202 protein-coding genes and 5 tRNA genes (1 of these 207 running past the window's edge) are annotated in these 227,288 nt (G+C 62.3%); 127 read left to right on the forward strand and 80 right to left on the reverse strand.

Annotated elements, in window-relative coordinates:
• Positions 1-115: 115 nt before the first annotated feature.
• The 9 genes from AC07O2_RS07385 to AC07O2_RS07425 all read right to left on the reverse strand — a co-directional run bounded on the left by AC07O2_RS07385 (position 116) and on the right by AC07O2_RS07425 (position 6,811).
• Positions 116-190, reverse strand: a tRNA-Thr gene (locus AC07O2_RS07385).
• A gap of 61 nt (positions 191-251) precedes the next feature.
• Positions 252-325 (reverse strand) — tRNA-Gly (locus tag AC07O2_RS07390).
• A gap of 96 nt (positions 326-421) precedes the next feature.
• Positions 422-507, reverse strand: a tRNA-Tyr gene (locus tag AC07O2_RS07395).
• A 113-nt stretch (positions 508-620) separates the two neighbouring features.
• Entirely contained in the window at positions 621-1,412 is a 792-nt protein-coding gene (locus AC07O2_RS07400) for a uracil-DNA glycosylase (RefSeq protein ID WP_495075097.1), read from the reverse strand.
• A 24-nt stretch (positions 1,413-1,436) separates the two neighbouring features.
• Entirely contained in the window at positions 1,437-2,231 is a 795-nt protein-coding gene (trpC, locus tag AC07O2_RS07405) for an indole-3-glycerol phosphate synthase TrpC (protein WP_495075098.1), read from the reverse strand.
• A 51-nt stretch (positions 2,232-2,282) separates the two neighbouring features.
• On the reverse strand, positions 2,283-3,029 hold the full coding sequence (gene mtgA, locus AC07O2_RS07410; RefSeq protein ID WP_495075099.1) for a monofunctional biosynthetic peptidoglycan transglycosylase: 747 nt from the start codon (positions 3,027-3,029) through the stop codon (positions 2,283-2,285).
• A 3-nt stretch (positions 3,030-3,032) separates the two neighbouring features.
• Positions 3,033-3,860 (reverse strand): shikimate dehydrogenase, encoded by an 828-nt coding sequence (gene aroE / locus AC07O2_RS07415; protein ID WP_495075100.1) that lies wholly within the window; start codon positions 3,858-3,860, stop codon positions 3,033-3,035.
• Positions 3,861-3,890: 30 nt separating this feature from the next.
• Entirely contained in the window at positions 3,891-4,760 is an 870-nt protein-coding gene (locus AC07O2_RS07420) for an energy transducer TonB (protein WP_495075478.1), read from the reverse strand.
• Positions 4,761-4,762: 2 nt separating this feature from the next.
• Entirely contained in the window at positions 4,763-6,811 is a 2,049-nt protein-coding gene (locus AC07O2_RS07425) for a ribonuclease catalytic domain-containing protein (RefSeq protein ID WP_495075101.1), read from the reverse strand.
• Between the two features lie 145 nt (positions 6,812-6,956).
• On the opposite strand from AC07O2_RS07425, the gene AC07O2_RS07430 reads away from it, so the two are divergent.
• The 4 genes from AC07O2_RS07430 (at position 6,957) to AC07O2_RS07445 (ending at position 12,589) form a co-directional block, all read left to right on the forward strand.
• Positions 6,957-8,492 (forward strand): GGDEF domain-containing protein, encoded by a 1,536-nt coding sequence (locus AC07O2_RS07430; protein ID WP_495075102.1) that lies wholly within the window; start codon positions 6,957-6,959, stop codon positions 8,490-8,492.
• Positions 8,493-8,542: 50 nt separating this feature from the next.
• Positions 8,543-9,697: a rod shape-determining protein RodA gene (gene rodA, locus AC07O2_RS07435; RefSeq protein ID WP_495075103.1), complete on the forward strand. Its 1,155-nt coding sequence runs from the start codon at positions 8,543-8,545 to the stop codon at positions 9,695-9,697.
• A 63-nt stretch (positions 9,698-9,760) separates the two neighbouring features.
• Positions 9,761-11,233, forward strand: a complete 1,473-nt coding sequence (gene tldD / locus AC07O2_RS07440) for a metalloprotease TldD (protein ID WP_495075104.1) — start codon at positions 9,761-9,763, stop codon at positions 11,231-11,233.
• A gap of 231 nt (positions 11,234-11,464) precedes the next feature.
• Complete coding sequence (locus AC07O2_RS07445; RefSeq protein WP_495075105.1) at positions 11,465-12,589, forward strand: 3-deoxy-7-phosphoheptulonate synthase; 1,125 nt, start codon at positions 11,465-11,467, stop codon at positions 12,587-12,589.
• Between the two features lie 65 nt (positions 12,590-12,654).
• On the opposite strand, the gene mpl is transcribed toward AC07O2_RS07445, so the two are convergent.
• The gene (gene mpl / locus AC07O2_RS07450; RefSeq protein WP_495075106.1) at positions 12,655-14,028 is read right to left on the reverse strand and encodes a UDP-N-acetylmuramate:L-alanyl-gamma-D-glutamyl-meso-diaminopimelate ligase; all 1,374 of its coding nucleotides are present in this window, start codon (positions 14,026-14,028) and stop codon (positions 12,655-12,657) included.
• A 66-nt stretch (positions 14,029-14,094) separates the two neighbouring features.
• On the opposite strand from mpl, the gene AC07O2_RS07455 reads away from it, so the two are divergent.
• The 6 genes from AC07O2_RS07455 (at position 14,095) to AC07O2_RS07480 (ending at position 19,190) form a co-directional block, all read left to right on the forward strand.
• Positions 14,095-14,682: a hypothetical protein gene (locus AC07O2_RS07455; protein ID WP_495075107.1), complete on the forward strand. Its 588-nt coding sequence runs from the start codon at positions 14,095-14,097 to the stop codon at positions 14,680-14,682.
• Positions 14,683-14,789: 107 nt separating this feature from the next.
• Complete coding sequence (locus AC07O2_RS07460; RefSeq protein ID WP_495075108.1) at positions 14,790-15,215, forward strand: TlpA family protein disulfide reductase; 426 nt, start codon at positions 14,790-14,792, stop codon at positions 15,213-15,215.
• Positions 15,216-15,352: 137 nt separating this feature from the next.
• Positions 15,353-15,808 (forward strand): acetyl-CoA carboxylase biotin carboxyl carrier protein, encoded by a 456-nt coding sequence (accB, locus tag AC07O2_RS07465; RefSeq protein ID WP_495075109.1) that lies wholly within the window; start codon positions 15,353-15,355, stop codon positions 15,806-15,808.
• 21 nt (positions 15,809-15,829) lie between these two features.
• Positions 15,830-17,179, forward strand: coding sequence for an acetyl-CoA carboxylase biotin carboxylase subunit (accC, locus tag AC07O2_RS07470; RefSeq protein ID WP_495075110.1), 1,350 nt, complete (start codon positions 15,830-15,832; stop codon positions 17,177-17,179).
• A 6-nt stretch (positions 17,180-17,185) separates the two neighbouring features.
• On the forward strand, positions 17,186-18,070 hold the full coding sequence (gene prmA, locus AC07O2_RS07475) for a 50S ribosomal protein L11 methyltransferase (RefSeq protein WP_495075111.1): 885 nt from the start codon (positions 17,186-17,188) through the stop codon (positions 18,068-18,070).
• Between the two features lie 34 nt (positions 18,071-18,104).
• Positions 18,105-19,190: a zinc-ribbon and DUF3426 domain-containing protein gene (locus AC07O2_RS07480; protein ID WP_495075112.1), complete on the forward strand. Its 1,086-nt coding sequence runs from the start codon at positions 18,105-18,107 to the stop codon at positions 19,188-19,190.
• 58 nt (positions 19,191-19,248) lie between these two features.
• Here AC07O2_RS07480 and AC07O2_RS07485 read toward each other — a convergent pair whose 3' ends face one another.
• From AC07O2_RS07485 to AC07O2_RS07520, 8 genes are all read right to left on the reverse strand, one after another.
• Positions 19,249-19,848: a histone gene (locus AC07O2_RS07485; RefSeq protein ID WP_495075479.1), complete on the reverse strand. Its 600-nt coding sequence runs from the start codon at positions 19,846-19,848 to the stop codon at positions 19,249-19,251.
• Between the two features lie 174 nt (positions 19,849-20,022).
• Positions 20,023-21,231, reverse strand: coding sequence for a ribonucleotide-diphosphate reductase subunit beta (locus AC07O2_RS07490; RefSeq protein WP_495075113.1), 1,209 nt, complete (start codon positions 21,229-21,231; stop codon positions 20,023-20,025).
• Between the two features lie 142 nt (positions 21,232-21,373).
• Positions 21,374-24,298 (reverse strand): ribonucleoside-diphosphate reductase subunit alpha, encoded by a 2,925-nt coding sequence (locus tag AC07O2_RS07495; RefSeq protein WP_495075114.1) that lies wholly within the window; start codon positions 24,296-24,298, stop codon positions 21,374-21,376.
• A gap of 352 nt (positions 24,299-24,650) precedes the next feature.
• Positions 24,651-25,253: a 1,6-anhydro-N-acetylmuramyl-L-alanine amidase AmpD gene (ampD, locus tag AC07O2_RS07500; RefSeq protein WP_495075115.1), complete on the reverse strand. Its 603-nt coding sequence runs from the start codon at positions 25,251-25,253 to the stop codon at positions 24,651-24,653.
• Positions 25,243-26,727 carry a sigma-54-dependent transcriptional regulator gene (locus AC07O2_RS07505; protein ID WP_495075116.1) on the reverse strand — a complete coding sequence of 495 codons (1,485 nt, stop codon included), beginning with the start codon at positions 26,725-26,727 and terminating at the stop codon, positions 25,243-25,245. Before AC07O2_RS07505 ends, ampD begins: the two co-directional genes overlap by 11 nt.
• Positions 26,728-26,729: 2 nt before the next feature.
• Positions 26,730-28,409, reverse strand: a complete 1,680-nt coding sequence (locus AC07O2_RS07510) for a sensor histidine kinase (protein WP_495075117.1) — start codon at positions 28,407-28,409, stop codon at positions 26,730-26,732.
• Entirely contained in the window at positions 28,409-28,627 is a 219-nt protein-coding gene (locus AC07O2_RS07515) for a PP0621 family protein (protein WP_495075118.1), read from the reverse strand. The genes AC07O2_RS07510 and AC07O2_RS07515 overlap by 1 nt, the downstream gene beginning before the upstream one ends.
• Positions 28,624-29,424 carry a cytochrome C assembly family protein gene (locus AC07O2_RS07520; RefSeq protein ID WP_495075119.1) on the reverse strand — a complete coding sequence of 267 codons (801 nt, stop codon included), beginning with the start codon at positions 29,422-29,424 and terminating at the stop codon, positions 28,624-28,626. Before AC07O2_RS07520 ends, AC07O2_RS07515 begins: the two co-directional genes overlap by 4 nt.
• An 89-nt stretch (positions 29,425-29,513) precedes the next feature.
• On the opposite strand from AC07O2_RS07520, the gene ffh reads away from it, so the two are divergent.
• Positions 29,514-30,887: a signal recognition particle protein gene (ffh, locus tag AC07O2_RS07525; protein ID WP_495075120.1), complete on the forward strand. Its 1,374-nt coding sequence runs from the start codon at positions 29,514-29,516 to the stop codon at positions 30,885-30,887.
• Positions 30,888-30,942: 55 nt separating this feature from the next.
• On the opposite strand, the gene AC07O2_RS07530 is transcribed toward ffh, so the two are convergent.
• Together AC07O2_RS07530 and AC07O2_RS07535 are read right to left on the reverse strand one after the other, a co-directional pair.
• Positions 30,943-33,096, reverse strand: coding sequence for a tetratricopeptide repeat protein (locus tag AC07O2_RS07530; RefSeq protein ID WP_495075121.1), 2,154 nt, complete (start codon positions 33,094-33,096; stop codon positions 30,943-30,945).
• A gap of 29 nt (positions 33,097-33,125) precedes the next feature.
• The gene (locus AC07O2_RS07535) at positions 33,126-33,422 is read right to left on the reverse strand and encodes a hypothetical protein (RefSeq protein ID WP_495075122.1); all 297 of its coding nucleotides are present in this window, start codon (positions 33,420-33,422) and stop codon (positions 33,126-33,128) included.
• Positions 33,423-33,646: 224 nt separating this feature from the next.
• On the opposite strand from AC07O2_RS07535, the gene AC07O2_RS07540 reads away from it, so the two are divergent.
• The 3 genes from AC07O2_RS07540 to AC07O2_RS07550 all read left to right on the forward strand — a co-directional run bounded on the left by AC07O2_RS07540 (position 33,647) and on the right by AC07O2_RS07550 (position 37,758).
• Complete coding sequence (locus AC07O2_RS07540; protein WP_495075123.1) at positions 33,647-35,224, forward strand: methyl-accepting chemotaxis protein; 1,578 nt, start codon at positions 33,647-33,649, stop codon at positions 35,222-35,224.
• Between the two features lie 255 nt (positions 35,225-35,479).
• Positions 35,480-37,072: a methyl-accepting chemotaxis protein gene (locus AC07O2_RS07545; protein WP_495075124.1), complete on the forward strand. Its 1,593-nt coding sequence runs from the start codon at positions 35,480-35,482 to the stop codon at positions 37,070-37,072.
• Positions 37,073-37,131: 59 nt separating this feature from the next.
• Positions 37,132-37,758: a tRNA-uridine aminocarboxypropyltransferase gene (locus tag AC07O2_RS07550; protein WP_495075125.1), complete on the forward strand. Its 627-nt coding sequence runs from the start codon at positions 37,132-37,134 to the stop codon at positions 37,756-37,758.
• A gap of 60 nt (positions 37,759-37,818) precedes the next feature.
• Here the strand turns inward: AC07O2_RS07550 and priA are convergent, their stop codons facing one another.
• The 5 genes from priA to apaG form a co-directional block, all read right to left on the reverse strand.
• Positions 37,819-39,930 (reverse strand): replication restart helicase PriA, encoded by a 2,112-nt coding sequence (gene priA, locus AC07O2_RS07555; RefSeq protein WP_495075126.1) that lies wholly within the window; start codon positions 39,928-39,930, stop codon positions 37,819-37,821.
• 342 nt (positions 39,931-40,272) lie between these two features.
• A complete protein-coding gene (hemE, locus tag AC07O2_RS07560; protein ID WP_495075127.1) occupies positions 40,273-41,361 on the reverse strand; it encodes a uroporphyrinogen decarboxylase in 1,089 nt (362 codons plus the stop codon).
• Positions 41,362-41,638: 277 nt separating this feature from the next.
• Positions 41,639-42,085, reverse strand: coding sequence for a CoA-binding protein (locus AC07O2_RS07565; RefSeq protein WP_495075128.1), 447 nt, complete (start codon positions 42,083-42,085; stop codon positions 41,639-41,641).
• A 24-nt stretch (positions 42,086-42,109) separates the two neighbouring features.
• Entirely contained in the window at positions 42,110-43,096 is a 987-nt protein-coding gene (gene thiL / locus AC07O2_RS07570) for a thiamine-phosphate kinase (protein ID WP_495075129.1), read from the reverse strand.
• Between the two features lie 8 nt (positions 43,097-43,104).
• A complete protein-coding gene (gene apaG, locus AC07O2_RS07575; protein WP_495075130.1) occupies positions 43,105-43,503 on the reverse strand; it encodes a Co2+/Mg2+ efflux facilitator ApaG/CorD in 399 nt (132 codons plus the stop codon).
• A gap of 330 nt (positions 43,504-43,833) precedes the next feature.
• On the opposite strand from apaG, the gene rpe reads away from it, so the two are divergent.
• On the forward strand, positions 43,834-44,517 hold the full coding sequence (gene rpe, locus AC07O2_RS07580; protein WP_495075131.1) for a ribulose-phosphate 3-epimerase: 684 nt from the start codon (positions 43,834-43,836) through the stop codon (positions 44,515-44,517).
• Between the two features lie 34 nt (positions 44,518-44,551).
• The gene (locus tag AC07O2_RS07585) at positions 44,552-44,812 is read left to right on the forward strand and encodes a YfhL family 4Fe-4S dicluster ferredoxin (RefSeq protein ID WP_490592199.1); all 261 of its coding nucleotides are present in this window, start codon (positions 44,552-44,554) and stop codon (positions 44,810-44,812) included.
• On the opposite strand, the gene pth is transcribed toward AC07O2_RS07585, so the two are convergent.
• The 7 genes from pth to AC07O2_RS07620 form a co-directional block, all read right to left on the reverse strand.
• Positions 44,809-45,456 carry an aminoacyl-tRNA hydrolase gene (gene pth, locus AC07O2_RS07590; protein ID WP_495075132.1) on the reverse strand — a complete coding sequence of 216 codons (648 nt, stop codon included), beginning with the start codon at positions 45,454-45,456 and terminating at the stop codon, positions 44,809-44,811. The two genes, AC07O2_RS07585 and pth, sit on opposite strands and share 4 nt — an antisense overlap.
• A 72-nt stretch (positions 45,457-45,528) precedes the next feature.
• Positions 45,529-46,167, reverse strand: a complete 639-nt coding sequence (locus AC07O2_RS07595) for a 50S ribosomal protein L25/general stress protein Ctc (protein ID WP_495075133.1) — start codon at positions 46,165-46,167, stop codon at positions 45,529-45,531.
• Positions 46,168-46,296: 129 nt separating this feature from the next.
• Entirely contained in the window at positions 46,297-47,271 is a 975-nt protein-coding gene (locus tag AC07O2_RS07600; RefSeq protein WP_495075134.1) for a ribose-phosphate pyrophosphokinase, read from the reverse strand.
• A gap of 61 nt (positions 47,272-47,332) precedes the next feature.
• Positions 47,333-47,409, reverse strand: a tRNA-Gln gene (locus AC07O2_RS07605).
• Between the two features lie 32 nt (positions 47,410-47,441).
• Entirely contained in the window at positions 47,442-48,287 is an 846-nt protein-coding gene (gene ispE, locus AC07O2_RS07610; protein WP_495075135.1) for a 4-(cytidine 5'-diphospho)-2-C-methyl-D-erythritol kinase, read from the reverse strand.
• A gap of 2 nt (positions 48,288-48,289) precedes the next feature.
• A complete protein-coding gene (locus AC07O2_RS07615) occupies positions 48,290-48,781 on the reverse strand; it encodes a lipoprotein insertase outer membrane protein LolB (RefSeq protein ID WP_495075136.1) in 492 nt (163 codons plus the stop codon).
• Positions 48,778-50,520: a tetratricopeptide repeat protein gene (locus AC07O2_RS07620; protein ID WP_495075137.1), complete on the reverse strand. Its 1,743-nt coding sequence runs from the start codon at positions 50,518-50,520 to the stop codon at positions 48,778-48,780. Before AC07O2_RS07620 ends, AC07O2_RS07615 begins: the two co-directional genes overlap by 4 nt.
• A 93-nt stretch (positions 50,521-50,613) precedes the next feature.
• Here AC07O2_RS07620 and mutM point away from each other — a divergent pair, with 93 nt between their 5' ends.
• The 3 genes from mutM to mutY all read left to right on the forward strand — a co-directional run bounded on the left by mutM (position 50,614) and on the right by mutY (position 54,531).
• Positions 50,614-51,429: a bifunctional DNA-formamidopyrimidine glycosylase/DNA-(apurinic or apyrimidinic site) lyase gene (gene mutM, locus AC07O2_RS07625; RefSeq protein ID WP_495075138.1), complete on the forward strand. Its 816-nt coding sequence runs from the start codon at positions 50,614-50,616 to the stop codon at positions 51,427-51,429.
• A gap of 70 nt (positions 51,430-51,499) precedes the next feature.
• Positions 51,500-53,452, forward strand: a complete 1,953-nt coding sequence (locus AC07O2_RS07630) for a dynamin family protein (RefSeq protein WP_495075139.1) — start codon at positions 51,500-51,502, stop codon at positions 53,450-53,452.
• A complete protein-coding gene (mutY, locus tag AC07O2_RS07635) occupies positions 53,452-54,531 on the forward strand; it encodes an A/G-specific adenine glycosylase (RefSeq protein WP_495075140.1) in 1,080 nt (359 codons plus the stop codon). Before AC07O2_RS07630 ends, mutY begins: the two co-directional genes overlap by 1 nt.
• Before the next feature lie 70 nt (positions 54,532-54,601).
• Here the strand turns inward: mutY and rapZ are convergent, their stop codons facing one another.
• The 3 genes from rapZ to AC07O2_RS07650 are packed head-to-tail and all read right to left on the reverse strand — an operon-like array spanning position 54,602 to position 58,068.
• A complete protein-coding gene (gene rapZ, locus AC07O2_RS07640; RefSeq protein WP_495075141.1) occupies positions 54,602-55,516 on the reverse strand; it encodes an RNase adapter RapZ in 915 nt (304 codons plus the stop codon).
• 5 nt (positions 55,517-55,521) lie between these two features.
• Entirely contained in the window at positions 55,522-57,171 is a 1,650-nt protein-coding gene (recN, locus tag AC07O2_RS07645) for a DNA repair protein RecN (RefSeq protein ID WP_495075142.1), read from the reverse strand.
• 3 nt (positions 57,172-57,174) lie between these two features.
• Positions 57,175-58,068: an NAD kinase gene (locus tag AC07O2_RS07650; RefSeq protein WP_495075143.1), complete on the reverse strand. Its 894-nt coding sequence runs from the start codon at positions 58,066-58,068 to the stop codon at positions 57,175-57,177.
• 28 nt (positions 58,069-58,096) lie between these two features.
• On the opposite strand from AC07O2_RS07650, the gene hrcA reads away from it, so the two are divergent.
• From hrcA to galE, 3 genes are all read left to right on the forward strand, one after another.
• The gene (hrcA, locus tag AC07O2_RS07655; RefSeq protein ID WP_495075144.1) at positions 58,097-59,101 is read left to right on the forward strand and encodes a heat-inducible transcriptional repressor HrcA; all 1,005 of its coding nucleotides are present in this window, start codon (positions 58,097-58,099) and stop codon (positions 59,099-59,101) included.
• A 32-nt stretch (positions 59,102-59,133) separates the two neighbouring features.
• Positions 59,134-59,210: transfer RNA gene (locus tag AC07O2_RS07660), tRNA-Ile, on the forward strand.
• Positions 59,211-59,237: 27 nt separating this feature from the next.
• Positions 59,238-60,248, forward strand: coding sequence for a UDP-glucose 4-epimerase GalE (gene galE / locus AC07O2_RS07665; protein ID WP_495075145.1), 1,011 nt, complete (start codon positions 59,238-59,240; stop codon positions 60,246-60,248).
• A gap of 15 nt (positions 60,249-60,263) precedes the next feature.
• Here the strand turns inward: galE and AC07O2_RS07670 are convergent, their stop codons facing one another.
• Genes AC07O2_RS07670 through metK form a run of 3 tightly spaced genes read right to left on the reverse strand, consistent with a single transcriptional unit; the run spans position 60,264 to position 63,830 of the window.
• Complete coding sequence (locus AC07O2_RS07670) at positions 60,264-61,487, reverse strand: multidrug effflux MFS transporter (protein ID WP_495075146.1); 1,224 nt, start codon at positions 61,485-61,487, stop codon at positions 60,264-60,266.
• On the reverse strand, positions 61,477-62,640 hold the full coding sequence (locus AC07O2_RS07675; RefSeq protein WP_495075147.1) for a glycosyltransferase family 9 protein: 1,164 nt from the start codon (positions 62,638-62,640) through the stop codon (positions 61,477-61,479). The genes AC07O2_RS07670 and AC07O2_RS07675 overlap by 11 nt, the downstream gene beginning before the upstream one ends.
• An 8-nt stretch (positions 62,641-62,648) precedes the next feature.
• The gene (metK, locus tag AC07O2_RS07680; protein WP_076201660.1) at positions 62,649-63,830 is read right to left on the reverse strand and encodes a methionine adenosyltransferase; all 1,182 of its coding nucleotides are present in this window, start codon (positions 63,828-63,830) and stop codon (positions 62,649-62,651) included.
• Between the two features lie 151 nt (positions 63,831-63,981).
• Between metK and AC07O2_RS07685 the strand changes: the two genes are divergently transcribed.
• A complete protein-coding gene (locus AC07O2_RS07685; RefSeq protein ID WP_495075148.1) occupies positions 63,982-64,836 on the forward strand; it encodes a lysophospholipid acyltransferase family protein in 855 nt (284 codons plus the stop codon).
• Positions 64,837-64,849: 13 nt separating this feature from the next.
• A complete protein-coding gene (locus tag AC07O2_RS07690) occupies positions 64,850-65,716 on the forward strand; it encodes a lysophospholipid acyltransferase family protein (RefSeq protein ID WP_495075149.1) in 867 nt (288 codons plus the stop codon).
• Between the two features lie 61 nt (positions 65,717-65,777).
• Here the strand turns inward: AC07O2_RS07690 and yihA are convergent, their stop codons facing one another.
• Positions 65,778-66,419 carry a ribosome biogenesis GTP-binding protein YihA/YsxC gene (gene yihA / locus AC07O2_RS07695; RefSeq protein WP_495075480.1) on the reverse strand — a complete coding sequence of 214 codons (642 nt, stop codon included), beginning with the start codon at positions 66,417-66,419 and terminating at the stop codon, positions 65,778-65,780.
• A 215-nt stretch (positions 66,420-66,634) separates the two neighbouring features.
• Between yihA and AC07O2_RS07700 the strand changes: the two genes are divergently transcribed.
• From AC07O2_RS07700 to msrQ, 5 genes are all read left to right on the forward strand, one after another.
• Positions 66,635-67,273 (forward strand): c-type cytochrome, encoded by a 639-nt coding sequence (locus tag AC07O2_RS07700; RefSeq protein ID WP_495075150.1) that lies wholly within the window; start codon positions 66,635-66,637, stop codon positions 67,271-67,273.
• Between the two features lie 118 nt (positions 67,274-67,391).
• Positions 67,392-69,509: a cytochrome c biogenesis protein ResB gene (locus AC07O2_RS07705; RefSeq protein WP_495075151.1), complete on the forward strand. Its 2,118-nt coding sequence runs from the start codon at positions 67,392-67,394 to the stop codon at positions 69,507-69,509.
• Entirely contained in the window at positions 69,506-70,849 is a 1,344-nt protein-coding gene (gene ccsB / locus AC07O2_RS07710) for a c-type cytochrome biogenesis protein CcsB (RefSeq protein WP_495075152.1), read from the forward strand. The genes AC07O2_RS07705 and ccsB overlap by 4 nt, the downstream gene beginning before the upstream one ends.
• A 48-nt stretch (positions 70,850-70,897) precedes the next feature.
• Positions 70,898-71,899 carry a protein-methionine-sulfoxide reductase catalytic subunit MsrP gene (gene msrP / locus AC07O2_RS07715; protein WP_495075153.1) on the forward strand — a complete coding sequence of 334 codons (1,002 nt, stop codon included), beginning with the start codon at positions 70,898-70,900 and terminating at the stop codon, positions 71,897-71,899.
• 22 nt (positions 71,900-71,921) lie between these two features.
• The gene (gene msrQ, locus AC07O2_RS07720) at positions 71,922-72,551 is read left to right on the forward strand and encodes a protein-methionine-sulfoxide reductase heme-binding subunit MsrQ (RefSeq protein WP_495075154.1); all 630 of its coding nucleotides are present in this window, start codon (positions 71,922-71,924) and stop codon (positions 72,549-72,551) included.
• Between the two features lie 18 nt (positions 72,552-72,569).
• Here the strand turns inward: msrQ and lysA are convergent, their stop codons facing one another.
• Positions 72,570-73,847: a diaminopimelate decarboxylase gene (gene lysA / locus AC07O2_RS07725; RefSeq protein ID WP_495075155.1), complete on the reverse strand. Its 1,278-nt coding sequence runs from the start codon at positions 73,845-73,847 to the stop codon at positions 72,570-72,572.
• Positions 73,848-73,980: 133 nt separating this feature from the next.
• Positions 73,981-74,172, reverse strand: a complete 192-nt coding sequence (gene lptM, locus AC07O2_RS07730) for an LPS translocon maturation chaperone LptM (protein WP_495075156.1) — start codon at positions 74,170-74,172, stop codon at positions 73,981-73,983.
• Between the two features lie 11 nt (positions 74,173-74,183).
• Between lptM and cyaY the strand changes: the two genes are divergently transcribed.
• On the forward strand, positions 74,184-74,513 hold the full coding sequence (gene cyaY / locus AC07O2_RS07735) for an iron donor protein CyaY (RefSeq protein WP_495075157.1): 330 nt from the start codon (positions 74,184-74,186) through the stop codon (positions 74,511-74,513).
• On the opposite strand, the gene AC07O2_RS07740 is transcribed toward cyaY, so the two are convergent.
• Positions 74,514-76,904 (reverse strand): penicillin-binding protein 1A, encoded by a 2,391-nt coding sequence (locus tag AC07O2_RS07740; protein WP_495075158.1) that lies wholly within the window; start codon positions 76,902-76,904, stop codon positions 74,514-74,516.
• A gap of 254 nt (positions 76,905-77,158) precedes the next feature.
• Here AC07O2_RS07740 and AC07O2_RS07745 point away from each other — a divergent pair, with 254 nt between their 5' ends.
• The 12 genes from AC07O2_RS07745 to AC07O2_RS07800 all read left to right on the forward strand — a co-directional run bounded on the left by AC07O2_RS07745 (position 77,159) and on the right by AC07O2_RS07800 (position 89,224).
• Positions 77,159-78,238 (forward strand): pilus assembly protein PilM, encoded by a 1,080-nt coding sequence (locus AC07O2_RS07745; RefSeq protein WP_495075159.1) that lies wholly within the window; start codon positions 77,159-77,161, stop codon positions 78,236-78,238.
• Positions 78,235-78,858 (forward strand): PilN domain-containing protein, encoded by a 624-nt coding sequence (locus tag AC07O2_RS07750; RefSeq protein WP_495075160.1) that lies wholly within the window; start codon positions 78,235-78,237, stop codon positions 78,856-78,858. The genes AC07O2_RS07745 and AC07O2_RS07750 overlap by 4 nt, the downstream gene beginning before the upstream one ends.
• A gap of 10 nt (positions 78,859-78,868) precedes the next feature.
• Positions 78,869-79,528, forward strand: coding sequence for a type IV pilus inner membrane component PilO (locus tag AC07O2_RS07755; protein WP_495075161.1), 660 nt, complete (start codon positions 78,869-78,871; stop codon positions 79,526-79,528).
• Positions 79,525-80,067 carry a pilus assembly protein PilP gene (locus tag AC07O2_RS07760; protein WP_495075162.1) on the forward strand — a complete coding sequence of 181 codons (543 nt, stop codon included), beginning with the start codon at positions 79,525-79,527 and terminating at the stop codon, positions 80,065-80,067. The genes AC07O2_RS07755 and AC07O2_RS07760 overlap by 4 nt, the downstream gene beginning before the upstream one ends.
• Positions 80,064-82,202: a type IV pilus secretin PilQ gene (locus AC07O2_RS07765; RefSeq protein ID WP_495075163.1), complete on the forward strand. Its 2,139-nt coding sequence runs from the start codon at positions 80,064-80,066 to the stop codon at positions 82,200-82,202. The genes AC07O2_RS07760 and AC07O2_RS07765 overlap by 4 nt, the downstream gene beginning before the upstream one ends.
• 32 nt (positions 82,203-82,234) lie before the next feature.
• Positions 82,235-84,175 (forward strand): hypothetical protein, encoded by a 1,941-nt coding sequence (locus tag AC07O2_RS07770; RefSeq protein WP_495075164.1) that lies wholly within the window; start codon positions 82,235-82,237, stop codon positions 84,173-84,175.
• On the forward strand, positions 84,172-84,696 hold the full coding sequence (locus AC07O2_RS07775) for a shikimate kinase (RefSeq protein ID WP_495075165.1): 525 nt from the start codon (positions 84,172-84,174) through the stop codon (positions 84,694-84,696). Before AC07O2_RS07770 ends, AC07O2_RS07775 begins: the two co-directional genes overlap by 4 nt.
• A gap of 46 nt (positions 84,697-84,742) precedes the next feature.
• On the forward strand, positions 84,743-85,867 hold the full coding sequence (gene aroB, locus AC07O2_RS07780) for a 3-dehydroquinate synthase (protein ID WP_495075166.1): 1,125 nt from the start codon (positions 84,743-84,745) through the stop codon (positions 85,865-85,867).
• A gap of 74 nt (positions 85,868-85,941) precedes the next feature.
• Positions 85,942-87,096, forward strand: a complete 1,155-nt coding sequence (locus AC07O2_RS07785; protein ID WP_495075167.1) for a deoxyguanosinetriphosphate triphosphohydrolase — start codon at positions 85,942-85,944, stop codon at positions 87,094-87,096.
• A 31-nt stretch (positions 87,097-87,127) separates the two neighbouring features.
• On the forward strand, positions 87,128-87,775 hold the full coding sequence (locus AC07O2_RS07790; protein WP_495075168.1) for a hypothetical protein: 648 nt from the start codon (positions 87,128-87,130) through the stop codon (positions 87,773-87,775).
• On the forward strand, positions 87,772-88,356 hold the full coding sequence (locus tag AC07O2_RS07795; RefSeq protein ID WP_495075169.1) for a DUF1415 domain-containing protein: 585 nt from the start codon (positions 87,772-87,774) through the stop codon (positions 88,354-88,356). Before AC07O2_RS07790 ends, AC07O2_RS07795 begins: the two co-directional genes overlap by 4 nt.
• Positions 88,337-89,224, forward strand: a complete 888-nt coding sequence (locus AC07O2_RS07800) for a class I SAM-dependent methyltransferase (protein WP_495075170.1) — start codon at positions 88,337-88,339, stop codon at positions 89,222-89,224. Before AC07O2_RS07795 ends, AC07O2_RS07800 begins: the two co-directional genes overlap by 20 nt.
• 3 nt (positions 89,225-89,227) lie before the next feature.
• Here the strand turns inward: AC07O2_RS07800 and AC07O2_RS07805 are convergent, their stop codons facing one another.
• Positions 89,228-89,584 carry a hypothetical protein gene (locus AC07O2_RS07805; protein WP_495075171.1) on the reverse strand — a complete coding sequence of 119 codons (357 nt, stop codon included), beginning with the start codon at positions 89,582-89,584 and terminating at the stop codon, positions 89,228-89,230.
• A 159-nt stretch (positions 89,585-89,743) separates the two neighbouring features.
• On the opposite strand from AC07O2_RS07805, the gene AC07O2_RS07810 reads away from it, so the two are divergent.
• The 15 genes from AC07O2_RS07810 (at position 89,744) to hisD (ending at position 106,257) form a co-directional block, all read left to right on the forward strand.
• On the forward strand, positions 89,744-90,442 hold the full coding sequence (locus tag AC07O2_RS07810; RefSeq protein WP_495075172.1) for a transposase: 699 nt from the start codon (positions 89,744-89,746) through the stop codon (positions 90,440-90,442).
• 181 nt (positions 90,443-90,623) lie between these two features.
• On the forward strand, positions 90,624-95,354 hold the full coding sequence (locus AC07O2_RS07815) for a glutamate synthase-related protein (protein ID WP_495075173.1): 4,731 nt from the start codon (positions 90,624-90,626) through the stop codon (positions 95,352-95,354).
• Positions 95,355-95,371: 17 nt separating this feature from the next.
• Positions 95,372-96,850 carry a glutamate synthase subunit beta gene (locus tag AC07O2_RS07820; protein WP_495075174.1) on the forward strand — a complete coding sequence of 493 codons (1,479 nt, stop codon included), beginning with the start codon at positions 95,372-95,374 and terminating at the stop codon, positions 96,848-96,850.
• A gap of 193 nt (positions 96,851-97,043) precedes the next feature.
• Positions 97,044-97,886 (forward strand): ABC transporter ATP-binding protein, encoded by an 843-nt coding sequence (locus AC07O2_RS07825; RefSeq protein ID WP_495075175.1) that lies wholly within the window; start codon positions 97,044-97,046, stop codon positions 97,884-97,886.
• Complete coding sequence (gene mlaE / locus AC07O2_RS07830) at positions 97,883-98,665, forward strand: lipid asymmetry maintenance ABC transporter permease subunit MlaE (protein ID WP_495075176.1); 783 nt, start codon at positions 97,883-97,885, stop codon at positions 98,663-98,665. Before AC07O2_RS07825 ends, mlaE begins: the two co-directional genes overlap by 4 nt.
• 9 nt (positions 98,666-98,674) lie before the next feature.
• Positions 98,675-99,175: an outer membrane lipid asymmetry maintenance protein MlaD gene (mlaD, locus tag AC07O2_RS07835; protein WP_495075177.1), complete on the forward strand. Its 501-nt coding sequence runs from the start codon at positions 98,675-98,677 to the stop codon at positions 99,173-99,175.
• A 25-nt stretch (positions 99,176-99,200) separates the two neighbouring features.
• Complete coding sequence (locus tag AC07O2_RS07840) at positions 99,201-99,923, forward strand: MlaA family lipoprotein (RefSeq protein ID WP_495075178.1); 723 nt, start codon at positions 99,201-99,203, stop codon at positions 99,921-99,923.
• 125 nt (positions 99,924-100,048) lie between these two features.
• Positions 100,049-100,690, forward strand: coding sequence for an MlaC/ttg2D family ABC transporter substrate-binding protein (locus tag AC07O2_RS07845; protein ID WP_495075179.1), 642 nt, complete (start codon positions 100,049-100,051; stop codon positions 100,688-100,690).
• Between the two features lie 2 nt (positions 100,691-100,692).
• A complete protein-coding gene (locus tag AC07O2_RS07850) occupies positions 100,693-100,959 on the forward strand; it encodes an STAS domain-containing protein (RefSeq protein WP_495075180.1) in 267 nt (88 codons plus the stop codon).
• Positions 100,960-101,039: 80 nt separating this feature from the next.
• Entirely contained in the window at positions 101,040-101,978 is a 939-nt protein-coding gene (locus AC07O2_RS07855; RefSeq protein WP_495075181.1) for an ABC transporter ATP-binding protein, read from the forward strand.
• A complete protein-coding gene (locus AC07O2_RS07860) occupies positions 101,975-102,730 on the forward strand; it encodes an ABC transporter permease (RefSeq protein WP_495075182.1) in 756 nt (251 codons plus the stop codon). The genes AC07O2_RS07855 and AC07O2_RS07860 overlap by 4 nt, the downstream gene beginning before the upstream one ends.
• Positions 102,731-102,737: 7 nt before the next feature.
• Positions 102,738-102,980: a BolA family protein gene (locus AC07O2_RS07865; RefSeq protein WP_495075183.1), complete on the forward strand. Its 243-nt coding sequence runs from the start codon at positions 102,738-102,740 to the stop codon at positions 102,978-102,980.
• Positions 102,981-103,001: 21 nt separating this feature from the next.
• A complete protein-coding gene (gene murA / locus AC07O2_RS07870) occupies positions 103,002-104,282 on the forward strand; it encodes a UDP-N-acetylglucosamine 1-carboxyvinyltransferase (RefSeq protein ID WP_495075184.1) in 1,281 nt (426 codons plus the stop codon).
• Positions 104,279-104,929 carry an ATP phosphoribosyltransferase gene (hisG, locus tag AC07O2_RS07875; RefSeq protein ID WP_495075185.1) on the forward strand — a complete coding sequence of 217 codons (651 nt, stop codon included), beginning with the start codon at positions 104,279-104,281 and terminating at the stop codon, positions 104,927-104,929. Before murA ends, hisG begins: the two co-directional genes overlap by 4 nt.
• A 5-nt stretch (positions 104,930-104,934) precedes the next feature.
• Positions 104,935-106,257 carry a histidinol dehydrogenase gene (gene hisD, locus AC07O2_RS07880; RefSeq protein WP_495075186.1) on the forward strand — a complete coding sequence of 441 codons (1,323 nt, stop codon included), beginning with the start codon at positions 104,935-104,937 and terminating at the stop codon, positions 106,255-106,257.
• 121 nt (positions 106,258-106,378) lie between these two features.
• On the opposite strand, the gene AC07O2_RS07885 is transcribed toward hisD, so the two are convergent.
• Both AC07O2_RS07885 and AC07O2_RS07890 read right to left on the reverse strand, forming a co-directional pair.
• The gene (locus AC07O2_RS07885; RefSeq protein WP_495075187.1) at positions 106,379-108,052 is read right to left on the reverse strand and encodes an asparagine synthetase B family protein; all 1,674 of its coding nucleotides are present in this window, start codon (positions 108,050-108,052) and stop codon (positions 106,379-106,381) included.
• A gap of 57 nt (positions 108,053-108,109) precedes the next feature.
• The gene (locus AC07O2_RS07890) at positions 108,110-109,303 is read right to left on the reverse strand and encodes a right-handed parallel beta-helix repeat-containing protein (protein WP_495075188.1); all 1,194 of its coding nucleotides are present in this window, start codon (positions 109,301-109,303) and stop codon (positions 108,110-108,112) included.
• An 89-nt stretch (positions 109,304-109,392) separates the two neighbouring features.
• On the opposite strand from AC07O2_RS07890, the gene AC07O2_RS07895 reads away from it, so the two are divergent.
• Positions 109,393-110,625 (forward strand): glycosyltransferase, encoded by a 1,233-nt coding sequence (locus AC07O2_RS07895; protein ID WP_495075189.1) that lies wholly within the window; start codon positions 109,393-109,395, stop codon positions 110,623-110,625.
• Here the strand turns inward: AC07O2_RS07895 and AC07O2_RS07900 are convergent.
• Both AC07O2_RS07900 and AC07O2_RS07905 read right to left on the reverse strand, forming a co-directional pair.
• Positions 110,622-111,926: an ATP-binding protein gene (locus AC07O2_RS07900; protein ID WP_495075190.1), complete on the reverse strand. Its 1,305-nt coding sequence runs from the start codon at positions 111,924-111,926 to the stop codon at positions 110,622-110,624. The genes AC07O2_RS07895 and AC07O2_RS07900 overlap by 4 nt on opposite strands.
• The gene (locus AC07O2_RS07905) at positions 111,923-112,582 is read right to left on the reverse strand and encodes a response regulator (RefSeq protein ID WP_495075191.1); all 660 of its coding nucleotides are present in this window, start codon (positions 112,580-112,582) and stop codon (positions 111,923-111,925) included. The genes AC07O2_RS07900 and AC07O2_RS07905 overlap by 4 nt, the downstream gene beginning before the upstream one ends.
• A gap of 182 nt (positions 112,583-112,764) precedes the next feature.
• Between AC07O2_RS07905 and opgC the strand changes: the two genes are divergently transcribed.
• The gene (gene opgC / locus AC07O2_RS07910; protein WP_495075192.1) at positions 112,765-113,904 is read left to right on the forward strand and encodes an OpgC domain-containing protein; all 1,140 of its coding nucleotides are present in this window, start codon (positions 112,765-112,767) and stop codon (positions 113,902-113,904) included.
• A gap of 29 nt (positions 113,905-113,933) precedes the next feature.
• Here the strand turns inward: opgC and AC07O2_RS07915 are convergent, their stop codons facing one another.
• The 3 genes from AC07O2_RS07915 to argH all read right to left on the reverse strand — a co-directional run bounded on the left by AC07O2_RS07915 (position 113,934) and on the right by argH (position 116,975).
• Positions 113,934-114,758, reverse strand: a complete 825-nt coding sequence (locus AC07O2_RS07915) for an SGNH/GDSL hydrolase family protein (protein ID WP_495075193.1) — start codon at positions 114,756-114,758, stop codon at positions 113,934-113,936.
• A 201-nt stretch (positions 114,759-114,959) separates the two neighbouring features.
• Complete coding sequence (locus tag AC07O2_RS07920; RefSeq protein ID WP_495075194.1) at positions 114,960-115,397, reverse strand: universal stress protein; 438 nt, start codon at positions 115,395-115,397, stop codon at positions 114,960-114,962.
• 186 nt (positions 115,398-115,583) lie between these two features.
• Complete coding sequence (gene argH, locus AC07O2_RS07925; RefSeq protein WP_495075481.1) at positions 115,584-116,975, reverse strand: argininosuccinate lyase; 1,392 nt, start codon at positions 116,973-116,975, stop codon at positions 115,584-115,586.
• 104 nt (positions 116,976-117,079) lie between these two features.
• On the opposite strand from argH, the gene AC07O2_RS07930 reads away from it, so the two are divergent.
• Genes AC07O2_RS07930 through AC07O2_RS07945 form a run of 4 tightly spaced genes read left to right on the forward strand, consistent with a single transcriptional unit; the run spans position 117,080 to position 119,820 of the window.
• Complete coding sequence (locus AC07O2_RS07930) at positions 117,080-118,117, forward strand: sensor histidine kinase (RefSeq protein WP_495075195.1); 1,038 nt, start codon at positions 117,080-117,082, stop codon at positions 118,115-118,117.
• Positions 118,118-118,130: 13 nt separating this feature from the next.
• The gene (locus tag AC07O2_RS07935) at positions 118,131-118,871 is read left to right on the forward strand and encodes a LytR/AlgR family response regulator transcription factor (protein WP_495075196.1); all 741 of its coding nucleotides are present in this window, start codon (positions 118,131-118,133) and stop codon (positions 118,869-118,871) included.
• A gap of 11 nt (positions 118,872-118,882) precedes the next feature.
• Positions 118,883-119,275, forward strand: coding sequence for an SMU1112c/YaeR family gloxylase I-like metalloprotein (gloA2, locus tag AC07O2_RS07940; RefSeq protein ID WP_495075197.1), 393 nt, complete (start codon positions 118,883-118,885; stop codon positions 119,273-119,275).
• Positions 119,276-119,280: 5 nt separating this feature from the next.
• Positions 119,281-119,820 (forward strand): NYN domain-containing protein, encoded by a 540-nt coding sequence (locus tag AC07O2_RS07945; RefSeq protein WP_495075198.1) that lies wholly within the window; start codon positions 119,281-119,283, stop codon positions 119,818-119,820.
• 40 nt (positions 119,821-119,860) lie between these two features.
• Here the strand turns inward: AC07O2_RS07945 and AC07O2_RS07950 are convergent, their stop codons facing one another.
• A complete protein-coding gene (locus AC07O2_RS07950; RefSeq protein WP_495075199.1) occupies positions 119,861-120,364 on the reverse strand; it encodes an acyl-CoA thioesterase in 504 nt (167 codons plus the stop codon).
• Positions 120,365-120,397: 33 nt separating this feature from the next.
• Positions 120,398-121,957: a nitric oxide reductase transcriptional regulator NorR gene (gene norR, locus AC07O2_RS07955; RefSeq protein WP_495075200.1), complete on the reverse strand. Its 1,560-nt coding sequence runs from the start codon at positions 121,955-121,957 to the stop codon at positions 120,398-120,400.
• Between the two features lie 126 nt (positions 121,958-122,083).
• Here norR and hmpA point away from each other — a divergent pair, with 126 nt between their 5' ends.
• Positions 122,084-123,265, forward strand: a complete 1,182-nt coding sequence (gene hmpA / locus AC07O2_RS07960; protein ID WP_495075201.1) for an NO-inducible flavohemoprotein — start codon at positions 122,084-122,086, stop codon at positions 123,263-123,265.
• Here the strand turns inward: hmpA and AC07O2_RS07965 are convergent, their stop codons facing one another.
• Positions 123,266-124,174 carry a LysR family transcriptional regulator gene (locus AC07O2_RS07965; RefSeq protein WP_495075202.1) on the reverse strand — a complete coding sequence of 303 codons (909 nt, stop codon included), beginning with the start codon at positions 124,172-124,174 and terminating at the stop codon, positions 123,266-123,268.
• Positions 124,175-124,408: 234 nt separating this feature from the next.
• Here AC07O2_RS07965 and AC07O2_RS07970 point away from each other — a divergent pair, with 234 nt between their 5' ends.
• The 17 genes from AC07O2_RS07970 to AC07O2_RS08050 all read left to right on the forward strand — a co-directional run bounded on the left by AC07O2_RS07970 (position 124,409) and on the right by AC07O2_RS08050 (position 143,873).
• Complete coding sequence (locus tag AC07O2_RS07970) at positions 124,409-126,028, forward strand: DUF1302 domain-containing protein (protein ID WP_495075203.1); 1,620 nt, start codon at positions 124,409-124,411, stop codon at positions 126,026-126,028.
• A 29-nt stretch (positions 126,029-126,057) separates the two neighbouring features.
• Positions 126,058-127,422 carry a DUF1329 domain-containing protein gene (locus tag AC07O2_RS07975; RefSeq protein WP_495075204.1) on the forward strand — a complete coding sequence of 455 codons (1,365 nt, stop codon included), beginning with the start codon at positions 126,058-126,060 and terminating at the stop codon, positions 127,420-127,422.
• 13 nt (positions 127,423-127,435) lie between these two features.
• Positions 127,436-128,503, forward strand: a complete 1,068-nt coding sequence (locus AC07O2_RS07980; RefSeq protein WP_495075205.1) for a WD40/YVTN/BNR-like repeat-containing protein — start codon at positions 127,436-127,438, stop codon at positions 128,501-128,503.
• The gene (locus AC07O2_RS07985; protein ID WP_495075206.1) at positions 128,503-130,890 is read left to right on the forward strand and encodes an efflux RND transporter permease subunit; all 2,388 of its coding nucleotides are present in this window, start codon (positions 128,503-128,505) and stop codon (positions 130,888-130,890) included. The genes AC07O2_RS07980 and AC07O2_RS07985 overlap by 1 nt, the downstream gene beginning before the upstream one ends.
• On the forward strand, positions 130,887-132,065 hold the full coding sequence (locus AC07O2_RS07990) for an MFS transporter (protein ID WP_495075207.1): 1,179 nt from the start codon (positions 130,887-130,889) through the stop codon (positions 132,063-132,065). Before AC07O2_RS07985 ends, AC07O2_RS07990 begins: the two co-directional genes overlap by 4 nt.
• Before the next feature lie 22 nt (positions 132,066-132,087).
• Positions 132,088-133,245: an alpha/beta hydrolase family protein gene (locus AC07O2_RS07995; RefSeq protein ID WP_495075208.1), complete on the forward strand. Its 1,158-nt coding sequence runs from the start codon at positions 132,088-132,090 to the stop codon at positions 133,243-133,245.
• Between the two features lie 48 nt (positions 133,246-133,293).
• Positions 133,294-134,124 carry an EthD domain-containing protein gene (locus tag AC07O2_RS08000; protein WP_495075209.1) on the forward strand — a complete coding sequence of 277 codons (831 nt, stop codon included), beginning with the start codon at positions 133,294-133,296 and terminating at the stop codon, positions 134,122-134,124.
• Between the two features lie 33 nt (positions 134,125-134,157).
• Complete coding sequence (locus AC07O2_RS08005) at positions 134,158-135,102, forward strand: VOC family protein (RefSeq protein ID WP_495075210.1); 945 nt, start codon at positions 134,158-134,160, stop codon at positions 135,100-135,102.
• Positions 135,103-135,113: 11 nt separating this feature from the next.
• Complete coding sequence (locus AC07O2_RS08010) at positions 135,114-135,461, forward strand: Rieske (2Fe-2S) protein (RefSeq protein ID WP_495075211.1); 348 nt, start codon at positions 135,114-135,116, stop codon at positions 135,459-135,461.
• Positions 135,458-136,585 carry an FAD-dependent oxidoreductase gene (locus AC07O2_RS08015; RefSeq protein WP_495075212.1) on the forward strand — a complete coding sequence of 376 codons (1,128 nt, stop codon included), beginning with the start codon at positions 135,458-135,460 and terminating at the stop codon, positions 136,583-136,585. The genes AC07O2_RS08010 and AC07O2_RS08015 overlap by 4 nt, the downstream gene beginning before the upstream one ends.
• Positions 136,586-136,599: 14 nt before the next feature.
• Positions 136,600-137,187, forward strand: a complete 588-nt coding sequence (locus AC07O2_RS08020; protein WP_495075213.1) for a cupin domain-containing protein — start codon at positions 136,600-136,602, stop codon at positions 137,185-137,187.
• A 110-nt stretch (positions 137,188-137,297) separates the two neighbouring features.
• A complete protein-coding gene (locus AC07O2_RS08025) occupies positions 137,298-138,107 on the forward strand; it encodes a cyclase family protein (protein WP_495075214.1) in 810 nt (269 codons plus the stop codon).
• 11 nt (positions 138,108-138,118) lie between these two features.
• The gene (locus AC07O2_RS08030; protein WP_495075215.1) at positions 138,119-139,117 is read left to right on the forward strand and encodes a fumarylacetoacetate hydrolase family protein; all 999 of its coding nucleotides are present in this window, start codon (positions 138,119-138,121) and stop codon (positions 139,115-139,117) included.
• The gene (locus AC07O2_RS08035) at positions 139,117-140,058 is read left to right on the forward strand and encodes an NAD-dependent epimerase/dehydratase family protein (RefSeq protein ID WP_495075216.1); all 942 of its coding nucleotides are present in this window, start codon (positions 139,117-139,119) and stop codon (positions 140,056-140,058) included. Before AC07O2_RS08030 ends, AC07O2_RS08035 begins: the two co-directional genes overlap by 1 nt.
• Positions 140,059-140,104: 46 nt before the next feature.
• Positions 140,105-141,439, forward strand: coding sequence for an NAD(P)/FAD-dependent oxidoreductase (locus AC07O2_RS08040; RefSeq protein ID WP_495075217.1), 1,335 nt, complete (start codon positions 140,105-140,107; stop codon positions 141,437-141,439).
• A 292-nt stretch (positions 141,440-141,731) separates the two neighbouring features.
• The gene (locus AC07O2_RS08045) at positions 141,732-143,177 is read left to right on the forward strand and encodes a family 43 glycosylhydrolase (RefSeq protein ID WP_495075218.1); all 1,446 of its coding nucleotides are present in this window, start codon (positions 141,732-141,734) and stop codon (positions 143,175-143,177) included.
• A gap of 33 nt (positions 143,178-143,210) precedes the next feature.
• The gene (locus AC07O2_RS08050) at positions 143,211-143,873 is read left to right on the forward strand and encodes a hypothetical protein (protein ID WP_495075219.1); all 663 of its coding nucleotides are present in this window, start codon (positions 143,211-143,213) and stop codon (positions 143,871-143,873) included.
• Positions 143,874-144,052: 179 nt separating this feature from the next.
• Here AC07O2_RS08050 and recJ read toward each other — a convergent pair whose 3' ends face one another.
• The 3 genes from recJ to AC07O2_RS08065 all read right to left on the reverse strand — a co-directional run bounded on the left by recJ (position 144,053) and on the right by AC07O2_RS08065 (position 147,784).
• Positions 144,053-145,777, reverse strand: a complete 1,725-nt coding sequence (gene recJ / locus AC07O2_RS08055) for a single-stranded-DNA-specific exonuclease RecJ (protein WP_495075220.1) — start codon at positions 145,775-145,777, stop codon at positions 144,053-144,055.
• Complete coding sequence (locus tag AC07O2_RS08060) at positions 145,774-146,724, reverse strand: phosphoglycerate mutase (protein WP_495075221.1); 951 nt, start codon at positions 146,722-146,724, stop codon at positions 145,774-145,776. Before AC07O2_RS08060 ends, recJ begins: the two co-directional genes overlap by 4 nt.
• Before the next feature lie 223 nt (positions 146,725-146,947).
• Entirely contained in the window at positions 146,948-147,784 is an 837-nt protein-coding gene (locus tag AC07O2_RS08065) for a cupin domain-containing protein (protein ID WP_495075222.1), read from the reverse strand.
• A gap of 118 nt (positions 147,785-147,902) precedes the next feature.
• On the opposite strand from AC07O2_RS08065, the gene AC07O2_RS08070 reads away from it, so the two are divergent.
• The 9 genes from AC07O2_RS08070 to AC07O2_RS08110 all read left to right on the forward strand — a co-directional run bounded on the left by AC07O2_RS08070 (position 147,903) and on the right by AC07O2_RS08110 (position 157,705).
• The gene (locus AC07O2_RS08070) at positions 147,903-148,913 is read left to right on the forward strand and encodes an alpha/beta hydrolase (RefSeq protein WP_495075223.1); all 1,011 of its coding nucleotides are present in this window, start codon (positions 147,903-147,905) and stop codon (positions 148,911-148,913) included.
• Between the two features lie 373 nt (positions 148,914-149,286).
• A complete protein-coding gene (locus tag AC07O2_RS08075) occupies positions 149,287-150,285 on the forward strand; it encodes an ABC transporter substrate-binding protein (RefSeq protein WP_495075224.1) in 999 nt (332 codons plus the stop codon).
• Positions 150,286-150,533: 248 nt separating this feature from the next.
• Positions 150,534-151,586, forward strand: coding sequence for an aromatic ring-hydroxylating dioxygenase subunit alpha (locus AC07O2_RS08080; RefSeq protein WP_495075225.1), 1,053 nt, complete (start codon positions 150,534-150,536; stop codon positions 151,584-151,586).
• Positions 151,587-151,602: 16 nt separating this feature from the next.
• A complete protein-coding gene (locus AC07O2_RS08085; RefSeq protein WP_495075482.1) occupies positions 151,603-152,406 on the forward strand; it encodes an ABC transporter ATP-binding protein in 804 nt (267 codons plus the stop codon).
• A 13-nt stretch (positions 152,407-152,419) separates the two neighbouring features.
• Positions 152,420-153,211 carry an ABC transporter permease gene (locus AC07O2_RS08090; RefSeq protein ID WP_495075226.1) on the forward strand — a complete coding sequence of 264 codons (792 nt, stop codon included), beginning with the start codon at positions 152,420-152,422 and terminating at the stop codon, positions 153,209-153,211.
• A complete protein-coding gene (locus tag AC07O2_RS08095) occupies positions 153,208-154,620 on the forward strand; it encodes an amidohydrolase family protein (RefSeq protein WP_495075227.1) in 1,413 nt (470 codons plus the stop codon). Before AC07O2_RS08090 ends, AC07O2_RS08095 begins: the two co-directional genes overlap by 4 nt.
• 281 nt (positions 154,621-154,901) lie before the next feature.
• Positions 154,902-156,041 (forward strand): ABC transporter substrate-binding protein, encoded by a 1,140-nt coding sequence (locus AC07O2_RS08100; RefSeq protein WP_495075228.1) that lies wholly within the window; start codon positions 154,902-154,904, stop codon positions 156,039-156,041.
• 24 nt (positions 156,042-156,065) lie between these two features.
• The gene (locus AC07O2_RS08105; protein WP_495075229.1) at positions 156,066-156,905 is read left to right on the forward strand and encodes a shikimate dehydrogenase; all 840 of its coding nucleotides are present in this window, start codon (positions 156,066-156,068) and stop codon (positions 156,903-156,905) included.
• A complete protein-coding gene (locus tag AC07O2_RS08110; RefSeq protein WP_495075230.1) occupies positions 156,902-157,705 on the forward strand; it encodes a DODA-type extradiol aromatic ring-opening family dioxygenase in 804 nt (267 codons plus the stop codon). Before AC07O2_RS08105 ends, AC07O2_RS08110 begins: the two co-directional genes overlap by 4 nt.
• A 53-nt stretch (positions 157,706-157,758) precedes the next feature.
• Here the strand turns inward: AC07O2_RS08110 and AC07O2_RS08115 are convergent, their stop codons facing one another.
• The gene (locus AC07O2_RS08115) at positions 157,759-158,649 is read right to left on the reverse strand and encodes an alpha/beta fold hydrolase (RefSeq protein ID WP_495075231.1); all 891 of its coding nucleotides are present in this window, start codon (positions 158,647-158,649) and stop codon (positions 157,759-157,761) included.
• Positions 158,650-158,789: 140 nt separating this feature from the next.
• On the opposite strand from AC07O2_RS08115, the gene AC07O2_RS08120 reads away from it, so the two are divergent.
• Both AC07O2_RS08120 and AC07O2_RS08125 read left to right on the forward strand, forming a co-directional pair.
• Positions 158,790-159,464 carry an RNA polymerase sigma factor gene (locus AC07O2_RS08120; RefSeq protein WP_495075232.1) on the forward strand — a complete coding sequence of 225 codons (675 nt, stop codon included), beginning with the start codon at positions 158,790-158,792 and terminating at the stop codon, positions 159,462-159,464.
• Positions 159,461-160,114, forward strand: a complete 654-nt coding sequence (locus AC07O2_RS08125) for an anti-sigma factor (RefSeq protein ID WP_495075233.1) — start codon at positions 159,461-159,463, stop codon at positions 160,112-160,114. The genes AC07O2_RS08120 and AC07O2_RS08125 overlap by 4 nt, the downstream gene beginning before the upstream one ends.
• Before the next feature lie 12 nt (positions 160,115-160,126).
• Here AC07O2_RS08125 and AC07O2_RS08130 read toward each other — a convergent pair whose 3' ends face one another.
• Positions 160,127-161,413 carry a S8 family peptidase gene (locus AC07O2_RS08130; protein WP_495075234.1) on the reverse strand — a complete coding sequence of 429 codons (1,287 nt, stop codon included), beginning with the start codon at positions 161,411-161,413 and terminating at the stop codon, positions 160,127-160,129.
• A gap of 190 nt (positions 161,414-161,603) precedes the next feature.
• Here AC07O2_RS08130 and AC07O2_RS08135 point away from each other — a divergent pair, with 190 nt between their 5' ends.
• From AC07O2_RS08135 to AC07O2_RS08155, 5 genes are all read left to right on the forward strand, one after another.
• On the forward strand, positions 161,604-162,686 hold the full coding sequence (locus AC07O2_RS08135; RefSeq protein WP_495075235.1) for a TIGR03118 family protein: 1,083 nt from the start codon (positions 161,604-161,606) through the stop codon (positions 162,684-162,686).
• Positions 162,687-163,154: 468 nt separating this feature from the next.
• Entirely contained in the window at positions 163,155-163,664 is a 510-nt protein-coding gene (locus AC07O2_RS08140; RefSeq protein WP_495075236.1) for a cytochrome b, read from the forward strand.
• Between the two features lie 122 nt (positions 163,665-163,786).
• The gene (locus AC07O2_RS08145) at positions 163,787-165,136 is read left to right on the forward strand and encodes a hypothetical protein (protein WP_495075237.1); all 1,350 of its coding nucleotides are present in this window, start codon (positions 163,787-163,789) and stop codon (positions 165,134-165,136) included.
• Between the two features lie 17 nt (positions 165,137-165,153).
• A complete protein-coding gene (locus tag AC07O2_RS08150; protein ID WP_495075238.1) occupies positions 165,154-165,555 on the forward strand; it encodes a c-type cytochrome in 402 nt (133 codons plus the stop codon).
• Between the two features lie 903 nt (positions 165,556-166,458).
• Positions 166,459-168,204, forward strand: coding sequence for a methyl-accepting chemotaxis protein (locus AC07O2_RS08155; protein WP_495075239.1), 1,746 nt, complete (start codon positions 166,459-166,461; stop codon positions 168,202-168,204).
• A 191-nt stretch (positions 168,205-168,395) separates the two neighbouring features.
• Here AC07O2_RS08155 and AC07O2_RS08160 read toward each other — a convergent pair whose 3' ends face one another.
• The gene (locus tag AC07O2_RS08160; RefSeq protein ID WP_495075240.1) at positions 168,396-169,400 is read right to left on the reverse strand and encodes a TorF family putative porin; all 1,005 of its coding nucleotides are present in this window, start codon (positions 169,398-169,400) and stop codon (positions 168,396-168,398) included.
• 182 nt (positions 169,401-169,582) lie between these two features.
• Between AC07O2_RS08160 and AC07O2_RS08165 the strand changes: the two genes are divergently transcribed.
• From AC07O2_RS08165 to AC07O2_RS08185, 5 genes are all read left to right on the forward strand, one after another.
• Positions 169,583-170,269 (forward strand): SOS response-associated peptidase, encoded by a 687-nt coding sequence (locus AC07O2_RS08165; RefSeq protein WP_495075241.1) that lies wholly within the window; start codon positions 169,583-169,585, stop codon positions 170,267-170,269.
• 1 nt (position 170,270) lies between these two features.
• Positions 170,271-170,696, forward strand: coding sequence for a TIGR02594 family protein (locus tag AC07O2_RS08170; RefSeq protein WP_495075242.1), 426 nt, complete (start codon positions 170,271-170,273; stop codon positions 170,694-170,696).
• An 18-nt stretch (positions 170,697-170,714) separates the two neighbouring features.
• Positions 170,715-171,635, forward strand: a complete 921-nt coding sequence (locus AC07O2_RS08175; RefSeq protein ID WP_495075243.1) for a lactate/malate family dehydrogenase — start codon at positions 170,715-170,717, stop codon at positions 171,633-171,635.
• 94 nt (positions 171,636-171,729) lie between these two features.
• Positions 171,730-172,257, forward strand: coding sequence for an Mpo1 family 2-hydroxy fatty acid dioxygenase (locus tag AC07O2_RS08180; RefSeq protein ID WP_495075244.1), 528 nt, complete (start codon positions 171,730-171,732; stop codon positions 172,255-172,257).
• Complete coding sequence (locus AC07O2_RS08185; RefSeq protein ID WP_495075245.1) at positions 172,254-173,234, forward strand: ABC transporter substrate-binding protein; 981 nt, start codon at positions 172,254-172,256, stop codon at positions 173,232-173,234. Before AC07O2_RS08180 ends, AC07O2_RS08185 begins: the two co-directional genes overlap by 4 nt.
• A gap of 80 nt (positions 173,235-173,314) precedes the next feature.
• Here the strand turns inward: AC07O2_RS08185 and AC07O2_RS08190 are convergent, their stop codons facing one another.
• A complete protein-coding gene (locus AC07O2_RS08190; RefSeq protein WP_495075246.1) occupies positions 173,315-174,217 on the reverse strand; it encodes an NADP-dependent oxidoreductase in 903 nt (300 codons plus the stop codon).
• Positions 174,218-174,268: 51 nt separating this feature from the next.
• Positions 174,269-175,117 carry a DODA-type extradiol aromatic ring-opening family dioxygenase gene (locus tag AC07O2_RS08195; RefSeq protein WP_495075247.1) on the reverse strand — a complete coding sequence of 283 codons (849 nt, stop codon included), beginning with the start codon at positions 175,115-175,117 and terminating at the stop codon, positions 174,269-174,271.
• 125 nt (positions 175,118-175,242) lie between these two features.
• On the opposite strand from AC07O2_RS08195, the gene AC07O2_RS08200 reads away from it, so the two are divergent.
• The gene (locus AC07O2_RS08200) at positions 175,243-176,157 is read left to right on the forward strand and encodes a LysR family transcriptional regulator (protein WP_495075248.1); all 915 of its coding nucleotides are present in this window, start codon (positions 175,243-175,245) and stop codon (positions 176,155-176,157) included.
• A 19-nt stretch (positions 176,158-176,176) separates the two neighbouring features.
• Here the strand turns inward: AC07O2_RS08200 and AC07O2_RS08205 are convergent, their stop codons facing one another.
• The 3 genes from AC07O2_RS08205 to AC07O2_RS08215 are packed head-to-tail and all read right to left on the reverse strand — an operon-like array spanning position 176,177 to position 178,029.
• Positions 176,177-176,434, reverse strand: a complete 258-nt coding sequence (locus AC07O2_RS08205; RefSeq protein WP_495075249.1) for a hypothetical protein — start codon at positions 176,432-176,434, stop codon at positions 176,177-176,179.
• Between the two features lie 54 nt (positions 176,435-176,488).
• On the reverse strand, positions 176,489-177,112 hold the full coding sequence (locus tag AC07O2_RS08210) for a 2-dehydro-3-deoxy-6-phosphogalactonate aldolase (protein WP_495075250.1): 624 nt from the start codon (positions 177,110-177,112) through the stop codon (positions 176,489-176,491).
• The gene (locus tag AC07O2_RS08215; RefSeq protein ID WP_495075251.1) at positions 177,109-178,029 is read right to left on the reverse strand and encodes a 2-dehydro-3-deoxygalactonokinase; all 921 of its coding nucleotides are present in this window, start codon (positions 178,027-178,029) and stop codon (positions 177,109-177,111) included. Before AC07O2_RS08215 ends, AC07O2_RS08210 begins: the two co-directional genes overlap by 4 nt.
• Before the next feature lie 157 nt (positions 178,030-178,186).
• Between AC07O2_RS08215 and AC07O2_RS08220 the strand changes: the two genes are divergently transcribed.
• From AC07O2_RS08220 to AC07O2_RS08240, 5 genes are all read left to right on the forward strand, one after another.
• Positions 178,187-178,870 (forward strand): FadR/GntR family transcriptional regulator, encoded by a 684-nt coding sequence (locus AC07O2_RS08220; protein WP_495075252.1) that lies wholly within the window; start codon positions 178,187-178,189, stop codon positions 178,868-178,870.
• 79 nt (positions 178,871-178,949) lie between these two features.
• Positions 178,950-180,680 (forward strand): IlvD/Edd family dehydratase, encoded by a 1,731-nt coding sequence (locus AC07O2_RS08225; RefSeq protein WP_495075253.1) that lies wholly within the window; start codon positions 178,950-178,952, stop codon positions 180,678-180,680.
• 12 nt (positions 180,681-180,692) lie between these two features.
• Positions 180,693-182,849: an alpha-galactosidase gene (locus AC07O2_RS08230; protein ID WP_495075254.1), complete on the forward strand. Its 2,157-nt coding sequence runs from the start codon at positions 180,693-180,695 to the stop codon at positions 182,847-182,849.
• A gap of 40 nt (positions 182,850-182,889) precedes the next feature.
• On the forward strand, positions 182,890-183,651 hold the full coding sequence (locus AC07O2_RS08235; protein ID WP_495075255.1) for an SDR family NAD(P)-dependent oxidoreductase: 762 nt from the start codon (positions 182,890-182,892) through the stop codon (positions 183,649-183,651).
• On the forward strand, positions 183,648-184,550 hold the full coding sequence (locus AC07O2_RS08240) for an SMP-30/gluconolactonase/LRE family protein (protein ID WP_495075256.1): 903 nt from the start codon (positions 183,648-183,650) through the stop codon (positions 184,548-184,550). The genes AC07O2_RS08235 and AC07O2_RS08240 overlap by 4 nt, the downstream gene beginning before the upstream one ends.
• A 71-nt stretch (positions 184,551-184,621) precedes the next feature.
• Here the strand turns inward: AC07O2_RS08240 and AC07O2_RS08245 are convergent, their stop codons facing one another.
• The 7 genes from AC07O2_RS08245 to AC07O2_RS08275 all read right to left on the reverse strand — a co-directional run bounded on the left by AC07O2_RS08245 (position 184,622) and on the right by AC07O2_RS08275 (position 194,387).
• Positions 184,622-187,192, reverse strand: coding sequence for a PAS domain-containing protein (locus AC07O2_RS08245; RefSeq protein ID WP_495075257.1), 2,571 nt, complete (start codon positions 187,190-187,192; stop codon positions 184,622-184,624).
• Positions 187,193-187,630: 438 nt separating this feature from the next.
• Positions 187,631-189,982, reverse strand: a complete 2,352-nt coding sequence (locus AC07O2_RS08250; RefSeq protein WP_495075258.1) for a heavy metal translocating P-type ATPase — start codon at positions 189,980-189,982, stop codon at positions 187,631-187,633.
• A gap of 19 nt (positions 189,983-190,001) precedes the next feature.
• On the reverse strand, positions 190,002-190,502 hold the full coding sequence (locus AC07O2_RS08255) for a TPM domain-containing protein (RefSeq protein WP_495075259.1): 501 nt from the start codon (positions 190,500-190,502) through the stop codon (positions 190,002-190,004).
• Between the two features lie 2 nt (positions 190,503-190,504).
• The gene (locus AC07O2_RS08260; RefSeq protein WP_495075260.1) at positions 190,505-191,368 is read right to left on the reverse strand and encodes a TPM domain-containing protein; all 864 of its coding nucleotides are present in this window, start codon (positions 191,366-191,368) and stop codon (positions 190,505-190,507) included.
• On the reverse strand, positions 191,365-191,997 hold the full coding sequence (locus AC07O2_RS08265) for a LemA family protein (RefSeq protein WP_495075261.1): 633 nt from the start codon (positions 191,995-191,997) through the stop codon (positions 191,365-191,367). Before AC07O2_RS08265 ends, AC07O2_RS08260 begins: the two co-directional genes overlap by 4 nt.
• A 489-nt stretch (positions 191,998-192,486) precedes the next feature.
• The gene (locus AC07O2_RS08270) at positions 192,487-193,578 is read right to left on the reverse strand and encodes a branched-chain amino acid ABC transporter permease (RefSeq protein ID WP_495075483.1); all 1,092 of its coding nucleotides are present in this window, start codon (positions 193,576-193,578) and stop codon (positions 192,487-192,489) included.
• 119 nt (positions 193,579-193,697) lie between these two features.
• Positions 193,698-194,387: a GNAT family N-acetyltransferase gene (locus AC07O2_RS08275; protein ID WP_495075262.1), complete on the reverse strand. Its 690-nt coding sequence runs from the start codon at positions 194,385-194,387 to the stop codon at positions 193,698-193,700.
• On the opposite strand from AC07O2_RS08275, the gene AC07O2_RS08280 reads away from it, so the two are divergent.
• Positions 194,380-195,273 carry a LysR family transcriptional regulator gene (locus AC07O2_RS08280; protein WP_495075263.1) on the forward strand — a complete coding sequence of 298 codons (894 nt, stop codon included), beginning with the start codon at positions 194,380-194,382 and terminating at the stop codon, positions 195,271-195,273. The genes AC07O2_RS08275 and AC07O2_RS08280 overlap by 8 nt on opposite strands.
• An 11-nt stretch (positions 195,274-195,284) precedes the next feature.
• Here the strand turns inward: AC07O2_RS08280 and AC07O2_RS08285 are convergent, their stop codons facing one another.
• Both AC07O2_RS08285 and AC07O2_RS08290 read right to left on the reverse strand, forming a co-directional pair.
• Entirely contained in the window at positions 195,285-196,037 is a 753-nt protein-coding gene (locus tag AC07O2_RS08285) for a nitroreductase family protein (protein WP_495075264.1), read from the reverse strand.
• On the reverse strand, positions 196,030-197,544 hold the full coding sequence (locus tag AC07O2_RS08290; protein WP_495075265.1) for an FAD-dependent oxidoreductase: 1,515 nt from the start codon (positions 197,542-197,544) through the stop codon (positions 196,030-196,032). The genes AC07O2_RS08285 and AC07O2_RS08290 overlap by 8 nt, the downstream gene beginning before the upstream one ends.
• 63 nt (positions 197,545-197,607) lie before the next feature.
• On the opposite strand from AC07O2_RS08290, the gene AC07O2_RS08295 reads away from it, so the two are divergent.
• A complete protein-coding gene (locus AC07O2_RS08295; protein ID WP_495075266.1) occupies positions 197,608-198,078 on the forward strand; it encodes a MarR family winged helix-turn-helix transcriptional regulator in 471 nt (156 codons plus the stop codon).
• A 36-nt stretch (positions 198,079-198,114) separates the two neighbouring features.
• Here the strand turns inward: AC07O2_RS08295 and AC07O2_RS08300 are convergent, their stop codons facing one another.
• The gene (locus AC07O2_RS08300; protein WP_495075267.1) at positions 198,115-199,626 is read right to left on the reverse strand and encodes an aminotransferase-like domain-containing protein; all 1,512 of its coding nucleotides are present in this window, start codon (positions 199,624-199,626) and stop codon (positions 198,115-198,117) included.
• Positions 199,627-199,799: 173 nt separating this feature from the next.
• Between AC07O2_RS08300 and AC07O2_RS08305 the strand changes: the two genes are divergently transcribed.
• Positions 199,800-200,120 carry a hypothetical protein gene (locus tag AC07O2_RS08305; protein WP_495075268.1) on the forward strand — a complete coding sequence of 107 codons (321 nt, stop codon included), beginning with the start codon at positions 199,800-199,802 and terminating at the stop codon, positions 200,118-200,120.
• 71 nt (positions 200,121-200,191) lie between these two features.
• On the opposite strand, the gene AC07O2_RS08310 is transcribed toward AC07O2_RS08305, so the two are convergent.
• Positions 200,192-201,205, reverse strand: a complete 1,014-nt coding sequence (locus AC07O2_RS08310; RefSeq protein ID WP_495075269.1) for a hypothetical protein — start codon at positions 201,203-201,205, stop codon at positions 200,192-200,194.
• A 206-nt stretch (positions 201,206-201,411) separates the two neighbouring features.
• Here AC07O2_RS08310 and AC07O2_RS08315 point away from each other — a divergent pair, with 206 nt between their 5' ends.
• The 16 genes from AC07O2_RS08315 (at position 201,412) to AC07O2_RS08390 (ending at position 223,126) form a co-directional block, all read left to right on the forward strand.
• Positions 201,412-203,469, forward strand: a complete 2,058-nt coding sequence (locus AC07O2_RS08315) for a beta strand repeat-containing protein (RefSeq protein WP_495075270.1) — start codon at positions 201,412-201,414, stop codon at positions 203,467-203,469.
• Positions 203,470-203,991: 522 nt separating this feature from the next.
• A complete protein-coding gene (locus AC07O2_RS08320) occupies positions 203,992-205,248 on the forward strand; it encodes a lipoprotein-releasing ABC transporter permease subunit (protein WP_495075271.1) in 1,257 nt (418 codons plus the stop codon).
• Positions 205,241-205,948 (forward strand): lipoprotein-releasing ABC transporter ATP-binding protein LolD, encoded by a 708-nt coding sequence (lolD, locus tag AC07O2_RS08325; protein WP_495075272.1) that lies wholly within the window; start codon positions 205,241-205,243, stop codon positions 205,946-205,948. The genes AC07O2_RS08320 and lolD overlap by 8 nt, the downstream gene beginning before the upstream one ends.
• 144 nt (positions 205,949-206,092) lie before the next feature.
• On the forward strand, positions 206,093-207,874 hold the full coding sequence (locus tag AC07O2_RS08330) for a patatin-like phospholipase family protein (RefSeq protein WP_495075273.1): 1,782 nt from the start codon (positions 206,093-206,095) through the stop codon (positions 207,872-207,874).
• Positions 207,862-211,710 (forward strand): non-ribosomal peptide synthetase, encoded by a 3,849-nt coding sequence (locus tag AC07O2_RS08335; protein WP_495075274.1) that lies wholly within the window; start codon positions 207,862-207,864, stop codon positions 211,708-211,710. Before AC07O2_RS08330 ends, AC07O2_RS08335 begins: the two co-directional genes overlap by 13 nt.
• Positions 211,707-212,417: a TVP38/TMEM64 family protein gene (locus tag AC07O2_RS08340; protein ID WP_495075275.1), complete on the forward strand. Its 711-nt coding sequence runs from the start codon at positions 211,707-211,709 to the stop codon at positions 212,415-212,417. The genes AC07O2_RS08335 and AC07O2_RS08340 overlap by 4 nt, the downstream gene beginning before the upstream one ends.
• 17 nt (positions 212,418-212,434) lie before the next feature.
• Positions 212,435-213,832, forward strand: coding sequence for a GNAT family N-acetyltransferase (locus tag AC07O2_RS08345; RefSeq protein WP_495075276.1), 1,398 nt, complete (start codon positions 212,435-212,437; stop codon positions 213,830-213,832).
• A 29-nt stretch (positions 213,833-213,861) separates the two neighbouring features.
• Complete coding sequence (locus tag AC07O2_RS08350; RefSeq protein ID WP_495075277.1) at positions 213,862-214,719, forward strand: TatD family hydrolase; 858 nt, start codon at positions 213,862-213,864, stop codon at positions 214,717-214,719.
• Entirely contained in the window at positions 214,716-215,222 is a 507-nt protein-coding gene (locus AC07O2_RS08355) for a DNA-deoxyinosine glycosylase (protein ID WP_495075278.1), read from the forward strand. The genes AC07O2_RS08350 and AC07O2_RS08355 overlap by 4 nt, the downstream gene beginning before the upstream one ends.
• Positions 215,222-215,992: a class I SAM-dependent methyltransferase gene (locus tag AC07O2_RS08360; protein WP_495075279.1), complete on the forward strand. Its 771-nt coding sequence runs from the start codon at positions 215,222-215,224 to the stop codon at positions 215,990-215,992. The genes AC07O2_RS08355 and AC07O2_RS08360 overlap by 1 nt, the downstream gene beginning before the upstream one ends.
• Before the next feature lie 13 nt (positions 215,993-216,005).
• Positions 216,006-217,790 (forward strand): type IV pilus assembly ATPase TfpB, encoded by a 1,785-nt coding sequence (gene tfpB, locus AC07O2_RS08365; RefSeq protein WP_495075280.1) that lies wholly within the window; start codon positions 216,006-216,008, stop codon positions 217,788-217,790.
• A 103-nt stretch (positions 217,791-217,893) separates the two neighbouring features.
• Positions 217,894-218,382 carry a tripartite tricarboxylate transporter TctB family protein gene (locus tag AC07O2_RS08370; protein WP_495075281.1) on the forward strand — a complete coding sequence of 163 codons (489 nt, stop codon included), beginning with the start codon at positions 217,894-217,896 and terminating at the stop codon, positions 218,380-218,382.
• 27 nt (positions 218,383-218,409) lie between these two features.
• Positions 218,410-219,948, forward strand: coding sequence for a tripartite tricarboxylate transporter permease (locus AC07O2_RS08375; RefSeq protein ID WP_495075282.1), 1,539 nt, complete (start codon positions 218,410-218,412; stop codon positions 219,946-219,948).
• A gap of 57 nt (positions 219,949-220,005) precedes the next feature.
• On the forward strand, positions 220,006-221,346 hold the full coding sequence (locus AC07O2_RS08380) for a DUF3422 family protein (RefSeq protein WP_495075283.1): 1,341 nt from the start codon (positions 220,006-220,008) through the stop codon (positions 221,344-221,346).
• Between the two features lie 54 nt (positions 221,347-221,400).
• The gene (locus AC07O2_RS08385; protein ID WP_495075484.1) at positions 221,401-222,303 is read left to right on the forward strand and encodes a DMT family transporter; all 903 of its coding nucleotides are present in this window, start codon (positions 221,401-221,403) and stop codon (positions 222,301-222,303) included.
• A gap of 28 nt (positions 222,304-222,331) precedes the next feature.
• Positions 222,332-223,126 carry an SDR family oxidoreductase gene (locus AC07O2_RS08390; protein ID WP_495075284.1) on the forward strand — a complete coding sequence of 265 codons (795 nt, stop codon included), beginning with the start codon at positions 222,332-222,334 and terminating at the stop codon, positions 223,124-223,126.
• A 1-nt stretch (position 223,127) separates the two neighbouring features.
• On the opposite strand, the gene AC07O2_RS08395 is transcribed toward AC07O2_RS08390, so the two are convergent.
• The 5 genes in view from AC07O2_RS08395 to AC07O2_RS08415 are tightly spaced (at most 26 nt apart) and all read right to left on the reverse strand, a layout consistent with a single transcriptional unit that may run on beyond the window.
• Positions 223,128-224,411: a tryptophan--tRNA ligase gene (locus AC07O2_RS08395; protein WP_495075285.1), complete on the reverse strand. Its 1,284-nt coding sequence runs from the start codon at positions 224,409-224,411 to the stop codon at positions 223,128-223,130.
• Positions 224,412-224,424: 13 nt separating this feature from the next.
• Positions 224,425-225,093 (reverse strand): site-2 protease family protein, encoded by a 669-nt coding sequence (locus AC07O2_RS08400; protein ID WP_495075286.1) that lies wholly within the window; start codon positions 225,091-225,093, stop codon positions 224,425-224,427.
• Positions 225,094-225,119: 26 nt separating this feature from the next.
• Complete coding sequence (locus AC07O2_RS08405; protein ID WP_495075287.1) at positions 225,120-225,755, reverse strand: L-threonylcarbamoyladenylate synthase; 636 nt, start codon at positions 225,753-225,755, stop codon at positions 225,120-225,122.
• 10 nt (positions 225,756-225,765) lie between these two features.
• Positions 225,766-226,656 (reverse strand): DMT family transporter, encoded by an 891-nt coding sequence (locus AC07O2_RS08410; protein WP_495075288.1) that lies wholly within the window; start codon positions 226,654-226,656, stop codon positions 225,766-225,768.
• Positions 226,653-227,288: the 3' portion of a 3',5'-nucleoside bisphosphate phosphatase gene (locus tag AC07O2_RS08415; protein ID WP_495075289.1), read on the reverse strand. 219 nt of this gene lie beyond the right edge of the window; 636 of the gene's 855 nt are visible here — the last part of the coding sequence; its start codon lies off the right edge, out of view — the gene reads right to left on this strand; its stop codon occupies positions 226,653-226,655. The genes AC07O2_RS08410 and AC07O2_RS08415 overlap by 4 nt, the downstream gene beginning before the upstream one ends.

Raw genomic sequence — 227,288 nt, forward strand, 5'->3', positions numbered from 1 at the left:
TGCCGTGGTCAACGTGACCGATCGTGCCCACGTTGACGTGGGGCTTGGTGCGCGTGAACTTTTCTTTTCCCATTTTTTCGACTCCGAAAAAAACAAACCAAATCAACCGAAATATTGGTGCCCATTCCGGGAATCGGACCCGGGACCTCTCCCTTACCAAGGGAGTGCTCTGCCACTGAGCCAAATGGGCATTTCAAGTTGCTACAAATTTGTAGCAACCTAAACAAAACTTTCGCGCCGACGATCGCTTTTGGAGCGGGAGACGGGAATCGAACCCGCGTCATTAGCTTGGAAGGCTAGGGTTCTACCATTGAACTACTCCCGCATATGAAGTAAAAACTTCTATGCGAAACGCCGCCGCTAAATCCAAAAACGCGCATCAACACATCAAAAACTCACAGCTCGCAAGCAAGCCTGTCGCTGGTGGAGAGGGCTGGATTCGAACCAGCGTACTCGTAAGAGGGCAGATTTACAGTCTGCTGCCATTAACCACTCGGCCACCTCTCCGGCGAACTTCGAATTATAGCATCACAATGCTATTGCATTTTGTGCGTCTACGTTCGATAGCTTTCTATTATAGCGTGCTTTCTTGTCGGTGGGAGGGAGAGTAGAAATTCTGCTCAGTCCATGTTGCTCCAGCGAATGGGCCGGGAGCCATGTCCTACCAAAAAATCGTTGGCGGCTTGGAAGTGGCCGCAACCCACGAATGGTGTCGGCGGACGGTTGGCTGACAAGGGGGATGGATGGTTTGCCTGTAGTACCAGGATATTGCGATCGTGTGCAGCCGCCAGTTGCTGGATCATGGGGGCCTTGGCTTGGGCATGGGCGCCCCACAGCATGAAAACGCAGATGTGCGCGGTTTGAGCTATTTGCGCAACGACGGCATCGCTGAGTGCTTCCCATCCTTTTTTTGCATGGCTGGCGGGGCGGCCGTCTTCTACCGTCAGGCAGGTATTGAGCAGCAGCACGCCCTGTTGTGCCCAGGATGTGAGCGATCCATTGGTGTCGGCTTGATGGGCCGGACGCAATCCTTCTTGCTGCAGTTCTTTGAAGATATTGCGTAGTGAGGGTGGAGGCGCTACGCCTGGCGCAACAGAGAATGCCAATCCCTCGCCTTGCCCTGGGCCGTGGTAGGGGTCTTGGCCCAAGATGACTACGCGCACGGAGTGTAGCGGCGTCAGTCGGAGAGCCCGTAGAGGTTCGGGTGGGTAGATGGTCGCCCGCTCGCCTAGGCGCGTGGCGATAAATTGCGATAGCTGCTTACCCTGGGGGCTGATCCAAAACTGCGTTACCGTGGTTTGCCAGTCGGGTGCCACGGCCCCTGGCTCTGGGGGCCACGTGCGTAAAGTGGGGATAGCGTCTGTTGCGTCAAGCAATGCAAGTTGTCGCGAGGCTTGCGTTGGTGTGAGCATCCCGTGTGGTTTGGATGCCGTCAATTAGTCCAGTCCAAATAATTTGGACAAAGCGGCGCCGGGTTCTTCTGCGCGCATGAAGGCTTCGCCGACCAGGAATGCGTCCACTTTGGCTTCACGCATGCGCTGTACATCAGCAGGGGTCATGATGCCGCTTTCGGTGACCAGGATGCGATCGGCGGGCACGTCTTTGCGCAGTGCCAATGTGGTTTCCACGCTGACCTCAAAGGTTCGCAGATTGCGGTTGTTCACTCCCACCAAGGGGGTTTTCAGTTTCAAGGCTCTTTGCAGCTCTGCTGCGTCGTGCACTTCCACCAGCACGGCCATGTCCAGGGTGCGGGCAATGGCTTCAAAATCGGCCATCTGTGCGTCGTCCAGGGCGGCTGCTATCAACAGGATGCAATCGGCCCCCATGGCACGCGACTCGTAAATTTGGTACGCGTCCACCATGAAATCCTTGCGCAGCACCGGCAGCTGGCAGGAGGCGCGCGCCTGCTTGAGGTAGTCGATCTGGCCCTGGAAAAACTGCTTATCGGTCAACACCGAAAGGCAGGCCGCTCCATATTCCGCATAGCTCTGGGCGATGTCGGCTGGAATGAAGTCTGCGCGGATCACGCCTTTGGAAGGACTTGCTTTTTTGATCTCGGCGATCACTGCGGCTTGACCTGCGGTAATTTTTGCCCTCATCGCACCCACGAAATCGCGGGTCAGAACGCGGGATTCGGCGTCGGCACGCATTTCTGGCAGAGGCTTGCGCTTGCTGGCTTGGGCGATTTCTTCGCGTTTGACGTCAATGATTTTTTGCAGGATGTCGGACATGGGGCGTAGGCGGGTTCAGATGGATCGACCTGCATTATCCCTCTACACCTTTCAGGGCAGTTCCACGCTGGGCATGCGGGCGACGATGGTGCCTGCACGGCTGCTCAGATAGCCGGAGTTGGGCAGTTTCTCGAAGTATTTGGGGCGCGGCAGCATCACGGCCAAGCGGGCGGCCTCAAATGCGCTCAGGCGCGCTGCTGGCTTGCGAAAGTAATGCTGGGCCGCGGCCTCCGCGCCAAATACGCCCTCACCCCATTCCACGTTGTTCAGGTAAATCTCCAGGATGCGCTGCTTGTCCAGCAGCAGCTCCAGCGCCATGGTCAGCACAAACTCTTGCCCCTTGCGCAGCAGGGTACGCTCGCCCGATAGCAGCAGGTTCTTGGCCAATTGCTGGGTGATGGTGGAGCCGCCGATGATTTTCGGAGCCCGCACTGGCGCCAGCGTCTTGGCTTTGGCGGGGGCTAATTTGGCGGCTCGCTCCTGGGCCTTCTCGTTTTTTTGCCAGGCTTTCTCCAAAGCCTCCCAGTCCACTCCGTCGTGATTGACGAAAGAGCCGTCTTCTGAGGCGATGACGGCACGCTTGAGGTTGTCGGAGATCTGCGCGTACGGCACCCACTGTTGCCTCCAGCGCAGTCCCGGGCTGTCGGGGCTGGTCAGCAGTCGCCAGGCTTCTGAACGTTCAAACGTGGTTGATTCAGGTGCAACAGCCACCATCATGGCAATACGACCGATAAAAAACAGCTGCAGTGCAAGTGTGGCAAAAGCCGCCAGCACGCACCAGCGCAATAGCGGGCGCATGGATCAGGCCAAGGTAGCGCGTAATTCGGCCAATACCTGGGCCGATGGTGGACGCACGCCGCGCCAGATCAGGAAGGCTTCTGCCGCCTGTTCCACCAGCATGCCCAGTCCGTCGCGCGGCACGGCCTGGTGTGCACGGGCCCAGTCCATGAAGCCCGCGGCGGCGGGGCCGTACATCATGTCCAGTGCCAGTGCGCCGGGCTTGAGTACTGCGGGCGATACCGGGACGCCGGCGCCGCTGAGGCTGCTGGCGGTCGCGTTGACCACCACGTCGAATGGACTCTGTACGTCGTGCAGTTCGCTGGCGTGCAATAGGGTCCCATGCTGCTGGGCCAGTGCCGTGTGGCGCGTCACCAGGTCGTCTGCCTTGGTCAGCGTGCGGTTGGCCACGGTGATGCTGCGTACCTTGGCTTCGATCATGGGGCCGATGACGCCGGCTGATGCGCCACCTGCACCTATGAGAAGTACATCTCGTCCCGCCAGGGCAAAGCCGGCATTAGATTGGATGTCATTGACCAGGCCGGCGCCGTCGGTGTTGTCGGCAAAAATGCCGTCCGGGCGCAGGTGCAGGGTGTTGCAGGCGCCTGCCAGTTGGGCCCGGGGCGTTTGCGTGGTGCTGATGCGTGCCGCGTCAAATTTGAACGGCACGGTGACGTTGCAGCCCAGACCGCCCTCGGCCCGAAAGGCGGCAACCGCTGCGTCAAAGCCATCCAGCGGGACCAGCTTTTTGCCGTACTGCAGGCTGTGGCTGGTCAATTCGGCGAAGCGGGCGTGGATCCAGGGAGACCGGCTGTGTTCCACCGGGTTACCCATTACGCAATACTGGTCCATGAAAAAGCTCTTTACAAAATAAGGGGAAATTCAGGGCGAAGCGCTGACCTTGGTTTCCAGCGTTTGGTCGCGGGTGAAGCGAAAGCGCGACACCACCACCAATTGGTCCACCTTGCTGCGCATTGCATCCGTAAAGGGGCCGAACGGGCCGGCGCTGCGCACAATGGCCTCGGCGCGGCGGTCCAGCACCCGGTTGCCCGAGCTTTCGGCAATCTGGGTGGCGAGCACCTGGCCATCAAAGTTGACGGTGACGATCATGGTGAGCGCGCCGTAGAGCTTCTTACCGCCGTATTCGGGGAAGTTCTCGGTGCCGCGGTCTTCCACCTTGTGGCGCAGGTTGTCGTAGTACACCGCGTACACCTCTTCCCGGGTGGAGGGGCTGACATAGCGGCGCTTGGGGCGCGAGTTTTCCTGGTTGATGCGGCGCTCGATTTCGGCCAGCAGGTTCAGCAACTGGCGGCGCTTTTCTTCCTGGGCCGTGGCCTCGGGCGCATTGCTGGCCAGCTTGGGGTCCGGCAACGGCATGGTAGCCAGCTTTTGACTGACCTGCGCCAGCAGCATGGCTTGCTGCTGCTGCATTGCGTCCATCTTGCGCTGGGTTTCCTCCATGGTCTCGCCGATGTCGGTAAACGCCGAAGGCGGCAGCGGTGAGGTGGCGCGCCCCCTGTCGGCCTCGCCGCCGCCGGCCAGTGAGGCCTGGGCAATGGCCGTGGCCTTGTCTGGCGGGGTGGTGGACTGGGCGTTGACCAGAATCACCTCCAGCGGCGTGTCCTGGAACACACGGTTGAAGCTCTCTGGGTCTATGAAGCGCACCGTCAGCAGCACCGCGTGCACGCCGATGGAGGTGCCCAGCGCCCACTGCAGAGTACTCAGATGGCGAATAGTGCTGAGGATGCGCAAGATCACGGTGTGGCGTCGGTGGCGGCGGGGGCCTCAGTTTCGTCGATATCGACAGCGATGGCGATAGGTCCGGCGCTGGGTTCGTCGTCTTCTTCGGTGTCGTCCTGCGGTGTTTCGGCCGGCGCATCCAGGCGTTCCACGACGGTGCCGGCAATGTCCAGCGTGATTTCGTCGATCGCACCCAATTGCACCCGCACCTTGGCGCCGCGCGGCAGGTCTTGCGTGCCCAGCACCGGCAGCACCAGGGGCAGGTTGTCGGCGCGCACCATGCCTTCTTTGAAGACGGTGCCGACGATGTCGCTGATGCTGTTTTGCTGCAGGTACTTCAGTGTCCAGAAGCGTTCCATCGCGCCCTGGTAGCCGTTGTAAGTGGCATACGCCGCGTCAAACATCGAGATGATGGAGAACAGGTCGGCATCCTTGGGCTTGAACGGCGCGGCCAGCGCGGCGGTCTTGCCGTGGCGGGCGCAGGCAATGATCTGCCACTGGTTGACCAGATCGGTGTAGCGGCGTAAAGGCGAGGTGCTCCAGGCATAGCTTTTGACGCCGATGCCGGCGTGCGGCAGGGCTTTGGTCCCCATACGCACCTTCACGCCCGGCAGCAGGCTGGCCTGGCTGCGGTAAATGCCGGGGACGCCGTTTTCGGCCATCCATTCGCCCCAGGTGCTGTTGGCCAGGATCATGGCCTCGGCCACGATCAGGTCCAGCGGTGCGCCGCGCTGGCGGGTGCTGATCTGCACCTGTTCGTTGCCGCTGGGCTCGGCGCCGTCGTTGCCAACCAGCTTGAAGTTGTAGTCGGGCCGGTTGAAGTTCTCTGGCTTGCCGCGGGCGATTTCGCGCAGGCCTTTCAAGTGTTTTGCCAGGCGGTATAAAAATGATAGCTGCTCGCGCTGGATATCCGTGCGCTGTAACCCATTTTCATGCTCAAACGTGGGATCTTCCAGCCAGGCCTCGGTGACCACAGTATCGAGCTGGTCATGGCGCAGGTTGGCTGCGATGTGCACGCGCTCCAGCCGGGTTTCGCTGGCGGTGATCTCCAGCGTCGCCTCGTCCAGCGTTACGTACAGCGACACGGCCGGGCAGTCGCGGCCTTCTTGCAGGGTGTAGTTTTGCACCACGGCGTCGGGCAGCATGGTCAGCTTGTAGCCCGGCATATAAACGGTAGACAGTCGGGAGCGCCCTAACTGGTCCACGGCGCTGCCCGGCGTGATGGCCAGGCCGGGCGCGGCGATGTGGATGCCGACCGTGACCGTGCCCGAGCCCAGGTTTTGCACTGACAGCGCATCGTCGATCTCGGTGGTTTGCGAGTCGTCGATGGAAAAGGCTTGCGCGGTGGACAGCGGTAGCTCGTCCTTGATTTGCGGCGCCTCCAGCGAGGGAAAACCCGTGCCTTTGGGGAAGTTCTCCAGCAAGAAGCGGCGCCAGTGGAACTGGTAGGGCGAGTCGATGGCCCCTGCGTGCTGCAGCAGCACCAGCGGCGCTTTGTGCGTGGCGCGCGAGGCTTCGACCACGGCCTTGTATTCGGGGCCGTTTTTGTCCGGCTTGAAAAGAATCTTGTAAAGCTGTTCGCGCACGGCCAGGGGGCATTCGCCACGGCCCAGCTCTTCGGCCCAGGCGGCGATCTGTAACTGCAGCTGGGCTTTTTTCTCGATGGCGGCCAGTGCCAGCTGCAGGATGTCGGCCGGCGCCTTGCGGAAGCGGCCTTTGCCGGCACGGCGGAAATAGTGCGGCACCTCGAATAGGCGCAGCAACATGGCGGTTTGCTGCTCCAGCGTGGCGTTGGCGCTGAAATAGTCGCGCGCCAGGTCGGCGAAGCCGAAGTCTTCCTCGGGGGCAAACTCCCAGGCCAGCTCCAGCTCAATGGTTTGGCTCAGCGCCTGGGCGTCGCGCAGCAGGATGGCGGGTGCCGGCTTGTCGAATTTCAGCAGCAGGTTGGCGGCCTTGACCTTGACCCGCTTGCCGCTGTCCAGCTCTACCTGGGCGGATGACTCCGTCTCAGACAGGATACGCCCGGCCATGAATTTTCCGGCTTCTTCAAATATTGCAAACATGGGATGAATTCTCCCATGCGGCGCGCCGGGGTCTGGCGAGTCGGCGGAAAGCGCTTGGTTTGGCGGTTTGGATATGTGGGGCTTAGCCGCTACGATCACAGCCTGTCGATGCGATTGTCCGCAGTTGACCTAATTGTGAAAACCCATGTCTACCCGATCTCCTGGCGAAATTGCACGCGAAACCCTGAAGCTGCTGACTACCCGTAAGCTGGTTCCTACGCCGGAAAACTACCAAGCGCTGTACCACGAGGTGGCTGGCACCATGGTGCCGGCCCATTTCCCCTACGAGCCGCTGCGGCAGATTGCGGCCTCCCTGCCGGCCAGAAATCCGGGCCAGCAGCGCCAGTTGGGCTTGATGGAGTCTGCGATCGGCCAGCGTAGCTGGGACGGTGTGCACAACGCGCTGATGGCCTATGCCAACTTCGGCGTAGCCGCTTCCGACAGCCTGCAAAGTGGTCTGCCCTCGGGGCCAAACCTCAGCAACCCGGCGTTGACCCCCGAGTTTATGGAGCAGATTGCGCGCCTGATCGGCAATATGCTGCCGGCGCTGGGCGACGAGGACACCCGGTTTCTGGCGCAAACCGAGGAACTGTTGAACTTCATGCGCCAGCCGGTGCCCGATTTGCCCCGCACCAAGACCATGCTGGCCGATTTCAGCCACCGTTTGTCGTTTACGGCAGAGGACCAGGGCGAGATCAAAACCGTGCTGCTGCAGTTGCTGCACCTGGTGTTTACCAATATTGGCGTGTTGTGCGTAGACGACCTGTGGCTGAAAGGGCAGATCGACGCCTTGATGGAGGCCTCCAAGCCGCCGTTGAGCTTGCGCCGGCTGGACGACGTGCAGCGTCGGCTGGTGGATGTGATCGCCAAGCAGTCCGAGGCCAAGGAGCGCGCCGTCGAAGCGCAACTGGAGATGCGCCAGCTGCTGGTGGCTTTTGTGGACCGCCTGTCCATCATGGGCGAGGCCAGTGGTGCCTACCAGAGCAAGATCGAGGAATGTGCCCGCCAGATAGAACAGGCTCAGTCGATTGAAGAATTGAGCCCCGTGCTGCAGGCTGCGTTGGGGGCCACGCGCCATATGGCACACGACACCCAGGCGGCGCGCGACCAGCTACAGGCCATGCGGGACAAGACCGAAAAGGCCGAGGCCGAAATCTTCAAGCTGCACCAGGAGTTGGACCGCGTGAGCGTGCAGGCCCGACACGACCCGCTGACCGGCGCCCTGAACCGCCGCGGCCTGGACGAAGTCATCCAGCGCGAGATCGCCAACGCCCGGCGCAAAGGCACGCCGTTGTGCCTGGCTTTGCTGGACGTGGATAACTTCAAGAAGCTCAACGACGACCTCGGGCACGAGGCAGGCGACGAGGCGCTGAGCCATTTGGCCAAGGTGACGCGCGAATCCATGCGCCCACAGGACAGCCTGGCCCGTTTTGGAGGCGAAGAGTTCGTGATCGTGCTGCCGGACACCTTGCTCGACATGGGGGTTGTCGCCCTGACCCGGTTGCAGCGCGAGCTGACCAAGAAATTCTTTCTGCGTGAGAACCAGAAGGTGTTGATCACCTTCAGCGCCGGCGTGGCCCAGTTGGCTGCCGACGAAGACGGCCAGGAATGCATCAAGCGTGCGGACAAGGCGATGTACCTGGCCAAGCGCACCGGCAAGAACCGGGTGTTGGGCGGCTAAGGCGCCTCAGCCGGCACCAGGGGTATACAGCCTGCGCCGATAATTGCGCCATGTCTGTTGTTTTTGAAAAACCACCCCTGTGGCGGCGCATCGCCCCCATGTTCCGCGGCTTTGACGGGCCGCTGGCATTTGCTGTCTTTATGCTGGTGTGTGCCGGGTTGCTGACCATGTATTCGTCCGGCTACGACCATGGCGCCCGGTTTGTGGACCATGGCCGCAATATGCTGCTGGCGGGGGCCATTCTGTTTGTGGTGGCGCAGATTCCGCCGCAGCGCCTCATGGCTTTTGCCGTGCCGCTCTACACAGTGGGCGTGGCCTTGCTGATTGCTGTGGCTATCTTCGGTATTACCAAGAAAGGCGCCCGGCGCTGGCTGAATGTGGGTATCACCATCCAGCCCAGCGAGATTTTGAAGATCGCCATGCCCTTGATGCTGTCCTGGTGGTTCCAGCGGCGCGAGGGGCAGCTCCGTCCGCTGGACTTTCTGGTCGGCGGCGTGTTGCTGGCGGTGCCGGTGGGTCTGATCGTCAAGCAGCCCGACCTGGGCACCGCCATTTTGGTGATGACGACCGGTTTGTCGGTGCTGTTTTTTGCCGGTTTGAGCTGGAAGCTGATCGTGCCGCCGGTGCTTTTGGGCTTGGTCGGCGTTGGCCTGGTCGTGTGGAACGAGCCGGCACTGTGCGCCGATGGCGTGCGCTGGGTGGTGTTGCATGACTACCAGCAGCAGCGTATTTGCACCCTGATGGACCCGAGCCGCGATCCGCTGGGCAAGGGCTTCCACATCATCCAGGGCATGATCGCCATCGGCTCGGGCGGCGTGCTGGGCAAGGGCTTTATGCAGGGTACGCAAACCCATCTGGAATTCATCCCTGAGCGCACCACCGATTTCATCTTTGCCGCCTTTTCCGAAGAGTTCGGCCTGATCGGCAACCTGTTGCTGATTGCAGGCTTTCTGTTCCTGGTAATGCGGGGGCTGGTGATTGCGATGGACGCGCCCACCATGTTCTCGCGCTTGCTGGCGGGCAGCGTGACGCTGATCTTCTTCACCTATGCCTTCGTCAATATGGGCATGGTCAGCGGCATCCTGCCGGTGGTGGGCGTGCCCTTGCCCTTTATCAGCTATGGCGGCACCGCCATGGTGACTTTGGGCTTGGGCCTGGGCATTTTGATGTCCATCGCCAAGGCCCGGCGGCTGGTGTTGTCCTAGGCCGCGCCATGGGGATGCGCTGCGTCGTACGCGCAGCCCGGATCGCAGGCCTAAAATGCCTGCATGACCCTCCGTGAACCCACCCTCGAACGCCTCGCCATTGCCCAATCCCTGTTGCTGGACCCGTTCGGTCTGACGCCCGCGCACCTGAGCCGGGCGCTGGCCGAAATCACCGCACACAAGGTGGATGACGCCGATCTGTACTTCCAGTACACCCGCAGCGAGGGCTGGAGCCTGGAGGAGGGCATCGTTAAAACCGGCTCCTTCAGCATCGACCAAGGCGTGGGCGTGCGCGCCGTTAGTGGCGAGAAAACCGCCTTCGCCTATTCCGACGACATCTCCGAAGCCTCGCTGCTGGATGCAGCCCGTACCGTACGGGCGATTTCGGCTGCAGCGCAGACAAAACGTACGAAGGTAGCTACGCAAAAGATAGCAAAAGGGCGCAGCCTTTATCCTGGTGTGGACCCGATTGCCTCGCTGGACAGCACGGCCAAGGTGAAGCTGCTGGAGCGGGTGGAAAAGCTGGCCCGCGCCAAAGACCCGCGCGTTGCGCAGGTCATGGCCGGCCTGGCCGCTGAATACGATGTGGTCATGGTCGCCCGTGCCGACGGCACGCTTGCGGCCGACGTGCGCCCGCTGGTGCGCCTGAGCGTCACGGTGATTGCCGAGGCCACAGTCAAGGGCGTGGTACGCCGCGAAGTGGGCTCGGGCGGCGGTGGAGGCCGTTTCGGTCTGGCCTATTTTGACGACGCCATGATCAACCAATATGTGAACGACGCTGTGCATGCGGCGCTGACCAATCTGGAATCACGGCCCGCTCCGGCCGGCGTTATGACGGTGGTGCTGGGCTCCGGCTGGCCCGGCATCCTGCTGCACGAGGCTATCGGCCACGGGCTGGAAGGCGACTTCAACCGCAAGGGCTCCAGCGCATTCAGCGGTCGCATCGGCCAACGCGTTGCCGCCAAGGGCGTGACTGTGCTGGACGATGGCACCATTAAAGACCGCCGTGGCTCGCTGAACGTGGACGACGAAGGTCACGCCAGCCAGCGCAATGTGTTGATTGAAGACGGCATCCTGAAGGGCTACATCCAGGACTCGATGAACGCCCGTTTGATGGGCGTCAAGCCCACCGGCAACGGCCGCCGCGAAAGCTATGCCCACATCCCCATGCCCCGGATGACCAACACCTATATGTTGGGTGGTGACAAGGAGCCAGCGGAAATCATCGCCAGCATCAAGAAGGGGCTGTATGCCAGCAACTTCGGTGGTGGGCAGGTGGACATCACCTCGGGCAAGTTTGTGTTCTCCGCCAGCGAAGCCTACTGGGTGGAAAACGGCAAGATTCTCTACCCAGTCAAGGGTGCGACCATCGTCGGCAGCGGCCCTGAATGCCTGAAAAAGGTCAGCATGATCGGCAACGATATGAAGCTGGATCCGGGCGTGGGTACCTGCGGCAAGGAAGGCCAGAGCGTGCCCGTGGGTGTGGGCCAACCCACCTTGCGTATCGACGGCCTGACGGTCGGCGGCACAGCCTGACCACGGCCCTAGGGTTTCGCCCCGGCATGTTGTGCAAATGACTGTGGTACATTGATCCTCTATGCAAAAGCACGTGTTTGCCTTTTTTTACTTTTGGTTCTCGGTCCCCGGCGGATGAGAGGCTAAGCTGTAAAAACTGCAAGTCCTTCCTAAAAACCGCCGGAGTCCAAAACTCCGGCGGTTTTTTTTCGTTTGTTTGTTTCCCATATCCATCCTTACAGGAGTCACCCCATGAATGCGAAAACCTATCCCGCCAGCAGTGAAGCCTGGTATGCGAGCGTCGAAAAAACAAGCCAAACCGACGACGAACGTATTAAGGATATTTCCGTGCTACCACCTCCAGAACATCTGATCCGCTTCTTCCCCATCCGCGGTACCGCGGTGGAAACACTGATCACCGACACCCGCAAGAACATCCACAACATCATTTCCGGCTCGGACGACCGCCTGCTGGTGGTGATTGGCCCTTGCTCCATCCACGACCCGGCCGCCGCGCTGGAATACGCCCGTCGACTGCACGCCCAGCGCCTGAAATACGCCGACACGCTGGAAATCGTGATGCGTGTCTACTTCGAAAAACCACGTACCACCGTGGGCTGGAAGGGCCTGATCAACGACCCCTACTTGGACGAGAGCTACCGCATCGACGAAGGCCTGCGCATCGCACGCCAGCTGCTGATCGAGATCAACCGCCTGGGCCTGCCTGCTGGCAGCGAGTTCCTGGACGTGATCTCGCCACAGTACATCGGAGACCTGATCTCCTGGGGCGCCATCGGTGCGCGCACCACTGAAAGCCAGGTGCACCGCGAGCTGGCGTCGGGCCTGTCGGCACCGATCGGCTTCAAAAACGGAACCGACGGCAATATCCGTATCGCCACCGACGCTATCCAGGCTGCCGCCCGCGGCCACCACTTCCTGTCCATCCACAAGAGCGGCCAGGTGGCCATCGTGCAAACCAATGGCAACAAGGACTGCCACGTGATCCTGCGCGGCGGCAAGACCCCTAACTACGATGCCGCCAGCGTCGCCGCTGCCTGCGCCGAGCTGGCAGCGGCCCAGATGCCAGCCACGCTGATGGTGGATTGCAGCCACGCCAACAGCAGCAAGCAGCACGAGAAGCAGATCGACGTGGCGCGCGACATCGCTGGCCAGGTGGCCGGTGGCTCGCGCCAGGTGTTCGGCCTGATGGTGGAAAGCCATTTGCAGGAGGGCGCACAGAAGTTCACCCCCGGCAAGACCGACCAGAAAACCCTGGAGTACGGCCGCAGCATTACCGACGCCTGCCTGGGCTGGGACCAGTCCCTGCAGACGCTGGAAATCCTGTCCGACGCGGTGAAGGCGCGCCGCGCACGCTGATTGCTGCCTGCGCCAGGGGTTTAAGGGAAATAGGCCTCTGGCGCAGCTAGTACCTGCGCTGGCAGCTATTTATTTTGTAGCGCCTCCAGCAGCTTGGCGTGGATGCCGCCAAAGCCGCCGTTGCTCATGCAAAGTATGTGGTCGCCCGGCTGGGCGGCTGCGCATACCTGCTGCACCAGGGCGTCGATGCTGTCGGCGACCTGCGCCCGGGCGCCCATGGGCTCCAGCGCACTATGCGCATCCCAGCCCAGCCCGCCCGTGTGGCAGAAGGCCAGGTCGGCTTCTTCCAGACTCCAGGGCAACTGGGCCTTCATGGCGCCCAGCTTCATGGTGTTGCTGCGCGGCTCGAATACGGCCAGGATGCGCTGGCTTGGCGGCAGGCGCCGGCGCAGCCCGTCCACCGTGGTGCGGATGGCCGTGGGGTGGTGGGCGAAATCGTCGTAAACCGTGATACCGCGCACCGTGCCGCGCACTTCCATGCGCCGCTTTACATTCTGAAAACTGGCCAAGGCTTCGGCCGCTACGGCGGGCGTAACGCCCACATGGTCTGCTGCGGCAATGGCGGCCAGGGCATTGAGTTGGTTGTGCACTCCACCCAGCGACCACTCCACCGTAGCAACCGGTTGGCTCTGTTGCAGTACATCGAAGTGGTGCGGCTCGCCACGCGCGCTGAAGTCGCTGACCGCCGCGCCAAAGCTGCGTACCTCGCTCCAACAGCCCTGGTGCAACACGCGGGTCAGGCTTTCTTCCAGGCCGTTGCTCACCACACGCCCACTGGGCGGCACGGTGCGCAGCAGGTGGTGGAACTGGCGTTCGATGGCAGCCAGGTCGTCAAAGATGTCGGCGTGGTCGAACTCCAGGTTGTTCAGTACGGCCGTGCGCGGGCGGTAGTGCACAAACTTGCTGCGCTTGTCGAAGAAGGCTGTGTCGTATTCGTCGGCCTCGATGACAAAAGTTTTGCCGCTGCCTAGGCGGGCGGACACGCCGAAGTTCAGCGGCACGCCGCCCACCAGAAAGCCAGGGGCCAAGCCGGCGTGTTCCAGCACCCAGCTCAGCATGGCGGTGGTGGTAGTCTTGCCGTGCGTACCGGCTACGGCCAGCACGTGCCGGCCTTGCAGCACGTGTTCGGCCAGCCACTGCGGGCCGCTGGTATAGGGCAGGCCCGCGTCCAGGATAGCTTCCATCAGCGGAAATTTGGGGCTGCCGTCGGCCAGGCGGGCGCGTGACACCACGTTGCCGACCACAAACATATCGGGTTTGAGGGCCAATTGGTCTGCCGAAAAGCCTTCGATCAGGCCGATGTCCAGTGCGCGCAGCTGGTCGCTCATGGGTGGATAGACCCCAGCGTCGCAACCGGTAACCCGGTGCCCGGCTTCGCGCGCCAAAGCCGCCAGCCCGCCCATGAAAGTGCCGCAAATACCCAGAATATGAATGTGCATGGCGGGGATTTTAGGGGGGCTGGGCGACCCCCTCCGGGCTTTGGCAAAAGGTGCAAAATCCGGTTCATGCAAGCATTGACTTCTGAAATCGCGGCCACGGCCGCCCGTCTGGTGGTCGAGGAGGGGCTGGAGTACGGCCCCGCCAAGCGCCGTGCCGCATCCCAGTTGGGCGTGGGCCGTGCGCCCTTGCCCAGCAATGACGATCTGGAAGACGCCGTGCGCGAGTACATCGAGCTGTTTTGTGAAGACACCCAGCCGGCCGAGTTGCGGGCCTTGCGCTCCATGGCCCTTGTGTGGATGGAGCGATTGGCCGTATTTCGGCCCCATTTGTGTGGCGCGGTCTGGCACGGCACGGCAACCCGCTTGTCGGATATATCCATCCAGCTGTTTTGCGACGACTCCAAATCGGCAGAGATTGCCTTGATCGACCACCGCGTGCCGTATGAACCGGCCACGGTCACCGGTTTTCGGGGCGAGCCGGTTGAGTCCTTGAGTTTCGCCAGCCAGAGCCCTGAGCTGGGTTTGGCCGTAGGTGTGCATTTGATGGTGTACGACCTGGATGATTTGCGCGGCGCGCTGAAGCCGGATAGCAAGGGGCGCAGCCCGCGCGGCGATACAGTAGCCGTGCGTAACCTATTGCAGGGGGCGGCATGAGTGCCGCAGCGTCAGTGCAGCGCCGGCGGGTGGTCGGCGGCGTTGCAGCCGTGGCCGGTTTGGCCGGAGCTGGCCTGGCTTGGTGGAGGCATCAACCGGAGTCCACATTGAACGAGGCTGAACAAGCGCTATGGGGGCTGCGTTTCGATACGCCCTCCGGCGGGGGCTTGGATATGCAGGCATTGCGTGGCAAGCCGGTGCTGCTGAACTTCTGGGCGACCTGGTGCCCACCCTGTGTAGAGGAGATGCCGCTGATTGACCGTTTTTTTAAGGAAAATGCGGCTAACGGTTGGCAAGTTGTGGGATTGGCCGTGGATCAACCAGGGGCTGTGCGGCAATTTTTGCAAAAAACTCCGGTCAGTTATCCTATTGGAATGGCCGGATTGGGCGGTACGGAGCTGGGGCGGTCTTTGGGCAACCTGAGCGGCGGCCTGCCCTTTACACTGCTGCTGGGGGGCTCCGGTGCTGTGCTTCATCGTAAAATGGGTAAGCTAAGCCCCGCTGATTTGCAGCTGTGGGCCGGGTTGAAGTAGAGGCTTCAACCTTCATGCACGCCGTCTTTTTGAATAAATTTCAACCCGGCGTGTACATCGAAATCAAAGAAATAAGCGACTGTTCGATCAATTTGGGGTAGATTGCCCCATTTTCTTACGTCGTGGCTGGAGGTTTTATGGATTTGCGCAAACTCAAAACGTTGATCGACTTGGTGTCTGATTCCAATGTGTCGGAACTGGAAATTACCGAGGCCGAGGGCAAGGTCCGCATCGTCAAGGGTGGTGGTGCCATGGTGTACCAAGCCGCTCCCGTGATGATGGCGCCCGCGCATACTGAAGCGGTGGCCCCTGCCGCGCCCGTTGCGGTGGCTGCCGCACCGGTGGCTGAAGCAGCCACTGGCCACGTGGTGAAGTCGCCGATGGTGGGCACTTTCTATCGCTCTTCCAGCCCAGGTGCCAAGGCCTTTGTGGAAGTGGGTAGCCAGGTCAAGGAAGGCGACACCATCTGCATTATCGAAGCGATGAAGATTTTGAACGAGATCGAAGCGGACAAGGCCGGAACGGTGGTGCAGGTCTTGTGTGAAAACGGCCAGGCTGTGGAATACGGTCAGCCTTTGTACGTGATCGAGTGATCCCGCAGGATTTGGTAGAGCATGTTTAAAAAAATACTGGTTGCGAATCGCGGCGAAATTGCCCTACGTATCCAACGCGCGTGCCGCGAAATGGGTATCAAGGCGGTCATGGTGTACTCTGAAGCCGACCGTGACGCCAAGTACGTTAAGCTGGCCGACGAGGCTGTGTGCATTGGGCCAGCGGCTTCGGCCCTGAGCTATCTGAATATGCCAGCCCTGATTTCGGCGGCAGAAGTCACGGATGCCGAGGCTATTCACCCCGGCTATGGTTTTCTGAGTGAAAACGCTGATTTTGCGGAGCGCGTGGAGAAAAGCGGCTTTCAGTTCATCGGCCCAACTCCGGAAAACATCCGCACCATGGGTGACAAGGTGTCTGCCAAGCAGGCCATGATCAAGGCCGGTGTGCCTTGTGTGCCCGGCTCGGAAGGTGAGTTGCCGGATGATCCGGTCATTATTCGCCGTACCGCGAAAGCTGTGGGCTATCCGGTCATCATCAAGGCTGCTGGCGGCGGTGGCGGCCGTGGCATGCGTGTGGTGCACACGGAGGCCGCATTGGTCAATGCCGTCCAGATGACCAAGGCGGAAGCCCTGGCTGCATTTGGCAATGGCGCTGTGTATATGGAGAAATACCTCCAGAACCCACGCCACATTGAAATCCAGATCCTGGCGGACAAGTTCAAGAATGCCGTCTACTTGGGCGAGCGCGACTGCTCCATGCAGCGCCGTCACCAAAAGGTACTGGAAGAAGCCCCTGCGCCTGGTATTCCACGCAAGCTGATCGAGCGTATCGGCGAGCGCTGCGTTGCTGCGTGCAAGAAGATAGGTTACCGCGGTGCGGGTACGTTCGAGTTTCTGTACGAAAACGGCGAGTTCTATTTCATTGAAATGAACACCCGGGTTCAGGTTGAGCATCCTGTGACCGAGATGATCACTGGCATCGATATTGTGCGCACCCAGATCATGGTGGCTGCCGGTGAGAAGCTGCCATTTGCCCAGCGCCAGATCGAAATCCGTGGACATGCGATCGAATGCCGTGTGAACGCGGAAGACCCTTACAAATTCATCCCATCTCCGGGACGAATTTCCATGTGGCATCCACCGGGTGGCCCGGGTGTTCGGGTGGATTCGCATGTTTATACGAATTACTACGTGCCACCGAACTACGACTCGATGGTCGGCAAGATCATTGTGCACGGCGACACCCGTGAGCAGGCTTTGGCCCGCATGCGTACGGCCTTGCTGGAGACGGTGGTCGAAGGGATCAATACCAATATCCCGTTGCACCGCGAGTTGATGGTGGATGCCAAGTTCATGGCTGGCGCCACCAATATCCATTACCTGGAAGAGTGGCTGTCTCAGCACAAACGGTAAGCGCCGATGTTTGAAATCAGTCTGATGTGCCCGCAAGACCGGGTGGAGATGCTCAGCGATGCGCTGGACGCTCTGGATGCCCTGAGCGTGAGCGTGGAAGATGCAGACGCGCAAACCGATGCCGAACAGGCGTTGTTTGGCGAACCTGGCATGCCGCCGCCGCAGGACGGTTGGCAGCGCTCCCGTATTCAGGCGCTGTTTGCTAACGAGGCTTTGGCGCGCGATGCTGCTGAAGTTTTGGCGGCACAAGACTTTTTTGTCGATTGCAGCGTGCAGGGTGTGGCTGTCGTGCCCGAGCAGGATTGGGTTCGCGTGACGCAGTCACAGTTTGCGCCGGTGGAAATCACACCTACGTTCTGGATTGTGCCTACTTGGCATGAGCCACCGGCACAGGCGACGCGTGTCATTCGTCTGGATCCGGGCTTGGCATTCGGTACGGGGACCCATCCCACAACCCGTATGTGCTTGCGCTGGATTGCGGGCCAGGAGGCGAGTCGCCTGGCTCGAGTGCTTGACTACGGTTGTGGTTCTGGCATTTTGGCTATTGGTGCAGCCAAGTTTGGTGCGGCAGAAATTGATGCCGTCGATATTGACGATGCAGCGGTGGAGTCTACGGTTCTCAATGCACATGCAAACCACGTGCAACTGCATGCTAGTTTGCCGGACCGCGCCAAGGGGCAGTACCAAACGGTGCTTGCCAATATCCTGGCAACGCCATTGAAGGTGCTTGCGCCCTTGCTGTGTTCCCATGTGGCACCGGGCGGCTCTTTGGTGCTCGCCGGCATTTTGGAGCGCCAGTCGGAAGAGCTGAAACAGGCTTATGCGCCCTGGGCGCAGCTGGACGTATCGGACCGGGAAGACGGTTGGGTGCTGATGACGGCAAGCTTGTAGCGCATGCTGCTGTTGGCTGGAACTGTAAAAGTCTATGGCCTTGATTACACGTTGTCCTGTCTGCGGTACCCAGTTCAAGGTTGTTCCTGACCAGCTCAGGATTTCCGAGGGCTGGGTGCGTTGTGGTCAATGTGCAGAGGTTTTTGATGCCTCCAGCGATCTTCAGCAAGGTGAGATGGCGATGGCAGGGACGGCGGTTTTAGGTGCTGCTGTCGCTCCCGTTCTTGATGCTGCACCTGTAGAAAGTGTGGCAGTAGATGCGGATCTACCCCATGCTCCGTACTTGAATCCTACTGAGCCTGAGTCGTTTACCAATTACCTGAATCAGGCATCGGTGTCGTCAGTGCTTCCCGTTCAGGAAGATGTCTTGCCCGAGGAGCCCGAAGAGGGGCCTGCGGCACCACTACTTCCTCCGGATATAGAGGCTGCTGGGGGCCGGGAGTCGGATGTTTTCCCGGTTGTCGACCAAGTTGACGTAAATGCGCTGCCTGAAGCGGAGCTTGAGGCGGAGCCTGAAGATGCGCCAGAGCTTGAAGAGCAGCCATTGTCTTCACCGGTGCTTTTTGCACCTGAACCCTCTGCAGAGTCATTGGCTGCAAATTACTCCTTTGCCCGGGCTCCAACTCCTCCAAGCGATGGTCAGACGCGGTTTGTACGCTGGGGCACCTTGTTGGGAGTGGGGTTGCTGGGCTTGCTGTTGGGCTTGCAGGTGCTGATGTACGGGCGGGACCGTATTGTTGCCAGTTGGTCGGTCACCAAACCATGGTTCCAGTCTGCGTGTGGGTTGTTGGGGTGCGAGGTGCAGGCGCTGCGACATATAGAGTCCATTGCCATCGACAGTTCATCGCTGAGTGTTGCGCATAACGACGCTTACCATTTGAGCCTGGTGTTAAAAAATCATGCGATGGTTGATTTGGCGATGCCTGCACTGGAGTTCGTGCTGACGGATGGTGATGAGCAGGCGTTGTTTCGTCGCGTACTGTCCCCATCGGATTTCGGCGGGGCATCCCGATTGTTATTTGCAGGACGGGAATGGGCAACATCGGTCGATGTGCAGGTGTTGGACAATGCCATGAAGTCCCGTATCGTCGGCTACCGCTTGCTGGCGTTTTACCCCTGAAGTAAAAAAGGCCTGGCATCTTGCGATGCCAGGCCTGAGACGAACAAGTCTTGTTCGATCAGGGTTTGCTTGCGGTTGGAAACGGCCAAGCAGCTTGTGGATTGAGCGTGGTCTGTGCCGAAGATGCTGCGGGGGCAGGCGCAGGCTTCGCTGCAGGGGCCTTTGTAGCTTTTTTTGCTACCGTTTTCGTGGCCTTCTTGGCCGCAGGGGCTTTCTTGGCTACAACAGCTGCCTTCTTCGCAGGAGCGGCTTTCTTGGCAGGTGCTGCCTTCTTGGCTGCTGCCTTGGGTGCAGGAGCGGCCTTTTTTGCTGCTGCCTTTACGGGTGCTGCCTTCTTGGCTGCAGCCTTTGCGGGAGCGGCCTTGGCTGCTGGAGCCTTGACTGCAACTGCCTTTTTGGCGGGTGCGGCTTTCTTGGCTGGTGCAGCTTTCTTTGCTGGCGCGACAGCAGCTTTTTTGGCCGGAGCCGCTACTTTTTTCGCAGGCGCAGCCTTCTTGGCGGGCGCGGCAGCTTTCTTTGCTGGCGCAGCCTTCACAGGTGCCGCTTTCTTTGCAGCGGGCTTAGCAGCCGCTACTTTTTTGGCTGGTGCCGCTTTCACGGGAGCCGCTTTCTTTGCGGGAACAGCCTTTTTTGCGGCTGGTTTTTTTGCAGTTGCCATTATTTTCTCCTTGATCTGTTTACAAAGAGCACTTGCTGCCGGTTGGTTGGCATCAAGCGATGCATGGTGTTGGGCCAATGCCCAGCACCATGTACTCGGGAGCGCAAACATCTACTCGCCCGTGGAGGCGAGTGGTGATTTGCGCATTGTTGGAAAGCATGGGGCAAGAACAGCTTAATCCCAGGAGAGCGCACCGCCCGATTGGTATTCAATCACGCGGGTTTCAAAGAAATTGCGCTCTTTTTTGAGGTCGATCATTTCGCTCATCCATGGGAATGGATTTTCTTCGTGCGGGAAGCAGGCTTCCAGGCCGATCTGGGTCGCACGGCGGTTGGCGATGTAGCGCAGATAGCCTTTGAACATGGATGCGTTCATGCCTAGCACACCACGCGGCATGGTGTCTTCTGCGTACTGGTATTCCAGTTCGACGGCTTTCATGAACAGGTCTTTGATCTCGGTCTTGAACTCAGCAGTCCACAGGTGCGGATTCTCCAGCTTGAGTTGGTTGATCAAATCGATGCCAAAGTTGCAATGCATGGACTCGTCACGCAGGATGTATTGGTACTGCTCGGCTGCACCCGTCATCTTGTTCTGCCGACCCAAAGCCAGGATCTGGGTGAAGCCGACATAGAAGAACAGGCCTTCCATCAGGCATGCAAACACAATCAATGACTTCAGCAGGGTTTGGTCGTTCTCTGGAGTGCCCGTATGGAAATTCGGGTCCATGATCGCTTCAATGAAGGGGATCAGGAACTCGTCCTTGTTGCGAATGGATGCGACTTCGTTGTAGGCGTTGAAGATTTCGCTTTCATCCAGGCCCAGCGATTCCACGATGTACTGGTAGGCATGGGTATGGATGGCTTCTTCAAACGCCTGGCGCAACAGGAACTGGCGGCATTCGGGCGCCGTGATGTGGCGGTAGGTGCCCAGCACGATGTTGTTGGCGGCCAATGAGTCGGCAGTGACAAAGAAGCCGAGGTTGCGCTTGACGATACGGCGTTCATCTTCTGTCAGGCCGTTGGGGTCTTTCCAGAGCGCGATGTCGCGGGTCATGTTGACCTCTTGCGGCATCCAGTGGTTGGCGCAGGAGGCCAGGTATTTCTCCCAGGCCCATTTGTATTTGAAAGGCACCAACTGGTTGACATCGGTCTGACCATTGATGATGCGTTTGTCGGCGGCATTCACGCGACGTGCAGCCGTAGCTTGTGCGGTGACGTGTGCTGCTGCTGTGGCCACAGTGGCCTGGGCGGCAACCGGTGTTGCAGCTGGTGCGGATGTAGGTGTAGCCGAAAAAACGGCGTGTGATGCCTCACGGTTGATGGGTAAACCGCTTTGCGCTGCAGATGGCGATGAGGGCGTGACTTCTTCGTCCCAGGTCAACATAAATTTTCCAATGCTAGGATTATGAGAGCAGCGTCACAAAATGAAAAGTGTTCATTTTCAACGCTGCTATTTTGTGCCGTTTGTGTTGCTCATGCGCATCGTGAAAACAAGGTTTCACGATGCGTGGCAAGCAGGCTTGGATTTATTGACAGGCTTCGCAGCCTGGGTCATCGATGGCGCAGAACTTGATGTCGGTTGCAGGGCTGGTGGCCAGTGCATCGGCGTTGATTTGCTGGCGTGCTGCGACTGCAGCTGCATCGACCGCGCTCATGGTTTGCCCAGGAGCTTGACCTGACGAGACTGCATTCATGCGGCCTGCCGCCACGGTGGATTTCTCCACGTGGGTGGCACTGCGGGTACGCAGGTAGTAAGTCGTTTTCAGGCCGCGCGTCCATGCCAGCTTGTAGGTGTCGTCGAGCTTCTTGCCGGAGGCGCCTGCCATGTAGATGTTGAGCGACTGGGCTTGGTCTATCCATTTCTGGCGGCGTGACGCAGCTTCGACCAGCCAGGTGGTTTCCACTTCGAAGGCCGTGCGGTACAGCGCCTTGATTTCGTTTGGTACGCGGTCAATTGATTGCAGCGAACCGTCGAAGTGTTTCAGGTCCATCAACATCACGTTGTCCCACAGGCCCAGGCGCTTCAGGTCATGTACCAGGTAGCTGTTGATGACGGTGAATTCGCCGGACAGATTGGACTTGACGGACAGGTTGCCGAAGCAGGGTTCGATAGATGCATCCACGCCGATGATGTTGGAAATCGTGGCCGTAGGGGCGATGGCGACGCAGTTGGAGTTGCGCATGCCGTCGGCCTTGATTTTTTGACGCAGCGCGTCCCAGTCCAGTGTTGCCGAACGGTCCACGTCTACGTAGCCGCCGCGGGCTTGGGCCAGCAGGTCCAGTGTGTCCAGTGGCAGGATGCCCTGGTCCCACAGGGAGCCCTTGTAGGTGGAGTATTGGCCGCGCTCTTTGGCCAGCTCGCTGGATGCCCAGTAGGCGTAGTAGCAGATGGCTTCCATCGATGTGTCGGCGAATGCCACAGCGCCTTCACTGGCATAGGCGATGCGCAGCGCGTACAGGCTGTCCTGGAAGCCCATCAAGCCCAGGCCGACCGGGCGGTGGCGCATATTCGAGTCGCGGGCTTTTTTGACGGCGTAGTAGTTGATGTCGATCACGTTGTCGAGCATGCGCATGGCCGTGGAAATGGTCTTTTGCAGCTTGGCGTGGTCGAGTTGGCCGTTGGAAATGTGTTGGCGCAGATTGACCGACCCCAGGTTGCACACAGCGGTTTCGTCATCACTGGTGTTCAGCGTAATTTCTGTGCACAGATTGGATGAGTGCACCACGCCGGCGTGCTGTTGGGGGCTGCGCACATTGCAGGCGTCCTTGAAGGTGATCCAGGGGTGACCGGTTTCGAACAGCATGGTCAGCATCTTGCGCCACAGGTCGCTCGCTGGCAGGGTGCGCGAAGGCTTGATTTCACCGCGCTGGGCCTGGGCTTCGTAGGCGGTGTAGGCCTTTTCGAAATCGACTCCGAACTTGTCGTGCAGGTCGGGCACGTTGGAGGGCGAGAACAGCGTCCAGCTTCCGCCTTCCATGACGCGGCGCATGAACAGATCCGGCACCCAGTTGGCGGTGTTCATGTCGTGGGTGCGGCGGCGGTCATCGCCGGTGTTCTTGCGCAACTCCAGGAATTCTTCAATGTCCAGATGCCAGGTTTCCAGGTAGGTGCAGACCGCGCCCTTGCGCTTGCCGCCCTGGTTCACCGCGACAGCGGTGTCGTTTACAACCTTCAGGAAGGGAACCACACCTTGCGATTCGCCATTCGTGCCTTTGATGTGGCTGCCCAGGGCGCGCACACGGGTCCAGTCGTTGCCTAGGCCGCCGGCAAATTTCGACAGCAGAGCGTTTTCCTTGATGGACTCGTAAATGCCGTCCAGATCGTCGGGTACGGTGGTCAGGTAGCAGGAGGACAGCTGGGGGCGCAACGTGCCGCTGTTGAACAGCGTGGGCGTGCTGGACATGAAGTCAAACGCCGACATGACTTCGTAGAACTCGATGGCGCGGGCTTCGCGGTCGGTTTCGTTCAGGGCCAGGCCCATGGCTACGCGCATGAAGAAGGCCTGTGGCAGTTCGATGCGGGTCTTGCGGATGTGCAGGAAATAGCGGTCGTACAGGGTTTGTAGGCCCAGGTAGTCAAACTGCAGGTCGCGCTGGGGCTTGAGTGCCGCGCCGAGCTTTTGCAGGTCGAAGGTCAGCAGCTTGGCATCCAGCAGTTCAGCGTCCACACCCTTTTGGATATAGCTGGGGAAGTAGTTGGCGTATTCCTGTGCCAGTTCGGCTTGCGTGACGTCCTTGCCCAGTACTTCTTTGGCAATGGTGTGCAACAGCAGGCGGGCGGTGGCGTAGGTGTAGTCGGGGTCGGTTTCGATCAGGGTACGGGCAGCCAGAATGGCGGCCTTGTAGACCTCTTCCATGGGCACGCCGTCGTACAGGTTGCGCATGGTTTCCGCCACGATGGGGGCGGCCGTCACTTCGCCGCCCAGGTTGGCGCAGGCCTGTTCGATCAGTTGTTGCAAGCGTGCCGTGTCCAATGGCACGCGTTGGCCCGCGTCCAGCACATGCAGCACGGGGGCTGCTGGTGCCTGTTCAACGCTTTGTTTGGCCCGCTCTTGGGAATGGCGCTCGCGGTACAGCACATAGGCGCGCGCGACTTCATGGTGGCCGCCGCGCATGAGGCCCAGTTCCACATGGTCCTGCACGTCTTCGATATGGAAGGTACCGCCGCCTGGACGCGAGCGCACCAAGGCCCGAATCACGCCCTGCGTCAACGCGTCCACCACTTCGCGCACGCTGGCTGATGCTGCGCCTTGCGTGCCGTGCACGGCCAAGAAGGCTTTCATCATGGCGATGGCAATTTTGCCCGGCTCAAAAGGCACGACGGCGCCATTGCGGCGGATGACCTGGTAGTGGGCCAGCGTACCTTGCACTGCGGCGTCGCCATGGCTTGCGTCGTGGAGCGTGGAGTGTGGCTGGGGGACGGTAGACGGGGTGTTCAACGCGGTTTGCATAGCTTCCTTTGGACTTTTGGGACAGTATGAAGAGTGGAATGGGCGGTAATGGCAACCGCCGCAGCGAAACTGAGGTGCTTCGTAGCACTGGCTGGACACTATATATAGGGTCTTAAATCAATTCAAGCCACTACCGGTAGTGTACCGCCCTGCGAATAGCGCCTTGCGTGTCGGGTTTTGTTTGAGCACGGAGTGCAACCCTCCGGCAAGTGTTGTACTGCCTTGTCTGCGGCAGAAAAACCTAGGCTGGATGCGGGTTCTCGCCGGATTTGCCTTGTTTGGCAGCGTAATTCCTGGGGTGAGGCATGTGTCCGGGTGTATCTGGCCGCAGTCAGCAAGCTAAAAATATTTCTCAGAGTCCGGTGCCGAGCGGGAAATAGCGGGCTTCCCAGCCGGTTCCGCGTCGCAGCCTTGGCCAGTTGAAGCCGGTTCCTGGGTCTTTTTTTCGGCCTGGGGCGATATGTTCATGGCCTGCGATATGGCGTATCGGATAGGCCTGTGCGATGGCCGGAACCAGGCTGGTCAGGGTCTCATATTGCGCGGCTTCGAAGCTGTCGCCTTCCAGGCCTTCCAGTTCGATACCTATGGAGTCATCGTTGCAGTTGCTGCGCCCCCGGTACTGGGATACCCCGGCATGCCAGGCTCTGTCGTCTGTACTCACAAACTGCCACAGCTCGCCATTGCGGCGTATATAGAAGTGGGCAGATACCTGCAGCCCGCGGATGCTGCTGAAATAGGGGTGGGCGTCCCAGTCCAGCGTATTGGCGAACAATGCCATCACCTCGTCTCCGCCATATTGCCCCGGCGGCAGGCTGATGGAATGGATCACCACCAGGTCGATGCGTGCCTGGGGTGGGCGTGGGCCGTAATTTGGCGAGCGTTGCTGGTAGGCAAAACGGTACCAGCCGTTTGACCACAGGGGGCGGCTGGGCTCGGTTGCTGCTTTAGGCGTCATGGGGCTCGTTGTCCTGCGGTGTGGCGATGTTGAGCCGTTCGATGCGATAACGTATCTGGCGCAGGCTCAGTCCCAGGCGATTGGCTGCCGCTGTGCGGTTGAAGCCTGTTTCATGCAGTACCTTGACCAGGATTTCCCGCTCTTGCCGGTCCAGAAATGCCTGCAGGTCAGAGGGGACCGAGTCCAGGGTCCAGGGACTCGACGAGATACCGGGATCGGCGGGGACTGTCGACTCTGGTGAGGTTTCGGGCAGCGGTACCAAGCCCATGTCCTGCGTGGGTTCAAAGTCCAGGTCCAGGTGCAAGGCTTCGCCATCACCCATGGCGACCGCGCGGTGTAGCAGGTTTTCAAGTTCACGCACATTGCCGCCCAGCGGGTGGTTGGCCAACTGCTCCAGCAGTTCACAGGATAGGCGCGGTGGCGGCATGCCCGACTCTTGTGCGATGCGCTCCAGCAAGGCCTCGCATAGCGACGGCAGGTCTCCGCGGCGCTCGCGTAGTGGCGGGATGGCGATCTCGATCACATTCAAACGGTAGTACAAATCCTGGCGGAAGCGGCCGGCCTTGACATCGGCGGCCAGGTCCTTGTGCGTAGCGCTGACGATGCGTACGTCTACCGCCTCTTCCTGGACCGAGCCCAGGGCACGTACGCTGCGCTCCTGTATGGCCCGCAGCAGCTTGGACTGCATGGCCAGGGGGAGGTCGCCAATTTCATCCAAAAACAAGGTGCCATTGCGGGCTGCCTGGAAGTAACCTTGTCGGTCTTGCGTGGCACCGGTGTACGAGCCTTTTTTGGCACCGAAGAACTCGGCTTCCAGCAGGTTCTCGGGGATGGCGCTGCAATTCACCGCCACCAGTGGGCCAGCGGCACGGTGGCTGTTGGCGTGCAGGGCTTGGGCCACAAGCTCTTTGCCGGTGCCCGATTCGCCGCGAACCAGTACCGGTGCCATGCTGCGCGCGACCTTGATGATGCGCTGCTTGACCTGCTGCATGGCGTCCGAGGTGCCCACCAATTTTTGTAGCGCACTATCCCCGGACGCTGTGCGTTGGGGGGCTTTTTCATTCGGGGTGGCGGTGCGCTGTGTTCGGTTGCTGTCCTGGATCGCCGACGCCACCACGGTGCGAAATTGCTTCAGGTCCACCGGCTTGGTCAGGTAGTCGAAAGCACCAGCCTTCAGCGCCTCCACGGCATTTTCGGCCGAGCCGTAGGCGGTCATGACGATGACGCGCTCAGTGCGTTGCTGGGCTTTCAGGCTGTGCAATAGTGTGCTCCCCAGGCCGTCGGGTAGGCGCATATCGGTGATCACGACGTCGAAGCGCTGCTGGTCCAGCATCAGGCGGGCCTCTTGCAGGTCGGCTGCGGTGTCGATACGGTAGCCCTCGCGCAGCAAGGTCAGCTCATACAGCGTGCGCAAATCGGGTTCATCATCCACCACCAAGACGGATGCCGGGGAGGATGCACTGGATGAGGCCATGGTCAGACAGGTTGGATATCTAAAGGACGTGCCGCCAGGCTGCTTGGCTTGGGCGGGCGGAACTGCACAAAAAACTCATTGCCTTGTACTTCCTGGCCATTGCGCACCCGCGTCGCACGCTGGTAGCCGATGCTGGCGCGGTGGCGTTCGCACAATTCCCGGCAAATATACAGACCCAGTCCGCTGGAGCGGCTCTCAGAGCTGAAAAAAGGTTCAAACAAATGCTGCTCTACGGTTTGCTCCAGCGCTGGGCCGTCACTCCAGACCTGCAGATGCGATTGCTGGTTGGCCGACAGGCTGGTGCTGACCTGGATGGCCTCGGGCTGTGTGCTGACGTGGCGTGCGGCGTTGTCCAGCAGATTCAGCAGTACGCGCCGCAAATGGTCGGCATCGAAGTCCACCGGCATGCCCAGAGAGGCCGGTGTAACCTTGACTAGCTGGCGGCGCGCGTCCTGTTGCGTCCAATCGGCGCAAATGTTGTTGACGGCTTCGTCCAGACGGGTTTGCGGTGGCCGGCCGGCGCCGGAGTGCTGCAGGCGGGCAATACCCAGCACTTCATCGACGATCTTGGACAGTCGCAATGCATTCTGTTGCACCATATGCGTCAGCCGCTGGTGGGCCGGGTCTGTCAGGTCTTCTTCCAACAGCGCGTTGGCCTGGGTAATGGCAGCCAGTGGGTTGCGGATTTCATGGGCTACGGCGGCCGACATGCGGCCCATGGCGGCCATTTTTTCAGTGCGTAGCCGGGCTTCAATTTCACGCAGATCGTGCAAAAACAGCACGCACAGGCTTTCCGTGCGAGCGGCCTGCGCCACCGTCATGCGGGTGCGGACCCGTACGCGGCGCGGGCTTTTGCCCGTCGCGTGGATGTTGATGTCCCCGTTCTGGGGGCTCTCCGTGGCAAACGTCTTTTGCGCCAGCGCCAGCAGAGTGCGCCAACCGGGCTCACTGGACAGGAGTAGCGGAGGGCCTGCCTCTGCTCCCAGCAGCCAGCGGGCTGCCGGGTTGGCGGTGCGAGTTGCACCGTGGATATCGACCACCAGCACACCGTCGGCTAGGGTTTCGATCACCAATTCATTGACGCGGGTCTGCAGCTGTGCGTCCATTTGGCTGCGCAAGGCCAGCTGTTCTTCGCCCTCCAGTCGGGCTGCCAGTTGATTGACCAGGAAGGCAACCACGAAATACCCCATGCCGGTGAGTCCGCTTTGCACCAACCGGGCGGTACCGTCTGCGCTGTGGTGGGACGTCCACCAGGCTTCTAGCAGCAACAGCAGCGTCATGCCGGCTGCCGTGCCCAGGGCAATGCGGCGTGAACCCTGCACCGCTGCCAGCAGCACTGGCAGCGCCAGCAGCGGGCTGTAGTTGATGCTGCTGGACTCCAGCAGCTGCAAAATGGAGAATACCAGCGCATCCACGCCGACCGTGCCGGCCCAGTAGCGGGCCGGCGGCTGTGCATCGCCGCTGGGGTGCATGCGCAGGCGCACCGCCAGGGTGCTGGCGAAATAGCCTACGCAGAACAGCAGCATCCACAGTGATACATCCTGGCCCAGAGCCCACAGTGAGACATGCAGCAGCAGAATAGCCAGCGCAATGCTGACCCGGGCTGTCATGAATCCGTACCAGACCCGTGCCAGCGCCAGCGGCGCGCCGGGGGCCTGCAGGGTAGGTGTGGTGTCTGCCATCACCCTTCTGCCTGCTTGCGGTGTGCTTCGCCGCAGTAAGCGCCGTGCGCCGTGTGGATGGCCTCAGCGGACGGCAGATGTACGCCGCAGACCCGGCAAGCCACCATGTTTTGCAACTCCGCAGGGCGGCGCGGCGCTTGGGGGCGTTCGGCGAGTCGCCTTGATCGCCACAGCCATACGCCGAACAACACGGCCAGCAAGACCAGCAACAGCTTCATATACCGCGCCTCAACACCACTTCCAGTACAAACTGCGAACCCACATAGGCCAGCAACAGCAGGCCGGCGCCTATGTACAGCACCCGCACGGCTTTGCGCCCGCGCCAGCCAAAGCGGCTACGCCCCAGCAGCAGAATCGCAAAGGTCAGCCAGGACAGCAGCGAAAACACGGTCTTGTGGCTCCATCGCCAGCCATGTACTCCATACAGCTGTTCGTCAAAAAACCAGCCCACCAGCAGAGTGGCGGACAGCAGCACAAAGCCCGCCGTGACCAACCGGAACGTCAGCCGTTCCAGTGTCAGCAAGGGTAGGCCGCTAGGTGCTTCTGCGGCGTTGCGCATCTGCCGTTCGGCCCGGGTCATCAGCCAGGCGTGCACCACCGCCGCCGCAAACAAGCCATAAGACGCAATGCCCAGGGCCCAGTGCAGAGGCAGCCAGGGCGAGGCGATGCCGTGTAGTGAACTGCCCGGAAACAACAAGGCCAGTAGTACAGCTACCGCGCCCAGTCCGGCCAGGGCCCAGCGTGCCTCCAGCTGCGGGAACAGATGGCTTTCAACCGCATATACCGTCAGCACCAGCCAAGCCGTGACCGATAAGGCCGGGGCAAAGCCGAAGTGCGGTGGCGAGTCAAACAAGCCTATGCTGAGGGCCAGCCCGTGCAATAGCCAGGCCAGCCACAACGCGCTTTTGCTGGCCCGCATGCTGAGGTGCGGGGCGCCTAGCGCGGGTACCGCATAGGCCAGAGCGGCAGCCACGCATAGCAGCACGTTGGCGAAGGGCGCAGTCGTTAAAATCATGGGCACAGTTTAGCGTTTCGCCCCGTACCCAGTCCTTGGCGCGGGCCTGCCTTGCGCAGCACCCGCACAACCCTCTCCGGAAATTTCTTATGGCCTCCGCCCTCACCGACAAACTCTCCCGCCTGGTCAAGGAAATCCGGGGCCAGGCCCGCATCACCGAGTCCAATGTGGCGGACATGCTGCGCGAAGTGCGCATGGCCCTGCTGGAGGCCGACGTGGCCTTGCCGGTGGTCCGTGACTTCATTGCCCGGGTGAAAGAAAAAGCCTTGGGCCAGGAGGTCATGGGCTCGCTGTCGCCCGGCCAGGCACTGGTGGGCATTGTCAACCGTGAGCTCAGCCGCACCATGGGCGAGGGTGTGAGCGACATCAATCTGGCAGCCCAGCCACCCGCCGTGATTTTGATGGCCGGTCTGCAAGGGGCGGGCAAGACCACTACCACCGCCAAGCTGGCCAAGCACCTGATCGAAAAGCGCAAGAAGAAGGTGCTCACCGTGTCCGGCGACGTCTACCGCCCTGCTGCCATCGAGCAGCTGAAGATGGTCACCAAGCAAGCCGGTGCCGAGTGGTTCCCCAGCACGCCCGACCAAAAGCCCGCCGACATCGCCGCAGCCGCCATCGATTACGCCCGCAAGCACTACTTTGACGTGCTGCTGGTCGATACCGCCGGCCGCCTGGCCATCGATGAAGTGCTGATGAACGAAATCAAGGGCCTGCACGCGCTGCTCAAGCCAGTGGAAACCCTGTTTGTGGTCGACGCCATGCAGGGCCAGGACGCGATCAATACCGCCAAGGCTTTCTCCGATGCCCTGCCGCTGACCGGCATCATCCTGACCAAGACCGATGGTGATTCCCGTGGCGGTGCGGCCCTGTCGGTGCGCCATGTCACCGGCGTGCCGATCAAGTTTGCCGGTACCAGCGAAAAAATCGACGGACTGGAAGTGTTTGACGCTGAGCGCCATGCTGGGCGGGTGCTGGGCATGGGCGACATCCTGGCCCTGGTCGAACAGGTCACGGCTGGCGTGGACATGGCCGCCGCGCAAAAGCTCGCCCTGAAGGTGAAGAGCGGCGAGAGCTTTGACCTGAATGACTTCCTGGGCCAGATCCAGCAGATGAAGCAGATGGGCGGCCTGTCCAGTCTGATGGATAAGCTGCCCACCCAGATGACCGCCAAGGCCGGTCAAATGGACATGGACAAGGCCGAGCGCGACATCCGCCGCAAGGAAGGCATCATCCACAGCATGACCCCGCTGGAGCGCCGCAAGCCCGACCTGATCAAGGCCACCCGCAAGCGCCGCATCGCAGCCGGTGCCGGCGTGCAGGTGCAAGAGGTCAACCGCATGCTGAACGAGTTTGGTCAGATGCAGGAAATGATGAAGAAAATGAAGGGCGGCGGTATGATGAAGATGCTCAAGCGCATGGGCGGCATGAAGGGTCTGGGCGGTGGCGGCATGCCGAAGTTCTAGCAGTGCCTGAAGCTTTTTGGGCTGCCTGCGCTTATTCCACCAGCGTAGGCAGCTACTAATTAGATAGCGTTTCTAATTTTTCCAGCCAGCGCGTAAACATCGCCCGGTAGGCTTGTTCCACCGATGTGACAAAGCCGGGCTCGTCCATCAGCGGGCTGGCCTGCATCTGGGGGCGCAGCGTGGCACGGATCTGGGCCAGCGCAGGCAGGTCGCTGGCCAGGGCGACCACTTTTTCCACGTACTCTGCTTCGCTGTTGGCGATCCACTCGGGGTGGCCCGCGCCGTGCAGGATGGCGCTGCCAATACGGCCCACGCCGGGCCGGCCTGCCAGGCTGACATAGGGCACGCCCATGTACAGCGTCTCGAACAGGGTGGTACCGCTGTTGTGCGGAAAGCAGTCCAGCCCGATGTCGATGCCACGCAGCACATCCCACGGCGGGCTGGTGTAGCCCATCTGCAGCCGCTCGGACGCAATGCCCAGTGCGGCAAATTGTTGCGCCAGCCGCTGCTGGACGGCGCTGTCTGCGAAGGAGCGGCTGTCGATCACCAACTGAGCGCTGGGCATGCGCTGCAGTATCTGCGCCCACACCCGCACGGTGTGCTGGTTGATGCGGATGCTGCGCGTCAATGTGCCCAGCGTGACGCAGCCGCGCTGCAGTGCCGGCAGGGGGGTGACCTCTCCCATGCTATGGCCGGGGCGGTAGGCGGTATAGCTGCCGGGCAGGCGCCAGGGCGCTTCTGAAAACAGGTGCTCACTGCCAGAGGGCACGCTGGTGGCATCGGTCAGGTAGTAGTCGATGGCGCGCAGGCCGGTGGTCGTGCCATAGCCCATCCAGCTCACCGACACAGGCGCGGGCTTGCGCGCAAACACCCCCAGCCGGTTGCCCGTTGTGTGGCCTGCCAAATCCACCAGGATGTCTATGCCGTCGTCGCGTATGCGCTGGGCCAGTTCGGCGTCTGACAGGCCCCGGGTGGGTACCCAGTGGTCGGCATAGCCTTGAAAGCGCTGGGTGACGGCGTCCGCCTGGACCAACTCGGCGTAGGCATAGATCTCCACCGCGCTGCGGTCGTGCCGTGCCAGCAGCGGTTCGATAAAGAAGCGGGCGGCGTGGTTTTTGAAGTCGGGCGAAACATAGCCCACTTTCAGGCGGCGCGCCGGGTTGCGCGGGTTGGCGTGGGGCTGCCAGTCTGCCCGGTGCGGCGCGCCAAACTGCTGCTCGAAGGCCGCATAGTCTTCAAAAATGGCCTCGGCTGCCATGTCCGAGTGGTAGTTCAGCGCAAACAACAGGTTGGAGAAGCCACTGGGGTTGCCGCTGTCGTCCAGCGCAATCGCCTGGCGCAGGCTCGCCACCGCCTCTTCCAGGCGGCCCTGCAGCACCAGATTGCCCCCCAGGTTGCTGTGCAGCACGGCCTTGTGCGGCTCCAGCGCTACTGCGGCGCGCATCGCTGTTTCGGCCTCGTGCAGCCGGTCCTGCTGGGCCAGTGCGCTGCCCAGGTTGTTCAGCGCATAGGCATCCCGGGGCTGCAGCGCCAGGGCCTGGCGGCTGTGCTGCTCGGACGCGGCGAAGTTCTCCGACTGCAGCAGGGCGTAGCCCTGGTGCTGGTGGGCCGTGGCCAGGCCGGTGCTGGCTTCGACCAGGGCCGGGTTCAGGACCCGTGCGCGGCTGTAGTGGGTAATGGCGGCGCCCCATTCCTGCGCGTGGGCGTGCAGATTGCCCTGGAAGAAATGGAAGCTGGCGTTGTGGGGGAAGCGCTGCACGCCTGCGTCCATCACCGAGCGGGCCCGGTCCACCGCCCCCATCTGGAACAGTGCCTGGCACAGCTCGCCATACAGCGGCTCGAACGTGGCTTGTAGGGTCAATGCTTGTTCAAAATGTTGGGCCGCCTCGGCGGGTTGCTGCAGGCTTGCACAGATTTGGCCCGACAGGTAGGCGGCGTCGAAGTTCTGTGGCTGCAGTTGCCGTGCCTGGGCCAACGCGGCCAGTGACGCATGCAATTGCCCGGCTTGCTGCAGCGCAAAACCCAGGCTAATGAAGGCGTCGGCCGATTGCGGGTCCAGCGTAGCTGCGCGCTGGTAGCAATCGATGGCGGCCTGCAGATTGCCCTGGTCTAGGTGGGCATTGCCCTGGCGGCGTTCCTGCGCGCTGGTGGTGGATGCCTGGGGCGCCGGTGCGCGCGAGGGGAGTAATTTTTGCAGCCAATGTTTCATGCCAGGACCGTGTTCAGTGCGCTAAAAGCTTACAGGCGTTTAACCAGCCATTCGGTTAGTTCTTCCAGGTAGGCATCGTCATAGCCGGCGTCCTTCAGTGTCCATTTGAACTGGTTGCCCAGCCGGGCGCGGGTGTAGATATTGAGCTTGTGGCTGGCCTTGAACTGCTGCACGCGCCGGTCCATCTGCAGCAGCAGATTCTGCGTCTTGGTCGCAAATTTTTTGTCTTTGCTGGGCCGGTCCAAGGGCATTTGCCCTATGAAAAACTGCGCCAGCTCGCCGCCGAACTCGTGGGCATCCTTGGCGTTAAACCAACTCAGTAGCATGGGCATCCTTATGGATAAAAAGTCGTGGCCGATTGTAGGAGGGCCGTCAAGCGCACCGCGCGGGCACGGATGGCTTGCTATATCCAAACGAAAATGGTTCGGTTACAAAAAACATATCCGGCATTACCCTGGGTTCACCGGGTTTGCAGACTTTGGGCGACTGAAGCGGGGCTTGCTGAGGTATTCTGAACATTAACTTACATTTTCGGGGCAAGATGGCTCACATGAAAAATCTCAAGATTTCCACCCGGCTGCTGGTATTGGTCGGTGTTTTATCGGCCTTGCTGGTGGCGATTGGCGCACTTGGTCTGTTCGGGATCGCCAAGTCGAATGGGGCCATCGAGTCCATGTACAAGGACCGCATGCAGACCCAGACCTGGGTGTCTGACTTCTTGCTGCTTACCACGCGCAACCGCCTGCTGGTGTCCAACGCTCTGATGTCGCCGGTGCCGGAGAAGGTTGCCAAGGCCATGGCTGAGGCCACCGCCAATATCCAGAAGGTGAATACGGTGTGGGCATCGTTGTCGGCGGTGCCCATGGGGCTGGAAGGTAGCAAGCTGATCAAGGCGATTGGCGACCAGAACCAGAAGATCATGCAGGAAGGGCTGCAGCCTGCAATGGCCGCTCTGGCCAGCGAAGACACGGCCACGGCGCGGGTGCTGGTGGTGCGCAAGTTTGGTGATTTGTTCGACCCGCTGTTGGACAACACCAGCGCTCTGCTGACCCTGACCAAAGAGGCCACGCTGCGTGATTACCAAGATGCCGAGGCGCGGTACCTGGTGATTCGCAATATTGCCATCGCCGCCATAGCTGTCGGTGTCGTGTTTGCAGTACTGTTTGGTTTTGCCTTGATGCGCAGCATCACCCGGCCGCTGCAGCAGGCCAGCCAGGTGGCGAATGCGGTGGCCAGTGGCGACCTGAGCCAGCAGATCGACACCACGGGTAAGGACGAAGTGTCGTCCGTGATGCTGGCGCTCAGTTCTATGCAGTCCAGCCTATCGCAGGTGGTGGCCACGGTGCGCCGTGGATCGGAGAGCGTGGCCAATGCCAGCGCCGAGATTGCCGAAGGCAACCATGATCTGTCGGCCCGTACCGAACACCAGGCCAGTGCACTGGAGGAAACCGCTGCTTCCATGGAAGAGCTGGGCTCTACCGTGCGGCAGAACGCCGACAGCGCCTCCCAAGCCAACCAACTGGCCCTGCGTGCCAGCAAGGTTGCCATGCAGGGTGGCGAGGTGGTGGCCGAGGTGGTCACCACCATGCAGGGCATCAACGAGTCTTCGCGCAAGATCAGCGACATCATCGGCGTGATCGACGGCATCGCCTTCCAGACCAATATCCTGGCGCTGAATGCGGCGGTGGAAGCCGCCCGCGCGGGTGAGCAGGGCCGTGGCTTTGCCGTGGTGGCCAGCGAGGTGCGCAGCCTGGCCGGGCGTAGCGCCGATGCGGCCAAGGAGATCAAGCAGCTCATCTCCGCCAGCGTGGAGCGCGTCGCCCAGGGTAGCCTGCTGGTGGACAAAGCCGGCACCACCATGACCGAGGTGGTGGATGCCATCCGCCGTGCCACCAGCATCATGGGCGAGATTAGTTCCGCCAGCCAGGAGCAAAGCCTGGGCGTGTCCCAGATCGGTGAAGCCGTGACCCAGATGGACCAGACCACACAGCAAAATGCCGCGCTGGTCGAGCAGATGGCGGCGGCCGCCAGCAGCATGCGCGCCCAGGCGCAAGACCTGGTGGACGCGGTGGCCGTGTTCCGGCTGCCGCAGGACCACATGGCTCTGGTGCCGATTGGCAACAACTAGGCTAACCAGGCCAGCTAGCCGTACACCACACCAAGTTCAAGAGCATTTTCCTGGCACGGCGCAGACGGAATCTGTGCTGCATGCTATGTTTTAAATAGCGTTTTAATGCCTGTGTGGCAAGTTTATGGACTTGTCATAAAAACATGTAGTTACAACCGCTAAGGTCTAACCCTAGGTCGCCACGTCGGCGGCGCAACATCTCCGGGCGTAGCAGGCGGCACTTGTCTGGCCTCGCCCGTTGCACAGGGTTAGCACATGAAAAATCTCAAAATATCCACCCGCCTGCTGGTACTCGTGGGGGTTTTATCGGCCCTGCTGGTCGCCGTGGGGGCCATCGGCTTGCTGGGCATTTCCCAGTCGAACGCCGTGGTGGAAGCCATGTACAAGCAACGGATGCAGTCGATTGCCGCCCTGGGCAATTACCAGTTCCTGGCCATGCGCGCGCGGCAGGTGATTTCCGACACGCTGATCGACCCCGTGCCCCTGGTGGTCGCCAAAAATATCCAGGAGGTGGACGCCATCAGCGCCGCATCCCAGAAGGCCTGGGACACTTTCATCGCCACCCCGATGTCCCCCGCTGCAGCAGGCCTGGTGAAGGAGCTCACCCAAAAGCGCCAAAGCTTCCAGCAAGAGGGCCTCAAACCGGTGATGGAGCGTCTGCGCGACGACGACTTTCTGCCCGCCCAGGTGCTGGTGCTGGGCAAGTTCACTGCCCTGTTCAACCCCATCAGCAACGACATCGTGGCCCTGCTCAAGCTGACCACCGACGAGGCCCAGCAAGACTATGACGCCGCTGTGCTGCGTTACCACGCCATCCGCACCGCCTGCATCGCCGCCATTGCCTTTGGCCTGCTGTTCTCGGTGCTGTTTGGCTGGACGCTGATGCGCGGCATCACCGCGCCCCTGCTGCGCGCTGGCGGCCTGGCCGAGGCGGTCGCCGGTGGCCGCCTGGACCAGACCGTGGACACGGCGGGCAGAGACGAGGTGGCCGCCGTGATGCAGTCCCTGGCGGCCATGCAGGCCAGCCTGTCCACTGTGGTGGTAAATGTGCGCCAGGGGGCGCAGTCCGTGGCGGCTGCCAGTGCCGAAATCGCCCAGGGCAACCACCACCTCAGCGTGCGTACCGAGCAGCAGGCCAGCGCGCTGCAGGAAACGGCCGTGTCCATGGATACGCTCAGCGCCACCGTGCAGCACAACGCCAGCAGCGCCGTCCAGGCCAACCAGTTGGCCCAGCGCGCCAGCACGGTGGCCCAGCAGGGTGGTGCCGTGGTGGCCGAGGTGGTGACCACCATGCAGGGCATCAATGCTTCTTCGCGCAAGATCAGCGACATCATTGGCGTGATCGACGGCATCGCCTTCCAGACCAATATCTTGGCCTTGAATGCTGCCGTGGAAGCCGCCCGCGCGGGCGAGCAGGGCCGTGGCTTTGCCGTGGTGGCCAGCGAAGTGCGCAGCCTGGCCGGCCGCAGCGCCGATGCGGCCCGGGAGATCAAACTGCTGATCTCCGCCAGCGTGGACCGCGTCGCCCAGGGCTCGGCGCTGGTGGACAGGGCCGGCGCCACCATGGGCGAGGTGGTGGACGCGATCCGCCAGGTGACAGCGATCGTGGCCGAGATCAGCGCCGCCAGCAGTGGCCAAAGTGCGGGCGTAGCCCATATCTTGCAGGCCGTGGGCCAGATCGACCAGGCGACCCAGCAAAACGCGGCCATGGTCGAGGAAATGGCCGCAGCGGCCCGCAGCATGAAGACCCAGGCGCACGAGCTGGTGGCTGCCGTGGAGGTTTTTACCCTGCCCGAGCAGCCGCTGCTTGGGGTTGTGGAGTCGCGTAGCTTGCTATTGAATGGATAGCTGCTAGCGCAGGATTTTTCTGCGCTAGCAGGTTTTTTGCTGGTTAGAATCCAGCGCCCATGTCTGTGCCTGCCATTTCACGCCCCCGTTGCCCGGCCTGCCTGCGCCCGCAGCGCGCCTGCATCTGCGCCTGGGTGCGGCCCACCGCGCATACGGTGGAGTTGCTGCTGCTGCAGCACCCGCTGGAGGTGGACCAAGCCAAGGGCAGCGCGCGCCTGCTGCACCTGAGCCTGCCGCACAGCCGCATGTTGGTCTGCGAAGCCCTGGCGGACGCCGCACTGCTGACAGCCCCCTGGAGCCGGCCCGCGCCGCAACACACCGTGCTACTCTACCCCGACACGCCGGAAGACGCTGCCCTGGGCCTGCTGCCCGCACCCGCGCTGGACCCCGCCGCGCTGCAAGACCCGGCGCAGATTCGCTTGGTGGTGCTGGACGGCACCTGGCGCAAAAGCCGCAAGATGCTCTACCAAAGCCCCGCGCTGCAGCAACTGCCGCGCCTGGGCCTGCGCGACGTGCCGGCCTCGCGCTACCGCATCCGCAAGGCGCACCGGCCGGACCAGTTGTCCACGCTGGAGGCGACATGCCAAGCCTTGGCCCAGCTGGAGGGCGACGCCGGGCACTTTCAGCCTTTGCTGGACGCGTTTGATGGATTTGTGGCGCAGCAACTGGCGTACCGGCCAGCTTAAATCTGCTGCAGTTTTGATAGCTTCTTGCGCAAGTACCACCTGCGCCAGAGCCGATTTCTTTTAAATCCCTAATGGGTCCACGTCGATGGCCCAGCGGATCAGCCCCTTGGCCTCGGGCTGGCTGCGGGTGGCGCGTAGCACGGCTTGCCAGGTGGCCAAGAAGCGCTGCAGCGCCTGGCGCGATGGGCTTTCCACCAGCATCTGGGCACGCTCGATATTCGCCACCCGCTGTACGCCCATGGGCACGGCGGGGTAGAGCGTGACGCGGTCGGCATCAGGCACATCGCAGGCTGCGGCACTGGCCAGGGTCAGGAAGGCCTGGGCGGCCTCCTGCGTGCGCGCCTCGGCCCGCACCAGGGCCTGGTAGCTGAAGGGCGGCATGCCGGCCCCCAGGCGCTCGCCCAACTGGCTCTGCGCGAACGCTGGGTAGTCGTGCTGGCGCAGCGCGGTAAACAGCGGGTGGGTGGGGTGCTCGGTCTGCACCCACATCTCGCTGGCCGCGCTATGGGCGGCGTCGCGGCCGGCGCGGCCCCCGGCCTGCATCAGCAGGCTGAAGAGTCGCTCCGGCGCGCGGAAGTCGCTGGAGAACAGCGCGCCGTCCGGGTTGATAGCCGCCACCAGGGTGATGCGGCGAAAGTCGTGGCCCTTGGCAATCATTTGCGTGCCGACCAGCACGTCTACCGCGCCGGTGTGCACCTGGTCCAGCTGGGCTTCCAGCGCGCCCTTGGCCTTGGTGCTGTCGGCGTCTATGCGCGCCACCACCACAGCTCCGCCGTCGGGGCGGCGCAGGTTGACCAGTAGCTCGGCCAGGTGTTCTTCCAGCCGCTCGGTGCCGCGGCCCACGGGGGAAATATCGGGATTGCCGCAGCTCGGGCAGGCGCGTGGTACCGGCTCGGCGTAGCCGCAGTGGTGGCAGCGCAGGCTGCGGTCGATCTTGTGGAACACGCGGTAGGCGCTGCAGTGCGGGCATTCGCTCTTCCACTCGCAGGCGCTGCAGGCCAGCACCGGGGCGTAGCCGCGCCGGTTCAAAAACACCATGCTTTGCTCGCCGCGCTCCACCCGCTGCTGGATGGCGGCCAGCAGCGGGGGCGAGAACACAGTTTTCTTCTGCTGCAGATTCATGTCCACCAGGCGCACCTTGGGTAGGGCGCCAGCGCCTATGCGGCTGGGCATGGATAGGCGCACGTAGCGGCCGCCCTCCGCGGCCGGGCGGCTGTGGTGCCAGCTCTCCAGCGAGGGCGTGGCCGAGCCCAGCAGCACCTTGCAGGGCGTGGCTGCGGCGTCGGCCTGGGTGGCCAGGCGGGTCTCCAGCTGGCTGCGGTAGACGGCCAGGTCGCGCGCCGAGTAGCGGGCGCCTTCCTGCTGCTTGTAGCTGGGGTCGTGCTCTTCATCCACCACGATGAGTTTCAGGTGCGGCATGGAGGCAAACACCGCCATGCGCGTGCCCAGCACGATGCGGGCCGTGCCATGGTGGGCCGCCATCCAGCTCTTCAGGCGTTGCGGCGGCGTCATACCGCTGTGCATGGATACCACCGAGGCGGCGCCATACTGCGGCTCGAAGCGTTCGCGGAAACGCGCCTCCAGCTGCGGTGTGAGGTTGATCTCGGGCACCATCACCAGCGCCTGGGCGGCGGGGTCGCGGGCCAGCAGGCTTTGCACCAGCTGCAGGTACACCTCGGTCTTGCCGCTGCCGGTGGCGCCGAACAATAGGAACGGCCCGGCTTGTGCATCAAATTCGGCAATGGCGCTCGCCTGCTCTGCGCTGAGTGCTGCGGAATGTGTAGCGTCTTCGGCGCCTGCCGCTGCGCCGGCCTGCGGGCGCTTCAGGCGACGTGCGAGCTGTGTGGTGTCCAGCTCGCGCAGTTGCGGGGGCAGGGCGGCCAACGCCACCTCGCCCACGGCGCGCTGGTAGTACTGGGCGGCAAACTGCACCAGGCCGCGCCAGGCGGCGTTCAGCGGCAGCAGCCCGTCCAGCGCCGCGCTGAGGGGGCGGATCTCGAAGTCATTGTCTTCTGGCATCACATCCCACACCACGCCCAGGGTTTCGCGCTTGCCCAGCGGCACCCGCACCAGGCTGCCGGGTGGCAACGGCGTGGCGTGGCTGTAGGTCAGCGGGCCGGACAGTGCGCTGTGGGCGGGGGTTTGGACAACGACGGAAAGCCGGTGGGACATGTGGGGTGGTGGAGGGTGCAGCTTATGTGCGTTTGTTCACGAAAACTTGTGGATTGGAGCCTAAGTGCTTGATTTACAAATGATTTGAAAGCTATCCCAAGAAGCTGTGGATAACTTTGTTGATATCCCAAGCGGGGGCTCTGTAAAGGCCCGTAAATCAAGGCTCTCAACACTTTGCCTGTAAAAAAAGCATTTTCAGATGACTATATAAATCAACCACTTACGTGCGCTATTCGTTTTATAGCGGCTTGCTGCTTTACGGCCGCTTCACCAAAGGGCAAGCACAAGTTTTGTGCATAACTGGGGCTTGCCAAAACTATTTTTCGCATGCAGGACCGCTATTTAGGCCCGGATTCGGTGCGAAGCCCGGTGCACAGCGGCCACCAGCGCGGCAACATGCTCTGGCGGTGTGTACTGGCTGATGCCATGGCCCAGGTTGAAGATGTGGGTCGGCCCGGTGCCGGCGCCCTGGTGGGGCCGGCCGAAGCTTTGCACCACCTTGTCCACCTCGGCTTCTATCTGCGCTGGCGGCGCGAACAACACGTTCGGATCGATATTGCCTTGCAATGCTTTGCTGCCGCCAACGAGAGCGCGTGCCTTGGCCAGGTTTACCGTCCAGTCCAGGCCCAGCACCTCGCAGTCCAGGCCGGCCATCTCGTCCAGCCACAGGCCGCCGCCCTTGGTGAACACCAGGCGCGGAATGCGTTGGCCGTTGTGCTCCGTCTTGAGTTGCTTGAGCACCTGCTGGGTATAGGCCATGCTGAACTGCTGGAACGCGCCATCGGCCAGCACGCCGCCCCAGCTGTCGAAAATCATCACCGCCTGGGCGCCGGCTTCGATCTGGGCGTTCAGGTAGGCGGCGACCGCATCGGCATTCACCTGCAGCATGCGGTGCATCAGGTCCGGGCGGCTGTACAGCATGCTCTTGACCAGGCGGTAGTCGTCCGAGCCCTTGCCCTCGACCATGTAACAGGCCAGCGTCCAGGGGCTGCCGGAGAAGCCTATCAGTGGCACGCGGCCGTTCAGCGCCTTGCGGATGGAGGTGACGGCGTCGAAGACGTAGCGCAGCTTGTCCATGTCGGGCACCTGCAGCGCGGCCACGGCGGCCTCGTCACGCACCGCGTGGGCGAAGCGCGGGCCTTCGCCCTGTGCAAAGCTCAGGCCCAGGCCCATGGCGTCGGGCACGGTGAGGATGTCGCTGAACAGGATGGCCGCGTCCAGCGGGTAGCGCTCCAGGGGCTGCAGCGTGACTTCGGTGGCGTAGTCGGTGTTGGTTGCCAGGCCCATAAAGCTGCCCGCCTTCGCCCGCGTGGCCACATATTCCGGCAGATAGCGGCCGGCCTGGCGCATCAGCCAGACGGGGGTGTGGTCGGTGGACTGGCGCAGGCAGGCGCGCAGGAAGCTATCGTTCTGGAGCGGGGCGAAGGACATGGCGGTGGAGGGCTGGCTAAACCTAGAAGCTTAACGCACCGGTCTCGCACTCTCGGGGCCGCTTTTTCATGCTATGGATTAAATAGCTGCTGCTGCAGGTTCAATCGGCGCTAGCGGCCTCAAACGCATAAACCCCTGTGGCTAGACATCCCTTCCAGGGATTCCGCGGAACTGGCTTTGCCAGGCCGCTGGAATCGCCCCCTGCATGTCGCATCGGTTCTTCGAACCGATGTGAGGGGGGGGCGGAAAGTGCGCAGCACTGTAGCCTGGGGGTGAGCTAAATGACCCCGCGCGCGGACAGCACGGTGTGCGCCGTCTTGATGCATTTGTTCTGCACCACCCGCAGTCCGGCGGTCGTGGCGCGCTTGGCGGCTTCGCGGTGGGCGATGCCCTGCTGCATCCACACCGCCTTGGCTCCTATGGCAATGGCCTCTTCCACGATGGGCGGGATGTCCTGGCTCTTGCGGAAGCAGTTCACCACCTCGATGGTGTGCTCCTGCGCGGCGGCTTTCAGGCTGGGGTAGACCTTTTCACCCAGGATCTCGGTCGCATCCGTCACCGGGTTGACCGGAATGATGCGGTAGCCCCGCGACTGCATGGTGCTGGCAACGTCGTGGCTGGCCCGGCCCGGGTTGGGCGACAGACCAACGACCGCGATGGTGCGGGCATGGGTCAGTATTTGGCGGATGACATCAGCTTCGTTCATGCGCCACAGTTTACGCATGCAGGCGGTTCTGCGTGAATACCCTTAGCCGAAGTGGTCGAAGCCGGCCAGCGCCAGCTGCAATGCCTGGCCGTGGGCATCCACCAGGTGGATGGCCGGTCCCTGCGCCGTGCGGGGCTCTATTTGGCCGATGCGGGTCACCGGGGTCTGGGCTTGTGTGGCGGCGGCTTGCACGGCTTGGCGTGCGCTTGCGGGGGCGGTGAAAACCAGCTCGTAGTCGTCGCCGCCGGCCAATACGTACTCTCTTTGCTTTTCCAGGCTAAAACTGCCACTAGCGCAGGAGATATCTGCGCGAGTAGCTATTAAACCTGTAGCGATATCGGCCTCCACCACGGCGCCCACGCTGGAGGCTTGCAGGATGTGGCCCAGGTCGCCCAGCAGGCCGTCGCTGATGTCGGCGGCCGCACTGGCCACGCCGCGTAGCGCCAGGCCCAGCGCCACCCGGGGTGTGGGGCGCTCCAGCCGCTGGCGGGCCTGGGTAAAGGCCGCTTCGGGCAGCGACAGCGTGCCGCGAAAAACTTCCAGCGCCATTCGTGCGTCACCCAGCGTGCCGCTGACGTACAGGTCGTCACCCACGCGCGCGCCGGAGCGCAGCAGCGCCTGGCGAGGGGGGACTTCGCCAAAGACGGTGATGCAGATGTTCAAGGGTCCGCGCGTAGTGTCGCCGCCCACCAGTTCGCAGCCGTGGGCGTCGGCCAAGGCCAGCAGGCCTTGTGAGAACGGTTCCAGCCAGGCCGCATCGGCATTGGGCAGGGCCAGGGCCAGGGTGAAGGCCAGGGGCTGGGCGCCGCAGGCCGCCAGGTCGCTGAGGTTCACTGCCAGTGCCTTGTGGCCTAGCGCCGCCGGGTCCACGGTGGACAGAAAGTGCCGGCCTTCGACCAGCATGTCGCTGGAGATGGCCAGCTGCATACCGGGGCGCGGCTGCAGCAGGGCGCAGTCATCGCCCACGCCCAGCACCGCGCGCGGCGTGGGCCGGGTGAAGTAGCGGCGGATCAGGTCGAATTCGCCCATGCTGGCGCTCAGTGCAGGGTGTGCGATGCGGGCAGGCCGCTGTCGCCAGTGGAGTCGAGCACAAAGGTGGGAATAGGTACGTCGAAGCGTTCGCCGTCTTCGGCCACAAAGAAGTAGCTGCCACGCATCGCCCCGGTGCTGCTGCGCAGCTGGCAGCCGCTGCTGTATTGGAAGGATTCACCGGGCTGCAGCAGCGGCTGGTGGCCCACCACGCCCAGGCCTTTGACCTCTTGCAGATGGCCGTTGGCATCGCTGATGTTCCAGTGGCGCGAGATCAGCTGCGCCGCTACGCTGCCGGTGTTGCGGATGGTGATGGTGTACGCGAAGCTGAACACGGATTGCGCGGGCGCGGACTGCTCCGGCAGGTACTGCGGTACTGCTTCGATGGTGAACTGGTATTTGGGCATGGCGGCATCGTACAGCGCCGTTTTGGGCCCAAGAACGTGCTTACGGTTTATTTGAGGCCGCGTTGGGGAGCAATCGGGATGAGTTGGCTGTCAGCGCCTGCAGCATGGGCTCACTGCCCATGCAAGGGTGATGGCTGACAAATCGCCCGATTTCTCCCCAACCCGCAGGGCAGTTGCCTTCTCGGGCAGTCTGGGGCGTTGCAACTCTTGCCCATAGCCGGGCTATGGACGGCGAGCCGCGCCTACCAGCCCCTCCCGAGAAGGCAGCTGCGCGGCCACAAATAAATCGTAAACACGTTCTTGCCGTGCAGGCCTGCGAAAATACGGCCCATGAAAAATTACCGCATCGCCCCTTCGATCCTGTCCGCCGACTTCGCCCGCCTGGGCGATGAGGTTAAAAATGTCATCCAGGCCGGTGCTGACTGGATCCATTTTGACGTGATGGACAACCATTACGTGCCCAATCTGACCTTCGGGCCGATGATCTGCAGCGCCCTGAAGCCGCACGCCAAAAAGCCCGACGGCACGCCAGTGCCCATTGACGTGCATTTGATGGTGCAGCCCGTGGATGCGCTGGCCGCTTCGTTTGCCGATGCGGGGGCTTCCTTGATCAGCTTCCACCCGGAGGCCTCGGGCCATGTGCACCGCAGCGTGCAGGCCATCAAGTCCAAGGGCTGCCAGGCCGGCGTGGTCTTTAACCCCGCCACGCCGTTGGACGTGCTGGATTGGGTCATTGACGATATCGACCTGATCCTGATCATGAGCGTCAACCCGGGTTTCGGTGGCCAGAGCTTTATCGAGTCGGCCCTGCGCAAGATTGAGCAGGCGCGCAAGCGTATCGAGGCATCTGGTAAGGACATCCGCCTGGAAGTGGACGGCGGTATCAAGACTGACAACATTGCGCGTGTGGCCTCGGCTGGCGCCGATACATTTGTGGCGGGCAGCGCGATTTTCGGCAACCCTGATTACAAGGCGGTGATTGACAGCATGCGCGGCGCTTTGGCGGGCGTGTGACCTACCATCTCCATATGAACGACGGGACCGCGCCATGGCTTTGATCATCACCGACGAGTGCATCAACTGCGATGTGTGCGAGCCCGAGTGCCCGAATGATGCGATCTACCTGGGCGAGAAGATCTACGAGATCGATCCGCACAAGTGCACCGAGTGCGTAGGCCATTTCGATGAGCCGCAGTGCGTGCAGGTCTGCCCGGTGTCCTGCATTCCGGTGAACCCGGATTTTGTGGAAGACAAGGAAACTCTGCTGCAGAAATACCGGCGGCTGCAGGCCGGTATCGCCAAGCCCTAGCTCTTGTCAAGGGGCGCCGGAGCCTCTGGCGCTTTTGGGGTTCCCGGCGGACGCTCCGGCTTGGGCCGTGGCGGTTTGGTGGTATGGATGGCCATGGTGGCCTTGTTCATATCGCCTGCCAGCAGGGCCGGCACAGCTTTCAGTGCGCGGTGCATGCTGTCTTCGATGGCATGGCGATGCTCTGCCGAGGGTTTTTTGAGCACCCAGTTGGCGACTTCTTCCCTGGACCCGGGGTGGCCTATGCCGATGCGCAGCCGCCAGTAGTCCGGGCTGCCCAGTTGGCCGTGGATATCGCGCAGGCCGTTGTGGCCCGCATGGCTGCCGCCCAGTTTGAGTTTGGCCTGGCCGGGGACCACGTCCAACTCGTCGTGCACCACTAGAATCTCGGCCGGCTGGATCTTGAAGAAGCGGGCCAATGCCGCTACCGATTTGCCAGACAGGTTCATAAAGGTCTGTGGCTTGAGCAGCCAGCGCGGCTCTCCGTCCACTACTGTGCGGGCCACGAAGCCGTAATAACTTTTATCTGGCTGCAGGCTGGTTTTCAGCTCTTGCGCCAAGGCATCTATCCACCAGAAACCGGCGTTGTGGCGGGTCGCCTCGTATTCGGGGCCGGGGTTTCCCAGGCCAACAAACAATTTGATCATGCGCAGATTATCCCGAAGCAGGAACAAAAACGGCCCACCGAGGTGGGCCGTTGTGCAAGGCTAAGAAGTGGATTACTTCTTGGCTGGCTTGGCGCCGGCCTTGCCCTTGGCGGGCGCAGCAGCAGCGGCAGCGGGGTCCACTGCCACTTCTTCGGCCAGAGCCACGACGGACACCAGGGCGGGGTTTTCTTTGCCGCGGGTCACAACCGACACGCCCTTGGGCAGGGTTAGGTCCTTGGCGTGCAAGGAAGAGCCCTTGGTCAGGCCGCTCAGGTCCACAGCGATGAACTCAGGCAGATCTGCAGGCAGGCAGGAAATCAACAGCTCTGTCACCACGGGGGTGACCATGCAGTTTTCCGTCTTCACAGCGGGAGACACTTCCTGGCCGCTGTAGTGCAGTGGCACTTTCATGGTCAGCTTGGTGTCGGATTCCACGCGTTGGAAGTCCACGTGCAGGATCAGCTGGCGGAAGGGGTGCATTTGCACGTTGCGCAGCAGAACCTTGCTTTCCTTGCCAGCCAATTCCATGTCCAGAATGGTGGAGTGGAAGGTTTCCTTTTTCAGGGCGTGCCACAGCGCGTTGTGATCGACTTCGATCTGGCTGGCAGGCGTAGCGCCACCGTAAACGATGCCGGGGGTACGGCCAGTAATGCGGAGACGGCGGCTCGCACCCGTGCCCTGCTTTGCGCGCTCAAAAGCGACGAATTTCATAACTAACTCCTGTAAGAGTGCACCGCGACCAGTGTCACTCCGGTTTCATAAAAACCGGTGGGCACAGTGCACACCGGTCTGCTTTTTGTCCTGTTCAGAACAAATAGGGGAGGCTACTGGGATGCAGCCTTAAAACGCGCTGTCCTGGTCCGAGAACAAGCTCATGACCGACTCGCCATTGGCAATGCGTTGAATCGTTTCTGCGATCAGCGGTGCCACGGTGAGTTGACGAATTTTGGAACATGCCGCAGCAGCCGGGCTGAGCGGAATGGTGTTGGTCACCACCACTTCGTCGAGCGCAGAGCCATTGGCAATGCGTTCAATGGCGGGGCCAGAGAAAATAGGGTGCGTGCAATAGGCATAGACCTTCTTGGCACCGCGCTCCTTCAATACTTCGGCGGCTTTCACCAGGGTGCCCGCGGTGTCGATCATGTCGTCCATGATGACGCAGTTGCGGCCATCGATTTCACCGATCACGTGCATCACTTCGCTGACATTGGCCTTGGGGCGGCGCTTGTCGATGATGGCCATGTCGCAACCCAATTGCTTGGCCAGGGCGCGCGCACGCACCACGCCACCCACGTCAGGCGAGACCACGATCAGGTCTTCGTAATTTTTTTGGCGCAGATCACCCAGCAAAACGGGCGATGCGTAAATATTGTCGACCGGAATGTCGAAGAAGCCCTGGATCTGGTCGGCATGTAGATCCATGGTCAGTACGCGTTCCACGCCCACGGCCTGCAGCATATTGGCCACCACCTTGGCGGTGATGGGTACGCGCGCCGAGCGAGGGCGGCGATCTTGCCGGGCATAACCGAAATAGGGGATCACGGCGCTGATGCGCTCTGCCGATGCACGCTTGAGCGCATCGACCATGATCAGCAATTCCATCAGGTTCTCATTGGTCGGCGCGCATGTGCTTTGCACCACGAAAACGTCGCGAGCGCGCACGTTTTGGTTGATTTCAACGGTTACTTCGCCATCCGAGAAGCGACCCACGCGGGCTGCGCCCAGTGAGATGCCCAGGTGTTTGGCAATATCGGAGGCCATGCCAGGATTGGCATTGCCGGTGAAAATCATGAAATCAGTGTGGTGGGGCTGCATGAACGTCTTTGCGATGAATTGACTGTGTGCATATTTTGAACATCCGCAGGTTCAAAATATTTGGCAGGGGAAGAAGGATTCGAACCTTCGCATGCTGGAATCAAAATCCAGTGCCTTAACCAACTTGGCGACTCCCCTACACGGGTCAACAGCGTGACGCTGCCAACCGATTAACCATCGCTGGATGCCCAACCCACCAGAGGATGAACATCCATATTGCTGCACTTGCGAATGCTCCAGGCGCTTGGCGCATCTGTCACATCTACATCGCTTGGCATCGGCGCAAATACCGCGCTTCCTGAGCCAGTCATTCTAGCATGTAAACCTTTGCCTCCAAGCCACTCAAGGACTTGTTTTACAGCAGGGCAAAGATTTTCTGCGACTGGCTGCAAGACGTTTTCACCGAAGTGAAGTGGCCTAGCAGCAAAGCCTGCGAGTATAGCATGGTCTGAATTGCGCTTTAGATCTGGCGAAGAAAAAATTAATTTCGTATCCAATCCTTCGGGGGGTTTGGCGACCAGAAAGCGACTGGGCGGCAGAGACAGTGGGGTGATTTTTTCGCCAATGCCTTCGACCCAGGCGTTGCGGCCACCCACAAAAAATGGCACGTCGGCACCCAGTGGCAAAGCGATGGCCTGCAGCTGGATTACGCTGAGTTTCAAGTTCCACAGGCGGTTCAATGCCAGCAAGCACGACGCTGCATCCGATGAGCCGCCGCCCATGCCGGCCTGCGCGGGTATGTCTTTGTGCACGCCGATATGTGCACCTTGCCGGGTGCCGGTGGCGGCCTGCAAGGCCCGGGCTGCGCGCAACACCAGATCGTCTGGCGGCAGTGGGGTGCTGAGATCTTCGCGGCTGAGCTGGCCGTCGCTGCGCAACTCGAAGTGCATGGTGTCGCACCAGTCGATCAGCATGAAGACGGATTGCAGCAGGTGGTAGCCGTCTTCACGGCGGCCGGTGATGTGCAAAAAAAGATTCAGTTTGGCTGGGGCGGCTACGTCGTACAGGGCTTGCATGTTTATTGGTCGATGACGACCCGCAGCGTGGCTGTGGGTTGGGGCTTGCTGCGCACCGCGTTCAGGCGCCCGTCGGCCAGCTGCGACAGGTCGGCTTGCCAGCCGGCTATGGGGGTATTGTCGCCACGCAGCCAGTCGAACAGCGCCGCGACGGGCAGCGGGGCGCCCGTGGCTTGCTCTACCAGGGTTGCCAACGAGTCAAACTGGCGTGTTTCGCCGCGCGCCAGCAATGTGGCGGTGCCGGGCTGCCAGGCCATGCGGGCAACGGTTCCGCCTAGCGGGTTAAACAGGTTGAGTTCGCCTGTTTGGGCTGAGCCTTTGAGTTCAAAGCCCGCCGAGAAAGACTGGGCGGCAGAACCTTCCACCTGCAATGCTAGGCGGCCACTCCAGAATGGGGTGCCTTCGGTGCGCTGTGTGGTGGTGCCGAGATGGGCGCAGCCGCTGAGCAGCGCCATGCACAGCAACAGACCCCGGCGGCGAGTGAGTTGCTTCAAAGTTTTACGTGCAGGCGCTTGAGGGTTTCCTGCAGTGTTTCATTGTCGGCATTGAGTTGCAGCCCTTCTTTCCAGATGCTGGTAGCTCGTTCGCGTTGGCCCATGGCCCACAGGACTTCACCCAGGTGGGCTGCAATTTCGGCGTCGGGCTTGGCTTTGTAGGCAGAGTCCAGCACGCGCAAAGCTTCGGTCTGGTTGCCCATACGGAATTCCACCCAGCCCATGCTGTCGGAAATATAGGGATCGTTGGGCACGAACTCCAGGGCCTTGCGTATCAAGTCCCGGGCTTCCGGTAGCCGGATGTTGCGGTCCGCCAGGGAATAGCCCAGTGCGTTATAGGCATGGTGGTAAGTCGGCTTGAGTTGAATCAACTGGCGCAGCAGGCGCTCCATCTCATCCAGCTTGTTGAGTCTTTCGGCCAGCATGGCCTGGTCGTAGAGAAGGTCGGTGTCGTCGGGCGATTGTTTGATGGCGGCGGCCATCAGCTCGTAGGCCGCTTTGTATTGCTTGTTGTCGCGCAGCAGCTGTACCTCGGCCACCAGCTTCTGCCGTGCGTCCGTGGGGCCTTGTTCCGGCAGTGCTTGCAGCAATGCGCGGGCTTGCGCCAGCTTGCCCTGCTTGGCCAGCAGGCTTGCCCGGCGGCCCTGCACTGCGATACGGTCTTGACCGTCGTCGATTTTCTGCAGCCAGGCGTCTGCCCCGGCGTAGTCCTTACGGCTTTCGGCGATCTGGGCCAGGGACAAATAGGCCTGTGCCAAGCCACGGGTGCGAGCTTCTCCTGCGGGCAAGGGTTGGGCCAGTGCCACGAATTGCTTGAAAGATGTTTCGGCTGCTGCAAGCTGCTTGTCTTGTAGCTGCAGACTACCTTGCAGCAGCCAGCCGTCGGCAAAGTCAGGGTTTTGCTCGGTCAGTAGCTTGGCTTGTGCACTTGCATCGTCGAAGCGTTGTCCGTCGATCAACACCCGTGCATAGCTCATGCGCAGCTCTGGCGCCGGTTGGCCGGCCATATAGTGCTGCACGATGGGTTCGGCCAAAGGCGTTTGGGGCCCCATCATTTCAAGAGCCAGCATGGCGGGGCCTGGGGCGTTGCGGTCTATCTCCTGGGCGCGGCGTGCGGCATCCAGGGCGCCTGTGCTGTCGCCTGCAGCCAGGCGCATGCGGCCCACTGTGGTCCAGGCATTTGCGCCTACGCTGGGGCTGGCGAGGTAGTCTGCCAACGCCGTTTCCACCACGCTGGCAGCCTGTTTCTTGTCAGAGCTTTGTGCGTAGCTCGGAGGTACGGCGTTGATGGCCGCGGCCCGCTCCATGGCCGGGGCCATGGCCAGTTCGTTTTTCAGTGGTTCGGCGGTGTCAGCGACACGGTTCAGCGCCAACAGTATTTGCAATACGTACCGGTTGGCTTCGCGGGAATAGGGCTGGGCCTTGTTCCATGCGCGTGCGGCTTGCAGCGCAGCATCGCCCGAGCGGGACTGCAGCGCAATTTCGATGGCCCGTTGGTACAGGCTGGCGTCATCGGCTTTGCGTGCGCCTTCCAGATATAGCTGGTAGGCGTAGCCGGGCTCGCCACCTGCCGCATTCAGTTCACCCAGCAGCAGAATGTAGAACAGCTCGCCATTCAATGCAGACTGTGCCGGCTCCGTAGAGGGAGTGTCAGGTGTTTGCGCCTGTGCGGGCAAACTACCTGTGATCAGGGCCAGTGTGGCAAGACTGGTGGTGGCTAAACGTTGGAATCGCTTCATCGGCTCATAATAATCCAAGCCTGCGAACTTACTGCTTATAGGGGGCTTGCCACCCTTGCCCTTGAAAATACTTTACCTGAATCCCTGCACGCCATGCCCGAATTACCTGAGGTGGAAGTCACCCGACTGAGTTTTGCCGATCGCATCCAGGGCGCACGCATACAGCAGCTGCGTATGGGCAAGCCGCTGCGCTGGCCCTTGGGCTGCGACACCTCTTTGCTGCAGGGGCGCACGGTGCTGCAGGTGCGTCGGCGCGGCAAATACCTGCTGCTGGACCTGGACCGTGGCCTGCTCCTGTTGCATCTGGGCATGTCTGGCAGCCTGCATTTCGCATCTGAGTTGCCGCCTGCCGGGGTGCATGACCACTGCGACCTGTTCACCAGCCGGGGCACGCTGCGTTTGCACGACCCGCGCCGGTTCGGCGCCGTGGTGTATGCCGACAGCCAGGATGCACCGGTTGCGACCAAGTTGTTGGGGCACCTGGGTATGGAGCCGCTGGGCGACGATTTCCCCCTGGCTGCGTTTTACGCGGGCCTGCACGCGCGCAAGACGGCCATCAAGCAGGTACTGCTGGCGGGTGAGGTGGTGGTGGGGGTCGGCAATATCTATGCCTCCGAGGCGCTGTTCTTGGCCGGTATCCGCCCTACGGCCAAAGCGTCCAGCATAGGCCGTGCGCGGGTGGCCAGGCTGCACGAGGCGGTGCGCACAGTGCTGGCGCGCGCCGTGCTGAAAGGCGGCAGCACCTTGCGCGACTTCTCCAATGCCCACGGTGAAAGCGGGTATTTCCAGCTGGAGGCGATGGTCTATGACCGCCAGGGCCTGCCATGCCGGGCTTGTGGCAGCACAATACAGCTCCTGCGGCAAGGCCAGCGGTCTACCTATTTCTGTCCGCAATGCCAAAAGCGCTAGTGCCCGCAAATTACGGTGCCAGGCGGTGCTATATTGATTTTTTAACGCCCTATGTAAAGCACAGCCCACCGTGGTGACCTCCATCAATCAACAATTAGGCGAATACGCGGCCTGGCGACGCGAATTCGTGCTGCGCTTGAAGCTGCTTTCAGCCTGGATGAAAGAGCACGCCTTGATGGACGCCGGGGTTGAGGCCCGCCTGCAGCGTCTGGAAGAGCAGATGCGCAGCGACAAGGTCACGGTGGCCTTTGTGGCCGAGTTTTCACGCGGCAAGTCGGAGTTGATCAACGCTCTGTTTTTTGCTGGCTACGGGCGGCGCATCATGCCCGCCAGCGCCGGCCGCACCACTATGTGCCCGACCGAGCTGCGTTTCGATGTCGGCACGCCGCCCAGCTTGCGCCTGCTGCCCATCGAATCCCGCTTGCTGCCCCAGTCCTTGGCCGAATGGCGCCAGTCGCCTGATAAGTGGACCCAGTTCGAGCTGGACGTGGACAACGCCGAGCATCTGGCCCACGCTTTGGAAAAGGTCACCGAAGTCCGCCGGGTAAGCCAGTCCGAGGCCCGTGCCCTGGGCTTCTGGCATGACGAAGTGCCCGAGGACAACCCCGTGCTCGACGCCGAAGGCAAGGTGGAAGTGCCGCGCTGGCGGCATGCCGTGGTGAATGTTGAGCACCCGCTGCTGGCCCAAGGCCTGGTGATTCTGGATACACCTGGGCTAAATGCGATTGGCGCCGAACCCGAGCTGACCGTCAACCTGATCCCCCAGGCCAATGCCGTGGTCTTCATGCTGGCGGCCGACACCGGCGTGACCAAGTCCGACCTGGCGGTATGGCGCGAGCACCTGGGCCTGGATGGCGAAAACAGCCATGCGCGCCTGGTCGTGCTGAACAAGGTTGACACCTTATGGGATACGCTGAGCTCAGCTGAACAGCTACAGACACAGATCGACCGCCAGCGTGCCGAGTCGGCCGCGCTGCTGGGCGTGGCGGTGGAGCGCGTATTGGCCGTGTCGGCCCAGAAGGGCCTGGTGGCCAAGATCGGCGCCAACGCGGCCCTGCTGGAGGCCAGCGGCCTGCCCCTGCTGGAGACAGCGCTGAGTGAAGGCATTCTGGGGCAGCGCCATGCCATCTTGCGCGACGAGTTATCGCGCGGCATTTCTGATTTACGCAAGGAAACAGGTCGTGTGCTGCACATCCGCCGCCGCGACCTGGCCGAGCAAAAGCAGGAGTTGCAGGGTCTGGGCGGCAAGAACACGGTGGTGGTGAAAAACATGCGCTCCCGCATCGAGCAGGAAAAGCGCGCTTTCGAGATGGGCAGCACCAAGATACAGGCCGTGCGCTCCGTGCAGCACCGCCTGCTGAGTGAAGTGTTTGCGTTGCTGGGCAGCCGCGCGGTGAAGGCCGAAATGGCATTGCTGGCCCAGGCCCTGCGCCAGCCCGGCCTGAAGCTGGGCGCCAAGGGCGTGTACACCGCCACCTTTACCCGGCTGCGTGACAACCTGGCCCGCGCCCAGGCCTTGACGCAGGAGATGCAGCAGATGCTGGAAGGCACCTTCCGCCAGCTGAATGCCGAATACAGCTTCTCCTTGCAGCTGTATGGCATGCCCGATGTGCCGCACTACCAGGGCGAGCTGGACCAGATCGAGAACAGTCATATTCAGTACCTGGGCCTGCGCAATGTGATGAAGCTGGCCCAGCCCGAGTTTGTCGAGAGGCTGGTGCGGGCATTGACCGCGCGCCTGCGCTTGGTTTTCGAGTCGGCGTTTGGCGATGTGGAGCTGTGGAGCAAATCTGCCGCCGCCCAGCTGGACGACCAGCTCAAAGAACGGCAAAAAAGCTTTGTGCGGCGCATAGAAGCCATAGACCGCATCCAGGAAGCCGCCGGCGGCCTGGATGAGCGGGTTGCCGAAATCGAGGCGCAGGAAGCGGTGCTGGGCCAGTTCGACACCCGCCTGCAGCTGTTGACCTCGTACTTTATTTCCACCGCCAGTGCGCATTTGCCGCCCCGGCCCGAGGCTGCATGATGGCGGCCTTGGCCGCACGCGAGGCCGCTCCCCCGTTTGCGTCGCACCAGGCGGTGGCGACCGCGTTTGCTTCGCAGGTGATCCACTGGCAGCAAAGCCATGGCCGCAACAGCCTGCCCTGGCAAAACACGCAGGACCCTTACCGTGTCTGGCTGTCTGAAATCATGCTGCAGCAGACCCAGGTAAGCTCGGTATTGGAGTATTTCCCGCGCTTTCTGCTCCGCTTCCCGGATGTGCAGAGCCTGGCCGCTGCTGGCCTGGACGATGTGCTGGCTTTGTGGAGCGGCCTGGGCTACTACAGCCGCGCCCGCAATTTGCACCGCTGCGCCCAGCAGGTCATGGAAGTGCACGGCGGCCGTTTTCCGCCGACGGCGGAGCTGCTGCAAACCCTTCCCGGCATAGGCCGTTCGACGGCGGCCGCGATTGCCTCTTTCTGCTATGGCGAGCGCGCCGCCATCCTGGATGCGAATGTGAAGCGGGTGCTGACCAGGGTGCTGGGTTTCGATGCCGACCTGGCCGTGGCCGCTAATGAGCGTGCGCTGTGGGACCGGGCCACCGCCTTGCTGCCCGCCCAGGCCGGTTTGCACACCATGCCGCGCTATACCCAGGGCTTGATGGACCTGGGCGCCACAGTTTGCATGCCGCGCCAGCCCACCTGCCTGCTGTGTCCGGTGCAGCCGGTGTGCACCGCCCAGCGCGAGGGGGCGCCGGAGAAATATCCGGTCAAAACCCGCAAGCTCAAGCGCAGCACCGAATCCTGGTGGCTGCTGTGGGCGCAGGACGCGGCTGGCCGCGTGTGGCTGCAGCGCCGGCCGGATGCCGGTGTGTGGGCCGGCCTGTACTGCCTGCCGGTGTTCGACAGCCGCGAGGCGCTGGCCGACATGACCGGGGCGGCGCAGCTGGATGATCTGCCGGTATTTCTGCACGTGCTGACGCATAAAGACCTGTACCTGCACCCGGTGCAGCTGCAGCTGCCGCCGGGCACGCGTCCAGGCCTGGACGGCGACTGGGTAGAGGCTGCGCGTTGGCCCGAGGTCGGCTTGCCTGCACCCATACGCAAGCTGCTGTCTGCAGCTTGATGTAAATCAGTTTGCTATTGATTGTGTAGCTGTTAGCGCAGGTATCTTCTGCGCTAGAGGCACTTTTTATTTAAAAAATAGTGGCGCCTGCCGTAGGTTCGCTGGACGGCCCCCGGGCGCTGGCCCGCGCGTCCAGTTCGCGGTGTCGCTTCAGGGTGACCCAGCGGGTGTTGAACGCCGCGGCCAATTGCTCCACCAAATAGACCGAGCGGTGCTGCCCGCCGGTGCAGCCCACCGCCACCGTGACGTAGCTGCGGTGGTCGCGCGCCAGCCGCTCCAGCCAGTGCGAAAGGAATTGCTCGATGTGGGTGAACATTTGCGCCACGTCGCGGCTTTTGTGCAGAAACTCGGCCACCGGCGCGTCGCGCCCGGTCAGCGGGCGCAGTTCGGCCTCGTAGTGCGGGTTGGGTAGCATGCGCACGTCGAACACATAGTCCGCGTCCACAGGAATGCCGCGCTTGAAGGCGAAGGACTCGAACACCAGCGTCAGCTGTGCATCGGGCGCGGCCACCAGGGACTTGATGTAGCTCTGCAGCTGCGAGGGGCGGATGATGCTGGAGTCGATCACATGGGCCAGGTCGCGCAGGTCGGACAGCAGCTCGCGCTCCAGCTCGATGGCCTCCACCAGTGCGTGCTGCTGGTCTACCTGGTCTGAGCGCGATAGCGGGTGCTTACGCCGGGTTTCGGAGTAGCGCTGCACCAGGGTGTCGGTGGTGGCGTCCAGAAACAATGATTTGACCGTGACGCCGCTTTTGCGTAGCGTGGACAGGTACTGCGGCACCAGGGGCAGCGAGGTGGCGCTGCGCACGTCCATGGCAATTGCCACCTTCTGTGCGCCCTGGGTCTGCTCCAGCTTGGCAAAGCTCAGCAGCAGCTCGGGTGGCAGATTGTCCACACAGTAGTAGCCCGCGTCTTCCAGCGCATGCAGGGCGACCGACTTGCCCGAGCCGGACATGCCGGTGATGAGGATGATTTCAAGTTTCATGGCGCTTAGGAGTAGGTGGGGCCCAGCATTTCCTTGGCGTGTGCCAAGGTGGTGCCGGATAGTTTTTCACCGCCCAGCATGCGCGCAACCTCGGCCACGCGCTGCTCGCCCTGCACCAAGGCCACGCTGCTGACCGTGCTTTTGCCGTCGTGCTGCTTGGCCACCACCAGGTGGTGGTCGGCACAGGCCGCTACCTGGGGCAGGTGGGTGACGGCCAGCACCTGGCGGTCGCGGCCCAGCTGCTTCATCAGCCGGCCCACGGTCTCGGCCACGGCGCCGCCCACGCCGGAATCCACCTCGTCAAAAATCAATGTTTGCGCCGTGCCTAGCTCGCTGGTGGTGACGGCAATGGCCAGCGCGATGCGCGACAGCTCGCCGCCAGAGGCCACCTTACCCACCGCGCGCGGCGTGCTGCCGGCGTGGCCGGCCACCAGGAACTGCACCTCTTCCATGCCGCTGGCGCTGGGCTCGGTTTTTTGCAGTGCCACCTGGAACTGGCCGCCTTGCATGCCCAGGCCCTGCATGGCCAGGGTGATGGCCTTGGCCAGCTTCGGGGCAGCGAGGGCGCGGGCCTTGGTCAGTGTTTGGGCTTCGGCCAGATAGGTCTTGTGCGCCTGGCGCTCGGCGGCTTCCAGCTTGCCGGTGTCGGCGGCGGCATCGAGCCGGGCCAGCTCGGTTTTCCAGCTGTCCAGCAGGGCGGGCAGCTCAGGGGGTGTGCGTTTGTAGCGCCGCGCCAGCGATACCCATTGCGCCATGCGTTCGTCCAGCTCGGACAGGCGGTCCGGGTCCAGCTCGGTCTTGCGCAGTGTGGCGTGCAGCGAATGCGCGGCATCTTCGGCCTGCGCCAGGCTGGAGGCCAAAACCTCTGCTAGCGCAGCATATTCGGGCGCAATGTGCTCCTGATTATGTAGCGCTGTGTAGGCGCGCGACAGGCCGGTCAGTGCACCGGAGTCCTCACCTTCGAGGGCATCGATGGCGGCCTGCACCGCGTCCAGCAGGGCCTGGGCGTGCGAAAGCCGGGTGTGCTCGGCGTTCAGTCCGTCCCATTCGTCTGCGCCGGGCGCCAGCTTGCCGACCTCCCCAATTTGCCAGGCCAGACGCTCCTGCTCCTGTTGCAGCGAATCGCGGGCGGCATGGGCGTCGGTCAGCGCTTTTTGGGCGCTGCGCCACTGGGTCCAGCAGCTTTGCAAGGCGCTGGTATTGCAGCCCGCGTAGGCATCCAGCAGGCCGCGCACGGTGTCGGGCCGGGTCAGGCTTTGCCAGGCGTGTTGGCCGTGGATGTCCAGCAGCAGGTCGCCGATTTCACGCAGCTGCGTGGCAGTGGCCGGGCTGCCGTTGATCCAGGAACGGCTCTTGCCCTGCGTGTCCACGGTACGGCGCAGCAGCAGGCTGTCGCCCAGGTCAAAGCCGGCGTCTTCCAGCCAGGCGGTGGTGGCGGGGGCGGTGTCGAATTCGGCACTGATGTCGGCCCGGGTCGCGCCCTCGCGCACGGTGCCTGCGTCGGCCCGGCTGCCCAGGGCCAGTTGTAGGGCGTCTATCAATATGGATTTGCCCGCACCGGTTTCGCCTGTGAGCACGCTGAAGCCGGTGTGCAGGTCCAGTTCTAGCTCGCGCACGATCACGAAGTCGCGCAGGGTGATGCGTTTCAATGCCATGGCTCAGGCGCCCTCGTTCCAGTGGAGTTTTTTACGCAGGGTGTCGAAGTAGCTCCAGCCCTGGGGGTGCAGAAAGCGCACGCGGTGCTCGGAGCGGCGCACGACGATGCGGTCACCGTGTTGCAGGGTGGCCAGCGACTGCATGTCGAAGTTCGCGCTGGCATCTCGGCCTGCTATGAGTTCTATAGCTACCTCCGCAGCATCTGCAAGCACGATGGGCCTGTTTGTCAATGTGTGGGGGGCAATGGGCACCATCAGCCAGCCGGGGATGGATGGGTGCATCAGCGGCCCGCCGGCCGACAGCGCATAGGCGGTGGAGCCGGTGGGCGTGGCGATGATCAGGCCGTCGGCCCGCTGGTTGGACACCAGGTGGCCGTCCACCTCTACCCGTAGCTCGACCATGCCGGAGGTGGCCCCACGGTTCACCACCACGTCGTTCATGGCCAGTGCGCTGAATACGCATTCACCCGCTCGCATGACCCGGGCGTGCATCAGGCTGCGGTGGTCTTCCTCGAAAGCGCCCAGCAGCATCGGCGTCAGCGTGGCCTGGTAATTGTTGAGCGGGATGTCGGTAATAAAGCCCAGGCGCCCCTGGTTGATACCGATCAACGGCACGCCGTACTGGGCCATCTGCCGGCCTATGCCGAGCATGGTGCCGTCGCCGCCGACCACCAGGCCCAGGTCGCATTGCTTGCCAATCGCGTCTACATCCAGTGCCGGATAGCCCTGCAGGCCGGTGTTGGCCACCGTGTCCAGGTCCACCACCACGGAGCATCCCTGGTTGCTTAAAAAAAGTGCAATGTCCTCCAGCACCTTGCATGATGAGGCGTTGGCGACATGGGTGCCCGGTGCAGCATATTTCCCAAATAGCGCCACGTGGCGGAATTGTGATTTCATCTACAAATTACATCATTAAAATGGTGACATGCTCGATGACCGTGCCAAGTTGTTAATGAAAGCGCTGGTCGAGCGCTATATCGCCGATGGCCAGCCGATTGGCTCGCGCACGCTGTCCAAAGCCTCGGGCCTGGACCTGTCGCCTGCCACCATCCGCAATGTGATGTCCGACCTGGAAGAGCTGGGTCTGATCGTCAGCCCGCACACCTCGGCCGGCCGCATCCCCACCGCGCGTGGCTACCGCCTGTTTGTGGACACCATGCTCACCGCCCAGCCCGGCCCGCTGGCACCGCCCAAGCTGGTGGCCGAGCAGCCGCAAAAAGTCATCGTCAACGCCGCCAACCTGCTGTCCAACCTGTCGCAGTTTGTTGGCGTGGTGATGGCACCGCGGCGTACCTCGGTGTTTCGCCATATCGAATTTTTGCGCCTGTCCGAGCGGCGCTTTCTGGTCATCATCGTTTCGCCCGAGGGCGATGTGCAGAACCGCGTGATCTTCACCGAGGTCGATTACTCGTCCTCGCAACTGGTCGAGGCGGCCAATTACCTGAACGGCAATTACGCCGGCTTGTCCATCGAGCAGGTGCGCGAACGCTTGAAGAATGAGGTTGAATCTTTGCGCGGCGAAATCGCCAGCCTGATGCAGGCGGCGGTGAATGCCGGCTCCGAAGCTCTGGCGCGCGAGCAAGACGAGGTCGTCATTTCCGGAGAGCGCAACCTGCTGTCCGTCAGCGACTTTTCCAGCGACATGGGCCATCTGCGCCGGGCGTTTGATCTGTTCGAGCAAAAGACCCAGCTGATGCGCCTGTTGGATGTCTCCAGCCGGGCGGAGGGCGTTCGTATTTATATCGGTGGTGAAAGCCAGGTCGTGCCCTTCGAAGAGCTGTCCATCGTCAGTGCACCCTATGAGGTCGATGGCCAGATCGTGGGCACCTTGGGCGTCATCGGTCCCACCCGCATGGCCTATGACCGCATGATCCAAATTGTGGACATTACGTCCAAGCTGGTCAGCAACGCCCTCAGCCACCAAAAATAGGCCCCGGCGCCAGTTAGAATGCTGGGTTGTGTGGGGCGTTAGCTCAGTTGGTTAGAGCAGAGGACTCATAATCCTTTGGTCGAGTGTTCAAGTCACTCACGCCCTACCATTTCATCTTTTGCATGAAAAGGTTCCCATGATTCTCGTGACGGGTGGCGCTGGTTATATCGGAACGCATACCTGCGTTGAACTGCTGAATGCAGGGCAAGACGTCACGGTATTCGACAACTTCTGCAACAGCCAGCCCGAGTCCCTGGCGCGCGTGGAGCGCATCACCGGTAAGAAGCCTCACGTGATTGAGGGCGATATCCGGGACCGTGCGGCACTGCTTGCTGCATTGCGCAGCAGTGGCGCCACTGCTGTCATCCATTGTGCGGGTTTGAAGGCCGTGGGCGAATCGGTGCAGCAGCCCTTGCGTTATTACGACAACAATGTGGTGGGTACTTTGCGCCTGCTGGAGGCCATGGGCGAGTGCGGCGTGAAGACGCTGGTGTTCAGCTCTTCAGCCACGGTATATGGCGATCCGCAGCGTCTGCCGCTGACCGAGGACCACCCTCTTTCCGCGACCAACCCTTACGGTCGCAGCAAGCTGATGGTGGAAGATCTGCTGCGCGACTTGCACCGCAGCGACACGTCTTGGCGCATTGGCATCTTGCGTTACTTCAACCCGGTGGGGGCGCATATCAGCGGTCTGATTGGTGAAGATCCTCGCGGCATTCCCAACAACCTGATGCCGTTCGTGGCCCAGGTGGCTGTGGGGCAGCGTGAGTTTTTGAACGTCTGGGGCAACGATTACGACACACCCGATGGCACCGGTGTACGTGACTACATCCACGTGGTGGATCTGGCCGTGGGTCATCTGAAGGCGCTGGAGCGTTTGCAGTCTGTGCCTGATTTCCTCACGGTGAATCTGGGCACCGGCATCGGCTATAGCGTGCTGGACATGGTGAAAGCCTTTGAGCGCGCTAGCGGCAAGCCTGTGCCTTATCAAGTGGCGGCTCGTCGCCCGGGCGATGTGGCGGCTTGCTATGCCGAACCGCATGCTGCCGCGGAGCTGTTGGGCTGGCGCGCCGAGCGTGGACTGGATGCCATGTGCGCCGATGCCTGGCGTTGGCAAAGTGCCAACCCGCGTGGGTTTGCGGCCTAAAGCTGCTTTTTCACGTCAGGCCGCGCGGCCGATTTCCGGCCAGCGCCGGTGTAGCCACACCCAGGCAACCAGGCCAATGCTCATCATTGTCAGCGATGCCAATGCCAGGGCTTGCGCAGAGTGCATGACCAGCGGCGCGAGTATGCCTGCCACCAGGCCGTTGGCAATGGAGCCCAGGCAGGCCTGCAGGGACGATGCCATGCCGCGCCGGGCGGGGTAAAGGTCCAGCACCAGCAGGGTGACGGCTGGCACCATCATGGCCCAGCCCAGGGCGAAGATCGCCACCGGAATCAGGGCCCAAGCCACATGGGCCTTGAACAGCCAGTTGGCGACCACGTTGGCTACAGACACCAGCACCATGATGGCAAAGCCATGGCGGATTTGTGTCTTGGGTGCCACCTTGCCCGCCATGCGTCCGCTGATCCAGGCGCCCGTCATGATGCCGCTGATGGTCAGCACAAAAAACCAGAAGAACTCTGTGGGCTGTAGCGCCAGGATTTGCCCCAGGAAGGCCGGCGCGGACAGCACGTACAAAAACATGCCGTTGAACGGAATGCCGCTGGCCAGCGCCAGCAACAGAAAACGCGGGTTGGAGCACAGCTCGCCGTAGCCTTGCAGTAGGTGCCGCGCATTGAAGGGTTGGCGCTGGGCAGGGTCCAGCGTTTCCGGTAGATAGCGGAAGTTGGAGATCCACAGCAGCAAGCCAATGCCCGCCAGAAACCAGAAGATGCTGTGCCAACCCAGGTGCACAAATAGCCACCCCCCGATGATGGGCGCGATGGCGGGCGCCACGCCAAAGTAGATGGTGACCTGGCTCATGACCTTTTGTGCCTGTGCCGGTGGAAACATATCGCGCACCACGGCTCGGGACACCACGATGCCAGCACCGGTGGACAGGCCTTGCAGGGCGCGGAAGAACACCAGTTGCCCAATGCTTTGCGACAGCGCACAGCCCATGCTGGCTACGGTAAAGACGGCAAGCCCGGTCAGTACGACTGGACGCCGGCCAAAGCTATCGGACAGCGCTCCGTGGAACAGATTCATGAAGGCAAAGCCGAACAGATAGGCCGACAGCGTTTGCTGCATCTGTGCCGGCGTGGCCCCCAATGAGCTGGCTATGCCGTCGAATGCGGGAATGAATGTGTCAATGGAAAACGGCCCCAGCATGCCCAGCACCGCCAGCAAGATGGCCAGGGCCCAACGGGGCGCGACCCACAGTTGGGCGGCGTTAGGGTTCATGGTGCGATGGGATGGTGCTGCCCGCGTAGCCTGAGGTGTCGCTGGCAATATCGTTGAGTTGGGTTTTGCTCAGCAGGCAGGTGGGTGGAATGGCCTGCAGCTGGATGCTGTCACCCGATGTCGCTGGCAGCGCTGATGCAATCAGCGCTGGCGACAGGTCGTGCATGCAGGCGCAGGACGGGGCGTCGCAGCGGCGGCGTCCGGGGCAACTGCGGTGGGCTTGCACACCTACGGCCTGGGCACCCAGAGGTGCCCAACGGTCCAGCATCAGGCCCTTGCGCGGGACGAACAAACCCAAGGTCGGCGTGCCCAATGCTGCTGCGACGTGGAGCGGGCCGGTGCTGGCGGCCACGACGGCGTCGGCACGTTGCAGCAAATGGCTGAGCTGCTGCAAGTCCAGACGACCAAATGCATCGAACACCCCGGCTGGACGGCTGATGGCTGGCCACTGTTGTGCCAGGCGTTGGCTTTCGGCTGGTGATCCCGTCAGCACCACGGAGCGGCCTTGGTGGGCCAGCCGCGTCGCAAGTTCAACCCAGTGCGCGATGGGCCATTCGCGCGCCGAACCGGCGGAGAAGGGGTGCAGCACGACATAGCTGTCCTGCGGCAGATCGACTGGCATGCGTACTGCGGGTGCCCGCAGGTTCATCCACTTTTCTACGGCTGGCAGCGTGTCGTTGGCGGTGATGCCAAACGGGATGAGCATGCGCAGATTGCGCTGCGCCTCGTGGCGAGGCCAGCCGTAGCGTTTGGTGAACACAATGTGGTTGCACCAATGGGGCAATTCGGCGCCACTGGCCGAACCTATGCGGACCGGGATGGTAGCCAGGTCCAAACGCCCCGGGGCCTTGGCTGGATGGATATCGTTGTATGCAAGCAGTGCGTCAAAACCGGCCAGGGTCTGGTCTGCATCCAATGGGATGAAATCGCTGACGCCCATCATGGCCGCCAGAGGCTGGTGGGCGCGGTTGCCCATCCAGCTGATGTCTACCTTGACGTTGCGTTGCAGCAGACGCAGCGTGGGCAGGACGGCAATCACATCACCCAGGCCTTGCGGGCCCAGGATCAGCAATTTGCGCGGCAGGGGCAGGGGTTGCCGCAAGGCATCCCATGGACCCAGCGCGCCCCAGCGGCGTGCTGCTGTGCTTGCCACAGAGGTCTTTACAGGCCTGCCGCCGCCCGCAGTGCTGCTGCTTTGTCGGTGCGTTCCCAGGTGAACTCGGGTTCTTCGCGGCCGAAGTGGCCGTAGGCGGCGGTCTTTTCGTAGATCGGGCGTAGCAGGTCCAGCATCTGGATGATGCCCTTGGGGCGCAGGTCGAAGTGTTCGGCGACCAGGGCTGACAGCTTGTCGTCGGAGATCACGCCCGTGCCTTCGGTGTAGACCGTGATGTTCATGGGCTTGGCCACGCCGATGGCGTAGGCTACCTGGATCTGGCACTGGCGCGCGAGGCCGGCGGCCACGATGTTCTTCGCCACATAGCGTGCGGCGTAGGCGGCCGAGCGGTCGACCTTGCTCGGGTCCTTGCCCGAGAACGCGCCGCCACCGTGCGGGCAGGCGCCGCCGTAGGTGTCGACGATGATCTTGCGGCCGGTCAGGCCGCAGTCGCCTTGCGGGCCGCCGATGACGAAACGGCCGGTCGGGTTGATCAGGTAGCGCGTGTTCTGCAGCCATTCCTTGGGCAACACCGGCTTGATGATCTCCTCGATGATGGCTTCGGTGAAAGATGCCTTCATCTTGGTCGAGGTTTCACTTTGGTCCGGGCTGTGCTGGGTGGACAGTACCACGGTGTCGATCGAATGCGGCTTGCCGTCCACATAGCGCATCGTCACCTGGCTCTTGGCGTCGGGGCGCAGGAAAGGCAGGCGGCCGTCCTTGCGCAGCTGGGCCTGGCGCTCGACCAGGCGGTGGGCGTAGTAGATGGGCGCGGGCATTAACTCTGGAGTTTCATCGCAGGCGTAGCCAAACATCAGGCCCTGGTCGCCGGCGCCGGTATTCAGGTGGTCGTCACTCGCGTGGTCCACGCCCTGGGCGATGTCGTTGCTCTGCTTGTCATAGGCGACGAGCACGGCGCAGCCTTTGTAGTCGATGCCGTATTCGGTGTTGTCGTAGCCGATGCGCTTGATGGTGTCACGCGCCACCTGGATGTAGTCCACATGTGCGTTGGTGGTGATCTCGCCGGCCAGCACGACCAGGCCGGTGTTGGTCAGTGTTTCTGCGGCTACACGGCTCAGCGGGTCTTGTTTGAAGATAGCGTCCAGAATCGCGTCGGAGATTTGGTCGGCGACCTTGTCGGGGTGGCCTTCAGAGACCGATTCGGAGGTAAAGAGGAAGTCGTTCGCCATTTTGATTAAGCTCCTTCGTTTTGAAGACAATACACGGGATGCGTTGCTTCTAGCTTTGGGCCTCGGCGAACGCTTTAGCAGATGTGTTTTAAGTCGCCCTGCAAGTAGTTCAATTAACTCAGCGACAGCTTTTATTTTACCGCCTAGTTTTATGTCCCTGATATTCCGATGGTCTGCCTATCTGCCTCTGGCGGTGTTGCACATGGTAGGCGCACTGCTGGGCTGGGTGGCGTACCTGGCGTCACCCACCTACCGCAGGCGCTTTCGCGAGAACGTGGCCCAGGCCGGTATTGCCCCGCGCCAGGCACGCCGGGCGATTGCCGAAGCTGGTAAGTTGGTGACCGAGTTGCCCTGGTTGTGGCTGCGTCCGCGGGCGCAAAAGCTATCCACGATCACCTGGCAGGGCGTGGAATTGCTGGAGGCCGCACTGGCCCAGGGCAAAGGTCTGGTCTTCATGACGCCGCATGTGGGCAGCTTCGAAGTCGTACCGCAGGCGCATGCTGCGCGCTTTTCCGCGCAGTACGGCGACATGACGATCTTGTACAAGCCGTCCAAATTTGCATGGCTTGACGGCCTGCTGAAAGAGGCGCGTTCGGCGCCGGGTCTGGAAGCTGCACCCACCACCACTGCTGGCGTGCGCATGATTCTCAAGTCGCTGAAGCAGGGCCGCGTGGTCGGTATGCTGCCCGACCAGGTGCCGGGTGAGGGCCAGGGCGTGTGGGCTCCGTTCTTTGGCCGTCCGGCCTACACCATGACCCTGGCTTTACGTTTGGCACGCCAAACCGGGGCACCAATCCTGGTAGCCTTGGGCGACCGTTTGCCCTGGGGGCGTGGCTATGTCATCCATGTGCATTCCCTGCAACTGCCGTTGGACCAGGGTGACGAAGTGGCTGCCACCGCGCTGAACCAGGCGATGGAAGCGCTGATTCGCCAACGTCCCGGCATGTACCTCTGGAGTTACGCGCGCTACAAACAGCCGCGCAAAGAAACCCCGCCCTCGGCTTGATTCTGGAGCGTTGATGTTGTCCCATGCTGTGATTGTTGTGATGCGCCTGCTGGCGCGCCTGCCCTTGTCCTGGCTGCGCGCCACAGGTTGGGCTTTGGGCATGCTTTTGTACGGGCTGCTGGCCGGCCGGCGCGCAGTGGCGATGACTAATTTGGCGCTATGCTTTCCAGAGCGCTCTGTGCAGGAACGGCGTGCGCTGGTGCGCAAAATATTCGTGCACTTTACCCAGGCGTGGCTGGACCGTGGTTGGCTATGGAGTGGCCCGCCCGCACGGACCTTGCAGCGCTTGAAGTTGACCGGTGATGTGGCCCAACTGCAGGGCGATGCGCCCACGGTTTTGTTCGTGCCGCATTTCGTGGGGCTGGACGCGGGCGCTACTGCGTTGTCGCAGCAGGTGCCACGCCAATTCAGTACCTTGTTTGCGCCGCAGTCGAATGTGGTGATGGACGCATGGATCGCCGAGGGCCGTCAGCGCTTCGGCAATGCGGAGCTATTCGACCGGGGCGGGCCCATGAAGCCGATTGTGGCCCTGGTAAAGGCCGGCAATCCTTTGTACCTGCTGCCGGACATGGACTTTGGTGCCAAGGATGCGTTCTTCGTCCCCTTCTTTGGCGTGCCGGCCGCCACCGTGCCCTCGCTGCCGCGCTTTGCACGCTTGGGCCGGGCCAAGGTGGTGCCGGTGTTGACGCGCATGACGCCGCAGGGCTACGAGGTGCAGATACTGCCCGCCTGGACGGACTACCCCACGAACGATGTGGAGGCCGATACGGCACTGATGAACCAGCGCCTGCAGGACTACATCCTCCGCATGCCCGAGCAGTACTTCTGGGTGCACAAACGCTTCAAGACCCGGCCGGAAGGTCAGGCCGAGGTGTATTGAGGTTTGCTCTGTTTTTAGGAGCTGCTGGCGCAGGTACTGCCTGCGCCAGGGGCCTAAAAGACTATTCTTCGTTGGCCGACTCTTGCGGCAGCGTGGATGCCTGCGGTGTGGCTGGGTGGGCCCAGTCCCAGAGCAGTTGGCTGGCTTCGTCTATGCCGCGTTTCTTCAGCGCCGAGAACAGCTTCACCTCGCCGCCACCGGCCTGCAGGCGCGCGATGGACAGGGCCTTGGTGGACTCTTCGCGGTTCAGCTTGTCGGCCTTGGTCAGCAGGATCAGGAACTTCAAACCCTCCACCACGCGCGGGCGCACGATGTCCAGCAGGATTTCGTCCAGCTCGGTCAGGCCGTGGCGCGGGTCGCACATCATCACGATACCCACCAGGTTTTCGCGGGTGACCAGGTAGTTGGCCATCACTTGTTGCCAACGGATCTTGTCGGCCTTGGGCACGGCGGCGTAGCCATAGCCGGGGAGGTCGGCCAGCACGGCATCCATCACGCCTTGTTTGCCCAGGCTGAATAGATTGATGTGCTGGGTGCGGCCGGGTTTTTTGGAGGCGTAGGCCAGCTGTTTTTGCTGTGTCAGTGTGTTGATGCAGGTGGACTTGCCCGCATTGGAGCGGCCCACGAAAGCGATCTCGGGCACGGTCAGCGGCGGTAGGTGGTGCAGCTGTGGTGCGGTGGTCAGGAACTTGGCCGTGTGCATCCAGCCCGAGGCGATGACGGCCTGGCTTTTGGTGGGGGTTGCAGGTGCAGCAGGGCTGCGGGGTGCGCCGGACGGGCTCGCCGCGGAGCCGTCGGAGGGCGGTGTAGAGGTAGGAATCATGCGATCTTCAAGAGGTTCTCATGGAGAGAACCGGACCCGCATTGTAGAATCATCGGGTTGTATGCACACGAACAGACATTAATAAGAACCACGATATGAAGCTTCTTGTCTCCTTGCTTACCGCCGTCGCTCTGGCCGCACCCATGTTCTCAGCTACGGCTGCCGAAGAGGCCGCTCCTGCATCGGCGGCAGCGAAGCCGGATTTGGTTAAAGGCGAGGCGAGTTTCACAGCAGTGTGCGCAGCCTGCCATGGCGCCGACGGCAATTCAGGCGTTCCGGCCAACCCCAAGCTGGCCCAGCAACATCCCCAATACCTGGTGAAGCAGCTGCAGGAATTCAAATCCGGCAAACGCAACAACGCCATCATGAAGGGCTTTGCCAGCACGCTCAGCGACGAGGACATGCGCAATATTGCCTACTGGGTTACCTCCAAGAAGGCGAAGCCTGGATTCGCCAAGGACAAGGAGCTGGTTGCTTTGGGTGAGCGTATTTACCGCGGCGGCATTGCCGATCGCCAGATCGCCGCCTGCGCCGGATGCCACAGCCCGAACGGTGCCGGCATTCCAGCCCAGTATCCGCGCCTGGGTGGCCAGCATGCCGACTATGTGGCTGCGCAACTGATCACTTTCCGTGATGGCTCGCGCAAGAATAGTCCGCAAATGACGCAAGTGGCCGCCAAACTGAATGACCGCGAAATCAAGGCTGTATCCGACTACGTGGCCGGCCTGCATTGAGGGGGCCAGGGTGCGGGTTCTGTGATGGAACCAAGCGCCATATTCACACACTAAAGGGCGGTCCATTCTTGATGGCCCGCCCTTTTTGATTCTTGCTATTGCAGATCTTTTTCCTTCCATGACCGTTACCACCCACGGCGTTCGCGTCAAAACTGGCTCCCAGGCCCTGCGCTCCGCGGTGGAGTTGCTGTCGTCGATGCGTTTCTCGATCTCGCTGCTGACGGTGATTTGCATTGCCTCCATCATCGGCACGGTGCTCAAGCAGCAGGAGCCGCTGGTGAACTACGTGAACCAGTTTGGCCCGTTTTGGGCGCAGGTATTTGCGGCGGCCAGCCTGACCACTATTTACAGTGCCTGGTGGTTCATGTTGATCCTGGCGTTTTTGGTGCTCAGTACCTCGCTGTGCATTGCGCGTAGCACGCCCAAGATCCTGGCCGAGCTGCGCGTCTACAAGGAAAACATCCGCGAGCAGAGCCTGAAGGCATTTGCCCACCGCGCCGAGGCGGCATTGGACGAGGCACCCGAAGTTGCTGCCCGTCGCATTGGGCAAACTCTGGTCAGCGGCGGCTGGAAGGTCAAGCTGCAGCAACGTGACAACGGTTGGATGGTTGCCGCCAAAGCCGGTGCGGCCAACAAGCTGGGCTATATCGCCGCGCACAGTGCCATCGTGCTGATCTGCCTGGGGGGCTTGTCTGACGGCGACCTGGTGGTGAAGGCGCAGATGTTGCTCAACGGCAAGTCGGTCTACAAGGGCGGCGGACTGATTGCCGATGTACCGCAAGACTACCGCCTGGGCCCGAACAACCCTACCTTCCGTGGCAACCTGCTGGTGGCCGAGGGCTCGCAGGCCAGCGTGGCCATCTTGAACCAGTCGGATGGTGTGGTGCTGCAAGACCTGCCGTTTGCCATCGAGCTGAAGAAGTTCATCGTCGAGTACTACTCCACCGGCATGCCCAAGCTGTTTGCCAGCGACATTGTGATCCACGACAAGGAAAGCGGCGCGGCGATCCCGGCGCGGGTCGAGGTGAACCACCCGGCCAGCTACAAGGGCGTGGAGATTTACCAGTCCAGCTTTGACGATGGTGGTTCCTCGGTCAAGCTGCGGGCTCTGCCCATGGTGGCCGGGGCCAAGCCCTTTGAGATCGACGGTGTGATTGGTGGCAGTGCGCCGATCTCCATGGGGGCGGGCAATGACAAGCTGACGCTGGAATACACCGCTCTGCGTGTCATCAATGTGGAGAATTTCGGTGACGCTGCCGCTTCTGGTGCCGATGTGCGCAAGGTGGATCTGCGCCATTCCATCGACTCGCGCCTGGGCGCGGCGAACAAGACGCAGACCCAGAAGGTGCTGCGCAATGTAGGCCCCAGCATCAGCTACAAACTGCGGGATGCGGCGGGCCAGGCCCGTGAGTTCCACAATTACATGCTGCCGGTGGATACGGGTGACGGTGTACCGGCTTTTCTGTTGGGCGTGCGCGAAAATCCGGCTGATGCCTTCCGCTACCTGCGCATTCCTGCCGACGCACAAGACAGCATGGAGGGCTTCACGCGCTTGCGTGCGGCGTTGGCCGACCCGGTGCTGCGCGAGCGGGCGGTGCAGCGCTACGCTGCCAAGGCGGTAGACCGCAGCCGGCCCGAACTGGCACAGCAGCTGATGGTTTCTGCCGGCCGAGCCATGGCCTTGTTCGCCGGTAGCCAGGCGCCGACGGCTGCGGGCACGCCGAACGGTGGCTTGCAGGCCATCTCGGACTTCATCGAAGCCAATGTGCCGCAGGACGAGCGAGCGCGGGCCGGCGAGGTGCTGGTGCGCATTCTGAACGGCGTGCTGTTCGAGCTGGCACAGATCAGCCAGGAAAAGGCCGGTCTGTCGCCCCTGGAGCCCGATGCCAAAAACCAGGGTTTCATGACGCAGGCGGTGCTGGCTTTGAGCGATGTGCAGCTCTACCCCGTGCCCATGGTGTTTGAATTGCTTGACTTTCATCAAGTACAGGCCAGTGTCTTCCAGGTAGCCCGCGCGCCCGGTAAAAAAGTCGTGTATCTTGGCTGCGCCTTCCTGATACTGGGCGTGTTCGCCATGCTGTACGTGCGTGAACGCCGCGTATGGGTCTGGCTCGGCAGCCGCGATGGCCAGACGCAAGCTTCCATGGCGTTGTCCACCAACCGCAAGACGATGGACGGTGACCGCGAATTTGACCACCTCAAGAGCAAGTTGCTTGGGGCCAAGGAATCGATATGAATACAGCAACCGCACCCTCCACCATCCAGTTGAACGAGGGATATTTCTCGCGCCGTAACCCTGTGGACTGGATTTTTGCCGCCCTGGTGCTGGCAGGTGGTCTGTTTGCGTTCAGCCGCTATATGGGCTTTATGGATGTCTATGAAAAAGGTATCTTGCTGGCAGCCATGCCTGCCGCCATCTGGGTGGGCTGGTTTTGGCGCCCCTTGCGGGTGTTGATGCTGGCCGTGGCCGCCTTGTCCCTGCTGGCGATTTGGTCCTACCAGGTGGACGGGCAGGGCAGTTTGCCGCGCTCGGAGTCGGTGTTCTGGTTGAAGTATTTCTTGTCCAGCCAGTCGGCCATTCTGTGGATGAGCGTGCTGGTTTTCATGTCCACCATTTTTTATTGGCTGGGCGTGGTGGCTTCGGGTAGCAATAGCGCCAGCATGGAGTTCATAGGCTCGCGTATCGCCTGGGCCGCCGTGACCATGGCCCTGGTGGGCACCATGGTGCGCTGGTATGAAAGTTACCTGATCGGTGCCGACGTGGGCCACATCCCGGTCAGTAATTTGTACGAGGTGTTCGTGTTGTTCTGCTGGCTCACGACCACCTTCTACCTGTACTTTGAGGCCCAGTACCAGACCCGCGCGCTGGGGGCGATGGTGATGCTGGTGGTCAGCGCGGCGGTGGGCTTTCTGCTCTGGTACACCGTGGTGCGTGAAGCGCATGAAATCCAGCCCCTGGTGCCCGCCCTGAAAAGCTGGTGGATGAAGCTGCATGTGCCGGCCAATTTCATCGGTTACGGCACGTTCTCGTTGGCGGCCATGGTGGCGTTTGCCTATCTGGTTAAACAGCAGGCGCTGGAAACCCGTTGGCACAAGCTCACGCCGCTGTGGCTGTTGGGCATCGTGCTGTGCTTCATGCCGCTGGTGTTCCGCAAGACCACGGCGGAGGCTGGCGGCAGCTACTGGGCTGTGTATTTCGCGATTTCGGCGGCCATCATGGGCGGCATCCTGGCTGGCCGCAAGCGCATCGCTTCGCGCTTGCCCGCTTTGGAAATTCTGGACGACGTGATGTACAAGTCCATCGCTGTCGGTTTTGCCTTCTTCACCATTGCCACCGTGCTGGGGGCTTTGTGGGCGGCCGAGGCCTGGGGCGGCTACTGGAGCTGGGACCCGAAGGAAACCTGGGCCTTGATCGTCTGGCTCAACTACGCCGCCTGGCTGCATATGCGGCTGATGAAGGGCCTGCGCGGCACGGTCGCTGCCTGGTGGGCGCTGGCCGGTCTGGGCGTGACCAGTTTTGCTTTTTTGGGCGTGAATATGTTCCTGAGTGGATTGCACAGCTACGGAACCTTGTAAGGTTTTTTCATCTCGGACGACTGATACTCACGTATCCAAGGAGTCCCCATGCTGATCAAGTCCCGCGCTAACGGTTTCATCCATTCCACCCCCAGCGACATCACGCCGCAGCGCATTTACGAGGGCCGGCGTGACATGGTCAAGCTGATGGCATCTGGCGTCGCCGGTGCCGCTTTGGCCGGTTGGGCCGGGCGTGAGGCGATGGCCCAGGGGGCTGGACAAGGTGGGGGCAAGCTGCCGCCGCTGGTGGGCGCCAAGTCGTCCGTGGCGGGCGCGGTGGTGATGGAGAAGGTCACCGACTACAAAGACGCCAGCAGTTACAACAACTTCTACGAGTTCGGCACCGATAAGGCCGACCCGGCCAAGAACGCCGGCACGCTGCAAACCAAGCCCTGGACGGTCGAGATCGAGGGCATGGTCAAAAAGCCGGCCAAGTACACCCTGGAAGACCTGCTCAAACTCAGCCCCATGGAAGAGCGTATCTACCGTTTGCGCTGTGTGGAGGGGTGGTCCATGGTGATTCCCTGGGTAGGCTATTCGCTCAGCGCGCTGATCAAGGCGGTAGAGCCCTTGGGCAGTGCCAAGTATGTGGAATTCGTCACCCTGGCTGACCCCAAGACCATGCCTTTCGTGGGTTCACGCGTGTTGTCGTGGCCCTACGTAGAAGGCTTGCGCCTGGACGAGGCCATGCATCCGTTGGCCTTGCTGACGTTTGGCATGTACGGCGAGGTGCTGCCCAATCAAAGCGGCGCACCAGTGCGCATGGTCGTGCCATGGAAATACGGCTTCAAGAGCGGCAAGAGCATCGTCAAGATCCGCTTCACCGACAAACAGCCGGCAACCGCCTGGAACAAGGCCGCTTCCAACGAATACGGCTTCTATTCCAACGTGAATCCCGATGTGGACCACCCGCGCTGGAGCCAGGCGACCGAGCGGCGCATTGGTGAAGACGGCCTGTTTGCCAAGAAGCGCAAAACGCTGATGTTCAACGGCTACGAGGCCCAGGTCGGCCAGCTGTACGCCGGCATGGACCTGAAGAAGTTTTACTGAGCGCTCAGCGGAAAGTTCTGCCATGAAAAAGTTGCTGTTGCATCCGGCGGCCAAGCCGTTGGTGTTCGTTCTGTGTTTGCTACCGTTTGCCTGGCTGCTCTACGGCGCTTTCACCAACGGCCTGGGTGCGAATCCGGCCGAGTACCTGATCCGCTCCACCGGTGACTGGACGCTGCGTTTCATCTGCATCGTGCTGGCAGTAACTCCCTTGCGCACCATGGCCAATTGGCCCGCTTTAGCCAGGTTTCGGCGCATGCTGGGGCTGTTTGCCTATTTCTACGTCGTGCTCCACCTGCTGAGCTACAGCGGCTTTGATATGGGTTTTGACGTGGGCGACATCGCGCATGACATCGCCAAGCGGCCTTTCATCCTGGTGGGTTTCTTGGCCTTCGTGTTGCTGACGCCGCTGGCTGCCACATCCTTCAACCGCGCCATCAAGGCCATGGGCGCCAAGCGCTGGCAGTTGCTGCACAAGCTGGTCTATCTGATTGCCGGCCTGGGGCTGCTGCACTTTTTCTGGATGCGAGCCGGCAAGCACAACTTTGCCGAAGTGGCGGTCTATGCCGCCATCATCGGGGTATTGCTGGGTTGGCGGGTGCAGCAGTTTATAAAGAAGATCGGGCTGCGCCGCACATCCACCCAGCGGGCGTAGCTATTAAATATGTAGCGACTAACCGACGCGCTTTTCCAGACGCAGCTGGTCTTCAATCGTCTCCCGCGCGCGGATGACGTGGGCTTGGTTGCCGTCCACCAGGATTTCTGCCGCGCGGCCCCGGCTGTTGTAGTTGCTGGCCATGCTCATGCAGTAGGCGCCGGCCGACAGCACCGCCAGCATGTCGCCGGGCTGCACTGCCAGATCGCGGTCACGGCCTATCCAGTCGCCGCTTTCACACACCGGGCCGACCACGTCGTAGGTTGTGCTGGCTTCTGTGCGTGGTGTGACTGGCGCTATGTGGTGGTAGGCCTGGTACATCGCGGGGCGGGGTAGGTCGTTCATGGCCGCGTCGATGATGCAGAAGTTTTTCTGCTCGCCGGGCTTGAGGTAGAGCACCTCGGTCAGGCAGACACCGGCATTGCCCACCAGGGAGCGGCCCGGCTCGATCATCAACTGGCGCTGGCCGTAGCCACGGGTGTCCAGCTTGGCCAGCAACTTGTGCCATAGCGCGTCGGCTGCGGGTGGTGTGTCGTCCTGGTAGTTGATGCCGAGGCCGCCGCCAAAGTCGATGTGGTGCAGGGGGATGCCAGCGGCTTCGATCGCATCCACCAAGTCCAGCACGCGGTCCATGGCGTCCAGGTAGGGCGTTTCTTCGGTGATCTGCGAGCCGATATGGCAGTCAATGCCCTTCACCTCCAGACCGGGCAGGCTGGCGGCGCGCCGGTAGGTGGCGAGGGTGTCTTCGTGTGCAATACCAAACTTGTTGCCTTTGAGGCCGGTGGAGATATAGGGGTGAGTCTTGGGGTCCACATTCGGATTCACGCGGATGCTGATGGGGGCGTGTAGCCCCTGGGACAGGGCAACCTCGTTCAGCACTTCCAGTTCGGCCGTGCTTTCCACGTTGAAGCAGCCTATACCCGCTTGCAGGGCGTGGCGCATTTCGGCCCGAGTCTTGCCCACGCCCGAGAAAATCACCTTGGACGGCACAGCACCTGCGGCCAACACGCGCTCCAGCTCACCTTGGGAGACGATGTCAAAACCGCAGCCCGCTTCGGCAAAGACCTGCAGCACGCCCAGGGATGAGTTGGCCTTCATGGCATAGCATATCTGCGCGTTGCGCCCTGCAAAGCCGCGCTGGTAGGCTGCCAGCGCATCCAGCATCGCCGCTTTGGAGTACACGTACAAGGGCGTGCCGTGGGTATGCGCCAGCGCCGCCAGCGACTGGCCTTCCACGCAGAGGACGTTGTCTTGGTAGGCAATATGGGGCTGGCCGGGCAGGGGCGTGGAGGTCATAGGATGGTCGGGCAAAAAGTTTGTGCCATGTTAGTTGCGCCAGCAGCGCAAAGGCCATGGCAAATACAAGGTGTTTTGGCGGTCAGGCCTGCAGATCCAAGCTTGTCTGGCAAAACACTTTAAGTTGCGGTTTTCAGGGGGCGGATGCTGGTTTTTCCGCCGGTTTAAGGATCTCCGGCGTCAGTGTTTGCGGCAGCGTGGCGCGCTTGGCTGCGGCTGGTTCGGTTGGGTGGTAGAGGTCACCTTTCTGGCCGCAGGCGCCCAGAATCACCATACAGGCGGTAGCAACAACGGGTCTGACTAGAATTTGGCTTAACTTCAACATGGCGAAATTGTATGACCGACCCCGAGTTCATGGACCGCGCAGAAATTTTGCTCCAGGCAGTGGAGGCTAGCTGCGACCGCATCAACGACAGTACCGACGCCGATATTGACAACCAGCGCACCGGCGGCATGGTGACACTGACCTTCCCCAACCGCAGCCAGATCATCATCAATCTGCAAAAACCGCTGCAAGAGGTCTGGATGGCCGCCAAGTCGGGCGGCTATCACTACAAGTTTGATAGCGATCAGTGGAGAGATACCAAAGGCCAGGGCGAATTTTTTGCCAGCCTGTCGCGTGATGCCAGCGTGCAGGCTGGCCTGCCGCTGGTGTTCTCCGCCTGATCAGTTCTTGAACAGATCGAGGATGCGGTTGCGCTCCTCGGCAGCAGGCGGTGCCGGGGGCGCCGTGCCTCCATTGGTAGCGGCTCCCTTGTCGTCCAGGCCCAGGCTGGAGACCCCGCTGGTGCGGTTGTATTCGGTGTAGAACCATTCCCCACCCACGTTGGTCACGCCTTCGGGCGGCACGAGTTCGGCTACGGGCACGCCGCTAAGGGCTTTTTCCATGAAGCTGATCCACACAGGTAAGCTCAGTCCGCCGCCGGTTTCGCGTGCGCCCAGGTTGCGCGGTGTGTCGTAGCCAATCCAGGTGATTGCGGTGAGTGTGGGCTGGTAGCCTGCGAACCAGGCATCGATGGAGTCGTTGGTGGTGCCGGTTTTCCCGTATACGTCGGGGCGCTTCAAGATGCGCTGGGCCGAGGCGGCAGTGCCGCGCAGCGTGACTTCATTGAGCAGGCTGGACATCATGAATGCATTGCGCGGGCTGATGGCGCGCATGGCCTCGTTCAGCCCAGGGGCCTTTGTTTCTACTAGCACTTTGCCGCGTTGGTCAGTGACCTTGGTAATCAGCCAGGGGTTGATACGGTAGCCGCCGTTGGCAAATACCGAATAAGCCGTGGCCATCTGCATGGGCGTGACCGAGCCCGCGCCCAGTGCCATGGTCAGGTAGGCCGGGTGCTTTTCTGCCTCGAAGCCGAAATGTGTGATCCATTCCTGGGCGGTTTGTGTTCCTACTGCCTGCAGGATGCGGATGGACACCATATTTTTCGACTTGGCCAATGCGGTGCGCAAAGGCATCGGGCCTTCAAACTTGCCGTCGTAGTTCTTGGGTTCCCAGGGTTGGCCGCCAGTCACGCCGGCATCAAAGAACAGCGGTGCATCGTTAACCACCGTGGCAGGCGTGAAGCCTTTTTCCAACGCCGCGGAGTAAATAAAAGGCTTGAAGCTGGAGCCGGGTTGGCGCCAGGCCTGGGTGACGTGGTTGAACTTGTTCTTCTGGAAGTCGAAGCCTCCGACCAGTGCCTTGATGGCTCCGTCGCGTGGGTCCAGGGCCACGAAAGCGCCTTCGACCTCGGGCAGCTGGGTGATTTCCCAGGTGTTCTTCGGTGTCTTGGTGACGCGGATGACGGCCCCGCGACGGATTTTGATATTAGGCGGGGCTTTGTCGGACAGGCCGGATTGGGCCGGCTTGAGCCCATCGCCGGTGATTTCCACTGCGTCACCGTTTTGGCGCACGGCCGTAATTTTCTTGGGGTTGGCGTCCAACACGATGGCCGACATCACGTCGCCGTTATCCGGGTGGTCGGTTAGAGCGTCGTCAATCGCATCGTCCAACTCGTCGGCCTTGGTAGGCAGGGTGACAAATTTTTCCGGGCCGCGGTAGATCTGCCGCCGTTCGAAGTCCATCAAGCCCTTGCGTAGGGATTTATAGGCCGCGTCCTGGTCGTCGGCCTTGAGCGTGGTGTACACATTCAGTCCCCGGGTGTAGGTTTCATCGCCGTATTGGTTGAACATCAGCTGGCGCACTGTTTCGGTCACGTATTCGGCGTGGACGCGGTCATTGCTGGCGCCAGAGCGGACTTTCAGCTCTTCTTTGCGTGCCGCATTGGCCTGTTCCTCGGTGATGAAGCCGTTTTCTTCCATCCGGCTGATGATGTACTGCTGGCGCACCTTGGCGCGGGACGGGTTGGTGATCGGGTTGTAGGCAGAGGGCGCCTTGGGCAGGCCTGCCAGCATGGCGGCCTCGGCAATCGAGATATTTTTCAGTGGTTTACCGAAATAGGTTTCTGCTGCTGCCGCAAAGCCATATGCACGGTTGCCCAGGAAAATCTGGTTCATATAGATTTCCAGAATCTGGTCCTTGCTGAAGGCGTGCTCCAGCTTGAAAGTCAGCAGGATTTCGTAGATCTTGCGGGTATAGCTTTTTTCAGCGGTCAGATAGACGTTACGTGCCACCTGCATGGTGATGGTCGAGGCACCCTGGCTCTTTACGTGCCCCAGATTTGCCAGCGTGGCTCGCACCATACCTTTGTAATCTACGCCGCCGTGCTGGTAAAAGCGCGCATCTTCGATGGCCAAGACCGCATCTTTCATTATTTGCGGGATTTCTTTGATGGGCGTCAAGGAGCGGCGTTCTTCACCGTATTCGCCCAATAAGATGCCTTCGGACGAGAACACCCGCAAGGGAAGCTTGGGTCGATAGTCGGAAAGATCCGAAATATCGGGCAAATTGGGGTACGCCACTGCTAGCGCGATGCCGATAACCAATGCAATAGCCAGCACGCTTGCCGCAACGGCGCCTACGCCCCAGAGCAGCAAGCGTAAAGACCAGACGGCCAGAGTGGAGCGGGACTTGGGAGCGGGAGGTGGGGCACTGGACGTGGGTTTTTTGGGCATAACAAACAGAGTGCCAAATAGGGCCGATAGGAATGAAAGCTACGTAAATTGCCCTCATTTTGCCTTTACGCTCGGTATGGCTCACGCAGTAGACTTGGCGCATTGACCGGATACCATGCGGCAGCAGCGGTGTTTTTCAGCCACGAATGGGGTGAGCGTATTGAGAAATATGCTTTGCCGGCCCCGATCTTGCTGATAGCATCCCCAAAATTTGTTAGATTTTGTAGCGTCTTGCTCACTACCAGGAGAAGGATTTGATCTCATTGGGATCGTTATTCAGCCGTAAACCTTTGCCGCTATTGGGTATTGACGTTAGCTCATCCAGTCTGAAGCTGGTCGAACTGGATCATGATGCTGCCGGTAATTTGGTTTTGAAGCGGTGCGCGATTGAGCCGCTTGAGCGCGGCTGGATCACCGACGGAAATATCGAAAAATTCGACGAAGTAGCGGAAGCTGTGCGTCGGCTAGTGAAGAAAAGCGGTACCCGCACAAAAAATGTGGCCATGGCTTTGCCCCCATCGGCCGTGATCACCAAGCGAATCGTGTTGCCTGGCGGCATGTCGGACATGGAGTTGGAAGTCCAGGTCGAGTCAGAGGCCAACCAATACATACCGTTTTCTCTGGAAGAGGTAAGTCTGGACTTTTGTGTGGTGGGGCCGAGTGCAAGTTCCGCTGGCGATGTGGATGTATTGATTGCCGCGTCACGCAAAGAAAAAGTTCAGGATCGACAAGGATTGGCGGAAGCCGCAGGCCTGAATCCAGTGGTTCTGGATATCGAGTCGTACTCCTCCCGCTTGGCTACTTCGCGGTTGATTGAGCGCATGCCTAACCAGGGTGTCAATCTCAAGGTGGCGCTGTTTGAGGTCGGAGCTTTGACCACCAGTATGCAGATTATCTGCAACGATGAGGTCTTGTATGAGCGTGACCAGGCGTTTGGTGGTGCTCAGCTGACGCAGCTGATCGTGCGGCAGTATGGATTTTCCCCGGAGGAAGCAGAGTCCAAAAAGCGCAGTGGTGAACTGCCGGAGGACTACGCCAGTGTCGTACTGCAGCCCTTTGTGGATAGCCTGGCCCAGGAAGTAGGCCGGGCGCTGCAGTTCTTCTTTACCAGTACGCCGTATAACTCGGTAGATATGGTGTTTCTGGCTGGGGGCTCTGCCTCCTTGCCTGGCCTTGTCGAGGCGGTGACCCAGGTTTCTTCTTTTGCCTGCACTTTGGTCAATCCATTCGATGGTATGGAAATGGGTAGTGACGTGCGTCTGAACAAGGTGATGCGCGAAGCGCCTTCGTATCTGACCTCTTGTGGTCTGGCCATGCGGAGGTTTCTGCAGTGATTCTTATCAATTTATTGCCGCACCGTGAGGCGGCCAGAAAGCGCAGGCGCGAGACTTTTAACGCCACCTTGGCGCTGTCCGCTGTGTTTGGCGCTTTGCTGATAGGCGTGGGATTCCTCTGGTATGAAAACCAGATATCTGATCAGCAAGAACGCAATGCTTTTTTGACTAAAGAAGTTGCCGTGCTCGATGAGCAGATCAAGGAAATCGCCAATATCGAGGCGGAAATTAAGGCTTTGACAGAACGTCAAAAGGCGGTGGAAGACTTGCAGTCGGATAGAAATCTGCCAGTGTACCTGCTGAATGAGTTGGTGAAACAGCTGCCGGATGGCACCTATATCACCAGCCTCAAACAGGAGAATCAAAGCGTCACGATACAAGGAGTGGCGCAATCGAACGAGCGTATCTCCGAGTTATTACGGAACCTGGCAAACAACACCCCTTGGTTGTCTCGCCCCGAGTTGACGGAAATCGTGGCCGGCAGTGTGGCTTTGACGCCACGAGATCAACGGCGCGTTGCTAAATTCAATTTGCGCGTGCGCTTGATGCGATCCAGCGAGGTGCAAAAGGCTGCGGATGGTTCCGGTGCAGCTCCCGCTTCTGCTCCCGCTCGCCCATAGCAAGACTGTCATGGCTAAAAAACTTTCATTCAATATTGACTTTCCTGCGGTACAGGAGAGTGTGCAAAAGCAGTTCCGCAATTTGCACCCTAGTGATCCATCGCAATGGCCAGTCGTTCCTCGTGCGCTATTGTTTTTGGCGGTGATTTTGGCGGTAGTTTTTGCGCTCTGGTTTGCCTGGCTTAACAGTTACGAGGATGACCTCAATGCTGAGCGTGCTAAAGAGGTGGAGCTGCGTGATACGTACCAGAAAAAATTTGCCAAGGCTGTGAACTTGGACGCACTGAAGAAGCAGCGTGAACAGGTGCAGCAATATGTGACGCAGCTAGAAAAGCAATTGCCCAGCAAGGCAGAAATGGCAGCATTGTTGTCAGATATCAATCAGGCTGGTTTGGGGCGTAGTTTGCAGTTTGAAGTTTTTCGCCCCGGGCAAGTGGTCGTCAAAGACTATTACGCTGAGCTTCCTATTGCCGTGAAAGTCACGGGGCACTATCACGATATGGGCTCTTTCGCTTCCGACGTGGCAAATCTTTCGCGCATCGTGACGTTAAATAATCTTTCCATTCAACCTTTGGCTGATGGCAATTTGGCGATGGATGTGACTGCACGCACTTTCCGCTATCTGGATGCCGATGAAATTGCCGCGCAGAAGCCAGGAGCCAAAAAATGAGGTTCCTTTCGTATGCGTTTGTTGGGTGTTCGATTGCGATGCTGGCGGGGTGTGGTGCATCCGGCGAAGATGAGTTGCGTCAATGGATGAGTGAGCAGCGCAGTACGGTTCATCCACGTGTCACCCCTTTGGTTGAGCCTAAAAAATTCATCCCTCAAGCCTATACTCAAGAAGGCGCTGTCGATCCTTTCAACTTGCAGAAGTTGACTCAGGCACTGAAGCGCGATTCCACCCAAAGTGTGGCCAACACAGCATTGATCGCACCAGAATTGGCCCGACGCAAGGAGGCGCTTGAGGCCTATCCTGTGGACTCCATGGTCATGGTGGGTAGCTTGCGCAAAGCCGGTCAGCCTGTGGCATTGGTACGTATCGACAACTTGCTGTACCAAGTTCGCGTAGGCAACCACTTAGGTTTGAACTACGGCTTGGTAACCAAGATTGACGAGTCTGAAATGAGTTTGCGGGAAATCGTGCAAGACGCCACGGGTGATTGGGTCGAGCGGCCGGCTAGTTTGGTGCTACAAGAGGGAGCGAAATGAAAAAGCAAAATCTGAAGGGGTGGCACATGCTAGACCGTCTGGTAATCGCGTTGGTGGTGGCTGTGGCCTCGGTTGCTGCCCATGCCCAAACTGCGATCGAATCTGTGACTGGTTCCCTGCAAGGGGGCTCAGAGGTCATTCGTATTGATCTTTCTGCACCACTGGCAGCCTTGCCGTCCGGAGTGTCCATTCAGTCTCCTGCCCGTATTGCATTGGATTTTCCTGGTGTGTCTAACGGCATTGGCCGTTCGTCTATCGATGTCAACCAGGGTAATTTGCGTTCAGTCAATGTGGTTCAAGTGGGCGAGCGTTCGCGCGTGGTGCTCAATCTGAAGCAGGCGACTTCCTACAAGGCGGAGATCAAGGGCAACTCATTGCTGGTAGTGCTTGACCCTGTGGCTTCGGCTCCGGTTATGGCTGCGGCGCCTACTTTTGCGGATAACGGCAGCCGAGATAAAGCTCCGCTAAAGGATATTGATTTCCGCCGCGCGGATGACAATGCTGGGCGTGTGATCGTGTCTTTGCAAAACAGCCAGGTCGGTGTGGATGTACGCCAGCAAGGACAGAGTTTGGTGGTGGAGTTCTTGAGCTCCACCCTGCCAGAGGGTTTGCGTCGCCGCTTGGACGTTGCTGATTTTGGTACCCCTGTTCAAACTATTACCACGACCCAACAGGGGGACCGTGTGCGCATGGTTATTGAGCCTAAAGGGGCTTGGGATCACAGTGCCTATCAGAGTGATGGTCAGTTTGTGGTCGAGATACGGCAACAAAAAGTGGACACCACTAAGCTGGTGCAAACGCCGGGGTTCTCGGGTGAAAAGCTGTCGCTGAACTTCCAGAGCATTGAAGTGCGCGCATTGCTGCAGGTCATTGCCGACTTTACTAACTTCAACGTGGTGACCTCTGACTCAGTGACGGGTTCGGTTACCTTGCGCCTGAAGGATGTGCCGTGGGATCAGGCACTACAAATCATCATGGACTCCAAGGGCTTGGGCATGCGCAAGTCGGGTTCTGTCTTGTGGATTGCACCCAAGGATGAAATTGATGCGCGTACCAAAAAGGATTTGGAATCCATCGCGTCTATGCAGGCGTTGGAGCCTTTGCAGACCCAGTCGTTCCAGATGAACTATGCCAAGGCGTCCGACATTGTGACGCAATTGGGCGGTTCTGCAATCGGAACTGTCAGCACCGGCCCGCGCTTTCTTAGCGCACGCGGCACCGCGATTTCTGAGCCACGTACCAACCAGTTGTTCGTAACAGATATTCCGAGCCGCTTGGTGGCTGTTCAGGAGCTCATCAAAAAGCTGGATATTGCTGTGCGTCAGGTTTTGATTGAGGCGCGAATTGTTGAGGCATCGGATACATTCGGTAAATCGCTAGGTGTGAAGTTGGGCTCTACGGCAGGAAGTTCAACCACTGCGGGAACTGCTGCTGGGAGTTATGGGCTCTCTGGTAATACCCGCTTTACGGTCGGGACGAGTTACAGCAATGTAACGGCCAGCAATGGCTCAAGCGGTGCCGCCGTGGATACCAGTAGCAATTTTGTGAATCTGGGGGCTGTGGGGCAGGGGGGGTATGACGCAGCGTCTTTTGCGTTGTCCATTTTTAGCAGTGCAGCGAATCGCTTCTTGAACTTGGAGATATCGGCTTTGGAAAACGATGGGAAGGGTAAGTTGGTTTCCAGCCCGCGCATCGTGACGGCCGACCAGACCAAGGCCTTGATCGAGCAGGGCACTGAGTTCCCTTATCAACAGGCGACATCCAGTGGTGCAACATCTGTGGCTTTCCGCAAGGCCAACCTGAAGCTGGAAGTTACTCCGCAGATCACCCCCGAGGGCAACATCATTCTCGACTTGGATATCAATAAGGACAGCCGTGGTGAGACCACTGCAGCTGGTATTGCCATCGATACCAAGCACATCAAGACCCAGGTGCTGGTGGAAAACGGCGGGACGGTGGTGATTGGCGGTATCTTTACTCTGGACGAGTCGGACAGCGTGACCAAGGTGCCGGTGTTGGGCGATATCCCTTACTTGGGCAATCTGTTCAAAACAAAAACCCAGGCGAGTACCAAGAAGGAAATGCTGGTATTCATTACGCCTAAGATGATTATTGAGCGCTCGGCAGCACGTTAATAAGTATTGAATTAAAAGCAGGGAATAGAGCTATGCGTTATTTGAAGTATTGGATGTGGCTGATAGTGATAGCTATGCTGGCCGCGTGCGGAGGTGGGGGTGATGTTGGAACTTCTTCATCAACGACTACGACCACCACAAGTACACCTACTGTAGCGGTCTCATTGGTCAATGCTACAGGAACTACGTTGAGTGCTAACTCAATTAGTAAGAGCAGTACTTACTATGCCAAAGCGGTGGTTACTAATGCCAGTGGTACGGTTCTGCCCAACCAATTGGTTACTTTTTCTACCGACTTCACCATCGCTACGTTAGCGGGTAATGCTGCAGCAGCCACGGCTTTGACCGATAGCAGTGGTGTGGCAAAGGTTTTAATTAGTCCTCTCAGCTTGACAACCACGGGTGCCGCAACCTTGTCTGCATCTGCAACGGTTAGTGGCTCTGCGGTAACAGGCAGCCTGAATTTTGGTACCACGGCGTCTAACGTGACATTAAGCAGCATGGCTGCATCGCCGACCAGCATAGGTGCGTTGGAAACCTCTGCGGTCACTGTAGTTGCGGCGGTGGACGGTACGGTTTCCTCCGGCGTGGTCGTTAACTTTACTGCGAGTTGCGGATCGTTCAGTCCTAGCAGCGCCACCACAACCAGTAGTGGGCTGGCAAGTTCCACTTATAAGTCAGTATCCGGATGTGGCGGTACTACAGTGACATTGGCGGCCTCCGCTTCCGGCGCAGCTGACGTAGCCAAAACCATTGTCGTCACTGCAGCAAAGGCTGCGAATATAGTGTTCTCCTCTGCAACACCTGTGCTGATGTATGTATCTAGTGCAGCCAGTGGTTCAAAGACTTCTATTGTTAAATTTCAGGTTTTGGATAGTTCATCCGTGGGAATGGCTTCACAAGCAGTGAGCATGTCGCTTTCCACTGCATCTATTGCATCTGGAGTGAAGTTTTCATTGAGTGGCAGCACAAGTACATCCGCGCAAACCGTAACGACCGATAGCAGTGGGTTCGCGTCAATTACTTTAGCTTCAGGTACGCTGCCAACTACTGCGTCGGTGACGGCTACATTGGTATCGGACAGTACGGTTTCGGCATCGTCGTTGGGCCTAGTTGTGACTACTGGTGCTGCAACTCAAAATGCGGCCTCCTTGAGTGCGACCAAATTAAGCATTGAAGCCTGGCTTACCGATGGTGTTACAACTTCGTTGACAATGCGTGTTGCAGACCGCATGGGAAATCCTGTCCCTGATGGTACATCCGTCAACTTTGTAGCCAGTGCCGGTTTGGTGACTGGCAGCTGCACTACTACAGCCTCAGCTTGCTCGGTAACTTATACCAGTCAAGGGACTAGGCCGGTCAACGGACGAGTAGCGATCCTTGCGTATCTCGATGGAGAGGAAAGCTTCATCGATTTGAATGGTGACAATATATGGCAGTCGGGTGAAACCTTCTACGACGTTGGTAAAGCTTATATTGACTTGAACGAAGACGGCAGTTGGGCCAGTGGTGAACAGATTATTGACACCAGCACAAACTCTACCGCTTGTGTTGACAGCACTAATACGTATCCAGCAATTGTTAATACTTGTGATGGTACTTGGAGTAGTGCAATTCGGGTGCGTAAGCAAACCATAATTACCTTGGCGACCTCTAGTGCATCGATTACGCGAACTACGGCAAAAACTTTAACCGGCTTCACTGTGTGGATACATGACACCAATGCAAATGCAAATATAAATGGCAATGTGAGTTTGTTCAACGCCATGCCAACTGGTACGACCGTGTCTGCTGCTATCGCTACCTCGGGGGCAACCTGCACTGTTGTTGCAGCGAGCCCTAATGTGGTTGTTAACTCTCCAAATGGGGGGCTTCACAATATTGTTTTGAGTGGTGATTCAGATTGCACATCAGTAACGGTTAACGTAACCGTCACTACTCCTGGTGGAACATCCACAACACAACCTCTTTGATTAGTCTCGTCGGCCTCCCAGGCTCCGGTAAATCCACCGTAGGCCGCCAACTTGCCCGGCGGCTGCAAGTCCCCTTCACCGACTCAGACCACGTCATCGAGCAGCGTATTGGCTGCTCTATCCGTGAGTTCTTTGAACGTGAGGGGGAAGCGCGTTTCCGCGATGTGGAAGAGGCTGTGTTGGATGAGTTGACGTTGCAGCCACATGGTGTGCTGGCGACTGGTGGTGGCGCAACCTTGCGGCCGGCCAATCGCCTGCATTTGCAGGAGCGTTGCCAGGTGGTCTACCTACGTTCCACGCCTGAAGAAGTATTTCGCCGCGTGCGCAATGACGTGAATCGCCCTTTGCTGCAGGTGAACGATCCTTTGACCCGTTTGCGTGATCTGTTTGCGGTGCGCGACCCCTTGTACCGGGAGACGGCGCATTTCGTGATTGAAACCGGTCGACCCTCGGTCGCCAGTCTCGTGAACATGATCGTGATGCAGTTGGAGCTGGGTACGCCGCGTCCTCCAACTGAGTGAGTTGTACCGCAGGCAGGCCCGGCGTTCCGCCTTAAACTGTGCGGCTATGCATGCCATTTCCGCTACTTCCGCCATCACCTCCCAAACCGTTTCCATCAGCCTGGGTGACCGCAGCTATCCCATCGTGATCGGCACCCAGTTGCTGGACAACCCTGCCACCTGGGCAGATCTGCCGCGCGCTGCTGCGGCCTTGATCGTGACGAACACCACAGTGGGTCCGTTGTACGCCCAGCGTTTGCAGGCCGCACTGCAAGGGCGTTACGCGGCCGTCCATACCGTGGCGTTGCCCGATGGCGAGGCGTTCAAAACATGGGAAACCCTGAATCTGATTTTCGATGCCCTGCTGGGCCACGGTTGTGACCGCAAGACGGTGTTGTTTGCGCTGGGCGGCGGTGTGGTGGGGGATATGACCGGATTCGCCGCCGCCAGCTACATGCGCGGCGTACCCTTTGTGCAAGTACCCACTACGCTGCTGGCGCAGGTGGACTCTTCAGTGGGCGGCAAGACGGCTATCAACCATCCGCTGGGTAAGAACATGGTGGGCGCCTTCTACCAGCCTTGCAAAGTGGTGTGCGATCTGGATACCTTGGCCACCTTGCCGGCGCGTGAGCTAAGTGCCGGCTTGGCTGAGGTCATCAAATACGGCCCCATTGCCGACATGGCGCTGCTGGATTGGCTGGAGGTGAATATCGAGGCTTTGCGGGTAGGCGATCCAGCTGCTCTGGCCTACGCCGTCAAGCGCAGTTGTGAGATCAAGGCCCATGTGGTGGGCCAGGATGAGCGCGAGTCCGGCCTGCGGGCGATTCTGAATTTTGGCCACACCTTTGGCCACGCTATCGAGGCGGGCATGGGCTACGGCGCCTGGCTGCACGGCGAGGGCGTGGGTAGCGGCATGGTGATGGCTGCGCATTTGTCTCAGCGCCTGGGTGGCGTGGACATGCCGTTTGTTGAGCGGCTGACCCGCCTGGTGCAGCAGGCGGGTTTGCCCACGCGCGGCGCCGTGCTGGATGCTGCCGACAACGCGGGCCGCTACCTGCAGCTGATGCGGGTGGACAAAAAGTCCGAGGCCGGTGAAATCAAGTTTGTACTCATACAGCCGCCAGGCAACGCTGTGATGCGCGGTGCACCCGATGCCTTGGTGCGTGAAGTGGTGGACTTCTGCTGTGCCTAGGAGTCTGCTTGCTATTTAATTGGTAGCTGCTTGCGTAGGAAATATAAGCGCTGGCGGCCTGTTGGATTGGAAAGATGCAATTAGCCCCTTACGCCTGCAACCCGGCCCTTACGCGGGGCCGCCGCTTCCCGGAAGTAGCGGCTCCCACGCGCACCGAATACCAGCGCGACCGCGATCGCATCGTCCACTCCACCGCCTTCCGACGTCTGGTGTACAAAACCCAGGTGTTTTTGAACCACGAAGGTGACCTGTTCCGCACCCGTCTGACCCACTCCATCGAGGTAGCGCAACTGGGCCGTTCCATCGCACGGGCGCTGGCGCTGAACGAAGACCTGGTGGAGGCAATTGCTCTGGCGCATGACCTGGGCCATACCCCGTTTGGCCATGCGGGCCAGGATGCGTTGAACGCCTGCATGGCCGACTACGGCGGTTTTGAGCACAACTTGCAAAGCCTGCGCGTGGTCGATGCACTGGAAGAGCGCTACCCCCAGTTCGACGGCTTGAACCTCACTTTTGAGACCCGTGAAGGTATTTTGAAGCACTGCTCCCGCACCAATGCTGAAAAGCTGGAGGCCCTGGCTCCCGCGCACCCCGACGGACGTGGGGACGTGGGCCAGCGTTTTCTGGCGCATACCCAGCCCAGTCTGGAGGCGCAACTGTGCAATCTGGCGGACGAAATCGCCTACAACGCACACGACATTGATGACGGCGTGCGTTCTGGCCTGATCACACTGGAGCAACTGCAAGAGGTGCCGCTGGTAGCCCATTTTCATGACCAAACCTTGGCTGAACACCCACAGCTGCCGGCCCGCCGCCTGCTGTACGAGTCCATCCGCCGCATGCTCAGCGCCCAGGTGTATGACGTGATTGCTGCTACCCAAGTCGCCGTGCAGGCGGCGACCCCTGCCGATGCGGATGCCGCGCGGCTGTGCCCACCTCTGTTGTCGTTCAGCCCGCAGATGCGTGTCCAATCGTTGGAACTGAAGCGGTTTTTGATGAAAAACCTGTACCGCCACCCCCAGGTGGTGGACACCATGGCGTTGGCCAAGACCATGGTGCGCCAGCTGTTTGAAGCCTATCTGGCGGCTCCACAGGAGATGCCGGCGCGCTTTACCACGCGCCAGGCCGAAGCTGTGCCGCGCAATGTGGCCGACTACATTGCTGGCATGACGGACCGCTACGCTGCCCGCGAGCACGAACGCCTGACGGGCCAGAAATTGTGGGGATGATGACCCCATGCCTATGTGATTTGGAGCCACGATGAGTTTTCTGAACCAACTCAAAAACCAGGCCCATGCGTTGCGCGATCAGCACAGTGCGCAGCAGCACACGGCCGAGACCCGTGTGGCCCAAACCGAGGCAGCCTGCAAGACGATTGCCAGCTACTTGGTGGACTTGGCCCAGCAGCTGAATGTGATCACGCCCCCCGCGCCAGCGTTCTCGCTTGACGGCAAGACCCCCTGGCCCGCCATGCGCCTGGTGGATTTCCGATGCGATGTACGCCAGAAGCGGCTGCGTGGTGTCGATGTGGTGGATTACATCGGCATGGGCTGGCGTGTGGTGCCGCTGGAGGGGCCTCCGGTAAAGGGGGCTGTCAGCGTCAACTTTCCACCCGATCTGGAGCGTGTCGAGTCACGCTTGACCTTGGGCCGGCTGAAGCACGACCGGCAAGAGATACGCCACCCCGAGTCGCGCAAACTTTTGTCCATTCGTTTTGAATATATGACCGAGCTGATGGGTAGCGTGCGCATCACGCCTGACCATGATCAGGCCCTGCTGGCATTCCGCATCAGCAACGCCAATGGCTTTGATGTATTGAACGCCGAGCGGCCCGCCGCAGACATCAACCAGGGTCTGATGGACGAGCTGGCGCGCCTGCTGCTGGCCCAGCCGAACCGGTTTCTATGACTACAGCCATGGTCGCCAGCGACGCCACCGTGGTGGATGACATGCGCCGCTGGTTGGTGCGTGCCGTGATTGGCCTGAACCTGTGCCCCTTCGCCAAGGCAGTGCATACCAAGGGACAGATCCACTATGTCGTCAGTTCGGCGCTTGACGCCGAGGCTTTGCGCGAGCAACTGATTGAAGAGCTTAATGGGCTGCTGGCGCAGGAGCCGTCTGCACGGGATACTACTCTTTTGATAGCACCGAGGGTGCTGCAAGATTTTCTGGACTTCAATGCTTTCCTGGGCGAGGCCGACCGCGTGCTACGCCGCATGGGACTCGAAGGGATAGTACAGATCGTCAGCTTCCACCCTGACTTCCAGTTTGGCGGAACCGAGCCTGGCGACATCACCAACTACACCAACCGCGCTCCCTACCCCTGCCTGCATTTGCTGCGCGAGGCTAGCATCGACCGTGCCGTAGCCGCCTTCCCCGAGGCCGAAGCCATCTTCGAGCGCAATATGGAAACTCTTGAAGCATTGGGGCAAGCCGGCTGGGATGCGCTTGGCGTGGGAAAATCCCCGCATGAAGACCCCCAAAAATAGGCCGGCGGCTGAACCCAAAGTCTCGGCGCTGCCGCCTGAAATCGATCCTGCCCAGTCCGTTGAGCTGCTCAAAGAGCTGCACATCCTTACCCGCGACGGCAAACTCAACCAGGACTCGCGCCGCAAGCTCAAGCAGGTCTACCACCTGTTCCAGTTCATCGAAAAGCTGCTGAAAGAGATACCAGCGGGCGAGGGCGGCTTGACCCTGGCCGACCACGGGGCGGGCAAGTCTTACCTGGGTTTTATCGTTTACGACCTGTTCTTTAAGGCACTGGGTGCAGGCCATATCTACGGCATAGAAACACGTGCCGAGCTGGTCGCGAAGTCGCAGGAGTTGGCGGCGCGCCTGGGTTTCGGCCGCATGTCGTTTTTGAACCTGAGTGTTGCCGAATCTACCGACTCAGTCCTGCTGCCATCGCGCATCGATGTGGTCACCGCGCTGCATGCTTGCGACACGGCGACCGATGATGCCATCGCCTTCGGCCTGCAAAAAAAGGCGAAGGCCATGGTGCTGGTGCCCTGCTGTCAGGCCGAGGTGGCCGCCTGCCTGCGCCAGAACAAGGCCTTGAACGGCACCAAAACTCCGCTGGCGGAGTTGTGGCGCCACCCGCTGCACACCAGGGAACTGGGCAGCCAGATCACCAATGTGTTGCGCTGCCTGTACCTGGAGGCCTGGGGCTACCAGGTCACCGTGACCGAGCTGGTGGGCTGGGAGCACAGCATGAAGAACGAGCTCATCATCGCCAAATATACCGGCCAGAAAAAGCGTGCCGCTGCCGAGCGCTTGGCGAGTCTGCTGGTCGAGTTTGGCTTGGCTGGCCTGGCGGACGCACGTTTCAAGCTGCCCGAAGCCAGTGCCAGCGTTTAGCTTCTAGCTACGCGCCCAGAAACCACCGTGCAGTTGCCAGCCGTGGCCGGTCTGCACCCAGCGGTGTGGCGTCCAGGTATAGCCTGGGCGGTGAGCCTCCCAATGACCGGGGTGCCACACATGGCGGCCGCCCTCCCAAACCCACACGCCTGACAGCCAAAAGTAGCCAGGAGCAGGCGCCACACCAATCACCTCTACCTGGGGCGGTGGAGGCGCTACTTCGGTGTACACCACCGGGCCGGCGGGCTGTGCCGGCGTGGTGTAGACGATCTGTTGCCTGGGTGGCGCCACTACGCAGCCAGACAGCGCCACTGCGCCCAATAAACCCACCAGAACCGGAACCGCTAGTCGAATACGCATTGTGTGTTTCTCCACGGCAAGCCACATGTTGCCGACCCTTCTATAACAATTGATGGCCGTCAGGCATCTACAACCTTTGCCGTAATCTTTTGTAAAGAAAAATAGGGGTCAGATTCCAATTACCATCGGCGTACCTTGGTTCCAACTTTCCTTCCCCGTATGGCCCGCCTTCCCCGACTGACCTTGCCCGGTGTTCCCCACCACGTGATCCAGCGCGGCAATAACCGCCAGGCCATCTTTGCGGACGCTGCGGACTACGACTTCTTTATGGACCTGTTGGCCGAGAACGCCAAGCGTTTTGAAGTGCAGGTGCATGCCTACGTCCTGATGGGCAACCATTTCCATTTGCTGGCCACGCCGGAAACAGAGCAGGGCTTGCCCCAGATGATGCAGGCGGTAGGGCGGCGCTATGTGCGTTACTTCAATGATAAGCAGGGCCGCAGCGGCACGCTGTGGGAAGGGCGCTACCGGTCCACGTTGGTCCAGACCGAGCGCTATCTGTTGGCCTGCATGGTCTATATCGACCTGAATCCCGTGCGTGCCAGCCTGGTACAGGACCCGCGCGACTATCCGTGGTCCAGCTACGGCCATGCGATCGGCCTGCGTGCTGACAAGCTGGTGACGCCCCACCCCTTGTGGTGGAACTTGGGCAACACGCCTTTTGCCCGCGAAGCGGCCTACGCCAATTTGGTGCAGGTCGGCATTACAGCGGCCCAGCAGCGCGAATTGACTGAATCAGCGCTCCGGGGATGGGCGTTGGGGGATGTTGATTTTGTTGCAAATTTACAAAAGAGAACCGATCGCAGGCTGACCCAGTCCGCCGCTGGTCGTCCAGTGTCGCGAAAGAATGGAGCATGAAAAATGCTTCCTGCGCTTATTTACTGTACATTATTTGCTATGTATTTTGATGTGTCCCTAAATATTTGTTGATGAATTTACTTAGAATTTAATTGGAATCTGACCCCAATTATTGCGCTTGGCATTGTTGTTGCAGTCCTTTATGCTTGCCATCCCCGCGAAAACATTTAGGAGAGCGCCCATGACAACGGCTGCCGAGATCCAGTATCTCAACGACCACGGTTTGTATTCTTCCGGCAACGAGCATGACGCTTGCGGCTTGGGTTTTGTGGCGCATATCAAGGGTGAGAAGCGCCACGATATCGTCACCCAGGCACTGAAGATCCTGGAGAACATCGACCACCGTGGTGCTGTCGGTGCCGACAAGCTCATGGGCGACGGCGCGGGTATCTTGATCCAGATCCCCGACGCGCTATACCGCGAAGAAATGGCCAAGCAGGGCGTGACCCTGCCAGCCGCTGGTGAATATGGCGTGGGCATGATCTTTCTGCCCAAAGAGCACGCCTCGCGCCAGGCTTGCGAACAGGAAATGGAACGCGCCATCAAGGCCGAAGGCCAGGTGTTCCTGGGCTGGCGCGATGTGCCGGTGGACAAGGATATGCCCATGTCTCCTACGGTGCGCAAGACCGAGCCGCTGCTCAAACAGGTGTTTATTGGCCGCGGCGACGATGTCATCGTGCAAGATGCGCTGGAGCGCAAGCTGTATGTGATCCGCAAGACCGCCAGTGCCAACATCCAGAATCTGAAGCTCAAACACAGCAAAGAGTATTACGTGCCCAGCATGTCCAGCCGCACGGTGATCTACAAGGGTCTGCTGCTGGCCGACCAGGTTGGCGTGTACTACAAGGATTTGTCCGACGAGCGCTGTATCTCGGCTATCGGCTTGGTGCATCAGCGCTTTTCCACCAACACTTTCCCTGAGTGGCCGCTGGCCCACCCGTACCGCTATGTGGCGCACAACGGTGAGATCAACACCGTTAAAGGCAACTACAACTGGATGAAGGCCCGCGAAGGCGTGATGGCCTCGCCGGTGCTGGCCGCCGACCTGGCCAAGCTGTACCCGATCAGCTTCGCCAACCAGTCCGACACCGCGACCTTCGACAACTGCCTGGAACTGCTGACCATGGCCGGCTACCCGATCAGCCAGGCCGTGATGATGATGATCCCCGAGCCCTGGGAGCAGCACACCAACATGGACGAGCGCCGCCGCGCCTTCTATGAATACCACGCCGCGATGATGGAGCCCTGGGACGGCCCGGCTTCCATCGTCTTCACCGATGGCCGCCAGATCGGCGCCACGCTGGACCGCAACGGTCTGCGCCCCTCGCGCTACTGCGTCACCGACGACGACCTGGTCATCATGGCCTCGGAATCCGGCGTGCTGCCCGTGCCCGAGAACAAGATCGTTCGCAAATGGCGTCTGCAACCCGGCAAGATGTTCCTGATCGACCTGGAACAGGGCCGCATGATCGACGACGACGAGCTCAAGGCCAACATCGTCAACACCAAGCCCTACAAGCAGTGGATCGACAACCTGCGCATCAAGCTCGACAGCGTGCCGGCCGACGCGGCCCAGCCCGCTGCCAGCGGCACTGGCTTGCTGGACCGCCAGCAGGCCTTCGGCTATACCCAGGAAGACATCAAGTTCCTGCTGTCCCCCATGGCCCAGGCCGGGGAAGAAGGCATTGGCTCCATGGGCAACGACAGCCCGCTGGCCGTGCTCAGTGACAAGAACAAGCCGCTGTACAACTACTTCCGCCAGATGTTCGCCCAGGTGACGAACCCGCCGATTGACCCGATCCGCGAAGCCATCGTCATGTCGCTGGTGTCCTTCATCGGCCCCAAGCCCAACCTGCTGGACATCAACCAGGTGAACCCACCGATGCGCCTGGAAGTAGCCCAGCCCATCCTCGACTTCGAGGACATGGCCAAGCTGCGCGACATCGAGCGCCACACCCATGGCAAGTTCAAGAGCGCCACGCTGGACATCACCTATCCCGCAGCCTGGGGCCGTGAGGGCGTGGAAGCCAAGCTGGCCTCGCTGTGCGCCGAAGCCGTGGACGCGATCAAGGGTGGCAAGAACATCCTGATCGTCAGCGACCGCGCCGTCAGCGCTACGCAAATCGCCATCCCCGCCCTGCTGGCCAGCAGCGCCATCCACCAACATCTGGTGACCAATGGTCTGCGCACCACCACCGGCCTGGTGGTCGAAACCGGTACCGCCCGCGAAGTCCACCACTTCGGCGTGCTGGCCGGCTATGGCGCCGAAGCCATCCACCCCTACCTGGCGATGGAAACCCTGGCCGACCTGCACAAGGACTTGCCCGGCGACCTGTCGCCCGAGAAAGCCATCTACAACTACGTCAAGGCCATCGGCAAAGGCTTGTCGAAGATCATGTCGAAGATGGGCGTGTCCACCTATATGAGCTACTGCGGTGCGCAGCTGTTCGAGGTGATCGGCCTGAACCAGGACACCGTGTCCAAGTACTTCACCGGTACCTCCAGCCGCGTCGAAGGCATTGGCGTGTTCGAGATCGCCGAAGAAGCCCTGCGCATGCACAAGGCCGCGTTTGGCGACGACCCGGTGCTGGCCAGCATGCTGGACGCCGGCGGTGAATACGCCTGGCGCGCCCGCGGCGAAGAGCATATGTGGACGCCCGACGCCATCGCCAAGCTGCAGCACAGCGCGCGTTCGAACAACTGGAACACCTACAAGGAATACGCCCAGCTGATCAACGACCAGAGTCGCCGCCACATGACCTTGCGCGGCCTGTTCGAATTCAAGATCGACCCGGCCAAGGCGATTCCGGTGGAAGAAGTCGAACCGGCGAAAGAAATCGTCAAGCGCTTCGCCACCGGCGCCATGTCCATGGGCTCGATCTCCACCGAAGCCCACACCACCCTGGCCGTGGCCATGAACCGCATCGGCGGCAAGAGCAATACCGGCGAAGGCGGTGAAGATCCGGCCCGTTACCGGCAAGAGCTGAAGGGCATCCCGATCAAGCAAGGCCAGACCCTGCGCGAGATCATCGGCCCTGAGGTGGTGGAAGCCACCAACTACCCGCTGCAAGACGGCGATTCGCTGCGCTCGCGCATCAAGCAGGTGGCTTCGGGCCGCTTCGGTGTGACCGCCGAGTACCTGGTCTCCAGCGACCAGATCCAGATCAAGATGGCCCAGGGCGCGAAGCCGGGCGAGGGCGGCCAGCTGCCCGGCGGCAAGGTGTCCGAGTACATCGGCAAACTGCGCCACTCGGTGCCGGGCGTAGGCCTGATTTCGCCACCGCCGCACCACGACATTTATTCGATCGAAGACTTGGCCCAGCTGATCCACGACCTGAAGAACGTGGCACCGCATGCTTCCATCAGCACCAAGCTGGTGTCCGAAGTCGGCGTCGGCACCATCGCCGCGGGCGTGACCAAGTGCAAGAGCGACCACATCGTGATCGCCGGCCACGACGGCGGCACCGGTGCATCGCCCTGGTCGTCGATCAAGCATGCCGGTGGTCCGTGGGAAATCGGCCTGGCCGAAACCCAGCAGACCCTGGTGCTGAACCGCCTGCGCGGCCGCGTCCGTGTGCAGGCCGACGGCCAGATGAAAACCGGCCGCGACGTCGCCATCGGCGCGCTGCTGGGCGCCGATGAATTCGGCTTCGCCACCGCGCCGCTGGTGGTCGAGGGCTGCATCATGATGCGCAAATGCCATCTGAACACCTGCCCGGTGGGCGTGGCCACGCAAGACCCGGTGTTGCGCAAGAAATTCCAGGGCCGACCCGAGCATGTGGTGAACTTCTTCTTCTTCATCGCCGAAGAAGTGCGCCAGATCATGGCCCAGCTGGGCATCCGCAAGTTCGACGACCTGATTGGCCGTGCCGACCTGCTGGACACCCGCAAGGGCATCGCCCACTGGAAGGCCAGCGGCCTGGACTTCAACCGCCTGTTCGCCCAGCCTAATGTGCCGGCCGATGTGCCGCGCTACCACGTGCAAGACCAGGAACACGGCCTGGAGAAATCGCTGGACAACGTGCTGATCGAGAAATCGCAGCCCGCCATCCTGCGCGGCGAGAAGGTCAAGTTCATGGAAGTGGCGCGCAACGTGAACCGTTCGCTGGGCGCCATGCTGTCCGGTGCGCTGACCAAGGTGCGGCCTGAAGGTCTGCCCGACGACACCATCCGCATCCAGCTCGAAGGCACGGGCGGCCAGTCCTTCGGCGCCTTCCTGGCCAACGGCATCACGCTGTACCTGATCGGCGACGCGAATGACTACACCGGCAAGGGCCTGAGCGGCGGCCGTATCGTGGTGCGACCCAGCATCGACTTCCGCGGCGCGGCCACGCAGAACACCATCGTCGGCAACACCGTGATGTACGGCGCGACCAGCGGCGAATCCTTCTTCAGCGGTGTCGCTGGCGAGCGCTTTGCGGTGCGTCTGTCGGGTGCCACCACGGTGGTCGAAGGCACGGGCGACCACGGTTGCGAATACATGACCGGCGGCACCGCGCTGATCCTGGGCAAGACCGGCCGCAACTTTGCTGCCGGCATGAGCGGCGGCGTCGCCTATGTGTACGACGAAGACGGTCAGTTCGCAAAGCGCTGCAATATGTCCATGGTGTCGCTTGAAAAAGTGCTGCCATCGGGCGAACAGCAGGGCCTGGGCGTGGCCGACCAATGGCACAACGGCCAGACCGACGAAGCCCAGCTGAAGAAGCTGCTGGAAGACCACAACCGCTGGACCGGCAGCAAGCGCGCCCGCGATCTGCTGGACAACTGGACCGAAGCCCGCGGCAAGTTCATCAAGGTGTTTCCGCTGGAGTACCAGCGTGCCCTGGGTGAATTGCATGCAAAAAAAGTGGCTCTAGCGCAGGCGGCATCTGCGCAAGCAGCTATTAAAAATGAAGCGGTGCCGGCTAAGTAAAGAACAAGGATTCAATCATGGGAAAAGTCACAGGCTTCATGGAATACGGCCGGCTGGAAGAGGGCTACAAGCCACCAGCCGAGCGTTTGAAACACTACAAGGAATTCGTCGTCGGACTCGACGAATCGCAGGCCAAGATCCAGGGCGCGCGCTGCATGGACTGCGGCATTCCGTTCTGCAACAACGGATGCCCGGTCAACAACATCATTCCCGACTTCAATGATCTGGTGTACCGCGGCGACTGGCAGAACGCCATCGAGGTGCTGCACAGCACCAACAACTTCCCCGAGTTCACCGGCCGCATCTGCCCCGCGCCCTGCGAGGCGGCTTGCACGCTGAACGTCAGCGACCTGCCGGTGGGCATCAAGTCCATCGAGCACGCCATCATCGACCGCGCCTGGGACGAGGGCTGGGTGAAACCGCGTGTCGCCAAGCACAAGACCGGCAAGAAGGTCGCGGTGGTCGGCTCCGGCCCCGCCGGCCTGGCCGCGGCCCAGCAGTTGGCGCGCGCCGGCCATGACGTGACCCTGTTCGAGAAGAACGACCGCGTCGGCGGCCTGCTGCGCTACGGCATTCCCGACTTCAAGATGGAGAAGAGCCACATCGACCGCCGGGTCGAGCAGATGACCGCCGAGGGCGTCACCTTCCGCACCGGCGTGATGGTCGGCGCGGCCAAAGACCCGCTGGGCAAGGGCTCCAAGGTCACCAACTGGGCCAAGGACACCGTCACCCCCGAGCAGCTGCAAAAAGACTTCGACGCCGTGGTGCTGACCGGTGGCGCCGAGCAATCGCGCGACCTGCCCGTGCCCGGCCGCGATCTGGACGGCATCCATTTCGCGATGGAATTCCTGCCCCAGCAGAACAAGGTCAACGCCGGCGACAAGGTCAAGGGCCAGCTGCGTGCCGATGGCAAAAAGGTCATCGTCATCGGCGGCGGCGACACCGGCTCCGACTGCGTGGGCACCAGCAACCGCCATGGCGCGGTCAGCGTGACCCAGTTCGAGGTCATGCCCCAGCCGCCCGAAGAAGAAAACCGCCCCATGACCTGGCCCTACTGGCCGATCAAGCTGCGCACCAGTTCCAGCCATGAAGAAGGCTGCGAGCGCGAATTTGCCATTTCCACCAAGGAATTCATCGGCGAAAAAGGCAAGGTCACCGGCCTGAAGACCGTGCGCGTCGAGTTCAAGGACGGCAAGCTGGTCGAAATCCCCGGCACCGAAGTCACCATGAAGGCCGACCTGGTGCTGCTGGCCATGGGCTTTGTAAGCCCCGTCGCCAGCGTGCTGGACGCTTTTGGCATTGAGAAAGATGCCCGTGGCAATGCCAAGGCGCATACCGATTTCACCGGCGGCTACGCCACTAATGTGCCCAAGGTGTTTGCTGCCGGCGACATCCGCCGCGGCCAGAGCCTGGTGGTGTGGGCGATTCGCGAGGGGCGTCAGGCGGCTCGTGCCGTCGATGAGTTCCTGATGGGCTTTAGCGATCTGCCGCGTTGAAAACCAGGTGCGGCGCGGCCGTTGGTTGCGCTGCACTATGGGCCTGGGCGAGGTTAGAGGTTAGGCCCCAGTGTTTGTTGGGCTTTACATACATACATACAAGTATGTATGGATTTGCTAGGCGCTACAGGCCAAGCCCTAGGACTATCCCTTATCATGCAAAAGCCGGAAGCGTTCCGGCTTTTGCCTTTCTATGACCACAGCCACACCAGACAACCTCGTTGAAATACGCCAGCTCACCTTCGGGTATGGGGAGCGCCCGGTACTGGACGGCATCACGCTGAGCATTCCGCGCGGCAAGGTGACGGCTCTTATGGGTGCCTCCGGCGGCGGTAAAACCACCGTGTTGCGCCTGATCGGCGGCCAGATTCAGGCCCAGTCGGGCGAGCTGTTGCTGGACGGCCAGAACGTTGCCGCATTTGACCAGGCGGGTTGGTACGCGGCGCGGCGCCGCATGGGTGTGCTGTTCCAGTTCGGCGCGCTGTTTACCGACATGACGGTGTTCGACAACGTGGCCTTCCCATTGCGCGAGCACACTGATTTGTCCGACGCGCTGGTGCGCGACATCGTGCTGATGAAGCTCAACGCTGTGGGTTTGCGTGGTGCGCGCGACCTGATGCCGAGCGAGGTGTCGGGCGGCATGGCCCGCCGCGTCGCCCTGGCCCGCGCGATTGCACTGGACCCGGATCTGGTGATGTATGACGAACCCTTTGCCGGTCTGGACCCGATTTCTCTGGGCACCTCGGCCCGTTTGATCCGTGAACTCAATGACACCATGGGCCTGACCAGCGTCATCGTCTCGCACGATCTGGACGAAACCTTCCATATTGCCGACAAGGTGGTGGTACTGGCCAACGGGAAAATCGTGGCCCAGGGCACGCCGGATGAGGTGCGTACCAGCACCGACCCTCTGGTACACCAATTCATCAATGCCTTGCCCGATGGCCCGGTGCGCTTCCATTACCCAGGCCCGACGGTGGACCAGGATTTCGGCGCCGGCTTGCGTACAGTGCCGCGCGCAGGAGGCCGGCCATGACTTGGTACAAGCCATCGGATGTCGGTTTCGCGGTGCGTTCCAAACTGGCCGACATCGGCCACGGCACGCGTTTGTTTCTGCGCCTGCTGGCGTCGCTGGGGGGCTCGCTCAAGCGCTTTGGCCTGGTGCGTGACCAGATCCACTTTCTGGGCAATTATTCGCTGGCGCTGATCGGTGTGTCCGGTCTGTTCGTCGGCTTTGTTCTGGGCTTGCAGGGCTATTACACGCTGCAGCGCTACGGTTCTTCGGAGGCCCTGGGCCTGTTGGTGGCCCTGAGCCTGGTGCGTGAGTTGGGGCCGGTCATCACGGCTTTGCTATTTGCCGGGCGTGCTGGCACCTCGCTGACGGCCGGCATCGGCCTGATGAAGGCGGGTGAGCAACTGAGCGCCATGGAGCTGATGGCCGTGGACCCCGTGCAGCGTATTCTTGCGCCGCGCTTTTGGGCGGGTGTGATCACCCTGCCTTTGCTGGCGGCTTTGTTCAGTGCGGTAGGCATTATTGGCGGCTGGATTGTGGGCGTGCTGATGATTGGGGTAGACGCCGGGGCTTTCTGGAGCCAGATGCAGGGGGGCGTAGACGTCTTCAAGGATGTCGGCAATGGCGTGATCAAAAGTGTGGTTTTTGGCTTCACCGTAAGCTTTGTCGCGCTGCTGCAAGGTTATGAGGCCCAGCCCACGCCCGAAGGGGTGTCGCGTGCGACCACGCGCACGGTGGTGGTGGCTTCGTTGGCGGTGCTTGCGTTGGACTTCCTGCTCACCGCCACCATGTTTTCTATTTAAGGCAGTTTTATGCAACGCTCGAAAAACGATGTGTGGGTAGGTTTTTTTGTGCTGCTGGGTGCGGTGGCCTTGTTGTTTCTGGCCCTGCAGTCGGCCAATCTGCTGTCGCTGAATTTCCAGACCGGCTATACCGTGAGTGCCAAGTTCGACAATATCGGCGGCCTCAAGCCCAAGGCAGCGGTGAAGAGTGCTGGCGTGGTGGTGGGGCGGGTCGAGAGCATTACTTTTGATGACAAATCTTTCCAGGCCAAGGTCACTTTGTCCATGGATACGCGTTACGCTTTTCCCAAAGACAGCTCGCTGAAAATTCTGACCAGTGGCTTGCTGGGTGAGCAGTACATTGGCATAGAAGCCGGTGCCGAAGAAAAGACGCTGGCGGCTGGTGACACGATTTCCACGACGCAATCCGCCGTGGTGCTGGAAAACCTGATCAGCCAGTTCCTATACAGCAAAGCAGCCGATGGCCCGTCCACGCCGGCAGCCGCTCCGGCGTCCGCACCTAAAAAATAAAAATACACAAGCTTGGTTGTTTACTATGAAAAATATAGCTAGATACGCACGATATAGCTGCGCTGGAGGCCTGTTGGCTTTGGTGTCTGCATGCGCCACAGGCCCGCAGGCCAATCCACGCGATCCACTGGAGCCGATGAACCGCAAGATCTATGGCTTCAATGAAGTCGTGGACAACGCGGTGTTCAAACCGGTGGCTACGGCCTATACCAAGGTGACGCCTCCACTGGTGCGCACCGGGGTGAGCAATTTCTTCTCCAACCTGGGCGAAGTCTGGAATACGGCCAACAACGCCTTGCAGGGCAAGGGCCAGAGCGCGGTGGAGAGCTGGATGCGCTTCAGCATCAACACCGTGTTCGGCATCGGCGGTGTTTTTGACCTGGCGACCGATATGGGCCTGGAGCGCCACAAGGAAGATTTCGGCCAGACCCTGGGCAGCTGGGGCGTGCCGTCCGGCCCGTATCTGGTGGTCCCGCTGCTGGGCCCATCCACCATACGTGATGCCGCTGCCTTGCCGGTGGATGCCCAGGGCAATATGCTGAACGCCGTGCCGCACTCGGGTGACCGTGATCGCTTGTATGGCCTGAGCCTGATCGATACACGGGCCAATTTGTTGCGTGCCACCGCTGCGCTGGAAGATGCCGCGCTGGACAAATATACGTTCACCCGCGATTTCTACCTGCAGCTGCGCACCAATGAGGTGTATGACGGCAATCCGCCAGATGCGTCGGCGGATGCGCCCAAATAGGTATTTTTAAGGCTTGCTATGTAAGCCTTGTGCAAATTGCACGCCGCTGCCGCCGTCTGGGTCAACCCATCGGTAGGCCGTTCCATTATTGAGGTGCGGGCTTTTCCCGCTGAGAGAAAGAGTGTATGAAACGTCGTTCTTTGGGCCATTGGGCCGTTGGTGTAGTGTTCGCTGTGGCGTCTGCCACGTCTATGCAGGTGTTTGCCGCCGATGAGGCGCCAGACGTCCTGGTGAAGCGCATCTCCACCGATGTGCTGGACACCATCAAGGCGGACAAAAGCCTGCAGCAGGGCAATGTGAACAAGATCATGGGCCTGGTCGATACCAAGATCATGCCCAACGTGAACTTCCAGCGCATGACGGCCTCCGCCGTCGGCCCCGGCTGGCGCCAAGCCACGCCCGAGCAGCAAAAGCGCTTGCAGGATGAGTTCAAGACTCTGCTGGTGCGTACCTATTCCGGCGCCTTGGCCCAGGTCACCAATGACCAGGAAATCAGCCTGAAACCCTTCCGTGCGGCTGCGGACGACAAGGAAGTCGTCGTGCGCACCGAGGTCAAAGGCCATGGTGATCCTATTCAACTGGACTACCGCCTGGAAAAGACCCCTGGCGACGGCGCAGGCTGGAAGATCTTCAACCTGAACGTGCTGGGCGTCTGGTTGGTGGAAACCTACCGCAGCCAGTTCGCGTCCGAGATCAACGCCAAGGGCATTGACGGCCTGATCACCACGCTGACCACGCGCAACCAGACCAACGCCAAAAAGGGCTGAGCGTGTTGGTCTTGCCCGTTGAGTTGACCCACGCACAGGCGACCGCATCCCTGCACATGCTGCTGCAGGGCCTGCGTTCGCAGCCCGGTGCGGTGGTCGTGGACGCCACGGCACTGACCAGCTTCGATTCGTCCGCCCTTGCCGTGCTGCTGGAATGCCGCCGTGAGAGCTTCAGTCTGGGCCGTTCTTTCGCGGTACGCGGGTTGCCCCAACGCTTGGCGGACTTGGCGGGACTGTACGGCGTAGCGGGCTTGTTGCCGGCGGCCTAAGAACACGTCCTAAACTGCCCCGCCGGGCGGAAAGCCCTGCTCCGACGGCGGCCGGGCCTAGCCGTTAAAATCACCGGCCCATGCCAGCCATCTCCTTCCAGCAGGTCTCCAAGACCTACGCCAGCCCCCGCGGCGCTAAAAATCCCCCCCTCACCGCCCTCGACAGCGTCAGCTTCGATATCGCCCAGGGGGAATTTTTTGGCCTGCTCGGGCCGAATGGTGCGGGTAAGACCACGCTGATCAGCATACTGGCCGGCCTGAACCGCGCCACCGGCGGCAAGGTGCTGGTGCACGGCCACGACGTGGTAAGCGACTACGCCAACGCGCGTCGCCAGCTGGGCGTGGTGCCGCAGGAGCTGGTGTTCGATCCATTTTTCAATGTGCGCGAGGCGCTGCGCATCCAGTCGGGCTACTTTGGCGTGAAGAACAACGACGCCTGGATCGATGAATTGCTGGAAAGCCTGGGCCTGGCCGACAAGGCAAATTCGAATATGCGCCAGCTGTCCGGCGGCATGAAACGCCGGGTGCTGGTGGCCCAGGCCCTGGTGCACAAGCCGCCCGTCATCGTGCTGGATGAGCCCACCGCAGGCGTGGATGTGGAGCTGCGCCAGACCCTGTGGCAGTTCATCGCCAAACTCAACAAACAGGGCCACACGGTGCTGCTGACCACCCATTACCTGGAAGAAGCCGAGGCCCTGTGCTCGCGCATCGCCATGCTGAAAAAAGGCCAGATCGTCGCCCTGGACCGCACCAGCGAACTGTTGAAAAACGCCTCCAGCAATGTGCTGCGCTTCAAAGTCGATAGCGAACTCCCCAGTGCCCTGGCGCAGCAGGCCCGCATTACCGGTCGTATCGTGCAGTTCCCCGCGCACAACGCGGCCGAGATCGAGCGCTATCTGGCGGCAGTGCGGGAAGCAGGTCTGATTGCCGAAGATGTGGAGATCCGCAAGGCCGATCTCGAAGACGTCTTCCTCGATGTAATGACCAATGGCTATGTTGCGAGCGAGGTGGCAGCATGACCGGCTGGCAAACCCTGCTCTACAAAGAATCGCTGCGCTTCTGGAAGGTGGCCTTTCAGACCGTGGGCGCTCCGGTGCTGACCGCCGTGCTGTACCTGCTGATCTTCGGCCATGTGCTGGAAGGCAAGGCCCTGGTCTACGGCACGATCAACTACACCGCCTTCCTGGTGCCCGGCCTGGTGATGATGAGTGTGCTGCAAAACGCGTTCGCCAACAGCTCGTCCTCGCTGATCCAGAGCAAGATCATGGGTAGCCTGGTGTTTGTGCTGCTTACTCCGATATCGCATTGGGGCTGGTTCTGGGCCTACACCGGCTCGGCCGTGGCGCGCGGCCTGCTGGTCGGCACCGGCGTCTTTGCGGTGACCGCCATCTTCACCGGCGCCAGCTTTGTGGCCCCGCTGTGGATCGTGGTGTTCGCGGTGCTGGGCGCGGCCCTGCTGGGTACGCTGGGCATCATCGCCGGCCTGTGGGCCGAGAAGTTCGACCAGATGGCGGCGTTCCAGAACTTCGTCATCATGCCCATGACATTCTTGAGCGGCGTGTTCTATTCCATACACTCCCTGCCACCGTTTTGGCAGACCGTCAGCCACCTGAATCCGTTCTTCTACATGATCGACGGCTTCCGCTACGGTTTCTTTGGCGTCAGCGATGTATCGCCCTGGCTGAGCTTGGGCATCGTTGGCACGGCCTTGCTGGTGGTCAGCGCCATCACCATCCATCTCTTGCGCATAGGCTACAAAATCCGCGGATAACACTTTCATGACAGCAGAAGAACTACAAGCCCTCATCGCATCGCACCTGCCCTGCGAACACATCACGCTGGAAGGCGATGGCCGCCACTGGTACGCCACCATCGTCTCGGCCGAATTCGAAGGCCGTCGCGCCATCCAGCGCCACCAGCGGGTCTACGCCACGCTGGGCGCCAAGATGCATACCGACGAAGTGCATGCCTTGTCGATGAAAACCTATACCCCGGCAGAGTGGGCCGCTTTGCCCCGCTAACCCTATTCCGATTGCATTTCCATGGACAAACTTCTTATACGCGGTGGCCGCAGCCTGCAAGGCCAGGTCCGCATCTCCGGCGCCAAGAACGCCGCCCTGCCCGAACTGTGCGCCGCGCTGCTGACGGCCGAGCCCGTCACCCTGACCAATGTGCCGCGCCTGCAGGACGTGGCCACCATGCTCACGCTGATCCGCAACATGGGCGTGACGGCCGAGCGATCTGAAGATGGCACAGTCAACGTCAACGCTGGCGCCTTGTCTTCGCCTGAAGCACCGTACGAGCTGGTGAAGACCATGCGCGCCTCGGTGCTGGCGCTGGGCCCGCTGCTGGCGCGTTTTGGTGAGGCCACGGTGTCGCTGCCTGGCGGCTGCGCCATCGGCTCGCGCCCCGTGGACCAGCACATCAAGGGTCTGCAGGCCATGGGCGCCGAGATCGTGGTCGAGCACGGCTACATGATCGCCAAGCTGCCCAAGGGCTGGACCCGCCTCAAGGGCTGCCATATCACTACCGACATGGTGACCGTCACCGGCACTGAAAACTTCCTGATGGCCGCAGCCCTGGCCGAGGGCGAGACCATTCTGGAAAACGCCGCCCAGGAGCCGGAGATTACCGACCTGGCCGAGATGCTGATCAAGATGGGCGCGAAGATCGAAGGCCACGGCACGCACCGCATCCGCATCCAGGGCGTGGATAAGCTGCACGGCTGCAGCCACCAGGTGGTGGCGGATCGCATCGAGACCGGCACCTTTTTGTGCGCTGTGGCCGCCACCGGTGGCGATGTGCTGTTGCAGCACGGCCGCGCCGACCATCTGGACGCGGTGATCGACAAGTTGCGTACCGCCGGCGTCACCGTCACCGCTGAGGCCGATGGCATCCGCGTGCAGTCCGCCGGCCCGGCGCACACGCACCTGAAGGCGCAGAGCTTCCGCACCACCGAATACCCTGGCTTCCCCACCGACATGCAGGCCCAGTTCATGGTGCTGAACTGCGTGGCCCAGGGCCCGAGCAAAGTCACCGAGACGATTTTTGAAAACCGCTTCATGCACGTCAACGAGCTGGTGCGCCTGGGCGCGCACATCCAGATCGACGGCAAGGTGGCCGTGACCGAGGGCGTCGCAAAACTGTCAGGTGCTACCGTGATGGCGACCGACCTGCGCGCCTCCGCCAGCCTGGTGATTGCAGGCTTGGTGGCCGAAGGCGAGACCATGGTGGACCGCATCTACCACCTGGATCGCGGCTACGACCAGATGGAAGCCAAGCTGCGCGGCATCGGTGCAGACATCGAGCGAGTGAAAGCATGATTACCTTAGCCCTCTCCAAAGGCCGCATCTTTGACGACACGCTGCCGCTGCTGCGCGCCGCCAACATCGAGGTGCTGGACAACCCCGAAACCTCGCGCAAGCTGATCCTGGACACCAACCAGCCCGGCGTGCGCGTGGTGCTGGTGCGCGCCTCCGACGTACCCACCTATGTGGAAAACGGCGGTGCCGACCTGGGCATCACCGGCAAGGACACCTTGATCGAGCACGGCGGCTCGGGGCTCTACCAGCCGCTGGACCTGCAGATCGCCAAGTGCCGCATCAGCGTGGCGGTGCGCGCCGACTTTGACTACGAACGGGCTGTGAAGCAGGGTTCGCGGCTGCGGGTAGCTACTAAATACGTAGCAATTGCACGCGAATTCTTCGCCGCCAAGGGCGTGCACGTGGACTTGATCAAGCTCTACGGCAGCATGGAGCTGGCGCCGCTGACCGGCCTGGCCGATGCCATCGTCGACCTGGTCTCCACCGGCAACACCTTGAAGGCCAATCACCTGAAAGAGGTGGAGCGCATCATGGACATCAGCTCGCGTCTGGTGGTGAACCAGGCCGCGCTGAAGCTCAAGCAAGCCCCTATCCGCGCCCTGATCGACGCCTTCGCCAAGGCAGTTGCCGAACGCTCTACCACCTGATTGCTATGACATTTGTAGCTGCTCCCGCACATCTATCCACCGCCAGTGCCACTTTTGAGACCGAATTCAAGGCACGTCTGCATTGGTCTGCCGAGGCGGATACGGCGATTGAAAAGACGGTCGCCGACATCCTGGCCGATGTGCAGCAACGTGGCGACGCGGCCGTGCTGGAGTACACGAACCGTTTTGACGGCCTCAGCGCGACTTCGCTGGCGGAACTGGAGCTGACCCAGGCCGAGCTGAAGGCCGCGTTCGACGCCATTCCTACTGCCCAGCGCGACGCTCTGCAAGCTGCTGCCGCCCGCGTGCGCAGCTACCACGAAGCGCAGAAAAAGGCCTCGGGCGAGAGCTGGAGCTACCGTGACGCCGACGGCAGCTTGCTGGGCCAAAAGGTCACGCCGCTGGACCGCGTCGGCATCTACGTGCCCGGCGGCAAGGCGGCTTACCCCAGCAGCGTGCTGATGAACGCCATCCCCGCCCACGTGGCCGGCGTGGCCGAGATCGTCATGGTCGTGCCAACACCGCGCGGCGAGAAGAACGCCCTGGTGCTGGCCGCCGCCTACGTGGCCGGCGTGACCCGCGCCTACACCATCGGTGGCGCCCAGGCCGTGGCCGCGCTGGCCTATGGCACGGCGACCATTCCGAACGTGCACAAGATCACCGGCCCGGGCAACGCCTATGTGGCCGCCGCCAAGCGCCGCGTCTTCGGTACGGTGGGCATCGACATGATTGCCGGCCCGAGCGAAATCCTGGTGCTGGCCGACGGCACGACGCCGCCCGACTGGGTGGCGATGGACCTGTTCAGCCAGGCCGAGCACGACGAGCTGGCGCAGAGCATCCTGCTGTGCCCGGACGCCGGCTACATCGCCCAGGTGCAGGCTGCTATCGACCGTCTGTTGAACGGCATGCCGCGCGCCGAGATCATTGCCAAGAGCCTCAGCGGCCGTGGCGCGCTGATCCACACCCGCAGCATGGAAGAGGCTTGCGAGATCAGCAACCGCATCGCCCCAGAGCACTTGGAAGTCAGCAGCACCGACCCGCACCGCTGGGAGCCGCTGCTCAAGCACGCTGGCGCCATCTTCCTGGGCGCCTATACCAGCGAGAGCCTGGGCGACTACTGCGCCGGCCCGAACCACGTGCTGCCCACCTCGGGCACTGCACGCTTCTCCAGCCCGCTGGGGGTCTACGACTTCCAGAAGCGTTCCAGCATCATCGAGGTCAGCCAGGCCGGAGCCCAGCTGCTGGGCCCGATTGCCGCCGAGCTGGCGTATGGTGAAGGCCTGCAGGCCCACGCCCAGGCTGCCGAGATGCGCTTGGACAAGGCCTAAGCCGGGTTTGGAAAAATAGGCCCATTTTTTGGGCATAAAAATAGCTGCTAGCGCAATTAGTATGTGCGCTAGCAGCTATTCTTTTTGATGCTAAAAAAGTGAGCGGATACCGGTTGCGACCTCAGCTGGGCATCTTGAACCCTGGCGCGTGCTTTTGCAGCCACTGCTCCAGCATCATCAGAATCCAGACCATTTCACCGTAGTAACCGGGGTGCTCCTGCAGCCGCTCGGCCAGCAGGCTGCGGATGAAGTCCGGGCGCACGATGTTGCGCGTGGCCAGGCTGTTCAGCGAGTCGCTGGCGAGCTTTTTCAGGCCGTCGTGGCGCGTGGCCCAGACGCCGAAGGGCAGGCCGAAGCCTTGCTTCTTTTTGGTCAGAATCTCGTCCGGTAGGAAGCCGCGCAACGCTTCCTTGAAGAACCAGCGCAGCTTCAGGCCCTTGAGCTTGTACTCGGTGGGCAGCTTCAGCGAGAACTCCAGCAGGGCCTGGTTCAGCATGGGGAAGCCCACCTGCAGGCCGGCCAGCTGGGTGGTGCCGCAGACCTTGGGCAGGTCGGTTTCGGCCAGGGTGTAGCGCCAGTCAAAGGCCAGCATGCGGTTCACCAGGCTGTCGGTGCGGGCCTGTTCCCATACGCCGCGCTGCTGCACGGCCGGGCCCTGCACGTCGATGCGCGCCAGGAAGTCGGGGGTGAACACATCGCTGATGCCTAGGCGCAGCAGCAAGTTGTACATCTGCAGCCGGTCGGGCATGGGCACTTTGGCCTGCTCCACGTAGCTGGAGGCCTTGCTCAGCAGGCTGATGGAGCTGTTGGCAGTCTTGCCCAGCAGGGGCTCCATCAGTCCGCTACGGATGGGCGCTGGCACCACGTCGTACCAGCCGAAGACGCGCTGCTTGGCGTAGCGGCTGTTGCCGCCAAACAGCTCGTCGCCGCCGTCGCCGGCCAGGATCTTGGTGACGCCGTCGTCCTTGGCCATGCGCGCGCAGTAGTACGAGGGTAGGGCGGACGAGTTGCCGAAGGGCTGGTCGTAGGAGGCGGCCACGTCAGCAATGCTGTGTACCAGGTCCTCGGGGGTGACGTAGTACTCGTGGTGTTCGGTCTTGAAATGGCGCGCAGCCAGCCGTGCGTACTCCATCTCGTCGTAGCCCTCGGCGTCGAAGCCGATGGAATAGGTGGCGGCGGGTTTGCCGGCGGCCTGGCCGATCATGCCGGCCACGGTAGAGCTGTCGGTGCCGCCGCTCAGGAAGCAGCCGGCCTTGCCGCCGTCCAGCTCGCCTGCCACGGCACTGCGCACCAGGCTGCGGAACTCGTCGCGCAGGGTGTCAAAAGAGGCGCCGGTCTGCTCGTTGAATGTGGGCACCCAGTAAGGTGCCACCAGCAGCTGGCCTTTGTCGAACACCGCGTAGTGGCCGGCCGGCAGGCGGAACACGTCCTTGAAGATGGTGCGCGGCGAGGGGATGGCGTGGAAGAACAGGTAGTCAAAAATTGCCTGCGGGTCCACCTCGGCGCTGGCATCGGCCAGCGCGTCCGCGCGGGCAGCAAAGCGCAGCTGGCCGTCCTGGATGCGGTAGCACAGGCTGCGCACGGCGAAGCGGTCCACCGCCAGAAATGTGCGCCCGGATGCCTCTTGCAGCGCCACGGCAAAGTCTCCGCTGGCCTGCAGTGCGGCCGTGGCCGGGTTGTCAGCAAAGGCGGCCTGCCAGGCGGCTACCGCGCCGTCGGAGCGGGCCAGCGTGGCCAGGCGGGCATCTGCAAACAGGGGGGAACCAAGCACCAGTGAGGAGGGGGTCAAGGACATGGGCGGATAGGGTATGAAAAGCCGATACAAGTGCAGTAGCGCGGGGGGCTGGAAAGCTCAAGGCCGGGCCGGGTTCAGCTGCTGCAGCGCTCCGGGATTATGCGGGGCATTGCCCGCAGTGCTCAGGGCCGCGCTGTGCGCGGGGTGAATATATTCGCGCAGGGGCCGCAGATCCTGGCCGTTGGCGCTGCCAGGGGCCATGGCTTTGCCGACCAGGGGGCTGTCGGCGCGCAGCCGGTAGTCGTAGCCGGGGGCGAAGGCGCTGCGGTCCAGCCGGTAGTTGTTGCGCCAGGTACCTGGTGTGTTGGGCGCGCTGGGCAGCGGTGTGGGGCCTATGAACAGGTTGTTGACGGCCAGCACCGTGTCGGCGCCGGGTTTGATGCGCAGCCAGGTGCCGCCGCCGGGCAGATCGTCCACCAGGGTGTTGTGCGACAGATAAAGCTGGTTGCTAGGCCAGGCATAGCCTTCGGCGCCGAAGGAAATCACATGCGGGTTTTCGGTCAGCGGGCCTTGCTCCACGATGTTGCCGATCACATAGGCCACGCCGCCATCGGGGAACTCCAGCTCGTAGCTGGCGCTCCCGCCGGCCTCGTCGGTCAGGCGGTTGTACAGAATGTAGTTGGCGGCGGCCCGGCTTTTCAGCAGATGGCCCGTGTGGGCGTGGTGGAAATAGCTGCCGCTGACCGTGGCCCGCGCGATGCGGCCTATGTAGAGGTTGTGGTTGTGGCCGTCCGGGCGGCTGTTGTAGGCGAATTCGCTGTCCTCCACCTCCAGCACCGCGTTCGCGTCGTTGCTGGTCAGCAGGCCCATCTCGTTGTAGGTGAAGCTGCAGTTGCGCACCACCAGCCTACCGGCTTCAAAGCGTATGCCGGCTCCGTTGCGGCTCTCCACCTGTGCGCCGGAAAAGTCAAAACCCTCTACCGTGAACTGGGGGCTGCGCACCACCCAAATGCCTTTGCCCTCGGCCGCCATGCCATTGGCCTGCAGACGCACGCGGCCGCCCACGGCACGCAGCGTCATGTGGGACTGGGTCCATACCGCCACGTCGCCCAGGTAGTCGCCGGCATCTACTTCAATCAGCGTGTTGTCGCCCGCCATCTGTGCTGCAGCAGCTATGGTTTTGATAGTACGCAGGGGGCCGACCCGCAGCAGCGTGGCCGCGTCGGCCGCGCCGGCTAACAGCAGCCAGGCCAGCAGCCACAGGCGGCACAGCATGGCGAGGGTGGGGCGGTTGGAGAGGGTGGCGGGCATGGATGGCAGGCATTCTGCCGGATGCGGGCGGATCGGCGTCTGCCCGTATGATCTCTGGCTGCATAGAACACAACCCCAGGGCCAGCCGTTTGAAAACAGTTTTAATGATCGCCTACCACTTCCCGCCCTTGGCAGGCAGCAGTGGCATACAGCGCACATTGCGGTTTGTGCAGCATCTGCCCGCGCTGGGCTGGCGTCCCTTGGTGCTGACGGCCGAAGAGCGCGCCTACGAGCGCACCAGCCCCGACCTGTTGGCCGATGTGCCACCCGAGACCGTGGTGCAGCGCGCCTTCGCCCTGGACACCGCGCGCCATCTGAACATCAAGGGCCGCTACATGGGCTGGATGGCCCGGCCCGACCGCTGGGTCAGCTGGCGCTTCGACGCCGTGCGCCAGGGCCTGCAGATGGTCAAGAAGTACAAGCCGGACGCCATCTGGTCCACCTATCCGATTGCCACGGCCCATGTGATTGGCCAGCAACTGCACCAGAAGACCGGCATACCATGGGTGGCCGACTTCCGCGACCCCATGGCGCAGGAGGGCTACCCTGCCGACCCTGAAACCTGGCGCAGCTACCAGCGCATTGAACAGCAGGCGCTGGAGCAGGCGCGCTATTCGCTGTTCACCACGCCTGGTGCTGCGCAGATGTACCGCGAGCGCTACCCCCAGGCCGCCAGCCGCATTGCGGTGCTGGAAAACGGTTATGACGAGGAGAGCTTTGCCAACGCCCCGGCCGCGCCCACCCAGCCGCTGGCGGCCGACCAGCCCGTGGTGTTGCTGCACAGCGGCATCGTCTACCCCTCTGAGCGCGACCCGACCCAGCTGTTCCAGGCTTTGCAGCGCCTGCGTGCCCAGGGCGGCCTGCAACCGCAGCAGCTGAAAATCCGCTTCCGTGCCTCGGCGCACGATGATCTGCTGACCGGCCTGTCCAGCCAGTACGGCGTGCAGGACTTCATCGAACTCTGCCCCGCCGTGCCCTACCGCCAGGCGCTGGCCGAGATGCTGTCGGTAGATGCCTTGCTGGTCATGCAGGCCAGCAACTGCAATGCGCAGATTCCCGCCAAGATCTATGAATACCTGCGCGCCGGTAGGCCTTTGCTGGGCCTGACCGACCCGGTGGGCGACACGGCGGGCGTGCTGCGCGGTGCGGGCCTGGATGCCATTGCTCCGTTGGATTCCGTCGACGCCATGGTCGAGCTGCTGCCGCGCTTCGTGGCCGCGGTGCGCAGCCAGTCGGTGGCCCTGCCCAACCCGGCGGCGGTGCGCGATGCCTCGCGCCAAGGTCGTTCCCAGGCGTTCGCGCGGCTGCTGGATACGATTTAACCGGGACGCGGGAAGGTCAACGTCACGCGCAGCCCGCCCAGCGTGGGTGATGCGTCCAGAGTCAACGTGGCCTTGTGGGCTTGCGCGATGGCCTGGGCAATGGCCAGGCCCAGGCCGCTGCCGCTGGCACCCGCTTCGGCGCTGCGGTAGAAGCGGTCAAACACATGGGGTAGGTCGGCCGGCGCAATGCCGGGGCCAGAATCTTCCACGGTCAAGGTGGCGCCGTCCGGCGTAGCAACCAGGCCCACATCCACCCGGCCCTGCGCTGGCGTGTACTTCAGCGCGTTGTCCAGCAGGTTGCGTAGCAGGATGCGCAAGGCCTCGGCATGGCCCTGCACCCAGGCTGGGGCGTCGGCATTCACACCCAGGTCCATTTGCCGCTCATGCGCCTGTGGCAGGGCTTCTTCCACGGCCAGGCGCACCAGGTCTTGCAGATTCAGCTTTTGTGCCGGGGTATCGGCTGCGGACTCCTGCCGGGCCAGCACCAGCAGCTGGTTCATCAGCCGGATGGCGCGGTCTATGCCCTGGTGCAGCCGGACCACGGCGACATCGCGGCCCGGGCCATCGGCCGCACGGCCCAGAGCCTGGGCTTGCAGCTTGAGCGCGCTCAGGGGCGAGCGCAGCTCGTGCGCGGCATTCGCCACAAACGACTTTTGCGCATCAAACGCCGCATGCACGCGGGCGAACAGCAGGTTCAGCTCGTGCACCAGGGGGCGCACCTCGTCTGGCAGGCCGCTGTCGGGCAGGGGCGACAGGTCGTCGGCGGCGCGGGTGGCAATTTGGCGGCGCGTGCGCTCCAGCGGCTTGAGCGCATGGCGTATGGCCCACCACAGGGCCAGCATCAGCAGCGGCGCCATCCAGGCCATGGGCAGCATGGCGCGGACCGCCAGAGCCCGGGCGCGGGCCTGGCGAGCGCTCATGTCCTGGGCGATCTGGATGGTCTGCGCCGGGGTCTGGATGGAATACACACGGTAGCGCGTGCCGTTCTGCTCTACGTCCGAAAAGCCCAGTACGGCCTGCGGCGGCAGCCGGTTGTGGTGCGACTGGAACAGCTGCACGCCGTTGGCGCTCCATATCTGCACCTCGTAGTCAGTGTCGTCGTCTGACTCCAACGGATCGAGCTGCCTGGGGGTGCCATTGCGCAGCGCATAGGCCATTTGCTGCAGGTGGTAGTCGAACATCTCGTCGGCCTGCTGCAGCGCCCCGTGGTAGGCGGATGCGGCCTGGAACAACGCAGCGGCCAGGATGGCTGTCATCACCGAACCCAGCAGGCGCCGGCGCAGGGAATACGGGCTGGTCATGGCTTCGGAATCACGTAGCCCAGGCCACGCACGTTCTGGATCAGCTCGCTGCCCAGCTTTTTGCGCAGGCCGTGGATGTACACCTCGACTGCATTGCTGCTGACGTCGTCCTTCCAGCTGTAGAGCTTTTCCTCCAGCTGGGCGCGCGAGAACACCACGCCGGGGCGCGCCATCAGCGCCTCCAGCACAGCCCATTCGCGGGCCGACAGGGCGATGGTCTGGCCGTCGCGCGTGGCTTCGTGGGTGACAGGGTTGAGGCGCAGGCCGTGGATTTCCAGCGCCGGGTCGGCGCGGCCGGCGCTGCGCCGCGTCAGGGCGCGGATGCGGGCCAGCAGCTCGTCGATGTCATAGGGTTTGAGCACATAGTCGTCGGCTCCGGCGTCCAGTCCCTTGATGCGCTCGGCCACGGCATCGCGCGCGGTAACGATCAGTACCGGTGTGCTGTCCTTGCGCAAGCGCAGGGACTTGAGCACGTCCAGCCCGTCTTTTTTGGGCAGGCCCAGGTCCAGCAGCACCAAGTCGTACTGCTGGGTGCTCAGCGCGGTGTCTGCCATGGCGCCGTCTTTGACCCAGTCCACGGCGAAGTGCTCGGCGCGCAGTACGTCGAGCACAGTTTCGCCAATCATGGGATCATCTTCGACGAGCAGTAGTCGCATTGTGTTTCCTCCGTGCAATTATCGCGGCCTCCGGCTTAGGTGGGGCTTAAGCAGCTTCGGCGCCACGGCGTTGCCGAAGGCATGCACTTTCGCTACCGCAAGCCGCTGTTCCGTAAGCCATGTTTTATGCAAATTCGTCGTGTTTTCTACATTGATGTTGTGTGCCTTAAGGTGAGCCCTCCATGACGCGGCGTTGGGAGCTGGATGCTATGCGCGGCCTGATGCTGGTGCTCATGACGGTGACGCACTTACCCACGCGGCTGAGTTCGCCCCTCGGGCAGCCCTTTGGATTTGTATCGGCCGCGGAGGGGTTTGTACTTTTGTCCGCGTACATGGCGGGCTTGGTATACGCCAAGTTGGCGCAACGGGATGGCATTGACGCCATGCGTATGGCGTTCTGGAGGCGGGCGATCAAGGTCTATGCATGCCATGTCGCCATGTTGTTGTTTTTATTCACGGCCGTTGCCGCAGTCGGTTTGCGGGTGGAGCAGCCCGCCGTGACCAACTTGATGTCTTTTTACCTGGCGCAGCCGTTGACCGCATTGGGGGCTGGGTTGTTGCTTGTATATATGCCGCCGCTGCTGGATATCCTGCCCATGTACATCCTCTATATGCTGGCCAGTCCCTGGGTTTTGGCATATGCCTTGCGGCACGGATGGAACGGGGCGATGACCTGGAGCCTATGCGCATGGCTGTTGTCGCAATTTGGGCTAGGGGCATGGGTGTATGGCGCCACCGTTGCGTTAACGGGGCTGGTTGTGCCTATCCGTGAAGTTGGTGCGTTCTCGGTGTTTTCATGGCAGTTTCTTTGGGTGTTGGGCCTTTGGATGGGGGCTAGCCGCCATGCGAAGGATGCGCGGCCTTTTGTTTTTCCGCACTGGGCCGTTGTGTTGGCGGTGCTGATGGCGTTTGCCGGGTTCGTATGGCGGCACGGCGTGGGGCAAGCGCCCTTTGGTGCCGATCAAAACCTGAATATGTTGTTTGACAAATGGTTGCTCGGGCCGCTGCGGCTGCTGGATTTATTTGCATTGATGGTGGTGGTTCTTCATTTTGGCCCTGCGCTTGCGTCGCGGATATCGAGCCTGCCATGGCTGGAGGTGCTGGGTGCAGCCTCATTGCCCGTGTTTTCCGCGCATTTGGTGATCGTTTTGCTGGCGCTGACTTTTTTGGGAAGCGACCCGTTCGCCCACGCCTGGTGGGTGGATGTGGTGTTGCTGGCGGGCTGCTTTGGTGTGCTGTATGGGGTTGCCCGGGTATCGCTCAGGCTGGACCGTTTGCACCGGATGGAGGTGGGGATTCGCGGCTCGGGTGTGCGCTTTTAATTTTGAAAGCGTGGCGTTGGCAGTGGCCTTTAATGGCTGCCGGCAATTTGCGCAGTCGGCACTTGGGCTGGCGCGGACGCCGGAAGCTGCGCGGCAATGATCGACTTCCATAGCCGGTAGCCAGCTTCGTTCAGATGCAGCTGATCGGGTTGAAACAGCTCGGGCCGGGGTTGGCCCTCAGCGTTCAACATCGGCTGGAAGATGTCGATGTAGCGCACGTCCTGCAAGCTGTGCACATAGTCGGAGATCAGTGCATTGGTCTGTCTTATCTTTGGCAGCAGTTCAACGCGCGACGGGCTGGGCTTGATCGAGATGTAGGAAATGCGGGCTTCTGGCAACTCCGCCCTCACGCTGCGTACAAATTTTGCAAAGCTGTCTCTCACATCAGCTGGACTGCGACCTTCGGCCAAATCGTTATCGCCTGCATACACCAGCACCTGCTTGGGCCTGTAGCGGATCACCAGTTCGCGCACGAAGTGGTTGCAATCGGCCATGGTGGAACCACCAAAACCGCGGTTGATGATCACCGGCACCTGCCTGAAATCGTCCGACAGGCTGGTCCACATCCTGATCGTGGAGCTACCCACAAAAAGAACGCCATCACTGGCAGGCAGCCGTTCGTTGTCGGCTTTGGCAAATGCATCCAAGCTGCTTTGCCAGCGGGTCTGTGGGCTCAATAGCGGAGCCGAAGCCTGTCCGCCCCCCACCGGAACAGGCGTGGATACCGCCAGGGCTACGGGGAATAACGGTGCTTCGGCACCCGCCTTGTGGATCGCACCCGAAAGCACCAGCAAAGCTGTGAGCGCTTTGACGCGACGGCTGTAGTGGGCAACGGTGGAGCGGGCGGGTTTCATGGGACAGGGCATTGTGGAAAATGGCAATGCGGCATCAAGTACCAGGTAGATAAGGATGCAGATATTGCTAAGCAATCCAGATGCCTAAATACTACGCCTGCTTGTCGTGCCACGCCTGTTTTAGCCCAGCCCGCCCACAGCTTTTAAAGCTTTTTGTGGCTTTTTGGGTGCTCAGCCGGGCCGGTGGCTGAGCGCAATCAGTCAGCGTGCCACCAACACCGGTAGCGTGGATTCGGCCAGCACTTTGGTGGCGATGCTGCCCAGCAGCAACCGGGCAATGCCCGAGCGCCCGTGCGAGCCCACGACGATCAGGTCCACGTCCTGGCCATTGGCGTACTCCACGATGGCGCTGGCCACGGCACGCTCTTCCACAGTCACCGGTATCAATGTCACTGCGCTGCCCTGCTTGCACAGGGCCGCCACCTTGCTGTGGGCGGCGGCGGCATCCTGTTGTGCGGCTGACATGTAGTGCTGCAGGCCTTCGGTGCTCATTTCACCCACGGCCAGATAAGGGTAAGGGTCTACGGCATACAGAACTGTCAGTTTGGCGCCCATATTGCGCGCCAAGTCCACGGCCATTTCGGCCGCATGGTCAGAGGCGGCAGATCCGTCGGTGGCCAGCAAAATGTGTTTCAACATAGTCGCTCCTTCCATCCACCATGTGTGGTGTGTGATGGCATTGTGCGACCGATGGCCCGACACTGCAGTTGATCTGCGTCAAGCCAGTGTGTATCAGGTGTAAGCCTTTGTTTTGTTGCATAAAAAATAGCCCTCCGGCGCAAGTAATACCTGCGCTGGCAGCTATTTATTTGCTAGCACTGTGGTTCAGGCCAGGCGGGCGCGGTGCCGTGCGATTTGCGCGCTGACCTGGGCCGGCGCGGTGCCGCCCAGGGTGTTGCGGGCATTCATGGAGCCGCGCAGGCTGAGCACGTCGTACACGTCTTTTTCGATCTTCGGGTTGAACTGCTGCAGCACCGACAGCGGCAGCTCGGACAGGTCCACGCTGTGCGCGATCGCGGCCTTCACAGCATGGGCCACGGCCTCGTGCGCGTCGCGGAAAGGCAGGCCTTTTTTGACCATGTAGTCGGCCAGATCGGTGGCGGTGGCGTAGCCGCGCAGGGCGGCGCGCTCCATGGCCTCGGCCTTGACGGTGATGCCGCCGACCATTTCGGCAAAGATGCGCAACGTGTCTTTCAGCGTGTCCACGGTGTCGAACAGCGGCTCTTTGTCTTCCTGGTTGTCCTTGTTGTAGGCCAGGGGCTGGCCCTTCATCAGGGTGATCAGGCCCATCAGGTGGCCGACCACGCGGCCGGTCTTGCCGCGCGCCAGCTCGGGCACGTCGGGGTTCTTCTTCTGCGGCATGATGCTGGAGCCGGTGCAGAAGCGGTCGGCGATGTCGATGAAGCCAAAGCTTTGGCTGATCCACAGCACCAGCTCCTCAGACAGGCGGCTGATGTGCACCATGGCGATGCTGGCGGCGGCGGTGAATTCGATGGCGAAGTCGCGGTCGCTCACGGCGTCCAGGCTGTTCTGGCACACGCCTTCCATGCCCAGGGTCTTGGCCACGCGTTCGCGGTCCAGCGGGTAGCTGGTGCCGGCCAGGGCCGCACTGCCCAGCGGCAGGCGGTTTACGCGCTTGCGCACGTCCAGCATGCGCTCGGCGTCGCGGGCAAACATTTCCACATAGGCCAGCATATGGTGACCAAAGCTCACCGGCTGGGCTACCTGCAGGTGGGTGAAGCCGGGCATCACCACGTCGACATTCTTTTCGGCGATGCTGACCAGGGCCAGCTGCAGATCGGTCAGCAGGCCGTTGATCAGGTCCATCTCGCCGCGCAGCCACAGGCGCACGTCGGTGGCCACCTGGTCGTTGCGGCTGCGGCCGGTGTGCAGGCGCTTGCCGGCGTCGCCCACCAGCTGGGTCAGGCGGGCCTCGATGTTCAGGTGCACGTCTTCCAGGTCCAGCTTCCACTCGAAGTTGCCGGACTCGATGTCGGCGCTGATCTGCGCCAGGCCGCGCTGGATGTCGGCGTGGTCCTGCGCAGCAATGATGTTTTGCGCGGCCAGCATCTCGGCGTGCGCCAGGCTGCCGGCAATGTCGGCCTGCCACAGGCGTTTGTCAAAAAACACGCTGGAGGTGTAGCGCTTGACCAGGTCGCTCATGGGCTCGGAGAACAGCGCCGACCAGGCTTCGGATTTTTTGTCGAGTTGGTTTATGGAGGAGGACATGCGGCAGGCACCAATGTGGCAGAGGGGGAGATGGAGTGGCGTACCAACGGCCGGTTCATACCCAATAATCGGGCCTTGTCATGGACGTTGGTATGCAAGAGACGCAAATTTTATCGAGCTTCGGTACGCTAGCCGACCCGGATGCCCCCACGCGCGTGTCCAGGGCCCTGGTATTTGATGCCTGCCAGGTGGGTGTGATCCTGCGCGCCGTGTTGTTTGTCGAGCTGGCGGTGGCCGTGGCGGCGCTGTTTGACGCCCTGGGTGCGGGCGATTGGCTGACCCGGCTGGCCCTATGGACCGGTGGTGCCTTGCCCGCTGTGCTGGTCTGGCTGCTGTCCGCCTGCAGCCTGAAGCGCACGCTGGCGCGCCTGCCACCCTGGGCGCAGTATGTGGCCGGTGTGCTGCTGGGCGCGCTGGCCGGCCTGTATGGCTGCGGCATGCTGGCCCTGATCGGCCTGATGGACCCCGTGCCCTGGCTGGCCTGCGCGGCGGCGGGCGCCTGGTTGTCGGCCATGGTGGTGGCCGGCCTGGTGCTGCGTGCCCGTGCCCGTACGCCGGCGGCTACCACGGCGCGGCTGGGCGAGCTGCAGGCGCGCATACGGCCGCATTTTTTGTTCAACACACTGAACAGCGCGATTGCCCTGGTGCGCGCCGAGCCGGCCCGGGCCGAGGCCCTGCTGGAAGACCTGAGCGACCTGTTCCGCCACGCGCTGGTGGACCAGGGCGAGTCCGTCACGCTGGAGCAGGAGACCACCTTGGCCGAGCGCTACCTGTCCATTGAGCAGGTGCGCTTTGGCGAACGCCTGCGCATCCACTGGGCGCTGGACCCGCGCGCTGCCCAGGCCCAGCTGCCGCCCCTGCTGCTGCAGCCGCTGGTGGAAAACGCCGTCAAGCACGGTGTGGAGCCCAGCGCCAGTGGGGCCGACCTGCGCATCAGCACCGAGCGGCGCGGCGACACGGTGGTCATCAAAATCAGCAACACCGTGCCCGCCGGGCCGGGCGCCGCCGGCTTTGGTGTGGCGCTGGACAATGTGCGCGACCGCCTGAAGCTGCTGCACGACGTGCAGTGCCAGTTCCAGGCGGTGCTGAAGGATGGCATCTATCTGGTGCGCATCGAGATACCAGTATGAAAGGACGCGGCCCATGACTCTGCGCATATTGATCGTGGACGACGAGGCGCTGGCCCGCGCCCGGCTGCGCACCCTGCTGGGCGACTGCAAGGTGCCGGCCGCCCAGGTGGTGGCCGAGGCGGCGAACGCGCAGCAGGCTTGCGCCGCGCTGGCCAGCCAGCCGGTGGACCTGCTGCTGCTGGACATCCACATGCCCGGCATGGACGGTCTGCAACTGGCCCAGCAGCTGCAGGCCCAGCCCCGGCCGCCGGCCGTGGTCTTCGTTACCGCCCACGCTGGCCATGCGCTGCAGGCCTTTGACCTGGCCGCGGCAGATTACTTGACCAAGCCGGTGCGCCTGGAGCGTCTGCAGCAAGCGCTACAGAAAGTGGAGCGGCTGCTGCAGGCAGCACCTGCGCCAGAGCCCGATTTGATGCAGGATGTGCTGGTGATACACGACCGCGGCCGCACCGAGCGCGTACCCCTGGCCAGCGTGCTGTATCTGAAGGCCGAGCTGAAATACGTCACCGTGCGTACCGCCAGCCGCAGCTATGTGTTGGACGGCTCCTTGAGCGAGCTGGAGGCGCGTCACGCCAGTGTGTTTATCCGTGTCCACCGCAACGCCTTGGTGTCGCGCCGTGCGCTGCGGGCGCTGCTGAAGCATTTCGACCCCGAGGAGGGCGAGGGCTGGGCCGTGCGCCTGCAGGGGCTAGATGAAGTGCTGATGGTGTCGCGCCGCCAACTGGCAGCGGTGCGCGAAGCCATGGCGGGTTAAGCTCTGAGCCTATGGAACTAAGCTGCCTGCACCACGCCGCCATCATCTGCTCCGACTACGCGCGGTCCCGGGACTTCTACACCCGCATTCTGGGCCTGCGCATCGTGGCAGAGAACCTGCGCGCCGAGCGCCAGTCCTACAAGCTGGACCTGGCGCTGGCCGATGGTTCACAGATTGAGCTGTTTTCCTTCCCCGCGCCGCCACCGCGTCCCTCGCGGCCCGAGGCTTGTGGTCTGCGCCACCTGGCGTTTGCCGTGGTGGATCTGGATGCGAACATCGCCAGCCTGCAAGCCGACGGCGTGGCCGTGGAGCCGGTGCGTGTCGATGAATTCACAGGCCGGCGCTTCACCTTTTTTGCCGACCCCGATGGCTTACCCCTTGAACTCTACGAAGTGAACCCGTGACCCCCATGAAAACAGTCTGGATCGTAGACGCCGCGTACATGTACAACTTCGGCCGTTCACGTGCCAACGGCTTTGACTACCTGAAGCTCAAGCACGAGCTGGTCAAGGCCAACGGCGGCCCGATCTACGAGAGCTACTACTTGAATTCCACCGGCGACCCGAACGCCGAAGCGCAAAACGCCTTCCACACCTGGATCAAGTCCGCGCCGCCCAAGGGCCCGCAGATGCGGGTGCAGCTGTACAAGCTCAAGGAGCAGCACAACCAGTGCCCGTCGTGCAAAACCCACTTCGACCGCACGGTGCAAAAAGGCGTGGACGTGGCAATTGCCACGCTGATGATCAAGCTTGCCGCTCAGGGCATTTACGACCGGGTGATCCTGTCGGCCGGCGACGGCGACTTTGAAGACGCCATCTCCTACCTCAAGTCCGATCTGCGCAAAGAGGTTTGGCTCAACGGCGCGCAGGCCACGCTGTCGGCCGATCTGCAGTGCTACGCCGACCGCGTGCTGTGGCTGGATGACATGGGCTCATCCATTGATAAATAGCGGTTGCTATTGAATTGGTAGCTTATGACGCAGTAGCTTCCTACGCTGGAGGCTTATTTTGTTCAGAAGCTTCCTTGATGGAGGCGAAGCGCGCGGCCAGCTCGCGGCGTACTTTTTTGCGCATGATGGACTGCTCGAAGCGGCGTTTTTCGTCGTCCGTGCTGGGCACCAGCGCCGGCACCGGCGCGGGCTTGCGGTCGTCGTCCACGGCCACCATGGTGAAGAAGCAGCTGTTCACATGGCGCACGCTGCGGCTGCGGATGTTCTCTGCCACCACCTTCACGCCCACCTCCATGGACGAGGTGCCGGTGTGGTTGATGCTGGCCAGAAAGGTCACCAGCTCGCCCACATGGATGGGCTGCAGGAACATCACCTGGTCCACGCTGACGGTGACCACATAGCGGCCGGCATAGCGGCTGGCGCAGGCGTAGGCCACCTGGTCGAGCAGCTTGAGCACGGCGCCACCGTGCACATTGCCTGAAAAATTGGCCATATCCGGGGTCATCAAGACCGTCATGCTCAGTTGGTGTGCTGGGAGTTCCATCGCGGGCTTTCGTGTAATTCTTGGTGCCGATTATTACTGTTTGCGCAAACCCAGCCGGCCCGCCAGCCGGACCAGATTCGCCCGGTGTAGGCCCAGTTCACGGGCCAGCGAGGCCCAGTTGCCCTGGTGGCGCTGCAGGCCTTCGGCGATGCGCTGGCGCTGGTGGTCGTCCAGCGAGGTGCGCAGATCGACGGGCGGCGTCGTATCGGCCGGCACGTCCACCGTTGCGGTTTGGGCGCCCAGGTCCAGATGCGCAGCCGTCAGGCTAACGATGCGCGCCCGGGGTGCCGCGCCCTGCATGGCCTTGAGCGCGCTGCGGGCGATCAGGTGTTCCAGCTCGCGCACATTGCCGGGCCAGCTATGTGCGAGCAGCGCGGCCTGGGCGTCGGCATCGAGGCGCAGGCTGCCCAAGCCGAGGCGGGATCGGTTCAGCTCCAGAAAATGCCCGGCCAGCAGCAGCACGTCGTGGCCGCGCTCGCGCAGCGGCGGCACGGGCAGCGGGTAGACGCTGAGCCGGTGGTAGAAGTCGGCGCGGTAGCGGCCGGCGCGCACCTCCTGCGCCAGATCGCGGTTGGTGGCGGCAATCACCCGCACATCGACGCGGTGCTCGCGGTCCGAGCCCAGGCGCTGCAGCTGGCCGCCCTGCAGCACGCGCAACAGTTTGGCCTGCACGCTCAGCGACAACTCGCCCACCTCGTCGAGGAACAGGGTGCCGCCATCGGCCAGCTCGAACTTGCCACGCCGGTCGGCCACCGCGCCGGAGAACGCGCCGCGCACATGGCCGAACAGCTCGCTTTCCACCAGCGATTCGGGCAGGGCAGCGCAGTTCAGGCTGATCAGCGGCCGGCTGGCGCGCGGCGAGGCGGCGTGCAGGGCCTGGGCCACCAGCTCCTTGCCGACCCCGGTTTCGCCGGTGATCAGCACCGTCAGGTCGCTGTTGCCCACGGTGGCGATGTCGGCCAGCAGGCGCTGGTGGGCTGGACTCTGGCCGATCAGCGTGGGCGCCGGGTGCTCTTCGGCCAGCGCGCGGTAGCTTTCGGCGCGCGCATGCTCGGCCTCGAACTGCTGGGCCAGCCCGGCCATGCGCTGCACCACGCTGACGGTGGCCGCCGCCAGGCTGGCAAAGGCCTGCAGATCGCCCAGGTCAACGCTGGAAAACCGTTCCTTGTCCAGCGCGTCCAGGGTCAGCACGCCCCAGGGGGTGTCGCCCAGCAGTACCGGGCAGCCCATGCAGTCGTGCACCTCCAGCTGCACGCCTTCGATCAGGCCGTCGTAGGGGTCGGGCAGCGGGCTGTCGGGCGGGAAGCGGGTTGGGCCGCTCGCCTCCAGCAGCTGCTGCAGGCGAGGGTGCTCGCTGACCTTGAAGCGGCGCCCCAGCGTGTCATGGCTCAAGCCATCCACCGCCAGTGGCAGCAGCCAGCCGCCGTCCAGCCGTAAAAGCGCGGCTGCATCGCAGGGCAGCAGGGCGCGCACGGCCTCCAGCAGGCGGCGGTAACGCTCGCCGTCGGGCAGTTCGCGTGCCAGGTCGTCGACCAGGGGCACCAGGGTCTGGAGCAGGCTTTTTGTTATCAAAATGATTCCTTGGTGGATCATTATGACTGCATCAAAAAGATAGTGTGTACGCCTAAGTGTTTGATTTCTATGGGCTACAGGGCGGGCATGGAACTTGAGTTAGTAGCTGCAGCCGGGCGCCGCCCTGCATCCGATTGAAAGCCACACATGCTGACCCCAGAACAACGCGCCATCGTCAAATCCACCGTGCCCCTGCTGGAAAGCGGCGGCGAGGCATTGACCACGCATTTCTACAAAATCATGCTGGCCGAGCACCCTGAGGTGCGGCCCTTCTTCAACCAGGCCCACCAGGCCAATGGCGACCAGCCGCGCGCCCTGGCCAATGGCGTGCTGATGTATGCCCGGCACATCGACCATTTGGAACAGCTGGGCGGCCTGGTGTCGCAGATCATCAACAAGCATGTGTCGCTGCAGATCGAGGCCGCGCACTACCCCATCGTCGGCGCCTGCCTGCTGCGCGCCATCCGCGAGGTGCTGGGCGCCGAGATCGCCACCGATGCCGTCATCGCAGCCTGGGGCGCGGCCTATGGCCAGCTGGCCGACATCCTGATCGGCGCGGAAGAAAAAATCTACGCCGATGTGGCGGCCGCCCCGGGTGGTTGGCGCGGTGCGCGGGCTTTCCGCGTGGCGCGCAAGGAAGTGGAGAGCGCCGAGATCACCTCCTTCTACCTGCAGCCGCAGGACGGCGGCACGGTGATCGGCTTCCAGCCCGGCCAGTACATCGGCCTGCGTCTGGTGGTGAACGGCAACGAGATACGCCGCAACTACTCGCTGTCGGCTGCGCCGAACGGCGTGGACTACCGCATCAGCGTCAAGCGCGAGGCCGGCGGCGTGGCCTCGAACTACCTGCACGACCAGGTGCAGGTAGGCACGGTGCTGGACCTGTTTCCACCCGCGGGCGACTTCGTGCTGGCCGCCAGCGACAAGCCGCTGGTGCTGATCAGCGGCGGTGTCGGCATCACGCCGACCCTGGCCATGCTGGACGCAGCGCTGCAGGGCACACGGCCGGTGCACTTCATACATTGCGCACGCAATCGGCAGGTCCATGCCTTCCGCCACGCCATCGAGGCACGTCTGGCCAAGCACCCGCAGCTGCAGCGCTTCTACGCCTATGACGAGCACAGCGGCGCGGACGATGTGCCGCATGCCGTAGGCCATCTGCAGCAGGCGCAGCTGGCCGAGTGGCTGCCCGCATCGCGCGATGTGGATGCGTATTTCCTCGGCCCCAAGCCCTTTATGCGCCAGATGAAAAAACAGCTGCGTGAACTGGGCGTGCCCGAGACACAAACCCGTTATGAATTTTTTGGCCCGGCTGCGGCTTTGGAATAGCTAGATTTTCGCGCCCACTTCGAGCGCGCAGTTGCGCAGCCAGGCCAGTGCCAGGTCGTTGTTGCGGTACTTGTGCCATTGCAGCATCTGGACCAGCTTGGGGATTTCCAGCGGGGGTTCCCAGATGCGGATGGGCAGCAGGTGGCGCACCCGCTCGGCCAGCCGCCGGTGCACGGTGGCGATGCGGTCGGTGCCCACCACCAGGCTGGGGAGGGCCGCCAGGGTTGGGGCTGTGACCTCGACCCGGCGGGTGATGCCAAAGCGCTCCAGAAACCAGCCATCGAATGCCGGTGTCTGCGCGGCACCGGAAAAGTTGGCCAGCACATGGCCGGCCGCCAGGTAGTCGTCAAAACTCAGCTTGTCCTGGATATGCCGGTTACCGGTCCAGGTCACGCACAGGTAGTTCTCTTCGAACAGGGGCTGGGACGGGTGGTCGGGCGAGGCGTATTGGGCAGGAATGATCAGCAGGTCTGCGTCGCCTTGTTCCAGCATTTCTGCGGGGTTGGTGTATTGCATGCGCAGGTCTATGCGCACGCCCGGCGCCTCGTGGTACAGCCGCTCCAGCAGAGCGGGTACGAAGACCGTGGTGGTGAAGTCGGACACCAGCAGGGTGAAGGCCCGCGAGGCGGTGGCCGGGTCAAAGCGGGGCTGCGCGGCAATCGTGCTGTCGATGCGCATCAGCACCTCGCGCACCGGTTCCACCAGCGCTTCAGCGCGTGGCGTCCAGATCAGCTGGCGCCCTGAGGGCACCAGCAATTCATCTTCGAAATAAGCCCGCAGGCGTGCCAGCGCATTGCTCATGGCGGGTTGGCTGAGATGCACGCGCACGGCCGCACGGCTGATGCTGCGCTCGGTCAGCAAGGCGTTCAGCGCCACCAATAGGTTGAGGTCGAGTTTGTTGAATCGCATGCTCGGGGTAACCCTTGGTATTGGTAGCGTGGATTTGTGGAATCGAAAGAATCCATTTTACGAATGCTTTACCCCTCCGTACATTCCGTTTCCAGGTCGGGGCAAACCGCAGTTTGCAGCCCACCGCAAGACAACAAAACGGAGACAAAAATGCACCCACGTCTATGGAGGCGGACCCCGTCCGCCCGGGCCACTCGCCTTTATTCCCATGCCCAGCTAATTACACATACGGCCATGGCCTGCGTCGCGCTGGGGGCCGTGCAGGGCGCCCAGTCCACGGAGCTGGACAGTGGCAACCCGGATCTCAGCTTGCGCTTCGACAACACGGTCAAGGCCAGCACCATGTACCGCTTGCGTAATGCAGACCCGGTACTGACGCAGTCTTTCAATGCACAGGGCGCACCACAGGCTTTGAACTTCAATGCCGGCGACCAGAACTTCAGCAAGCGCGGCTTTGTGTCGGAGCGGGTGGACTTGCTGTCTGAGTTCGACGCGGTGTACCAGGGCCGCTTTGGCCTGCGGGTGAGTGCCGCGGGCTGGTACGACCGGGCCTACCAGCGTGGTACGGACGCGCCCAACGACCCGACCAACGGCCAGTCACCTTACAACCAATTCGCCGACCACACCCAGCAGGAGTCGGGTCGCAAGGCGGAGCTGATGGATGCGTTTGTGTTTGGCGGCACCACCTTGGCCAACGGCAGCAAGATCAGCGGCCGGCTGGGCCAGCACACCTTGCTGTACGGCGAAAGCCTGTTCTTTGGCGACAACGGTATTGCGGCGGCCCAGGGGCCGACAGACGTGTCCAAATTGCTGTCGTCGCCGAACGCGCAGTTCAAGGAAATTGCCATTCCCGTGCCGCAGCTGTCGGGTCAGTGGCAGGTGGCGCCCAACTTCAGCCTCGGTGGCTATGTGCAGTTCCAGTGGAAAGAGAGCCGCGTGCCGGCCGCCGGCAGCTACTTTTCCACCGCCAACATTCCCTGGGGGGCCACCGGGCCGGAGTTTGTCGGCATACCTCTATCGGTACCAGGCGTGGGTGGCAACTATGTGGCCTCGCCGGGCAGCGACGACAAGCCGGGTAACAGCGGGCAGTTTGGCCTGCAGGCCAAGTGGCGGCTGGATGAGACCGACCTGGGCTTTTATTACGCGCACTACCACGACAAGACCGGTCAGCTTTACTCGCGCTTGAATCCCGGTGCCCCCACCACGGACAGCAGCTGGTTCTATGTGTTCGGCCGCGACATCGATGTGGCGGGTGCCAGCGTGACGCGCTCGATGGGCGACTTCAATGTGTCTGCTGAGGCATCGCTGCGCGACAACATGCCGATGAATGTAAACAACGCTGTGTATTTCGGCCCCAGCAGCGCATCCCGGCCTGCCTACCCGACTGGGCGTACCGCGCACATCAATCTGTCCACGATTGCCAGCTTTGGCCCGAACTTCCTGGCCAAGGAAAGCGGCCTGGCGGCCGAGGTGGCCTGGAACCGTGTGCTGCATAAGAACGACCCTGACAACGAGATCGACAAGGGCCGCACCCGCGACGCCAGCATCGTGCAACTGGTCTATACGCCGACCTACCGTCAGCTGTTTGATGGTGTGGACATCAACGTGCCTGTGGGCCTTCGCTACACCCTGTCGGGCCGTTCGAGCGTCACAGCCTGGGGCCCCAAGGGCACGGGCAGCGCCAACATCGGTATCGAGGGCAACTTCCGCAACACCTGGCAGTTCGGGCTGAACTACACCCGCTACATCGGCGCCAGCAAGCCTTTCCACGACTACAGCGCCGGCCAGTTCAGCGACGGCAACCCGCTGGGCGACCGCGATTTCATCTCATTGAACCTGCGCCGCACGTTCTGACTACGCGCATTGGAATTACCGGAGACACCATGAAAAAACCCCACCATACCCTGCTGGCGGCCTGCGGGCTGCTGATGGGCGCCGCCACCAGCCTGCCCGGCTGGGCCGCCGTGAGCGCGGAAGAAGCCGCGAAACTGAAAACTGAATTGACCCCTCTGGGCGCTGAAAAAGCCGCCAACAAGGACGGCAGCATTCCCGCCTGGACCGGCGGCATGACCACCGCGATTGCCGGTGACAAGGCCGGTGGCCGCCGCGGCGATCCGTTCAAGGACGAAAAGCCCTTGACCAGCATCACCGGCAAGAACGCCGACCAGTACGCCGACAAGCTCAGCGACGGCGTCATGGCATTGCTGAAGAAGTACCCCGACTACCGTGTTGATGTGTACAAGACCCACCGTACCGCCGCCGCTCCGCAGTGGGTGTATGACAACACGCTGAAGAACGCCACCCGTGGCAAGCTACAGGGCGATGTACCGGCCGATGTGGTGGGCGGCGTTCCCTTCCCCCTGCCCAAGGCAGGTGCAGAGGTGATGTGGAACCATATGCTGCGCTGGCGCGGTACCTCCTTCCAGTCCAAGGTCACCCAGTACCAGATCACGGCCGATGGCAAGCCGGTGATGACTACCGATGGCGTCATTGACTTTCAGATTCCGTATTACTACCCCGACGTCACGCTGGAGTCGTTCGCCAAGGCGCCCGAGACCCAGCTGATCCGCCTGGTCAATGTGGGGCCGCCGATACGCGCGGGCGAAGCCCTCGTTGGCCGCGACCAGATCGACCTGTCGAAAACCCAGTCCTGGATCTACCTGACCGGGCAGCGCCGCGTACGCAAGCTGCCCAACCCCTGCTGCGACACGCCATCTCCGGTCACTGCCGGGCTGATGAGCTTTGACGAGGTGCAGACCTGGTCGGGCAAGCTGGACCGCTTCGACTTCAAGCTGGTAGGCAAGAAGGAGATGTTCATCCCCTACAACGGCAACCGCCTGCTGCAACCCAAGACCGATGCCGAGGTGCTGGGCAAATACGGCGTCAACCCCGACTTCATGCGCTGGGAACTGCACCGCGTATGGGTGGTGGATGCCAGCCTACGGGCCGGCCAGCGCCACCCGGCCGCCAAGAGCCGCTACTACTGCGATGAAGACACTTGGACCTGTGTGCTGGCCGACCGCTGGGACTCCAACGGCCAGCTCTGGAAGAGCATCTGGACCGCCACCTTTGTCGCGCCCGACCTGCCAGGTACGGTGACCGGGGCTTTCGGCTTCAACGACCTGTTGTCGGGCACCGCCTATGTGGGTGATCTGTACAACGGCAAGTCGGCGCAATACACGCTGCAGCCGCGCTACGCCGACTCCACCTTCTCGCCCGATGCCATGGCCGGCGACAGCGTTCGCTGAGGTACATGACAACATGGTTTTGATTTCCTTGAAGCCAACGGGCCGGATGCGTGCCGTGCTGGTGTGCGCCGCTGCGCTGGCTGTGACTGCAGCCTGGGCCGCACCGGTGGGCAGTGCACTGGACCGTCCTGCCCTGGCCAGCCCGCAGGCCGCACACGCGGTGCTGCTGGGCGCGGCCTTGGCCGGCCCGCGGGTGGTGGCGGTGGGCGAGCGTGGCATTGTGCTGCTGTCGGACGACGCAGCCGGCCACTGGCGCCAGGCCCAGGTACCCACCAGCGTGACCCTGACCGCTGTGCGTTTTGTGGATGCGCAGCACGGCTGGGCCGCGGGCCACAGCGGTGTGGTGCTGGCCACGGTGGACGGTGGCGAGACATGGGTGCGCCAGCTGGACGGCAAGCAGGCGGCCCAGTTGGTGCTGGACGAAGCCCAGGCTCGCGGTGATGCTGCGGCGGTAAGGAACGCCCAGCGCCTGGTGGCCGATGGCGCCGACAAGCCCTTGCTGGATCTGCATTTCTTTGACGCGCAGCGCGGCATCGTCGTGGGCGCCTACAACCTGGCTTTCATCACCGAGGACGGCGGCCGCAGCTGGAAGCCCTGGGGTCAGCAACTGGACAACCCCAAGGCCTTGCATCTGTACGCCGTGCGCGCCCTGGGCAGCACGGTGGTGATAGCGGGCGAGCAGGGCCTGGTACTGCAATCGCAAGATGCCGGCCAGCACTTCACGCGCTTAACCACGCCCTACCCAGGCAGCTTCTTTACAGTCGAACTGCCCGCCTCTGGCGAGATCGTGTTGGCTGGTCTGCGCGGCAATGCCTGGCGTTCCACGGATGCGGGCGCTACCTGGTCGGCCTTGGCGGCGGCTGCGCCGATTTCCTTCACGGCCTCGGCATTGCGTGCGGGGCAGGGGGCTGTATTGGCCAACCAGGGCGGGCAGCTGTTTGCGTTGCGTGACGGCGTCTTGAGCCAGTTGCCTGGCGCGGCATTGCCATCGCCAACGGGCCTATTGCCACTGGCCGATGGCCGCCTGCTGGCGCTCACAGTACGTGGCGCAATGGCCGTCGCTGCGGGGGATGCACCATGATGGCTCCTCCATCTCTGCCGCCTACCCAAGCGGCCTTTGATCTGCAGTCTGGCTCACTGGTGGAGCGGCTGCTGTTCAACCACCGCATGTGGGTGGTGTGCGTCTGCGCGCTGGTCACACTGCTGCTGGGCTGGCAGGCCACCCGGCTGGACCTGAACGCCAGCTTTGAGAAGACCATTCCTGGCCACCACCCTTACATCCAGAATTACCTGCAGCATCAGAACGAGCTGCGCAGCCTGGGCAACGCCGTGCGCATTGCGGTGGCCAACCCCAAGGGCGGCATTTATGACGCAGCCTATCTGGAGACCCTGCGCAAGATCAGCGATGAGGTGTTTCTGATGCCTGGCGTGGACCGTGTGGGCATGAAGTCGCTATGGACGCCATCCACTCGCTGGGTCGGCGTGACGGAGGACGGCCTGGAGGGCGGCCCGGTGATCCCCGATGGCTATGACGGAGGAGCGGCCAGCCTGCAGCGGCTGGAGGCGAATATCGAACGTTCGGGCGAGATCGGCCAGACCGTGGCGCTGGACCGGCGTTCCAGCGTGCTGTTCGTGCCGCTTCTGGCACGCGATGCCCAGGGCAATGCGATGGACTACCGCGCATTGTCCCAGCGCCTGGAGGTGCTGCGCGCCAAGTACAACGCACAAGGGGTGTCCATCCACATCACCGGCTTTGCCAAGATCGTGGGCGACCTGATCGACGGCGTGCAGGCGGTGCTGGTGTTCTTTGCGCTGGCGGTGGCGATTGCCAGCGTGATGGTGTTTGCCTACACCCGCTGCGTGCGTTCCACCGCGCTGGTGGTGGCCTCGTCCACGGTGGCCGTGGTGTGGCAGCTGGGTCTGCTGCCCTTGCTGGGCCAGCAGCTGGACCCGTATTCCATCCTGGTGCCTTTCCTGGTGTTTGCCATCGGCATGAGCCATGGTGCGCAGAAGATGAACGGCATCATGCAGGACATTGGCCGTGGCATGCCCAGCCTGGTGGCCGCACGCTTCACCTTCCGCCGCCTGTTTCTGGCGGGGCTAACGGCGCTGCTGGCCGACGCCGTGGGCTTTGCGGTGCTGCTGGTGATCGACATCCAGGCCATCCGTGAGCTGGCCCTGGCTGCCAGCCTCGGCGTGGCGGCGCTGATCTTCACCAACCTGATCCTGCTGCCGATTCTGCTCAGCTACACCGGCGTCAGCCCTGCGGCCGCGCAGCGCAGCCTGCGCGCCGAGGCGGGGGATGCCAGCGGTGCGCCACGCAGCCCGCTGTGGGTCTGGCTGGACCGATTCACCCAGCGCCGCTGGGCCACGGCAGCCGTGGCTGGCGGTGTGCTGCTGGGCGTGGCCGGTGCGTTGGTGTCGTCGCAGCTGAAGATTGGCGACCTGGATCCGGGCGCCCCCGAGCTGCGCGCCGACAGCCGCTACAACCGCGACGTGGCTTTCATCAACAGCGCCTACGGTGCAGGCAGCGACGTGTTGGCAGTGATGGTTAAAACGCCCGAAGGCCAGTGCTCCCAGTACGAGACGCTGAACAAGGTGGATGCGCTGGAATGGCAGCTACGCCAGTTGGACGGCGTGGAGTCCACCAACACCCTGGCGCTGCTGAACCGCCGCGTGCTGACCGGGTTGAGCGAAGGCAACCCCAAGTGGTACGAGTTCCTGAACAACCAGGACATGCTCAACACCGTGACCGCCGGCGCGCCGCGCGGGCTGTACAACGACAGCTGCGGCCTGCTGACGATATACGTCTACCTGCGTGACCACAAGGCCGACACCCTGACACGCGTGGTCGAGCACGTGGCCGCCTTCGCCCATGACAACGACACACCGGACGTGCAGTTTCTGCTGGCGGCAGGCAATGCCGGTATCGAGGCGGCTACCAATATCGTGGTCAAGCAGGCCTGGCACCAGATGCTGCTGATGGTGTATGGCGCCGTGGTGCTGCTGTGCTTCATCACCTTCCGTTCCTGGCGTGCGGTAGTGGTGGCGGTGCTGCCGCTGGTGCTGACCTCCTTTTTGGCCGAGGCCTTGATGGTGGCCTTCGGCATGGGCGTCAAGGTGGCCACGTTGCCGGTGATTGCCTTGGGCGTGGGCATAGGCGTGGACTACGCGCTGTACATCCTCAGCGTCACCCTGGCGCAGCTGCGTGTCGGTGCCAGCCTGTCGCAGGCCTATTACCAGGCTCTGCTATTCACCGGCAAGGTGGTGATGCTGACCGGTGTGACGCTGGCGATTGGCGTGATCACCTGGGTGGCCAGCCCCATCAAGTTCCAGGCCGACATGGGTTTGCTGCTGGCCTTCATGTTCCTCTGGAACATGCTGGGCGCGCTGATCCTGCTGCCGGCGCTGGCCCACTTCTTACTCAAACCCGCCGCGCAGACGGCACCCAAGGAGACAACAGCATGAAAACAGATACCGAGCATTGGCAGGGCCGGGCCATTCTGCTGCTGGCCCATGTGGCCGGCATGGTGGACCTGGTGGCGCTGCCCGTCTGGGTGGGTTCCGCATTGATAGGCCAGTACCAGCTGAGCCCGCCGCAGGCCGGTGCCATGGTCACGGCATACCTGGCGGCGGCAGTGCTGGCCAGCCTGGTGTTCGCTCCACGCTTTCACCGGCATGCGCCCTGGCGGGCCGCGCCATTGGGCTATGCGATCGCCTTTGCTGCCTTTGCTGCCATCACCCAGACTACGCATGTAGGTGCCATGACGGCACTCCACGCCTTGGCCGGGTTTGGCGCAGGCATGGGCTTGTCGTTCGTGCACGGCACCATAGGCCGCAGCGCCCGGCCGCACCGCTTGTTTGCCATCGTCAGCATCGGTCTGGGCGTGTCCGGCATCGTGTTCATCGGGCTGGCCCAGAGCATGGTGACCAAGCATGGCGGCGTGGCAATGTTTGCCATGTTTGCGGCCTTGATGGCCTGCGCCACCCTGGGCACGGCGCTGGCTTTCCCCCGGCCCACGGCGGTGGATGGCAGCGCCAAGCCGGTACCGCGCGAGGTCCAGCCCATTGCCGCACCGGTCTGGTGGGCGATTGCCGGTCTGACGCTGATGGCCGTCACGCAGTCCATGGTGTTCAGCTTTGCTGAGCGCATCGGTACTGAGCGGGGTTTTGGCGACCGCGTGCTGGTGGTGCTGGTCGTGCTGGGCTTCATCAACCTCTTGCCACCGGTGCTGGCCGCGCTGACCGAGCGGCGCTGGCCGGCTTTCGGCGCCGCCGCAGGCGGCGTACTGGTGCAGGCATCCTTGGCCATGGCGCTGGCCTGGGGCAGTGGCTTTGCCTTGTATGCGGTGGCTACCGCCTTGTTTGTGACGCCGATGATTTTCACCCACACCTTTGTCTTCGGCTGGCTGTCGCGTAACGACGCCAGTGGCCGCGCGGTGGCCTTGACGCCCGCCATGCTGATGAGCGGCGCGGCGATTGGCCCGGTGGTGGGCGGTGTGTTGGTAGCGGGTTTTGGCACGTCGTCCATCGGCTTGGCCGCGCTGCTGGTGTGCAGCGTGTCCTGGCTGTGCTACCGGCGCGCTGCTCATCTTTCGTCCGGCGCTGCGCAGGCTGTACCTACGCCCGCAGCGGCCCATTGATTTTTACTCTGAGAAAGCAGTTATGTTTCGTTACTTTCCCACCAATTATGTTTGGGACCTGTCGGTCAACCTGGCCATTGAGATGGGCGCACGCATGGGTGAAATCGAGGTCATGTGCAAGCCTTTGCAAGAGGCTGCCAAACAACCCGATGCCGCAGGCACCGCAGCCTTCCGCGAAACCTGGCAAAACATGGCCGAGAAGCTGTGCAGCCTGGCCGAAGAAGACGAGGCCGCGGGCCGCATGTTCTCCGCCGGTGAAAAATACAAACGCGCAGCCAACTACCTGCTGACCTGTGAACGGCTGCAGGCCCACGGTGCACCAGGGCGGCTTGCGCTGTACCAGCGCTTCGAAGAAATATTCGCCAAGGGCATCGCGCTGGCTGGCGACAACTGCGAGCGGGTGCAGATCCCCTACGGCGACAGCTTTCTCTCGGGCCTGCTGGTGCGCGCAGAAAAAACTGCGGGCCCGGCACCCCTGCTGCTGCAGGTCAACGGCCTGGACTCGACCAAGGAGATGAAGTACCTGGTGGGCCTGCCGGCCTGGCTGGCCAAGCGGGGCGTCTCGTCGCTGATCATCGACCAGCCCGGCACCGGCGACGCGCTGCGTCTGCGCGGCCTGACCGCGCGTTTTGACAGCGAACACTGGGCCAGCCGCGTGGTGGACTGGCTGGAAACCCGGCCTGACGTGGATGCCAAGCGCATAGGCATGGAGGGCGTGTCGCTGGGCGGCTACTACTGCCCGCGTGCCGTGGCCTTCGAGCCGCGCTTCGCCATGGGCGTGGTATGGGGCGCTAACCACGATTGGCGCGACGTGCAGGCCAAACGACTGGCCAAGGAAGGCAATCTGCCGGTTCCGCACTACTGGGCGCACGTCTGCTGGGTCTGGGGCGCCAAGGACATCGACGACTTCATGCGCATCGCGCAGGACGTGCATCTGGACGGGGTCCTGGACCGCATCAAGGTGCCCTTCCTGGTCACCCATGGCGAAAAGGATTCGCAGATCCCGCTGAAGTGGGCGCACCGTACCTACGAGCAGTTGGTGAACAGCCCCAAACGCGAACTCAAGATCTTCACCGACCGCGAGGGCGGGGTGCAGCACAGCAGCTTCGACAACAGTGCCAATGCCGGCGCCTTCATTGCCGACTGGGTGGCCGAAACATTGGGTGGTCGAACCGCTTGATTACGCAGTTAAATCAAGCGCAAGTAGCTATAAAAATAGGAGTATTCAATGAACGCAATGATCCACCGGCGGCACCTGCTGCTGGCCTCTCTAGCGCTGGGCGCGGCAGCTTCGGGCCATGCCCAGTCGGCGGCGCCAACCCCGGGGCCGTTTGACCTGAAGCTGATGATCCTGGGCCGCCGCCGGCCCGGCACCAGCCTGGCGGAACACCGCCAGCACATCCGCCATGTGCATGGCGAGATGGTGCTGCGCTACATCGCCACCGACCCGCAGAATGCGCCGCGCCGCTATGTGCAGAACGCGGTGTTCGACGGCCAATACCGCGCGAGCGCACCGGGCAGCGACCCGTTCGCGCTGAACCGCGATTTCGTCACCCAGATCTGGTTCCCGGACTTTGCCGCGCTAGGGTGTTCGCTGCAAACGCCGTTCTACCTGCAGAACCTGAAGGGCGACGAAGACAACTTTGTGGACCAGAGCACGGTGGTGCCATTGACGGTGCGCGAGCGCGAGCTGGTGGCCCCGCGCGAGCCGCTGGACGGCGCCTGCAAGCTGTTCTTCTGCATCCAGCGCGCGCCGGATGCCGACGCCGGGGCATTCCGCGCCGCCTGGCTGCAAGGTGCTGCGGAGCTGAAGACCTGGCCCGTGGCCGCCAAGCTGCGCCGCCACGTACAAAACGATGTGATGGCCAAACCCGGCACGACGGCCCCGCTGGATGGCATCGACGAATTCTGGCTGGACGACGAGGCCGCCGCCCGCACGCTGTGGACGCAGTGGCAGGCCTGGGTGCGCGACAAGCTGGTGGCACAGGGCCTGGCCACCGCATCCGGCCACTTTGGCCTGTTGGCAACCGAAGCCGTGCTGTATGCCGGGGCGCGCTGATTTTTCTCTTACTTCTGAACTGGGCAACAAGCTATGAACATTATTGGACCCGATGCACTGGTCTTTGGCGTGGACGACTTAGACGCCTGCATCCAGTACCTGACCGACTACGGCCTGGCGCCGGTGGGCGTCACTGCCGAAGGTGGGCGTTTCGAGGCGCTGGACGGCACGGCCGTGGAAGTCCGCCATCAGGCCGACCCGCGCCTGCCGCCCGCCATGGGTACGGCCAGCATGCTGCGCGAGACCGTGTACGGCGTGGCCGACGTGGCGACGCTGGACGCGATCGCCGCCGAGCTGGGCCGCGACCGCGAGGTGCGCCGCGACGCCCGGGGCCGCGTGCTGGCCGTGGACGATATGGGCTTTGCACTGGCCTTCCAGCTCAGCGTGCGCCGGCCTATCCAGTTGCCCGCCGAAACCGTCAACGCACCCGGTGCCGCGCCACAGCGCCCGGCCAACCAGGTAGGTGTTACGCCCGCCATGCAGGCCTTGCCGCGCTCGCTATCGCACGTGGTGTATTTCGTGCCCGATGCGGCCAAGGCCGAGGCCTTCTACCACCGTCTGGGCTTTGTCTGCACCGACCGCTTTACCGGCGTGGGTCCGTTCCTGCGCCCGGCCGGCACGGCTGACCACCACACCTTGTTCATGATCCAGACGCCGCCGTTCATGAAGGGCTGCGAGCACTTCACCTTCCACATGGGCGGGCCCACCGAGGTGATGCTGGCCGGCACCCGTTTCGCCAACAAGGGCTACCAGTCCTTCTGGGGGCCGGGCCGCCATCTGTTTGGCTCCAACTGGTTCTGGTACTTCAACAGCCCGCTGGGCTGCCACGTGGAGTACGACGCCGACATGGACCTGCACGACGCAGACTGGCTGGCCCGTGAGGCGCCCATGGGCGCGGACGCATCCCAGCTATTCCTATTCCAGCACCGCGACAAGTGGGCGCCATCCGGTGGCCCGCCACCCGGCGCGGCGCACTAAAGGTCAGGCCCATGACGCTGCTGTGCCACCTGGACGATGTGCCCCCGGGCACCTCACGCGGCTTTGACCCCGGGCATGCGGGCCGGGACACGCTGTTTGCGGTGCGCTGCGGCGAAGGGTTGCGGGTGTACCGTGACAACTGTCCCCACGCCAACAGCCCCATGGCCTGGCGCAAGGACGCGTACCTGAACCATGCGGGCGACGCCATAGTGTGCTTTGCCCACGGCGCGCTGTTTGATGTGGATACCGGCGCCTGCACGCTGGGGCCTTGTATGGGCCAGTCGCTGCAGGCCGTGGCCCACGCCATAGACGCCCAGGGTTATGTGAGATTGATAGATAAAAAGGAGATGCAAGAATGACAGCAGCACACAAGATTTTGGTGATAGGCGGGGGCTTCTCCGGCATGGCGGCGGCCATCCAGCTGCGCAAGCAGGGCTGCGCGGTGGACGTGGTCGAGATCGATCCGGGCTGGCGCTCCTATGGCGCCGGCATCAGTCTGGGCGGCGCCACCTTGCGCGCCTTTCGCACGCTGGGCGTGCTGGATGCGTTCTTGGCCCAGGGCTTTGCGGCCGATGGGGTGGACCTGTTCACCCCTGCCGGGCAGCAGATCGGTAGCCTGCCCACGCCGCGCATCGCTGGGCCGGACGTGCCCGGCGGCGGCGGCATCATGCGGCCAGTGCTGGCCAAGATACTGGCCGATGCCACCCGCGCATCCGGCGCCCAAGTGCGGCTGGGCTGCAGCTTCACTGCCATCCAGCAGGACGCGGACGGCGTGGACGTGCAGTTCACCGATGGCAGCCAGCAACGTTATGACCTGGTGATAGGTGCGGACGGCCTGTACTCGCAGGTGCGCAAGACCCTGTTCCCGGCGGCTCCGCAGCCCCTGTACAGCGGCCAGTGCGTATGGCGCGCCGTGCTGCCCCGGCCTGCGGAGGTGCAGCGCACCATGATGTGGCTGGGCCCCAAGGTCAAGACCGGGCTGAACGCCGTGTCGCAAGAAGAGATGTACCTCTTCGTGACCGAAGACCGGGCAACCAACGAGCGCCTGGATGCACAACACTTTCCGCAGATGCTGGCGGACTTGCTGGCACCTTTCCCAGCGCCGCTCATGCAAAGTGTGCGCGCCCAGCTGAATGCCGACGCGCAGATCGTCTACCGCCCGCTGGAAAGCCTGCTCATGCCCCAGCCCTGGTACCAGAACCGGGTCGTGCTGATAGGCGACACGGTGCACGCCACCACGCCGCACATGGCCTCCGGCGCATGCATCGGCATTGAAGACGCCATCGTGCTGGCCGAAGAACTGGCCGCCAGCACCGGCCTGGCGGATGCGCTGGAGCGCTTCCAGGCACGGCGCTGGGAGCGTTGCCGCATGGTGGTGGAGAACTCCGTGCGCCTGGGCGAGATCGAGATCACCGGTGGCGACAAGGCTGAGCATGCCCGCATCATGCGCGAGACGCTGATGGCCCTGGCCGCGCCCATTTGATGGAGGCACACAGCATGGCATTCCATCCCATCCGCCGCATCGTGACCGGGCACGACGCCCAGGGCAAGGCCATCGTCAGCGAGGCCGGGCCGTTGCCCACCGTGGTGGCCATCGAGAAGATCCCGGGCACCGTGTTCCATGAGGTCTGGTCCACCCAGGGTATGCCGGTACCGGTAGACAACGCGGCCGACCCGACGCTGGGCGCGCTGGTGCTGCCGCCCCCACAGGCCGGCACCCGCATGCGCATAGTGGACATCCCGCCCGATACCGAAGACTTTCTGGCCCATGGGGCTGCGGCGATGCACGACGCCTTTACCCAGATCGGCGATGCCAGCGCCTCCACTGTGCGGGCCGATTCACCGCATCCGCTGATGCACCGTACCGAGTCGGTGGACTACGGCGTGGTGTTGGATGGCGAGATGACCCTGGTGCTGGACGACAGCGCCACCCTGCTGCGCCAGGGCGATGTGGTGGTGCAGCGTGGCACCAACCACGCCTGGGCCAACCGCTCGGGCCGTATGTGCCGCATGCTGTTTGTGCTGGTGGATGGTGCCTACACGCCGGCGCTGCGTGCGGCATTGCAGGCCCGTAAGGGTGACTGAAAGGTCGCTTTTTTCAGGTTGGGACTATTTTTTCGATCTTCCCGTTTCGCCAGACGATTCCACCAGTTTCGCTTCACTTTGACCATAGACGGCCATTGAGGATTTCACATATGCCACGCCAATTCATTGACCTATCGATCTACCTGGAAAACGAGGTGCTGTCCGACCCGCCCCCGCTGGCGCCCAAGATCAGCTACCAGAAGCACCAGGACACCTTGCCAGAGTTCATGGCCATGATTCCCGGCACCACGGCCGAGGACTACCCGGACGGCGAGGCCGCTGCGGCGGAATGGGTGACCATGACCACGCACAGCGGCACCCACCTGGACGCGCCCTACCACTTCCACTCGACCATGGACGCAAAGAACGGCGAGAAGAAGCCTTCCATCACCATCGACGAGGTGCCGCTGGAATGGTGCTTCCAGCCCGGTGTGAAGCTGGACTTTCGCCACTTTCCTGACGGCTATGTGGCCACCGCTGCCGATGTGGAGGCCGAGCTCGCACGCATAGGCCACACGCTGGCACCGCTGGACATCGTGGTGGTCAACACCCGCGCCGGCTCGCGCTACGGTCATAACGACTTTGTGTCTGCCGGCTGCGGCATGGGCTACGAGGCCACCATGTATTTGCTGGAGCGTGGTGTGCGCCTGACCGGCACCGACGCATGGAGTTGGGACGCGCCGTTTTCCTATACCGCCCAAAAGATTGCCGAAACCGGCAACAAGGCATTGATATGGGAAGGCCACAAGGCTGGCCGCGACATCGGCTACTGCCACCTGGAAAAGCTGCACAACCTGGAAGCCTTGCCGGGCCACGGCTTCTACGTCAGCTGCTTCCCGCACAAGGTGCGGCGCGGCTCGGCCGGCTGGACGCGGGCCGTGGCGATTTTTGACGACGGCCTGATGGCCTTGCCCCGCTGAACAGGACACCCATGCGATTTGCCACACTTCCCAACGGCCAACTGGACGGCCGCCTCGTCATCGTCTCGCGCGACCTGCGCCAGACCTGCGATGCGCAGGATATCGCCCCCAGCCTGCTGGATGCCCTGCAGCGCTGGGACACCGTCGTGCCGGCCCTGCAGGCGCGCAGCGATGCGCTCAACGCAGGGCGGGCTGCAGAGGCCTTCGCCTTCGACCCACAGCAGTGCCTGGCGCCCTTGCCGCGCAGCCCGCAATGGTTGGATGCTTCGGCGTTCCTGAACCACGGCAGGCTGATGGAGCAGGCGTTCAACACACCGCCGATTCCCCTGTTCGACACCGTGCCAGTGATGTACCAGGGGGCCAGCGACGACTTCCTGGGGCCCCATGCGGACGTGCCGCTGCCCAGTGAGGCTGACGGCATCGACTTCGAAGGCGAGTTCGGCGTGGTGGTGGGGGCTGTGCCCATGGCTGCAACGCCCGCCGAGGCCTTGGCCGCTGTGCGCCTGGTCGTGCAGATCAACGACTGGAGTCTGCGCGCGCTGGGGCCGCACGAGATGAAGACCGGCTTCGGCTTTCTGCAGGCCAAGCCGTCTACCGCCTTCGCACCCGTGGCCGTGACACCGGACGAGCTGGGCACCGCCTGGCGGAATGGCCGTGTGCAGATGCGCCTCAAGGTCGAGCGCAACGGTGAGCGTTTTGGTGAGCCGCATGGCGGTGAAATGGGCTTTGGCTTCGGCGAGCTGGTGGCCCATGCAGCGCGTACCCGGCGCCTGACGGCGGGCTGCATCGTCGGTTCGGGCACGGTGTCGAACGTGGCGCGTGATGCCGGTTCGGCATGCCTGGCGGAGCGTCGCGTGATCGAGATGATTGACCAGGGCGCGGCCAGAACGTCCTTCATGCGCTTCGGTGAGCGGGTGCGCATGCAGGCGCTGTTTGAAGACGGCAGCGCCGGGCCCTTCGGTAGCATAGACCAGCAGGTCGTGCCGATGGCCCATGGCAGGGGCGGCTGATGCGTATCCTCGTCACCGGCGCTGCCGGTTTTGTAGGCCATACGCTGGTCCAGCGGCTGTTGAAGGACGGGCTGGCAGGCCAGCCGGTGGACCAGCTGGTCTTGATGGACCTGGCGTTTGCCGAGCCACCCAGCGATACCCGCGTGACCCACTTCGCGGGCAGCATTGCCGATCCGGCGCTGCGCCAGCGCGCGCTGGTCGAGCCGGTGGATGTGGTTTTCCACCTCGCCAGTTGCCCCGGCGGCTTGGCCGAAAAAAACTATGCCTTGGGTCGCAGCATCAACCTGGACGCCAGCCTGGGTCTGCTGGAAGACCTGCGCGCCCAGCCCCGGCCGCCCCGGTTTGTGTTTGCCAGCAGCGTGGCGGTGTACGGTGCCCATTTGCCCGCTGTGGTGGACGAGGCCACGCAGCCCGCACCGGCGCTGAGCTACGGCACCCACAAGCTGATGGTCGAGGCCCTGGTGGCTGACGCCACCCGACTGGGCTGGGTGCAGGGCTGCTCGCTGCGCGTGCCCGGCGTGGTGGCCCGGCCGGGGGAAGGCGCCGGCCTGATGTCGGCCTTCATGAGCCAGCTGTTCTGGCGTTTGCAGGCCGGCCAGCCCATCACCGTGCCCGTGTCTGCCCGGGGCCAGGCCTGGTGGATTTCCGTGGGGGCTTGTGTGGACAACCTGCTGCAGGCCGCCTGCATAGCCCCGGACCGACTGGATGCGCGCCACGTCTACCAAATGCCCGCGCTGCACCTGGCCGTGGCCGAGGTGGTGGATGCGCTGGCTGCACGCTACGGTGTCGACCGCCTGGCCTTGGTGCGTTATGCGCCAGATGCGCAGACCGAGCGTTTGTTTGCGGCATATCCACCCCTTCACACCCCCAAGGCGCAGGCTCTGGGTTTCCGGCACGACGGCAGCGTAGACTCCTTGGTGGTACGTGCGTTGGCGCCCTAGCCAGATGGGAGTTTGCAGTTGTTGCGGTGCAACGTAGAATTTCCCGATGCGCACACCCACTCCCTCCAGCACACCGGTCCATCGCATTCTCATTGTTGGAGGAGGGGCAGCCGGGCTGGAGCTGGCGACCGCACTGGGCAATGCACTGGGGCGTCGCGGCCTGGCCGACATCACGCTGATAGACCGAGCCCGCACCCATGTGTGGAAGCCCAAGCTGCACGAGATCGCCGCCGGCAGCATGGATGTGGGGCGGCATGAGCTGAACTACCTGGCCCAGGCGCACTGGCACCATTTCCACTACCGCCTGGGCGAGATGAACGGCCTGGACCGCGCCAACAAGCTGGTGCACGTGGCACCCTTCATCGATGAAGACGGCGTGGCCGTGACCAGCCAGCAAAGCTTTGGTTACGACACCCTGGTGATGGCCGTGGGCAGCCGCAGCAACGACTTTGGCACGCCCGGTGTGGACCAGCATGCGCTGAAGCTGGAAACCCTGGCCGACGCCGAGCGCTTCCACCGCCGCATGCTCGACGCCTGCATCCGCGCCCATGCGCAGACCACGCCCCTGAGTCCGTCGCAGCTGCATGTGGCGGTAATTGGTGCCGGTGCCACGGGCGTGGAGCTGGTGGCCCAGCTGCACCGCACCACGCGCGAGGTGGTGGCGTTTGGCCTGGACCGCATCGACCCCGAGCGCGACATCCAGCTGCATTTGATCGAGGCTGCGGACCGCATCCTGCCTGCGCTGTCGCCACGCATTTCTGCCGGTGCGCTGGACCTGCTGAACGGCCTGGGCATCAAGGTGCACACCTCGGCCCGGGTATCGGGCGTGGCCGCCGACAGCGTGCAGCTAGCCAGCGGCGAGGTGATTCCGGCCGAGCTGCTGGTTTGGGCGGCCGGTATCAAGGCGCCGGGCTTTCTGCAGGACATCGACGGCCTGGAAACCAACCGCATCAACCAGCTGGCGGTGCACCAGACCCTGGTGACCACCCGCGACGAGAACATCTTCGCCATGGGCGACTGCGCTGCCTGCCCCTGGCCCGAAAAGAACGGCTTTGTGCCACCGCGCGCCCAGGCCGCGCACCAGCAGGCATCGCACCTGTTCAAGCAGATCCAGCGCCGTATGGCGCGTAAGCCGCTGCAGCCCTACCATTACCGCGACTTTGGTTCGCTGGTGTCGCTGGGGGATTACAGCGCCGTGGGCAGCCTGATGGGCGGGCTCATGGAAGGCAGCCTGTTCATCGACGGACTGGTGGCGCGCGTGATGTACACCTCGCTGTACAAGATGCATGAACTGGCGCTGCACGGCGTGACCAAGGTGGCCCTGGAAACCCTCACCCGCGCCATCACACGCCGCACCGAATCGCACGTCAAGCTGCATTGACGTGGCGTAAGCCTGCGTTTTGACCATGGAGCCGGTCGCGACGCACTTCCTTAAAAAAGTATTTTTGCTATCGCAACCGTGCGCAATTTCATGGCACGAATTCGACAACCCCCTCTACACTTCGCGGGCCAAAAGGCGCTGACGCCGGTTCTGCCATCTCGATGCGGCAGGCCGGCACGGAAGTAAAAAAACGGGTTGGCCCCTCGCGGGGCATGGCCCATATTGGAGACAAATTGAAATGGTTCGTTCTTACCTACGAGGGCTTGCGTTCGCCCTGCCTGCTGCGTTGTGCATGCTTGTTCCGGTCACGCCAGCTGTTGCGGCATCTAGTACCTTTATCAATCCCGTAGGTCCAACTAATGCATCGTCTGCCGATCCGTTTGTGATGCGGCACAGCGATGGTTTCTATTACTACGTGCACACCACCCAGGGCTGGAGTTCGCACCAGACGAATCTGCAAGTCACCAAATCGCGTACGCTCAGCGGCATAGGCGCTGGAGCCACGGTAACTGTCTGGACGCCGCCTACCGGCACTTGCTCGGGCAACAACTGCTACACCCAGGACGTATGGGCGCCAGAGATTTACAACTTCAACGGCATTTGGTATTTGTACTTTTCGGCATCCGGTGATGACACTGGCAGCAACCGGATCTGGGTCATCACCAACACCAGCGCCGACCCGACAACCGGCAGCTGGAGCGCACCGAAAAAGATCCACGATACTTTTGACGGATGGCAGATTGACCAGACGGTGACCACGGTAAATGGCCAAATGTATATGGCCTGGTCTGAGTTCGCGGGCAAGGACCAGCATGTGGTGATCGCAAAAATGAGCGATCCGACAACAATTGTCCCTGGCGTGCGCGGCACCACGGTCTTCATGCCCACGCTGGCATGGGAGACCTCGGGCTCGCCAGTGAACGAAGGACCGCAGTTCATCGTGCATGGCAGCAAAGTGCATCTGACCTTTTCGGCCAGCGGCTGCTGGACCGATGACTACAAGCTGGGTGAGTGGACTGCCAATGTCGGGGCCGACCTGAGCGTCGCATCCAACTGGACCAAGAACGCGACACCGTTTCTGCAAAAAGGCCCAGGTGCCTTCGGCCCGGGCCACCATGCTTTCGTCAAGTCACCTGATGGAGCAGAGGACTGGGTCGTCTACCACGCCAACCCCGCTTCTGGACAAGGCTGCCTGGACCAGCGCACCACCCGCATCCAAAAGCTCACCTGGAGTGGCGACACCATGGTGGTGGGGGCGCCCACGGTGCCAGGTACTCCGGTTACTCGCCCTTCCGGCGAAGGTACGGCCACCATTCTGTACCGTATCCGCAACCAGGCAAGCGGCAAGGTAATGAGCATCGACCGCGGTGCCGCAACCGCCAACGGGGCCGCTATATGGGACTGGACCAACTTCAACAACACGGACCAGCTCTGGGCACTGGACCCCACTGGCTCTGGCTTTGTGCAGTTCACCACCAGCTTCAACGGCAATGTTGCGGACGTATTCGCCGGCAGCACGGCGGCGGGAGCATTGGTGAAGTCGTATGTGGCCAATGGTGGCGCTAACCAGCACTGGATGCTGAGCCCCACCGACACCCAGTACTTCAAAGTGCAAAACCAGAAGAGCGGCCTGACTCTGGATCTCAAGAATGGGGACCTCAGCGATGGAGCTGTTATACAGCAATGGACCAATAACGACCTGGCGCCCCAACGCTGGTTGTTTGAGCGGGTGAACTAAGCCGTCAAGTCCATAGCGTTGACGGGTCACTGGGTGAAACCTGCTTGGATCCTGGGCGCGGCGGTTTTGGGCGCGGGCTTGCTGTGGTACGGGTTTGACTCAGCACAGAGCCCGGAGCGGGTGGTGCTCGCGCCGTCCTCCGGGGCGGGGGCTCCCTTGATGGCTAGCACGGCCTCGGCCCCGGTATCTTGTCCGGGCGAGGGCACTGCGTGTGGCGCCATGCCTGGCGAACCCGCCGTTGCGTCACAGCAGGCGTTCGCCCCACCACCGGACCCTACGGAGCAGGCTGCCAGCAATGGCAATGTGCAGGCCATGGGAATGCTGCTGCATGTGCTGAACAGCTGCCCCCGGGCAGGGCAGCCGGCGGACTCCCGTTCCGCCGAGCGCTGCGATGTCGCCCAGGTGCAGGCGCCCCGCTGGCTTCGTCAACTGGAAGCGCTGGCGGAGCAGGGCGATGCCCAGGCGCAGCAGGAGTTGCGGCGCTTTCTGGAGAGCCGTTCCGCCGACGCACCGGCGGTTGCCGGCTCGCCGGCCGATGGTGAGCGCGAGGCCGCGCGCTGGGCCACCCAGGACGAAGTAGACCGTGCCAGCGCCTTGCTGCAAAGGTTGGCGCGTGGTGAGCTCTCGCCAGCGACCCCGGTCGAGTCGCCGACGCGGAGCCGTCCAAGGTCAGATCCGCAGGGGCGCGTGCAGTAGTTGCACTGCTCCGCACACCCGGCGCACGCCGCTACAGGCACACAAGGGCGGTATTCATCTGATGCTATTGAAATGATAGCTGCTAGCGCAGGAGAAGATTGCCGCCGTGGGCTAAAAGGCTTGCAGATTTGCTGCCATGGCGCGCTATTCACGCTAGGCTCGCACGCCAGTTCCCGGGGCTAATCTTCCACACCTTCCACCAGAAACTGCACGCGCCGCTGGCCCTGCCATTCGTTCACGTCGAGGCGGAAGGCCAGGGTCACCCGGGCCGGCAGGCTCTCGGTGTGGCCGAACCAGATGCCGTCCACCGGCTGGCCCTGGTGCTTGAGCTTCAGCGACAAATGCTTCTCGCCGACCAGGCGTTGTGAAACCACCTCGACTTCTTCGCTGAAGGTCGGCGGTGCAAAGCCCTGGCCCCAGACCTCCTTGTGCAGCACATCGACCAGCTCGGCACGCCGGTATTCGGGTGCCAGCGGGCCGTCGGTTTCCAGCCGGCGGGTCAGGGTGGCGGCGTCCAGCCATTCCAGCGCCACCTGCTGCAGGCCTTGCTCGAACTGTTCGAAATTGTCTTCGTGCACGGTGCAGCCCGCCGCCATGGCGTGGCCACCAAAGCGCAGCAGCACGCCGGGGTGCCGCTTGGCCACCAGGTCGAGTGCGTCGCGCAGGTGGAAGCCAGGGATCGAGCGGCCCGAGCCTTTGAGCTCATGCTCCTTGCCCGGCGCCTTGCTGGCGGCGAACACGAAGATCGGGCGGTGCAGCTTGTCCTTCAGCCGGGATGCAACGATGCCGACCACGCCTTCGTGGAAATCCGGGTCAAACACGCAGACCGCTGGCGGCGGCTCTTCGGATTCGTCAAACAGCGACTCGGCCACCAGCATCGCCTGGTCGCGCATGCCGCCCTCGATTTCGCGGCGCTCGCGGTTGATCTTGTCCAGCGTGGTAGCCAGTTCGGTGGCGCGCGCCGTGTCGTCGGTCAGCAGGCATTCGATGCCCAGTGTCATGTCGGCCAGGCGCCCGGCGGCGTTGATGCGCGGGCCGAGGGCAAAGCCGAAATCGAAGGTGGTGGCCACCTTGGCCTGGCGCCCGGCTGCTACAAATAACGCAGCTAGTCCCACAGGTTGTGCCTGCGCCCGCAGCCGTTTTAACCCTTGGGCCACGAGGCGACGGTTGTTGGCGTCCAGCCTCACCACATCGGCCACGGTGCCGAGTGCCACCAGGGTCAGCAGCGGGTCCAGTTTGGGTTGGTTCTCGGCCGTGAAGACACCGCGGCTGCGCAGCTCGGCGCGCAAGGCCAGTAGCACGTAGAACATCACGCCGACGCCGGCAATCGATTTGCTCTCGAATGTGCAGCCGGGCTGGTTGGGGTTCACCAGCACGTCGGCATTCGGCAGCACGATCTCGCCGTCTTTCAGTGCGGGCAAATGGTGGTCGGTCACCAGCACCTGCAGGCCTAGCGCCTTGGCCTCGGCCACGCCTTCCAGGCTGGCAATGCCGTTGTCCACCGTGACCAGCATGTCGGCGCCGCTGTCCTTGACGCGGCGGGCGATGCTGGGCGTCAGGCCGTAGCCGTCGGTGACGCGGTCGGGCACGATGTAGGTGGCGTGCTTGGCGCCCAGCAGGCGCAGGCCACGCAGGCCGACGGCGCAGGCGGTGGCGCCGTCGCAGTCGTAGTCGGCGACGATGCAAAGCTTTTTATCTGCAGCGATGGCATCGGCCAGCAGCACGGCGGCGGCCTGCGCGCCCAGCATGCTGGAAGGCGGCAGCAGCTTGCCCAGGCCGTCGTCCAGCGCGTCTTTGTCGGCCACGCCACGGGCGGCGAACAGGCGCGCCAGCAGCGGGTGTACACCGGCTTGTTCCAGCGCCCAGACGGCGCGCGGTGGAATGTCGCGTGCTGTAATTTTCATAGCACTTCTAGCACGGTATATAAGCGCTGGGGGCTTAAAAGGCTTGTTATTTTTTGCATGAAACTGCGCGGCGCGGCCTCGAAGCTCTGTGCATTGCGCTCGCCACACAGGGTAAGTTGCACCTTGTGGCCCTGGTCCAGCGCGGCCAGCAGCTCGGTGCAGGCGTTGGCGTCGATCTGCTGCCAGGCGGCGGCCCAGCCTGCCCAATCTTCGTACTGCGCGGCTTGCAGCAGGGTCAGTGGCATGCGCGGGGCGGCCGCTGGCGGCGGCGGGGTGGGCAGGGCGCCAGCGCCGCTGACCCAGAAGGAGTTGATCGGCGCCAGCCCGCGCTCGGTGCGCGCGTCGTTCACCGCATGGGTGTAGAGCAGCATCTGCATTTCGCTCTGCAGGCGGCGCAGTGGGCCGGCTTGCGCGGTGGGCGGCATCCATTCGTCCACGTTGCGCGCGCCTACGCCGCTGACCACCCGGTCCAGCGAGGCTGTGGCTAGGCCGCGGAAGACCTCGCTGTGCGCCAGCCAGCGCGTCGGGCTGACGTATTCCAGCTGGATGCCGTCTTCTTCAAAGAAGGGCCGCACGGCGGCCAGGATGGCGCGGGACTCGGCCTCCTGCAGGTCCAGGCTGTCTGGGTGGGGCATGGTGATGTGGTCCGTCATCACCTGCCAGTGGCAAGGGGTGATGAAGGCCCAGGCATGGCCGTCGGCCGCGGCGCCCGCTTGCCAGGCAGCCCAGGGGATTTGACCGTCGGCGGCGCCCAGGCCGTAGTGGCGGGCCAGCGCGCGTTCGTGGGGGGGCGACAGGCTGTCGTCCGGCCCGCTGTCCAGCACGGCCGGTGTCAGGCGCGCCAGCAGGCGCTCCAGGTTTGGCAGGCGCAGGGTAGCCAGGGCTTGGCGGCAGCCCTCGGCCTCGCTGGCAGCGAGGGGGATCAACACATGGAGAGGGGTGGACATGGGGCTATTGTCTCGGATGCGGTAGCCACGTAGCTACAGTGCGCGCTGGCTAGGGGCAATGGGCCCGATCGTAGAAGGGTTTTAAGGAGGTCTAGACGTACTACTGTCGGGCAATTGGAACGAGGAACGAGCGCACGCTAGTGGCAGGTTTCATGGAGCTTTGCACGGGTGGGGCGGGCGCGTCAACTTGACACACGGGGGGAGCTTGGTGCTGAAGATGTATTTAGGCGGATGGCTGGGTCTGCTTCCACTCACGCGGGGTGAGTCCGCTTTGGGCTTTGAATGCGCGGGATAACGCGGCCTCGCTGCCGTACCCGACTTCGCTTGCGATATTTTTCAACTGCTGCCCTTGCAGCAATGCCTTTTGTACCAGCCGTACCCGCCACGCCTGCAGATAGACCCCGGTCGTAGAGCCCACCGTGTCGCGAAAGGTGTTGGCGAAGATGCTGCGCGACATGCCCGCGATATCGGCCAGGCTCTCCAGCGACCACTCCTTTGCAGGTTGTTCATGCATGGCCGTGAGGGCTTTGCGCAGCTTGGGGTGCGACATGCCTGCCAGCAGGCCACTGTGGATGCGCTCCGTCTCCATCAGATGCCGCAGGATCTGGATCAGGACGATTTCAAACAACCGGTCCACCACTTCGCGGCGGCCGCAGTTGCTGCCAAACGCTTCCTCGAAAAGCAGTGCCAGAACGTGGTCGGCGCGGTCAATCTCTTTCAGGGGCAGGCAGACCACGTCGGGCAGGGCTCCCGCGATAGGGTTGGCCAGGCCGCCTTCGAAGTACAGGTGCGCGCAGGCCAGGTCCGCGCCGTGCTCGGTGTCCGTGATGAACTGGCGCGCCAAGGGCCTTGGGTAGAGCAGCAGACTGGGCTCTGTCACATGTAGCACGGGCAGTCCTGGGTGGATCGCGTCCAAGGCCCCCGCTTTCACCAGGTGCAACTGGCCGTCTCCCTGTTCTGTGAATTCGGTAATGCCGCACAGGGCGCCCGAGTGGAACATGCGGGCCCGCACGGGGAAGTGGTGCAGCAATGCATCCAGGCGGTCGGTACAGGTATCCATGAAATACTCTAGATCAATTTATGCGTATTTTATGTGATTAAAAGTATTTCTGCGCAGATACAGTAAGTGTTGCCAAACGGCATATATCTCTACCGATTTAGTCACACAGGAGTAGCTCATGTCCTCATCCAAAGTTTTTGCAGCGTCCGTCGCAGCTCTTGTTTCCAGCGTCGCGCTGGCCGCTGGTAGCCCTGGGGTTGAACGCAATACCCAGGCATTTCTGGAGGCGGTCGCCAAGGGCGGTGGCCAGCCTCTGGAGAGCCTCTCTCCGGCGGATGCACGCGCGGTGCTGGTCGGGGCACAGCAGGGCGCCAAGCTGCCGCCCGCCGATGTAAGCGAGAAGACAGTCAACATTGACGGCAAACCGTTGAAACTCACTATCGTGCGCCCAGCAGGAGCCAAGGGCGTGTTGCCGGCCTTCATGTTCTTCCACGGTGGCGGCTGGATATTGGGTGACTTCCCAACCCATGAGCGTTTCGTGCGCGACCTGGTGGCCGATTCTGGTGCCGCAGCTGTGTTCGTCAACTACACGCCTTCGCCCGAGTCGCGCTACCCCGTGGCCATCAACGAGGCCTATGCCGCCACCCAATGGGTGGCTGAGAACGGCGCCCAGATCGACGTGGATGGCAAGCGTCTCGCGGTAGCCGGCAATAGCGTGGGTGGCAATATGGCGGCGGTGGTAGCGCTGATGGCTAAGGCCAAGGGCAGCCCGGCGTTGCGCGCACAGGTACTGTTCTGGCCCGTCACCAACGCCAATTTCGAGAATGCTTCGTATGACGAGTTTGCGAACGGCCACTTCTTGACCAAGGGCATGATGAAGTGGTTCTGGGACGCCTACACGACCGATCCAAAGCAACGCCAGGAAATCTACGCCTCGCCGCTGCAGGCCACTCCAGAGCAATTGAAGGGACTGCCACCAGCCCTGGTTCAGACGGCCGAGAAAGACGTGCTGCGCGATGAAGGCGAGGCCTATGCCCGCAAGCTGGACGCAGCGGGCGTGAGCGTCGTGGCAACCCGCTACAACGGCATGATCCATGACTTCGGGCTGTTGAATGTGTTGTCGTCGGTCCCCGCGACCAAGGCCGCTTTGCACCAGGCTAGCGAAGAGTTGAAGGCGCGTTTGCGTTGACCTAGCGGCGTGGCCGGCTGCGACGCCGGTCACCAGCGCGCGCCCGCAGTTTTTTGGGACTGACTTTTCCGAGGGGCAGCGGGCTTCGCACCAAAGCCGTGCGACTTTCCTGGCACAGGATTTGCACATTCGGTACTGGAGTAGAAGCTGTCAGCAACCCGCCTCAATACAAGCCAGGCGTTGGTTGTCGGTCATTGCTCCGGCGACGTCAGCACCGTCGCATGCCCAGGCCTGATGTCTTGGACATTTGTGCTCCGTTTTATGGCGGGGCGCAACGGAGAACAGCTTGCTGCACACAGCGTGTGCAGCCCGCCTGGCGGCTCCGCGCGGTGCTTTCGTCTTTCCACAGCAAGTAGCTTTAGGAGAGATCGACATGCAGCGCAACCTAGCATTCCCCACCGTTCACTGGTGTGCCCGCCTGACATTGGCGCTGGCCACCGCCACTCTGGCCAGCGCCGCCTGGGCGCAAGACAAGGTCACCTTGCTCACCTCCTGGTACGCCCAGGCCGAGCATGGCGGCTTCTACCAGGCAGCAGCCACCGGCCTGTACAAAAAGTACGGGCTGGACGTGACCATCAAGATGGGCGGCCCGCAGATCAACGGAATCCAGTTGCTGGCGGCCGGCCAGGCCGACTTCATCATGGGCTATGACATCCAGACCCTGAACTCGATTGAGAAAGGCCTGCCGGTGGTGACGGTGGCGGCCTCGTTCCAGAAAGACCTGCAAGGCATCATGGCGCACGACGATGTGAAAAGCCTGGCCGACCTAAAGGGCAAGACCATCCTGGCCAACACCTCGGCCCAAACCAGCTGGCTGCCCTGGCTGCTGGGAAAATACGGCTACAGCCTGGACCAGGTGCGGCCCTACACCTTCAATCTGCAGCCCTTTATTGCCGACAAGAACGTCTCGCAAAGCGCCTACCTTTCGTCCGAGCCCTTCATGGCGATGAAGAGCAATGTGCCGGCCAACTTCTTCCTGCTGGCCGACCAGGGCTATCCGCCTTATGGCACCACCATCGTCACCTTGCAGAAGATGGTGGCTGAGAAGCCGGACGTGGTGGCGCGCTTTGTCCGCGCCTCGATGGAAGGCTGGAAAAGCTATCTGGTGAACCCGGCGCCCGGCAACGAGCTGATCAAGAAAGACAACCCGAAGATGGAAGACGACCTGATCGCCTTCGCGGTGAAACGCCTGAAGGAAGTCAAGGCCGTTGACGGCGGCGACGCAGCCACCCAAGGCGTTGGCGTGATGACCGATGCGCGCTGGGAGCAGACCTATAAATTCATGCTCTCGGCCGGCCTGCTGAAGCCGGGTGTGGATTGGAAGAAGGCCTACACCACACAGTTCGTGAAAGACCTGAAGATCATGCCGTAATGATTGCTCACCCCCAGGCTCCACACTGCGTGTTTCTGCCAACCCCCTTGCAGGGGGGCGAACCCAGTGGCCCGGCAAAGCCGGTTCCACGGGTTCCCTGGCTTGAAAGCCGGCATGCCCGTCGTTGGGTGGTAAGTAGTTAGATGCTCTAGACGATGAGAACCTGGCGAAGGCGACCATATTGGCGCGCCGGCCGGTAGCGCAGTGCTTGCAGACAGCAGGCTCTGCGTCGATGGAGGAGAGATGAAATGTTAGTCACCCAACAACCCGTATTGCGCCGCTTCTGGTACGCGCTGATGCCCATCAGCCAGCTCGACGATGGCCCGAAACCTTTTACCTTGCTGGGTGAAAACCTGGTGCTCTGGAAGAAGCAGGACGGCACGCCGGCCGCGCTGCGCGACCGCTGCTGCCACCGCACGGCCAAGCTGTCCAAAGGTTTTGTCGAAGGCGACAACATCGTCTGCGGCTACCACGGCTGGACCTATGACTGCAGCGGCAGCTGTGTGCGCATTCCGCAAAACCCCGACGGTAACATCCCGGCGGGGGCCAAGGTGCCGTCCTTCCATTGCCAGGAACGCTACGGCTATGTGTGGGTGGCGCTGGAAGACCCGCTGCGCGATATTCCGCACTTCCCGGAAGACGGCGTGCCGAGCTACCGCCGCATCTTTCAGTTCTACGAGGAATGGAAAACCAGCCCGGTGCGGGTGATGGAAAACGCCTTCGACAACTCGCACTTCAGCTTCGTGCACAAGGCGAATTTCGGCGACATCGACCAGCCGGTGCCGCAGAAGTACGAGATCCATGACACCGACTATGGCTTCGAGGCCGAGACCCTGGTGCCGATCAAGAACCCGCCGGCCGGCCACCGCGTCACCGGCAGCACCACGCCGATGACGCAGCGGCACCTGACGAACCGCTACTACCTGCCGTTTGCGCGCCGCTTCGGCTGCCAGTACCCCGACAGCGGCATCGACCACATCATTTACAACTGCGCCACGCCGATCAGCGACGACCGGCTGATGCTGGTGCAGTGGCTGTACCGCAACGACAGCGAGGCGCAGTGCAGCACCCAGGAGCTGATTGACTGGGACGCGGCCATCACCGCCGAGGACCGCGACATCCTGGAAGCCACCGATTTCGATGCCTGCATCGACACCACGCGCCGGCAGGAATTCCACATGCCCAGCGACCGCCCGGGCCTGATGATCCGCCGCCAGTTGCTGGACCTGCTGAAGGCCCACGGCGAAGAAGAAGTGCACCAGGGCAACCGGCGCATTCCGATCCACCCGGTATCCACTTGAGGAGCGCACCATGCTGATGCAAGCCCTGCCCATCCCCGTGCAGTCCCTGCCGCCTTTACCGCCAGACGCCGCCACCGTGCTCCACGCCAACCAGGTGGAGAAGACTTACGGCAACGGCACCCATGCCTTGTCGCGCATGAGCCTGCGCATCCAGCGCGGCGACTTTGTTTCGCTGCTCGGCCCGTCTGGCTGCGGCAAGAGCACGCTGCTGAAGATGTTTGCCGGACTCGAATCGCCGTCGCGCGGCCATGTGCGCTGGGCCGGCTTCAATGCGCCGGCCAAGTCCGGCCTGAAGACGGCGATGGTGTTCCAGGAGGCGACGCTGATGCCCTGGACCACGGTAGCGGCGAATGTGCGCCTGCCGCTGGACCTGCACGGTGTGCCACGCGCCGAGGCTGATGCCCGGCTTGCCACCGCGCTGGAGCAGGTGGGGCTGGGCGCGTTTGGCCAGTCGTACCCGCGCGAGCTGTCGGGCGGCATGCAGATGCGCGCCTCGATTGCGCGGGCCCTGGTGACCGAACCCGATGTGCTGCTGATGGACGAGCCCTTTGGTGCGCTGGACGAGTTCACCCGCAACAAGCTGGATGCCGACCTGCGGGCGCTCTGGGCGGTGCGCGGGCTGACGGTGGTGTTCGTCACCCACAGCATTTACGAGGCGGTGTTTCTGTCCAGCCGGGTGGTGATGATGGCGGCCCGTCCGGGCCGGCTGATGGCCGATGTGCCGTTGGACGAGCCGGACCGTTCTGAGAGCTACCGCCTGTCCCCCGCATTCGCCGACCACTGCCGCGAACTCTCAGCCCTGCTGATGTCGGCCCATTGAAGGAGTGATGACCATGACAACCCCTTTGCTACAACGCCCCGGCGTGCTCCACTGGCTGGCCCCGATCAGCTTTGGCATTGTGTTGCTGCTGGTCTGGCAGGCGCTGTGCAGTGCCTGGCAGGTGCCGGTCTACCTGGTGCCCAAGCCCAGCGACATCTTCCAGACGCTGCTGACCGATGGCCCGTCACTGCTGCGGGCGCTGGGCGTGACGCTGAAAGTGACAGTGCTGGCGTTTGCGCTGGCCGTGGTTCTGGGCGTGGCCGGGGCGTTTCTGTTTGTGCAGAACCGCTTCATCGAGGCCAGCCTGTTCCCCTACGCCATCCTGCTGCAGGTGACGCCTGTGGTGGCGATTGCGCCGCTGATCATCATCTGGGTGAAGAACCCGACCTTCGCTCTGGTGCTGTGCGCTACGCTGGTGACGCTGTTCCCCATCTTGTCGAACACCGTGCTCGGCCTGCGCAGCGTCAACCTGGGCCTGCTGAATCTGTTCAAGCTGAATGGCGCCAGCCGCTGGCAGACCCTGGTGCGGCTGCGCATTCCCAGCGCCTTGCCGTTCTTCTTTGGCGGGCTGCGCATCTCCAGCGGCCTGGCGCTGATCGGCGCGGTGGTGGCCGAGTTTGTCGCCGGCACCGGCGGCACCGGCGCAGGGCTGGCGTACGAGATTTTGCAGGCCGGTTTTCAGATCAATATCCCGCGCCTGTTTGCGGCGCTGGTGCTGATTTCGGTCACCGGCGTGTTGCTGTTTGTCAGCATGGTTTGGCTCTCCAATAAAGCTCTAGGCCACTGGCACGAAAGTACTGTATGACCACCACTTTGATCCGCAACGCCGCTGCCATCCTCAGCGGTCAACCCGGCACCGCTTCGCGCATTGCCGGCCCCGATATCCGCCTGCGTGGCCAGCGCATTGAGGCCATTGGCCAGCTCAGCCCGAAGCCGGGTGAGACGGTCATCGACGCGACCGACTGCGTCATCTACCCCAGCTGGGTCAACACCCACCACCATCTGTTCCAGTCACTGCTGAAGGGCGACGCACATGGCATAGACCTGCCGCTGACGGCCTGGCTGGCGGCCACGCCGTACCGCTTCCGCGCGGCGTTTGACGAGCGCCTGTTCCGCATCGCGGCGCGCATCGGCCTGCTGGAGCTGGCGCTGTCTGGCTGCGGCACGGTGGCGGACCATAACTACCTGTACTACCCCGGCATGCCGTTCGACAGCTCGGCGATCCTGTTCGAGGAGGCCGAGCGCATGGGCCTGCGCTTTGTGCTGTGCCGCGGCGGCGCCACCCGCACGCGCCAGCTGGAGGCCGAGCTGCCGCAGGCGATGCGGCCCGAGACGCTGGACGCCTACCTGGCCGACGTGGAGCAGCTCACCACGCGCTACCACGACCCGGCTGCCGATGCGATGCGCCGTGTCGTCATGGCCCCCACCACGCCGCCGTATTCGCTGGCGCCCGGCGAGCTGGTCGAGTGCGCCCGCACCGCGCGCCGGCTCGGCATCCGCCTGCATTCGCACCTGTCGGAAACTGTCAGCTACCAGGATTCGGTGCACAACATGCACGGCATGTCGCCGGTGCGCTTTGTTGCCGAGCATGAATGGCTGGGCTCTGACGTGTGGTTCGCCCATCTGGTCAAGCTGGATGCCGAAGAAATCGCCTTGCTCGGCAGTACCCGCACCGGCATCGCCCACTGCCCGCAAAGCAATGGCCGCCTGGGCAGCGGCACAGCACCGGTGATGGCGCTGCAGGCCGCCGGTGTGCCGATCTCCATCGGCGTCGATGGCGCGGCGTCGAATGAAGCCGCCGACATGATTTCTGAAGTGCATGCCGCCTGGCTGATGCAGCGCGCCGCCCAGGGCGACCGCAACCAACCGTTGTTCCGTGGCGGCGCGGGCGAGGGTGGGCGCCTGGCGCTGAGCACCGACGACGTGGTGGCCTGGGGCACCTCGGGCGGTGCCAGCGTGCTGGGCCTGGGCGATGTTGGCACGCTGGCACCCGGCATGGCCGCCGACCTGGCCATCTACGCGCTGGATGACCCGCGCTACTTCGGCCTGCACGATGTGGCGCTGGGCCCGGTGGTTAGCGGTGGCCGGCCCAGGCTGAAGGCCTTGTTCGTGGCCGGGCAGAGGGTGGTGGCGGACGACCTGTTGCAGGGCGTGGATGTAGCCGAGTTGCGGGCCCAGGCGCGGGCTGCCGTGCGGCAATTGATGGCGTCGTAAGCGCCGCCAGTATTTATAGGAAATAGGCCTGTAGCGCAGGTAATAACTGCGTAAGCTGCTATCAAAAATGTAGTTTTTTCAGGCCCCCTCCTGCACCAGCGCGATGCCCTGGCCTATGCATATGGTGTACGAGGTGTAGCCGCCGCTGCCATGCGATCACCTGCGGTTATCGCGCATGGTGTTTTGCTATCTCCCCAAATGCTGGCGTTCTTCCCACAATGTGCGGCGCTTGCCAGTGCCTGGGCTGGGCGGGCGTTTACTACTACAAAACTGGAGACAACATGAACCGCTTTATCGGGGCCGCCATTGGCAGTGTGGCATTGGCTATGGCCGCCACGGGCTATGCCCAAACGGTGCAGATCTATGGGCTGGTGGAGCTCAGCGGCACCGGCGCCACGTCGGGCAGCAATTTCGACAATGGCATCAAGCTGGCGGTGAAGGAGATCAACGCAGCGGGCGGCATTCTGGGGCGCAAGATCAGTTACGTGTCGCAAGACACCCAGTCCAACCCCGGCGTGGCCAAGGCGCTGGCTCAGAAGGCGGTGGACCAGGGGGCCTATGTGGTGATGGGCCCGGTGTTCTCGGGCTCCATCATGGTCAGCATGGCGGAAACCCGCCGCGCCGAGATTCCCAACTTCACCGGCGGCGAAGCGGCTTCCATCACCCAGCAGGGCAACCCCTACATCTTCCGCACCAGCTTCACCCAGGCTACGGCCATGCCCAAGATGGCCAACTACATCCGCGATGCGGTCAAAGCCAAGAGCGTGGACGTGATCTATGTGAACAACGACTTTGGCAAGGGCGGCCTGGACCTGGTGCGCAAGGAGCTGGAGGCGCGCGGCATCAAGGTCAGCAACGCCATCTCGGTAGACCCCGGTCAGCTGGACATGAGCGCGGCCGTGATCAAGGCCAAGCAGTCGGGCAGCGACGCCACCTTTGTCTACACCAACGAAGAAGAGGCCGCCCGCGCGCTGCGCGAGTTCCGCAAGCAGGGCTACGCCAAGCCATTGATGGGCGAGACGGTGCTGACCAGCCAGAAGGTGATCGAGCTGGCCGGTGATGCCGCCAACGGCGCCATCGCCCATGTGGGCCTGACTGCCGATGCGCCGCAGCCGTTGATCAAGAAGTTCAGCGACGCCTTTCTGGCCGAGTACAAGGTCAAGTCGGATCACAACGGCCTGAAGGGCTATTCCGGCATGTACGTGGTGAAGGCCGTGACCGAGAAGATCGGCAAGTTCGACTCCAAGGCCTTTGCCCAGGCCATGAAGGGCGTGAGCCTGTCGGTCAAAGATAGCCCCGGCATTCTGATGGACGTCAGTTTTGACCAGAATGGCGACCTGGACCGGGAGAGCTATATGACCAAGGTCGAGAACGGCAAACAGGTCATCATCAGCGTGCTCCCGCCCGCAGGCAAAAAATAGTTTTCAACCACGCATACCGATCGCATGTCTACCTCCAAAGTTTGTCTTGCCGGCGTCATGGGCTGGCCTGTGGCGCATTCTCGTTCCCCCAAGCTGCACAATTACTGGCTGCAGAAATACGGCTTGCTCGGCTCCTACGTGCTGCTGCCGGTGCAGCCGGAAAACCTGGCTACGGCCCTGGCTGGCCTGCCGGCCCTGGGCTTTGCGGGCTGCAACGTGACCATTCCGCACAAGGTCACGGCCATGGAGCTGATGCACGAACTGGACCCCATGGCCCGCCGCATGGGTGCCATCAACACCATCGTGGTGCAGCCCGACGGCTCGCTGAAGGGCTTCAACAACGACGGCTATGGCTACATCCAGTGTCTGCTGGACGCCCAGCCCGACTGGCGCACCGATGCCGGCCCCATCACTGTGCTGGGCGCGGGCGGCGCAGCGCGTGCCGTGGTGCTGAGCCTGGCCGAGCGTGGCGCCAAGGAGATCCGCTTGCTGAACCGCTCGCAGGACAAGGCCGAGCAGCTGGCCCGGGAGTTTGGCAGCCCGGTGCGCGTGCTGCCCTGGTCGCAGCGCCACGAGGCATTGGCCGATATCGCCCTGCTGGTGAACACCACCAACCAGGGCATGCACGGCAGCCCCGCGCTGGACCTGGACCTGGCCCAGCTGCCCCCGCGTGCGCTGGTGTCCGACGTGATCTACGTGCCGCTGGAAACGCCTTTGCTGGCCGCTGCCCGCGCACGCGGCAACCCCACAGTCAACGGCTTGGGCATGCTGCTGAACCAGGCACGCCCGGCCTTCAATGCCTGGTTTGGCGTGATGCCAGAGATCACCGCCGAGCTGCGCCAATCCATAGAAGCCACGCTGTGAGCGGGTCTGCCACTGGGCGCATGCCGGCGGTATACCTGCCGCACGGCGGCGGGCCCTCGTTCTTCATGACCGGGGAGCGCAAGCAGCTGTACCAGCCCATGGAGGACTTTCTGCGCGGCGTGCCGGCCTTGCTGCCGGCCACGCCCACGGCCATCCTCATCATTACCGCCCATTGGGAGGCGGCCGTGCCCAGCTTTGCCGGCGCGGCGCAGCCGGAGCTGATTTACGACTACTTCGGCTTCCCTCCCGAGACCTATGCGCTCACCTATCCGGCACCTGGCCAGCCCGATCTGGCCGCGCGTGCGGCTGCGCTTGTGCAGGCGGCGGGTTTGCCGGCCCAGGTGGACCCGGGCTATGGCTGGGACCACGGCGTCTTCATCCCGCTGAAGGTGATGTACCCGCAGGCCCAGGTGCCGGTGTTGGCCATGTCGCTGCACCACAGCCTGGACCCGGCCTTGCACTGCGCCCTGGGCCAGGCTTTGCGCAGCCTGCGCGACGAGGGCGTGCTCATCATGGGCAGCGGCATGAGTTTCCATAATCTGCGCAACTTCCAGGCTGCGGCGCCCGCTTCGTTTGCGTTTGACAGCTGGCTGGAGACCGCGCTGGCCGGCAGCTGGGCCGAACGCACACAGCAACTCAGCCAGTGGAGCGCGGCTCCGGGTGGCCGCGCATCGCATTCGCGCGAGGAGCATTTGCTGCCCTTGATGGTGGCCAGCGGCGCGGGTGGCGATGCGCCTGGGCGTCGGCTATGGCGCGGTCCGGTAGGGCCGTCTGTGGCCTCTGCCTGGGCGTTTGACTAGGTTGTGCTATTGAATAAATAGCTGCTTGCGCAGGTATTACCTGCGCTGCAGGCCTAAAAGGCTTTGAGGTTCTGCAGGAAGGAGCGGATCGCCTGGGCCACTTCCAGCGGCTTTTCTTCCATCATCAGGTGGCCCGTGTCCAGTGTCTGCCCCTGCACCTGGCCGGCCCAGCGCCGCCAGATGTCGACCGGTGTTTCCCCTTCGGTATAGCGCCGGCTTTCCCACAGCACCAGCACGGGGCATTGCAGCCTGCGTCCGGCGGCCTGGTCGGCGGTGTCCAGGGCAATGTCATAGCCGGCGGCTGCGCGGTAATCTTCAATCATGGCCAGGCGCACGCTGGGTTGGCGAAAGCAGCGCTGGTATTCGGCGTAGCTGACCGGGTCTATCACCTGGCGCCCGTGCGTCATGCGCGTCAGCGTGTTGTCTAGGAACATGTCGGGGTCGGCGGCCAGCAGCGTCTCGGGCAGGGGTGCGGGCTGGGCCAGCATGAGCCAGTGGTAGGCATGCAGGCCGAACGCCAGGTTCATGCGCTTCCATACCTCGACGGTGGGGATCACGGTGACGGATACCAGGGCGCGCACGTGCTCGGCGTGGTCCAGCGCCAGGCGGTGCGCTACGCGGCCACCCCGGTCATGGCCGGCCACCGCATAGTGCGTGTGCCCCAGCTCGCGCATGACACGGGCCACATCGTCGGCCAGCGCGCGCTTGCTGTAGTTGTGGTGTTGTGCATCCGGGGCCGGCCCCGTGCTGTCGCCATAGCCGCGCAGGTCCACCAGCACCACTGTGAAATGCGCGGCCAGCAGGCGGGCTGCGGGTAGCCAGGCCAGATGTGTTTCGGGGTAGCCGTGCAACAGCACCAGTGCAGGTCCCTGGCCGGCGGTGTAGGAGACGATGGCCAGGTCATCGGCCCAGGCGTGGCAATTGCGGGTGAATGTCACGTCCATGGATGGCCTTTTGTCGGTTTGGCTAGTGGTCTGGCAGTTTATCGCCCGTGCCGGCGCCCGTTACTGCAAGCATCGCTTCAATGCACCTGGTTCCCCGTTCGGAAAATGGGTGCGGAGGACGGAGTTACGACGACATCAAAATGGAATTTCCACTGTTTTGCAACCTTTTTAGCCGTGTGCAGCACATACTGACATCGCTATTTCAGCGCAGGCAGGCTAACGCAAAAACCTTTAATCGCTCTTGTCCCTTGATAGAACATTCGCCCGACCTCCTTAGTGAAAGCGCATTGCTTCAGCGTGTCGGTTATGGCGACAGGGCTGCACTTGCCGCGTTGTATCGCAGCTACCACCGCAGACTGGCCCGGTTTCTGAATCGGTTCACGCGCAGCGAGGCCCTGATAGAAGAGGTGATCAACGATACATTCATGATCATTTGGCAAAAAGCGGCGGAATTTCGAGGGGACTCTCGCGTCTCTACTTGGCTCATGGGGATTGCTTACCGTGTGACGCTGAAGGCATTGCGGCAGCAGGGGCTGGACCATGCGCCGCTGCCATCGGATATCGAGGAGATGGTCGTCGAACCTTTCCAGGATCTTGAAACACAGGACTGGATCGAGAAGGGGCTGAACCTGCTGTCGCCCGAGCACCGAATGGTGCTGGAATTGGCCTATGTGATGGGACACTCTCTTGAAGAGATTGCGGAGATCACCTCTGTACCAGTCACCGCTGTCAAGTCCAGGATGTTCCATGCACGCGTCAAACTTCGTAACCTGATGCCGGCGCTTTCTGGCCGGCCAACGGGGACCACACAATGAACGAATCTACCTACGACGACCGTATCCATTTACGCATATGGCAGTTGATCCCATGGGTTGTGAATCAGACGGCCTCTGTGAGCGAGCAGGCGGAAGTAGAAAGCCACCTGCACCGCTGTGAGATTTGCCGTTCCGAGTTGGCGCTACAACAAGACTGGAAAAACTCACTGAACGTGAGCGAGGGCGCTGTCTATCCTGATGTTGAGGCGGGACTTTCGCGTCTCTCGCAGCGTATCGATACGCCGCGTCCTGTGTCACGTCCACGGCTGCTGGCGGTGGCCTACGGTCTTGGTGCGCTGGTTCTGTTGCAGAGCGGAGTTTTGACCGTGCTTGGCATGAAGATGGGGGCCAGTGATACGCCATCCTATCGCACGCTCTCTGCGGCGGAGAATGCTTCTATGGGCGCCACGATTCGGTTGGTGATTGATCCGGCTGCATCGGTCGGTCAGCTGCAAGCGCTGCTCGCGCCGCTGAACCTGCAAATCGTGGCAGGCCCGAGCGACAGCGGGGTCTATTCCCTTGGGCCACGTGCTTTGGAGCAAGGTGGCGGCTCTCCCCATGCGGATATCAAGCGGCAGATTGATGCGCTGCGTGCTGCTCCAGTGGTACGTTTTGCTGAACCGGTGGTACAGAATCGCGAGGGGGTTTGAGCCTTTGTTTGCTTAGGGGGCTAAGGATTCATTGCAACCGCTACGCAAAGCGGCCAGCGCACGACAGGTATTGATCAGGCGTGCGTAGTGTTGGTTGGGACCACTCGTTCGCTCAAGCACGCCATGGATAGCGCTCGGGTCTACGCCGGGCGTGGCCGCGAGCAGCAGTGCTACGGAACCTGTCACCTGTGCGGCGGCAAAAGATGAGCCGGAGACGAAGTCGTAGTGCCCCCCGGGGGTAAGTGTCAGGATGTCGTGTCCCGGTGCGTAGAGCAGCGTGGATGCTTGCAATGCTGGCGCGCGGTTGGCAAATGTTGCGGTGGCGACACCGATAACTCCTGGGATTCCTACGGGAAATGCTTTCAGGTCGCCGCTCGGCAACACTGCGCCAACGACAACCACGCCTTTTTTGATGGCTTGTTCGACGAGGGCGGAAAGTAGCGGGTCAGCGGGGCCGCCTAGGCTGAGGTTGATGACGTCGGCCCGGGCATCCAGGGCGGCCTGGATGGCCTGGGCCAGCGTCAGCGAGTTGCACGTGGCACCCGAACCGGCGTTTTGCCAGCAGGCCTTCATGGCAACCAGGCGAGCGCGCGGTGCAATGCCCGTAATACTGCTCGAGGACTGCCCGCCGCCGTCGGCTGCGATGACGCCGGCGACCTTGGTGCCGTGCTCGTCACGGTTGAACTGTGCCCAGTCGCTGTTGACGAAGTTGCGCGTGGATGCAATTCGACTGCGCAGGTCTGGGTGTTCGGTGTCCACACCCGTATCGATCAGTGCGATGCGGATCGAATCGCCTAACGCGACCCGATGGGCCGCATCTGCGCCGATTTCATGCACCGTTTTCTGCAGCGATGTATAGCGCTTTTCGGGTGATGCTTCTGCCTGGGCCTCGAAGGTCTGTAGAGGTTCTGCCAGTTGCACCCGCGGGTCCGCGGCGAGCTTATCGAGCACGGACTTCCGTGACCTTCCATCTTCAATTTCGAGCACCGCGCAGTGCACGCCGAGCGCGGAAATTGGCCATGCCATCACATGCGTTAACTCATATTGGTGGGCTATTGCAGCCAGCGTTGCGCGCGCGCTGCCACTGGTGTCATAGGTGTTGCTGTACCCGTTGCCCGTCGAACCTGCGCTCAACGCGAACGATTGTCGTGGGTTGGCTACCGTCACTACGACCATGCGGTCGGGATGCGCTTGCATTTTTGGCATTGCCAAACTCGGATCTGGTATGGACTCCACCAGTGCGCAAGCCGGCAGCGTGCAAGCTGCGCAGAGCAGCAATAAATAGGCGAGACGTTTCATGGACAGAACCCTGTTGTGGTGCATTGCTGCATGTTCAGTATGTGGGTTTTTTGCGTCGATAAGTTGCGACTGCATTGTCTGACATGCGGGGCATTTTCAAGTCGTAGTTCGATTTGAATGCCTTTGCAACCTTTTCCTGAATCCGTGGTACCTACGGCCGCATTCATATTATTCAAGGAGGAATGGCACCATGGTTTCCCTGCGCTCGATAGCTTTGAAATTTGCGCTTTCTGCTGCGGTCGCGGCCAGCTTGGCTGCGTGCGGCGGTGGCGACGGTGATACAACACCGTTCAAGTCGACCGTTCTTGTGTCAGATGGCAGCACCTCTGCGGCAAATACAGATGTGAACCTGAAGAACGGCTGGGGTATTGCCTTCAACCCGACAGGATTCGTGTGGGTGGCTGATGCTGGTTCGAAGAAGTCCACGCTCTATGATGGCAACGGTGCGCCGCAGCAATTGGTGGTTGCCATTCCTGACGGTGCCAATGGCCCCGCGGGTCCGACCGGCATCGTGTTCAGTGGCGCCAGCAGCTTTCCCGTCAGCCAGAGCGGCGTGACGGGCTCCAGTGCTTTTATTTTTGCTACGCTTGCTGGCACCATTGCCGCGTGGTCGCCCACGGTCAATCTGACCAATGCAGTGACTGCCTATGACGATGCGACAGGCGGGGCGGAATATACCGGCCTGGCCATTGGTAGCGACAGTGGTGCGGCCCGGATCTATGCGGCGGACTTTCACAATAACAAGGTGGATGTTTTCGATAGTGGATTCCAGAAGCTGGCGACCACCGGCCGTTTTACGGATCCGGCGTTGCCTGCGGGTTTTGCTCCGTTCGGTATCCAGGCGATTGGTGGCAACATCGTTGTTTCGTATGCCCAGCAAGATAGTACGGCTCGCTTCTCCGTCCATGGCAGCGGCCTGGGTTTTGTCGACGTCTATGACGCCAGCGGCAATCTGAAGAAGCGTCTTGCCAGTGGCGGGGCACTTAATGCGCCGTGGGGCATCGCCTTGGCGCCTGCTAACTTCGGCCGATTCAGCAACACACTTTTGGTCGGCAATTTCGGTGATGGCACGATCCACGCGTATGACCTGCAAAGCGGAGCATTGGTAGGTGCGCTTACCCAGAGCGGCGGTACACCGATCACCATACCGGGTTTGTGGGGTATTGCTTTTGGGAATGGCGTGAAAGAGCAGCCTACCAACACCCTGTTCTTTGCTGCGGGTCCGAATCGCGGGACTAATGGCCTTTACGGTCGGATCGATATCGGCCAGTGATATTCCGAGCGGCTGCTGCAGCAGCTTCGCGGCCGGGCACTTGCGGCGTTTATCGCCGGTGTCCGGCGGTATTTTGGTGGCTGGTTGGGAGTGCCATGCGATCAGTCCATGTGAGCAGTGCAATCCCTACCTCTTGCCATCGCGCATGCTTCGCCCCCCCCCCTTGATTTAAGCATGTGTAAATTTTCTTTGCGCCTGCTGTAACTTTTTTGTGCCATGTCTGCACTCACGCGAAAGCGTGCCTGGCTAGGCCTTCAATCCCAGAGTGGATAGCTGCACTTCAGAGCATGGTTCTATTTCGGTCATTGGCAGTTCATTGAGATGGGGTGTGAATGAAGATGATGTGCAAGGGATTTTGGGATGTCACCGTTGCATGACCTGCAGCACTGTAGGTACAGCAAGCAACGTTCATTTGTTTTTAGTATGAAAAACCACACTCCGACATCCGTCACAACACGGCCATGGCCCATGGTGATGCTGCACTGGGCCACTCTATTGGCTTTATGCGCAGGTGTCTCAATTATCTGGATACGTGACGTGGCCGATGGGCGCGCGGCGCGTTTCTGGCTCATGGAAGCACATACCCATGTTGGGTTGCTCGTACTGGGCTTGTGGGTGGCTCGCATAGTAGTGCGCATCAGGTTTCCGCGGCTACCCGTTATTGGTTCCCAGTCCCTTGTCGTTCGCGTTGCAGCGGGATTCACCCATGTCTGTTTGTATGCATGGTTGTTGGCATTGCCTATCTTGGGATGGGCCTCGATCAATGCGCACGGCAAAACGGTTGACCTGTTTGGTTTGCCTTTGCCGTTACTCGTGGGTTCTGACGATGACCTGGGCGATGACTTGCTGACTTGGCACGTAAATACAGCTTGGATGCTGCTGGCCTTTGGCATCGTGCATGCGTCGGCCGCCCTGTGGCACCACTTTGTGATGCGCGATGCCTTGCTGCGGGCGATGTTGCCACGGCGACGGCGATAGAGGTCCTGCGTCCGGGGCTGTAGCTGACCCCGGCATAAAGGTCTGCGCAGAACGCCACGCATTACCAATTACTACTGACCCCTGATCTTTTAACGTAATTTCCCAAGAACAAGGATTTGCCCATGCTGATATTTCTGCGTCGACACCTGAAGCGTCTGTTCATGACCTTTACTATTTCCAGTGGGGTTGGTGCCGTGCTGCTGCTTGTCAGCAATACGGCACATGCCTTACCCAGCTTTAGCCAACAAACGGGTTCAGAATGCGCTGCCTGCCACATGGGTTCATATGGCCTGAACCTTACGCCTTTTGGTGCCCGTTTCAAGGCTGGTGGGTTTGTTGATTCCGATGGGAATGGGACCAAAGTCCCATTGTCCGTGCAGCTCCTGGCAGAGCAAGTGAACCCCGCAAGAGGGCCCACACAAACCCGCTTGTCAGAAGCGGATCTCTATTTTGCGGGCCGGTTGTCTGACCATGTTGGAGGTATTGCCCGCCTGAGCCGGCGTGATGACGGAACCACCGTCAAGACGACACTTGAGAATGTGGACCTACGGTATTCGCATGACGTCAAATGGGGCGAAAAAGAAGCTGTTGTGGGGCTGAGCCTGAACAATAGTCCCACTGTGCAGGACCCCGTTTCCGTATTGCCTGGCCGTGGATTTTCTGCTCCCAGTACCGATGGAACTTTGCTCAATCCGGCTAGCACCCACCATCTGGCTAACCGGGTGCTGGGCTTAACCGCTTATGGACTCTATGACCAGACCTGGTATGGCGAACTTGGCAGTTATCGCTCCATGTCGGTGTCTACCCAGGATCGTCTTGGTTTTGATCCGGCCGGCGACCCAGGCAAACTCAGCGGTACCAGTTATTGGCGACTGGCTTACATGAAAGATCTGAAGACGCAATTCTTTTCGATGGGCTTGGTGGGGTTTAACGCCACGCGCCAACTCGATCGCAGCGGACCATCGGACGGCATCAAGGACATAGGCATCGACCTGAACTACCAGTACCTGGGAACCCGTGACCACATGGTGCAGGTACGCTATGCCAACATTCTGGAGAAGCGCAACTACGGCAGCACACCGGCCAGCCCATTCATACCTGGTTTGCTTGCCAGTTCCACCGGGCGCAGCCGGGATCAAACACTGGTCCTTACCTATGTGTACAAGCAAACCTATGGGCTCACGGTGGCTCGCCTCATGGGCACGGCCCAGGAAGACGCCGTTCGTTTCTTGCCCTATGGCAAGCCAGACACGCACAGCACGTTGGTGGAGGCCTCCTGGATTCCATTCGGAAAAGAGGATTCCTGGGGCGCGCCTTGGGCGAACTTGCGACTGTCTGCCGGGTGGTTCAGATTCAGTAAGTTCAATGGCAGCAGCACCGATATTTTTGGTACTAATTTCGGGTCCGGGGCACCGTTGACGAATGCCAAGGATTTGAATCAGTTTTCGCTGACTGCACGAGTCGCGTTTTAGACCAGGAGACTTCAGCAATGAACTATGCATTGACCGTCTTGGCCCTTGGCGTGAGAGGCATTGTTTTCGGATCGGTGCTGGTTGCGTCGACACAGCCTGTGCTTGCTGCAGGCGACGCCGTACTCGGCGCCAAAGTCTTTTCGGCTGAATGCGCTGAATGCCACAGCGTGAAAGAAGGTAAAAATAAGAAGGGGCCAACTTTATTCGCCACGCTGGGGCGCAAAGCAGCGACCCAGCCTGGTTTCGAGTATTCGGACGAGTTGCGCCGCACGGGATGGACCTGGAGTCAAGAAGCGCTGCGTAGTTATCTATCGCAACCAACGAAAAAAGCGAACCCCGGAAGCAAGATGAAGTATGAAGGCTTGTCCGACTCGAAAGAACTTGAGGATGTCATTTCCTATCTCGGTACATGCAAGTGACGAACGCGGGCTGTTCTTGCTGCGTCACAAGACATCGTAGGCGGTGTTCATCTTTACCTTTGAGGAAATGAGATGGGCATCGCCAAAGAGTTCGATGACTGCATGATTAAAAAGGTAGGAGCTTTGGCCAAAAAACTGATAGCCGAAGTTGTCGAGCGGTGAGCGATGAAGCAGAGGGGCGGTTTAATCAAGTTGCGGCTTGAGCGAGTCCAGCCTCGTAGTGGGCTTGTCTCTTGGGGGCTTCACAGCCAGGCGGCTGTTCACTGCGGAGGCACAGACCGTCAGTCACATTTCACAATTTTTTCCCATTCAAAACTAATGGAACATGAACCCGTTCGAGGTACGTCTAGTGCCGATCTATTGGGGCTGTCTCGGGAGTTGGCCAACGTCAGGGACTTGCTTGTAGAGCTTTCTCTCTCCCTGCAAGATGCGCGATTTAAGTTGGGCTGCGAATTGCGCGACAAAACAAATCGGCAATCGTTGGATTTAATTGATCAAATTCGTAGGCTTCAGTCCAGACCTTCAAATGGCTGAGAAAACGATGATTCGGTATTTCCGGCGACCCTGGGCGGTCGCGATCCTAGATGGTTTTGTCGTTCTGTTGCTGACGGTGGCACCAGAGCCCGTCATGGCCCTCGATGTCTTCGCAGTCAAATTGATCTTGGATATCTAACGCACTGTGCCGGAAGCCAACCGAGGTCTCTTGTTTTTGGGAAAAGGGGTGCTTCTGGCGGCGACGGCTTGAGCTATCCCTAAAGCATGGTGCTGGTTTTTCTAATCTCGCTTTGGCTCGCCAAACGAAGCAGGGGTGATTGGCTACGACGGTGGCTGTTCGTGGTCTGCATTATTGCTGCTGATGGTTGAAGCTCGACATCTCTCCTATACCCACACGAAATGTAAAAAATGAATCTATCCAACTTTAAGATCAGCACCAAGATTGGAATGGGCTTTGGCATCATCGTGGCCTTGGTTTTTGCGCTGGGCACGATGGCGTTGATCCAACTCGCAAACGTGGCACAAACTGCAGAGCAGCTTGCAACCAATGACTTGCCCAGTGTCCAGGTGTCGGGGCAAATAGGAAATTTGGTCGGCCAGCTCCGCCGCCTTGAAGCACGCCATGTCCTCTCTCTCGATACCAAAGCAAAAGACGAAAGAGAAGCGGATATAACTGGCATTCGCAAAAAGCTGGTGGAGTTGGAGCCCCTAGCGGTGACACTATTCAATTCCGACTTCGAAACCAAGGCATGGGCTAGCTACAAAGAGCACCGTGATGCATGGTATGCGCAGTGGGACAAGCTGCGCCCCATTTCTCGCAAAGGCCCTGAAGCAGCAGAGGACGCCATAAAGATATTCGAGGGCGATTCGCTAAATGCCGTAAATGCCACGCTCAAAGATATCCAAGACTTGAGTGACTACAACAAAAAAGAAAGCGACTCCTCGTGGGAAGAGGCGAAGGCCACCTACGGTAACGCCCGCCTGATGGTGCTTGCCAGTATCGCTGTCGCTGTGGTCATGGCTGTTGTCTTGGCCATTTTGATTGCACGCGCGATTGCGCGTCCGATTGGAGATGCCGTCCAGGCTGCCAACAATATTGCCCAAGGTGATATGACGATGGCATTGCATGCCCATGGGACGGATGAAACCGCTCAGTTGCTGCAAGCGCTGGAAGCGATGCGCTCTAGTTTGATGCTTGTGGTGGCCAATGTGCGCCAAGGGTCAGATAGCGTGGCGACAGCCAGCGCTGAAATCGCACAGGGGAACCACGACCTATCGGCCCGTACCGAGCAGCAGGCCAGTGCCCTGGAAGAAACCGCGGCCTCGATGGAGCAACTCAGTTCCACCGTCAAACACAACGCGGACAATGCACGGCAGGCCAATCAACTGGCGCTGAAGGCCAGCACGGTGGCTGTCAAAGGTGGTGATGCTGTCGCCCAGGTGGTGCACACCATGAAAGAGATCAACGACTCTTCGCGCAAGATCTCTGACATCATCAGTGTGATCGACGGTATTGCCTTCCAGACCAATATCCTGGCGCTGAATGCTGCGGTGGAAGCGGCCCGTGCGGGCGAGCAGGGACGGGGCTTCGCGGTGGTGGCATCGGAAGTGCGCAGCTTGGCAGGTCGCTCCGCCCAAGCGGCCAAAGAAATCAAGGAACTCATAGGCGCCAGTGTGGCGCGTGTTGAGCAGGGCACGGTGCTGGTGGACCAGGCGGGTGTCACCATGGCCGAGGTGGTGGGATCTATCAAACAAGTCACGGACCTCATGGGTGAAATCAGCGCAGCCAGTTCTGAGCAGAGTACCGGTGTGTCACAGGTTGGCGAAGCGGTGGTTCAGATGGACCAGGCCACGCAGCAGAATGCGGCGCTGGTGGAGCAAATGGCGGCGGCGGCTGGCAGCCTGAAGACCCAGGCCGAGGAGTTGGTCAGCACGGTAGCGGTGTTCAAGCTACCCGCTGGCACCAACGGTGGTGTACCCCGTCCTCGCTCGGTTGAACCTGTTGCCGGGACAGCCCATATGGCATCTCTTAACCGAGGTCTGAATGGCTCTGCGCAACACACCGTCGCCAGCAGCCGCCAGCTAACAGTGAAGTCCAAGGTATTACCAAGAACTGCATCATTACAAAGTGAAGGTGAGTGGGATAGCTTCTGATGTGCTAGCCCCATTTCGATGTCTTGCAGTGCACATCGGGTACCCTCGTTTTAATTGCATCACATTCAGTGTCAGATGATTTCCACTTTGCTGCGTGCGGGCGGGTTGATATTGGCCAGTGGTAAGAAAATCGTGGTTTGACACTGGCGGTATTTATTGCCGGTGTTTGGTGGTATCCCGGCGGAGCTTGGTTAAAAGTGCCAGGTGATCTGGCTTACCCAGCGGCTGTTCAGCGCGCCTTTCAGGCGTTCCTTGGCGGGGCTGGTGGCAACCATATACATAACGTCGAACTGCACCTCACCAAGCTGGTATGACAGCCCAACATTTCCGTAAGTGCGAGAGTCGTCTGCGAATGCTTGCAGATCGTAGTAGCCAATGCCTGCGCTGGCAGTGAATCCATGTGCTAGTGGCAGTCGGCCAACAAGGTCGTACGCCAGTGTGCGCGTGGATTGAAGCGTCCCCAGGGTTGCGTGCGGCGACATGGCAATCGAAGCGTACAGGCTATCCCGCCAACCCGCCGTCAATGCAAACTCCTGGTAGTCCATACGCTGGGTGATTGGGCTACCCAAAGACTGGTAGTGCGACACCATAACCCGCGCACTCCAGTTTGGCTCGATGCGCCAGCCGTATCCCGCATCGGCAACGAACTGTGCGCCTGCCGGACTACCTTCTCCAAACCCAGCAAACCTGGACAGCGCCACATCGGCAAATGCGCCTGAACCCGCATTCCAACTGGCTGCGGCTTCTGTGTATGGATGCCCATCGCTCAACTCCAGGCCACGCAGTACCTTGTCACTTGCTGCACTGAGCTTAAAGTGCCAATTTTCGGCACCGGCACAGGCGTAGCTGGGGAGTAGCAAGGCCAAGATCGGGAGCAATCCCCGGCATATAGCGCTGTTCTTATGGCTTCGCAAAGCAGAAAACCAAGAATGTATCCACGGCCTGCTGCATAGCGAGATTGTTCCCCGGCCGGTGAACTGCGCAATGGAGCCGCCGACGCGGAACCAATCCAGTGGTCCGTTGGTCAGGCCGAGAAATTTCCATGTTGCAAGCTTGGGATTTTTCGCATTGAACAGTTTGTATTTGACGAAGGCCGCCAGGTGGTTCGCCCGGGCGTTCATTGCTGGCATCTCGTCATTCTCGACGAGGTTTTGCCACTTGCAGCTGCCATTTCTTTGACCTTGCCCTTGTTTCATGTCGTGCTCAGGCGTTCGATTACGCGGCCTTCTTATTTTGTGCCTCGTGCTAGAGCAACGCGAATTGCATCGCGCTGAGACATCCCGCATTGGATGCAATGCTTCGCAGATTGTAGAAAGTTAGCCAGTAAAGAGCCGTGGCTTCGATGCTGTGGCCAGGGCGCCCTTGCTACCATCCCGGCATGAGCACCCATTACGAGTCCCTGCAGCAAGCTTCCGCCTACGGCGATGCCTTCAATGTCGAAGCACCCACCAACCTGGGGGAGCGCCATATGTGGCCGCGCAAGCCGGGTTTTTGCATCCGTGCCGTGCCTACCGAGGCCGGTGCACCACCCCAGCGCGAGTTGTTGTCTGCCCAATGGGGGATGGTGCCGCACTGGGTCAAGTCGGCGTCGGACGGCAAGCTGCGTGCGCCCAAGCTGGTGGTGGCGCGGTCTGAGACGGCGTCCACCTCGCAAAACTTCCGCGATGCCTGGTTGAACGGGCAGCGCTGCATCGTGCCCATGCAGGCCTTTTTTGAGGACGACTGGCGCAGCGGCAAGGCCGTGGCGACGCGCGTCGCGCGGGTCGATGGGCTGCCCATGGGTGTGGCAGGCTTATGGGCCCAATGGACTGGCCCGGACGGCACCGTCCTGCTCAGCTATGCCCTGCTGACGGTGAATGCCAACAGCCACGCGCTGCTGCGCCGCTACCAGCAACCGGGTGCCGACAAGCATATGCCGGTGATCCTGAACGAGGGCGCGTATGACGCCTGGCTGGGTGCGCGCGTGGACAAGTCCAAGGAGTTCATGCGCCAATACGCGGCGAATTGGCTGGCGGCCAACCCGGTGGAAACCAAGGCCGACAAAGTACCCAAGGGCCTGTTCTGATATGCAGCCCGAAGCTATCTGGATGCCGGTGGCCTGGGCCGAGATGGGGGTGCAGACCTACCCGCCGGGCCAGAGCAACCCGCGTGTCACCGAATACCACGGCCACACCAATATTGCAGGCTATGACGACAAGGCCTCGTGGTGCTCGTCGTTTGTGAACTGGAGCCTGGCCCAGGTAGGTATTGCCGGCACAGGTTCGGCGCTGGCGCGTTCCTGGCTGGACTGGGGTGTGCCGCTGCAGGTACCGGTGCCGGGTTGCATTGCCGTGCTGTCGCGCGAGGACCCGGCGGGCTGGAAGGGCCATGTGGGTTTCTTCCTGCGCGCCGATGCCGAGCATGTGTACTTGCTGGGCGGCAATCAGCTGGACGCGGTGCGTGAACATTTTTACCCCGTGGACACGGTGCTGGGTTACCGTTGGCCTGCGTAATCACTCTGGGGGCAAACCATGGCTGAGCGTTCTTCCATCGGCATCATCGGCACTGGCTGGGTGGGCACCAGCGTGGCCATGTCGGTGTTGCACAGCGGTGCGGCCCAGGAGTTGCTGCTGCATGACGCACGGCCCGGCCTGGCCGAGGGCGAGGCCATGGATCTGGCCCAGGGCTCGGCCTTTTACCCTTCTGCCGCTGTGCGGGCGGCGGCGATCGAGGACATGCACGGCACCCGCGCCATCGTCATCGCGGCTGGCAAGAACGGCAGCCCCACCCAGACCCGGCTGGACCTGTTGAAGGAGAACCTGGCCATTCTGCGGGGCATCGCCGTGCAACTGCGCGGCTACCAGGGCGTGGTGGTGGTCGTCACCAATCCGGTAGATGTGCTGGTGTGCGACTTTGCCGAGGTGTCGGGGCTGCCACCCGAGCGCGTCATCAGTACCGGCACCATGCTGGATACGACCCGGCTGCGCCAGATGCTGGGGCAGCAGCTGGCGCTGGATGCGCATTCCATCCACGCCCAGATGGTGGGCGAACACGGCGACTCGGAGGTGGTGCTGTGGTCTGGCGCGGACATCGGCGGTGTGCCGCTGCGCCAATGGAGCGGCTGGCAGACAGAGCACGAGCCTCGCATGGCCCACGCCGTGCGCACGGCTGCCTACGAAGTGATTCGGCGCAAGGGTTCGACCAACCATGCTATTGGCCTGGTGACAGCCTCTCTGCTGGCGGGCATGCTGCGCGACGAGCGGCGCGTGCTCACCGTGTCGCGGGTGCAGACCGGGGCCTTGGGCTTGCACGGCGTGGCCTTGTCCTTGCCGTGCATCGTGGGCGCAGGCGGCGCGCTGCAGGTGCTGGAGCCGGCCCTGGATGCGGTGGAGCGTGCGGCGCTGGCGCATTCGGCCGAGGTGCTGCGGGCTGCCCGGGCCTCCGTGGCGTAGCCCGTGCCGCAGGGTTCATCTATCATCTTTTGCACCTGCAGCGCAGATTCTGCAAGCGCAAGGTGCTATTAATTTTGAAGTGCAGGAGCGAGCGATGCGAAATCTGGTAGAGCAGTTGTCCACCTATGCCGCATACCACCGGCATCCGCGCAATGTCCTGATCCATTGCGTGGGCATTCCGCTGATTGTTGTGGCGACTGCGGTACTGTTGTCACGCCCTTCGATCTTCGCCATGGGCTGGGCGTTCACACCCGCGCTGGCTGTGGCGGTGTGTGCAGCGGCCTACTACTTCTGGCTGGACCTGGGTTTGGGCGTGCTGATGGCGCTGCTGCTGGGATTGGCCGTGTGGTTCGGGACTTGGAGCGCGGCCCTGCCCACGCCGACCTGGCTGGCCATAGGCCTGGGTGGATTCGTTGTGGGCTGGGTGCTGCAAGGGGTGGGCCACCTGATTGAGGGCCGTAAGCCCGCGTTTGTGGACGATTTGATGGGGCTGGCCATAGGGCCGCTCTTTGTGGTGGCCGAGCTACTGTTTTGGCTGGGATTTCGCCCCGGTCTGCGCAGCGCGCTGGCGGCTGCGACAGACACGGATGCATTGCTTATCGAGGACAAGGACGCAAGTTGACCAAGATCAGATTCTGGATGCGGATATGGGGGCTGGCGCTGGCCGGCTGTTGCGGCTTGGTGGCTGGCGCAGCTGCGCAGACCCTGAGCCTGGGGGTATCCGACGGCCCGGTGTCCCTGCCGATTTATGTGGCGCAGGCGAATAGCTACTTTGAACGCGAAGGCCTGAGCCTGTCCACCCGCAGCTGCAGCAGCGGCCGCGATTGCTACAAGCTGATGGCCGAGGGGACCGTGCAGCTGGCTACCGCCGCCGAGTTGATCGCCACGTTGAACAGCTTCACCCGCCAGGACCTGGCATTCATCGCCTCCATCAGTGCGTCGTCGTCGCAGATCAAGATCGTGGCCCGGCGTAGCGCGGGTATTACGGCGCCGTCACAGGTCGCCGGCAAGCGCGTGGGCACGGTGCAGGGCAGCTCGGCCGCGTATTTTCTGGGCCGCTGGCTGGCTCTCGACAACCCACGTGGGCGAGACAGCACCATCGTTTCCATGGAGCCGGGCCGTATCGCCGCCGCATTGCAGCGTGGCGAGATTGATGCGGCTGCGATCTGGGAGCCGGTGGCCAGCAATGCGGCCGCCGCCTTGGGCTCGGATGGTGTGCTGTTTGAAAACCCGGGGCTGTACAGCCAGCAGTTTGGCTTGATCACCAGCCGCGCGCTTATCAAGACCCGGGAGGTGGATCTGCTGAAACTATTGCGCGCCTTGCAGCAGGCCGAGCGCTTCATTGCCGAGCAGCCCCTGAAGGCGCAGCAGGTGCTGGTGGCCCGCCTGGGCGTGACCCCGGCCCAGGCTGCAGCCCAGATGCGAGAGCATGACTTCCGCCTCGGGCTGGATTTCTCGCTGATAGACACCATGGACAGCCAGGCCCGCTGGGCCATTCGCGAGATGCGGGTGCAGCCCCGGCCGGACACCCTGCTCAACGTGGTCGATCCGGCCCTGCTGCGCAAGGTGGCGCCTGACGCCGTGCAACTGGGGCGCTAGCTTAAGCAATGCTGATCTGGGCTGCCCATGGCAGAGATCTGACGCGATAGATGCGGTCTTCTAGGACTTTGAACACTTTCTTAGTGCTTCAGCACGATTTTCCCCTGTACCCCGCTGGCGATGGCGTTTTGGGCTGCGCCAATGTCACTCAGCGACAAGGTCTTGGCAATCGGGATGGTCAGCCTGCCCTCGGACGCGGCTTTGAGCACGGCATCCAGCGTATGTGCATCGCTGCGGTGATAGATCTCGTGGATAGTGACGCGATTGTGGGAATTGGCACCTTCGGGGATGGGAACAATGCTGGCAACCTGGCCGCCATTTCGTACATGGCCAATCAGATTTCCGGCGGCTGCAGGTGCGGTGCTGATGGCAAATTCGAACATTGCCGCGGTGGGTGTTTGGGTGATATCGATAGCCTCGCCGGTCAGCGCACGTGCATCGGAAAGCCTTTCGGGCCGCACCCCTGCCACTGGTTTTGCGCCGATCTCCTGTAGATACTGGATTGCTGCGCGGCCAACCATGCCGAGTGCACCAGAAACCAGGACGCGGTCGCCCGACTTGACGCCCAGAGCATCCACTGTTTGCCGGCCGGTGAGTCCCGCTTTGACCAAGGATGCGCCCTGCTCGAAAGTCAGGTTGGCCGGGAGCTTCGCAACGGACGAGACCGGCAGTACACCGTATTCCGCATGGGCGCCCTTGCCATTGGCCGGAAAGTCGGCTACCACCCTGTCACCCACGGCCAGCCCGGTCACGCCTGAACCCAGTGCTGCAATGGTTCCTGCCGCGTCTCCGCCCAAGACAGCGGGAAGTTGCAGGGGAATGAGGTGGGCCATGTAACCCTGGCGGAGGATGAGATCAAATGGATTGATCGCAGACGCTTCGATCTTGATAAGGACTTCGCCGGCCTGCGGTTTGGGCGTCGGTATTTCATCGATCACGAACTGGTCGATATCGCCATAGGCTTTGAGAAGGGCAGCTTTCATGTGTTAACTCCTTGAGGTTGTGCCGATGGGGGCGGTGTTGGATGGCGGGGATTACTGCATTTCGCCAGTAGACGGACTGGCTCCCGGTGCAAGACCGAAGCGAAAACTTGACGCGGTTATTGCGCCAAAAAGGTCGTCCTGGTGGTATGTCACGGCTCCTGGTTCGCTCTCGGCGGCTCCCACGACCACCATCAGTGGAATGAGATGGTCCTCACGTGGATGTGCCGCCTGTGCAGAAGGGGCCTTTTGCCACTCCTGCAGTTGTTCTACGCGTGCTTCCGGAGATGCGTGAACCAGTGTTTGCTGAAGCCAGCTGTCGAATTTCCGCGATGCTTCGCGTCCGCTGGTGCCGCGAATTTCTTGCAGGTTGTGATAGCTGAGTCCGCTGCCGATGATCAGCACCCCTTCATCCCGCAATGGTGCAAGAGCCCGGCCGACTGCGATGTGTAGCATGGGGTCGAGCCCTGCATCCAGTGACAGTTGAACCACTGGAATGTCTTCACCCGGATAGAGTGGCTTCATGATGCTGAAGGTGCCGTGGTCGAGGCCGCGTGTGGGGTCCAGTTGTGACCGGATGTCATTTGAACGCAAGAGTTCATGTATCCGTTTGGCCAGCGCTGGCGAGCCGGGTGCGCCATATTGGATGTGGTACAGGTATTCGGGAAAGCCGTAATAGTCGTAGACCATGCCCGGTTTCGCGCCAGACGAAATAGAGATGCCTTCGCTCTCCCAGTGGCCCGATATAACCAGGATGGCCTTGGGCAGCTCCTGAAGCTCGCTTCTCATTTCCTTCAGCGAATTTTCAAGTTTGTCGAAGTTGCGACGGAATTCACCCGTCAGATACGGCCAGGGGCCTCCGCCGTGGCTGATGAAATAGGTTGGGAGACGAGGGGTGCTCATGGGTATTTCTGTGTCGATGGGAGGGGAGATATCGGATGCATTTCTTGATCGTTTAGCTTAACGTTTCGTAATAATTGATCTATAGGCTTTATATTGAAGAACTATTTCCTGTGGGTTGATGATCAATGGACACGTTAACGAGCTTGCGGGTTTTTTGCGCGGTGGCGGAGCTCAAAAGCTTTACGGGTGCAGCAGAGCGTCTGGGCCTTTCGCCAGCGATGGCTAGCAAACATGTCATGCACCTGGAGAGCCGGCTGGGCACCCGGCTGCTCAATCGAACCAGCCGCCACGTCAGCGTGACGGAAAGTGGCGTGCTTTATTTCGACCAGGCCCGGCAAATGCTGGATGGACTGGATGAGGTGGAAGCCGCCGTCAGCAACGTCACGGTGACGCCGCGGGGGACGCTCAAGTTGAGTGCGCCGGTGTGGCTTGCGAACAGCTTGGTTGCGCGCTTGGTTGCCCAATACCACCAACGCTGTCCCGAGGTGTGTCTCGACATGGATTTCAGTGGCCGGATCGTAAACCTCGTGGACGAGGGCTTCGACCTCGCCCTGCGCGTAACGGCACCGGAGAGGCTGGATCCTGGCCTTATCGCTCGTCCACTAACAAAGGTTGTTTTTCATATCGTTGGCGCGCCGGCTTATTTGGCACGCACTGGTCGGCCGGAGAAGCTGGCCGATCTCAATGGCCATTCGCTGTTGCAGTACAGCGGCATCAACCCCAATGGCATCTGGACCGTCGGCGGCCCGGATGGCGCGGAAATACTGAAGTTTCGGCCCGTGATGAGAAGCGAGAATGAGGCCATGCTGCATATGGCTTCGCTGGAAGGCATGGGCCTGGTCTTTCTGCCTGCCGTGATGATCCAGGCAGATATCGCTGAAGGACGGCTGGAGTTGGTGCTACCGGACAAAGTGAGTTTCAGTGCAACGCTCTACGCCGTCTACCCCAGCCGAAAATATCTTTCTGCCAAGGTGCGTACTTTCATAGATTTTCTTTCTGCTCAGCCTGATCTTTGCCCGGAAGTGCAAAGCGCGCCTTGACCCGCTCTGCGAGCTGCGCTCAGCTGTCCTGCAGCGTCTCGATGAGGCGTGCTGCATTGCCCATCATGGCGTGGTAGCTGTCCAGGCTGCCTTCTTCCAGGTTTTCAGCGCCCCAGTGCGTGATGGTGCCCAGGCCTTCGCTCAGTGCGTCCAGCAGCTCGGGCGATGCCCGGCCCAGGGTAGTGATCAGCACGTCGTTGATGACTTGCATGGCCCGGATTTGCCCGGCCTGGGCTTGGATGAGTGCGTGCAGGGCACGCGCGATGTCGTCGTTCATATGCGTCTTGCGGATGTCTAGGAGCGCCGATCGTAAACCCAGCGTCTCATGGGCTCATCCGGGCTGGCAGGCCTTCCATGCCGCCACAAAGCCGGCGGCCCGTGTGCGCACCTGCTCGGCCGGCGTGCCTGGCGCATACAGCTGGCCGCCAATGCCGAAGCCCGTGGCACCGACCTTGACCCAGGCCGCCATGCTCTCGGGCGTGATGCCGCCCACGGGCCAGATCGGTGTGCCGCTGGGCAGAACCGACAACAGGGCCTTCAGGCCGGCCGTGCCGACCTGCTCGGCGGGAAATATCTTCAGTGCATGCGCACCGGCTTCCAGCGCGGCAAAGGCTTCGCTGGGGGTGGCGATGCCCGGGGCGCTGTACAGGCCAGAAGTGACGCTGTGGCTGATCACCGTGGGGTTGCAGTTGGGCGAGACGATGAGCTTGCCGCCGGCAGCCCTGACCGCATCCACGTCGGCGGTGCGCAGCACCGTGCCGGCGCCGACCAGCGCGTCGCTGGGTGCGATGGCCGACAGGAGGCGTATGCATTCCAGCGCGCCCGGGCGGTTCAGCGGCACTTCCAGAATGCGGAAGCCTGCATCGAACAAGGCCTGGCCAACGTCTTCGGCCGAGGCGGTATCCAGGCCGCGCAGGATGGCGACCAGGGGTGGGTGGGGTGCGTGCATGGTCATGCTCCGTGGGTTTGGATGTGGTGGAAGCCGCTCAGGATCACCTCGCGCGGCGACAGCACCCGCAGGCTGCAGCCCAGCTGGGTGGCTGCGACCTGGTAGGCCTGGGCCAGGGCGAATGAACCTATCAAGTGGAATTCTGCGCTGCTATGGCTGCCCAGGTCGCGCAGCACGTCTTGCAGTTCGCTGCCTATCAGCAGGCCGCTCAAATAGGCCTGGGCCTGGCTGGCCGGCATGGTGCCGGTAACCACGCGGGCGCGGCAGGCAAACAGCTGGTGCGCCAGCGCGCCCGGCCCGCCTGCGGCCACGCCATCGGCAAAGGCGGCCTGGCTCCAAAGAGGTTCGGCGCCTGCAGGCTGGGCGGCTGCGGCCAGCGTGCCGTACTGCGACAGCAGGGCGAACAGCTCGCCCGTCATATAGGTGCGCAGTTGCTCAATGCGGCCATCCCGCAGCAGCACCCACTTGCTGTGTGTGCCGGGCAGCACAAACCAGCCGTCGCGCAGGCCCATGGCCACAGCGCCCAGCAGCTGGGTTTCTTCGCCGCGCATCACATCGGGCTGGCCCTGGGCGTTACGCACGCAGTAGCCGGGTACGATGTAGCGCTCTGTCTGGTCGGCAACGGCAACCAGGTGCCGGGGCAGTTCTTCGAGTGCGACTTCCGGGCCCAGATAGGGGGCTTCCTGCCAGCCAAATGCGCTGCCCACCATGCCGGACATGACGACGCGGGCGTCGGCATCGGGTTGCGCAAGCAAAGGGGGCAGCAGGGCAGCCAGTGCTGCGGGGTAGCGTCCACGCGCGGCCAGCGCGCCCTGGTCATCGTCGGCTTCGGCTATGCACCTGCCCTCAGGGTTGATTGCGTAGCCGCGGCGATGGGTGGTGCCCCAGTCCACGCCTATCCAGGTGGGGTTGGTAGTTGCCATAGAATGCGTCTCTGTTTTAGATTGTATGATTTATTATGCTGCGAATCTGGTTGATAGGGAACAGGTGCAGCACCATTTAGCGGGGATTTATGCGATGACGGCAACTGCCACACACACTTTTGCGGCCACGTATGCGGGGCGTCATCGGCATGGGCGAGTGGTTAAAACTTTGGGTCATGCGGTCGTGGGCGGCACCTATGCGGTGGGCGCTTTGCTGCCCAATGAGGAGCTGCTGTGCCGTAGCCTGGATGTGAGCCGCACAGCGCTGCGCGAGGCCATCAAGGTGCTGGCCGCCAAGGGCTTGCTGGAGTCGCGGCCCCGTGTGGGTACCTGGGTGCGGCCCCGTGTGGGCTGGAATATGTTAGACCCGGACGTGCTGGCCTGGCGTTGCGCCACCGGGCCGGACGCGCAGTTCTACCGCCACCTGCTGGAGCTGCGCGAAATCATTGAGCCCGCTGCGGCGGCCTTGGCGGCGCGTAGCCGTAGCCCCGAACAGCTGGCCGACATGGAGCAGGCCTTCAAGGCCATGGAAGACGCGCGCAACGTGGGTGAATGGGTGACGGCCGACCTGTCTTTTCACAACGCCGTATTGCAGGCCACCAACAACCCTCTGCTGGTGCCGCTGGTGGCCATTACCAGTAGTGCGCTGGAGTCGCTGCTCAGCATCACTGCGCGCCAGGCCGGCGGTTTCAACGATGCTTTGCCCGACCATCGCAAGGTGCTGGACGCCATCCGCGACAGTGACCCGCAGCGTGCCTTGCACCGCATGGCGGTGATGCTGTCCGACACCCGCGAGCTGATGCGGCAGGCCAACATGTTGGACGATGTGGCTCCGGTTTAAGGGTATCCACTAGGTTTTAGTTTTGGCTTTATTTGTATGATTTATTTGAACAGCCCGATTTGCTCCGTTTAAGGCCTCCATGACCACCGAATCCCCCAAAAAACGCCGCTCCCAGCATTGGTTTGGCGGCACTAGCAAGGACAACTTCATCCACCGCAGCTGGATGAAAAGCGAAGGTCTGCCGGACGACAGCTTTGATGGCCGCCCGGTCATCGGCATCTGCAACACCTGGAGCGAGCTCACGCCCTGCAACCAGCATTTCCGCCAGATCGCCGAGCGCGTGAAGCACGGCGTGCTGCAGGCCGGCGGCATTGCAGTCGAATTCCCCGTGTCCTCGCTGGGCGAGACCCTGATGCGCCCCACCGCCATGCTGTACCGCAACCTGGCCAGCATGGACGTGGAAGAAGCCATCCGCGCCCATCCGCTGGACGGCGTGGTGCTGCTGGCCGGCTGCGACAAGACCACCCCGGCTACGTTGATGGGCGCGGCCAGCGTCGATTTGCCGACCCTGGTGGTATCCGGCGGTGCGATGCTGAACGGCAACTACCGCGGCGAAGCCATCGGCTCGGGCACCCATGTGTGGAAGTTCTCCGAGGCGGTGAACGCCGGCAAGATGACCCTGCCGCAGTTCATGCAGGCCGAGAGCTGCATGTCGCGCTCTGCCGGTGTCTGCATGACCATGGGCACGGCCTCGACGATGGCCAGCATGGTCGAGGCGCTGGGGGTCTCGCTGCCGACCAATGCCGCGATTCCGGCCGTCGATTCGCGCCGCCTGGAACTCGCGCAGCGCTCTGGCCGCATGATCGTCGACATGGTCGAGCGCGATATGCGTTTGTCGCAGGTGCTGACCCGCGAAGCCTTCGAGAACGCCATCCGCGTCTGCGGCGCCATTGGCGGCTCGACCAATGCGGTTATCCACCTGATCGCCATCGCCGGCCGCATGGGCGTGCCGCTGTCGCTGGACGACTGGGATCGTCTGGGCAAGGACATCCCGACCATCGTGAATCTGATGCCGTCGGGTGAATACCTGATGGAAGACTTCTACTACGCCGGTGGCCTGCCGGTGGTGATGAAGCGCCTGCTGGAGGCTGGCCTGCTGCACGGCGACGCGATCACCGTCAACAACCGCACCCAGGCGCAAAACGTCGAGCACGCCGAGTGCTTCAACGACAAGGTGATACGCCCGCTGAGCCAGCCCCTGGTGGAGCAGGGCGGCCTGGCGATCTTGCGCGGCAACCTGGCACCACAGGGCGCGGTGATCAAGCCGTCTGCCGCGACAGCCAAGCTGTTGCAGCACCGGGGCCGGGCCGTGGTGTTCGAGAACATCGAACACTACAAGGAACGCATCATGGACCCGGACCTGGACATCGACGAAAACTGCGTGATGGTGCTGAAGAACTGCGGTCCCAAGGGCTACCCCGGCATGGCCGAGGTCGGCAATATGGGCCTGCCGCCCAAGTTGCTGCAAAAAGGCATTACCGACATGGTCCGCATCTCTGACGCCCGCATGAGCGGCACGGCCTACGGCACGGTGGTGCTGCATGTGGCGCCTGAAGCCGCCGCCGGCGGCACGCTGGCCCTGGTGCAGGACGGTGACGAGATCGAGTTGGACGTGGCCGGTCGTGGCCTGCACCTGCATGTGAGCGACGAAGAATTGGCGCGCCGCCGTGCCGCCTGGGTGCCGCCACCCGAGCCTGCGTCGGGTTATGTGCGCCTGTACCACCGCCATGTGCTGCAGGCCGACCAAGGTGCCGACATGGATTTCCTGGTGGGTACCCGTGGCTCCGCCGTGCCGCGCGATTCACATTAGGTCCTGCTTGCGATGAGCCCGTTATTGCGCATGCAGGCCGCCGGCGTGGCGGTGGTGCTGGAGTTCGCCGTGGGCCAGATGCCCGTATGGCGCTACTGGGGTGCGGCCCTGGGCCAGACGCCATTGCTGGATGCCTGGCCCGCCACCGCTTTGCTGCGCATGGCCCCCGGTACGCTGGACCGCCTGGCCGGTGTGCCGCTGCTGCCCTGCTGGGGTAATGGCGAGCCCGGCGCCCCCGTGCTGCGCGCGCACCGCGCCGGCCTGGACGCCGTGCAGGACCTGCGCGCCACCGGCTTTCAACAACCCGATGCCCACACGCTGGTGTTGCAGCTGGCAGACGACGTGGCCGCCTTGGTGGTGGACGTGACCCTGCAGCTGTGCACACACAGTGGCGTGCTCAGTATCCACAGCCTCTTGCGCAATACCGGCACCGCCGATCTCACGGTGGACCACCTAGCCTGCGCCAGCGTGGCCTTGCCGCCCGTGCTGCAAGAGGTGGGCAGCTTCCACGGCCAGTGGTCGCATGAATTCCAATGGACCCGCCAGGCCGTGCCCATGGCCGGCTGGCAGCGCGACAACCGAACCGGCCGCAGTGGGCACGAGGCCCCGCCAGCGGTGTTCGTGCTGGCGCACGACGCCGGTGACCACCAGGGCGAGGCCGTGGCCGCACAGTTGGCCTGGAGCGGCAACCACCGCTTTGCACTGGACCGCGCCGAAGACGGCCGCCTGTGCCTGCAGGCCGGCGAATGGCTGGCGCCGGGCGAGGTGGTCCTGGCCCCGGGCGCCACATTGCAAACGCCCACCCTGCACCTGGGCTGGTCCGATGCTGGCATGAACGGCGCCAGCGCCCGCCTACAGAAATTCACCCGCAGCCACGTGCTGCAATGGGCCGGCGGCAGCATGCGCCCGCGCCCGGTGCACCTGAATACCTGGGAGGCCGTGTACTTCAACCACCAGGCCGATGTGCTGTTCGACCTGGCCCGCGCCGCTGCGGCGGTAGGCGTAGAGCGCTTTGTGCTGGACGACGGCTGGTTCCCCGCCCGCAAGGACGACCGCGCCGGCCTGGGTGACTGGTGGCCCGATCCGGCGAAATACCCCGAAGGCCTGGGCCCGCTCATCGCCCACGTGCACAGCCTGGGCATGGAGTTCGGCCTGTGGGTCGAGCCCGAAATGGTCAACCCTGACAGCGAGCTCTTCCGCGCCCACCCCGACTGGGCACTGCAGGTGGCCGGCCGCGCCCTGGTGCTGGGCCGCAACCAGCTGGTGCTGGATGTCGCCCGGCCCGAGGTGGGCCAGTACCTGTTTGACAAGCTGGATGCCTTGCTGCGCATGTACCCTATTGCCTACCTGAAGTGGGACATGAACCGCACCTTCGCCCAGGCCGTGGGCCTGGACGGCCGGGTCGCCATGCGCAGCCAGATCAGCGCCTGGTACGCGCTGCTGCAGCGCCTGCGCAGTGCCCACCCGCAGCTGGAGATTGAAACCTGCGCCTCGGGTGGCGGCCGTGCCGACCTGGGTGCGCTGCGTTATACCCAGCGCCTGTGGACCAGTGACAACAACGATGCCGTGGCCCGCATCACCATCCAGAGCGGCGCGGCACGCCTGTTCCCGTTGGAGCTGATGGGCAGCCATGTGGGCCCGGCCCCGGCACATGCCACCGGCCGCAGCCAGAGCATGGACTTCCGATGCGCAGTGGCCTGTTTCGGCCACATGGGTGTAGAGGCCGATGTGCGCCAGCTGCCGGATGCCGACCGCGCCGCGCTGGGCCGCTGGATAGACCTCTACAAATCGCTGCGCGGGGTCTTGCACACCGGCCAGTTTCACCAGGGCCGCACCGAGGACGGCCTGGTCTGGTGGCTGGTGCAAGCCGCCGACCGTGCTGTGCTGGGCGTGTTTACTTTGCAGCCGCCCAACTACACCTACCAGCCGCCGCTGCGCCTGCCGTCCCTGGTGGGCACTGGTGTGTGGCAGCTGCAGTTGCTGGCCAGCGCCGGCCAGGCGCGTGCACGCGGTGACGCGTCGGACCCCTGGGGCGATGCGTTGCGCCAGGCGGATGGTGTGCGTGTGGCCGGCAGCGAGTTGGCCCGCATCGGCCTGCCGGTGCCGGTGATGCAGCCCGAATCGGCATTGCTTTATTCTTTCTCCCACGTGCCAGGATCAGAGGGCTGACGGGCCGTTTTTTACATTCTTCCTTACCTGGAGACATCGATTGAAATACGCAAACTACCCCAGCCTGGAGGGCCGCAGTGTGTTTGTCACCGGCGGTAGCTCCGGCATTGGCGGCGACATCGTGGAGGCCTTTGCGCGCCAGGGTGCCAAAGTGGCTTTTACCGGGCGCAACGCCGAGTCGGCAGCTAAAGTGGTGGCGGCTGCCAGTGCGGTCGGCCCCACGCCGCTGTTCTTGCAAAGTGAGGCCAGCGATGTGGCCGCCTTGCAGGCTGCACTGGCCCAGGCCGTGGCCGCGCATGGCGACATCTATGTGCTGATCAACAACGTGGCCAACGACCAGCGCCACGACCTGATGGACGTGACGGTGGAAGACTTCGACTGGCGCGTGGCCGTCAACCTGCGTCCGCACGTATTTGCGGCCCAGGCCGTGGTGCCCGGCATGCGGCGCATGGGCGGCGGGGCCATTGTGAATCTGGGCTCCATCAGCTGGATGATGAAGGGCAAGGGCTACCCTCTGTACGCCACTTGCAAGGCTGCCACCGTAGGCCTGACGCGCAGCCTGGCACGTGACCTGGGGCCAGACAATATCCGCGTCAACACCCTGACCCCTGGCTGGATCATGACCGAGAAGCAGCTCACCCAGTGGGTCGATGAGGAAGGCGAACGCGCGCTGGATGCCAACCAGTGCCTGCCCGGCCGCATCAAAGGTGCCGACGTGGCGAACATGGCCTTGTTCCTGTCGGCCGACGACAGCAGCATGGTCACCGCCCAGGACTTCGTGGTGGACGCGGGGTGGACATGAGCACGGCAGACACTCACCAAACGATCACACCCGTCTGGACGCCCACCCTGCAGCTGGGCGAGGGCACGCTGTGGCACGCGGCCAGCGGGCGCTTCTTCTTCGTGGACATCATGGGCCGGGCGGTGCATGCCTGGTCTCCCAGCACCGACCAGCGCTACAGCTGGCCCATGCCCGAGCATGTGGGCTGGATCATTCCCTGCGCCGATGGCCAGGGTTTCGTGGCCGGCTTCCGCTCCGGTTTTGTGCGCCTGACGCTGGAGCCCGAGCTGCGTATCGAGCGCCTGGGCACGCCCCACCCCGACCAGCCCGGTGTGCGCCTGAACGACGCCAAGGCCGACGCGGCCGGCCGCATCTGGGCCGGCTCGATGTTCTCGGACGATCCGCAAGAAGCGCGCGGCCAGCTGGCCTGTCTGCATCCGGACGGTCGCATTGAGGTGGTAGAGCGCAACATCCACATTGCCAACGGCCCAGCCATCTCGGCCGATGGCACGGTGATGCTGCACACAGACAGCCTGCTGCGCAGCATCTACCGCTACACCCTGGGTGCCGATGGTCAGCTGCAGAACAAGACGCTGTGGAAGCGCTTTGCGATGGAAGAGGGCGAGCCCGACGGCATGACCTTCGACGCCGAAGGCCATGTGTGGGTGGCCATGTGGGGCGGCGGCTGCCTGCGCCGTTTCAATCTGGCCGGTGAGGAGCTGCTGCGCATCGACCTGCCCGCCAGCCAGATCACCAATGTGGCGTTTGGTGGTGCGGAGTTGGATCTGATGCTGGTCACCAGTGCCCGCGTGGACCTGACGCCGGAGCAACTGGCGCAGCAGCCCCTGGCCGGCTCGGCCTTTGCGCTGCGCACCGGTGTGCGGGGGCTGCAGGCCCACGCTTGGGGTGCGGTGGTTTGATAAGAAAATAGCCGCTAGCGCAGGTTTTATCTGCGCTGGTAGCTATTTATTTGATAGTGATGTGGGTATGTCTACGGTGTGCCGACGTCCACTGCAAAGGTGTTCCGGCCGGCGGCTTTTGCGCGGTACAGTGCTCGGTCCGCACGCGCCAGCAACTCGCTGGCACCCAGCGCATCCGCCGGGCCTTCCGGCTGGAAAAAAGCAATGCCTATGCTGGTGGTGACCAGAATTTCCTTGCCTTCGGTCTGCATCGGAAGCCGTACGGCTTCAATCAATTTGGCCACCACGGCCTCCGTCTCGGGTAGCGTTTTCACATCTTCCAGGATGACCACAAATTCGTCGCCGGCCAGCCGGGCAGCCGCGTCGGTGATGCGGATGCCCGCGCGTATGCGCTTGGCGAATTCGCACAGCACCACGTCGCCCGCGGCATGTCCCAGCGAGTCGTTGATGGACTTGAAGTGGTCCACGTCCAGGAACATCAGCGCCATGGGGCTGCCGGTGCGGCGGCTGCGCGACAGGGCCTGTTCCAGATTCTCACCAAACTGGCGCCGGTTGGGCAGGCCGGTGAGGGTGTCGGTGCGCGAGAGGTCGCGCAGCTCCTGCTCCACGCGCTTGAGCTCCGTGACGTCGGAGGCCAGTACGAAGGCACCCAGTATTTCTCCGTCCGCCAACACGTCCGGTACATAGATGGTCTGCAGATCACGCGCGGAGCCATCCAACACGGAAAAGACTTCGAACGCCGCACGTTCGCCCTGTAGTGCGCGTCGCAGCGGTTCCCGGCGCTGCGCGTAGAGCTCGGGGCCAAGCACCTCCTGAACCGGCCGGCCCAGGATGGCGTCCTGCTCTAAACCCAGCCACTCGCGGTAGGTTTTGTTGATGAATCGGTAGCGCTCCTGCGTGTCCACATAGGCGACGAAGGCCGGCAGGTTGTCTGTTACGGCCCGCAACTGGCGTTCGCTGGCTTCTATGCGTGTCTGTGCCTGGTGCTGTTCCGAGCGGTCGAGCACCAAGCCAAAAACGCCTATGACTTTGCCGCTTTCATCCCGGTCAGGCACGTAGTGCGCAAACATGTGGGAGGGCGCGTGAGGGAGTGTGTTCCTGAGCTCAAACGAAACATCCTTGCCCGCCAGAGCCTCGGCGATACGGGGCTGTATGTATTTGAAAACCTCGTCGCCAAATACCTCGGCTATGGTTTTGCCCGCCGTTTCCCCGGGCAGCGAAAACCACTTTTGGTAGTTGTCGTTGGTAAAGGTATAGCGGTAGTCGGTGTCTATGTGCGAGATCAGCACCGGCAGATTGTTCGCAATCAGCCGCAGGCGCTGCTCGTTGGCACGCAGGGCCCGGGAGATGGCGTTTTTTTCTGTCACGTCCTGGATCACTGCCAGTGAATGCGCAGGCTGGCCCTGCGCATCGCGCTGCAGCACGGCCGACAGCAGCACGTCGATGGTGCGACCGTCTTTGCACACCATTTGGTAGGGGATGTCGTGACACCGGCCGTATTGCATGAACTCTGGAAGTACTACCGTACGCGCATAGTCCCGCGATGCGGCAGAGAGGAACTCCACCGACGCGCGGCCCACCACTTCCTGGCGTGTATAGCCCAGTTTGGCCAGCCAGGTGTCGCTGACGAACAGGATGCGCCCCTGTGCATCTATCGAGTGCAGCATGGCCGGCGTTGCCTCGTACAGGGTGCGAAAGCTGTCCTGGCTGGCCTTCAGCGCGAGCTCGGCGCGCTTTCTTTCGGTGATGTCGCGGCCCACCGAATGCAGTGCGATCACCTGGCCTTGGTCGTTGCCGATGGCGCGGTTGGACCAGGCGAACCAGCATTCCTTGCCCGAGGCCGAACGCATCTGGTTCTCGCCCTGCGCAGTGCCTGGTTTGCTGCACACGGCACGCAAGTGGGCTGTGACCGATTCCTTGTCTTTTTCGGCAACGTACTCCAGCAGGTTGTGTCCCATCATGGATGCGGGTGTCTCACCAAAATGCTTGGCATATGCCGAGTTGACGAAAGTCAGCTCGCCCGAGGGCAGCGCCAGCGAGATCAGATCCGTCTGGTCTTCCACGATAGCGTGGTACAGCGCGCCTTTGGCGCTGATCTCTTGTGCCTGTTGTATGGTGAGTGCGTTCAGCTGGTCCAGGTCCAGGGCATTCTTGCGCATCAGCAGAGAATGGGCGGCCACCTGCGCCAGATCGGTCAGCGCAGCACGTTGTGCGTTGGTCAGTATGCGTGCCTGCCGGTCTATCACGCACAGAGTGCCAATGTTTTCTCCATCGGGCATGACGATGGGAGCGCCAGCGTAAAAACGGATATGCGGCTGTCCAGTAACCAGAGGGTTGGCCATGAATCGCGGGTCCCGCATTGCGTCGGAGATCTCCATCAACTCGGCGTGCAGGATGGCGTGGGCGCAGAAGGCCGAGTCACGCGGTGTTTGCGTAACCCCTTCCATTCCGATATTGGATTTGAACCACTGCCGGTCCGAGTCCACCAGGCTCATCAGTGCAATGGGTACCCCACACACCGAGGAGGCTACGCGCGCCAGGGCATCAAAGATCGGCTCAGGTCCGGTGTCCAGGACCTGGAGTGAACGCAATTGGCTCAGCCTTTTGTCTTCATCCCGTGGCAGGGGTGCGGCGGAAGTCATGTGTTTTTTCTACCTAGCTCTGAAAGCTTTACCGGATGGGCTGAATCTTAGGGCACTTGGGGGCAGGGCAGGCCATAGCCCCCGCAGGGTAAACGTGGAAGCCAAAAGAGAACAGCCTGCTCCCCGAGAAATTTGCCGGGCGTACGGCATCGCCTTTCGACGGTATTTTGTATGCAAAAAGTGGCTTTTGTGCAGGTATTTACTGCGCTGGGTGCTATGTTTATAGAAGTGATGTGGATGCGCTTGCTAGTGTCGCAAGCCAGGATGAATGCAGGGCGATGAACCCGCCTACTTTCAGCGCCACCGTCGCCCCGTAGACCGCTAGGAACCGATGCCTTGGTGGTCTTGTTGTTCGGCCGTGTGGCGGACTTGCACCGCATACAGCATCCAAGATTCAGAACGGTCTCTGCGCACTTCCAGATAGAGCATGGATCGGTTCTAAGCCCGTGCCGAGCGCAGCCGCAGCGCATTGCCGATGACCGACGCCGAACTGAAGCTCATTGCCAGGGCGGCAATCATGGGTGACAGTACCCAACCTGTAAAGGGATAAAGCACTCCGGCCGCTACAGGAATACCGAGTGCGTTGTACAGAAAAGCAAACATCAGGTTCTGCTTCATGTTGCGCACCGTCGCATTGGAGAGCGTCAGGGCGATGGAAATTCCACGCAAATCCCCCTTGACCAAGGTGACTTGGGCGCTATTCATCGCCACATCGGTCCCCGTGCCCATGGCAATACCGACATTGGCTTTTGCCAGGGCCGGTGCGTCATTGATGCCGTCACCGGCCATGGCCACGGTGCGGCCTTGCTGTTGCAATTGTTCGACCAGCATGAGTTTGTCTTGCGGCTTGACTTCGCCATGCACCTCGTCAATGCCGAGTTTGCCACCGACGGCTTTGGCGGTGGTAAGTCCGTCACCGGTTGCCATGATGATGCGGATGCCTGAGGCCTTGAGTGTCTTCAGGGCTTCCATGGAGTTGGCCTTGATGGGGTCGGATACCGCCAGCAGCCCGGCAAGCTTTCCATCGGCCGCCAGGTACATGACGCTGGCGCCGTCGGTGCGCAGGGCCTCGGCCTGTGGCTTCAACGCATCCACTGCAATGTTCATTTGCTGCATCAAAGTGGTGTTTCCCAAAACCATGTGCTTTCCTGCAACCTGGCCTTGCACACCAATGCCGGACCCTGATTCAAAGTTTTCCGGTTTAATCAAAATCAGTTGGCGATCGCGCGCGGCCGCCACAATCGCCGCAGCCAAGGGATGCTCGCTGCCCTGGTCAAGGCTTGCCGCTAGCTGCAACACCTCTCCTGCTTCATAGCCCGGACCCGGCACGGCCTTTTCAAAGCTGGGGTGTCCTTCGGTCAGGGTCCCGGTTTTATCAATGATCAAAGTGTCAACTTTGCGTAGGTTTTCAATGGCCGCTGCGTCGCGAAACAAAATGCCCTGTGTAGCGCCCCTACCGGTGGCCACCATGATTGACATGGGGGTGGCCAATCCGAGCGCGCAGGGGCAGGCGATGATCAATACGGCGACGGCATTGATCAAGCCATAGACCCAACTGGGTTCGGGTCCAAACAGGCCCCAGCCAACAAAGGTGAGGATGGCGATGCTGACCACAGCCACGACAAAGTAGCCTGCTACCAGGTCTGCCATGCGCTGCATGGGCGCTTTTGAGCGCTGGGCCTGTGCGACCATTTGTACGATTTGGGACAGCACTGTTTCGGAGCCGATCTTCTCCGCCATCATGACCAAAGCTCCACTGGTGTTCAGTGTGGCCCCAATAAGCTTGTCGCCGATGCGCTTGGTGACAGGCAGGGGCTCACCCGTGAGCATAGACTCATCCAGTGCACTGCTGCCCTCGGTAACCACTCCATCTACAGGAACCTTTTCACCCGGTCTTACCCGCAGCAAATCACCCACATGAACGTGAGCGAGTTCAATGTCCTCCTCGGTGCCATCGGTTTTCACGCGGCGCGCCGTTTTGGGTGCTAAACCTAGCAGGGATTTGATGGCGGCCGAGGTTTGCGAGCGTGCTTTGAGTTCCAACATTTGGCCCAAGAGCGTCAGTGAGATGATGACTGCAGCCGCTTCGAAATAAACCGCCACCCGTCCCATGGAAATGAACGAATCTGGAAATGCGCTGGGTACAAGTGTTGCCACCACGCTGTAGAGGTATGCCGCTCCTGTGCCCAGGCTAATCAATGTCCACATATTGGGACTGCGGTGCACGAAGGACTGCGCACCGCGCACAAAAAACGGCCAACCGGCCCACAGCACGATGGGCGTTGCCAGGGCAAACTCAACCCAGCTCTGCACCGTCATATCCATCCACTGCAGGCGATGCCCCACCATAGCCAGCAAGAAAACGACCGCAGTCAGCGGCATAGTCCACCAGAATCGCCGCTCAAAGTCCCGCAATTCGGTATGGTTTTCGTCCTCCAGCGCGGGAGTCACGGGCTCCAGCGTCATGCCACATTTAGGGCAGCTGCCCGGATGATCCTGGCGAATTTCAGGGTGCATCGGGCAGGTGTATGCCGTCCCTGTTGCCGCCGGTGCTTCTGCTAACTTATCTATGCGTTCCCCCATGTACTGCATGGGAGCGGCATCGAACTTCATTTTGCATTTACTTCCGCAAAAGAAGAATGTGCGACCCATGTGTACTGATCGGTGAAAGGACTGGTCCGTCACCGCCATTCCGCACACGGGATCCTTCAGCGCCGCAGCACTGTTTTTTCCGGTGCTTTTAGCGGGTGGAGCTTGCACAGTCTCAGCGTTGTGTTGATGGGTATGCATGGCATTTCTGCGATGGTTGTCAGGTCAGCAAGACGGGTGTATCGGGAAGCTCGTTTACACGCGCACGGCTCGATGGAAAGTGGGTGCCCATAACGTCCGCAACCGCAGAAATTCCATTCAATGCACCCTCTTGGAATGCTGATTTTGAAAATGCCATCTCCATGCCATGGCAGATAGCGTTCCAGCTTGCATTGCCGGCTTTGGCATGGATGCCCCTGTCGGCCACGATTTCAACCGCGTGGTCTGCGAGTAATACATAAATCAGAACGCCGTTGTTGCGCTCGGTGTCCCACACCCGTAGTTGGGAAAACACTTCAAGGGCACGTTCGCGGGAAGATTGGCCTTTTAGCAGACGCATGCCGTCCAGCCCGCCCTCCACGGCAAACCGAATCTCCCCGCCATGCAGTTGTTCGCTGCGCTGGATCGCTTGCTCTATAGCGCGTAGGTCTTCGGACGTGAAGGCTTGGTGCAGCTGCCAATCGGTAAACAGCAGGTGGCGCATGAAACGTTGTATCTGCATGGCTACCACCTCCCCGATGCGCCGCCACCACCGAATCCGCCACCGCCGCCCCGAAATCCACCACCACCGAATCCGCCCTGACTGCCGCCAGAGTAGCCGCCAACGCCACGCAGCGCTGCCCCTGCACCGATCAAAGTGACAAACATGGACGCAAGCCCGGCGAGGATGGCGTATAGCAAGGTTCCAATGACCAGCCAGGCAAGCCCGGTCACCAGAACTCCAGTGACCACGGAGCCACCGACCTTCCCGAGGACCTTGCGCAGCACGCCGCCGACACCCAATGCCACAATGAACAGAAACGGTACGAACTGCCTAAGGCTTTGGTCGGCCCCTCTGGGGCTGCTGCCCTGGACTGCGGGTAAGGACTCACCGTCCACCACCTGCATGATCCGCGTTGTGCCGGCCTGCACGCCACCGTAGAAATCTCCTTGCTTGAAACGCGGCAGTATGGTCTCGCTGATGATGCGCTTGCTCACGATGTCCGACAGTACGCCTTCCAGGCCATAACCTACTTCAATGCGTACCGTGCGGTCGTCTTTTGCCACCAACAGAATGACACCGTCATCCACCTTCTGGCGTCCCAGCTTCCATTGTTCGGCAACGCGTAAGGCGTATTGCTCAACGGCTTCGGGCAGTGTCGTGGGAACCAGTAGAACGGCAAGTTGGGTGCCTTTTCGTGCTTCAAAGGCAGCCAAAGATTGTTCGAGTGCGGACTTTTGTTCCTGCGTGAGTGTCCCGGTTAGATCGGTGACATGCCCTGCCAACGGTGGTACCGCGATCTGTGCATGTCCGATGCATGGAGCGAGCGACACAAGTGTTAAGCAGACGGCTATGCACCAGCGGTGTATCGCTCCATGGAAAGTCATTTGGCAACTCCGGATGCCGCGCCCAGTGGCGCAGGCGGTGTCTTGTCAAAACTGACGGCCGGAGGTTTGGCGATTTCCTTTTCGTTCTCCACTGTGAAGTTGGCTTTTTCCTTGTAACCAAACACCATGGCCGTGATGTTCGACGGGAAGGAGCGCACCGTTACGTTGTAGTCTTGCACCGCTTTGATATACCGGTTGCGTGCGACTGTGATGCGGTTTTCGGTTCCTTCCAACTGCGCCTGCAAATCTCTGAAGGCCTGATTGGCTTTGAGATTGGGGTAGTTTTCCGACACCACCAGCAAGCGCGACAAGGCGCCTGTCAATTCGCCTTGTGCCTGCTGGAATTTCTGGAATGCGGCCGGGTCGTTGATCAGCTCAGGAGACGCCTGGATGGAGGTGGCTTTCGCGCGTGCGTCAACCACTTTGACCAGTGTGTCTTGTTCAAACGTGGCTTCGCCCTTGACGGTGCTGACTAAATTGGGGATCAGATCTGCCCGACGCTGGTATTGGTTCAGTACCTCAGCCCAACTGGCCTTGATTTGCTCGTCCGTGCTCTGGAAGGTGTTGTAGCCACAGCCCGATAGCCCAAGGGCCACTACGGACAGTATGAAGATGAGAAGTTTGCGCATTATCTGCCTTTGAAATGAATGAGAAATGCCAGGGCTATCCGCAGCGCCTTTGGTCATCACCAGCAATCCCACGGTGTATTGGGTAATGCAAAGAATGGGCGGTCGGTATCGTGTTTCATGGGCCGTGGCCCGGCCTCTTGTTGCATGGTTTATTCGGAAGGGCAATCCATCATCGTTTGCGTCCGCTTTACCCTCGTCTGGCGTTGCTTCAGTCTGATGCCAAGGGAGTACGCACCGTCTCGATAGCGGTACAGCGTGTTGCATGCCTGCGGAAGAATGACTTCACGATGACTGCCTTGTCGAATTTTTCTCCAAGGCGATTCGAGTCTAGAACTGTATGGCGCTCGTACACTGATCTATGTCAATGCAAGTAAGTTGCGCCTCACTCCGTTACAAGTAAGCCAGTTTCGCGTCACGCTTTGTGCCCGGGCTGGTCGTTCAGTTGGCTAGAACGCACCTTCGTTGGATGCATAGAACGCGGCAATGCACTCACTGCAGCGATTTGCCATGTTCTGGCGAGGGCCATAGGCCGCGCGGACGCAACAGCATTGTGATGATCATGGTCAGCGCGATGAGTAAGGGGCGAAGGATGCCCGCGTCGAGCCGCCCACCGGTCATGGTTTGAAGGGGGCCGGTGACGTAGCGAAGCACTTCTGGCAAAGCAGTCAGGAGCACGGCCCCCAGGATCACACCGGGAATGTGGCCGATGCCGCCGAACACCACCATGGCAACGATCATGACCGACTCCTGCAGACTGAAGGCTTCGGGTGATATGAAACCCAGGAATGTGCCAAACATGGCCCCAGCGACGCCGCCAAAACCAGCCCCAATGCCGAAAGCAAGCAGTTTCATGTTGCGGGTGTTGATGCCCATAGCCTCGGCGGCAACTTCGTCGTCGCGAATGGCCTTCCAGGCCCGGCCAATACGTGAATCCTGCACGCGATAGCATAGGGCCGCAGTCAGCACTGCCAGCGCCAGGAAGAGATAGTAGTGCAGGGTTACCGAGGCGATTTGGTAGCCGAAGACGAACAAGGGCTTGCCCATATCCAGGCTAAAGATGTGGATCGAATCAATAGGGCCTACACCTTTGGCGCCGTTGGTGATGTTGGTTGGATGGACCATGTTGACAATCAAGAGTCGCACGATTTCCCCGAAACCCAGCGTAACGATCGCCAGGTAGTCACCACGCAGCTTCAGTGTGGGTGCACCTAGCAAGACCCCCAGGCAAGCGGTCAGTACCACACTCAACGGGACGGTCACCCACCAGGGCATATGCAGACCGGCTGGGAACATGGTGGCGATCCAGGCAAAGTTTTCGGTCAGATGCGGTGAAGCCAGAAGGGCGAATGTGTAGGCTCCCAGGGCATAAAAGGCCACGTAGCCGAGGTCTAGCAGGCCGGCAAAACCCACCACGATGTTCATGCCCAGAGCCAGCATCATGTACAAAAGACAGGTGTCGGCAATGCGAACCCAGTGGTTGCCAAAGGACTGCAATACCAGGGGGAGCAGCAAGAGTGTCGGGGTATATAGCCATTTCACATGTTTGCTATACCGAGATCCTTGCGCCCGCCGGGTTTGCATTTCGCTGGGCCGTGCGCTCCTTGGTACTCTGGCTTCGCCGTCTGGAACCCGTGCTTTTTCGCCCGCGTCGAAACCGATATGGATGGCCGTGGGGCTCATCTGGAGTGGCTGGTAAGGTTTCATGGCCGGTAGCCTGCATGCGTGTTCGCGATGGGGCGGTACATGAAGCGCCAACCGGCGCGAAACTCCAGCGGGACCTCGGTACCTTCGTATGCAGGGCAGTCGGCAAAGCCATGGGCTTCGTATAGGCGGTGCGCTGTTTTCATGAACGGAGCGGTGTCGAGACAGATTCCGCCATACCCCAGCCTGCATGCGTCAGCAAGGATGCGTCGCAGCGCCTGTTGCCCCAAGTGCATGCCCCGGTATTGCGGGCGAACGTACATACGCTTGACCTCAGCTACGCCACTGCGAGCGAAACGCAAGCCACACATCCCGGCAACTGTGTCGTCCACCATGATCAGATAGAACACGCCTTTCTGGGCTTGCTCTGCGCAAATCTGGTGAATCACGCAGGCGCCATGGTCGGGGGCCGTCGTGCCAGCATCGCCATGCGCAGCGACTCCGAACCATCGCTCCATTTCGCTGTGGACCCAGGACATGTATTCACTATTGAGGCCCATGAAGGCGTCGTAGTGCGCGACAGGATCTAAAAGAATGAATAGTGGGTCTGGCATGCGCTTGCGGTGGTTCTGAAAGTCGAAAAATGGCCTGCAAATGTTAAAGTGGATCGAATCAATCAAAAAGAAGCATTTCTTCCGTTCATAACGGAAGAAATGGCTGTAATAAACCCAAGCTACGATGATGGACAAACTCAATGGTCTGCTGGTCTTTGTGAAGACGGCTGATCTCGGCAGCTTCGTCGCTGCGGGGCGCGCGCTTGAAATATCGGCGTCAGCAGTCGGTAAAGGTGTTGCCCGACTCGAGAAGCAGTTAGGCGTGCGACTGATGCAGCGCAGCACGCGGCGGATCCAGCTAACCGACGAGGGGCGACTGTTTCACGAGCGCTGCCGCCGCATCCTCGACGATCTCGACGATGCGCAAGCGATGCTCTCGCATGTGAGGGAAGCTCCACGCGGCAGGCTGCGCGTGAGCGCACCAATCGTCGGGTACCACTTCCTGTTGCCAGTGATACCGGACTTTCTGGCCCGCTACCCGGAGGTGGAACTCGATATCAATTTCAGCGACCGTACCGTAGACCTGATCGATGAGGGCGTCGATGTGGCTATCCGCAGCGGCGATCTGCCCGACTCCCGCCTGGTGTCTCGGCCACTCAGTGCATTTCGGCTGCTGTTGTGTGCGTCGCGTGCCTATCTGGAGCGCCATGGCACGCCGCTGGTTGCACGTGACCTGGAGCGGCATGCCGCGATTCGCTTCCGCCACCCGGATTCGGGGAAGTTGCTGGAGTGGCCTATGTTGCAGGCCACGGCCTTCTCCGAGACCCGCTTGCGTACAGTGCTGGCCTGCAACAACATGGAGGCGATTTTTGGCGCCACCGTGCGCGGCCTGGGTATCGCGTGCATGCCGGATTTTCTTGTCCGCGAGGCTCTCGCCGATGGCCGGCTTCAGAGCGTGCTCGACGAACAGATCAGTGGCGGCGGCCAGTTCAAGGCGCTGTGGCCGTCGAGCCGGCATTTGTCTCCCAAGGTGCGCGTATTCGTCGATCACTTGGACGAGCAGCTATCGGCGCCAAGATAAAGGGCCGGCCTTCAGTGTGAAACCACCGTGTCGCTGATCGGCCGGCGCCAGCGCTCTTCCACTCTGGCGTCGTCGGCGCGGTGACCGAGGGCGATGACGATGGGGATCACGGCGCCTCGGGGTAAGCCCAGGATTTTGGCGATCTTCGGTGCGGAAAAACCTTCCATCGGGCACGAGTCGATCCCTTTGGCCGCGGCGCCCAGAATCAGGGTCTGCACGGCGTAAATGGCATTGCGCGCGGCCCAATGGCGGCTGCCTATGTGGCCTATGGGCAGCAAGGACAGGCTGGGGCGTAGCAGTGCCACCAGCTGCATCAGTGGCGACCACAGGGCGAGGGAGCCGATGCCGAGAATCTTCTGGAACTTGCCGATTTGCTTGCGTTGGTAGGTTTTTGAGTTGGGTTCCAGCGTTGCCGTGGTTTCAATGTAGGCGAGCTGGGCCAGGGCGGTGCGCTGCCCTAGCGCGGGGCTGGCGACCACGACGATCAGCTCGGCCGCCGTGGCCGCCGCTTTCTGTCCATTGCAGGCCGAGGCGACGCTGGCTTTCAGGGCCGGATCGCGTACCCAGTGCAATTCGTAGGGTTGCAGGTTTCCGCTGGAAGGCGCGAAGGCGGCCTCTGCCAGCACAGCCTGAACGTCTGCCTCCTGGATGGGCGTTGCGTCAAATTTGCGGATCGCGCGGCGAAAGCGGTTCGCCTTCTGAAAGGCGAGCCAGGCTGGCGCTGCTGCACCGGTGGTCGGGTGCGGGGTGTTCTGCTCAGCCATGGAATGCCTCCTCCAGGCCCAGGCCTGCTTGCACAAGATAGGCTTCCAGCGCGTCCAGATGCTGTGTCGCAACGATCGCGCCAATGTAGCCATCCGGGCGCACCAGCACCCAATCGCCGTCCGTGGGGGCGTAGCTGTCACGAAAGTGGCCTGCATGGTCAACAACGTCACCGCCGGGGCCAAAGGTATGGACATGCAAGCCCGGGCGTGGCGGAACCGATGCGCGCTCGACTCCATAGCCCAGCAGCGTCCAGTGCGTGCCGCGGAACAGGTCGAACAGCCGCAACGCCTGGCCCGCGGCGCCGCGCAGGGGCGCATCCGGGGCGCGGTCGCCGGCGCAGGGGCCGTCCACGCGGCTGGGTTGTTCCAGTGCGAGCGATGATGTGGGGTAGCCTATGTCGAGCTGGTGCACCTCGCGGCCACGGCGCATCTCGCCACGCTTTTGTGCGTCCAGCAGCCTGGTTGCCAGACCGAGCATCGCCGCCGCGACTGGCCTGCGCTCCTCCTCGTAGCTGTCGAGCAGGGTGGTGGTCGGCTTACGGGTGGCCGCGGCCAGCTTCCAGCCCAGGTTGTAGGCGTCTTGCACGCTGGTGTTGAGGCCCTGGCCGCCGGTGGGCGGATGGGTGTGGGCCGCGTCCCCGATGAGGAACACCCGGCCCACGCGGTAGCGGTCGGCCAGCCGCGCATTCATGTTGTACGCCGACGACCAGGACACCGACTGCACGTGGATATCTGCGCGGCCGGTGCGCTCGGCGGCCAGGGCCTGCAGGCCTGTGGCGGACAGGTCGATGTCGCCGTCTAGCGGTATGGGGCCCTGTATCTGGAACATGTCTGTCCCCGCCAGCGGGCAAAACGCGATCTGCCGCGCCATGTCGCCTTCGTTGAAGACATGCCAGGCATCACGCGTGAGGCCTGAGAGCAGCACATCCGCGACGATGGCGCGTATGCCTAGCGTCTTGCCTGGGAATCCGATATCCAGCGCTTGGCGCACAAAACTGCGGCCGCCATCCGCGCCCACCAGCCAGCGCACACGCAGCGTCTCGCTGCCCGTCTGGCTGGCCAGATGTGCGGTCACGCCGTTGGAGTCCTGCGCAAAACCGGTCAGCTCGCAGCCGAAATGGGGTGCATGGCCCAGCTCCGCCAGACGCTCGCGCATCACGGCCTCGGTTCGGAATTGCGCAACCATCAGCGGCAGCTGGTAGGGCTCGGCGGGCGTGGGCTCATGCAGTTCGGTGACCTGGGCGTCGGTGTGGCTGCCATCGCTGCGGTATTTCCGCTCGGGCGGATAGGCCCCGCCGGCTGCGACGATGCGGTCCAGGATGCCCAGATCCTCAAAGATTTCCTGGGTGCGGGGCTGGATGCCCTTGCCGCGCGAGCCGTGGAACGGGCCCTCCATTTTCTCGATCAGGCGGAAGGAAATCCCCCGCCGTGCCAGGTCGATCGCCAGGGTCAGACCCGCGGCACCGGCGCCGCAAATCAGGACATCGGCTGTACATTGCTGATTCATTAAAACCTCACTATGTGTAATATGCACCTATTACACGACAAGGGCACGTGCGTGTCAAGAAATATGCAAAATACACACATTAACGCGAAACTGCGGGAACTCCATGGGGCTTTGCTGGAGATCGTCAGCATCATGAACCGACCCCAGCGCGACGAGGCCATGGTGCGTGCGGCCGGGATATCGCTGGACCGCGCGCTGTTTCCGCTGCTGGTTTTGGTGGAGCGGCTGGGGCCGATTGGCGTGGTCGAGCTGGCCGACCGTGTGGGGCGTGACTACACCACGGTCAGCCGGCAGGTGGCCAAGCTGGAAACACTGGGTCTGGTCGATAGGCAGGCGAGCGAGGCGGACCGCCGGGTGCGCGAGGCGGTTGTCACCGAGAAGGGCAAGGCGCTCACCGACCGCATAGACGAGGCCCGCGCCAAGATGGGTATGGCTATATTTGCCTCATGGGACAAGCAGGATGTCGATGATCTGGTGCGGCTCATGGTCAAGTTTTCCGACGCCATCAAATGCGATGCGGCGGCGATGGAATAAAACCGGCTGCAGCGCAGGTAATATCTGCACCAGCAGCTATTTTTTCAATAGCAATTTGCTTGCAACCAGCGGCGCAGCCAAGGTGTTCACCAGTTGCCCCAGGCGGGCAAACGCATGCTCTAGTTCGGACGTGAAAGGCCAGCCGCAGTTGATGCGCAGATTGCTCTCAAACCGTTGCGAGTTGGTGAAGATGGTGCCGGGTGCTATGACCATGTTTTCGGCCAGCGCGGCGTGGAACAGGGCGGTGGCCGACAGGCCGTCGGGCAGCTCCACCCACAGCGACAGGCCGCCGCGCGGCACGGTCAGCTTGGTACCGGGCGGGAAGTAGCGGGCCACGGCCTGCGCAGTTTGTGTGCGCTGCGTGGCCAGGGTGCTGCGCAGGCGGCGCAGGTAGCGGTCGTACGCGGCAGAGCCTATGAAGCTGGCGGCGGCCATCTGGGCCAGGCGCTCGTTGCTGCGCGAGGCGGCGAACTTCAGCATCTCCACCCGCGCCTGCCAGCGCCCGGCGCTGACCCAACCCAGGCGCAGGCCGGGTGCCAGGCATTTGTGCAGCGATGCGCAGTACACCACGTGGCCACTGTCGTCCCAGGACTTGATGGCGCGCAGCGGCTCATCGCGCAACACGGATTCATCCACCAGGGCGCTGTAGGTGTCGTCTTCGATCAGCGCCACATCGTGCTGCTGGCACAGGCGCAGCAGGGCCTGTTTGTGGCTACCCGGCATGATGCTGCCGGTGGGGTTTTGCAGGTAGGGAATCACCACCACGGCCTTGATGTTGGCAGTGTTGCGTAGCGCCAGCTCCACCGCATCCACCGAGATGCCGGTGCGCGGACTTGTGGGGATTTCCAGCGCCTTCAGGCCCAGGGCCTCCAGGGTTTGCAGCAGGCCGTAGAAGGTGGGCGACTCCACCGCAATCGTGTCGCCGGGGTTGGCCACGGCGCGCAGGGCCAGGTTTAGCGCCTCGGTGCAGCCATTGGTGATCTGAATGTCGTCGGCTGACAGGCGCATGCCGGCAGCCAGCCCGCGCTGGGCCAGCACCTCGCGGAACTCCAGGCAACCCTGCGGCGGTGCGGCGCGCACCAGTTGGTCCGGGTGCTGGCGCAGGCTGCGCAGGGCGGCTTGCTGCAGGGCCTGTGCCGGATACAGCTCGGGTGCGCAGCGGGCGGTGGACAGATTGGTCTTGAAGCGCTGCATGCGGCCCAGCGCCAGAAACTCCGACACCTTGGTATGGATGCCCACGTACTGCGCCGGGTCGGGTGCGCGCTGCATGGGAGGGTCGTTCACGGGAGCCAGGTGGGCCGATGCACGTGGCCGCACGAAGTAGCCCGAGCGCGGCCGTGCCTCCAGCCAGCCTTCGCTCTCCAGCAGGCGGCAGATCTGCATGGTGGTGGACAGGCTGACCGCGTGCTGGCGCATCAGCTCGCGCAGCGAGGGCATGCGCTGGCCGGGCAGCAGGCTGCCGGCCTGGATGGCGCTGCGGTAGTGCTCGGCTAGGCTTTGGTATTTAGGCGTGGCGGCTGTGGAAGGTGCGGTAGTGGGCATGCTCATGGCCCCTGCATGATGCGGGGCCTGGGGCGGGCTGAACAGGTACAGACAGGCATGCCGAAGACCATAACAGATGCGCAATTTCTGCACTGCTGCGTAACAGATAGGCCTGCTCTGTGGCTGTTGCGCGGGGGCCAGGTTTTTTACGCTACAGGCATCCCAACAAGGAGTGCCGCATGTCCTCTGTCACCGTATCCTCTCTGCAATTGCAAGCCCACCAGCGCGCCTGGGAGCGCATACCGTCGGGCGCTGAAATCCGGGTGGAGCAGGGCAGCATATGCCTGCACCAGCGCCTGTATCTGGCGCACGACTGGGCGTATATGCCGGTATACCTGGGCACTGGCGAGTGCTACCGGGTGTCGGCCGGTGGCTGGCTGGAGATCGAGGCCTTGTCTTCAGCCTGCCTGTCTATGCGGCCACGGCGCGGCTTGCTGAGCCTGCTGGCAGCCTACTGGATACGCACACCCGCAGCGCCAGCCGCTGCGAGCAGGATATAAGCGATTTGTGCCTCTAGCGCAGATAAAACCTGCGCAAGTAGCTACTTTTTTTATAGCAATTGCCAGGGGCATCAAGGCTGGCGCACGATCACCGGGTGGATGGTGAAGACGTTGTCCGAGGCCGCGTCCACCGTCACGCGCACCCAGTGCAGCGAGGGGCTGCCGAAGGTCTGCAGGCGGGTCAGGTTGGGCAGCAGCTTGGTCGGGCTGTACAAGGGCTTGTCCACCTTGAAGAAGTGGGTGTCGCCGTGCACGAACAGCACCTGGCCGGAGAACTGCTCGGTCTCCTTCACCACGGCCGCCATGAAGTTGCGGTAGCCCGCATAGCCGGGGGCGGTGCTTTCGTCCACGTCTTCGGTTTCGGGCAGGTCAAAGCCGGGGTCGGCCTGCAGCACCAGCACAATGCCTTTCGCCTTCTGTGCCTTGGCCTGGGCGAAGGAGGTTTGCAGCCAGGCGATGTTGGCCGTGTCGCGCTCCAGGTATTCGGCGTTGGACGCGTCGCACTGCTCGGCCTTGCGCGCGCTCTTGGTCGTGCATTCCTTGGCATTCAGGACCAGGTTGTTGTTGCTGCCAGGCACGTTCAGGCCCACAAACACCACGCCACCGTGGCTGAAGCGGGTGTTCTCCACATACTTCTCACCTAGCTTGCCCTGGTGCTCCAGCGGCATCTGGGTCTGGCCCAGGCTGGCGGTGGTGGGGAACATCACGCGGCGCAGGTAGGCCAGGCGCTCCAGCCCGTCGTAGCCGCCGTTGTTCAGGCGGTGGCAGTCGGTCCATTCGTTGTCGCCGGGCACGTACACCACGGGTTTGACCAGGGTGTTGAACATCTTCAGCGCATCCGCATAGATGTCGTCCGTGCATTTGGAGCTGCCGTCCTTGATGTCGCCGTCGTACAGAGAGAACGCGATGTCAGACTGGTTGATGCTCTGCAGCACGGCCGGCAGCTTGGGGTCGTCGCCCGCCTTCTTGTAGGGCATGTCACCCCACAGCCCAAAGGAGAAACCCGCAGGTGCAGATGCCCCGGTGGTGGCACAGGCAACCAGACTCAGCGCAGCGATGGCGGTGGCCAGACTTTTGACAAACATGGAGAGGCATCCAGCAGGGTAAAGCTTCGGAATGTAGGCAGGCTGTATGGCAGTTTGATGAAAAAATGCTGTGCTTGGGGCGGACGGGGGTTGCCCGGAATTTGCTTTGCTCTGAGCAGCTTGCCAAATGTGACATATATGCTTGTCGCACGCGGCCCGCGTCAGGTCCGCCCCGCTGTGGGAATACAAGCCAAAGGAAATTCATTTTGACTGCATCACATTCATTCGCCAGCCGCCGTTATTTTCTGGTGGCGGGCTGCGCCTCACTCGTGTCTGCCTGCGGTGGTGGAGGATCTGGTAGCACGTCCGCGACGGGTACGTCCTCCGAGGCCGGCAGTCTGGCGGGCCGCACCGACATCACATCGGCCATTTTGGCGAACCAAAATGTCACATTGGGCGGCGATGCTTTCATCACCTTGCCGGTAGGCACCACCACCTACACAGGCGCCATATCTGGCCAGGGCACGCTAGTCCTGGTGGCTGCGGGTGGCACCAGCAGTCCCAGCACCCTGGTCATTACCCAGGCCAGCACCTTCACCCTGCCCAATGCGCAGCAGGTGCAGGTGGTCACCAAGACCGTGGCCACCAGCGGCTACCGGTTGAACATTGCCGGCAGCAACCCGCCGGTGCTGACCATCGACCCCGGTGTGACCTTGCAAATAGGCACCAACACCAGTGCCGATAACAGCCCCAACTTCATTGCCACCTCCGACAGCCTGAACGCGGCCAGCGTGGTCAATGGCGAGGTGAACCTGAACAACATCCTCAACAATGGGACCATCGTGCTCAGCAGCGCGCAGTTCATTCTGCTGGGCCAGGTCAGCGGCAGCGGCCCGGTGCTGCAGGCGGCGAACGTGTGGGGCGGCAACTCGTTTCGCGGTGTCAGCGCCTTCGAGGGCGTGCTGTCTTTGGCGGCAGGGCAGGACTTCGGTAGCAACCACGTGGCGGCTTCGTTGTCGAACGCCAAGGCGGTACTGAACGAAGGCTCGTGGCTGGTCTGGAGCCCGCCGGGCAGCGTGGTAACCGTCAAGCAAAACATCTTTGAGGCGGCTTATGGCGGCGACATCAACTTCCACCCCATCGGCAGTTCGACCATTGTGATGTCCGGTGTCTACAGCCATACCGACAACAGTCCGCACAACAGCCCGAACCTGGTCAACCCCGGTTTGAGTGACCCCACGCTGAACTTCGCCAAGGTGATATACCGGGGCGGCGCCAACAACGTCAATGGCAACGACGGCAGTTACCGTGGCATCAATATCGAAGGAGGTGGCAGCGCCGGCTCCGGCATGGTGCAGTGGGGCGACGGTACGCATAGCAACTTCTTTCTGCCCTCGGCGCCATCACCGGCCCAGGTCAGCCCCGCCTTGGGCGCCAAGAACGCCTACATCAATCTGCGCAGCGGCAGCACGCTGGCCTTCAACTACAACGGCGCGGTGACCTTGAACATCGGCATCACTGGCGGTGGTGGCGGTCCCCACCGAGACGGTGCCATCGGCGTTGGCAACGTGACCATCGTGTCCACGGCAGGCAACGATGTGACGTTCGCCCAGCCGCAAAACTACAACGGCACGACCACCATCGGCGCCAATGCCGTTCTGCGGCTGGGCGCGGGCACTTCCGTGCCTCTGTACTACGACACCGTGCGGCCCACGGGCACCACCCGGGTGTTGCAGGCGACCTATAGCGGCGATGCCAGCCTGTTGACCGCTGAGTCCACAGGGGGCTTATCGACGAATGCCATCGTCAACGCGGGCCAGCTCATTGTGCAGAACACCACGACTGCCACCACGCTGTCGCACATCAGCGGCACCGGCAGCTTTGTCCACACGGGCGCGGCCACCACCACGCTGCTGAACAACAGCTACAGTGGCCCCACGGCCCTGTCCGCCGGCACGGTGCTGGCCGGAAGTGCCGATGCATTAGGTACGGGTGCGGTGACCAATAACGCGGCCCTGGCTCTGGCGAGCGGCCAACGCCAGTTGACATTGGGCAGCAGCTACCAGCAGGGCACCAACGGCATATTGACGCTGGCCATCGACGGCACGGTGGCCGGCACCAGCCACGACCATCTGACGGTGGCCGGGGCGGTGGCGCTAGGCGGTACCCTGGTGCTGAACATCACCGGCAGCTATGCCAGCGGGCAAAAGTTCGTGCTGATCAACGCCGCTAGCGTCAGCGGCACGTTTGCCACCGTGACCAGCAATGGCGCCAGCGTGGTGCAGGGCACAGACGGCACGAGCTTGTTCGTGACCGTGCAGTAGTGGCTCAAGCCCGGCCCCACATAGATGGGGAACAGGCTCTTACTCTGCGCAAGCCCTGCATTGCTGATACTTTTTAGCTTTAGGGTAAGTGCTGGTTTGTATTAGTCGGCCGGAAATCTACTTGGACGGGCAGCCTAATGCACATATTTTGGGTCTTATGTTTATATGTGTTTTAGGCCTTTGGTGTAGATAAATGCTGCGCTTGTCGCTATATTTTTAATAGTGAATGCGCGGTTTAGATTACAAATGCAACATTGCCCGCACGATTTCGACACATAGCCAGGCGGCGCGCTTGGGAGGATTGCGTCCTCGTTGTCTTCCCTATGGGTTGGCTTCGAGGACTCTTCCTGTAGTCCCGACACCGCCGACGCCTCCGGGCACCGGCGGCCCGTATTGGGTTTCAGCCTCTGGCGCATAGGTTCTATGTGGCAGAGGCTTTTTTCATGGGGGCTTCCAGCGCGTGGCACTGGCCCCGCGTGGACGGGATGCCACAATCGCCGCTGTTTTGCTTTCAACTGCTCCATGCAAATCCCTTATGAACTCCTGGTGGGCTGGCGCTACACCCGGGCTGGCCGTGCGACGCGCCGCAACGGCTTTATTTCCTTCATCTCCGGTGTCTCCATGCTGGGCATTGCTCTGGGGGTGGCGGCGCTGATCATCGTGCTCAGCGTGATGAACGGCTTTCAGAAAGAGGTGCGCGATCGCATGCTGTCGGTGGTGGCGCACATTGAAATCTTTGCCCCGAATGGCGAGGCCTTGCCCAATGTGGCCAAGACCCTGGCCGAGGTCAAACAGAACCCCAATGTGGTGGGTGCTGCACCTTTCATAGCAAGTCAGGCACTGCTGGCGCGCGGTGAGGATATGAAGGGCACTGTAGTGCGCGGCATAGACCCGGCCGTTGAAGGCGAGGTGACTGATCTGGCCGTGGCCCTGCCCAAGGCCACGCTGGACAAGTTGGTACCGGGCCAGTTCGGCGTGGTGCTGGGCATAGACCTGGCGCGCAGCCTGGGCGTGCGCGAGGGCGACCCGGTCACGCTGATCGCCCCCAGCGGCCAGGTGACGCCGGCTGGCGTGGTGCCGCGGCTGAAGCAGATGACGGTGGTGGGCACCTTCGAGTCCGGCCACTATGAATACGATTCGGCCCTGCTGATGATGCACATGGAGGATGCCGAGCGCGTCTTCCGCCTTGAAGGCCCGACCGGCATCCGCGTCAAGTTGCAGGATCTGCACCAGGCGCGCCAGGTAGCGCAGCAACTGGCCGGTAGCCTTAGCGGCAACCTGCTGATACGCGACTGGACGCAGCAGAACAAAACCTGGTTTGCCGCCGTGGAGGTGGAAAAACGCATGATGTTCATCATCCTGACCCTGATCGTCGCCGTGGCCGCGTTCAACCTGGTCAGCACCCTGGTGATGACGGTGACCGACAAGCGCGCCGACATCGCCATCCTGCGCACCCTGGGTGCCAGCCCCAAGAGCATCATGGGCATCTTCATGGTGCAGGGCGCCATGGTGGGGGTGATGGGCACCCTGGTCGGGTTGCTGCTGGGCCTGGGCGTGGCTTTCAATATCGACGTCATCGTGCCGGCGCTGGAGCATTTGTTCCACGCCAGCTTTTTGCCCAAAGAGGTGTATTTCATCAGCCGCATGCCCAGCGAGCCGCAACAGGCCGACATCGTGCCGATTGCGGTGATCTCGCTGATCCTGGCTTTTGTGGCCACCATTTATCCGAGCTGGCACGCCAGCCGCGTCAATCCTGCGGAAGCACTGCGCTATGAGTAAGTTAGTACTGGAAGCCAGAGGCCTGACCAAGCGGTTTTCCGAGGGTCGCCTGGACGTGACCGTGTTGAAGGGTGTGGACCTGCAGGTGTTTGCCGGCGAAACCCTGGCTATCGTCGGTGCCTCCGGCTCCGGCAAGAGCACGCTGCTGCATTTGCTCGGCGGGCTGGATGCGCCCACCAGTGGCTCGGTGCAGCTGCATGGCCAGGACCTGGCGCGGCTGGGTCCGGCAGAACAGGGCCAGCTGCGCAACCAGCACCTGGGTTTTGTCTACCAGTTCCACCACCTGCTACCCGAGTTCAGTGCGCTGGACAACGTCGCCATGCCACTGTGGATTCGGCGTATGCCGCGCGCGGACGCTGCGCAGCATGCTACCAAAATGCTAGCAAACGTGGGTTTGAGCGAGCGCATCCACCACCGGCCGGCCGAGCTGTCCGGCGGTGAGCGCCAGCGCGTGGCCATTGCCCGCGCCCTGGTGGCCCAGCCGGCCTGCGTGTTGGCCGACGAGCCCACCGGCAACCTTGACCGCAGCACCGCCGACGGCGTGTTTGCGCTGATGCTGCAGCTGGCCCGTGACCAGGGCACGGCCTTTGTGTTGGTGACGCATGACGAGTCCCTGGCCTCCCGCTGCGGCCGCACCCTGCGTTTGAACCTGGGGCAGTTCTCTGCGGCCTCTCCGTTGCCGTCCACAAACTTGTCGTAAACACGTTCCTCGCCGCCCGCCAAACCGTCATACAGGCGACGTACACTTGTAACAATGTGCTAATTTGTATACAGAACTGGGGCGACGTGGGGTACAACGCGTCAGGGGTCAAGACGAGGATGTGAATCAATGCTAGAGCGGGAGATGTTCCACGCGCGGGTCATCCAGGTGCTACGCGACAGCCGGGTGTTCGGCTCGCTGCGCGAAGCCACGCTCAACGCGTTGGCCGCCGGGCTGCAGCAGCAGGATGTGCGCGGCGGCAATCTGGTGCTGGAAGAGGGAGCACCTGCGGACAGCATGCTCTTCGTGGTGACCGGGCGGCTGCGTGTATCACGCCGCAATGTGGATGGCAGCGTGTTGCTCTACAACGAAATCCGTTCCGGCGAGAGCGTGGGCGAAGTCGGCTTGATCCTGGGCCAGCCACGGACGGGAGATGTGACAGCGGTGCGCGACTCCACCCTGGCGGTGCTCAGCCGGGCCCATTTTGAAGCGCTGCTGGTCCAGTATCCGCTGGAGTTGAACCGCGTCTTTACCCAGGTGATTTTTGACCATCTGCGGCACACCGCGCAGCACGCCAAGCGGCACCAGGCCCAGGCGTTCGTGGTGGTTCCGCTGTCCGGCGGCGCGGCCGCCACCGAAGTGGCTCGGGCGCTGATGGCGGCGCTGGCCCACATGGGCACGGTCCAGTACATAGGTCCACATGCTGTGCATCCATTGCCTGGCGCCGAGACGGATGTGCACAAACACCATTTCGATGTGCTGGAGGACCAGTTCGACTTTCTGGTGTACGAGGCCGACACCAGCCCATCGGCCTGGACGCGGCAGGCTTTTCGGCAGGCCGACCAGATGATTTTTGTGGCCTCGGCGGGTAGCCCGCTGGAGCTGAACGCGCTGGAGCAAAGCCTGGCTGCGGAGCCCGGCTTTGCCATGAAGCGCCAGCATTTGGTGCTGCTGCATCCGACCCAGGCCGTGTGGCCCGAGGCCCGTCGCCCCTGGCGCGCCGGCCGGTCGCTGGAACGCGTCTACCCGGTGCGCAGCGGCCATGCCGCTGACTATGCGCGCCTGGCTCGCTTTCTGACAGGGCGCGCGGTAGGTGTGGTGCTGGGCGGCGGCGGGGCCCGTGGCTTTGCACATTTAGGGGTGCTGCGTGCTCTGCACGAGGCGCAGATTCCGGTGGACGTGGTGGGGGGCAACAGCATGGGCGCGCTGATTGGCGCCCAGTACGCTTGCGGTCTGCCGCTGGAGCAGATCCGCGATCAGACCCGCAGGTTTGCCGAAGGCGGCGAGCGGCTGACCTTGCCGGTGATCTCGCTGGTGTCGGGCCAGCGCGTGGCCCGCGACCTGCGCCTGATGTTTGGCGACACCCAGATCGACGCGTTGTGGACACCGTATTTCGCTGCCGCCTGCAACCTCACCACGGCCCGCACCACGGTGCAGGAAAGCGGGCCGCTGTGGCGTGCCGTGCTGGCCAGCAACTCGCCCGCCGGCCTGTTCCCACCCGTGGTGCACCAGGGCGAGCTGTTGGTAGATGGTGCCATCCTGGAGAACGTACCTGTGGAGGCCATGCGCATGCGCCTGGGCACGCCGCTGGAGCGCCGCAACGGCAACGGCACCATCATCGCTATCGACGTGGATGTGCGGCAGGACATGGGCGTGGACGTGGCGCTCAATCGCTTGTCCGTGCGGCAGACCGTCAAGGGTTATTTCTCGCGCGGTGCACGGGCTACGCCAGGTATTGCCGACATCCTTTACCGCGCCGGGCACATCGGGGGGCTGAACCAGCGCAGCGCCACCGTAGCCCAAGCCGACCATTACCTGGAGCCGCCGGTGGCCGATTTCCCCATGATGGCCTACCGCCGAGCCGATGAGATTGCCGAGCTGGGTTACCGCTACGCTGTGGAGCAGATCGCGCAATGGACACCGTGAGCGCTGCGGGTTTGCATGAAGACCTGGACCTCTCCCTGAGCCAGCGCGAGGTCTGGCTGGACCAGGCCACCTGGGCTGGCAGCGCGCATCTGAACATCGGCGGTTGCTGCTACCTGGTGGGGCCGCTGGACCTGCATCGATTCCAAGCCGCGTTGGCCCTGCTGGTGCAGGAAAACGAGGCCCTGCGCCTGGCGCCCATGGCCGACGGCAGCCAGAAGCTGCTGAGCACCGTGGCCGTGAACCTGGACCTGGTGAACCTGTCCACCGAGGCCGATCCCAAGGACGCCATGCGCACCTGGTGGCAGCAGCGCATGGCCGTGCCCTTTGTGCTGGATGGCACGCCGCCCTGGCGCTTTGTGCTGCTGCGCGGCAGCGACGTGCTGCACGGCTTGTTGATCCAGTTCCACCACCTGGTGATGGACGGCTGGGGCACCACCCAGGTTGGCAAACGCTGGAGCGAGATCTACAACGCGTTGGAAGCCGGCGAAGTGCCCAGCCCGAAGCTGGTGCCGGGCTACACCCAATTTATCGAAGAATCGCATGCCTACCGCCAGTCGCCGGCCTTCGAGCGCGATGCTGCGTACTGGCAGTCGCAGATACCGGTGCTGCCCCAACCCTTGATAGAACGGCGCTATGCCAGCAACCGCCAGCAGGAGCTGCCGCGCGCCCATATCGGCCTGCAGCGCCTGGCCCGCGCGGACTACGAGCAACTTTGCCAGGTGGCCGCAGAGCGCGGCTCCAGCGCTTTCAATTATTTCCTGGCAGCGCTGGTGTTGTACTTTGCGCGCATCGCCAACCGCCAGGAAGTGGTGGTGGGCGTGCCCAGCCTGAACCGGGGCGGACGGCGCTTCAGCGACACCCTGGGCATGTTTGTCGGCGTGATGCCGGTGGTTGTCAGCCTGACACCCGATATGACGCTGGAAGGACTGTTGGCTGCCGCGGGCAGTGCCATGCGTTCCGCGCTGCGCCATCCGCGCTATCCCCTGAGCGAGCTGGGCCGTACCCTGGAGATGGCGCGCCATCGGCGCGATGGCCTGTTCGACCTGCTGCTGTCTTTCGAGCGGCAGGACTATGCCGTGTCGTTTGGCCAGGCCAAGGTGGTGGAGTCGCGCCAGCTGTTCTCCGGCGTGGCGCGCTTCCCCCTGGGTGTGACGGTGTGCGAGTTTGACCCTGACCAGGATGTGGAGCTGGCGCTGGAAGCCAGCGATGCCTGCTTTGCCGCTGGCGAGGTGGAGCTGCTGGGGCGCCGCATCCTGAACCTGGTGCAGGCCGCTATCGACACGCCCCAGGCTTCGGTGTACAGCGTGCCCTTGCTGCCGCCGCAAGAGCGCTGGGCGCTGATTGATGGCCTGCACAAGGACGTGGCCTCCATGGCCGTGGTCGAGCCCTTCATTGCCCAGTTTGTCCAGCACGCGGGCCTGCGGCCCGACGCCAATGCCCTGGTCTGGGATGGCGGCGAGATGGACTACGCCACGCTGGACCAGGTGTCCACCCATTTGGCCTGGCGCCTGTTGGCCTGCGGTGCAGGCAAGGACCAGATCGTGGCCATGGCCATGGAGCGTTCTGCTGACATGGTGGTGGCCTTGCTGGCCGTGGCCAAGGCCGGCGCCGCCTTTTTGCCGCTGGACCCGGATGCCCCGCTGGCCCGTCTGGCCGGCATTCTGGAGGAGAGTACCGCCATCGCCTTGCTGATACAGCCCGCGCTGGCCCAACGTCTGGGCGGCCTGCATGGCTGCACGCTGCAAGTCGATTGGCAGCAGGCGCAGGCCGCATTGGCCCAGCAGCCGGTGCCGCGCCTCACGGTCAGGCCGGCTGCGGATGATCTGGCCTATGTGTTGTTCACCTCGGGCTCCACGGGGCGGCCCAAGGGCGTGATGATCGAGCACAGCACGCTGGCGCGCCGCCTGGGCTGGCTGTCGCGGGCCTACGCGGTGGAGTGGCATGACCGTTCGGCCCAGGCCACGCAGGTCACCTTCGACCCTTCGCTGATCGAGCTATTGCTGCCTCTGGTGCACGGTGCCAGCATTGCGCTGCCGCCGCCCGGGCGCCTGCTGCCAGAGACCCTGGCCGACTTTGCGGTCAAGCATGGCGTCACCATCATGGCCTTTGTGCCCAGCACGCTCAGCCGGTTTCTGGACTCTGCGGGCCACCGCAAGGGCCTGAAGCTGCGTGTTGCCTGCTGTGGTGGCGAGGTGCTGTCGCCCGAGCTGGCCCAGCGCTTCCTGAAGGAGACCGGGGGCCGGCTGTACAACGTTTACGGGCCCACCGAAACCGCGATTTTTGCCACCGCCTGGGAGTGCGAAAACCACCGCCTGGACACGGCCCTGCCCATAGGCCGGCCCATAGATGACACCCGCATCTATGTGCTGGACCACGACTTGCTGCCCGCCCCCATGGGCGTGCCCGGTGAAGTCTTCATTGGCGGCAACGCGATTGCACGCGGCTACCTGAACCGCCCGGACCTGGATGCCCAGGTCTTTCTGCCCGACCCCTTTCTGCCCGGCCAGCGCATGTACCGCACCGGCGACCGGGGCTGGCTGGGCGGTGACGGCAATCTGCATTTCCTGGGGCGCATGGACCGGCAGATCAAGCTGCGCGGCTACCGCATCGAGCTGGGCGAAATCGAATCCGCCTTGTCTGCCGTTGAAGGCGTGCTGCAGGCTGCGGCCAAGCTGGTAGAGCGCAAGGGCCGGCCGCAGATCCATGCCTGGGTGGCGATGGTGGCCGGTGGTGCCCACGTCACACCCGACAGCCTGCAGGCCGCGCTGCGCGTGCGCTTGCCCGACTACATGATCCCTAGCGGCATCACGCTGCTACCCGGCTTGCCCGCCAGTACCGTGGGCAAGATCGACTACGACGCGCTGCCCGAACCCTGGTTCCACAACGGTGGTGGTGCAGCCCGTGCGCCCAGCCGCAAATACGAGCCCGAGTTGCTGGCCCTGTGGGAAGAGCTGCTGGATGTGCACCCCCTGGGCGTGCATGACAACTTCTTCGACCTGGGTGGCGACTCTCTGGCCGCGGTGAGCATGCTGACCGGTATCGAAAAGCTGCTGGGCCGCAAGGTACCCATGTACCTCATCACCGAACATCCCACCGTGGAAAGCCTGGCCGCAGCCTTGTTGCAGCAGGCGGGCGATCCGCACGTGATGCGCAATCTGGGCGCCGACACCGGGCGCGTCCCGCTGTATCTGGCCGTCTCCGGCCACGGCGACCTAATGCGTTTCCAGAGCCTGGCGCGGGCTCTGGGCAATGCCTGTGACGTGCACATGCTGCAGCCGCCGCTGGACAAACCCATTGCCGAAATCCACGAGCTGGCCGAGCTGTATGCCGACTGCGTGCAGGCCCATGGCAAGCGACCCGGGTTTGTGGCCGGCTTCTCGGTAGGTGGCATCGCGGCGCTGGAAACCGCACGCCTGCTGCGCCAACGCGAAGTGCCCTTGCGCGGGCTGTTCCTGATCGACACCGCCTACCCGGCCTCGCGCCTGGGCGGCACCGCGTTCTGGCGTTTGTGCAGCTGGCTGGTGCGGCGCCTGCATGTGCAGGAGCTGAGCCTGAACGGGCGGCGCATGGGCGCCATGTTCAACGACCCCGGCCTGGTCAGCCAGGTGATGGCGCTCAAGGGCTACCGGCCCTCGGGTTTTGACGGACCCACGTTGCTGCTCAAGTCCTCCGGCCTGTCCAGCTGGGGGCGCTGGCTGTTCGCGCCCTGGCGCCGGCTCATGCCCAAGCATTTGTACGAGCAGCAGATCCCCGGCTTGCACGGTTCCATCTTTGAGCACGGCAACATCAGCGACCTGGCCCAGGCCATTACCGAACGCATGGACGTGATACCTTGAGCTCTTCCTTGCGTTGGCGTGTGGCGGGCCTGGTGTTGGCGCTGCTGGCTCTGGTCGGCCTGGCCGTGGCCTGGAGCGCTTCGCCCCTGCGCGCCTGGCTGGACGCCGACCGCATCGTGGCGGCGCTGCGCCAGTTGGGTCAGTCCTATGGTCCGGCGGCGGCGGTGGGGGGCTTTGCACTGGCCAGTACGCTGGCGGTGCCGGTCACATTCCTGATGCTGGTGACCATGGTGGCCTTCGGGCCCTGGGCCGGCATGGGCTGCACCCTCGCAGGGGCCTTGCTGGGGGCTGCTGCCAGCTATAGCCTGGGCTGGTTTCTGGGCCGCGAGGTGCTGCAGCGCCTGGGCGGTGAGCGCGTTAACGCCGTCAGCCGCAGCCTGGCCGAACGCGGCTTGCTGGCCGTGGTGCTGGTGCGCATCGTGCCGGTGGCACCATTTGCCATCGTCAACATGGTGGCCGGTGCTTCGCATATCCGGCTGCGTGACATGCTGCTGGGCACTGGCCTGGGCATATTGCCCAGCACGGTGGTCATGGCCTTCTTCGTGGACCGCATCGTGGCCGCGCTGCGTGCGCCGGGCCCGCTGACGGTCGCGCTGGGTCTGCTGACGGTGGCGCTGATGGCGGCGGGCGCTTGGGCACTGCGCCGTTGGCTGCGCAAGGCCGCATCGACTGCCGTGGCTCCAAATAAGCCGCACACCCGTTCTTAATCACCTATTCTTGTTCCATGTCTGCCCGTAGCTTTCGTTCGTCCGGTAACCGCAAACGCGTGCGCAAGGCCTTGCGCAAGGCATTCGCTCTGTTTCCCCGGGCGATCCGGTTTTCGGTTTACCGCTCATTCGTGGATTGCGACCCAAACCCCGACGCCCGGCTGGTGTTGAAGATCGCCGAAACCCAGGACGAGCTGGAGGCCTGCTTCCGCCTGCTGCACGACGCCTATGTGGACAGTGGCTTCATGCAGCCCCAGCCCTCGGGCCTGCGCGCCACCATCTACCACGCCCTGCCCACGACCACAACGCTGTGCGCACTGTTCGATGGCGAGGTGGTGGGCACCATATCGCTGATCCGCCAGAGCAGCTTTGGCTTTCCGATGCAGTCGGTGTTCGATCTGGCGCATATCCATGCCGAGCGCGGCCGTATCGCCGAAATCTCGGCCCTGGCGGTGCACCCGAAGTTCCGCAAGACTGGGGGCTCCATCCTGTTTCCGCTGATGAAGTTCATGTACCAGTACTGCACCAGCTACTTCGACACCACCCACGTGGTGATCGCAGTGAACCCGAACCGGATCGAGATGTACGAGTCGCTGCTGTTCTTCCAGCGGCTCAAGAGCCATGTGGTGCAGCACTACGACTTTGCCAACGGCGCACCGGCCATTGGCGCCTATCTGAACCTGCGTTCCGCGCTGCAGACCTTCAAGAAAGTCTACGCGGGCAAGCCGCGCCGCAAGGACCTGTACTCTTACTTTGTGAAGAGCCGGCTGCCCAACATCGTCTGGCCCACGCGCCGCTACTTCACCACCAACGACCCGGTCATGACGCCGGCCATGCTGGATTACTTCTTCAACCAGCGCACCCAGGTGTTCCGCGACCTCAGCGGGCGTGAAAAAGCCCAGTTGGCCGCCATCTACAACCTGCCTCAGTACCAGCCCGTGCTGCCCACCGTGCCCTGGCCCGAAGCCATGGTGATCGAGGTCGGGCCGCACCAGCGCTATTCCGTCAAATGCCATGGTCAGCTGGCCGTGGCGCTGGACGGCACGCCCCAAACCGTGGACCTGCAGCTGGTGGAGCTGTACGAAGAAGGCTTCCAGGCCTATGCCAAGACCCGGGTGCCGCTGCAGGTCTGGGCCGAGGTTTACATCCAGCTGGGCAGCAGCGAGACCTCGGCCCTGCGCGTCATGGCCACGCGCCGCGAGGCGCAGGGCGATCTGTTCGCCTACAGTTTTACCCTGGCCGAGCCCGACCTGGCCTGGCGCAAATTCGCCGCTGTGCTGCAAGCTGGCGCAGTGGGCAAAGACCTGGACAACGCCAGCGTTTTTCTGCTCGACCAATACAGCGCCGACCGCGTCCCCACCATCCCCCACGGCCTGAGCGCGCTGGACGACCCGGACAGTGACATCTCAGGCTAGTACGCCACGCCAGGCGTTAAAGTCCCCGCATGATGTGGATCGATACGCACTGCCATCTGGATGCCCCGGAATTTGGACAAAACCACGCGCTAGCGCTGGATTTACGTGCGCAGGCAGCTATTGAAAATGTAGCGATGTGTGTGTTGCAAGGCGTCATGGCCAGCAACTTCGACACGGTGCGGCTGCTGGCCCAGCAGACCGGCGACGCCTATGCGCTGGGCATTCACCCGCTGTTTGTGCCGCGCGCGCAGGATGGCGACCTGGACCTGCTGGAGCAGGCGCTGGCCGCGCACCGCGATGACCCGCGCCTGGTGGCGGTGGGCGAGATCGGGCTGGACCTGTTCGTGCCCGCGCTGCTGGAGCCGGCCATGCTGGCGCGCCAGCAGCACTTCTACCGGGCCCAGCTCAAGCTGGCCAGGAAGTTCGACCTGCCGGTGATCCTGCACGTGCGGCGCAGCGCCAACCTGGTGCTCAAGCATTTGCGCGCAGTGGCCGGCCCGGGGGGGCGCTGGCAGGGCATCGCCCATGCCTTCAACGGCAGCGCGCAGCAGGCGCAGGTGTTCATCGATATGGGCTTCAAGCTGGGTTTTGGCGGCGCCATGACTTTTGAGGCGGCGAACCAGCTGCGTCGCCTGGCGACGAGCTTGCCGATGGAGGCCCTGGTGCTGGAGACGGACGCGCCCGACATTCCGCCGCAGTGGCTGTACACCACCGCCGCCCAGCGCGCGGCAGGCCAGGCGCAGGGCATCAATTCGCCGCTGGAGCTGCCGCGCATTGGTGCAGTGCTGGCCGATTTGCGCGGCCTGCCTGTGGACGCAGTGGCCGCTGCCACCACCCGCAATGCGCTGGACGCCTTGCCCCGGCTACGTGCCCTCGTTGCAGCATGACAAGGCTGGTGGGCCTGCCGCCGCTGGTGGCGGACAACACCCGGCTGCTCATCTTGGGCAGCTTCCCCGGCGCGGCCTCGCTGGCGGCGCAGCAGTACTACGGCCATCCGCAAAATAAGTTCTGGCGCATACTTGCAGCCATTTATGGCGTTAGCGCAGAAGATATCTGCGCGAGTAGCTATGAAAAGCGTAGCGCCTGGATGCTGTCCAAGGGCGTGGGCCTGTGGGATGTTTACGCCAGCTGCGAACGCGTGGGTAGCCTCGATGCAAAGATTCGCAATGCCGAGGTAAATGACTTCGCCGGCCTGCGACTGCGCTGTCCGGCGCTGCAGGCTGTCGCGCACAATGGCGCCGAGAGTTTTCGCCACGCCGCGCAGATCCAGGCCCTGGGCCTGCCGGTGCTGAAACTGCCGTCCACCAGCCCGGCGAATGCCAGCTGGAGCTTTGAGCGCAAGCTGGCGGCCTGGCGTGAAGTATTTGAACAATTTGGAATGGATATTTGATGGCCCGTAAATCTGCCGCGGCAAGTGCCGCCGCACTGCCCGAAGTCAACTTTAGCGACTACGGTGATGTGCGCACCCTGCACCTGGGCACCGAGTGGGTCCAGGGCTCGATGCTGCTGGACGCCCCCTTTGATATTGAGCTGGAATACGTGCGCCGCATGATGGCCTGGCTGCTGTTCGTGCCCGCCAGCAGCGTGGCCAAGCGCCGCGCCATGCAGCTGGGCCTGGGGGCCGGCACGCTGACCAAGTTCTGCCGCAAGAAGCTGCGCATGGACACCACCGCGGTGGAGCTGAACCCGCAGGTGCTGTCGGCATGTCGCTTCTGGTTCAAGCTGCCGCCAGACGACGAGCGCCTGCGCGTGGTGCTGGGCGATGCGGCGCTGAAAATCCAGAACAGCGACTGGGCTGGCACCATAGACGCGTTGCAGGTAGACCTGTACGACCAGGACGCTGCCGCCCCGGTGCTGGACAGCGCCGATTTCTACGCCGACTGCCGCAAGCTGCTGACCGAAGAGGGCTGCATGACGGTCAACCTGTTCGGCGAAGACTCCAGCTACCCGCAAAGCGTGGCCAAGATCACCGAAGCCTTTGGCGCCGACGCGGTGTGGGCCTTCAAGCCCACCAAGGACGGCAACACCATCGTGCTGGCCCAGCGCACGCCCAGCCGCCCCAGCCAGGCCGAGCTGCTGGAACGCGCCGAAGCCATCCAGACCCGCTGGGGCCTGGCAGCCGCCAAGTGGCTGAAGATATTCAAGCCTGTACAAGCCTGAGGTAAGCACTGCCATGAAAGCTGCCGCACCCACTCTCGCTAAAACCCCGTACGCTGGCCCGGTGCACTGGCGCTTGCTGGTGCAGTGGCTGGCCGAGGACGGGGTGATTTCGCCCACCGAGCAGCAGCGCACCATTGCCCGCTGCTCGCAGGCCGAAAGCGCCCAGCCCGCCCTAGTACGCCTGGCCAGCGTGGCCATGCAGCGCGCCAGCGACGGCAAGCCGCTGGACATCGAATCCCTGACGCAGTGGCTGGCCGGCCGTGCTGGTTTGCAGTACCTGCGCATCGACCCCCTGAAGGTCGAGGTGGGCAAGGTGGCCGACACCATGAGCGCCGTGTATGCCGAGCGCCACAAGGTGCTGCCGGTGCAGGTCACCACGTCTGAAGTGGTGGTGGCCACCAGCGAGCCCTTCCTGACCGACTGGGTCAGCGAGGTAGAGCGCCAGTCGCGCCGCAGCGTGCGCCGCGTGGTGGCCAGCCCGCTGGAGATACACCGCTACACGGCCGAGTTCTTCGCGCTGGCCAAGTCCGTCAAGGCGGTGCAAAAGGCCGGCGGCAATATCGGCGCCGGCAGCTTCGAGCAGCTGGTGGAGCTGGGCAAAACCAATAAGCAGCTGGACGCCAACGACCAGAGCGTGGTGCAGGTGGTGGACTGGCTGTGGCAGTACGCCTTCAACCAGCGCGCCAGCGACATCCACCTGGAGCCGCGCCGCGAGCAGGGCGTGATCCGCTTCCGCATCGACGGCGTGCTGCACCCGGTCTACCAGATGCCCATGACGGTGATGAACGCCATGGTGGCCCGCATCAAGCTGCTGGGCCGCATGGACGTGGTGGAAAAGCGCCGCCCGCTGGACGGCCGCATCAAGACCCGCAACCCACGCGGCGACGAGGTGGAAATGCGCTTGTCCACCCTGCCCACTGCTTTCGGCGAGAAGATGGTGATGCGGATTTTTGACCCCGACACCGCGGTGAAAGACCTGGACGCCTTGGGCTTCACCCCGCACGATGCGCAACGCTGGGAGGCGCTGGTGAAGCGTCCGCACGGCATCATCCTGGTGACCGGCCCCACCGGTTCGGGCAAGACCACCACGCTGTACTCCACCCTGAAGCGCGTGGCTACCGAGGAGGTGAACGTCAGCACGGTGGAAGACCCGATCGAAATGATCGAGCCCAGCTTCAACCAGACCCAGGTGCAGCCGCAGCTCGACTTCGGCTTCACCGAAGGCCTGCGCGCGCTGATGCGGCAGGACCCGGACATCATCATGGTCGGCGAAATCCGCGACCTGGCCACGGCCGAAATGGCGGTACAGGCGGCGCTGACCGGCCACCTGGTGTTCTCCACCCTGCACACCAACGACGCGCCCTCCGCCATCACCCGCATGATGGAGCTGGGCGTGCCTGCTTATCTGCTGAATGCCACGGTGCTGGGCGTGTTGGCCCAGCGCCTGGTGCGCACCCTGTGCAAGCAGTGCCGTGCGCCGGACGAAGTGCTCGCCCGCGAGACCCTGGGCGCGGCCATCAAGCCCTGGAAGATCAATACCGAATACACGCCCTACAAACCGGTGGGTTGCGTGGACTGCCGCATGACCGGCTTCATGGGCCGCATGGGCGTGTACGAGCTGCTGACCGTGTCCGAGGCCTTCAAGGCCCAGGTCAACCAGGGCCCCAGCATCGACGCGCTGCGCCGCCAGGGCGTGGCCGACGGTATGCGCCCGCTGCGCCTGGCCGGCGCGCTGCGTGTGGCCGAGGGCCTGACCACGCTGGACGAGGTGTTGTCTGCGACCCCGCCGCTGGATTGATAGCTGCGGGGTTTCCGCCTAGGGACAACCCGTGGCGGCCGGCGCAGTGCCTGCCAACATAATCGCGCCACCGTTGTTTTCGTGGCGCCTGGGAGGGCGGGGCATGCAAATAAAAAGCCAGAAAGACTTTTTCTCGGGCCTGATGTTCATGGGGCTGGGCGGCGCATTTGCCTGGGGCGCCACTACCTACGCCGTGGGATCGGCGGCGGGCATGGGGCCGGGCTACTTCCCGCTGCTGCTGGGCTTGTTGATGCTGTTGCTGGGCCTGCTGATCACCTTCAAGTCTCTGGTCACTGAGACCGAGGACGGTGGCCGGATGGGCCGCTGGGCCTGGCGCCCTCTGCTCTGCATTCTGGTGGCCAATGCGGCGTTTGGCCTGCTGTTGGCGGGCTTGCCGGCCATAGGTTTGCCGCCTATGGGGCTGGTGGTGGCTGTGTTTATGCTGGTCTTCGTGGCCGCGCTGGCGGCCAAGGGCTGTGCGTTGCGCGCTGCGCTGGCACTGGCCGCTGCCCTGGCACTGGGCAGCTACCTTGTCTGTATTCCCTTGCTGAAGCTGCAGATACAGGTCTGGCCGGTATTCATGGCCGGCTAAGGCCAAAGCTAAGGTTAAAGGGCGGGCATGGATGTGTTGCATAACCTGGCGCTGGGCTTGGGTGTGGCGTTTGCGCCCGCCAACCTGCTGTATACGCTGGCGGGTTGCACGTTGGGGATGCTGGTCGGGCTTGTGCCCGGCATCGGCCCGGTGGCTGCCATCGCCATGCTGCTGCCAGCTACCTACGGCTTGCCACCCTTGTCTGCTTTGACCATGCTGGTCTGCATCTACTGCGGCACCCGGTATGCAGGCGCCACTGTCGCCATTCTGGCGCGTCTGCCGGCTGAAGCCGTGCCCGTGGTGACGGCTTTCGACGGCTACCAGATGGCCCGCCAGGGCCGCGCCGGGCCGGCACTGGTGGCCGTGGTGCTGGGGGCATTTTTCGCGGGCTCGGTGGGTGCCGTGGTACTGGCTACATTGGCTGTGCCGTTGGCCGCGCTGGCTTTGCAGTGGGGCCCAGTGGAGTTTTTTTCGTTGATGGTGCTGGGCCTGGTCGGTGCGGTGGTGTTGGCCTCGGGTTCGCTGTTGAAGGCCATGGCTATGGCCGTCCTGGGCCTGTTGCTGGGCTTGGTGGGGAAGGATGGACTTTCGGGCGTGCCGCGTTTCAGTTTCAATATCCCGGAACTGGCGGACGGTATCGATTGCGTGGCTATCGCTATGGGCGTGTTTGTCTACGCGGAAGCTATCGCCCAACTGGCCCGGCCCGATGGTGACCGCCAGGTGCTGAGCCCCAAGCTCGGTGGCCTGCTGCCCACCCGGCAGGACATGAAAGACATGGCCGCCGCCATAGGACGCGGTAGCTTCCTGGGTTTGGTGGTTGGCATGCTGCCGGGGGGCGGCGCGCTGCGGGCCGCGTTCACCAGCTACGCCATGGAAAAGCGCAGGCACATGCAGACCGGCGACATCGCAATGGAAATCGCACTCGGCAAGGGCAATATCCGTGGTGTGGCCGGCCCCGAGGCGGCCTACCACGCGGGTGCGCAGACCGCGTTCCTTCCGCTGCTGGCCCTGGGTATTCCGTCCAATGCCGTGTTGGCACTGCTGGTGGGCGCCATGGCCCGCTACCACGTCCAGCCCGGCCCGCAGGCGATGGCGGCCCAGCCCGAGCTGTTATGGGGCTTGGTGGCCTCGCTGTGGCTTGCCCACGGGATACTGGTGGCGCTGAACCTGCCACTGGTAGGCATAGGCATCTGGTGCCGGCTGCTGAAGCTGCCGTACCCAGGGGTGCCATGGGTGTTCCCATGCATCGTGTTGCTGTGTGCGCTCGGGGTCTACACCACCAGCCACCAGGTGTTTGGTGTCTGGCTGGTGGCGGGCCTGGGTGCCGTCGGCTACCTGTTCCACAAGCTGGGCTGCGAGCCCGCGCCGCTGCTGCTGGGCGTGGTGCTGGGGCCGGGCATGGAGGCCCATTTGCGCAACGCGCTGCAGCAGTCGGGCGGTGACTGGAGCGTCTTCGTCACCCGGGGCCTGTCGGCTGGGCTGCTGACCGTGGCGGCACTGATGGTGCTCATCGTGCTGGTGCAGGCGGTGCGCCGCAAGCGTGAAGATGCGTTTGTTGAGGACTGAGCCAAGCTGCATTTCTGCCGGAGGTGACACGTGTCTGCGTCACAATCAGTTCCAACCATGGCATCTTCTACCCACCCTTCGCAACATCCGCAACGCACGGCGCTGCACAACGAAATCCACGCCCGGCCGCCCGAGGCCATGGCGGCGCCGCTGGCCATCTCCCATGTGGTGATGGTCTGTGACGCCGTGGGGCGGGAGGCCAGCCGCGCCCATGTGGCGGCCTTGCTGCGCGACCACCACCTGGCCCAGCCCGACGCCCAGTCCACGCATATCCGCATGGACGTGGGGCCCTTCCGGCTGCGCTGGGAAATGCATACCGAGTTCGTTACCTACACCTTTATGCGTGCCCTGGAGCCCGACACGGCCGGCACGCAGGTGGACCCCGTGACCGCCGCGCAGGCCGTGCCGCAGGACTGGTTTGCCGCCTTGCCTGGCCAGTGCCTGGTGAGCCTGCATCTGTGGGCCTTGCCTGCGCCCATGGTGCAGGGCGGCGATGCATTGGTGCGGCAGGTGTTGTTCGAGGACTCGCTGGTGGCCTCCAGTGTGGCCGGCGGGCATGCCAAGGTGTACACCGACTTTGCCATCCATGCCGACGGCTTTTCGCGCATCGTGCTGCTGGCCGGTGGTGCGGCGCAGGCCGAGGCGGCGGGCGTCGAGTCTCTGTCGCCGCGCCGCCTGGGCCGGCTGGTGCAGCGCCTGCTGGAGATCGAAACCTACCGCATGGCCGCGCTGCTGGGCCTGCCCGCTGCCCGCGAGGCCGCCGACGTGCTGGCTTTTGCCGAGCGGGAGCTGGCATCCCTGGCCGAAGCCATACGCAGCGCCAACCGCGACGATGAGCCCCAGCTGCTGGACCGCCTGACCCGGCTGGCCGGCCAGGTGGAGAGCCAGTACGCCGCCACGCATTCGCGCTTTTCGGCCAGCGCGGCGTATTTCGAGCTGGTGGACAAACGCATTACCGACATCAACGAGTCGCGGCTGGCCGGCATGCAGACCATCCGCGAATTCATGGACCGCCGCCTGACGCCTGCGCGCAGCACCTGCGAGTGGGCCACACGGCGGCAGGACGCGCTGTCGCAGCGCGTGTCGCGCATGAGCAATCTGCTGCGCACCCGGGTGGAGATCGAGCAGCAGCAGAGCAGCCAGGCATTGCTGACCACCATGAACACGCGCCAGGGCCTGCAGCTGCAGATGCAGGCCACGGTGGAGGGCCTGTCGGTGGCGGCCATCACTTACTACATCGTCGGCCTGGTCAGCTATATGGCCAAGGGTGCGCACGCCATAGGCTGGCCCTGGAGCCCCGAGAGCACGGCCGCCGTGGCGATCCCGCTGGTGGCCGGCGGTGTATGGTGGTCGCTGCGGCGGCTGCACCATCGCATGTTCGGCAAGCAGCACGCTTAATCCCGCGCCCAGCGCGGGCTATGGGCCTCCACATAAAATAAGCCTCCAGCGCTTATATCTTCTGCACCAGTGGCTACAAAAAACATAGCAACCGGCCTGTTGCTCGCACTTGTCGGCTCGATTGCCTTCAGCGGCAAGGCCATCATCATCAAGCTGGCCTACCGCTACGGCGTGGACGCCGTCACCCTCATCATGTACCGCATGCTGTTTGCGCTGCCCATCTTCGCCGTCATGGCCTGGTGGTCCAGCCGGGGCAAGCCGCGCTTAAGCGCGCGCGACTGGTGGGGTGTGCTGGGCCTGGGTGTGACCGGCTACTACCTGGCCAGCTACCTGGACTTTGCCGGCCTGGGCTATATCAGCGCCTCGCTGGAGCGCTTGATCCTGTACACCAACCCCACGCTGGTGGTGCTGCTGGGCTGGCTGCTGTACCGCAAACCCATCACCCGGCTGCAGGTGCTGGGCATGGCCGTGTGTTACGGCGGCGTGGTGCTGGTGTTTGGCCACGAAATCAATCTGCAGGGCGCCAACGCAGGCCTGGGCGCCTTGCTGGTGTTTGGCAGCGCCATCAGCTACGCCATCTACCTGGTCTACAGCGGCCAGATGGTGCAGCGCGTGGGCTCGCTGCGCCTGGTCGGGCTGGCTACCACGGTGGCCTGCCTGTGCTGCCTGCTGCAGTTTGTGCTGTTGCGGCCCATGTCCGCCGCGCTGGTGGCACCCGAGGTGCTGTGGCTGTCGGTGCTGAACGCCACCGCCTGCACCGCCGCTCCGGTGCTGATGGTGATGATGGCCATCGAGCGCCTGGGCGCTGGTCTCGCCGCCCAGGTGGGTATGGTGGGGCCCATGTCCACTATTCTCATGGGCGTGTTCATCCTGGGCGAGCCCTTCACCGGTTGGGTGGCGGCCGGCACCGTGTTGGTAATGCTGGGGATCTATGTGTTTACCCGCAAGGCGGGCTGAACCGGTTGCAACGCAAAAAGGAGTGAATATGGACTTGGGAATCGCGGGCCGTTGGGCCTTGGTATGCGGGGCCAGCAAAGGCCTGGGTCTGGGCTGTGCGCAGGCGTTGGCACGCGAGGGGGTGAACGTGCTGATGGTGGCCCGCGGTGCACCGGCGCTGCAGGCGGCTGCTGCAGATTTGATAGCTTCTTGCGCAGGTAAATCAAGCGCTAGCGTGCTATTTTGTGCTGCAGATATCACCACGCCGGAAGGCCGGGCGGCGGTGTTCGCCATGCGCCAGGATTTCGACATCGTGGTCACCAATGCCGGCGGGCCGCCCACGGGCGACTTCCGCAACTGGGACCGCGAGGCCTGGATCAAGGCGGTGGACGCAAACATGCTGACCCCCATCGAACTCATCAAGACCACGGTGGACGGAATGGCGGCGCGTGGCTTTGGCCGCATCGTCAACATCACCAGCAGCGCGGTGAAGTCGCCCATCGATGTGCTGGGCCTGAGCAATGGTGCGCGCAGCGGTTTGACCGGATTTATCGCTGGCCTGGCGCGCAGCCCGCTTGCCGGGCAGGGTGTCACCATCAACAACCTGCTGCCGGGGGCGTTCGATACCGACCGCCTGCGCGGCAATATGCAGGGCGCGGCCGACAAGCTGGGGCAGAGCCTTGACGTGGTGGCCGACGCCCGGCGCAAGACCATTCCCGCCCAGCGATTCGGTACGCCCGAGGAGTTTGGCGCGATCTGCGCCTTCTTGTGCAGTGCGCAGGCCGGCTACATCACCGGCCAGAACGTGCTGGCCGATGGTGGCGCCTACCCCGGCACCTTCTAGCTTAGGCCGCGTTCTGCAGGGCTTCCAGGGCCTGGCTGATGTCATCCAGGCTAGCGCCTTCGGCAGGCTGCAGGCCGCCCAGGCTGGCAATGCCTTCGGCCTGTAAGCGGGCAATGGCTTGGCCTGCGTCCTTGGGCGCGTCGAAGCCGGCACTTTCCAGCAGCAGGCGACCGTGGGCATCGACCAGCTTGAAGTGGAATTTGCCGGTGGTTTCACGGTACTGCTTGAACACCGGCAGCGCCGCCTTGGCGGCCTTGGCCGATTTTTGCGTGGCCTGGGCGCGCAGATTGCGCAGGCCCACCGAATGGCGCAGCTGGGCGACGAAGGGCGTGGCGATCTTGCGGGCCTTCACGGCACCGGCCTGCAAGATGTCTTCCACCTCGCCGGGGTTGTCCATATAGCGCTGGTAGGCATCGCGCATGGGCGCGACTTCCTGGTCGATGCGCTCGAACAGTATTTGCTTGGCGTCGCCCCAGGCGATGCCGTCGGCATAGGCCTGGCGCAATGCGGCGGTCTCGGCCTCGCTGGCAAAGGCCTGGTAGATCTGGAACAGGGCTGAGCCTTCGGTGTCCTTGGCCTCGCCCGGCGCACGCGAGTCGGTCAGGATGCCGGCAATCAGCTTGCGCAGCTGGGCCTTGGGGGTGAACAGCGGAATGGTGTTGTCGTAGCTCTTGCTCATCTTGCGGCCATCCAGGCCGGGCAGGGTGGCAACGGATTCTTCGATCAGCGCCTCGGGCAGCACGAACTGCTCGCCGTAGGTGTGGTTGAAGCGTTGGGCGATGTCGCGCGCCATCTCGATGTGCTGCACCTGGTCGCGGCCTACCGGTACCTTGTGGGCGTTGAAGAGCACGATGTCGGCCGCCATCAGCACCGGGTACATGAACAGGCCTGCGCTGATGTCGGCGTCCGGGTCGGCCTGTGCTGCCAGGTTTTTGTCCACCGAGGCCTTGTAGGCATGGGCGCGGTTGAGCATGCCTTTGGCGCTCATGCAGGTGAGTATCCAGCTGAGTTCGGGGATTTCCGGGATATCGGACTGGCGGTAGAAGGACACGCGGTTCGGGTCCAGCCCTGCGGCCAGCCAGCTGGCGGCGATCTCCAGCGTGCTGCGCTGGATACGAGCCGGGTCGTCGATCTTGATCAGCGCGTGGTAGTCGGCCAGAAAGTAAAAGCTTTCCACACCCGGCGCCAGGCTGGCGCGTACCGAGGGGCGGATCGAGCCGACGTAATTACCCAGGTGGGGCGTGCCCGAGGTGGTGATGCCGGTGAGAACGCGAGAAGAAGTCATGGCGGGAGGAGTATCAATTGATGAGAAGGGCCAGGGGGCTCAGCATGAGGCCCAGCACGAAATCGGTGATGGCTTTGACGGGTGCCAGCCAGAAGGTGTCCAGAATGTGCGTGGTGATCAGCAACATCACGATGATGAAGCCCCAGGGCTCCACCCGCGATACGGCGACCGCCTGGCGGTAGGGCAGCAGGCCCACCAGAATACGGCCACCGTCCAGCGGCGGCAGCGGGAACAGGTTAAAGGCGAACATCACCACGTTCACGGTCAGACCGGCGCGGCACATCTGCAGAAAGAAGCGCTCGTTGATGTTGGCACCAATCAGTAGGTACAGCAGCACGCCCCACAGCAAGGCTTGTACAAAGTTGGCAGCCGGGCCGGCCAGGGCCACCCAGATCATGTCCTTTTTGGGGTTGCGCAGCTTGCCGAAGTTGACCGGCACCGGCTTGGCGTAGCCAAACAGAAAGGCGCCCGAGGTCAGGAAGTACAGCACCAGTGGCATGGCGATGGTGCCGATCGGGTCAATGTGCTTGAGCGGGTTCAGCGTGATGCGGCCCAGCCGGTAGGCGGTGTTGTCGCCATAGTGGTGGGCCACGTAGCCGTGGGCCGCCTCGTGCACGGTGATGGCAAACAGCACCGGCAGGGCGTAGATGAGGATGGTCTGTATCAGGTTGGCGATATCCACGGGGAGGGTCTCGGTGAAAGGTGGGTTTACAGGCCGATGGCAGACAAGTCGCCGCGGCCCTGGCGTACCAAGACTGGCTCACCGCCGTGACCCATCTCGGTCAAATCGATGACCGTGGTGGGCTCCAGGGGGCAGGCGCCGGCGTCGAGTACGGCGGCAATCTGGTGTTCGAACAAATCGCGTATGGCATGCGCGTCGTTCAGCGGATCGGTCTCGCCGGGCGGTATCAGTGTGGTGGCCAGCAGTGGCGCGCCATGCAGCTCCAGCAGGCTCTGCAAGGTCTTGTGCTCTGGCACGCGCAGGCCAATCGTCTTGCGCGACGGGTGGCTCAGGCGGCGTGGCACTTCCTTGCTGGCTTCCAGGATGAAGGTGTAGGGACCGGGCGTGGCGGCTTTCAGCAGGCGGTACTGCTTGTTGTCCACGCGGGCGTAGTTTGCCAGCTCGCTCAGGTCGCGGCACAACAGGGTCAGATGGTGCTTGTCGTCTACGCCACGGGTGCGGCGCAGCAGATCGGCAGCGGCCTTGTCGTCCAGATGGCAGACCAGGGCGTAGCTGGAGTCGGTGGGTACGGCCACCAGCTTGCCTTGTGCCAGCAGCGCAACTGTCTGCTTGAGTAGCCGGGGCTGAGGGTTGTCGGGGTGGATTTCAAAGTACTGGGCCATGGGGTGATTATCAGGATTCGGTGGGTTGTACCTGAATGCGGCGTTCTCGCACGGTCAGCCAGGCGCCGCCAGCGCCACAAATGGCGATCAACACAATGCCCAGCATCGCCCAGGTATCGGGCAGGTGTGAGAAGACCAGCCAGCTCGCCAGCATGGCGAAACCGATTTGACCGTACAGAAAGGGCGTCAGTGTGGCCGCTGGGGTGCGTGCGTAGGCAAGTATCAGCAGAAAGTGGCCGGCCGTACCCATCAGTCCCATCAGCAGCATTCCGCCCCAGAGTTGCCAATCATGCACCTGTACCCAGACAAACGGCAGGGGCAGGGATGCCAGCACGGTGCCAATCCAGCCGGTGTAGAAATGCATGGTGAATGGGTCTTCTGTCTTGGCCAGTCGGCTGGTCAACACCTGGAACCAGGCGTTGGCCGCCACCAGGCCCAGTGGCAGCAGGGTGGTCCACCTGAAGGCGTCACCACCGGGACGGATGATGATCAGCGTGCCCACGAAACCACCGGCGACCAGCAGCCAGCGTGTTGGAGATACGGCTTCCCCCAGCAGTGCTGCCACAAAGGTGATCACCAGCGGAGTGATCATCACGATGGCGGTGAACTCACCAACCGGCATGTAACGCAGGCTAAAAAAAGAGAACAAGCTTGTCGTCAGCAGCAGTACACCGCGCAGGCACTGGAATTTGGGATGGGCTGTTTTCAGCAGCGCCCAGCCCCGTACGGGCAGCATGGTGATGGTGGTGACCGAGGCCTGGAAGAAATAGCGAAACCACAGCGTCATTAGCAGAGGCACGCTGGCATTGGTCCATTTGGCCGTGGTATCGAGTGTGGCAAAGCACGCCACCGCAACGGTGACCAGCGCAATACCGGTCAACGCAGAGGCTGGACGGCTCACTGGATGCGGTCCGCGAGCAGGTCCCAGACGGGTGTCAAATTGCCGGACAAATAAGGCAGGGTGCCCAGGTCGGTATGGCTTTCGTCGGGGCTGTGGAAGTCGCTACCACGCGAAGCCGCCAGACCGAACTCTCGGGCTATATCGGCGTATTCCACATATTCGGCCACGGTGTGGCTGCCTGTGACGACTTCGACCGCCTGGCCGCCGTGGGCCTTGAATTCACTGAACAGCGCGTATTCTTCGTTGGCCGTGAATTTGTAGCGGCCAGGGTGGGCGATCACCGCCACGCCGCCGGTCTGGGTGATCCATTGCACTGCGTCTTTCAGTGCCGCCCAGCGGTGGGGTACGTAGCCAGGTTTGCCTTCGGTCAGGTAGCGGCGGAACACTTCGTAGGTATCGCTGCAGACGCCGGACTCCACCAGGAAGCGGGCGAAGTGGGTGCGCGAGATCAAGGCCGGGTTGCCGACGAATTTCAGTGCCCCTTCGTAGGCGCCGGGGATGCCTGCTGCCGCCAGGCTTGCTGCCATTTCCATAGCGCGTGGGCCACGGCCACCGCGCGTGGCGCCGAGTCCGTCTTGCATGATCGGGCTGTTAGCGTCAAACCCCAGTCCAACGATATGCACCGTTTCACC

Source organism: Rhodoferax sp. GW821-FHT10B06, from assembly GCF_059415605.1.

What these genes read in the sequence shown, in the direction of transcription:
- AC07O2_RS08145 (WP_495075237.1), top strand. Translation starts at nt 163,787, where the DNA reads ATGCTGATATTTCTGCGTCGACACCTGAAGCGTCTGTTCATGACCTTT.
- AC07O2_RS08120 (WP_495075232.1), top strand. Translation starts at nt 158,790, where the DNA reads ATGGAATTTCCACTGTTTTGCAACCTTTTTAGCCGTGTGCAGCACATA.
- trpC (WP_495075098.1), bottom strand. Translation starts at nt 2,231, where the DNA reads ATGTCCGACATCCTGCAAAAAATCATTGACGTCAAACGCGAAGAAATC.
- AC07O2_RS07785 (WP_495075167.1), top strand. Translation starts at nt 85,942, where the DNA reads ATGCAATTAGCCCCTTACGCCTGCAACCCGGCCCTTACGCGGGGCCGC.
- AC07O2_RS07445 (WP_495075105.1), top strand. Translation starts at nt 11,465, where the DNA reads ATGAATGCGAAAACCTATCCCGCCAGCAGTGAAGCCTGGTATGCGAGC.
- AC07O2_RS07490 (WP_495075113.1), bottom strand. Translation starts at nt 21,231, where the DNA reads ATGTTGACCTGGGACGAAGAAGTCACGCCCTCATCGCCATCTGCAGCG.
- AC07O2_RS07820 (WP_495075174.1), top strand. Translation starts at nt 95,372, where the DNA reads ATGGGAAAAGTCACAGGCTTCATGGAATACGGCCGGCTGGAAGAGGGC.
- opgC (WP_495075192.1), top strand. Translation starts at nt 112,765, where the DNA reads ATGACGCGGCGTTGGGAGCTGGATGCTATGCGCGGCCTGATGCTGGTG.
- AC07O2_RS07535 (WP_495075122.1), bottom strand. Translation starts at nt 33,422, where the DNA reads ATGCTACTGAGTTGGTTTAACGCCAAGGATGCCCACGAGTTCGGCGGC.
- metK (WP_076201660.1), bottom strand. Translation starts at nt 63,830, where the DNA reads ATGGCGAACGACTTCCTCTTTACCTCCGAATCGGTCTCTGAAGGCCAC.
- AC07O2_RS07565 (WP_495075128.1), bottom strand. Translation starts at nt 42,085, where the DNA reads ATGCGTAAACTGTGGCGCATGAACGAAGCTGATGTCATCCGCCAAATA.
- pth (WP_495075132.1), bottom strand. Translation starts at nt 45,456, where the DNA reads ATGATCAAATTGTTTGTTGGCCTGGGAAACCCCGGCCCCGAATACGAG.
- AC07O2_RS08195 (WP_495075247.1), bottom strand. Translation starts at nt 175,117, where the DNA reads ATGAGCACCCCTCGTCTCCCAACCTATTTCATCAGCCACGGCGGAGGC.
- AC07O2_RS07620 (WP_495075137.1), bottom strand. Translation starts at nt 50,520, where the DNA reads ATGAAGCGATTCCAACGTTTAGCCACCACCAGTCTTGCCACACTGGCC.
- AC07O2_RS08085 (WP_495075482.1), top strand. Translation starts at nt 151,603, where the DNA reads ATGCAAGCCCTGCCCATCCCCGTGCAGTCCCTGCCGCCTTTACCGCCA.
- AC07O2_RS08100 (WP_495075228.1), top strand. Translation starts at nt 154,902, where the DNA reads ATGAACCGCTTTATCGGGGCCGCCATTGGCAGTGTGGCATTGGCTATG.
- AC07O2_RS07795 (WP_495075169.1), top strand. Translation starts at nt 87,772, where the DNA reads ATGACTACAGCCATGGTCGCCAGCGACGCCACCGTGGTGGATGACATG.
- AC07O2_RS07550 (WP_495075125.1), top strand. Translation starts at nt 37,132, where the DNA reads ATGTCTGTGCCTGCCATTTCACGCCCCCGTTGCCCGGCCTGCCTGCGC.
- AC07O2_RS07545 (WP_495075124.1), top strand. Translation starts at nt 35,480, where the DNA reads ATGAAAAATCTCAAAATATCCACCCGCCTGCTGGTACTCGTGGGGGTT.
- AC07O2_RS08000 (WP_495075209.1), top strand. Translation starts at nt 133,294, where the DNA reads ATGAACGCAATGATCCACCGGCGGCACCTGCTGCTGGCCTCTCTAGCG.
- AC07O2_RS08095 (WP_495075227.1), top strand. Translation starts at nt 153,208, where the DNA reads ATGACCACCACTTTGATCCGCAACGCCGCTGCCATCCTCAGCGGTCAA.
- AC07O2_RS07540 (WP_495075123.1), top strand. Translation starts at nt 33,647, where the DNA reads ATGAAAAATCTCAAGATTTCCACCCGGCTGCTGGTATTGGTCGGTGTT.
- AC07O2_RS07965 (WP_495075202.1), bottom strand. Translation starts at nt 124,174, where the DNA reads ATGCGATTCAACAAACTCGACCTCAACCTATTGGTGGCGCTGAACGCC.
- recJ (WP_495075220.1), bottom strand. Translation starts at nt 145,777, where the DNA reads ATGAAAATTACAGCACGCGACATTCCACCGCGCGCCGTCTGGGCGCTG.
- AC07O2_RS08140 (WP_495075236.1), top strand. Translation starts at nt 163,155, where the DNA reads ATGGTGATGCTGCACTGGGCCACTCTATTGGCTTTATGCGCAGGTGTC.
- AC07O2_RS07485 (WP_495075479.1), bottom strand. Translation starts at nt 19,848, where the DNA reads ATGGCAACTGCAAAAAAACCAGCCGCAAAAAAGGCTGTTCCCGCAAAG.
- AC07O2_RS07945 (WP_495075198.1), top strand. Translation starts at nt 119,281, where the DNA reads ATGAAAACAGTCTGGATCGTAGACGCCGCGTACATGTACAACTTCGGC.
- AC07O2_RS07480 (WP_495075112.1), top strand. Translation starts at nt 18,105, where the DNA reads ATGGCCTTGATTACACGTTGTCCTGTCTGCGGTACCCAGTTCAAGGTT.
- AC07O2_RS07930 (WP_495075195.1), top strand. Translation starts at nt 117,080, where the DNA reads ATGCAAGAGACGCAAATTTTATCGAGCTTCGGTACGCTAGCCGACCCG.
- AC07O2_RS08135 (WP_495075235.1), top strand. Translation starts at nt 161,604, where the DNA reads ATGGTTTCCCTGCGCTCGATAGCTTTGAAATTTGCGCTTTCTGCTGCG.
- AC07O2_RS08255 (WP_495075259.1), bottom strand. Translation starts at nt 190,502, where the DNA reads ATGCAGATACAACGTTTCATGCGCCACCTGCTGTTTACCGATTGGCAG.
- AC07O2_RS08105 (WP_495075229.1), top strand. Translation starts at nt 156,066, where the DNA reads ATGTCTACCTCCAAAGTTTGTCTTGCCGGCGTCATGGGCTGGCCTGTG.
- murA (WP_495075184.1), top strand. Translation starts at nt 103,002, where the DNA reads ATGGACAAACTTCTTATACGCGGTGGCCGCAGCCTGCAAGGCCAGGTC.
- AC07O2_RS07920 (WP_495075194.1), bottom strand. Translation starts at nt 115,397, where the DNA reads ATGTTGAAACACATTTTGCTGGCCACCGACGGATCTGCCGCCTCTGAC.
- AC07O2_RS07985 (WP_495075206.1), top strand. Translation starts at nt 128,503, where the DNA reads ATGGCTCCTCCATCTCTGCCGCCTACCCAAGCGGCCTTTGATCTGCAG.
- AC07O2_RS07520 (WP_495075119.1), bottom strand. Translation starts at nt 29,424, where the DNA reads ATGATTTTAACGACTGCGCCCTTCGCCAACGTGCTGCTATGCGTGGCT.
- AC07O2_RS07700 (WP_495075150.1), top strand. Translation starts at nt 66,635, where the DNA reads ATGAAGCTTCTTGTCTCCTTGCTTACCGCCGTCGCTCTGGCCGCACCC.
- AC07O2_RS08170 (WP_495075242.1), top strand. Translation starts at nt 170,271, where the DNA reads ATGCAGCCCGAAGCTATCTGGATGCCGGTGGCCTGGGCCGAGATGGGG.
- AC07O2_RS07935 (WP_495075196.1), top strand. Translation starts at nt 118,131, where the DNA reads ATGACTCTGCGCATATTGATCGTGGACGACGAGGCGCTGGCCCGCGCC.
- AC07O2_RS08180 (WP_495075244.1), top strand. Translation starts at nt 171,730, where the DNA reads ATGCGAAATCTGGTAGAGCAGTTGTCCACCTATGCCGCATACCACCGG.
- AC07O2_RS07995 (WP_495075208.1), top strand. Translation starts at nt 132,088, where the DNA reads ATGTTTCGTTACTTTCCCACCAATTATGTTTGGGACCTGTCGGTCAAC.
- AC07O2_RS07990 (WP_495075207.1), top strand. Translation starts at nt 130,887, where the DNA reads ATGAAAACAGATACCGAGCATTGGCAGGGCCGGGCCATTCTGCTGCTG.
- AC07O2_RS08015 (WP_495075212.1), top strand. Translation starts at nt 135,458, where the DNA reads ATGACAGCAGCACACAAGATTTTGGTGATAGGCGGGGGCTTCTCCGGC.
- AC07O2_RS08035 (WP_495075216.1), top strand. Translation starts at nt 139,117, where the DNA reads ATGCGTATCCTCGTCACCGGCGCTGCCGGTTTTGTAGGCCATACGCTG.
- AC07O2_RS08040 (WP_495075217.1), top strand. Translation starts at nt 140,105, where the DNA reads ATGCGCACACCCACTCCCTCCAGCACACCGGTCCATCGCATTCTCATT.
- AC07O2_RS08355 (WP_495075278.1), top strand. Translation starts at nt 214,716, where the DNA reads ATGACAAGGCTGGTGGGCCTGCCGCCGCTGGTGGCGGACAACACCCGG.
- mutM (WP_495075138.1), top strand. Translation starts at nt 50,614, where the DNA reads ATGCCCGAATTACCTGAGGTGGAAGTCACCCGACTGAGTTTTGCCGAT.
- AC07O2_RS08240 (WP_495075256.1), top strand. Translation starts at nt 183,648, where the DNA reads ATGAGCACGGCAGACACTCACCAAACGATCACACCCGTCTGGACGCCC.
- norR (WP_495075200.1), bottom strand. Translation starts at nt 121,957, where the DNA reads ATGATCCACCAAGGAATCATTTTGATAACAAAAAGCCTGCTCCAGACC.
- AC07O2_RS07495 (WP_495075114.1), bottom strand. Translation starts at nt 24,298, where the DNA reads ATGCAAACCGCGTTGAACACCCCGTCTACCGTCCCCCAGCCACACTCC.
- AC07O2_RS08080 (WP_495075225.1), top strand. Translation starts at nt 150,534, where the DNA reads ATGTTAGTCACCCAACAACCCGTATTGCGCCGCTTCTGGTACGCGCTG.
- AC07O2_RS07790 (WP_495075168.1), top strand. Translation starts at nt 87,128, where the DNA reads ATGAGTTTTCTGAACCAACTCAAAAACCAGGCCCATGCGTTGCGCGAT.
- mutY (WP_495075140.1), top strand. Translation starts at nt 53,452, where the DNA reads ATGGCGGCCTTGGCCGCACGCGAGGCCGCTCCCCCGTTTGCGTCGCAC.
- AC07O2_RS08310 (WP_495075269.1), bottom strand. Translation starts at nt 201,205, where the DNA reads ATGTTTGTCAAAAGTCTGGCCACCGCCATCGCTGCGCTGAGTCTGGTT.
- AC07O2_RS08045 (WP_495075218.1), top strand. Translation starts at nt 141,732, where the DNA reads ATGCTTGTTCCGGTCACGCCAGCTGTTGCGGCATCTAGTACCTTTATC.
- rodA (WP_495075103.1), top strand. Translation starts at nt 8,543, where the DNA reads ATGTCTGTTGTTTTTGAAAAACCACCCCTGTGGCGGCGCATCGCCCCC.
- AC07O2_RS08350 (WP_495075277.1), top strand. Translation starts at nt 213,862, where the DNA reads ATGATGTGGATCGATACGCACTGCCATCTGGATGCCCCGGAATTTGGA.
- AC07O2_RS07865 (WP_495075183.1), top strand. Translation starts at nt 102,738, where the DNA reads ATGACAGCAGAAGAACTACAAGCCCTCATCGCATCGCACCTGCCCTGC.
- AC07O2_RS07890 (WP_495075188.1), bottom strand. Translation starts at nt 109,303, where the DNA reads ATGCCCGCCACCCTCTCCAACCGCCCCACCCTCGCCATGCTGTGCCGC.
- AC07O2_RS08150 (WP_495075238.1), top strand. Translation starts at nt 165,154, where the DNA reads ATGAACTATGCATTGACCGTCTTGGCCCTTGGCGTGAGAGGCATTGTT.
- AC07O2_RS07970 (WP_495075203.1), top strand. Translation starts at nt 124,409, where the DNA reads ATGGCCTGCGTCGCGCTGGGGGCCGTGCAGGGCGCCCAGTCCACGGAG.
- AC07O2_RS07860 (WP_495075182.1), top strand. Translation starts at nt 101,975, where the DNA reads ATGACCGGCTGGCAAACCCTGCTCTACAAAGAATCGCTGCGCTTCTGG.
- AC07O2_RS08090 (WP_495075226.1), top strand. Translation starts at nt 152,420, where the DNA reads ATGACAACCCCTTTGCTACAACGCCCCGGCGTGCTCCACTGGCTGGCC.
- AC07O2_RS07425 (WP_495075101.1), bottom strand. Translation starts at nt 6,811, where the DNA reads ATGTTTGCAATATTTGAAGAAGCCGGAAAATTCATGGCCGGGCGTATC.
- AC07O2_RS08165 (WP_495075241.1), top strand. Translation starts at nt 169,583, where the DNA reads ATGAGCACCCATTACGAGTCCCTGCAGCAAGCTTCCGCCTACGGCGAT.
- AC07O2_RS08285 (WP_495075264.1), bottom strand. Translation starts at nt 196,037, where the DNA reads ATGGCTGAGCAGAACACCCCGCACCCGACCACCGGTGCAGCAGCGCCA.
- hisG (WP_495075185.1), top strand. Translation starts at nt 104,279, where the DNA reads ATGATTACCTTAGCCCTCTCCAAAGGCCGCATCTTTGACGACACGCTG.
- AC07O2_RS07685 (WP_495075148.1), top strand. Translation starts at nt 63,982, where the DNA reads ATGTCCCTGATATTCCGATGGTCTGCCTATCTGCCTCTGGCGGTGTTG.
- AC07O2_RS07430 (WP_495075102.1), top strand. Translation starts at nt 6,957, where the DNA reads ATGTCTACCCGATCTCCTGGCGAAATTGCACGCGAAACCCTGAAGCTG.
- AC07O2_RS07900 (WP_495075190.1), bottom strand. Translation starts at nt 111,926, where the DNA reads ATGACCAGCCCGTATTCCCTGCGCCGGCGCCTGCTGGGTTCGGTGATG.
- AC07O2_RS08390 (WP_495075284.1), top strand. Translation starts at nt 222,332, where the DNA reads ATGGACTTGGGAATCGCGGGCCGTTGGGCCTTGGTATGCGGGGCCAGC.
- yihA (WP_495075480.1), bottom strand. Translation starts at nt 66,419, where the DNA reads ATGCACACGGCCAAGTTCCTGACCACCGCACCACAGCTGCACCACCTA.
- AC07O2_RS07815 (WP_495075173.1), top strand. Translation starts at nt 90,624, where the DNA reads ATGACAACGGCTGCCGAGATCCAGTATCTCAACGACCACGGTTTGTAT.
- AC07O2_RS08010 (WP_495075211.1), top strand. Translation starts at nt 135,114, where the DNA reads ATGACGCTGCTGTGCCACCTGGACGATGTGCCCCCGGGCACCTCACGC.
- AC07O2_RS07530 (WP_495075121.1), bottom strand. Translation starts at nt 33,096, where the DNA reads ATGAAACATTGGCTGCAAAAATTACTCCCCTCGCGCGCACCGGCGCCC.
- rpe (WP_495075131.1), top strand. Translation starts at nt 43,834, where the DNA reads ATGAAAAATTACCGCATCGCCCCTTCGATCCTGTCCGCCGACTTCGCC.
- AC07O2_RS08405 (WP_495075287.1), bottom strand. Translation starts at nt 225,755, where the DNA reads ATGGCCCAGTACTTTGAAATCCACCCCGACAACCCTCAGCCCCGGCTA.
- AC07O2_RS08125 (WP_495075233.1), top strand. Translation starts at nt 159,461, where the DNA reads ATGAACGAATCTACCTACGACGACCGTATCCATTTACGCATATGGCAG.
- aroE (WP_495075100.1), bottom strand. Translation starts at nt 3,860, where the DNA reads ATGGACCAGTATTGCGTAATGGGTAACCCGGTGGAACACAGCCGGTCT.
- AC07O2_RS07515 (WP_495075118.1), bottom strand. Translation starts at nt 28,627, where the DNA reads ATGAAGCTGTTGCTGGTCTTGCTGGCCGTGTTGTTCGGCGTATGGCTG.
- hrcA (WP_495075144.1), top strand. Translation starts at nt 58,097, where the DNA reads ATGCTCGATGACCGTGCCAAGTTGTTAATGAAAGCGCTGGTCGAGCGC.
- AC07O2_RS07455 (WP_495075107.1), top strand. Translation starts at nt 14,095, where the DNA reads ATGCAAGCATTGACTTCTGAAATCGCGGCCACGGCCGCCCGTCTGGTG.
- thiL (WP_495075129.1), bottom strand. Translation starts at nt 43,096, where the DNA reads ATGGGCGAATTCGACCTGATCCGCCGCTACTTCACCCGGCCCACGCCG.
- AC07O2_RS07755 (WP_495075161.1), top strand. Translation starts at nt 78,869, where the DNA reads ATGGCTAAAAAACTTTCATTCAATATTGACTTTCCTGCGGTACAGGAG.
- AC07O2_RS07825 (WP_495075175.1), top strand. Translation starts at nt 97,044, where the DNA reads ATGACCACAGCCACACCAGACAACCTCGTTGAAATACGCCAGCTCACC.
- AC07O2_RS08380 (WP_495075283.1), top strand. Translation starts at nt 220,006, where the DNA reads ATGGCATCTTCTACCCACCCTTCGCAACATCCGCAACGCACGGCGCTG.
- AC07O2_RS08115 (WP_495075231.1), bottom strand. Translation starts at nt 158,649, where the DNA reads ATGGACGTGACATTCACCCGCAATTGCCACGCCTGGGCCGATGACCTG.
- AC07O2_RS08335 (WP_495075274.1), top strand. Translation starts at nt 207,862, where the DNA reads ATGGACACCGTGAGCGCTGCGGGTTTGCATGAAGACCTGGACCTCTCC.
- AC07O2_RS08375 (WP_495075282.1), top strand. Translation starts at nt 218,410, where the DNA reads ATGGATGTGTTGCATAACCTGGCGCTGGGCTTGGGTGTGGCGTTTGCG.
- AC07O2_RS08290 (WP_495075265.1), bottom strand. Translation starts at nt 197,544, where the DNA reads ATGAATCAGCAATGTACAGCCGATGTCCTGATTTGCGGCGCCGGTGCC.
- ampD (WP_495075115.1), bottom strand. Translation starts at nt 25,253, where the DNA reads ATGACGCCTAAAGCAGCAACCGAGCCCAGCCGCCCCCTGTGGTCAAAC.
- gloA2 (WP_495075197.1), top strand. Translation starts at nt 118,883, where the DNA reads ATGGAACTAAGCTGCCTGCACCACGCCGCCATCATCTGCTCCGACTAC.
- AC07O2_RS07765 (WP_495075163.1), top strand. Translation starts at nt 80,064, where the DNA reads ATGAAAAAGCAAAATCTGAAGGGGTGGCACATGCTAGACCGTCTGGTA.
- AC07O2_RS08070 (WP_495075223.1), top strand. Translation starts at nt 147,903, where the DNA reads ATGTCCTCATCCAAAGTTTTTGCAGCGTCCGTCGCAGCTCTTGTTTCC.
- apaG (WP_495075130.1), bottom strand. Translation starts at nt 43,503, where the DNA reads ATGCCCAAATACCAGTTCACCATCGAAGCAGTACCGCAGTACCTGCCG.
- AC07O2_RS07800 (WP_495075170.1), top strand. Translation starts at nt 88,337, where the DNA reads ATGAAGACCCCCAAAAATAGGCCGGCGGCTGAACCCAAAGTCTCGGCG.
- AC07O2_RS07600 (WP_495075134.1), bottom strand. Translation starts at nt 47,271, where the DNA reads ATGCAGCCCCACCACACTGATTTCATGATTTTCACCGGCAATGCCAAT.
- AC07O2_RS08190 (WP_495075246.1), bottom strand. Translation starts at nt 174,217, where the DNA reads ATGAAAGCTGCCCTTCTCAAAGCCTATGGCGATATCGACCAGTTCGTG.
- AC07O2_RS08300 (WP_495075267.1), bottom strand. Translation starts at nt 199,626, where the DNA reads ATGAGCATGCCCACTACCGCACCTTCCACAGCCGCCACGCCTAAATAC.
- AC07O2_RS08210 (WP_495075250.1), bottom strand. Translation starts at nt 177,112, where the DNA reads ATGACCATGCACGCACCCCACCCACCCCTGGTCGCCATCCTGCGCGGC.
- hemE (WP_495075127.1), bottom strand. Translation starts at nt 41,361, where the DNA reads ATGTCCTTCGCCCCGCTCCAGAACGATAGCTTCCTGCGCGCCTGCCTG.
- AC07O2_RS07855 (WP_495075181.1), top strand. Translation starts at nt 101,040, where the DNA reads ATGCCAGCCATCTCCTTCCAGCAGGTCTCCAAGACCTACGCCAGCCCC.
- AC07O2_RS08200 (WP_495075248.1), top strand. Translation starts at nt 175,243, where the DNA reads ATGGACACGTTAACGAGCTTGCGGGTTTTTTGCGCGGTGGCGGAGCTC.
- priA (WP_495075126.1), bottom strand. Translation starts at nt 39,930, where the DNA reads ATGTCCCACCGGCTTTCCGTCGTTGTCCAAACCCCCGCCCACAGCGCA.
- AC07O2_RS07980 (WP_495075205.1), top strand. Translation starts at nt 127,436, where the DNA reads ATGGTTTTGATTTCCTTGAAGCCAACGGGCCGGATGCGTGCCGTGCTG.
- AC07O2_RS08295 (WP_495075266.1), top strand. Translation starts at nt 197,608, where the DNA reads ATGCAAAATACACACATTAACGCGAAACTGCGGGAACTCCATGGGGCT.
- AC07O2_RS08395 (WP_495075285.1), bottom strand. Translation starts at nt 224,411, where the DNA reads ATGACTTCTTCTCGCGTTCTCACCGGCATCACCACCTCGGGCACGCCC.
- AC07O2_RS07885 (WP_495075187.1), bottom strand. Translation starts at nt 108,052, where the DNA reads ATGTCCTTGACCCCCTCCTCACTGGTGCTTGGTTCCCCCCTGTTTGCA.
- AC07O2_RS07670 (WP_495075146.1), bottom strand. Translation starts at nt 61,487, where the DNA reads ATGAACCCTAACGCCGCCCAACTGTGGGTCGCGCCCCGTTGGGCCCTG.
- galE (WP_495075145.1), top strand. Translation starts at nt 59,238, where the DNA reads ATGATTCTCGTGACGGGTGGCGCTGGTTATATCGGAACGCATACCTGC.
- AC07O2_RS08065 (WP_495075222.1), bottom strand. Translation starts at nt 147,784, where the DNA reads ATGGATACCTGTACCGACCGCCTGGATGCATTGCTGCACCACTTCCCC.
- AC07O2_RS08215 (WP_495075251.1), bottom strand. Translation starts at nt 178,029, where the DNA reads ATGGCAACTACCAACCCCACCTGGATAGGCGTGGACTGGGGCACCACC.
- AC07O2_RS07705 (WP_495075151.1), top strand. Translation starts at nt 67,392, where the DNA reads ATGACCGTTACCACCCACGGCGTTCGCGTCAAAACTGGCTCCCAGGCC.
- AC07O2_RS07805 (WP_495075171.1), bottom strand. Translation starts at nt 89,584, where the DNA reads ATGCGTATTCGACTAGCGGTTCCGGTTCTGGTGGGTTTATTGGGCGCA.
- AC07O2_RS08130 (WP_495075234.1), bottom strand. Translation starts at nt 161,413, where the DNA reads ATGAAACGTCTCGCCTATTTATTGCTGCTCTGCGCAGCTTGCACGCTG.
- tfpB (WP_495075280.1), top strand. Translation starts at nt 216,006, where the DNA reads ATGAAAGCTGCCGCACCCACTCTCGCTAAAACCCCGTACGCTGGCCCG.
- ispE (WP_495075135.1), bottom strand. Translation starts at nt 48,287, where the DNA reads ATGCAAGCCCTGTACGACGTAGCCGCCCCAGCCAAACTGAATCTTTTT.
- lolD (WP_495075272.1), top strand. Translation starts at nt 205,241, where the DNA reads ATGAGTAAGTTAGTACTGGAAGCCAGAGGCCTGACCAAGCGGTTTTCC.
- AC07O2_RS08270 (WP_495075483.1), bottom strand. Translation starts at nt 193,578, where the DNA reads ATGCAAACCCGGCGGGCGCAAGGATCTCGGTATAGCAAACATGTGAAA.
- AC07O2_RS08225 (WP_495075253.1), top strand. Translation starts at nt 178,950, where the DNA reads ATGACCACCGAATCCCCCAAAAAACGCCGCTCCCAGCATTGGTTTGGC.
- AC07O2_RS07400 (WP_495075097.1), bottom strand. Translation starts at nt 1,412, where the DNA reads ATGCTCACACCAACGCAAGCCTCGCGACAACTTGCATTGCTTGACGCA.
- accB (WP_495075109.1), top strand. Translation starts at nt 15,353, where the DNA reads ATGGATTTGCGCAAACTCAAAACGTTGATCGACTTGGTGTCTGATTCC.
- AC07O2_RS07845 (WP_495075179.1), top strand. Translation starts at nt 100,049, where the DNA reads ATGAAACGTCGTTCTTTGGGCCATTGGGCCGTTGGTGTAGTGTTCGCT.
- AC07O2_RS07840 (WP_495075178.1), top strand. Translation starts at nt 99,201, where the DNA reads ATGAAAAATATAGCTAGATACGCACGATATAGCTGCGCTGGAGGCCTG.
- mtgA (WP_495075099.1), bottom strand. Translation starts at nt 3,029, where the DNA reads ATGCGCCCGCTATTGCGCTGGTGCGTGCTGGCGGCTTTTGCCACACTT.
- AC07O2_RS08025 (WP_495075214.1), top strand. Translation starts at nt 137,298, where the DNA reads ATGCCACGCCAATTCATTGACCTATCGATCTACCTGGAAAACGAGGTG.
- lysA (WP_495075155.1), bottom strand. Translation starts at nt 73,847, where the DNA reads ATGACCTCCACGCCCCTGCCCGGCCAGCCCCATATTGCCTACCAAGAC.
- AC07O2_RS07740 (WP_495075158.1), bottom strand. Translation starts at nt 76,904, where the DNA reads ATGCCCAAAAAACCCACGTCCAGTGCCCCACCTCCCGCTCCCAAGTCC.
- aroB (WP_495075166.1), top strand. Translation starts at nt 84,743, where the DNA reads ATGCATGCCATTTCCGCTACTTCCGCCATCACCTCCCAAACCGTTTCC.
- AC07O2_RS08370 (WP_495075281.1), top strand. Translation starts at nt 217,894, where the DNA reads ATGCAAATAAAAAGCCAGAAAGACTTTTTCTCGGGCCTGATGTTCATG.
- AC07O2_RS08320 (WP_495075271.1), top strand. Translation starts at nt 203,992, where the DNA reads ATGCAAATCCCTTATGAACTCCTGGTGGGCTGGCGCTACACCCGGGCT.
- msrP (WP_495075153.1), top strand. Translation starts at nt 70,898, where the DNA reads ATGCTGATCAAGTCCCGCGCTAACGGTTTCATCCATTCCACCCCCAGC.
- AC07O2_RS07770 (WP_495075164.1), top strand. Translation starts at nt 82,235, where the DNA reads ATGCGTTATTTGAAGTATTGGATGTGGCTGATAGTGATAGCTATGCTG.
- ffh (WP_495075120.1), top strand. Translation starts at nt 29,514, where the DNA reads ATGGCCTCCGCCCTCACCGACAAACTCTCCCGCCTGGTCAAGGAAATC.
- AC07O2_RS07510 (WP_495075117.1), bottom strand. Translation starts at nt 28,409, where the DNA reads ATGGCAGACACCACACCTACCCTGCAGGCCCCCGGCGCGCCGCTGGCG.
- AC07O2_RS08175 (WP_495075243.1), top strand. Translation starts at nt 170,715, where the DNA reads ATGGCTGAGCGTTCTTCCATCGGCATCATCGGCACTGGCTGGGTGGGC.
- AC07O2_RS07505 (WP_495075116.1), bottom strand. Translation starts at nt 26,727, where the DNA reads ATGGCCTCATCCAGTGCATCCTCCCCGGCATCCGTCTTGGTGGTGGAT.
- AC07O2_RS07650 (WP_495075143.1), bottom strand. Translation starts at nt 58,068, where the DNA reads ATGAAATCACAATTCCGCCACGTGGCGCTATTTGGGAAATATGCTGCA.
- prmA (WP_495075111.1), top strand. Translation starts at nt 17,186, where the DNA reads ATGTTTGAAATCAGTCTGATGTGCCCGCAAGACCGGGTGGAGATGCTC.
- AC07O2_RS08020 (WP_495075213.1), top strand. Translation starts at nt 136,600, where the DNA reads ATGGCATTCCATCCCATCCGCCGCATCGTGACCGGGCACGACGCCCAG.
- ccsB (WP_495075152.1), top strand. Translation starts at nt 69,506, where the DNA reads ATGAATACAGCAACCGCACCCTCCACCATCCAGTTGAACGAGGGATAT.
- AC07O2_RS07905 (WP_495075191.1), bottom strand. Translation starts at nt 112,582, where the DNA reads ATGCGACTACTGCTCGTCGAAGATGATCCCATGATTGGCGAAACTGTG.
- AC07O2_RS08005 (WP_495075210.1), top strand. Translation starts at nt 134,158, where the DNA reads ATGAACATTATTGGACCCGATGCACTGGTCTTTGGCGTGGACGACTTA.
- AC07O2_RS08075 (WP_495075224.1), top strand. Translation starts at nt 149,287, where the DNA reads ATGCAGCGCAACCTAGCATTCCCCACCGTTCACTGGTGTGCCCGCCTG.
- AC07O2_RS07975 (WP_495075204.1), top strand. Translation starts at nt 126,058, where the DNA reads ATGAAAAAACCCCACCATACCCTGCTGGCGGCCTGCGGGCTGCTGATG.
- AC07O2_RS08245 (WP_495075257.1), bottom strand. Translation starts at nt 187,192, where the DNA reads ATGACTTCCGCCGCACCCCTGCCACGGGATGAAGACAAAAGGCTGAGC.
- AC07O2_RS07690 (WP_495075149.1), top strand. Translation starts at nt 64,850, where the DNA reads ATGTTGTCCCATGCTGTGATTGTTGTGATGCGCCTGCTGGCGCGCCTG.
- mlaE (WP_495075176.1), top strand. Translation starts at nt 97,883, where the DNA reads ATGACTTGGTACAAGCCATCGGATGTCGGTTTCGCGGTGCGTTCCAAA.
- AC07O2_RS08260 (WP_495075260.1), bottom strand. Translation starts at nt 191,368, where the DNA reads ATGACTTTCCATGGAGCGATACACCGCTGGTGCATAGCCGTCTGCTTA.
- AC07O2_RS08360 (WP_495075279.1), top strand. Translation starts at nt 215,222, where the DNA reads ATGGCCCGTAAATCTGCCGCGGCAAGTGCCGCCGCACTGCCCGAAGTC.
- AC07O2_RS08155 (WP_495075239.1), top strand. Translation starts at nt 166,459, where the DNA reads ATGAATCTATCCAACTTTAAGATCAGCACCAAGATTGGAATGGGCTTT.
- AC07O2_RS08060 (WP_495075221.1), bottom strand. Translation starts at nt 146,724, where the DNA reads ATGTCCACCCCTCTCCATGTGTTGATCCCCCTCGCTGCCAGCGAGGCC.
- recN (WP_495075142.1), bottom strand. Translation starts at nt 57,171, where the DNA reads ATGGCATTGAAACGCATCACCCTGCGCGACTTCGTGATCGTGCGCGAG.
- AC07O2_RS07915 (WP_495075193.1), bottom strand. Translation starts at nt 114,758, where the DNA reads ATGAAACCCGCCCGCTCCACCGTTGCCCACTACAGCCGTCGCGTCAAA.
- accC (WP_495075110.1), top strand. Translation starts at nt 15,830, where the DNA reads ATGTTTAAAAAAATACTGGTTGCGAATCGCGGCGAAATTGCCCTACGT.
- AC07O2_RS08250 (WP_495075258.1), bottom strand. Translation starts at nt 189,982, where the DNA reads ATGCATACCCATCAACACAACGCTGAGACTGTGCAAGCTCCACCCGCT.
- rapZ (WP_495075141.1), bottom strand. Translation starts at nt 55,516, where the DNA reads ATGAAACTTGAAATCATCCTCATCACCGGCATGTCCGGCTCGGGCAAG.
- mpl (WP_495075106.1), bottom strand. Translation starts at nt 14,028, where the DNA reads ATGCACATTCATATTCTGGGTATTTGCGGCACTTTCATGGGCGGGCTG.
- AC07O2_RS07810 (WP_495075172.1), top strand. Translation starts at nt 89,744, where the DNA reads ATGGCCCGCCTTCCCCGACTGACCTTGCCCGGTGTTCCCCACCACGTG.
- AC07O2_RS08280 (WP_495075263.1), top strand. Translation starts at nt 194,380, where the DNA reads ATGGACAAACTCAATGGTCTGCTGGTCTTTGTGAAGACGGCTGATCTC.
- mlaD (WP_495075177.1), top strand. Translation starts at nt 98,675, where the DNA reads ATGCAACGCTCGAAAAACGATGTGTGGGTAGGTTTTTTTGTGCTGCTG.
- msrQ (WP_495075154.1), top strand. Translation starts at nt 71,922, where the DNA reads ATGAAAAAGTTGCTGTTGCATCCGGCGGCCAAGCCGTTGGTGTTCGTT.
- lptM (WP_495075156.1), bottom strand. Translation starts at nt 74,172, where the DNA reads ATGTTGAAGTTAAGCCAAATTCTAGTCAGACCCGTTGTTGCTACCGCC.
- AC07O2_RS08330 (WP_495075273.1), top strand. Translation starts at nt 206,093, where the DNA reads ATGTTCCACGCGCGGGTCATCCAGGTGCTACGCGACAGCCGGGTGTTC.
- AC07O2_RS08205 (WP_495075249.1), bottom strand. Translation starts at nt 176,434, where the DNA reads ATGAACGACGACATCGCGCGTGCCCTGCACGCACTCATCCAAGCCCAG.
- AC07O2_RS08345 (WP_495075276.1), top strand. Translation starts at nt 212,435, where the DNA reads ATGTCTGCCCGTAGCTTTCGTTCGTCCGGTAACCGCAAACGCGTGCGC.
- cyaY (WP_495075157.1), top strand. Translation starts at nt 74,184, where the DNA reads ATGACCGACCCCGAGTTCATGGACCGCGCAGAAATTTTGCTCCAGGCA.
- tldD (WP_495075104.1), top strand. Translation starts at nt 9,761, where the DNA reads ATGACCCTCCGTGAACCCACCCTCGAACGCCTCGCCATTGCCCAATCC.
- AC07O2_RS08305 (WP_495075268.1), top strand. Translation starts at nt 199,800, where the DNA reads ATGTCCTCTGTCACCGTATCCTCTCTGCAATTGCAAGCCCACCAGCGC.
- AC07O2_RS08030 (WP_495075215.1), top strand. Translation starts at nt 138,119, where the DNA reads ATGCGATTTGCCACACTTCCCAACGGCCAACTGGACGGCCGCCTCGTC.
- AC07O2_RS07585 (WP_490592199.1), top strand. Translation starts at nt 44,552, where the DNA reads ATGGCTTTGATCATCACCGACGAGTGCATCAACTGCGATGTGTGCGAG.
- hisD (WP_495075186.1), top strand. Translation starts at nt 104,935, where the DNA reads ATGACATTTGTAGCTGCTCCCGCACATCTATCCACCGCCAGTGCCACT.
- AC07O2_RS08230 (WP_495075254.1), top strand. Translation starts at nt 180,693, where the DNA reads ATGAGCCCGTTATTGCGCATGCAGGCCGCCGGCGTGGCGGTGGTGCTG.
- hmpA (WP_495075201.1), top strand. Translation starts at nt 122,084, where the DNA reads ATGCTGACCCCAGAACAACGCGCCATCGTCAAATCCACCGTGCCCCTG.
- AC07O2_RS08265 (WP_495075261.1), bottom strand. Translation starts at nt 191,997, where the DNA reads ATGCGCAAACTTCTCATCTTCATACTGTCCGTAGTGGCCCTTGGGCTA.
- AC07O2_RS07760 (WP_495075162.1), top strand. Translation starts at nt 79,525, where the DNA reads ATGAGGTTCCTTTCGTATGCGTTTGTTGGGTGTTCGATTGCGATGCTG.
- AC07O2_RS07950 (WP_495075199.1), bottom strand. Translation starts at nt 120,364, where the DNA reads ATGGAACTCCCAGCACACCAACTGAGCATGACGGTCTTGATGACCCCG.
- AC07O2_RS07595 (WP_495075133.1), bottom strand. Translation starts at nt 46,167, where the DNA reads ATGAAATTCGTCGCTTTTGAGCGCGCAAAGCAGGGCACGGGTGCGAGC.
- AC07O2_RS08160 (WP_495075240.1), bottom strand. Translation starts at nt 169,400, where the DNA reads ATGAAACAAGGGCAAGGTCAAAGAAATGGCAGCTGCAAGTGGCAAAAC.